Origin of the sequence: Streptomyces sp. NPDC007901 (genome assembly GCF_042959465.1) — a bacterium.
Lineage (GTDB): Bacteria > Actinomycetota > Actinomycetes > Streptomycetales > Streptomycetaceae > Streptomyces.
In genome coordinates, this window is sequence record NZ_JBIBKW010000004.1 from 326,398 (window position 1) to 553,577 (window position 227,180).

At 70.5% G+C, this 227,180-nt stretch carries 202 protein-coding genes, 1 tRNA gene and 2 pseudogenes (1 of these 205 running past the window's edge); 75 read left to right on the plus strand and 130 right to left on the minus strand.

Going from position 1 to position 227,180, the window contains the following annotated elements; genetic code table 11:
• A protein-coding gene (locus ACFZDK_RS16140) for an ornithine cyclodeaminase family protein (RefSeq protein WP_390972962.1) crosses the window boundary here: on the minus strand, positions 1–295 show its 5' portion. 680 nt of this gene lie to the left of the window's left edge; 295 of the gene's 975 nt are visible here — the first part of the coding sequence; the start codon lies at positions 293–295; its stop codon lies beyond the left edge, outside the window.
• Positions 296–326: 31 nt separating this feature from the next.
• Positions 327–1,259: a VOC family protein gene (locus tag ACFZDK_RS16145; protein WP_390972964.1), complete on the minus strand. Its 933-nt coding sequence runs from the start codon at positions 1,257–1,259 to the stop codon at positions 327–329.
• A gap of 208 nt (positions 1,260–1,467) precedes the next feature.
• Between ACFZDK_RS16145 and ACFZDK_RS16150 the strand changes: the two genes are divergently transcribed.
• The 6 genes from ACFZDK_RS16150 to ACFZDK_RS16175 all read left to right on the plus strand — a co-directional run bounded on the left by ACFZDK_RS16150 (position 1,468) and on the right by ACFZDK_RS16175 (position 6,825).
• Positions 1,468–2,424, plus strand: coding sequence for a LysR family transcriptional regulator (locus ACFZDK_RS16150; protein WP_185149514.1), 957 nt, complete (start codon positions 1,468–1,470; stop codon positions 2,422–2,424).
• Positions 2,425–2,603: 179 nt separating this feature from the next.
• Positions 2,604–3,986, plus strand: coding sequence for an aromatic ring-hydroxylating dioxygenase subunit alpha (locus tag ACFZDK_RS16155; RefSeq protein WP_123979931.1), 1,383 nt, complete (start codon positions 2,604–2,606; stop codon positions 3,984–3,986).
• Entirely contained in the window at positions 3,983–4,522 is a 540-nt protein-coding gene (locus tag ACFZDK_RS16160; protein ID WP_390972967.1) for an aromatic-ring-hydroxylating dioxygenase subunit beta, read from the plus strand. Before ACFZDK_RS16155 ends, ACFZDK_RS16160 begins: the two co-directional genes overlap by 4 nt.
• Entirely contained in the window at positions 4,519–4,737 is a 219-nt protein-coding gene (locus ACFZDK_RS16165) for a ferredoxin (protein ID WP_185149513.1), read from the plus strand. Before ACFZDK_RS16160 ends, ACFZDK_RS16165 begins: the two co-directional genes overlap by 4 nt.
• A gap of 23 nt (positions 4,738–4,760) precedes the next feature.
• Entirely contained in the window at positions 4,761–6,005 is a 1,245-nt protein-coding gene (locus ACFZDK_RS16170; protein WP_185149512.1) for an NAD(P)/FAD-dependent oxidoreductase, read from the plus strand.
• Entirely contained in the window at positions 5,992–6,825 is an 834-nt protein-coding gene (locus ACFZDK_RS16175) for an SDR family oxidoreductase (RefSeq protein ID WP_390972969.1), read from the plus strand. The genes ACFZDK_RS16170 and ACFZDK_RS16175 overlap by 14 nt, the downstream gene beginning before the upstream one ends.
• A 168-nt stretch (positions 6,826–6,993) precedes the next feature.
• Here ACFZDK_RS16175 and ACFZDK_RS16180 read toward each other — a convergent pair whose 3' ends face one another.
• Both ACFZDK_RS16180 and ACFZDK_RS16185 read right to left on the minus strand, forming a co-directional pair.
• Positions 6,994–7,116 carry a hypothetical protein gene (locus ACFZDK_RS16180; RefSeq protein ID WP_390972970.1) on the minus strand — a complete coding sequence of 41 codons (123 nt, stop codon included), beginning with the start codon at positions 7,114–7,116 and terminating at the stop codon, positions 6,994–6,996.
• Between the two features lie 284 nt (positions 7,117–7,400).
• The gene (locus tag ACFZDK_RS16185) at positions 7,401–8,006 is read right to left on the minus strand and encodes a TetR/AcrR family transcriptional regulator (RefSeq protein WP_123979924.1); all 606 of its coding nucleotides are present in this window, start codon (positions 8,004–8,006) and stop codon (positions 7,401–7,403) included.
• 149 nt (positions 8,007–8,155) lie between these two features.
• Between ACFZDK_RS16185 and ACFZDK_RS16190 the strand changes: the two genes are divergently transcribed.
• From ACFZDK_RS16190 to ACFZDK_RS16210, 5 genes are all read left to right on the plus strand, one after another.
• On the plus strand, positions 8,156–8,788 hold the full coding sequence (locus tag ACFZDK_RS16190; RefSeq protein WP_360562131.1) for a TetR/AcrR family transcriptional regulator: 633 nt from the start codon (positions 8,156–8,158) through the stop codon (positions 8,786–8,788).
• A gap of 378 nt (positions 8,789–9,166) precedes the next feature.
• Positions 9,167–10,741, plus strand: coding sequence for a cytochrome ubiquinol oxidase subunit I (locus ACFZDK_RS16195; protein ID WP_390972972.1), 1,575 nt, complete (start codon positions 9,167–9,169; stop codon positions 10,739–10,741).
• Positions 10,742–10,754: 13 nt separating this feature from the next.
• Positions 10,755–11,759, plus strand: a complete 1,005-nt coding sequence (gene cydB, locus ACFZDK_RS16200; RefSeq protein WP_390972974.1) for a cytochrome d ubiquinol oxidase subunit II — start codon at positions 10,755–10,757, stop codon at positions 11,757–11,759.
• A gap of 201 nt (positions 11,760–11,960) precedes the next feature.
• Positions 11,961–12,446, plus strand: a complete 486-nt coding sequence (locus ACFZDK_RS16205) for a hypothetical protein (RefSeq protein ID WP_390972975.1) — start codon at positions 11,961–11,963, stop codon at positions 12,444–12,446.
• 180 nt (positions 12,447–12,626) lie between these two features.
• Entirely contained in the window at positions 12,627–14,993 is a 2,367-nt protein-coding gene (locus tag ACFZDK_RS16210; RefSeq protein WP_390972977.1) for a SpoIIE family protein phosphatase, read from the plus strand.
• Positions 14,994–15,001: 8 nt separating this feature from the next.
• On the opposite strand, the gene ACFZDK_RS16215 is transcribed toward ACFZDK_RS16210, so the two are convergent.
• The 9 genes from ACFZDK_RS16215 to ACFZDK_RS16255 form a co-directional block, all read right to left on the minus strand.
• Positions 15,002–15,502, minus strand: a complete 501-nt coding sequence (locus ACFZDK_RS16215; protein WP_123969379.1) for a GNAT family N-acetyltransferase — start codon at positions 15,500–15,502, stop codon at positions 15,002–15,004.
• Positions 15,503–15,509: 7 nt separating this feature from the next.
• Positions 15,510–17,087, minus strand: a complete 1,578-nt coding sequence (locus tag ACFZDK_RS16220) for a long-chain-fatty-acid--CoA ligase (protein WP_390972979.1) — start codon at positions 17,085–17,087, stop codon at positions 15,510–15,512.
• Positions 17,088–17,137: 50 nt separating this feature from the next.
• On the minus strand, positions 17,138–17,977 hold the full coding sequence (gene hcaB / locus ACFZDK_RS16225) for a 3-(cis-5,6-dihydroxycyclohexa-1,3-dien-1-yl)propanoate dehydrogenase (protein WP_390972981.1): 840 nt from the start codon (positions 17,975–17,977) through the stop codon (positions 17,138–17,140).
• A 3-nt stretch (positions 17,978–17,980) separates the two neighbouring features.
• Positions 17,981–18,847: an alpha/beta fold hydrolase gene (locus ACFZDK_RS16230; RefSeq protein ID WP_390972982.1), complete on the minus strand. Its 867-nt coding sequence runs from the start codon at positions 18,845–18,847 to the stop codon at positions 17,981–17,983.
• A gap of 24 nt (positions 18,848–18,871) precedes the next feature.
• A complete protein-coding gene (locus ACFZDK_RS16235) occupies positions 18,872–19,435 on the minus strand; it encodes a 3-phenylpropionate/cinnamic acid dioxygenase subunit beta (RefSeq protein ID WP_390972983.1) in 564 nt (187 codons plus the stop codon).
• A gap of 95 nt (positions 19,436–19,530) precedes the next feature.
• Positions 19,531–20,751, minus strand: coding sequence for an FAD-dependent oxidoreductase (locus ACFZDK_RS16240; RefSeq protein ID WP_390972985.1), 1,221 nt, complete (start codon positions 20,749–20,751; stop codon positions 19,531–19,533).
• Positions 20,748–21,095, minus strand: coding sequence for a bifunctional 3-phenylpropionate/cinnamic acid dioxygenase ferredoxin subunit (locus ACFZDK_RS16245; RefSeq protein WP_115910029.1), 348 nt, complete (start codon positions 21,093–21,095; stop codon positions 20,748–20,750). Before ACFZDK_RS16245 ends, ACFZDK_RS16240 begins: the two co-directional genes overlap by 4 nt.
• A complete protein-coding gene (locus tag ACFZDK_RS16250; RefSeq protein ID WP_390972987.1) occupies positions 21,092–22,477 on the minus strand; it encodes an SRPBCC family protein in 1,386 nt (461 codons plus the stop codon). The genes ACFZDK_RS16245 and ACFZDK_RS16250 overlap by 4 nt, the downstream gene beginning before the upstream one ends.
• Entirely contained in the window at positions 22,474–23,508 is a 1,035-nt protein-coding gene (locus tag ACFZDK_RS16255; RefSeq protein WP_390972989.1) for a 2-keto-4-pentenoate hydratase, read from the minus strand. Before ACFZDK_RS16255 ends, ACFZDK_RS16250 begins: the two co-directional genes overlap by 4 nt.
• Positions 23,509–23,695: 187 nt before the next feature.
• Here ACFZDK_RS16255 and ACFZDK_RS16260 point away from each other — a divergent pair, with 187 nt between their 5' ends.
• Positions 23,696–24,541, plus strand: coding sequence for an IclR family transcriptional regulator C-terminal domain-containing protein (locus ACFZDK_RS16260; RefSeq protein ID WP_390972991.1), 846 nt, complete (start codon positions 23,696–23,698; stop codon positions 24,539–24,541).
• 396 nt (positions 24,542–24,937) lie between these two features.
• Here the strand turns inward: ACFZDK_RS16260 and ACFZDK_RS16265 are convergent, their stop codons facing one another.
• Positions 24,938–25,558 carry a TetR/AcrR family transcriptional regulator gene (locus ACFZDK_RS16265; protein ID WP_123979897.1) on the minus strand — a complete coding sequence of 207 codons (621 nt, stop codon included), beginning with the start codon at positions 25,556–25,558 and terminating at the stop codon, positions 24,938–24,940.
• Positions 25,559–25,823: 265 nt separating this feature from the next.
• Between ACFZDK_RS16265 and ACFZDK_RS16270 the strand changes: the two genes are divergently transcribed.
• The 3 genes from ACFZDK_RS16270 (at position 25,824) to ACFZDK_RS16280 (ending at position 27,448) form a co-directional block, all read left to right on the plus strand.
• On the plus strand, positions 25,824–26,357 hold the full coding sequence (locus ACFZDK_RS16270; RefSeq protein ID WP_390973416.1) for a TetR/AcrR family transcriptional regulator C-terminal ligand-binding domain-containing protein: 534 nt from the start codon (positions 25,824–25,826) through the stop codon (positions 26,355–26,357).
• 535 nt (positions 26,358–26,892) lie between these two features.
• The gene (locus tag ACFZDK_RS16275; protein WP_390972993.1) at positions 26,893–27,180 is read left to right on the plus strand and encodes an IclR family transcriptional regulator C-terminal domain-containing protein; all 288 of its coding nucleotides are present in this window, start codon (positions 26,893–26,895) and stop codon (positions 27,178–27,180) included.
• A 4-nt stretch (positions 27,181–27,184) separates the two neighbouring features.
• Complete coding sequence (locus ACFZDK_RS16280) at positions 27,185–27,448, plus strand: IclR family transcriptional regulator C-terminal domain-containing protein (RefSeq protein WP_390973418.1); 264 nt, start codon at positions 27,185–27,187, stop codon at positions 27,446–27,448.
• A 332-nt stretch (positions 27,449–27,780) separates the two neighbouring features.
• Here ACFZDK_RS16280 and ACFZDK_RS16285 read toward each other — a convergent pair whose 3' ends face one another.
• From ACFZDK_RS16285 to ACFZDK_RS16365, 17 genes are all read right to left on the minus strand, one after another.
• Positions 27,781–28,392 (minus strand): helix-turn-helix domain-containing protein, encoded by a 612-nt coding sequence (locus tag ACFZDK_RS16285; RefSeq protein ID WP_390972995.1) that lies wholly within the window; start codon positions 28,390–28,392, stop codon positions 27,781–27,783.
• 9 nt (positions 28,393–28,401) lie between these two features.
• A complete protein-coding gene (locus ACFZDK_RS16290; RefSeq protein WP_390972997.1) occupies positions 28,402–29,214 on the minus strand; it encodes an alpha/beta fold hydrolase in 813 nt (270 codons plus the stop codon).
• Between the two features lie 20 nt (positions 29,215–29,234).
• Positions 29,235–30,476, minus strand: coding sequence for an acetyl-CoA C-acyltransferase (locus ACFZDK_RS16295; protein WP_390972999.1), 1,242 nt, complete (start codon positions 30,474–30,476; stop codon positions 29,235–29,237).
• A gap of 1 nt (position 30,477) precedes the next feature.
• A complete protein-coding gene (locus tag ACFZDK_RS16300; protein WP_390973001.1) occupies positions 30,478–31,122 on the minus strand; it encodes a 3-oxoacid CoA-transferase subunit B in 645 nt (214 codons plus the stop codon).
• On the minus strand, positions 31,123–31,878 hold the full coding sequence (locus tag ACFZDK_RS16305; protein WP_358978321.1) for a CoA transferase subunit A: 756 nt from the start codon (positions 31,876–31,878) through the stop codon (positions 31,123–31,125).
• The gene (catC, locus tag ACFZDK_RS16310; RefSeq protein ID WP_099934617.1) at positions 31,878–32,174 is read right to left on the minus strand and encodes a muconolactone Delta-isomerase; all 297 of its coding nucleotides are present in this window, start codon (positions 32,172–32,174) and stop codon (positions 31,878–31,880) included. Before catC ends, ACFZDK_RS16305 begins: the two co-directional genes overlap by 1 nt.
• Positions 32,175–32,192: 18 nt before the next feature.
• On the minus strand, positions 32,193–33,062 hold the full coding sequence (catA, locus tag ACFZDK_RS16315; RefSeq protein WP_390973002.1) for a catechol 1,2-dioxygenase: 870 nt from the start codon (positions 33,060–33,062) through the stop codon (positions 32,193–32,195).
• A gap of 47 nt (positions 33,063–33,109) precedes the next feature.
• Complete coding sequence (locus ACFZDK_RS16320; protein ID WP_390973004.1) at positions 33,110–34,213, minus strand: enolase C-terminal domain-like protein; 1,104 nt, start codon at positions 34,211–34,213, stop codon at positions 33,110–33,112.
• A 9-nt stretch (positions 34,214–34,222) separates the two neighbouring features.
• Positions 34,223–35,275, minus strand: a complete 1,053-nt coding sequence (locus ACFZDK_RS16325; protein WP_390973006.1) for a 2Fe-2S iron-sulfur cluster-binding protein — start codon at positions 35,273–35,275, stop codon at positions 34,223–34,225.
• Positions 35,276–35,355: 80 nt separating this feature from the next.
• Positions 35,356–35,676: a phenol hydroxylase subunit P4 gene (locus ACFZDK_RS16330; RefSeq protein WP_390973007.1), complete on the minus strand. Its 321-nt coding sequence runs from the start codon at positions 35,674–35,676 to the stop codon at positions 35,356–35,358.
• Between the two features lies 1 nt (position 35,677).
• Positions 35,678–37,228, minus strand: a complete 1,551-nt coding sequence (locus tag ACFZDK_RS16335) for a phenol 2-monooxygenase (protein WP_390973009.1) — start codon at positions 37,226–37,228, stop codon at positions 35,678–35,680.
• A 1-nt stretch (position 37,229) separates the two neighbouring features.
• Complete coding sequence (locus ACFZDK_RS16340) at positions 37,230–37,517, minus strand: MmoB/DmpM family protein (RefSeq protein WP_030928026.1); 288 nt, start codon at positions 37,515–37,517, stop codon at positions 37,230–37,232.
• Positions 37,514–38,530: a phenol 2-monooxygenase gene (locus tag ACFZDK_RS16345; RefSeq protein ID WP_099923655.1), complete on the minus strand. Its 1,017-nt coding sequence runs from the start codon at positions 38,528–38,530 to the stop codon at positions 37,514–37,516. Before ACFZDK_RS16345 ends, ACFZDK_RS16340 begins: the two co-directional genes overlap by 4 nt.
• Positions 38,531–38,581: 51 nt before the next feature.
• Entirely contained in the window at positions 38,582–38,980 is a 399-nt protein-coding gene (locus tag ACFZDK_RS16350) for a hypothetical protein (protein ID WP_099923654.1), read from the minus strand.
• A 212-nt stretch (positions 38,981–39,192) separates the two neighbouring features.
• Entirely contained in the window at positions 39,193–40,350 is a 1,158-nt protein-coding gene (locus tag ACFZDK_RS16355) for an acyl-CoA dehydrogenase family protein (RefSeq protein ID WP_390973011.1), read from the minus strand.
• Positions 40,351–40,513: 163 nt separating this feature from the next.
• Complete coding sequence (locus ACFZDK_RS16360; protein ID WP_390973012.1) at positions 40,514–41,419, minus strand: LysR substrate-binding domain-containing protein; 906 nt, start codon at positions 41,417–41,419, stop codon at positions 40,514–40,516.
• A gap of 50 nt (positions 41,420–41,469) precedes the next feature.
• The gene (locus ACFZDK_RS16365) at positions 41,470–42,465 is read right to left on the minus strand and encodes a helix-turn-helix domain-containing protein (RefSeq protein ID WP_390973013.1); all 996 of its coding nucleotides are present in this window, start codon (positions 42,463–42,465) and stop codon (positions 41,470–41,472) included.
• 324 nt (positions 42,466–42,789) lie between these two features.
• Here ACFZDK_RS16365 and ACFZDK_RS16370 point away from each other — a divergent pair, with 324 nt between their 5' ends.
• Positions 42,790–44,283, plus strand: a complete 1,494-nt coding sequence (locus ACFZDK_RS16370) for a long-chain-fatty-acid--CoA ligase (RefSeq protein ID WP_390973014.1) — start codon at positions 42,790–42,792, stop codon at positions 44,281–44,283.
• A gap of 92 nt (positions 44,284–44,375) precedes the next feature.
• On the opposite strand, the gene ACFZDK_RS16375 is transcribed toward ACFZDK_RS16370, so the two are convergent.
• Entirely contained in the window at positions 44,376–46,721 is a 2,346-nt protein-coding gene (locus ACFZDK_RS16375; protein WP_390973016.1) for a LuxR C-terminal-related transcriptional regulator, read from the minus strand.
• Between ACFZDK_RS16375 and ACFZDK_RS16380 the strand changes: the two genes are divergently transcribed.
• Positions 46,698–47,249, plus strand: coding sequence for an IclR family transcriptional regulator C-terminal domain-containing protein (locus tag ACFZDK_RS16380; RefSeq protein WP_390973017.1), 552 nt, complete (start codon positions 46,698–46,700; stop codon positions 47,247–47,249). The two genes, ACFZDK_RS16375 and ACFZDK_RS16380, sit on opposite strands and share 24 nt — an antisense overlap.
• A 353-nt stretch (positions 47,250–47,602) precedes the next feature.
• On the opposite strand, the gene ACFZDK_RS16385 is transcribed toward ACFZDK_RS16380, so the two are convergent.
• Complete coding sequence (locus tag ACFZDK_RS16385; protein ID WP_093629636.1) at positions 47,603–48,358, minus strand: SDR family NAD(P)-dependent oxidoreductase; 756 nt, start codon at positions 48,356–48,358, stop codon at positions 47,603–47,605.
• Between the two features lie 228 nt (positions 48,359–48,586).
• Positions 48,587–51,181 (minus strand): alpha/beta hydrolase fold domain-containing protein, encoded by a 2,595-nt coding sequence (locus ACFZDK_RS16390; protein ID WP_390973019.1) that lies wholly within the window; start codon positions 51,179–51,181, stop codon positions 48,587–48,589.
• Between the two features lie 254 nt (positions 51,182–51,435).
• On the opposite strand from ACFZDK_RS16390, the gene ACFZDK_RS16395 reads away from it, so the two are divergent.
• Positions 51,436–53,457: an FAD-dependent oxidoreductase gene (locus ACFZDK_RS16395; RefSeq protein ID WP_390973021.1), complete on the plus strand. Its 2,022-nt coding sequence runs from the start codon at positions 51,436–51,438 to the stop codon at positions 53,455–53,457.
• A gap of 461 nt (positions 53,458–53,918) precedes the next feature.
• On the opposite strand, the gene ACFZDK_RS16400 is transcribed toward ACFZDK_RS16395, so the two are convergent.
• On the minus strand, positions 53,919–54,269 hold the full coding sequence (locus ACFZDK_RS16400; protein WP_099923646.1) for a zinc-binding dehydrogenase: 351 nt from the start codon (positions 54,267–54,269) through the stop codon (positions 53,919–53,921).
• Positions 54,270–54,463: 194 nt separating this feature from the next.
• Between ACFZDK_RS16400 and ACFZDK_RS16405 the strand changes: the two are divergent.
• Positions 54,464–54,712: pseudogene (locus ACFZDK_RS16405) on the plus strand (ATP-binding protein); the annotation flags it as partial.
• Positions 54,713–54,724: 12 nt separating this feature from the next.
• On the opposite strand, the gene ACFZDK_RS16410 reads toward ACFZDK_RS16405, so the two are convergent.
• From ACFZDK_RS16410 to ACFZDK_RS16435, 6 genes are all read right to left on the minus strand, one after another.
• Positions 54,725–55,639: an SDR family NAD(P)-dependent oxidoreductase gene (locus ACFZDK_RS16410; protein WP_390973023.1), complete on the minus strand. Its 915-nt coding sequence runs from the start codon at positions 55,637–55,639 to the stop codon at positions 54,725–54,727.
• A 6-nt stretch (positions 55,640–55,645) separates the two neighbouring features.
• The gene (locus tag ACFZDK_RS16415) at positions 55,646–57,217 is read right to left on the minus strand and encodes an AMP-binding protein (protein WP_390973025.1); all 1,572 of its coding nucleotides are present in this window, start codon (positions 57,215–57,217) and stop codon (positions 55,646–55,648) included.
• 225 nt (positions 57,218–57,442) lie between these two features.
• Positions 57,443–58,741, minus strand: coding sequence for an acyl-CoA dehydrogenase family protein (locus ACFZDK_RS16420; protein ID WP_390973027.1), 1,299 nt, complete (start codon positions 58,739–58,741; stop codon positions 57,443–57,445).
• A gap of 40 nt (positions 58,742–58,781) precedes the next feature.
• The gene (locus tag ACFZDK_RS16425) at positions 58,782–59,612 is read right to left on the minus strand and encodes an enoyl-CoA hydratase-related protein (RefSeq protein WP_390973028.1); all 831 of its coding nucleotides are present in this window, start codon (positions 59,610–59,612) and stop codon (positions 58,782–58,784) included.
• 31 nt (positions 59,613–59,643) lie between these two features.
• The gene (locus tag ACFZDK_RS16430; RefSeq protein ID WP_390973030.1) at positions 59,644–60,870 is read right to left on the minus strand and encodes a beta-ketoacyl synthase N-terminal-like domain-containing protein; all 1,227 of its coding nucleotides are present in this window, start codon (positions 60,868–60,870) and stop codon (positions 59,644–59,646) included.
• Complete coding sequence (locus ACFZDK_RS16435) at positions 60,867–61,991, minus strand: saccharopine dehydrogenase family protein (RefSeq protein ID WP_390046310.1); 1,125 nt, start codon at positions 61,989–61,991, stop codon at positions 60,867–60,869. The genes ACFZDK_RS16430 and ACFZDK_RS16435 overlap by 4 nt, the downstream gene beginning before the upstream one ends.
• A gap of 304 nt (positions 61,992–62,295) precedes the next feature.
• Between ACFZDK_RS16435 and ACFZDK_RS16440 the strand changes: the two genes are divergently transcribed.
• Positions 62,296–63,195 (plus strand): helix-turn-helix domain-containing protein, encoded by a 900-nt coding sequence (locus tag ACFZDK_RS16440; RefSeq protein ID WP_390973420.1) that lies wholly within the window; start codon positions 62,296–62,298, stop codon positions 63,193–63,195.
• Positions 63,196–63,950: 755 nt separating this feature from the next.
• On the opposite strand, the gene ACFZDK_RS16445 is transcribed toward ACFZDK_RS16440, so the two are convergent.
• A complete protein-coding gene (locus ACFZDK_RS16445) occupies positions 63,951–64,856 on the minus strand; it encodes a Glu/Leu/Phe/Val dehydrogenase dimerization domain-containing protein (protein WP_390973422.1) in 906 nt (301 codons plus the stop codon).
• A 2-nt stretch (positions 64,857–64,858) separates the two neighbouring features.
• Between ACFZDK_RS16445 and ACFZDK_RS16450 the strand changes: the two genes are divergently transcribed.
• Complete coding sequence (locus ACFZDK_RS16450; RefSeq protein ID WP_390973032.1) at positions 64,859–65,209, plus strand: AsnC family transcriptional regulator; 351 nt, start codon at positions 64,859–64,861, stop codon at positions 65,207–65,209.
• On the opposite strand, the gene ACFZDK_RS16455 is transcribed toward ACFZDK_RS16450, so the two are convergent.
• The 4 genes from ACFZDK_RS16455 to ACFZDK_RS16470 form a co-directional block, all read right to left on the minus strand.
• Positions 65,181–65,597, minus strand: a complete 417-nt coding sequence (locus tag ACFZDK_RS16455; protein ID WP_390973033.1) for a GtrA family protein — start codon at positions 65,595–65,597, stop codon at positions 65,181–65,183. The two genes, ACFZDK_RS16450 and ACFZDK_RS16455, sit on opposite strands and share 29 nt — an antisense overlap.
• The gene (locus tag ACFZDK_RS16460) at positions 65,597–66,571 is read right to left on the minus strand and encodes a glycosyltransferase (protein WP_390973035.1); all 975 of its coding nucleotides are present in this window, start codon (positions 66,569–66,571) and stop codon (positions 65,597–65,599) included. Before ACFZDK_RS16460 ends, ACFZDK_RS16455 begins: the two co-directional genes overlap by 1 nt.
• A gap of 25 nt (positions 66,572–66,596) precedes the next feature.
• The gene (locus ACFZDK_RS16465) at positions 66,597–69,218 is read right to left on the minus strand and encodes a YfhO family protein (RefSeq protein ID WP_390973037.1); all 2,622 of its coding nucleotides are present in this window, start codon (positions 69,216–69,218) and stop codon (positions 66,597–66,599) included.
• A gap of 194 nt (positions 69,219–69,412) precedes the next feature.
• A complete protein-coding gene (locus tag ACFZDK_RS16470; protein ID WP_390973039.1) occupies positions 69,413–70,336 on the minus strand; it encodes an EamA family transporter in 924 nt (307 codons plus the stop codon).
• An 81-nt stretch (positions 70,337–70,417) separates the two neighbouring features.
• Here ACFZDK_RS16470 and ACFZDK_RS16475 point away from each other — a divergent pair, with 81 nt between their 5' ends.
• From ACFZDK_RS16475 to ACFZDK_RS16485, 3 genes are all read left to right on the plus strand, one after another.
• Positions 70,418–71,326, plus strand: coding sequence for a LysR substrate-binding domain-containing protein (locus tag ACFZDK_RS16475; protein WP_390973041.1), 909 nt, complete (start codon positions 70,418–70,420; stop codon positions 71,324–71,326).
• 92 nt (positions 71,327–71,418) lie between these two features.
• The gene (locus ACFZDK_RS16480; protein WP_390973043.1) at positions 71,419–72,405 is read left to right on the plus strand and encodes a phosphotransferase; all 987 of its coding nucleotides are present in this window, start codon (positions 71,419–71,421) and stop codon (positions 72,403–72,405) included.
• An 88-nt stretch (positions 72,406–72,493) separates the two neighbouring features.
• Entirely contained in the window at positions 72,494–72,928 is a 435-nt protein-coding gene (locus ACFZDK_RS16485; RefSeq protein WP_390973044.1) for a carboxymuconolactone decarboxylase family protein, read from the plus strand.
• On the opposite strand, the gene ACFZDK_RS16490 is transcribed toward ACFZDK_RS16485, so the two are convergent.
• Complete coding sequence (locus tag ACFZDK_RS16490) at positions 72,915–75,401, minus strand: alpha-L-arabinofuranosidase C-terminal domain-containing protein (protein WP_390973046.1); 2,487 nt, start codon at positions 75,399–75,401, stop codon at positions 72,915–72,917. The two genes, ACFZDK_RS16485 and ACFZDK_RS16490, sit on opposite strands and share 14 nt — an antisense overlap.
• A gap of 290 nt (positions 75,402–75,691) precedes the next feature.
• Between ACFZDK_RS16490 and ACFZDK_RS16495 the strand changes: the two genes are divergently transcribed.
• Complete coding sequence (locus ACFZDK_RS16495) at positions 75,692–76,141, plus strand: DUF6314 family protein (protein WP_390973048.1); 450 nt, start codon at positions 75,692–75,694, stop codon at positions 76,139–76,141.
• 128 nt (positions 76,142–76,269) lie between these two features.
• Here the strand turns inward: ACFZDK_RS16495 and ACFZDK_RS16500 are convergent, their stop codons facing one another.
• The 3 genes from ACFZDK_RS16500 to ACFZDK_RS16510 form a co-directional block, all read right to left on the minus strand.
• Positions 76,270–76,863 (minus strand): histidine phosphatase family protein, encoded by a 594-nt coding sequence (locus ACFZDK_RS16500; protein ID WP_390973049.1) that lies wholly within the window; start codon positions 76,861–76,863, stop codon positions 76,270–76,272.
• 116 nt (positions 76,864–76,979) lie between these two features.
• A complete protein-coding gene (locus tag ACFZDK_RS16505; protein ID WP_390973051.1) occupies positions 76,980–77,426 on the minus strand; it encodes a GNAT family N-acetyltransferase in 447 nt (148 codons plus the stop codon).
• A 43-nt stretch (positions 77,427–77,469) separates the two neighbouring features.
• Positions 77,470–79,068 carry an aminotransferase class I/II-fold pyridoxal phosphate-dependent enzyme gene (locus ACFZDK_RS16510; protein WP_390973053.1) on the minus strand — a complete coding sequence of 533 codons (1,599 nt, stop codon included), beginning with the start codon at positions 79,066–79,068 and terminating at the stop codon, positions 77,470–77,472.
• On the opposite strand from ACFZDK_RS16510, the gene ACFZDK_RS16515 reads away from it, so the two are divergent.
• Positions 78,950–79,942, plus strand: a complete 993-nt coding sequence (locus ACFZDK_RS16515) for an EamA family transporter (protein ID WP_390973423.1) — start codon at positions 78,950–78,952, stop codon at positions 79,940–79,942. The two genes, ACFZDK_RS16510 and ACFZDK_RS16515, sit on opposite strands and share 119 nt — an antisense overlap.
• Positions 79,943–79,955: 13 nt before the next feature.
• Positions 79,956–80,156 (plus strand): DUF1918 domain-containing protein, encoded by a 201-nt coding sequence (locus ACFZDK_RS16520; RefSeq protein WP_390973055.1) that lies wholly within the window; start codon positions 79,956–79,958, stop codon positions 80,154–80,156.
• Positions 80,157–80,189: 33 nt separating this feature from the next.
• On the opposite strand, the gene ACFZDK_RS16525 is transcribed toward ACFZDK_RS16520, so the two are convergent.
• A complete protein-coding gene (locus ACFZDK_RS16525; RefSeq protein WP_390973056.1) occupies positions 80,190–81,437 on the minus strand; it encodes a family 10 glycosylhydrolase in 1,248 nt (415 codons plus the stop codon).
• Positions 81,438–81,620: 183 nt separating this feature from the next.
• Between ACFZDK_RS16525 and ACFZDK_RS16530 the strand changes: the two genes are divergently transcribed.
• Both ACFZDK_RS16530 and ACFZDK_RS16535 read left to right on the plus strand, forming a co-directional pair.
• A complete protein-coding gene (locus ACFZDK_RS16530; protein WP_390973058.1) occupies positions 81,621–82,478 on the plus strand; it encodes a 3-hydroxybutyryl-CoA dehydrogenase in 858 nt (285 codons plus the stop codon).
• Positions 82,479–83,461: 983 nt separating this feature from the next.
• Positions 83,462–84,523 (plus strand): hypothetical protein, encoded by a 1,062-nt coding sequence (locus ACFZDK_RS16535; protein ID WP_390973059.1) that lies wholly within the window; start codon positions 83,462–83,464, stop codon positions 84,521–84,523.
• 466 nt (positions 84,524–84,989) lie between these two features.
• Here ACFZDK_RS16535 and ACFZDK_RS16540 read toward each other — a convergent pair whose 3' ends face one another.
• From ACFZDK_RS16540 to ACFZDK_RS16560, 5 genes are all read right to left on the minus strand, one after another.
• Positions 84,990–85,169, minus strand: a complete 180-nt coding sequence (locus tag ACFZDK_RS16540) for a hypothetical protein (protein WP_390973061.1) — start codon at positions 85,167–85,169, stop codon at positions 84,990–84,992.
• 1,247 nt (positions 85,170–86,416) lie between these two features.
• Positions 86,417–87,664, minus strand: a complete 1,248-nt coding sequence (locus ACFZDK_RS16545; RefSeq protein ID WP_390973063.1) for a nucleotide disphospho-sugar-binding domain-containing protein — start codon at positions 87,662–87,664, stop codon at positions 86,417–86,419.
• Between the two features lie 4 nt (positions 87,665–87,668).
• On the minus strand, positions 87,669–88,667 hold the full coding sequence (locus ACFZDK_RS16550) for an alpha/beta hydrolase-fold protein (RefSeq protein ID WP_390973065.1): 999 nt from the start codon (positions 88,665–88,667) through the stop codon (positions 87,669–87,671).
• A gap of 197 nt (positions 88,668–88,864) precedes the next feature.
• Positions 88,865–95,521 carry an SDR family NAD(P)-dependent oxidoreductase gene (locus tag ACFZDK_RS16555; protein WP_390973067.1) on the minus strand — a complete coding sequence of 2,219 codons (6,657 nt, stop codon included), beginning with the start codon at positions 95,519–95,521 and terminating at the stop codon, positions 88,865–88,867.
• Positions 95,518–97,299: an AMP-binding protein gene (locus ACFZDK_RS16560; RefSeq protein ID WP_390973069.1), complete on the minus strand. Its 1,782-nt coding sequence runs from the start codon at positions 97,297–97,299 to the stop codon at positions 95,518–95,520. Before ACFZDK_RS16560 ends, ACFZDK_RS16555 begins: the two co-directional genes overlap by 4 nt.
• A gap of 340 nt (positions 97,300–97,639) precedes the next feature.
• Here ACFZDK_RS16560 and ACFZDK_RS16565 point away from each other — a divergent pair, with 340 nt between their 5' ends.
• Together ACFZDK_RS16565 and ACFZDK_RS16570 are read left to right on the plus strand one after the other, a co-directional pair.
• Complete coding sequence (locus ACFZDK_RS16565) at positions 97,640–99,085, plus strand: MFS transporter (protein ID WP_390973071.1); 1,446 nt, start codon at positions 97,640–97,642, stop codon at positions 99,083–99,085.
• Positions 99,061–99,246 (plus strand): hypothetical protein, encoded by a 186-nt coding sequence (locus ACFZDK_RS16570; RefSeq protein WP_390973072.1) that lies wholly within the window; start codon positions 99,061–99,063, stop codon positions 99,244–99,246. Before ACFZDK_RS16565 ends, ACFZDK_RS16570 begins: the two co-directional genes overlap by 25 nt.
• Before the next feature lie 13 nt (positions 99,247–99,259).
• On the opposite strand, the gene ACFZDK_RS16575 is transcribed toward ACFZDK_RS16570, so the two are convergent.
• Entirely contained in the window at positions 99,260–100,735 is a 1,476-nt protein-coding gene (locus tag ACFZDK_RS16575; protein ID WP_390973425.1) for an MFS transporter, read from the minus strand.
• A gap of 310 nt (positions 100,736–101,045) precedes the next feature.
• Here ACFZDK_RS16575 and ACFZDK_RS16580 point away from each other — a divergent pair.
• Positions 101,046–101,159 (plus strand): annotated as a pseudogene (locus ACFZDK_RS16580) (3-hydroxyacyl-CoA dehydrogenase family protein); the annotation flags it as partial.
• A 207-nt stretch (positions 101,160–101,366) separates the two neighbouring features.
• Positions 101,367–101,624 (plus strand): hypothetical protein, encoded by a 258-nt coding sequence (locus ACFZDK_RS16585; protein WP_390973074.1) that lies wholly within the window; start codon positions 101,367–101,369, stop codon positions 101,622–101,624.
• Here the strand turns inward: ACFZDK_RS16585 and ACFZDK_RS16590 are convergent.
• From ACFZDK_RS16590 to infC, 10 genes are all read right to left on the minus strand, one after another.
• The gene (locus tag ACFZDK_RS16590) at positions 101,621–102,157 is read right to left on the minus strand and encodes an NUDIX hydrolase (protein ID WP_355710957.1); all 537 of its coding nucleotides are present in this window, start codon (positions 102,155–102,157) and stop codon (positions 101,621–101,623) included. The two genes, ACFZDK_RS16585 and ACFZDK_RS16590, sit on opposite strands and share 4 nt — an antisense overlap.
• A 67-nt stretch (positions 102,158–102,224) precedes the next feature.
• Positions 102,225–103,565 carry a transcriptional regulator gene (locus ACFZDK_RS16595; protein ID WP_390973076.1) on the minus strand — a complete coding sequence of 447 codons (1,341 nt, stop codon included), beginning with the start codon at positions 103,563–103,565 and terminating at the stop codon, positions 102,225–102,227.
• A gap of 210 nt (positions 103,566–103,775) precedes the next feature.
• Positions 103,776–104,882: a SpoIIE family protein phosphatase gene (locus ACFZDK_RS16600; protein ID WP_390973077.1), complete on the minus strand. Its 1,107-nt coding sequence runs from the start codon at positions 104,880–104,882 to the stop codon at positions 103,776–103,778.
• Between the two features lie 265 nt (positions 104,883–105,147).
• Positions 105,148–107,670, minus strand: coding sequence for a phenylalanine--tRNA ligase subunit beta (gene pheT / locus ACFZDK_RS16605; protein ID WP_390973079.1), 2,523 nt, complete (start codon positions 107,668–107,670; stop codon positions 105,148–105,150).
• Positions 107,670–108,791, minus strand: coding sequence for a phenylalanine--tRNA ligase subunit alpha (pheS, locus tag ACFZDK_RS16610; protein ID WP_390973081.1), 1,122 nt, complete (start codon positions 108,789–108,791; stop codon positions 107,670–107,672). The genes pheT and pheS overlap by 1 nt, the downstream gene beginning before the upstream one ends.
• A 136-nt stretch (positions 108,792–108,927) precedes the next feature.
• Positions 108,928–110,073, minus strand: a complete 1,146-nt coding sequence (locus ACFZDK_RS16615) for an ATP-binding protein (RefSeq protein ID WP_390973083.1) — start codon at positions 110,071–110,073, stop codon at positions 108,928–108,930.
• 54 nt (positions 110,074–110,127) lie between these two features.
• Positions 110,128–110,982, minus strand: a complete 855-nt coding sequence (locus ACFZDK_RS16620; RefSeq protein WP_390973085.1) for a TrmH family RNA methyltransferase — start codon at positions 110,980–110,982, stop codon at positions 110,128–110,130.
• A 175-nt stretch (positions 110,983–111,157) separates the two neighbouring features.
• Positions 111,158–111,541, minus strand: a complete 384-nt coding sequence (rplT, locus tag ACFZDK_RS16625) for a 50S ribosomal protein L20 (RefSeq protein ID WP_018549117.1) — start codon at positions 111,539–111,541, stop codon at positions 111,158–111,160.
• A gap of 101 nt (positions 111,542–111,642) precedes the next feature.
• On the minus strand, positions 111,643–111,837 hold the full coding sequence (gene rpmI / locus ACFZDK_RS16630; protein ID WP_046726698.1) for a 50S ribosomal protein L35: 195 nt from the start codon (positions 111,835–111,837) through the stop codon (positions 111,643–111,645).
• Positions 111,838–111,972: 135 nt separating this feature from the next.
• Positions 111,973–112,659 carry a translation initiation factor IF-3 gene (gene infC, locus ACFZDK_RS16635; RefSeq protein ID WP_390973088.1) on the minus strand — a complete coding sequence of 229 codons (687 nt, stop codon included), beginning with the start codon at positions 112,657–112,659 and terminating at the stop codon, positions 111,973–111,975.
• A 377-nt stretch (positions 112,660–113,036) separates the two neighbouring features.
• On the opposite strand from infC, the gene ACFZDK_RS16640 reads away from it, so the two are divergent.
• Positions 113,037–113,411, plus strand: coding sequence for a DUF1844 domain-containing protein (locus ACFZDK_RS16640; RefSeq protein ID WP_123978403.1), 375 nt, complete (start codon positions 113,037–113,039; stop codon positions 113,409–113,411).
• A 4-nt stretch (positions 113,412–113,415) separates the two neighbouring features.
• Here ACFZDK_RS16640 and ACFZDK_RS16645 read toward each other — a convergent pair whose 3' ends face one another.
• Positions 113,416–114,195, minus strand: coding sequence for an SseB family protein (locus tag ACFZDK_RS16645; RefSeq protein ID WP_390973090.1), 780 nt, complete (start codon positions 114,193–114,195; stop codon positions 113,416–113,418).
• A gap of 149 nt (positions 114,196–114,344) precedes the next feature.
• On the opposite strand from ACFZDK_RS16645, the gene ACFZDK_RS16650 reads away from it, so the two are divergent.
• Positions 114,345–115,355 carry a serine hydrolase gene (locus ACFZDK_RS16650; RefSeq protein ID WP_390973092.1) on the plus strand — a complete coding sequence of 337 codons (1,011 nt, stop codon included), beginning with the start codon at positions 114,345–114,347 and terminating at the stop codon, positions 115,353–115,355.
• 109 nt (positions 115,356–115,464) lie between these two features.
• Here ACFZDK_RS16650 and mycP read toward each other — a convergent pair whose 3' ends face one another.
• Both mycP and ACFZDK_RS16660 read right to left on the minus strand, forming a co-directional pair.
• Complete coding sequence (gene mycP, locus ACFZDK_RS16655) at positions 115,465–116,634, minus strand: type VII secretion-associated serine protease mycosin (protein WP_390973094.1); 1,170 nt, start codon at positions 116,632–116,634, stop codon at positions 115,465–115,467.
• Positions 116,631–117,383, minus strand: coding sequence for a hypothetical protein (locus tag ACFZDK_RS16660; RefSeq protein WP_390973096.1), 753 nt, complete (start codon positions 117,381–117,383; stop codon positions 116,631–116,633). Before ACFZDK_RS16660 ends, mycP begins: the two co-directional genes overlap by 4 nt.
• Before the next feature lie 742 nt (positions 117,384–118,125).
• Between ACFZDK_RS16660 and ACFZDK_RS16665 the strand changes: the two genes are divergently transcribed.
• Together ACFZDK_RS16665 and ACFZDK_RS16670 are read left to right on the plus strand one after the other, a co-directional pair.
• Entirely contained in the window at positions 118,126–118,848 is a 723-nt protein-coding gene (locus ACFZDK_RS16665) for a hypothetical protein (protein ID WP_390973097.1), read from the plus strand.
• A gap of 622 nt (positions 118,849–119,470) precedes the next feature.
• Positions 119,471–120,673 carry an alanine racemase gene (locus tag ACFZDK_RS16670; RefSeq protein ID WP_390973099.1) on the plus strand — a complete coding sequence of 401 codons (1,203 nt, stop codon included), beginning with the start codon at positions 119,471–119,473 and terminating at the stop codon, positions 120,671–120,673.
• Positions 120,674–120,691: 18 nt separating this feature from the next.
• On the opposite strand, the gene ACFZDK_RS16675 is transcribed toward ACFZDK_RS16670, so the two are convergent.
• From ACFZDK_RS16675 to ACFZDK_RS16690, 4 genes are read right to left on the minus strand one after another with little or no spacing between them, the layout of a single operon-like run.
• Positions 120,692–121,489, minus strand: a complete 798-nt coding sequence (locus tag ACFZDK_RS16675) for a DUF2510 domain-containing protein (protein WP_390973427.1) — start codon at positions 121,487–121,489, stop codon at positions 120,692–120,694.
• 39 nt (positions 121,490–121,528) lie between these two features.
• The gene (locus ACFZDK_RS16680; RefSeq protein WP_355710942.1) at positions 121,529–122,311 is read right to left on the minus strand and encodes a 3-oxoacyl-ACP reductase; all 783 of its coding nucleotides are present in this window, start codon (positions 122,309–122,311) and stop codon (positions 121,529–121,531) included.
• Entirely contained in the window at positions 122,308–123,687 is a 1,380-nt protein-coding gene (locus tag ACFZDK_RS16685; protein WP_390973101.1) for an aldehyde dehydrogenase family protein, read from the minus strand. Before ACFZDK_RS16685 ends, ACFZDK_RS16680 begins: the two co-directional genes overlap by 4 nt.
• An 8-nt stretch (positions 123,688–123,695) precedes the next feature.
• A complete protein-coding gene (locus tag ACFZDK_RS16690) occupies positions 123,696–125,060 on the minus strand; it encodes a glutamine synthetase family protein (protein WP_390973103.1) in 1,365 nt (454 codons plus the stop codon).
• 107 nt (positions 125,061–125,167) lie between these two features.
• Between ACFZDK_RS16690 and ACFZDK_RS16695 the strand changes: the two genes are divergently transcribed.
• Entirely contained in the window at positions 125,168–125,902 is a 735-nt protein-coding gene (locus ACFZDK_RS16695) for an FCD domain-containing protein (RefSeq protein ID WP_390973105.1), read from the plus strand.
• Between the two features lie 59 nt (positions 125,903–125,961).
• Complete coding sequence (locus ACFZDK_RS16700; RefSeq protein ID WP_390973107.1) at positions 125,962–126,651, plus strand: gamma-glutamyl-gamma-aminobutyrate hydrolase family protein; 690 nt, start codon at positions 125,962–125,964, stop codon at positions 126,649–126,651.
• Here the strand turns inward: ACFZDK_RS16700 and ACFZDK_RS16705 are convergent.
• Both ACFZDK_RS16705 and ACFZDK_RS16710 read right to left on the minus strand, forming a co-directional pair.
• Complete coding sequence (locus tag ACFZDK_RS16705; protein ID WP_390973109.1) at positions 126,635–127,591, minus strand: aminoglycoside phosphotransferase family protein; 957 nt, start codon at positions 127,589–127,591, stop codon at positions 126,635–126,637. The genes ACFZDK_RS16700 and ACFZDK_RS16705 overlap by 17 nt on opposite strands.
• A gap of 139 nt (positions 127,592–127,730) precedes the next feature.
• Positions 127,731–128,654 (minus strand): LysR substrate-binding domain-containing protein, encoded by a 924-nt coding sequence (locus ACFZDK_RS16710; RefSeq protein WP_390973111.1) that lies wholly within the window; start codon positions 128,652–128,654, stop codon positions 127,731–127,733.
• Between the two features lie 70 nt (positions 128,655–128,724).
• Between ACFZDK_RS16710 and ACFZDK_RS16715 the strand changes: the two genes are divergently transcribed.
• Complete coding sequence (locus ACFZDK_RS16715; RefSeq protein ID WP_390973113.1) at positions 128,725–129,843, plus strand: TDT family transporter; 1,119 nt, start codon at positions 128,725–128,727, stop codon at positions 129,841–129,843.
• On the opposite strand, the gene ACFZDK_RS16720 is transcribed toward ACFZDK_RS16715, so the two are convergent.
• The 5 genes from ACFZDK_RS16720 to ACFZDK_RS16740 form a co-directional block, all read right to left on the minus strand.
• Entirely contained in the window at positions 129,755–130,471 is a 717-nt protein-coding gene (locus tag ACFZDK_RS16720) for a helical backbone metal receptor (RefSeq protein ID WP_390973115.1), read from the minus strand. The genes ACFZDK_RS16715 and ACFZDK_RS16720 overlap by 89 nt on opposite strands.
• Positions 130,471–131,043: a helix-turn-helix domain-containing protein gene (locus ACFZDK_RS16725; protein WP_390973117.1), complete on the minus strand. Its 573-nt coding sequence runs from the start codon at positions 131,041–131,043 to the stop codon at positions 130,471–130,473. Before ACFZDK_RS16725 ends, ACFZDK_RS16720 begins: the two co-directional genes overlap by 1 nt.
• 151 nt (positions 131,044–131,194) lie before the next feature.
• Positions 131,195–132,172: a hypothetical protein gene (locus tag ACFZDK_RS16730; RefSeq protein ID WP_390973119.1), complete on the minus strand. Its 978-nt coding sequence runs from the start codon at positions 132,170–132,172 to the stop codon at positions 131,195–131,197.
• Between the two features lie 107 nt (positions 132,173–132,279).
• A complete protein-coding gene (locus ACFZDK_RS16735; RefSeq protein WP_390973121.1) occupies positions 132,280–134,070 on the minus strand; it encodes a glycine betaine ABC transporter substrate-binding protein in 1,791 nt (596 codons plus the stop codon).
• The gene (locus ACFZDK_RS16740; RefSeq protein WP_390973123.1) at positions 134,063–135,136 is read right to left on the minus strand and encodes a betaine/proline/choline family ABC transporter ATP-binding protein; all 1,074 of its coding nucleotides are present in this window, start codon (positions 135,134–135,136) and stop codon (positions 134,063–134,065) included. The genes ACFZDK_RS16735 and ACFZDK_RS16740 overlap by 8 nt, the downstream gene beginning before the upstream one ends.
• Before the next feature lie 186 nt (positions 135,137–135,322).
• On the opposite strand from ACFZDK_RS16740, the gene ACFZDK_RS16745 reads away from it, so the two are divergent.
• Both ACFZDK_RS16745 and ACFZDK_RS16750 read left to right on the plus strand, forming a co-directional pair.
• On the plus strand, positions 135,323–136,252 hold the full coding sequence (locus ACFZDK_RS16745; protein ID WP_390973429.1) for a 5'-3' exonuclease H3TH domain-containing protein: 930 nt from the start codon (positions 135,323–135,325) through the stop codon (positions 136,250–136,252).
• A gap of 115 nt (positions 136,253–136,367) precedes the next feature.
• Entirely contained in the window at positions 136,368–137,216 is an 849-nt protein-coding gene (locus ACFZDK_RS16750) for a siderophore-interacting protein (protein WP_390973125.1), read from the plus strand.
• 147 nt (positions 137,217–137,363) lie between these two features.
• On the opposite strand, the gene ACFZDK_RS16755 is transcribed toward ACFZDK_RS16750, so the two are convergent.
• The 3 genes from ACFZDK_RS16755 to ACFZDK_RS16765 form a co-directional block, all read right to left on the minus strand.
• On the minus strand, positions 137,364–138,140 hold the full coding sequence (locus tag ACFZDK_RS16755; RefSeq protein ID WP_390973127.1) for an ABC transporter permease: 777 nt from the start codon (positions 138,138–138,140) through the stop codon (positions 137,364–137,366).
• Positions 138,137–139,144: an ATP-binding cassette domain-containing protein gene (locus ACFZDK_RS16760; protein ID WP_390973129.1), complete on the minus strand. Its 1,008-nt coding sequence runs from the start codon at positions 139,142–139,144 to the stop codon at positions 138,137–138,139. Before ACFZDK_RS16760 ends, ACFZDK_RS16755 begins: the two co-directional genes overlap by 4 nt.
• A 195-nt stretch (positions 139,145–139,339) precedes the next feature.
• On the minus strand, positions 139,340–139,993 hold the full coding sequence (locus ACFZDK_RS16765; RefSeq protein WP_390973131.1) for a helix-turn-helix transcriptional regulator: 654 nt from the start codon (positions 139,991–139,993) through the stop codon (positions 139,340–139,342).
• A 220-nt stretch (positions 139,994–140,213) separates the two neighbouring features.
• Here ACFZDK_RS16765 and ACFZDK_RS16770 point away from each other — a divergent pair, with 220 nt between their 5' ends.
• Positions 140,214–141,740 (plus strand): amino acid permease, encoded by a 1,527-nt coding sequence (locus tag ACFZDK_RS16770; RefSeq protein ID WP_390973133.1) that lies wholly within the window; start codon positions 140,214–140,216, stop codon positions 141,738–141,740.
• Between the two features lie 110 nt (positions 141,741–141,850).
• On the plus strand, positions 141,851–142,807 hold the full coding sequence (locus ACFZDK_RS16775) for a pseudouridine synthase (RefSeq protein ID WP_390973135.1): 957 nt from the start codon (positions 141,851–141,853) through the stop codon (positions 142,805–142,807).
• On the opposite strand, the gene ACFZDK_RS16780 is transcribed toward ACFZDK_RS16775, so the two are convergent.
• From ACFZDK_RS16780 to ACFZDK_RS16805, 6 genes are all read right to left on the minus strand, one after another.
• A complete protein-coding gene (locus ACFZDK_RS16780) occupies positions 142,804–144,291 on the minus strand; it encodes a cytochrome P450 (protein WP_390973137.1) in 1,488 nt (495 codons plus the stop codon). The genes ACFZDK_RS16775 and ACFZDK_RS16780 overlap by 4 nt on opposite strands.
• Before the next feature lie 23 nt (positions 144,292–144,314).
• The gene (locus tag ACFZDK_RS16785; protein WP_390973139.1) at positions 144,315–144,935 is read right to left on the minus strand and encodes an ATP/GTP-binding protein; all 621 of its coding nucleotides are present in this window, start codon (positions 144,933–144,935) and stop codon (positions 144,315–144,317) included.
• Complete coding sequence (locus ACFZDK_RS16790) at positions 144,916–145,365, minus strand: DUF742 domain-containing protein (protein ID WP_390973141.1); 450 nt, start codon at positions 145,363–145,365, stop codon at positions 144,916–144,918. Before ACFZDK_RS16790 ends, ACFZDK_RS16785 begins: the two co-directional genes overlap by 20 nt.
• Entirely contained in the window at positions 145,362–145,769 is a 408-nt protein-coding gene (locus tag ACFZDK_RS16795) for a roadblock/LC7 domain-containing protein (protein ID WP_046726726.1), read from the minus strand. Before ACFZDK_RS16795 ends, ACFZDK_RS16790 begins: the two co-directional genes overlap by 4 nt.
• A complete protein-coding gene (locus ACFZDK_RS16800; RefSeq protein WP_390973143.1) occupies positions 145,766–147,385 on the minus strand; it encodes an ATP-binding protein in 1,620 nt (539 codons plus the stop codon). The genes ACFZDK_RS16795 and ACFZDK_RS16800 overlap by 4 nt, the downstream gene beginning before the upstream one ends.
• 323 nt (positions 147,386–147,708) lie before the next feature.
• The gene (locus ACFZDK_RS16805) at positions 147,709–148,335 is read right to left on the minus strand and encodes a TetR family transcriptional regulator (RefSeq protein WP_390973145.1); all 627 of its coding nucleotides are present in this window, start codon (positions 148,333–148,335) and stop codon (positions 147,709–147,711) included.
• Positions 148,336–148,512: 177 nt separating this feature from the next.
• On the opposite strand from ACFZDK_RS16805, the gene ACFZDK_RS16810 reads away from it, so the two are divergent.
• From ACFZDK_RS16810 to atzF, 4 genes are read left to right on the plus strand one after another with little or no spacing between them, the layout of a single operon-like run.
• On the plus strand, positions 148,513–149,337 hold the full coding sequence (locus tag ACFZDK_RS16810) for an urea amidolyase associated protein UAAP1 (protein WP_390973147.1): 825 nt from the start codon (positions 148,513–148,515) through the stop codon (positions 149,335–149,337).
• Positions 149,334–149,948, plus strand: coding sequence for an urea amidolyase associated protein UAAP2 (locus ACFZDK_RS16815; RefSeq protein ID WP_390973149.1), 615 nt, complete (start codon positions 149,334–149,336; stop codon positions 149,946–149,948). The genes ACFZDK_RS16810 and ACFZDK_RS16815 overlap by 4 nt, the downstream gene beginning before the upstream one ends.
• Entirely contained in the window at positions 149,945–153,454 is a 3,510-nt protein-coding gene (locus ACFZDK_RS16820; RefSeq protein ID WP_390973151.1) for a 5-oxoprolinase/urea amidolyase family protein, read from the plus strand. Before ACFZDK_RS16815 ends, ACFZDK_RS16820 begins: the two co-directional genes overlap by 4 nt.
• Before the next feature lie 17 nt (positions 153,455–153,471).
• Positions 153,472–155,127, plus strand: coding sequence for an allophanate hydrolase (gene atzF, locus ACFZDK_RS16825; protein WP_390973153.1), 1,656 nt, complete (start codon positions 153,472–153,474; stop codon positions 155,125–155,127).
• A 98-nt stretch (positions 155,128–155,225) separates the two neighbouring features.
• On the opposite strand, the gene ACFZDK_RS16830 is transcribed toward atzF, so the two are convergent.
• The 11 genes from ACFZDK_RS16830 to ACFZDK_RS16880 all read right to left on the minus strand — a co-directional run bounded on the left by ACFZDK_RS16830 (position 155,226) and on the right by ACFZDK_RS16880 (position 166,631).
• The gene (locus ACFZDK_RS16830) at positions 155,226–158,081 is read right to left on the minus strand and encodes a DEAD/DEAH box helicase (protein ID WP_390973430.1); all 2,856 of its coding nucleotides are present in this window, start codon (positions 158,079–158,081) and stop codon (positions 155,226–155,228) included.
• 82 nt (positions 158,082–158,163) lie between these two features.
• Positions 158,164–159,111 (minus strand): twin-arginine translocase subunit TatC, encoded by a 948-nt coding sequence (tatC, locus tag ACFZDK_RS16835; RefSeq protein ID WP_390973155.1) that lies wholly within the window; start codon positions 159,109–159,111, stop codon positions 158,164–158,166.
• A gap of 47 nt (positions 159,112–159,158) precedes the next feature.
• Complete coding sequence (gene tatA / locus ACFZDK_RS16840) at positions 159,159–159,443, minus strand: Sec-independent protein translocase subunit TatA (RefSeq protein ID WP_390973156.1); 285 nt, start codon at positions 159,441–159,443, stop codon at positions 159,159–159,161.
• A 260-nt stretch (positions 159,444–159,703) separates the two neighbouring features.
• Entirely contained in the window at positions 159,704–159,898 is a 195-nt protein-coding gene (locus tag ACFZDK_RS16845) for a hypothetical protein (protein ID WP_355726726.1), read from the minus strand.
• A 9-nt stretch (positions 159,899–159,907) separates the two neighbouring features.
• A complete protein-coding gene (locus ACFZDK_RS16850; RefSeq protein WP_351490293.1) occupies positions 159,908–160,168 on the minus strand; it encodes a hypothetical protein in 261 nt (86 codons plus the stop codon).
• Positions 160,169–160,227: 59 nt separating this feature from the next.
• The gene (locus ACFZDK_RS16855; protein WP_390973158.1) at positions 160,228–161,247 is read right to left on the minus strand and encodes a WYL domain-containing protein; all 1,020 of its coding nucleotides are present in this window, start codon (positions 161,245–161,247) and stop codon (positions 160,228–160,230) included.
• A gap of 19 nt (positions 161,248–161,266) precedes the next feature.
• A complete protein-coding gene (locus tag ACFZDK_RS16860) occupies positions 161,267–162,220 on the minus strand; it encodes a WYL domain-containing protein (RefSeq protein ID WP_390973159.1) in 954 nt (317 codons plus the stop codon).
• 207 nt (positions 162,221–162,427) lie between these two features.
• A complete protein-coding gene (locus ACFZDK_RS16865; RefSeq protein ID WP_046726737.1) occupies positions 162,428–162,799 on the minus strand; it encodes an FKBP-type peptidyl-prolyl cis-trans isomerase in 372 nt (123 codons plus the stop codon).
• 74 nt (positions 162,800–162,873) lie between these two features.
• Positions 162,874–163,875: an FKBP-type peptidyl-prolyl cis-trans isomerase gene (locus ACFZDK_RS16870; protein WP_390973161.1), complete on the minus strand. Its 1,002-nt coding sequence runs from the start codon at positions 163,873–163,875 to the stop codon at positions 162,874–162,876.
• Between the two features lie 125 nt (positions 163,876–164,000).
• Entirely contained in the window at positions 164,001–165,362 is a 1,362-nt protein-coding gene (gene pafA, locus ACFZDK_RS16875) for a Pup--protein ligase (protein WP_067429457.1), read from the minus strand.
• 9 nt (positions 165,363–165,371) lie between these two features.
• The gene (locus ACFZDK_RS16880; protein ID WP_390973163.1) at positions 165,372–166,631 is read right to left on the minus strand and encodes an MFS transporter; all 1,260 of its coding nucleotides are present in this window, start codon (positions 166,629–166,631) and stop codon (positions 165,372–165,374) included.
• 88 nt (positions 166,632–166,719) lie between these two features.
• Between ACFZDK_RS16880 and ACFZDK_RS16885 the strand changes: the two genes are divergently transcribed.
• Positions 166,720–167,736 carry a substrate-binding domain-containing protein gene (locus ACFZDK_RS16885; protein ID WP_390973164.1) on the plus strand — a complete coding sequence of 339 codons (1,017 nt, stop codon included), beginning with the start codon at positions 166,720–166,722 and terminating at the stop codon, positions 167,734–167,736.
• Positions 167,737–167,856: 120 nt separating this feature from the next.
• Here the strand turns inward: ACFZDK_RS16885 and prcA are convergent, their stop codons facing one another.
• From prcA to arc, 6 genes are all read right to left on the minus strand, one after another.
• A complete protein-coding gene (prcA, locus tag ACFZDK_RS16890; protein ID WP_390973165.1) occupies positions 167,857–168,615 on the minus strand; it encodes a proteasome subunit alpha in 759 nt (252 codons plus the stop codon).
• 71 nt (positions 168,616–168,686) lie between these two features.
• Positions 168,687–169,532 (minus strand): proteasome subunit beta, encoded by an 846-nt coding sequence (prcB, locus tag ACFZDK_RS16895; RefSeq protein ID WP_390973167.1) that lies wholly within the window; start codon positions 169,530–169,532, stop codon positions 168,687–168,689.
• Positions 169,484–170,071, minus strand: coding sequence for an endonuclease domain-containing protein (locus ACFZDK_RS16900; RefSeq protein WP_390973168.1), 588 nt, complete (start codon positions 170,069–170,071; stop codon positions 169,484–169,486). Before ACFZDK_RS16900 ends, prcB begins: the two co-directional genes overlap by 49 nt.
• 8 nt (positions 170,072–170,079) lie before the next feature.
• Positions 170,080–170,298 carry a ubiquitin-like protein Pup gene (locus ACFZDK_RS16905; RefSeq protein ID WP_155057540.1) on the minus strand — a complete coding sequence of 73 codons (219 nt, stop codon included), beginning with the start codon at positions 170,296–170,298 and terminating at the stop codon, positions 170,080–170,082.
• A gap of 188 nt (positions 170,299–170,486) precedes the next feature.
• Complete coding sequence (gene dop / locus ACFZDK_RS16910) at positions 170,487–171,998, minus strand: depupylase/deamidase Dop (protein ID WP_355726705.1); 1,512 nt, start codon at positions 171,996–171,998, stop codon at positions 170,487–170,489.
• A 244-nt stretch (positions 171,999–172,242) separates the two neighbouring features.
• The gene (arc, locus tag ACFZDK_RS16915; RefSeq protein ID WP_390973169.1) at positions 172,243–174,009 is read right to left on the minus strand and encodes a proteasome ATPase; all 1,767 of its coding nucleotides are present in this window, start codon (positions 174,007–174,009) and stop codon (positions 172,243–172,245) included.
• Between the two features lie 584 nt (positions 174,010–174,593).
• On the opposite strand from arc, the gene ACFZDK_RS16920 reads away from it, so the two are divergent.
• Positions 174,594–174,899, plus strand: a complete 306-nt coding sequence (locus ACFZDK_RS16920) for a ferredoxin (RefSeq protein ID WP_390973171.1) — start codon at positions 174,594–174,596, stop codon at positions 174,897–174,899.
• Positions 174,900–174,945: 46 nt separating this feature from the next.
• Here ACFZDK_RS16920 and ACFZDK_RS16925 read toward each other — a convergent pair whose 3' ends face one another.
• Together ACFZDK_RS16925 and ACFZDK_RS16930 are read right to left on the minus strand one after the other, a co-directional pair.
• Entirely contained in the window at positions 174,946–175,515 is a 570-nt protein-coding gene (locus ACFZDK_RS16925) for a hypothetical protein (protein ID WP_390973173.1), read from the minus strand.
• 212 nt (positions 175,516–175,727) lie between these two features.
• Positions 175,728–176,630: a tRNA (adenine-N1)-methyltransferase gene (locus ACFZDK_RS16930; protein WP_089103073.1), complete on the minus strand. Its 903-nt coding sequence runs from the start codon at positions 176,628–176,630 to the stop codon at positions 175,728–175,730.
• Positions 176,631–176,798: 168 nt separating this feature from the next.
• Between ACFZDK_RS16930 and ACFZDK_RS16935 the strand changes: the two genes are divergently transcribed.
• Positions 176,799–177,578, plus strand: a complete 780-nt coding sequence (locus tag ACFZDK_RS16935; protein ID WP_390973175.1) for a hypothetical protein — start codon at positions 176,799–176,801, stop codon at positions 177,576–177,578.
• Between the two features lie 11 nt (positions 177,579–177,589).
• On the opposite strand, the gene ACFZDK_RS16940 is transcribed toward ACFZDK_RS16935, so the two are convergent.
• Positions 177,590–179,176, minus strand: coding sequence for a site-2 protease family protein (locus ACFZDK_RS16940; protein WP_390973177.1), 1,587 nt, complete (start codon positions 179,174–179,176; stop codon positions 177,590–177,592).
• Positions 179,177–179,316: 140 nt separating this feature from the next.
• Between ACFZDK_RS16940 and ACFZDK_RS16945 the strand changes: the two genes are divergently transcribed.
• Complete coding sequence (locus tag ACFZDK_RS16945; protein ID WP_390973179.1) at positions 179,317–180,258, plus strand: PD-(D/E)XK nuclease family protein; 942 nt, start codon at positions 179,317–179,319, stop codon at positions 180,256–180,258.
• 15 nt (positions 180,259–180,273) lie between these two features.
• Positions 180,274–180,945: a response regulator transcription factor gene (locus ACFZDK_RS16950; RefSeq protein ID WP_030608351.1), complete on the plus strand. Its 672-nt coding sequence runs from the start codon at positions 180,274–180,276 to the stop codon at positions 180,943–180,945.
• Positions 180,946–181,017: 72 nt separating this feature from the next.
• Here the strand turns inward: ACFZDK_RS16950 and ACFZDK_RS16955 are convergent, their stop codons facing one another.
• The 3 genes from ACFZDK_RS16955 to metH all read right to left on the minus strand — a co-directional run bounded on the left by ACFZDK_RS16955 (position 181,018) and on the right by metH (position 187,390).
• Positions 181,018–182,622 carry an ABC transporter substrate-binding protein gene (locus tag ACFZDK_RS16955; protein WP_390973180.1) on the minus strand — a complete coding sequence of 535 codons (1,605 nt, stop codon included), beginning with the start codon at positions 182,620–182,622 and terminating at the stop codon, positions 181,018–181,020.
• 423 nt (positions 182,623–183,045) lie between these two features.
• Positions 183,046–183,747 carry an HAD-IA family hydrolase gene (locus tag ACFZDK_RS16960; protein ID WP_390973182.1) on the minus strand — a complete coding sequence of 234 codons (702 nt, stop codon included), beginning with the start codon at positions 183,745–183,747 and terminating at the stop codon, positions 183,046–183,048.
• Between the two features lie 127 nt (positions 183,748–183,874).
• Positions 183,875–187,390, minus strand: coding sequence for a methionine synthase (gene metH, locus ACFZDK_RS16965; RefSeq protein ID WP_390973183.1), 3,516 nt, complete (start codon positions 187,388–187,390; stop codon positions 183,875–183,877).
• 360 nt (positions 187,391–187,750) lie between these two features.
• On the opposite strand from metH, the gene ACFZDK_RS16970 reads away from it, so the two are divergent.
• The 5 genes from ACFZDK_RS16970 to ACFZDK_RS16990 all read left to right on the plus strand — a co-directional run bounded on the left by ACFZDK_RS16970 (position 187,751) and on the right by ACFZDK_RS16990 (position 193,624).
• Entirely contained in the window at positions 187,751–188,515 is a 765-nt protein-coding gene (locus ACFZDK_RS16970) for an IclR family transcriptional regulator (protein ID WP_355716718.1), read from the plus strand.
• A gap of 380 nt (positions 188,516–188,895) precedes the next feature.
• Positions 188,896–189,690, plus strand: a complete 795-nt coding sequence (locus ACFZDK_RS16975; RefSeq protein WP_390973185.1) for an MIP family channel protein — start codon at positions 188,896–188,898, stop codon at positions 189,688–189,690.
• Positions 189,691–189,782: 92 nt separating this feature from the next.
• Positions 189,783–191,324 carry a glycerol kinase GlpK gene (gene glpK, locus ACFZDK_RS16980; RefSeq protein WP_365685506.1) on the plus strand — a complete coding sequence of 514 codons (1,542 nt, stop codon included), beginning with the start codon at positions 189,783–189,785 and terminating at the stop codon, positions 191,322–191,324.
• 53 nt (positions 191,325–191,377) lie between these two features.
• Positions 191,378–192,994: an FAD-dependent oxidoreductase gene (locus ACFZDK_RS16985; protein ID WP_390973187.1), complete on the plus strand. Its 1,617-nt coding sequence runs from the start codon at positions 191,378–191,380 to the stop codon at positions 192,992–192,994.
• A gap of 147 nt (positions 192,995–193,141) precedes the next feature.
• Positions 193,142–193,624, plus strand: a complete 483-nt coding sequence (locus ACFZDK_RS16990) for a hypothetical protein (RefSeq protein WP_390973189.1) — start codon at positions 193,142–193,144, stop codon at positions 193,622–193,624.
• Here the strand turns inward: ACFZDK_RS16990 and mtnK are convergent.
• The 4 genes from mtnK to ACFZDK_RS17010 are packed head-to-tail and all read right to left on the minus strand — an operon-like array spanning position 193,621 to position 198,475.
• Entirely contained in the window at positions 193,621–194,784 is a 1,164-nt protein-coding gene (mtnK, locus tag ACFZDK_RS16995; protein ID WP_390973191.1) for an S-methyl-5-thioribose kinase, read from the minus strand. The genes ACFZDK_RS16990 and mtnK overlap by 4 nt on opposite strands.
• Positions 194,785–194,798: 14 nt before the next feature.
• The gene (locus ACFZDK_RS17000) at positions 194,799–195,830 is read right to left on the minus strand and encodes an ABC transporter permease (protein ID WP_390973193.1); all 1,032 of its coding nucleotides are present in this window, start codon (positions 195,828–195,830) and stop codon (positions 194,799–194,801) included.
• A 37-nt stretch (positions 195,831–195,867) separates the two neighbouring features.
• A complete protein-coding gene (locus tag ACFZDK_RS17005; protein WP_390973195.1) occupies positions 195,868–197,391 on the minus strand; it encodes an ATP-binding cassette domain-containing protein in 1,524 nt (507 codons plus the stop codon).
• Positions 197,378–198,475, minus strand: coding sequence for a substrate-binding domain-containing protein (locus ACFZDK_RS17010; RefSeq protein ID WP_390973197.1), 1,098 nt, complete (start codon positions 198,473–198,475; stop codon positions 197,378–197,380). The genes ACFZDK_RS17005 and ACFZDK_RS17010 overlap by 14 nt, the downstream gene beginning before the upstream one ends.
• Before the next feature lie 530 nt (positions 198,476–199,005).
• On the opposite strand from ACFZDK_RS17010, the gene ACFZDK_RS17015 reads away from it, so the two are divergent.
• From ACFZDK_RS17015 to mtnB, 3 genes are read left to right on the plus strand one after another with little or no spacing between them, the layout of a single operon-like run.
• On the plus strand, positions 199,006–199,605 hold the full coding sequence (locus ACFZDK_RS17015) for an acireductone dioxygenase (protein ID WP_390973198.1): 600 nt from the start codon (positions 199,006–199,008) through the stop codon (positions 199,603–199,605).
• Entirely contained in the window at positions 199,602–200,321 is a 720-nt protein-coding gene (mtnC, locus tag ACFZDK_RS17020; protein WP_390973200.1) for an acireductone synthase, read from the plus strand. Before ACFZDK_RS17015 ends, mtnC begins: the two co-directional genes overlap by 4 nt.
• The gene (gene mtnB, locus ACFZDK_RS17025) at positions 200,318–200,926 is read left to right on the plus strand and encodes a methylthioribulose 1-phosphate dehydratase (protein ID WP_390973202.1); all 609 of its coding nucleotides are present in this window, start codon (positions 200,318–200,320) and stop codon (positions 200,924–200,926) included. The genes mtnC and mtnB overlap by 4 nt, the downstream gene beginning before the upstream one ends.
• Positions 200,927–200,994: 68 nt before the next feature.
• Here the strand turns inward: mtnB and mtnA are convergent, their stop codons facing one another.
• The gene (gene mtnA / locus ACFZDK_RS17030) at positions 200,995–202,026 is read right to left on the minus strand and encodes an S-methyl-5-thioribose-1-phosphate isomerase (protein ID WP_390973204.1); all 1,032 of its coding nucleotides are present in this window, start codon (positions 202,024–202,026) and stop codon (positions 200,995–200,997) included.
• A gap of 328 nt (positions 202,027–202,354) precedes the next feature.
• Between mtnA and ACFZDK_RS17035 the strand changes: the two genes are divergently transcribed.
• The 9 genes from ACFZDK_RS17035 to ACFZDK_RS17075 all read left to right on the plus strand — a co-directional run bounded on the left by ACFZDK_RS17035 (position 202,355) and on the right by ACFZDK_RS17075 (position 211,250).
• Complete coding sequence (locus tag ACFZDK_RS17035; RefSeq protein WP_390973205.1) at positions 202,355–203,407, plus strand: BMP family ABC transporter substrate-binding protein; 1,053 nt, start codon at positions 202,355–202,357, stop codon at positions 203,405–203,407.
• Positions 203,388–204,914 carry an ATP-binding cassette domain-containing protein gene (locus ACFZDK_RS17040; protein WP_390973207.1) on the plus strand — a complete coding sequence of 509 codons (1,527 nt, stop codon included), beginning with the start codon at positions 203,388–203,390 and terminating at the stop codon, positions 204,912–204,914. The genes ACFZDK_RS17035 and ACFZDK_RS17040 overlap by 20 nt, the downstream gene beginning before the upstream one ends.
• 1 nt (position 204,915) lies before the next feature.
• Entirely contained in the window at positions 204,916–205,965 is a 1,050-nt protein-coding gene (locus tag ACFZDK_RS17045) for an ABC transporter permease (protein ID WP_390973209.1), read from the plus strand.
• On the plus strand, positions 205,965–206,831 hold the full coding sequence (locus tag ACFZDK_RS17050) for an ABC transporter permease (protein WP_390973210.1): 867 nt from the start codon (positions 205,965–205,967) through the stop codon (positions 206,829–206,831). Before ACFZDK_RS17045 ends, ACFZDK_RS17050 begins: the two co-directional genes overlap by 1 nt.
• Entirely contained in the window at positions 206,828–207,580 is a 753-nt protein-coding gene (locus ACFZDK_RS17055; RefSeq protein WP_390973212.1) for a nucleoside phosphorylase, read from the plus strand. Before ACFZDK_RS17050 ends, ACFZDK_RS17055 begins: the two co-directional genes overlap by 4 nt.
• Positions 207,577–208,872 carry an amidohydrolase family protein gene (locus tag ACFZDK_RS17060; RefSeq protein WP_390973214.1) on the plus strand — a complete coding sequence of 432 codons (1,296 nt, stop codon included), beginning with the start codon at positions 207,577–207,579 and terminating at the stop codon, positions 208,870–208,872. The genes ACFZDK_RS17055 and ACFZDK_RS17060 overlap by 4 nt, the downstream gene beginning before the upstream one ends.
• 77 nt (positions 208,873–208,949) lie before the next feature.
• A complete protein-coding gene (locus ACFZDK_RS17065; protein ID WP_390973216.1) occupies positions 208,950–209,621 on the plus strand; it encodes an FCD domain-containing protein in 672 nt (223 codons plus the stop codon).
• 172 nt (positions 209,622–209,793) lie between these two features.
• Positions 209,794–210,855: a PAC2 family protein gene (locus ACFZDK_RS17070; protein ID WP_390973217.1), complete on the plus strand. Its 1,062-nt coding sequence runs from the start codon at positions 209,794–209,796 to the stop codon at positions 210,853–210,855.
• 260 nt (positions 210,856–211,115) lie between these two features.
• Positions 211,116–211,250 (plus strand): hypothetical protein, encoded by a 135-nt coding sequence (locus tag ACFZDK_RS17075; protein ID WP_390973218.1) that lies wholly within the window; start codon positions 211,116–211,118, stop codon positions 211,248–211,250.
• A gap of 457 nt (positions 211,251–211,707) precedes the next feature.
• Here ACFZDK_RS17075 and mshC read toward each other — a convergent pair whose 3' ends face one another.
• From mshC to ACFZDK_RS17095, 4 genes are all read right to left on the minus strand, one after another.
• Complete coding sequence (gene mshC / locus ACFZDK_RS17080; RefSeq protein ID WP_390973220.1) at positions 211,708–212,937, minus strand: cysteine--1-D-myo-inosityl 2-amino-2-deoxy-alpha-D-glucopyranoside ligase; 1,230 nt, start codon at positions 212,935–212,937, stop codon at positions 211,708–211,710.
• Positions 212,938–213,030: 93 nt separating this feature from the next.
• Complete coding sequence (locus ACFZDK_RS17085; protein ID WP_390973221.1) at positions 213,031–213,846, minus strand: SCO1664 family protein; 816 nt, start codon at positions 213,844–213,846, stop codon at positions 213,031–213,033.
• Positions 213,810–214,400, minus strand: coding sequence for a DUF3090 family protein (locus ACFZDK_RS17090; RefSeq protein WP_390973223.1), 591 nt, complete (start codon positions 214,398–214,400; stop codon positions 213,810–213,812). Before ACFZDK_RS17090 ends, ACFZDK_RS17085 begins: the two co-directional genes overlap by 37 nt.
• 100 nt (positions 214,401–214,500) lie before the next feature.
• On the minus strand, positions 214,501–215,187 hold the full coding sequence (locus ACFZDK_RS17095; protein WP_390973225.1) for an MSMEG_4193 family putative phosphomutase: 687 nt from the start codon (positions 215,185–215,187) through the stop codon (positions 214,501–214,503).
• 62 nt (positions 215,188–215,249) lie between these two features.
• On the opposite strand from ACFZDK_RS17095, the gene corA reads away from it, so the two are divergent.
• Complete coding sequence (gene corA, locus ACFZDK_RS17100; protein WP_390973227.1) at positions 215,250–216,254, plus strand: magnesium/cobalt transporter CorA; 1,005 nt, start codon at positions 215,250–215,252, stop codon at positions 216,252–216,254.
• A gap of 15 nt (positions 216,255–216,269) precedes the next feature.
• On the opposite strand, the gene ACFZDK_RS17105 is transcribed toward corA, so the two are convergent.
• Positions 216,270–217,058, minus strand: a complete 789-nt coding sequence (locus ACFZDK_RS17105) for a ferritin-like domain-containing protein (RefSeq protein ID WP_390973229.1) — start codon at positions 217,056–217,058, stop codon at positions 216,270–216,272.
• A 240-nt stretch (positions 217,059–217,298) separates the two neighbouring features.
• Positions 217,299–218,354 carry an LLM class F420-dependent oxidoreductase gene (locus tag ACFZDK_RS17110; protein WP_390973230.1) on the minus strand — a complete coding sequence of 352 codons (1,056 nt, stop codon included), beginning with the start codon at positions 218,352–218,354 and terminating at the stop codon, positions 217,299–217,301.
• Positions 218,355–218,539: 185 nt separating this feature from the next.
• On the opposite strand from ACFZDK_RS17110, the gene ACFZDK_RS17115 reads away from it, so the two are divergent.
• Together ACFZDK_RS17115 and ACFZDK_RS17120 are read left to right on the plus strand one after the other, a co-directional pair.
• Entirely contained in the window at positions 218,540–219,523 is a 984-nt protein-coding gene (locus tag ACFZDK_RS17115) for an aldo/keto reductase (RefSeq protein WP_390973232.1), read from the plus strand.
• Entirely contained in the window at positions 219,520–221,736 is a 2,217-nt protein-coding gene (locus ACFZDK_RS17120) for an ATP-binding domain-containing protein (protein WP_390973234.1), read from the plus strand. The genes ACFZDK_RS17115 and ACFZDK_RS17120 overlap by 4 nt, the downstream gene beginning before the upstream one ends.
• Positions 221,737–221,834: 98 nt before the next feature.
• Here the strand turns inward: ACFZDK_RS17120 and ACFZDK_RS17125 are convergent, their stop codons facing one another.
• Complete coding sequence (locus ACFZDK_RS17125; RefSeq protein ID WP_390973235.1) at positions 221,835–222,536, minus strand: hypothetical protein; 702 nt, start codon at positions 222,534–222,536, stop codon at positions 221,835–221,837.
• Between the two features lie 47 nt (positions 222,537–222,583).
• Here ACFZDK_RS17125 and ACFZDK_RS17130 point away from each other — a divergent pair, with 47 nt between their 5' ends.
• Positions 222,584–222,772, plus strand: a complete 189-nt coding sequence (locus ACFZDK_RS17130; protein ID WP_007380901.1) for a DUF5703 family protein — start codon at positions 222,584–222,586, stop codon at positions 222,770–222,772.
• Between the two features lie 85 nt (positions 222,773–222,857).
• On the opposite strand, the gene ACFZDK_RS17135 is transcribed toward ACFZDK_RS17130, so the two are convergent.
• The 3 genes from ACFZDK_RS17135 to ACFZDK_RS17145 form a co-directional block, all read right to left on the minus strand.
• Positions 222,858–223,799 carry a chaplin family protein gene (locus tag ACFZDK_RS17135; RefSeq protein ID WP_390973237.1) on the minus strand — a complete coding sequence of 314 codons (942 nt, stop codon included), beginning with the start codon at positions 223,797–223,799 and terminating at the stop codon, positions 222,858–222,860.
• A gap of 144 nt (positions 223,800–223,943) precedes the next feature.
• Entirely contained in the window at positions 223,944–224,177 is a 234-nt protein-coding gene (chpH, locus tag ACFZDK_RS17140; protein WP_390973239.1) for a chaplin ChpH, read from the minus strand.
• A gap of 145 nt (positions 224,178–224,322) precedes the next feature.
• Positions 224,323–225,648 carry a M20/M25/M40 family metallo-hydrolase gene (locus ACFZDK_RS17145; protein ID WP_390973241.1) on the minus strand — a complete coding sequence of 442 codons (1,326 nt, stop codon included), beginning with the start codon at positions 225,646–225,648 and terminating at the stop codon, positions 224,323–224,325.
• A gap of 211 nt (positions 225,649–225,859) precedes the next feature.
• On the opposite strand from ACFZDK_RS17145, the gene ACFZDK_RS17150 reads away from it, so the two are divergent.
• A tRNA-Leu gene (locus ACFZDK_RS17150) sits at positions 225,860–225,947 on the plus strand.
• 85 nt (positions 225,948–226,032) lie between these two features.
• Here the strand turns inward: ACFZDK_RS17150 and ACFZDK_RS17155 are convergent.
• Together ACFZDK_RS17155 and ACFZDK_RS17160 are read right to left on the minus strand one after the other, a co-directional pair.
• Positions 226,033–226,260 carry a DUF397 domain-containing protein gene (locus tag ACFZDK_RS17155; protein WP_390973243.1) on the minus strand — a complete coding sequence of 76 codons (228 nt, stop codon included), beginning with the start codon at positions 226,258–226,260 and terminating at the stop codon, positions 226,033–226,035.
• Positions 226,261–226,263: 3 nt separating this feature from the next.
• Complete coding sequence (locus tag ACFZDK_RS17160) at positions 226,264–227,130, minus strand: helix-turn-helix transcriptional regulator (RefSeq protein WP_089103361.1); 867 nt, start codon at positions 227,128–227,130, stop codon at positions 226,264–226,266.
• Positions 227,131–227,180: the final 50 nt, after the last annotated feature.

A 227,180-nucleotide genomic window follows, 5' to 3' on the forward strand; every position in this document is an offset into this window, starting at 1 on the left:
TGGAGTGGCCGTCGAGCAGGGCCACCAGCTCGGCCGTCCGCTGGTCGAACAGGGGGATGAGGTAGGAGGCGCGGCGCGTCGGCATCGCGGCCGCGATGATCTTCGCTCCCATCAGTTCGCGGCCGGCCGGTACGCCGGTGAGGGTACGCAGCCAGCCGTGGTCTCCGCGGGCCATGCCGCGGGCCGGATAGCGTGCTGCGTCCACGCTCGTCGCGTATGCCTCGCGCACCGCCGAGGTTGCCAGCTCCCAGTCGAAGGCCGCCCGTACCGCTGCGTCATCAAGGAAAAGAGTCACTTCAGTGGCCTTTGCAAAGGAGGGGGAGGGATCAGATCGGAGAGGGGGTCCACAGACCGCCGTCCGTCTGCTTGAGTAGCACCGGCAGCATGGTCTCGGTCATCGACCCACCGGTCCCCCACTGGTCCTGCGACTGAGGAGAGGTGCTGTCGAAGACGCGGGGCTCCCACGCCTCCTCGTCCTCGATCGTCTCCAGCTCCGTCGTGTACTCGACGACGTTCTCGTTCGGGTCGAGGAAGTAGGTGAAGGTGTTGTCTCCCGGGCCGTGCCGGCCTGGCCCGCACAGCGGGCGGTGACCGGCGCGCATAAGACGCCCGGTCCCGCGCATGTACTCGTCGATGCCGCGCATCTCGAAGGAAATGTGATTCAGCGAGACGCTCGGTGCTCGCGAGATGGCGAGGATGTGATGCTGGGTCCCGCTGCGCATGAAGCACATCATGTCGCCGAGCCAGTCCGAGAGGCGGAAGCCGAGGTACGTCTCGTAGAACGCCTTGGTCGCGGCCACATCGGTGGAGTTGATCACCACGTGGCTGAGCTTCTTGGGGACGGATTCGCGTTCCTCGAGCTCCCGGAAGGGCTTCTGCGCGACCCCGGCGGACACCTCGACGAGTCGGCCGTCGGGGTCGAAGAACCGGACGCCGTATCCGCCGCCCGGGGTGTCCAGCTTGCCGGGCTCCCGGTCGAGAGTGATCCCGCCGGCGGCCAGCCGCCGGGCCAGCTCGTCGACTTCTTCGGGAGAGTTCACACCGAAGGCGATGAGGTCCAGTCGCTTGTCCTGGTCCTGCCGGACGCGAAGGACGTACTGCTCCGGGTCCGCGGGAGTGGCGAAGAAGGTCACACCGCTGTCGTCGGCCACCGGCTGCAGTCCCCAGATGTTCTTGTAGAACTCCAGAGCCTTGCCGTAGTCGGGCACACCGATACCCACATGTCTGAGATGGGTGATCGGACGGAAGGCCGCGGTCATCGTTGACTCCTGCTCTCCAGTGACGCTGAACAGGACGTTCGCGTCGCTTTTCCCGCTGCAAGACGCTAGACAGACGCACTCCTCGATACAAACAATCGATAGTGATGCGTTCGGATTGATGACATCAATCCGTGGTCGGAGTCGACCGTCGAGCCGCGGCAGCCGACTTCTTTCGGCATGCCTTCAGCACAGACGGGATTTCCGGTCGATGCCCACCACCAATGCGCCCCTGGATCTCAACCGGGTGGATCTGAACCTGCTCGTCGCCTTCGACGCCCTGATGGCGGAACGGAGCGTGACCGCGGCCGCGGCGCGTCTGTCCGTCGGACAGTCGGCCATGAGTTCCACGCTGGCTCGGCTCCGCAAGCTCCTGAACGACCCGATCCTCGTCAGGCAGGGGCGGACCATGGTCGCCACACCGGTTGCCGAGTCGCTGGTGCAGCCGGTGCAGAAGACGCTGACCGACATCAAGTCGCTGCTGTCACAGCGCGACAGCTTCGATCCCGCGACCGACCACAGGACGTACTCGGTGATGGCGACCAGCTACTCGGCCGTCGCCGTACTGCATCCGCTGTTGGCGCAGCTGCCGACCGAGGCTCCGAACGTGCGACTGCGCATCCAGCCCTTCGCGGAGGAGTACGCGGAACAGCTGGCCCGCGACCAGATCGACCTCGTCATCGTTCCGCGCGAGATGGTGCCCAGCGGACTGGACCTGTGCTGTGAGGCCGCGTACACCGACCGCTACATGCTGGCGGTCGACCAGGAGCACCCCGATGTGGGCGAGAGCATCTCGGTCGAGGAGTTCAGCGAGCTGCCGTACCTCGCGATCAGCCCCGACCGGCGACCCGCCCTGGCCGAACTGCAACTCGACCTGCTCGGTATCCCGCGCCGCGTCGAGGTCACCACGAGTTTTGAAATCGCTCCGTTCCTGATTCGCGGTACCCGGCTCATCACCTTGGTCCCCAGAACGTTCGGGCGCCGCATCGCCCCGGCGACAGGCCTGCGGCTGCTCGAACCTCCCATGGAGCTGCCGTGGGCCACCGAAATGATGGTCTGGACGAAACGCATGGACGACGATCCGGGCCACGCCTGGCTGCGGCAGCGCATGCACCATTTCGCAGATGCCTACGTCCAGGACGCACCGTCCACCCCGGCGACCGGCTGAGACAGGACCGGTCAGGAGGGACCTGCCCGCGTTCCATCGATTGGATCAATGCCGACGCATCGACAGGAATTGCTTTTCGCCATGTGATGACAGTCCTAACCTGACGTCTCGAGCCGCAGGCAGGGCCACGGAAATCCGCTGATCGTCCCTGCCGAGCACGACTGAGGCAAGGGAGCCCCATGACTGCCATCTCTCCAGAAACGGCTGATGCCGCTGCAATCCTGGACCGCGTCGAGGCCTCGCTGAAGAACGATCTCGTCCCAGTGGAAATCTTCAACGACGAGGCGGTGTTCCGCGCCGAGATCGAGCAGATATTCACCAAGTGCTGGGTGTTCGTGGCGCACGAAAGTGAGATCCCGAAGCCGGGTGACTTCGTGCAGCGCAGAATCGGCCTCGATCCGGTGATCGTCACGCGCGACGGCAAGGGCGGCATCAACGTGCTGTCGAACTACTGCCGTCACCGGGGCACTCAGGTCTGCCAGACCGATGCCGGCAACTCCCGGTTCTTCAAGTGTCCTTACCACGGGTGGACCTACAGCAACAACGGCGACCTGGTCGGCACCCCGCACATGCACGACGCCTACGGCGAGCGTCTCGACCCCAAGGCGTGGGGCCTGATACGCGCGCCCCGGGTGGCCACGCGGCAGGGCTTCGTCTTCGCCTCGCTGGACCCGGACGGACCGTCGCTGGACGAGTACCTGGGCGGGGCAGGGTGGATGCTCGACCTGATCGTCGGGCTGGCACCCGGTGGCATGCGGGTCGCCGGGCCTCCGGAACGCTACCGGCTGCGCGCCGACTGGAAGACGGCCGCCGAGAACTTCGCCGGCGACGGTTACCACGTCGACACGCTGCACTGGAGCGTTGAAGAGGTCGCAGTCGCCCAGGGAATGCAGGCGACGTGCGAGATCGCGCGCATCTACGAATTCGAGAACGGCCACGCCTTCGCCGGCCACGCCTGGACCAAGGCAATCCATCCCGGCTACGTGCTCTGGGGCTACGCGCCGGAAATCACCCAGCACTTCGACCTGTCGGGTCTGGACGAGGCACAGCTCCACGTGGTCAACCACGAGCCGCCGTCGGTCGGAACGATCTTCCCGAACCTCAGCTTCATCCGGCTGAACACCCCGTCTGTGCCGGGCGGTCCTATGTCGGTGATCACCAGCTTCCGGCAGTGGCAGCCGATCGGCCCCGGCGAGATCGAACTGTGGAACTGGCAGTTCGTCTGGGACTTCATGTCGGAGGACGAGGCCCGCGACTCCTACGTCAACGGCCAGTTCACCTTCGGCTCGGCAGGCATCTTCGAGCAGGACGACACCGTCGCCTGGGAAGGCGCACCGCGCGCCGCCCGCAGTCCGTGGATGCGCAAGGCCGGCATGGAGTTCCACCTCCAGCAGGGCAACAACAGTCAGGTCGACCAGTCGCACGACCCCTCGTGGACCGGCCCGGGCCGCAAGCGCAACACCGGCTACGGCGAGCACGCGCAGCTCCACTTCTACCGCCACTGGCTGAACGTGATGCGCGGGAACACCGGCGCCGGCACCGAGGGAGCTGAGTCAGCATGACCACGACCGAGACCCCCCGCATCGTCCCGCCCGTGAGCGCCAACCCCGAACTTCAGGCGTTGGCCACCCAGTTCCTGGCGCTGGAGGCCCGGCTGCTCGACGAGGGCCGCGAGGAGGAGTGGTACGGACTCCTGGACGACGAACTTCTCTACACCGTGCCGATCCGACAGGCAGCGGAACCGCGTTCCCAGGAGATCGACCGCAACGCCTTCCGGGTCCGGGACACCAAGGCCCACGTACGCACGCGCCTGGACCGGCTCAACACCGACCACGCGTACTCGGAAATACCTCCGTCCCGCACCTTGCGCATCGTGGGCAGCGTCGAGGTCGAGGAGATCGACCGCCCCGACGTCATCAAGGTGTCGAGCGCCCTGCTGGTCTACCGCCAGCGCGGCATCGACCCGCACTTCGATCTCATCCCGTGCAGGCGCTACGACCAGCTCCGCCTCACACCGTCGGGCCCACGCCTGCTGTCCCGCGAAATCGTGCTGACCGAAACGGCGCTGGCCAGTCCGAACCTTGGAGTCTTCCTGTGAGCGACAACCTCTCCGTCTCTCTCGACGGCACCCGCTGCAAGTCCTACGGCATCTGTGTCAGCGTCATGCCCGACGTCTTCGACACCCCGCCGGGCAGCCCGACGGCTGTTCTCCTGCGCGACGCCGTCGACGCCGACGAGCGGGAGGACCTCGAAGAGGCCGCCCGCGCCTGCCCCGCACAGGCCATTGCGCTCGACTCGGGCCGCAAGCCGTGACCGGCGGCTTTGAGCGAGTCGTCGTGGTGGGAGCCTCCGCCGCCGGCCTCGGCGCCGCCGACGGTCTCCGGGAGGCCGGATTCACCGGCTCCATCACCGTCCTCGGCGCCGAGCTGCACCAGCCGTACGACCGGCCCACGCTGTCGAAGGCCCTGCTTGTCGCCGAGGAGGACCCGCGACTCCTCGAACTCCGCTCTCCCGAACGCATCGAGGCGAACCGCCTCGACCTGCGCCTCGGGCACGCCGCGGCGGGGCTCGACGTCGACCGCCGCTATGTGGTGACCACGTACGGCGAGGCGCTTCCCTGGGACGCTGTGGTCATCGCCTGCGGCAGCCGCCCCCGCGAGCTGAGGAGCCTCGGGGGTGAGGTACTGCCGGCCCTGCGCACCCCCGAGGACCTGCGGGTGCTGCGCGAGGCCGCGGCGCGATACGGCGAGATGACCCTGATCGGCTCCGGCTTCATCGGACTGGAGGTCGCGGCCGCTCTCGTCGCGCGGGGCGTGGCGGTCACGGTCCTCGACGCGCTCCCGCTGCCGCTGGAGCCCGTACTGGGGACCGAGCTGGCCACCCATCTCCGCGACCTGCACACCGCACGCGGGGTCCGCTTCCGTAGTGCCGTCGCGATGGCGTCGGTCACGGGACAACCAGGGGCGTACGAGGTCCGGCTCACGGACGGAAGTGTGCACCGGACCCCGTTCGTGCTGACGGGTATCGGCGCCGAACCCGCCGTCGACTGGCTGGCGGGCTCCGGGATCGAGGTGACCGGCGGGATCGTCACCGACGCCGCCGGCCGGACCAACGTACCCGACGTGTGGGCTGCCGGTGACGTGGCCGCGTTCCACCACCCGCTGCTGGGACAGCGCGTACGCGTGGAGCACTGGACCCATGCGGTCGAGCAGGGCCGGCACATCGGCTTGAACATCGCCCGCGGCGAGACCACGCCCTACCAGGGAGTGCCGTACTTCTGGACCGACCAGTACGGCATGCGGTTCCAGTGCTACGGCCGCCGCCGTGCGGGCGACCGCAGCCTCGTCGTCGAGGGTTCCCTCGACGCGGGCGAGTTTCTCGTCCTGTTCGGGCACGCCGGCGAGTTCCACGCCGCGTTCGCCTGCGGGCGTGTCCGCTCGCTGCGCGACTACCGCAAGCTGCTCGCACGCGGCGGCACCTGGGACGAGGCACTCGCTCTCGCCCGCACGAACACTCCCGCGCTCGACACCACCGTGTCGTGCGTCAACCGAAAGGAATGCACCCCCCATGAAGCTGCTTGACGACCACGTCGTACTCATCACCGGCGGCGGCTCCGGCCTCGGTCTCGGCGTTGCCCGCCACTGCCTCGAAGAGGGCGCGCAGCTCGCGATCCTCGAGTACGACGAGGCCAAGGTGCTCGGGCTGAAGAACGAGTTCGGCGATGACGTCCTCGTCATGCACGGCGACGTACGCAACATCGACGATCTTCGTGCCTGCCGGTCCCAGATCGAGGACCGCTACGGCCGGCTCACTTCCCTCATCGGCGCGCAGGGCATCTTCGACGGGAACATCCGGCTGGCCGACATTCCCGTCGAACGCGTCGACGCTCTGTTCGACGAGGTCTTCTCGATCAACGTCAAGGGCTACGCGCTGACCGCGCGGATCATGCACGACCTGCTGCAGGCCGAGGAAGGGGCGATCGTGCTCACCGCGTCCCAGGCGGCGTTCGCGGCCGACGGCGGCGGTGCGGCCTACACGTCCAGCAAGGGGGCGGTGGTCAGCCTGGTGAATCAGCTGGGGTTCGAGTTCGCCCCGCGGGTACGGGTCAACGCCGTCGCCCCTACGGGCATCGCGGGCAGTCAGCTCCGCGGGCCCGGCGCTCTCGACCTGCACGAGTCCAAGCAGTCGGACATTCCTGCGGACGCCTTCCGCGCGGAGTTCGAATGGGGTACGCCCCTTCAGCACCTGCCCACCCCGGAGGAGTACGGGCCCTTCTACGCACTCCTCGCATCCCGGCACAACAAGGTGATGACAGGCCAGACCGTGATCGCCGACTCGGGCACCCTGAACCGGGCCCTCATGAGCCTGGGCCAGCGCATCAGCAGCTTCCCGTCGGCCTGAGTGCCGCGCCTCTGCGCACCACACCGGGTCGCAGAGGCGCGCATGCCGTCTTCCTCCTGGAGGTGCGTCAACCGTACAACTGTTGACGTGTGCTGTTGCCGCTTGGCTAGCCTGTCCCGAACCCCACATCCACGACTGGCGGTTGGGCAGACGGAAGGTGACCGGCGGTCAGCCGATACCGGTCATGGCCCACTGCTGCGGAGTGCCGCTGTTGGATGTGGACTGGATCACCGCGCTGCCCTCGGTGGTGACGTTGCCGTGCTCCAGTGCTTTGTCGCCGTTGGCGGACACAGCCGGTACACGCCCTCGGGCAGGACGGCTGACATGCCGCTGACAGGTCGAGGGGGCGTTGAGCAGGTAGATGCCGCTGATGGTGTTGTAGACCTCCAGGATCCGCAGAACGCCGTCGATCGGCCAGGTGAAGACGTGGCGAACAGCTGCCGCCCTTCTTGGTGCCCTTGCCCCAGGACGGCTTACCGAGCCGCGGATCTGCTCAGAAACGATGGCCCGCCGTCCGGATCGGCCGCTGCTTGATCGCGGATGTGCTGTATCAGGTTGCTGCTTACCCCTCAGGGTCAGGTGGTCAGGGACGGCATGACCACCGAGTCCAGATAGTGGAGCAGGAACGTCCGGTCCGGTGGCCGGTTGGCCACCAGTGGCCGGGCCACCAAGGCACCGATCAATACGTAAGGCACGTACTGCAGTGCCGGGCAGTCCGCTCGTACCTCACCCCGAGCCACCGCTCGTCGGAGGATCGCCGCGAGGCCGGCGGGGTCGGGGTCGACGATCAGGTTCTGCAGGGCCCGCAAGAGGTCGGGGTGGGCGTGGACGGCGTGGATCAGGCCGCGGACCAGGGCGGCTTCTCTGTGGAGTTGCTCGTCGTCGAGCTGTTCGATCACCGCGCGCAGGTCGCCTCGGAGGGAACCTGTGTTGATGTCGCCGACGACTTTGCCCTTGGTCCGGCGCAGTGCTTCGGCGACCAGTTCCGGCTTGCCCGACCATTGGCGATAGAGCGTGGCCTTGCTGCAGCGGGTGCGGGTCGCCACCCCGTCCATGGTCAGGGCCTCGTAGCCGACCTCGCGGAGGAGGTCGAGGACGGTGGCGAAGAGCTCCTCCTCGCGTTCCGGGGTGATGCGGCTGCGGCGCGTGCGTGGCGTGGTGGCCTGGTCCCTCGCTGTCATCCGCGGCACCTCGTTCGAGCTTCGAGCGAAACGATTTCGCACGCGCATACGGTAACCTAGGCTACGGTGAATACGAAACCGTTTCGGTCGCACAATAGGACATGGGTCCTGAGTCGTGGGCCGTCTCGGGGATGAGGGGAGAGCCAGTCATGGCAGCCATCGCGTCGCCGGTCCCGGCCGAACCCGGCCCCGCCAAACCGGGCCGCCCCCGCGACACCACCGCCGACGACCGCATCCTCCGCGCCGTCGTCGACGAACTCTCCGACCATGGTGTCGCCGGCTTCCGGATCAACAACGTCGCCGCCCGCGCCAAGGTCGCCAAGCGCACCCTCTACAGCCGCTGGACCGAGCGGGACGAGCTCATCATCGCGGGGCTCAACACCCTCGCCCTCGACCTCGTCCCGCCCCGCACCGGCAGTCTCGTCGGCGACCTCAACGCCCTCTACGACGACATCGCCGACGCCCTCGACAGCCCACGCTGGCTCATCGCCGCCCGCTGTTCCTTCGAGCTGCCCGACCATCCCGAGCTGTACGCGAGATTCCAGCGCGACTGCATCGACAAGCCCCTCGCCGTCGTCGAGGACGTCCTGCGGGACGCACAACTCCGCGGTGAACTGCGCGCCGGCATCGACCGTTCCGTGGCCGCCGAGACCTTCACCGGTTCCATCGCGGGGTACAGCTCGCACATTGCCCGGCTCCGCGGGGTCAGTGCGTACGGTGTCCGCGCGCAATTCCTCGACATGTTCCTGCACGGGCTGCGCGCCCACGACCCTCGCGAATGAGCCTCCGGACCGCCGCGGAGGCCGAACTTGACACCCCACACCGACAGCCACGCGCCGGACGTGTCACGCCACTCCTCGATCAGGTCGAGCTGGGGAGGCGTTCCGTGAGGAGCCCTGCTCCGTCCACCGAGGGTCTCGGACTTGCCCGTCGACCGGGCAGGTCCGCTTCGACTCTGCGACGGACTCGGTGCAAGCGCCTCCGAGGTCCTCCTGTGGCTCCTCGGAAGTTGGGCCCCCTCCCCGATCCCAAACAGCCGGTACGACATCACACCTTGTGAATGTGATCGCGTTCACAAGGTGTGACGGTTCCTCCTGAAATCGGTGGGATCAACGGAGCAATCCTCTGCTGCGACTACGGCAATGTAAGGAGAAGATGCAGTGGATCTGGCTTTGGCGCCGGAGACCTTGGCGCGATGGCAGTTCGGTATCACGACCGTCTACCACTATCTTTTCGTCCCTTTGACGATATCTCTGGCCGCCCTCACCGCCGGCCTGGAGACCGCCTGGGTGCGCACGGGTAAAGAAAAGTACTTCCATGCCACGAAGTTCTGGGGGAAGCTCTTCCTGATCAATATCGCGATCGGTGTCGCCACGGGCATCGTGCAGGAGTTCCAGTTCGGCATGAACTGGTCGGACTACTCAAAGTTCGTCGGCGACGTCTTCGGCGCTCCGCTCGCGATGGAGTCGCTGATCGCCTTCTTCTTCGAGTCCACCTTCATCGGCCTGTGGATCTTCGGCTGGGACAAGCTGCCCAAGAAGATCCACCTGGCCTGCATCTGGCTGGTGTCCACCGGCACGATCCTGTCCGCGTACTTCATCCTCGCGGCCAACTCCTGGATGCAGCACCCCGTCGGTTACCACATCGACAAGACCACGGGGGTGGCCCACCTCAACAGCATCTGGCAGGTCCTCTTCCAGGACACGGCGGTGTTCCAGTTCGCGCACACCCTCTCCTCCGCCTTCCTGACCGGCGGCGCCTTCATGATCGGCATCGCCAGCTACCACCTCCGGAAGATCAAGAAGAAGAAGGCCGCAGGGGAGGACGTCGATCGTAAGAAGACGGTCACCCTGCGCACCTCGCTGCGGCTCGGCCTTGTCGTCACCATGATCGCGGGCGTGCTGGTCGCCCTGTCCGGCGACTCCCTGGCCAAGGTGATGTTCAAGCAGCAGCCGATGAAGATGGCCGCGGCCGAGGCGCTGTGGGAGACCCAATGTCCGGCCCCGTTCTCGATCTTCTCGGTCGGCGATGTGACCAAGGGCCACAACTCCGTCGAGATAGAACTTCCCGGTCTGCTGTCCTTCCTGTCCGACCGCAACTTCAGCAGCTGTGTCCCCGGCATCAACGAGACCGCCACGGCCGAGGCCGAGAAGTACGGTGGTGCCCCCGAGGACTACGTCCCCAACCTCTTCATCACCTATTGGGGCTTCCGCCTGATGATCGGCATCGGGCTCAGCGCGGCCGTCGCCGCGGGTGCCGGATTCTGGCTGACACGGAAGAAGAAGTGGCTGCTGCCGGAGCATCAGGCCGCCGAGGACGACGTGCCCAAGCTGATGCTCACCAACAAGAGAGAGTTGGGGCCGACCATCACGCAGTGGGGCTGGCGCTTCGGCATGGCGTCGCTGATCTTCCCCTTCGTCGCCAACTCCATCGGCTGGGTCTTCACCGAGATGGGCCGTCAGCCCTGGGCTGCCTACGGTCTGTTCAAGACCGAAGACTCGGTCTCCCCCGGTGTCAGCCAGACCGAGATGGCGATCTCGCTCGGGGCCCTGACCCTGCTGTACGCCGTGCTGCTCTGGATCAACGTACGGCTGATGAAGAGGTACGCCGTCAAGGGCCCCGACACGGACGAGCAGCCGCCTGCCAAGGATCCGACGCTGCGCGGGCCTTGGGGAGACGACGCCGACGACGACTCCCACGACGACTCCGACAAGCCCTTGAACTTCGCGTACTGAGAGGAGATGCGCCATGGGCCTCAACGACTTCTGGTTCCTTCTGATCGCCGTCCTGTGGACCGGCTACTTCTTCCTGGAAGGGTTCGACTTCGGGGTCGGCATCCTGACCAGGTTGCTCGCGCGCGACCGGACTGAGCGCCGCGTACTGATCAACATCATCGGACCGGTGTGGGACGGCAACGAGGTCTGGCTGATCACCGCGGCCGGCGCAATGTTCGCCGCGTTCCCGGTCTGGTACGCGACGTTCTTCAGCAGTTTCTACCTGTTGCTGGTCCTCGCTCTGCTGCTGCTGATCGTGCGGGTGTTGGCCTTCGAATACCGGCACAAGCGGCCGGAAGAGAGCTGGCAGCGCAACTGGGAGCTGGTGCTGTTCGCCAGCTCGCTGCTGCTGCCGTTCCTGTGGGGAATGATGTTCGCCAACATGGTGCGGGGCGTGCCGATCAACTCCCAGCAGGATTTCGCCGGTTCGTTCGCTGACCTGCTGAACTGGCCTGCGTTGCTCGGTGGTCTCGCCTTCGTCGCGCTGCGCACCGTGCACGGAGCGGTGTTCACCGCGCTGAAGACGGTGGGCGACATCCGGGTACGGGCCCGTACGTTTGCCACCAAAGCCACCGTGGTCGCTCTGCTTCTGGGGGGCGCGCTGCTGATCTGGATCCAGGCGGAGCGCGGGACGGCGTGGACCGCGATGGCCCTTGCCGTGGCAGTCGTCGGGCTTCTTGGCACGCTCGCGATGAACGCCAAGGCGCGGGAAGGGTGGGCGTTCAGCTTCACCGGGGTCGCCATCGCGTCCGTGGTGGCGGCGATCTTCCTGGCCCTGGCGCCGGACCTCATGTCCTCCTCGCTCAACGACGCGTGGAACCTGACGATCGACAACTCGGCCTCGGGTCCGTACACACTGAAGGTGATGACGTGGGTCGCGGTCATCATGATGCCGCTGGTGCTGCTCTACCAGGGGTGGACCTACTGGGTGTTCCGCAAGCGGATCGGTCCCCAACACATTCCCGCCGACGCCCACTGAGCCCACATCCGAGAATGCCGCACGCATAGTCCGTTGCCGCAGGTCAGGCCGTCTTGACTGGCTATAGAGCCCCTTGATGACCGAGTTGGCCGAACTGGCTCACCAGCTGTCTTCGACTTCGGCCGGGAGAAGCTGTCCGAGGAGGGGCACACGGCGCCGGACCGGTCGCGCTCCGAGCGGCTGTGGGGACATCCGGGGCTGGTGCCGGTCTCCCAGCTCGGCCGCAGGCAGGGCACTCCGCGGCCGGCCTATCGCGGGGCGGACACCGACGCCACCCTCTCCGACCAGCTGGAGCTGGAGCACGCCGGCCACCCCGGCACCGTCGACCCCGGCCACGCGCTGGTGCGCTACACCATTCCCAGCGACGGCAGGGACGTCTTGCCGACCATCCGCGCCCAGTTCCACCGCATCCGCACCGGCGCGGAGACCACCCCGCGCCTGGAAACGGGGTCGTCCGTGTCCCAGGTCTTCGAAGGCTCGGGAGAGGTGACCGTGGGCGACTTCTCCTGGTCCGTCACCCGTGGCGACCTCTTCGTCGTCCCGTCATGGACACGGCTGTCGATCCGGTCACAGGCGTCGCCCTCGGACTCCGACTCCGGAGCGCTGGACCTGTTCCAGTTCAGCGATGCTCCGATCCTCTCCAAGCTCAACCTGTTCCGCGCCCACACCGAGGAGAGTCACGCGTGAAGCTCGCAACCATCCGTCTCGACGGCCGCACAGCCGCCGTCCGGGTCGAGGACGACTCGCTCGTCGATCACGGACTGCCGCGTGGCCGCTCGACTTGATACCTGCCACCCTCAGGGGGATCGTGAACATGGTCAGCAAGTCCGGCAACAAGGCAACTTAGGCGACACTTAGGGCACGACAATGACGTCCGACGAGCCGCCCGGCCGACTCCCTCCGGCGTCGACAGGGGCCTTCCTCGGCACGGCTGCGGCCATCGCGGTCACGGACCCGGACGGCCTGGTGACCCATTGGAGCAGCGGCGCCCAGACGCTGTGGGGCCATGCCCCCGAGGAGGTCATCGGCAAGCCTCTAACCGATCTGTTCACCGCTGACTGGGCAGTGCTGAGACACCGGGACGGCAGGCTGTCGGATGCTCAGGTGCGCCTCTATCCGCTGCCGTCCGACAAGCGGCCGACCGGGTGCCTGGTGATCGTCGTACCCAGGACGGACTCCCCGGACGAGTGCTCACTCATGCGATGGATGTTCGAGGAGCAGCCCCTCGCCCTTTCGATCTATGACCGCGAGGGACGCATACTGTTCGGCAACGAGGTGATACAGCAGGCGGCGGGCCTCTCCGAGCACGACTACCGCGGCCGGTTCGTGGCCGAGATCCTTCAGGGCCCCGTATTCGAGGAAGTCGAGCAGCGGATCCGCCGGGTTCTTCAGACCGGGAAGCCCGAATTCACCGAGCCTTTCGTGAGGCTTCCGGGCGAGCCGAAGGCGCACGCCTGGGCTCTCGACATCTTCCCGCTCACGGACGAAGCCGGCCAGGTGCATGGGGCGGGTCTGTCGGCGTACGACTACTCCCAGCAGTACGAGTCCCGGGAGCGGCTGGCCCTCGTGAGTGAGGCCCGGACCCGCATCGGCGCCGGCCTGGACGTGGTGGGCACCGCACGCGAGCTCACCGAGGTCGCCGTACCCCGCTTCGCCGACCTCGTCAGCGTGGACCTGCTCGACCCCGTCTTCCAGGGCGATGTGCCCCCACCTGTCCTGTCCGGTCCCGTCCCGCTGCGCCGGGCGGCATACAGGGTGGCGTCCGCGACGTCCGGAGAGCATCCGGCCCCGGACGAGATCAGTAACCATGTTGCTTCTTCGCCGATCGCCCGGTGTCTGGCCAGCGGCCGGGCGGAACGGCACCACGTCGACGACTCCCAGGTCGTCCGCTGGTTCGCCGCCGACCCTGTCCAGGCGGCGCAGGCCCGCGCGTGCGGATTGCGTTCGCTGATCGCCGTACCCATCCGCGCCCGTGGCACCACCCTCGGAGCAGCCATGTTCGTCAGATGCTCGTCTCGCGAGCCGTTCGGCCCTGACGATCTGGCCGTCACCGAGGACCTGGTCGCGCGGGCCGCGGTCTGCCTGGACAACGCCCGCCGGTTCACCCGCGAACGCGGCATCTCGCTGGCGCTGCAACGCAACCTGCTGCCGCACGGCCCGACCACGCATCCTGCCGTGGAGACGGCTTCCCGTTATCTTCCTGCGGGCGGCGGCGCGCAGGCGGGCGGCGACTGGTACGACGTGATCCCGCTGCCCGGCGCCCGCGTCGGCCTGGTCGTCGGCGATGTCGTCGGCCACGGCATCAACGCCTCAGCCACCATGGGCCGCCTGCGTACGGCGGTGCGCACCCTCGCCGACATCGACCTCCCGCCCGATGAGCTCCTCACCCACCTCGACGACATCGTCACCCACACCGAGGACGACACCGTCGCCACCGGTGAGATCCCCGGCGCCATCGGAGCCGGTTGCCTGTACGCGGTCTACGACCCCCTCTCCGGCATCTGCTCCCTTGCCCGGGCCGGCCATCCCCCGCCGATTCTGGTCCACCCGGACGGCACCAGCACGGTCGTCGACCTGCCCGCCGGCCCGCCTCTGGGGCTGGGCAGCCTGCCCTTCGAGGCGGCCGAGGTCACCGTGCCCGAAGGAAGTCTGCTCGCCCTGTTCACCGACGGCCTCCTCTCGGCCGGCGATCGCGACATCGACGAGGGACTCGACGCCCTGCGCCACACTCTGGCCCGGCCCGCGTCCTCGCTCGCAGCGCTGTGCGACACCGTCCTGGGCACCCTGAGCCCCGAAGCGCGCACCGACGACATCGCCCTGCTCCTGGTCCGCACCCGTCTCTTCGGCGAGGACCGCGTCGCCTCCTGGGACGTTCCCGTCGATCCCGCGGTCGTCGCCGAGACCCGCCGCCGCGCCTGTGACCGGTTGGTCGCATGGGGCCTGGAGGAAACCGCGTTCGTCACGGAACTGGTCATCAGCGAGCTGGTGACGAACGCCATCCGGTACGCCAGCGGCCCGATCCGCCTGAGGCTGATCAAGGACGAGGCACTGATCTGCGAAGTCTCCGACGGCAGCAGCACCAGTCCGCACCTCCGCCGGGCCCGGGTGTTCGACGAGGGCGGCCGCGGCCTGTTCATGGTCGCCGAGCTCACCCGAAGATGGGGTACGCGCTACACCCGCACCGGCAAGACCATCTGGGCCGAGCTTGCTCCTCTCCACCTCTCCACGCGGTGAGGCGGTGGTCAGTGGGGCATGTCGTCGAGGGCGGTGGACATGTCGGCGAGGTCCGGCGGTTCGGCGGCGAACAGGACCACGCTGGCGTCGGGCAGGTCGGCCTCGGTGACCCGGAGGAGTCCGCCCGCCTCAAGGGCGGCCTGGGTGACGGTGTCGCTCTCGTCCGGTGCGGCGACGATGCGGCGGCAGCGGGGGTCGGCCAGGAAGAGTGCGGGGACGAGGGCGCACAGCAGTTTCGCGGCAAGCGCCGGGCCGGACGGCCCGTGGTCGGGGAGGACCAGGCCCAGGGCAAGGTCGTGGGTGCCGTACGGATAGCAGCTGTGCAGCGGGTGGTGCGCGACGCGGTGGACGCGCAGGAGCAGCGTCGGACCGCCCTGGGCCTCGGTGACGGCGTACGTGCGCGCCGTCTGCGGAGTTACCGTGGCGGGCTCGTCGAGCTGGCGCAGCGTCCAGTCGGTACCCAGGACGGGTTCGGGCGGTGCCGGTACGACGGCGGTGTGGATGCTCATGGCCGGCTCACGGTGTCTCGGCGGACCGCTGGGTCTCGACCCAGCTCCGCAGTGCGGACTTGACCAGCTTGCCGCTGCCGTTGCGGGGCAGCTGTTCGGCGATCAGCACCTGGGTGGGCAGCTTGTAGCGGGCCAGGTGCCCGCCGGTGAAGGCGCGCACCTCCTCCAGTGTGGGCGTGGTCCCGGGCTCGCAGGTCAGCACAGCGAGCACGGTCTCGCCCCACTTCGGATGCGGGACGCCGATGACGGCCGCCTCCACGACACCCGGGTACGCGGCGAGAACGCGCTCGACCTCGGCCGGGTACACGTTCTCCCCGCCGCTGATGATCATGTCCTTGAGGCGGTCGACGATGTAGTAGAAGCCGTCCTTGTCCCGATGCGCGATGTCGCCGCTGTGGAACCAGCCCGCGTCGTCGAAGGCGGCACGGGTGGCCTCGGGGTTGTTCCAGTAGCCGGGTGTGACGTTCGGGCCGCGCACGCAGATCTCCCCGCGCGTGTCCGCGTCCCGCACGCCGACCCCGGTGACCGGGTCGACGATGCGGATCTGCGTGTACGGCATGGGTGCGCCGGCCGATCCGGCCTTCTCCGCCGTGAGCCCGGCCGGGAGGTAGCTGGCGAAGGGCGCGGTCTCGGTCAGCCCCCACGCCTGCTGGAGCAGGATGCCACGTTCTTCGTAGTTCCTGATCAGCTGGGTCGGGACGGGGGCGCCCGCGACGATCGCGGATCGCAGGGCGGAGAGGTCGGCCGCGGCGAAGCCGGGCGCGCGGGTCAGGGCGCTGTACATCGCGGGGACCGCGAACAGGGTCGTCACGCGGTGCTGGGCGAGGTCCTCCAGGCACTGGGCGGGGTCGAAGCCGCGGCGCACGACGACGGTGCCGCCGCGCACGAGGGTGCGCAGGGTGAGGGCGTTGAGGCCGCCGATGTGGAAGAGCGGGGCGACGGCGAGGTTCACGTCGTCCGGGCGGGTGTCCACGACACTTTCGACGTTGACCGCGTTCCACCAGAGGTTGCCGTGGGTGAGCATGACACCCTTGGGCCGGCCGGTCGTGCCGGACGTGTACATGAGCGCCGCCAGGTCGTCGTCGTACAGCGCCACCGGCTCCGTGCCACGTCGGTCGGCTCCGAGCAGCTCCGAGAGCGGTGTCCAGACGGCGGCGGGCGCCGTCGCCGCGGGGCACCGCGGATCCGTGTCGACCAGCACGTGGATGCGGGCGGGTATGTCGCTCATCACCGACTCGACGAGTGCGCGATGGCCCTCCTCGACGACCAGGGTGTGCGCACCGCTGTCGCTGAGGATGTGGCGCACCTCCTCGGCCGCGAGCCGGAAGTTGACCGGCACGAAGACCGCCCCGAGGTGGGCCGCGGCCAGCAGCGTCTCGAAGAAGGTCACGCTGTTGAGGCCGAGGTAGGCGACCCGGTCGCCGCGCCGCAGTCCACGTACGGCCAGCCCGGCAGCCAACTCGGCCGTCCTGCGGCTGAGTTGGGCGGCAGAGATCTCATGGCCCTCGTAGACGAGTGCGCAGGCGGTGGGGTACTGGGCTCTGCGGTGCAGTGCCGCGGCGGGGCTGATGTCGACGGCGGCCATGCGGCGGCTCCTTCGATGGCTGTCGTGCGGAAGTGAGAAGGAGAGACGGTTCAGAGGCCGGCGCCACCGGCCGGGGAACGGAATCCGCGGACGGCGATGCCGCCGTCGGCGGGGATCACGGCGCCGGTGACGGTGCCGCTGTTGGCGCGGGAGGCCAGCAGGACGTACGGGCCGGTGAAGTCCTCCGGCTCGACGCTGGAGTCGTACAGCGGGATGAGCGGTTGCTGTTCCTGTCCGGACGCCTCGTTCTTGGCGAAGGAGGCTTCGAGCGTGCGGTCCTGAAGGCCCAGGCTCTGCGGGCCGCGCAGCTTGGTGCGCATGCCGCCGACGGCGACGCCGTTGACGCGGACCCGCGGCGCCAGTTCGTAGGCGAACTGGCGGAGCAGGCCGAGGCAGGCGTGCTTGCTGGCGGTGTACAGGGGGCCGCCACCGTCGGTGTGGAAGGAGGCGTTGGACAGGGTCATCACGATGCTGCCGCGCGTGGCGACGAGTTCCCGCCAGGCCGCCTCGACGGCGAGGACGTAGCCCTTGACGTTGATGCCGAAGATTTCGTCGAACGCCTCGGACAGCTCCTTGCCGTCGAGCTTGGTGACGCTGCGGTGGTAGTCCCAGATCCCGGCGTTGGGGACGAGGATGTCCAGCTTGCCGAACCTCTTGACGGTCGCGTCCACCGCCCGGTGCAGATCGTCCGGGGAGCGTACGTCGCCGGTGAGAGGCAGCACCCGGTCGGAGAGGTCGCCCGCCGCGGCGACGACCTCCTCCAACTGCGCGGTCCCACGGCCGAGGACGGCGACGCTCGCGCCTTCGGCGAGGTAGCGCAGGGCGACGGCGCGACCGATGCCGGAGCCCCCGCCGGTGATCAGGGCGACCTCGCCCTCCAGCCAACCCATGATTCAGTGCTCCCCGAGGAAGTCGGTGACCAGGCGCTCGAACTCGGCCTGCCGCTCCAGCTGGACCCAGTGGCCGCAGCCGCCGAAGACGTGCAGCTGGACGTCGCGGATCTGCTTGAGCATGAGCTGGGCGCCGTCGAGGGTGATGGTGCGGTCGTCGCGGCCCCACAGCAGGAGGGTGGGCGCCTTGATCTTGTGAACGCGCTGCCACAGCGGGTCCATGCCGTGCCGCTTGGCGAAAGCGGCGTTGTAGGCGTGGTAGAAGGCGATGTGGGACTCGTCGAGGGACGCCTCGTAGCGGGCCTGCGCGGTGTCGGCCCAGCGCCCCGGCTCGGCGGTCATCACGCCGATGAAGTCCCGCATCTTCTTCAGGGTGGGGCCCTCGCCGTTGTAGTAGCGGAACATGGCCTTCTGGCCCTCGGTCGGGGTCGGTCCGAAGGGCAGCCAGCCTCCTCCCGGCGCCATCAGAACCAACCTCTCGACTCGGTCGGGGACTTCGAGTGCGGTGGCGATGGCGGCGGCCCCACCGAGGCTGTTGCCGAGCAGGTGGAAGCGGTCGATGCCGAGGGCGTCCAGGGTCTGCAGCAGGGCGTCAACGGTGATCTCGGTGATGCTGCGGGCGTCGAGGTCGGCTTCGGTGGGGCGGTAACTGCCGCCGAAACCGGGCTGGTCGGGCAGGATCACGCGGAAGTGCTCGGTGAGCGCGAGGAGGTTGTGGCGGTAGTTGGCCACCGCGCTCGCGCCGGGGCCGCCGCCGTGCAGCATCACCAGCACCGGGCCCTCGCCGGCCTCGCTGACCGCGATAGGGCCGAGCGTGGTCTGCACGGTGTGCTCGACGAGCTTCACCTCTGTGGTCTGTCCAGTGGTCACGAGCGGGCTCCGGTTCACAAGGGCTTACAGGAAGGTGCTGATGTTCTTGGCGAGCAGGACGTTCTGGTCGATCAGGATGGTGCGGCGCGCGATCAGCAGCCGTCCGTCGTCCGGGTTCCGGCGCAGCTGGTCGGTGCGGCCGCCGGCGTAAAGGTCGACCTCACGTTCCAGGCGGTTGCGGTAGCAGAGGAACGACGACTCGGCGACGTACTCGCCGGGCTCGTCGGCCGGCCGGACCAGGATGTTGGTGACCAGATGCCGGGTCCGCGACGGCGGGTCCTCGGCCCAGGCCATGCCCGAGTCGAACCGGCGGATGCGCCAGGCCAGGCTCGCCTTGGTCTCGTCGAAGATGGCGACCTCGCCGGGCGAGCCGTCGGCCAGGGCCTGCTGGCGCCGCAGGCGGTTGGTGCGTACGGGCGCCCAGTAGCGCAGGTCGTCGGTGAACAGCTCCAGCCAGTCGGCGTAGCGGTGCTGGTCGAGCAGCTGTGCCTCGACGGCGTACAAGCGCTGTACCTCGAAGTGGAGCCGCATGTCCTCGTCGACGGCGGGTGCGGTCGTCCGGGGGGTCTCCGGGGGGTGGATGCTCATCGGGGGTCCTCCTGCGGGCCGCGCCGGGTGGTGCCATTCCAGCGCGGAGGGGGCGGTTCGGGGAGCGCATGTGCCACAAGGCGGCACGTGGCGGTTCAGCGCTTCAGCAGCGTGCGCAGATCCGCACTCTCGTCGGACAGGAGGGCCGCGTCGACAGCGACACCGCGATCGATGATCCGCCGGGCGGCCATGATGTCGCGTGGTCGGTCGATGGCGGCCGCGGCCACCAGCCGGTCGCCCAGCAGCCCGAAGACGGTGAAGGCGCCGTCGCCCGGAGCCCCGCGCAGCACGGTGCGCTCGGCGTCTGCCATGGTGCCGACCGCCTCCAGCCGGGAGCCGTGCCGGTCGGACCAGAACCAGGAAGCGCCGAAGGACGGCAGGGGGCGGCCGAGGATGCCGTGGGCGGCGGCCTCGCCGTCGCGCTGGGCGGCCTCCCAGTGCTCATGACGGACCTTGTGCCCTTCGGGGCGGGCGACGTCGCCGACGGCGAGGACATTGGGGTGGGAGGTGCGCTGACCGGGGTGGACGACCACACCGTTGTCGACGTTCAGCCCCGCGGCCTCGGCCAGTTCCGTGGCCGGACGCATGCCGATGCCGACCACCACGGTGTCGGCGAGCACGGGTGCCCCGTAGCCGGTGAGGTGCAGCAGGACTCCAAGGTTGCCTGGACGGCGCTCGATGCATTCGACGCCGGCGGTCAGGACGCCGATGCCTTCGGCGGAGTGCCTCCGATGCAGTGCGTTCGCGATGTCGTCCCCGACCGCTGCGGTCAGTGGCACCGGTAGCGGGTCGATGAGGGTGACGCGGCAGCCCAGGGCGTGGGCGACGGCCGCGGTCTCCGCGCCGATCAGCCCGGCACCGATCACCGCCACCCGGGCGCCGGGCAGCAGGCGCTCCCGCAGGCGTTCGGCATCCCCCCAGGTGCGCAGCAGGTGTACGGCCGGGTCGTCACCGCCCGGCACCGGCAGGGGGCGCGCGGTGCCGCCGGTGGCCAGCACGATCCGGTCGGCTGCGGCAAGCTCGCCGTCGGCCAGCTCAAGTCCGCCCTCGTGCGGGCGGATCGCCCGGACCGGGGCGCCGTCGCGGAGTTCGATGCCCTGCTCGTCGTACCACTGCTCGGGCCGCAGCAGGATGTTCTCGCGGCGGGACTTGCCGAGCAGGACGTCCTTGCTGAGTGGCGGGCGGTCGTAGGGCAGCCCGCGCTCGGCGGAGTACAGCACGAGCTCGCCGTCGTAGCCCTGGGCGCGCAGCGCGTCGCAGGTCGAGACGGCGGCCAGGCCCGCGCCGACGACGGCGATGCGCCGTGGCCCGCTCATGCGTCGGCCTCCTCGCCGGGGTGCAGCCAGACCTCACCCTCGCGCACCTCGACCCGGTGGGTGCGCTGGGCGAGGGTGGCGGGCATGCACTGCGGTTCGCCGGACTTGAGGCAGAAGCGGGCGCTGTGCAGCGGGCACTCGACCTCGCCGTTCTCGATCCAGCCGTCGGCGAGCGATGCCTGGCCGTGGGTGCAGGTGTCGTCGAGGGCGTAGTAGGCGCCGCCCTCGTGGAAGACGGCGATGGCGTCGGTGTGGCCGGTGGTCCCGGCGGGCACCTTCAGCGCCTCGCCCTCCTCGATGTCGCCGACGGCGGCGACCCGGATGCCGGTGCCGGTGGTGCTCATGGGGTGTCCTCGGGGTTCTTCTCGGTGTTCTTCTCGGCGTTCTTCTCGTGCCAGGCGGGCGTGTTCATCAGGTCGCGCCAGCGGGTGTAGAAGCCGCGGGCGGCGCCGTCGCTGTAGAGGCGGCCGGTGGTGCCGGGATGGACGCCGTCCTCGGACTGAAGCCCCAGCCCCATCTGGTAGTTGAGCGTCATGGAGCCGGCCACGAAGCCGTGCGCGGTGGCCTGCACCTCGCTCCAGTTCTCGCCGTCGTCCTGCTCGAAGATGCCGCTCGGCCCGAACGTGCGCAGGTTGTAGATGCGTTGGGCGTCCTTGACCTCGTCCGGCATGGACTTGTCGACGATGGTCCAGGCCCAGACCTCCATCTTGTCCGGGCCCTTGGGGTGCCACACACGGATGGAGCCGTTGACCGGCAGGTAGGAGAAGTTCGGGAAGACGGTGCCGTGCCCGGTGGTCATCGGTCCCTCGACCCGGGCGTCACCGAGCCGTTCGCGCAGCGCCTCGTAGTCGGTCCACTCGTGTACGACACGGTCGTCGAAACGGCTCTTGGGGTGGGTCGGAAAGCCGTGCCCGTGCCCCAGCGAGTCGGTGTACTGCCGGCCCGGCGTCTGCACGATGTCCGTCTTGGGGCCCTTGCCGGTGGGCGACATGACCATCAGCGCGGAGGCGTGCGAGATGTTGACGTGGTACCAGTCGGAGGCGAACTGCTCGGCGGCGAGCTTCCAGTTGCCCTCCAGCACCCACTTGTGCACCCCGCCGACGGCCTCGGTGCCCTCCGGGTCGTGGTCGAGCATCGCGTCCAGGTACCAGGCCAGTCCGCCGAGCGCCTCCGCCAGGGGCGGGGCCTCGGGGTTCCAGGTCGCGAAGACGAGTCCCTTGTACGTGTCGAGTTGCGCGACCTCGATCAGTCCCCACTGGTCCTGCTCGAAGTGGGCGGGGTAGTCCCCTCCGTTGGGGACGTTGATCAGCTTCCCGGAGGTGTCGTAGGACCAGCCGTGGTAGCTGCACGTGAACGCCTTCGTCGCCCCCGCGTCGGCGCGGCACACCCGCATGCCGCGGTGGCGGCAGGCGTTCAGGAAGGCACGCAGTTTCCGGTCCTTGCCCATGGTGACGATGACCGGGTCCTCGCCCATGTAGGTGGTGAAGAAGTCACCGGGCTTCGTGAACTGGCTCTCGTGCGCGAGGAACAGCCAGCTGGGCGCGAAAACGCGGCGCAGCTCCTGCCGGTAGACGGCCTGGTCGCTGAAGATCGTGCGGTCGACCAGACCGTGGTCGAGGTCGAAGTAAGGGCTGACGTCGACGGCCGGCTCGGGTACGCGAGCCAGGCGGTCCTCCCCCACCCTTCGGGCGGGAGGTGCCCCCAGCCGGGCGGGCGTGGTTGTCATCGCTGGGCCTCCTCGGGCCGGATCGGGCGCGCGCTGCGCCGCCCTCGTGGGCTGGTGGTTCGACGTGCGTTCATGTGCACACCCGAAGAGTCGGAGCGCTTCGGTTCACGCGGTGGCATGGCGGCTCCCCCGCTTCCTTGCTGGTCGTTCATCGGACGGTGACGGTCAGTCCGGGCAGGCGGCCGGTGCCGGACCGCACGGCGAGCCGAGAGCCCGGTGTCAGTGGGACGCCGGCGTGCACAGACCCGGTAAAGCAGCAGCTCGCCCGGGTGGAGAGCGCTGCCGTGCGCGTGGAGCGTCCGGGCCGGCCAGGCCACGGCCCGAAGCGGATCGCCGAGGACTTCGGCCCCCAGGCCAAACGCGACGCGCTCCCCGTCTGCGTACAGCCCGACACACTCGTCTGGGAGCCCCGTGAGCAGGTCGTCCGTGGCGTCGACGGGACGGCCGACGGCGACGCGCGCCGAGGAGGCGTTGTCGGCGACGGTGTCGGCCTGGGAGACGCGCCGGTCGGCGATGCGGCTGTCGATGATCTCCACGGCCAGCGACGGCTGGGAGACGGCCGCCCGGACCTCCGCGCCCGCACGCGGGGTCCGGACAGCCGCCGGCCGAGGACCAGACCGACCTCTGCCTCGGCCCGCGGGGTGATGATCTCCCGCGTGTCGATGGTGCCGCCGTCCGGGATCACCCAGCGACTGGAACAGGGTCCCGAAGCTCGCTTCGGGCAGGCCGAGTTGCTCGCGCACCGGCGAGGACGTGCGGCCCACCTCGCGTCCGGCGAGGTGCTCACCCGCCGCGAGACGGATCCGTACGTCGGCCTCCTGCACGGCGTAGGCGCCGGCCAGGTCCAGGTCCAGGTCCTCGTACTCCTCGGTGAGTGGTGCGACGGGAATCCTCCCCCAGCCTTCGGCCGGGAGGTGCCCCCAGGCCTCGGCACGCCGCAGCACCGCCGCCGGCTCCTCGACGAGCTGTGCGTCGGGGGTAGCCGGGGCGGCGAGGACGGTGGTCGTGGCCACTGGGGCGTGTCGCTGCATGGCCACAGCAGACGCTGCTCCCGGCCGCCGTGCCCAGCCACCGTGCCGGGATACGGCACGGGGTGACGATCGGACCCGTCACACAGAGGCAAGCGGGGTCCCCGGCGTTTACAACGATGAAACGATCGATTAAGCTGGACGCGCGTCCATTTTAATGGCCACCCTGGAATCCCCATCGGAGCCCGCCATGCAACTCCCCTCCTCGCCTTCCGCGCAGCCCTCAGCCACGGCGACCGGCGAGCCCGACCAGCAGACCGCGGTCGACAAGGCGCTCTTCCTCCTGAAGTCCCTCGCCGATCTGGACGGGGAAATCGGCGTGAGCGAGCTGGCCCGGCGGACACGGCTGACCAAGTCGACCACCTTCCGGCTGCTGGGCATCCTCCACCGCAACGACCTCGTGGAACGTGTCGGCAGCAACTACCGGCTGGGATCCCAGCTCTACGACATCGGCGTACGGGTCTACGGCCCCAATCCCCCGCTCCTGCAGGAATGCCTGATGCCGCATCTGGCGGACCTGTACGAGATGACCCACGAGACCGTGCACCTGGCCGTACTGCACGACACCGACATCGTGTACGTCAACAAGATCCAGGGCCACCGAGCGACCCGCTCCCCCTCCCGGATCGGCGCCCGCCTGCCCGCCTACTGCACCGGCGTCGGCAAGGCCCTCCTCGCCTTCGACCACGACGCCATCGAGGCCGCGATCGCCGGCGGACTCGCGGCACGCACTGAGTACACCTGCTCCGATCCCGACGGTTTCCGGTCCGAGCTGCGCCGCATCCGCCGGGAGGGCGTCGCCTACGACCGCCAGGAAGCTGTTCCCGGCCTCACCTGCGTCGCCGTACCGATCATGGGCTCGGCCGGGCGACCCGTGGCCGCCTTCTCCGTCGCGAGCGCCGACCGCCGCTTCGAGCCCGCCCGGTTCGCGCCGGCTCTGCGACGCGTGGCCTACGAAGCGGCACGCGCGGTCAACGCGGCCACAGCAAGCCGGCAGGCGGCCCCCTCGCGGCTCGACAATCTATCTGCGGCTTGACCCTGGCACGAGAGCCCACAGGCCACCCAGCTGGACGGCGACCCCGGTGTGCGGCACCGAGGTCGCCTCACGGACGGGCCGGGCCCAGCGGAGTGGCCTGATCCCGTCCAAGTTCACCGCTGTCCTTGCCAGGAGTGGTCAGCGGTGATGTCGCCCCCGACGTCCACCGGCGGCTGACGCCAGCATTCCGGGTCGGCGCCTGCCGCGGCGAGAACACGTGCCGGAAGACGGCACAGCGCATCCTGATCAGCGCCGGACGCCGCCCCGCCCCGTTACCGGTAACGGCCCGTCAGGGCTGGGAGCGCGTGCGGGACGGCTAGGGCTCAGTAAGTCGAACTCACGCACGGAGCACGACGTCTAAGGGCGATCAGGCAGTCATCCTGCAGAGGGGAGCGGTCAGCCTGATCCGGCGTCTCCGACTGCGCGCAGCCCATGAAGGAACAGGTCGAGGAACCGGTCACGGACTGCGTGCGTGTTCATGCCGCGGAGGCGGGCGATGTGCGTGCTGAACCCGCCGATCGACGTCGCGAAGGTCTCCGCGGCCACGGAGCTGTCGATGTCGCTGCGGAGTTCGCCGCGCACCTGGGCGTCGCGGAGGACGTCCTCGATGACGGCCAGCGGCTGGTCGATGCAGTCGCGCTGGAACGTCGCGTAGAGCTCGGGGTGGTCGGGGAATTCGAAGCTGCAGCGAGCTCCGATCAGCCAGCGGGGGCTGTCGAGATGCTCGGCCATGGCGTCGTAGAGAAGCCGTATGTCCTCTTCGAGGCTGCCCGTGCACGGCGGGTCGAGCCGCACGGACAAGGTGGCCAGGCCGGCCAGGATCAGATCGTCGCGCTCGGGCCAGCGCGAGTAGAGGGTTCGTTTGGCGACCTTGGCACGCGCGGCGACGGAGTTGATACGGAAGCCGGCGATGCCGACCTCGGCGAGTTCGTCCACGACCGCCTGGAGTATGCGCTCATCCGCGCCCGGGTCGCGGGGCCGTCCGGGCTTCGCCGCGGCCGGTGACGTGCTTGCCATGCATGTCCCTTCCAGGTCTGCTCGCGGTCCAGTTTCTCAGGTGGCCCAGATCGATCGTCAGTGCCGGACTTCGCCCGTGTCCCTTTTCACTACCGAAACGGTTTCGTATTCATACTTCCTCTGGATAGATTTTCTTCGCACGGAACGGTTCCGTTCGAGGGAGTCGCTGATGTTGACGGAGGCCGAGCGCAAGACGTCAGCGGCGTCGGCGCGGCCGGACCGCGCGAGGCCGCGTAGCCGGATAACGCCCGAGCGCGAGGCAGAGATGTACGAGGCCGTGCTCGATGTGCTGCGGGAATCCGGTTACGAGGCTTTGACCATGGACGCCGTGGCCGCCCGGGCCCAGTGCAGCAAGTCCACCCTTTACCGCCAGTGGACGGGCAAGCCGGAGCTGATCGCTATGGCGCTACGCCATCAAAAGCCCGCCACCCTTGCCGGTGTCGACACCGGATCCCTGCGGGGTGACTTCCGGGCGATGGTGGCGCAACTGGACGACCGGCAGATGCTGAAGAACGCCTCGCTCATGCGGGGCCTCGTCCAGGCCGTGCACACCCATCCCGATCTGTTCCAGGCGCTGCGTGACCTGCTCGTTCACCCGGAGCTGACGGGACTCGACAAGGTGCTCGTCCGGGCGGTCGAGCGGGGTGAGATCAGCGCGGCCTCGCCGACCCTGACCTACGTGCCGCACATGCTGCTCGGTGCCCTGATCGCCCGTCAGTTGATCGAGGACAAGTCGGCCGACCGAGCCTTCGTGAGCCATTACATCGACGCCGTTGTCCTCCCCGCCCTCGGCGCCTGAACCGCCGCACAACGGCGTACGGCACAACAAGCGTCGTGCGGTGCCACAGCGCCCCTCTCGCCCCACCTGACGTGCGCCACTCTCGTACGGTGGGCGCTTCTGACCGTCGTCGCCGTAATGCACTATCGCGATGCGGCCGATACCGGTTCGTATTCGGGACACCGCCGGCACAGTCGACTGAAGCGAGTCTGAGCCTGTCGGCGGTCAGGCATGCCGAGTGCGACAGCAATCTGCTCCAACGTCTGCCCATGAGCACGGGCCTGATCAATGAGCCCGGGTGGCTGCGACGTGGAGCATCGGCCCGGATGACTCGCGATCTCCCTCCACCTGGCGTTGTGCCAGGCGGCGGGCCGCCCGGATCGCGACATCGTCACTGCCCGGATCGTATCGGCGCGCGCCCGCCCGCTCTGTAGGTGTTTGCACTCCTCAGGCTTGGCGCCGCGCCGCCAACATCGGATCGTCCCCCACCGACAGGCAAGCGCCCTCGACACTCAGCCGAGACCTCTTCGCCCCGAGGCCGTTCCGTGCGACGCCGGTGCTGCTCCGCGAGCAGCTGCTGCCGCATCTCGCGGACCTGTACGAGCTGACGCACGAGACCGTGCACCTGGCGGTCCTGCGTGGCACCGACATCGTGTACGTCAACAAGATCCAGGGCCACCGGGCGACCCGCTCCCCCTCCCGGATCGGCGCCCGCCTGCCCGCCTACGGCACCGGCGTCGGCAAGGCCCTGCTCGCCTTCGACCTCGACGCGGCCGAGGCTGCCCTCGGCCGGCCTCCCGGCCCGCACCCAGTACACCCTCGCCGACCCGCGACGGTTCCGTGAGGAGCTGCGGCGCATCCGCCAGGACGGCATCGCTTACGACCGGCAGGAAGCCGCCCCCGGTCTGACCTGCGTCGCAGTGCCGATCATGGGTGCCACCGGACGTCCGGTGGCGGCGCTCTCGGTCGCCGGCGCCCACCACCGCTTCGAGCCGTCCCGATACGCCCCGGCCCTGCGCCGCGTGGCCTTCGAGGCGGCACGCGCCCTCACCGCGGCGAAGGGACGCCAAGCGGCAGCGCCGTACGACGTGAGCAGGCCGTCGGCGGCCTGAGCGGACCGCCGGCGCCCCCGGCATGCGCGGCACCGAGGTCACCGGGCAGGCGGATCGGACACGCCGACCCGGCCGATCCGCCTGCCGTGCCGTCGCGGACTGTCCGGCCCCACCCGTTTGTGGATGGATCCCGGTCTCCGACATGACCACCCCTGGACGCGGAGAACAGCGGCCGGCCAGGCGTGTGTCCAAGAGCACCACGGTTTATGCCCGGACGCTCACGCCTGGCGGCCCCGGACCGCCCTGACGAGCGGCCGACCCCAGATTCCGCCCTGTCCCGGGGGTGGGCCAATCCGTTGTGCCGAGATGCGGCACACCAGGTGCGGCGAAGCTCAGCGTCTTTCGTTCCCGTGGGTCCGTGCCAGGTTCGTACCGCCGGTGCCGGGCTGGACGCGCGGCACGCTCACCACGATGTGCACCAGGCTCTCGTCCGCCAGTGACTCGTACACGTGGGGCCGGTCGCCCGGATAGCGCGCGAAATCCCCCTCGCCAAGCTCCAACGGGCTGTCGACAGGCCCCACGCGTACCTTGCCGCTGATGACGTAGAGGTGCTCCAGTGTGCCCACCGGGTGCGGTTCGGACGGCATGTCCGCACCGTCGCTGTGCCGGCCGATGCGCACCACGTAGTTCTCGATGACACCTGAGCCGTAGATGTGGTCGAGCGACCGTGACTCGTACCTTCCGTGCTGCTCCCAGACGACCTCGTCGCCCCGCTGCACGGTGATGACCTGTTCCCGCTCGGCGACCAGCCGGGTTACCGGCACGCCGAGGGCCGTGGCGATGGAGAACAGGGTGTCGACCGTGGGGTTGCCCGTGCCCTGTTCCAGATTCGACAGCGTCTGTTTGGCCAGCCCCGCCCGGCGGGCCAGCTCGGCCAGGGACAGGCCGCGCTGCTCCCTGAGAAGGCGCACATTGCGCGCGACTACGGCGTTTCCTTGTGACACACGGCCACTCTACGAGCTGCGGTCGGCGTCCTCCGCGCCGCCCGCCATTCGGAGATGGGCCAGCAGCGCCGCTCCGACGGCCTGTGGCTCTTCCACGGCGAGATGACCTGAATCGACCGTCACCAGCTTCGCCCCGGAAATCCCCTCGGCGAGTTCCCTGGCATGTGGCAGGGGTGTGGCGGTGTCCTGGGAGCCACCGAGCACGAGCGTGGGGGCGGTGATCCTTCTCAGGTCGCGCCGAACGTCGTAGGCGGCAAGGGCGTCGCAGCAGGCGGCGTAGCCGATCGGGTCGGCAGTGGCGAGGTCCTGCAGGAACGTCTTCCCGAGGGAGGTCGCGGCTGTGCCGGGATCGGCGAACCAGCGGCCGGGCATGGCCTCGAGCAGGGCGCCGGTTCCCTCGCGTCGTACGAGAGCGGCGCGCTCCTGCCAGAACTGCGGCGGGCCGAAGTACGCCGAGGAACAGACCAGCGCCAGCGAGGCGAGGTGGTCCGGCTGATGCAGTGCGAGGTGCACCCCCACACCGCCGCCGAGCGAGATGCCGGCGTAGTGGAACCGGTCCCGGCCGTGGTGGGCGACGAGGTCCAGGACCATGTGGGCAAGGTCGCCGACTGTCGTACGGCCGGGATTGGGATCCCGGACGAGATCGCTCGGCGAGCCGCCGTGCCCTGGAAGGTCGTAGCACAGCACGCGGTGGCTCTCGGCAAGCACCGCCACATGGGGTTCCCATACGGTCGTCGACGTGCCGAGCGAGGGTCCCAGGACGAGCAGCGGCGCGTCGATGGGACCGAGCACCCGGTGATGCAGCAGAGGGCGGCGTTTCACTGCGGCTCCTGTGGAGGTTCTCAGCGTTCGAGGAGGAGGGCGAGGCCCTGGCCTACGCCGATGCAGAGGGTTGCGATGCCGGTGCCACTGCCCCGGCGGGCGAGCTGGTGAGCGACCGTGCCGGCGAGGCGGGCGCCAGAGGCGCCGAGGGGGTGGCCGAGGGCGATGGCGCCGCCCTGGGGGTTGAGGACCGCCGGGTCGAACTCGGGCCATTCGGCGAGGCAGCCGAGGACCTGGGCGGCGTAGGCTTCGTTGAGTTCCAGGACGTCGAGGTCGGCGAGGGTCTTGCCGGCCTTGGTCAGGGCGCGGTTGACGGCCTCGACTGGGGCAAGTCCGAAGTAGTGCGGGTCAATTGCCGATGTGCCGCTGGCGCTCACGCGGGCGAGCGGCTCGCGACCGGTGGCTTTCAGGCCCTCCTCGTCGACCAGCAGTAGGGCTGCCGCGCCGTCATTGAGGGGTGAGGCGTTGCCCGCGGTGATCGTGCCTCCCCCAGCCTCCGGCCGGGGGGACCCCCATCTCGCTTCGCTCGCGGTGCGGAAGGACGGCTTGAGCTTGGCCATCGCCTCCAGCGAGGCGCCCGGCCGGACGCCCTCGTCGCGGTCGAAGGAGACCGGGTCGCCCTTGCGTTGCGGGATGGTGACGGGGACGATCTCGGCGTCGAACAGGCCCTGTTCCTGAGCTGCGGCGGCCTTGCGGTGGCTGTGCAGGGCGAACTCGTCCTGCTGCTCGCGGCTGATCTTGTGCTTGTCGGCGATGAGCTCGGCGGACTCGCCCAGAGGGATGGTCCACTGCGGGTCCATCCTCGGGTTGACCATGCGCCAGCCGAGGGTGGTGGAGTACAGCTCGGCGTGCCCGGCCGGGAAGGGCCGGTCGGACTTGGGCAGCACGTAGGGCGCGCGGGTCATGGACTCCACCCCGCCCACCACGATGACGCTCGCGTCTCCGAGCGCGATCGCCCGGTAGCCCTGGATGACGGCTTCGAGGCCGGAGGCGCACAGCCGGTTGACGGTCACCCCCGGCACGGAAGTGGGCAGTCCGGCGAGCAGGGCGGCCATGCGGGCGACATTACGGTTCTCCTCGCCGGCGCCGTTGGCGTTGCCGAAATACACGTCGCCTATGACGGTCGGGTCCAACTCGGGGGTTTGGCCCAGGAGTTGTCGGATGACGTGGGCGGCCAGGTCGTCGGGGCGGACGGCGGCGAGGGCGCCGTTGTAGCGGCCGATCGGGGTGCGCACCGCGTCCACGATGTAGACGGTCTTCATGTCAGGCGAGGCCCTCCGGGACGATCAGCTTGGCATCGGTCCGGGCGGTGATCTCCTCGACGGAGATGCGCGGCGCGGTTTCGACGAGGACCAGTCCGTCGTCGGTGACGTCGAGGACGCCGAGGTCGGTGATGATCCGGTTCACGCACGCCCTGCCGGTGAGCGGCAGGGCGCACTCGGTGAGGATCTTCGGGCTGCCGTCCTTGGCGGTGTGGGTCATCACCACGATCACTTGTCGGGCGCCGTGGACCAGGTCCATCGCCCCGCCGATCCCGGTCACCAGCTTTCCCGGAACGGCCCAGTTGGCCAGGTCACCGCGCTCGGAGACCTGCATCGCGCCCAGCACGGCGACGTCGATGTGCCCGCCGCGGATCATGGCGAAGGAGAGCGCCGAGTCGAAGAAGGAGGCGCCGGGCAGGACGGTGACCGTCTCCTTGCCGGCGTTGATCAGATCCGGGTCGACCTGGTCCTCGGTGGGGTAGGGGCCGGTGCCCAGGATGCCGTTCTCCGACTCCAGCACCACCTCCACGTCATCGGGCAGGTAGTTGGGGATCAGTGTGGGCAGTCCGATGCCGAGGTTGACGTACTGCCCGTCCTTCAGGTCGCGGGCGGCGCGAGCGGCCATCTGTTCGCGAGTCCAGGCCATCTAGGGGCTCACCGTCCGCTGCTCGATCTTCTTGTCCGCCGCCTGCTGAGGGGTGAGCGCGACGATGCGCTGCACGAAGATGCCCGGCAGATGCACTGCATCGGGGTCGATCGCGCCGGGTTCGACCAGTTCCTCCACCTCGGCGATGGTGATGCGCCCGGCCATCGCCGCCAGCGGGTTGAAGTTGCGGGAGGACTTGTTGAACACCAGGTTTCCGTGCCGGTCTCCGCGGGCCGCGCGCACCAGGGCGTAGTCGGTGCGGATGCCGCGCTCCAGGACGTACTCCACGCCGTCGAACTCCCGCACCTCCTTCGGCGGCGAGGCCAGCGCGACGCCGCCGGAACCGTCGTAGCGCCAGGGCAGCCCGCCCTCGGCGACCTGCGTGCCCACCCCGGCCGGGGTGTAGAAGGCGGGGATCCCGGCGCCCCCGGCACGCAGCCGCTCGGCCAGCGTGCCCTGGGGGATCAGTTCCACCTCCAGCTCCCCGGCCAGGTACTGGCGGGCGAACTCCTTGTTGGCGCCGATGTAGGAGCCGGTCACCCGGGCGATCCGGCCCGCGGCCAGCAGGACCGCGAGACCGGATTCCAGGGCGCCGCAGTTGTTCGACACCACGCTCAGCCCGCCGACCCCGCGCTCGTACAACGCCTGGATGAGCACGTTCGGCACACCGCTGAGCCCGAACCCGCCCACCGCCAGCGAGGCACCCTCCGGTAGGTCGGCCACCGCCTCGTGGGCGGTGGCCACCGTCTTGTCCATCAGGCCACTTCCACGCCGGCCGCGAGGTCGGACGGGTGCTGGGCCAACGGGATGACCTCGACGCTCATGTAGGGGAAGAGCGGCAGGTTCCACAGGATCCGGTGCAGCGCCTCGTTGTCGGCGACGTCGAAGACGCTGATGTTGGCGTACTGGCCGACGCACCGCCAGATGTGCACCCACTCACCGGTCTTCTGCAGTTCCTGGCAGTAGGCCTTCTCCCGGGCCACCAGGTCCGCGCGTACCTCGGGGTCGAGGTCCCGCGGAATCTCCACGTCCATGCGCACCGCGAACAGCATCGCGTTTCCTCCGGTCCTTCACTGTTGGGGCGCGAGCTCGAGGTCGTAGTGGACCTCGTGCCCGTTCCCGTCCGCCGCCGGGGCGGGGTCGAGGACCAGCTCGGGCTTGACGGCGGAGGCGATGTCATCGGTGACGTGCTCGCCGCCGCGGAAGTACAGCTGGGTGGTGAGCGTCTGGTGGCCGGGTGCGCTGACCTTCAGGTGGAGGTGGGCGGGGCGCCACGCGTGCCAGCCGGCGGCGGCGATCAGCTTGCCGCAGGAGCCGTCCGTCGGAATCTGGTAGGGGGCCGGTTCGACGGTGCGGATACGGAAGGTGCCCTTCTCGTCGACCGTGACGCTGCCCCGCAGGTTCCACTCCGGGAGGTTCGGCGCGAACTGCGCGTACAGGCCGTCGGCGTCGGCCTGCCAGATGTCGACCAGGGCGCCGGGCAGCGGGGTGCCGTCGGCGCTGCGCACCTGGCCCTGGAAGACGAGGGGGGTACCGCTCTCGCCCTCACGCATGGGCAGGGTGGCGTCCGCGGACAGGGCCGGGGCGCCCGGCACGTAGTACGGCCCTTCGATGGTGCCCTTGCTGCCGGGGCGGGCCTCGTTGTTGACCTCCTCGACCACGTGCTCCACCCACACGTCGAGGAAGAGCGGCCACTCGCCGTCGAGGCCGACCTGGATCAGCCAGGCCTTGAGGGCGTCGTACTCGGCGTAGGTGACCTTGTGACGGCGGATCACGTCGTGTACCGCGGCCAGGACTTCCGAGGCGAGCGTGCTGACCCGCTCCTTGCTGCTGGCGGCCTCGCTGCGCTCTTTGGCCTGGAAACGCTCGGTCGCCGAGGCTCCCGAGGCAGCGGCGGTGGCCTTCTGTTCCGTGCTCTGCTGTGTGGTGACGTCGGTCATGTCCGGCTCTCCTTCGAGCTGGTCGTCGAGTCAGATGTATGGGCGGTTCACATGTCCTGGCGGTAGTGCTTCAGCTTGTTGTCGTCGATCTCGATGCCGAGGCCGGCGGCCGCGCGTACGCGGACCGTGCCGTTCTCGATCCGCAGCGGCTCGGCGAGCAGGTCGTCGGTCATGTCGAGGAAGTTGGACAGTTCCGCGGGGCGCCGCGCGGTGGTCGGGAAGGCGGCTCCGAACGCGGCGCTGCACAGGGAGCCGATCTGGCCGTCGATCTGGTTGCCCATCACCACGTCGACGCCCAGGCCCTCGCACTGGTGGACGATGCGCTGGGACTGGGTGAAGCCCGTGCGTGCCGTCTTCACGCTCACCCCGTGCGCCGCTCCGGCGAGGAGTTCGCGGGTGACCTCGGCGGGCCGGGTGGCGCTCTCGTCGGCGTACAGCGGGATGCTGCTGTGCTCGGCGAGCCAGCGCCGGGCGAGGACGTCGTCAGCCGGGCACAGCTCCTCGGCGAAGGTGAGGCCCACGTCCTCCAGCTCGCGCAGGGCGCGGGCCGATTCAGCCGCGGTCCAGCCCCGGTTGCCGTCGATGTAGAGCTCCACGTCCTCACCGAGGGCTTCCCGCAGGGCGCGGGTGGCCTCGACGTCGTCCCGGTAGGGGCGGCGCCCGACCTTCACCTTGAAGGCGGTGATGCCGTACTCGGCGCGCAGTTTCTCGGCCTCGGCCACCATCTCGGCCGCCGGGGCGAAGCCGACCATGTGGGCGACCCGCATCCGGTCGGTGAACCCGCCGAGGAGCTCGGTCACCGACACGCCCAGCGACTGGCCTATGACGTCCCACAGGGCCATGTCGAGGGCGGCCTTGGCGGTGGGGTTGCCGACCGTCCTGGCCAGCCGGGTCCAGATCGCCTCACGGCGCAGCGCGGACTCGCCCAGGATGTGCGGGGCGAAGACGGTGTCGATCACGGCGATGATCGACGCCTGGGTCTCGCCGTAGGTGAAGGGGCGGGGTGGCGCCTCCGCCGTGCCGGTGATCCCGTCCTCGGTGTGGACGCGGACGAGTACGTGCTCGGCCGTGCCCACCTCTCCGCTCGCGAAGCGCAGCGCCTTGCGGTAGGGGATGGCGAACGGGATCGTCTCGATCCTGGTGATCTTCACGTCTGGTCCTTATCGGCGGATGAGCGGACTGCGCACGACGTGAGCGCCGGCAGCGCGGTCGGCCGCGTCGAAGAAGTCCTCCCTGTAGATGTCACGTGGGAAGAGGCGCGCCTTCATCAGAGCCTTCAGCGTGTCGGCGACCATGGCCGGACTGCCGCAGACGTAGGCCACGTGGCCGAAGGCGCGGGGATAGTCCTCGGCCAGCAGGGCGGGGACTCGCCCGCTGCGGCCCTGCCAGCTGTCGCGGGAGAGGGCGGGGCGGTAGGTGAACCAGTCGTGCTCCGCCTGAAGCGTCTCGAACCACTCCGCGTCGTAGAGGTCCTCCTGGGCGGCGACGCCGTGGTAGAGCACCACCTCGCGCTCGGTGCCGGTCTCGACCAGGTGCCGGAGCATCGACACCATCGGTGCGAGACCGGTGCCGCCGGCCAGCAGCAGAACGGGTTCCTCGCGCAGCGGCCGGAAGGAGAACTGGCCGTACGGACCGGAGAGTGCGACCCGCTCCCCCGCACTCAGAGTCTTGAAGATCCAGCCGTCGGTGCACACCCCGCCCTCGGAACGCTTGATGTGCAGTTCGATACGACCGCCGTCGGCGGGGCTGCTGGCGATGGAGTACGGCCGCTGCTCGCCGCCGGGCACGTCCAGCAGGACGTACTGTCCCGGGTTGAACGCCAGCGGCTCGTCCAGCGTGATGACGACCCGCCGCACGTCCGGGGCGATGTCCTCGACGACGGTCACCTGGCCCGCCCGGTCCCGCACCGGGTGGATGCCCACGCCCTCCTCGACGTCCACCTCGCCCTCCACGACGAGATCGCCGCGGGGGCAGGCCACGCACAGCAGTGCGCAGCCCTCCTCACGTTCGCTCTCCAACAGCGCGTACGGGGAGGCGTCACCAAGGTCGGCGTCGCCCTCGAGGATCTGTGCCTTGCAGGTGCCGCAGGTGCCGTGGGTGCACGCGTGTGGCAGCCAGATGCCCTCGCGCAGAGCGGCGTCCAGCACCGTCTGGTCCTCACGGCACTCGATCTCCGCGCCGAGCGGCTCGATGCGGACGGTGTGAGTGGTCACTGCGGTTCTCCCTTGCCGGACCCGCGGGTGCGGGGCTTCTCGGGCAGCGCCTGCACCCGCGGGTGGATTGCGGTGGCCGCTCAGGCCGCGAAGCTGAGCAGAGCCTTGTGTCCGATGCCGAGGTCGGCCAGCGACTTGTCGTGTCCGCCGGTGAGCGGTTCGTCGAACAGCCGCCAGTCGGTGACTGACGCGGGGTCGAAGTCGGGGTCGGACGCGGCCCAGCCGTGCACCATCGAATCGACGAATTCCGCGAACGGCATGTTCTTCGGTACGCGGAAGCAGGCGGCCGAGCAGAACAGCGGGTTGCCCCGCCAGTGCACGTAGACCAGCTGGTCGTCGCCGAACACCTCGGCGCGGTCGGCCGACGGGAACTCGTAGTCGTACAGCGCCTTGACCGTCATCTCACACCGCCTTGCCGTCGCGGTCGCCGTCGCTGTGCCATGCGGCCCAGGCGAGCTGGTCGGGGGAACCCGTGTACTCGCCGTTGTCACCCTCCTGGATGCCGTACCAGGCGAGCACATCGGGCACGGTGGGGCCGCCACAGTTGCCCTGGTAGATCTGGTGGACGGGGAGCCAGGCCTGGACGTACTTCTCCGGCTCCCGTTCGAAGATCCACTGGCAGCCGTCGCTGCAGGTGTGGAAGGTCTCGTCGCGGAAGGTGCTGCGCCGGAAGGAGATCTGGGCCGAATTTCCGGGCTCGGTGAAGGCCATCGGCACCTGGCAGACCTGGCACAGCTGCGGCAGCCCCTGGAAGAACACCCGGCCGCCGCCGGCCTCGATCTTGCGGTGCTTCTCCCAGACCGGCCGGTAGACCTGGTCGAAGGAGTCCGGGTACTGCTCCGCCAGCCACGCCATGTGTGCCTCGTCGGGCGTCTTGGTGGTGAAGGCGGCGGCGAACGAGAAGTTGTGCAGGATCTTGTAGACCTGGTGCGAGAGGTGGTCCTTCTCGGCGATCGCGTCGTTCACGTGCCGGGGCGGCTGGATGCCGTAGTACTCCAGGTCGGGGAAGAGCCCGCCGAGCATCTGCTCCTCGAAGTACAGCTCGAATGCCTCGCGCCAGCTCATCACCGGCTTGGGCAGCATGTAGTCCATCATCCCCGCGACCAGCGCGGACATCCGGTACGCCCGCCAGAACCACTTGTCGATCCAGTCCTGGATGATCGGCACGTTGCCCTCGTCCTGCTCCAGCAGGAACTTGATGGCCTCCAGGCCCAGGGTCATGTGCCGGCTCTCGTCGGACTGGGCGGAGAAGCCGAACGACATGGTGGGCATGTCGCCGTTGAAGCTGGCGCCGCTCATGAACGGTACGAACAGCAGGTTGGTCAGCAGGTACTCGAAGCTGAACGAGATGGAGATGAGGAACTCGAACGGCCCGGCGGTCATCGCGTCGTCGAAGAGGGACTTGGGCACCGACAGGTACCAGACCCGGTCGTGCATCTTCGACCAGCTGTGGAAGCCGCCGTAGTACTTGTTGTAGTTGCTGATGGTGTGGATCTGCGTCTGGCAGTGGCGCAGTTCGTCCACGCTCTGGCACAGCGCCGCGAATCGTGGGGCGGGTCCCTCGAGGTGGCGGGCCAGGTAGGCGAAGTGGCGGTGCGCGGCGTACTCCAGGGGCGTGACGCCCTGGATGAACAGCTTGATGGCGTTCAGATAGCTGGCGTCCGACAGCGACAGGTGACCCTGGCTCTGGGCGAAGCCGTCCAGCACGGCGTACAGCCGCTTGTCCTTCTCGGCCTGGTACTTGTAGTAGGCGTCCACGGTCAGCCGGAAGGGGTCCTGCCAGCCGTCCCAGTCGTGGATCTTGATGCCCTCGTAGCGGGTGTGCGGAAAGAGTTGCTCACGGTCGACGTATCCCGGCTCCCAGTCCAGGTCGCGGGTGAGCAGCGCGTAGCGCTCCTTGAGCGGCAGCTTGCGGGCCGGCTTCGAGGAGGCTTTCTTCGTGGGCACGCTCATGTCAGTGCTCCCAGCTCACAATGATCCGGTCGTCGTCCCACTCGGAGAAGTTGCCGGTGTAGGAGACGATGGCCAGCTGGAACTCGCCGGTCTCCCACTCCCGCCCGAGGCGGTTCTCGACGCTTTCGCGGTTGATGACGATCCGGCCCGCCGCCTGCAGCTTGACGAGGCCGGGAAGGTGACGGAGGGTCAGTTCGGGGTTGTCGTCCTTGATCGCCTCGATCAGGGCCCGGTTCTCCTCGGACTCCTGGAGGTCGATGGCGACCTGGCGCAGTGTTCCGGTGCTCATGCGGCGCCTCCGGTGGTCTTGGTCCATGCGGTGGCGTGGGCGTCGGCGAGCTCGCCGAGCGCCGCGGCACTCGCCGCCTGCGGGAGCGCCTGGTCGATCGCCTCGGTGAGGGCCGCGACCGCCTCGCGTGCCCGGTCGGACCAGGTGGCGGCGATCCGGGTCAGGACGGCGCGGTTGTCCTCGCCGCGTTCCGGGTCGTTCGCCCAGCAGGTGAGCAGCGCGTCCAGCCACTTGCGCTGGTCGGCGTACCACGTGGCCAGGTGCTGTGCGACCAGGCTGTACGCGCCGGCCCCGCCGAGCAGCGCGGTCTCGTCGAGGTGCTGGTACAGCAGCGGGAAGACGAGTGAGTCGACGAGGTCGACGGCCAGCAGGCCCTCCGCCCAGTCCTCGACGACCATGATCTCCTCGGTCAGGCGGCGCAGCGGCTGGAGGTGCTCGCCCTCAAGCCACTGCCGCTTGGCCTCCTTGAGCGCCTCGGCAGTACCGCCGCCGGCGGCGATCCCGGCCCGGGAGAGCATCTGCGCGTTGCCGATCCGGTCGAACGCGGCGAAGGTGCAGCACTGCTCCAGGGAGGTGCCGTAGGCGAAGCGGGCGCCGGAGACGCTCACCAGCTGGGCCCCGGACTCGTAGTGCCTGAGCGGGACGACCACCGAGGTCAGCACTGTGTGCCACGCCTCGGGCAGCTTCGCGAGCAGGTCGCGCGCCTCCAGGTAGCCCAGCGTCTTGCCGAACTCGTCGTGCAGCGCGGCTCGTTGGGTCACGTACGGCGTGTAGTAGTACTGGCGCGGATCGGTGTAGCTGTACGGATCCGTCAGCCGCAGGGCGGAGAACCGCTCGTCGTACAGCTCGCGGTCCTGCGCCCAGGTGGGTCGGTAGTGGAAGTTCTCCCTCGGCTCGACGTCGAGTGTCGCTTCGAGGTAGCGGCTCGCCGGCTGGTCGCCGAGGCGGTCGATCACGTTCTGGTAGGTCTGGCGCCTCGGTTCGAGGACCCGGTAGCGCAGTTCGTATTGCACGAGCTTCTCCTGACGGGCTTCATCGGCATCAGGGACGGTTGTCTCGCTGTTTCAGCGGCGTACGGAGGCGGCGATCAGGCCGAGCAGGAGTGCCTGAAGCTCGTCCTCGCCGGTGAGCCGGCGCGGTCCGTCGTCCGGGAGACAGGGGGCGGTGAGCCGGGCGACGGCGGTACGGCCGGACACGGCGGTCTCCACCCGGGCTTCGGCTTCGCCGCAGCCGATGGTGAAGGACAGGCTCCCGGGACCGGTCTCGTCCGCCAGGGTGAAGGCGGTGCCGTGCTCCCGGAGGACTGCGTTCGCCTCACAGACCAGCTGCTCGGCCAGAGACCGGACGACGACCTGCGTGTCGGTGACGACCGCCACCGGGCCGGCCTGGCTCGGTTCGGTCTCCGGCACGGGCGGTGGCGCCCCGTCGAGCAGGGACATCACGGAAATCATGAACGGCGTCATCGGGCGCTCCTTGGTCCGAGCCGACGTCCGCGGGGCCGCTCGGGCGGTGCGCCACTGCCGCGGCCTGCGGTTGCTCTGAGTGTTACAGCGCCGCAATGACGTGTGAAATATCGGTTACCAATGGATTGATATCCGGGGCGTCATGTTCAGAAGACGTCCTGCTCGATCTCTCGACGTCGAGTAGATCGAGCAGGTACCGGAGTGCCTGATGCCTACAGACCCATGTCCTTGGCGATGATCGTCTTCATGATCTCGTTGGTGCCGCCGACGATCCGGTTGACGCGGTTGTCGGCGTACAGGCGGGCGATCGGGTACTCGTTCATGTAGCCGTAGCCGCCGTGCAGTTGGAGGCAGCGGTCGATCACACGGTGGGCGACCTCGGTGCAGAAGAGCTTTGCGCCGGCGGCCTCGGCGGGGGTCAGCTCACCGGCGTCGAGAGCCTCCGTGGCGCGGTCGGCGACCGCCTCGGCGGCGTCCACCTCGGCCTTGCAGGCGGCCAGCTCGAACTTGGTGTTCTGGAACGTGGCGACCGGCTTGCCGAAGACGACCCGCTCCTGCACGTACTGCCGGGTGAACCGGATGGCGGCCTTGGCCTGCGCGTACGCGCCGTAGGCGATGCCCCAGCGCTCGGAGGCGAGGTTGTGGCCCAGGTAGTAGAAGCCCTTGTTCTCCTCGCCGAGCAGGTCCTCGACCGGGACCTTCACGTCAACGAAGGCCAGCTCGGCGGTGTCGGAGGTCTTCATGCCGACCTTGTCCAGCTTGCGGCCGATGGAGTAGCCCTCGGACTTGGTGTCCACGGCGAACAGGGAGATGCCGTGGCGGCGGTCCTCGGCGCTCTGCGGGGAGGTGCGGGCGCAGACGATCACACGGTCGGCGTGGACGCCGCCGGTGATGAAGGTCTTGGCGCCGTTGAGGACGTAGTGGGTGCCGTCCTCGGAGAGCTTCGCGGTGGTCTTCATGCCCGCCAGGTCGGAGCCGGTGCCCGGCTCGGTCATCGCGATGGCCCACATCTCCTCGCCGGAGACGAACTTGGGCAGGTAGCGCTTCTTCTGCTCGTCGGTGGCGAGCAGCTTGATGTACGGCAGGCCCAGCATGACGTGGAAGCTGGACCCGCCGAAGGTGACACCGGCGCGGGCCGTCTCCTCGTACTGGATGGCCTCGAACTTGTGGGTGTCCAAGCCCGCGCCACCGTACTCCTCCGGCACGGTGATCCCGAACAGGCCCAGCTCGGCGAGCTTGTAGTAGAACTCGCGCGGCGCCTGGCCGGCGGCGAGCCATTCGTCGTGGACCGGAACGACCTCGGCCTCGATGAAGGCGCGGAGGGTCTCCCGGAACGCCTCGTGATCTTCGTTGAATACCGTACGGCGCACGGACATGCTCCTTCGTCAAGGCTCACGACCAGCGGAGAGACCAGCGGACCGGCGAGCACACAGAGGGACCAAGCGTCTGACTAAGCGCTTGCTTTTGCGAGATTACCCGTCGGCCATCGTGGCGGTACAGAGACCCACGACACGTCAGAGCAGGTCCGAGCCGTCAGCGGGCGGCAGGTCGGCCGCCGCCCAGCAGCCACCGCAGGCGCGGCATCACCCGGGCGAGCAGCGCGGAGTCCTCGCCCGCTCGGGTCGCGACGGCCAGCTCGACCTCCTCGGTCGTGCCCGACAGGGGCCGGTATGTGGCCCCCGTGATGTGCAGGTGCCGCACCGAGGCGGGCACGAGCGCGACGCCGAGCCCGCCGGCGACAAAGGCAACGAGAGTCGAGGTCTCGGCCACCTCCTGCACTGCCGAAGGATGGAAGCCCGCTCGCTGGCAGGCATCGAAGACGGCGTCGTACACCACCGATCGATGCTGGGAGGGGTAACAGATGAACGGTTCGGTCTGCAGCTCGGCCAGCGGCACGCTCTCCCGGTCGGCGAGTTCGTGCCCCTCCGGCAGCACGGCGATGAGCGGTTCCCGACGGAACACCAGGACGTTCAGCTCGGGGTCGCGTACCGGGGGGCGCAGGAAGGCGATGTCCAGGGACCGGTCGTGCAGCGCTTCCACCTGGCGTGGTGTCAGCATCTCCCCCTTGAGCTCCAGCTCGATCCCCCGGAACTCCTCGCGCAGCGCACGGGCCACCGTCGGCAGCAGCTCGTACGTCGCCGAACCGGTGAAACCGATGGCGAGTTTGCCGACCAAGCCGGAGGCGACGAGCCCTGCCTCGTCCGCGGTGGCGTCCACCGCGGCGAGGATGCCGCGCGCCCGCTCCAGGAACCGGGCACCGGCGGGTGTGAGTTCGACCCGGCGGGTCGACCGGATCAGAAGTTGTACGCCGAGTTCCGTCTCCAGCTGTTTGATCTGCTGCGACAGCGGAGGCTGGGCGATGTGCAGACGTTCCGCGGCGCGCCCGAAGTGGCACTCCTCGGCAACGGCGACGAAGTACCGGATGTGCCGTAGCTCCATGCGGGGAGCATAAGGTGGCCGGTCGCGGCTCCCGGGCCCGTACCGCCTGATCAGCGGGGAAGGACGCGCAGGGCCTCCAGCGCCGCCCCGAGATCGGCCAGGGTGCGGGGGTCGGACAGGGAGCGACCGGTCAGTTCCTCGATCCGGCGCAGCCGGTAACGGACCGTGTTCGGATGCAGGAACATCCGCTCGGCGGTGTCCTGTGCCCGGCCACCTGCGGCGAACCAGTGGCGAAGAGTCTCCAGGAGGCGCGTCCGGTCCTGCGGGGGCAGAACGAGCACGGGTTTCAGGATGACGTGCACCAGACGTGTCGCCTCCTCGGGCGCCGCCGCGACGACCATGGCCAGCGGGTGGTCGTCGAAGCAGGCCGCGCCCGCCGACTCCCGGGCCAGCCCGGCGAGCGCCAACCGTGCGAAGCGCAGTGCCCGGGGGGTGTCGCCGAGCGAGTCGAACAGCGGGCTGATCCCCATCCGGGCGCGGCGCCGCCGCAGGGTCCGGAGGCTGAGCGTCTCGGCGTCCGGCACGGCGAGGGACAGAACACCGATCTGCTGGTCCAGCAGCAGTCCCCAGGCCGAGGGCACGTGAGCCTCGCGCAACGCCGCCTCGATCCCGGGCAACGGTTCCTCTCCCGCCCCGAGGCCCGCGGCCACCACCACCGCATACGGTCCGTCCTTGGGCAGCCCGAGGTTGTGCGCCGCGTCGTCGAGGCCGGCACGGTCCGTGATGTCGCCCCTGCACACTGCCTCAACCAGTGCTGAACGTCTCGCCTCGCGCTGCCGACTCAACTCGGCGGAGGTCTCCCGGTATGCGGTGGCGAGCACCTCCGCGTAACGGCCGAACAGCACCCAGATCTCCGAGGACCCGACTGCGAGCTGCGTCTGATCAATCTCGGGGTGCTGCCGGGCCTCGTCGAGGATCTGCGCCCAGAGGGAGTCGAACGCGGTCCGGTAGGCGTGCAGCGTGTCCGCCAGCGGGACGCCCTGCTCGGCGCGGATCCGCCCGGTCTCGCGTGCCGGGCGTACGTCGGGCTCGCTGCCCTCGGCCAAATGCGCCAGGACGACGCGCGCATTGCGTTCGAGGGAAAATCGAAGCGATTCCCGGGGAACGACCGAATCATCGGCGTAGGAATCAACCTCGGCACGAATGCGCACCGCCAACGCCTCACTGATTTCGTGAAGGCGCTCCTGCAGCACCGAAGCGACACCGGAGAGGTCCATCTCCGCAGCTTATGGCGGTGTCCTTGTTCCTGGGAACAAGCAGTCCACAGCGATGCTGTATGTGCTGCCATAGACGCTCCTCATTACGGGCGGCAGCATGCCGCCAAGCATCGCTGGGACGCGCGATGCATGTAGTCGCAAGAGGAGACAGGCATGCCCAATCTCGCGGAGTTCCTGGTGGCGACGGCCGCCCGACAGCCGGAGCGCCCCGCGCTGCGGCTGGGAACGGCGACCATCAGCTACGCGGAGCTGGACGAGGCGAGCGCCCGAGCCGCCGCATTGCTGCGCGCCGAGGGGGTCCGGCCCGGCGACCGGGTCGCCCTGATGCTGCCCAGCTCACCCGAGTTCGTCATCCTCTACTACGGCATCCTGCGCGCCGGCGGCATAGTCCTGCCGCTGAACCCGCTGCTCAAGGAGCGGGAGGTCGCCTACCACCTGGGCGACTGCGGTGCCGTGCTGCTCTTCGAGTGGCACGAGGCGCCAGGTGAGGGCGACAAGGGCGCTGCCGCCGCCGGCGTGCGGCACCTGGTCGTCGAGCCCGCCGACTTCGCCGAGCGTCTCGGGCGGCACGAGCCCCATCGACAGGTCGCCGCGGTCGACGGGGACGACATCGCGGTCCTGCTCTACACCTCCGGCACCACCGGCCGCCCCAAGGGCGCCTCGCTGACCCATGCGAACCTGCGCCACAACACCGAGATCATCGTCACCGACCTGGCGAGGATGGTCTCGGACGACGTGGTGGTGGGCTGCCTGCCGCTCTTCCACATCTTCGGCCAGACCGCCACCCTCAACGCCGCGGTGAAGAGTGGCGCTCTGCTCGTGCTCGTCCCTCGGTTCGACGCGGAGACCGTGCTCGACATCCTCGCTCGTGAAGCTGCCACCGTGTTCGAGGGTGTCCCCACCATGTACGCGGCGCTGCTGCAGCACCCTGCTGCCGCGAACGCGGATGTGTCCACCCTGCACACCTGCATCTCGGGCGGGGCCGCGCTGCCGGTGGAGATCCTTCACGGCTTCGAGCGCCGCTTCGGCTGCACGGTGTTGGAGGGCTACGGCCTGTCCGAGACGAGCCCCGCCGTCTCCTTCTGCCGCCCCGACCGCCCGCGCAAGCCCGGCTCGGTGGGGACGCCCGTCCGTGACGTCGAGGTACGGCTGCTGGACGCCGACGGACAGGAAGTGGCCACCGGCGAGGTGGGCGAACTGGTCGTGCGCGGCCCGAACGTGATGAAGGGCTACTGGAACCGCCCCGAGGAGACGGCGGCGGCCATCTCCGACGGCTGGTTCCGCACCGGTGACATGGCCCGGCGGGACGAGGACGGTGACCTGTACATCGTCGACCGCAAGAAGGACCTGATCATCCGGGGCGGCTACAACGTCTATCCGCGCGAGATCGAGGAGGTCCTGCACGAGCATCCCGCCGTCGCCCTGGCCGCCGTCGTGGGCGTGCCGGACGCCAAGCTCGGTGAGGAGGTGGCCGCCGCGGTCGTCCTGCGCCCCGGTGCGCAGGCCACGCCGGAGGAACTGCAGAAGTTCGTCAAGGAGCGGGTGGCGGCGTACAAGTACCCGCGCCGCGTGTGGCTGACCGACTCCCTGCCGACCGGGCCCACCGGCAAGATCCTCAAGCGGGAGATCACCGCATCCAGCGTCTGAAGACACGGGACGAGGGCCTCTGAGCAGCTGTAGCAGCTCAGAGGCCCTTACGTCTGACGGGCGACAGCGGTCGGAGCCGGGTGCGGTCGGCGCTATCCGATCCCGCCCGTACGCCCGGCGAACTGGGCGCGTCGCCGGGCCATCCACGCGGCGATCTGGGCCCGCGAGGTGAACCCGAGCTTGGCGAGGATCCGCTCGACGTGACCGTCGGCGGTGCGCTTCGCGATCACCAGCCGATGGGCGATCTCCCGGTTGGACAATCCGGATTCGATCAGGGCGGCGACCTCCAGCTCCCGCTTGGTGAGCGGCTCGGTGGCATCGGCGCGCCGGGCCACGGCCGTACTCCCCTCGGCCCCCAGGGCCAGATCGATCACGTCCCGCAGGCGCCACAGAGGAACGGAGGGCTCGCCACCCCCGGAACTCGGCAGATCGGGCCGGTGGGCGCAGTGGCGTTCCGCGAACTCCGACATCTGCGGCCCGAATGCGGCGATCGACGTGCCGAGGGAACGCCACACTCGCCGTGCCGCCTCGCACAGGGCGGCCGCGCGGTCCACCTCACCACGGTCGTAGGCCACCCAGGCCAGCAGGTCGGTGCACAGAGCGACGCCGATCCCTTCGGACGGGAGTTGAACCCGCAGTGCCGCACGGGCCGATCGCTCCGCCTCCTCCAGGTGGCCCAACGTCCACTCGGCCAGGCCCGCAGCCCAGAGGGAGAAGGCGCGGCCGGACCTGTCTCGGTACGTCTCGCACAACGCCACCGTGCTGCGGCTGATCTCCACGGCCTCGGCTGCCCGGCCGGCGCAGGCGAGCGCGGTGGCGAGCATATAGCGAGCGGCGAGTTCCAACTCACGATCACCGCGGTCGCGGTGTCCGTCGACAGCGGTTCGCAAGCCCTGCACCGCGGTCTCTGCGTCTCCGGTGAAGAGCGCCCACAGCGCTCCCCAGTGGGTGACACGCAGCTTCACGCCGGGGTCGTCCAGTTCCTCGGCGAGGTCCGCAAGTGTGCTGAGCCACCGTGCGGCACTGTGGTGGTCCCCCTGGATCAACGCGATCCAGATCATCACCCACACGCCCTCGGCCCGCTCCGGCGACGGCGCGGTGACCGCAGCGAGCGCCGCCTCCATGCGCGTCCGGCCGTCGGCGAGGAATCCTCCGGACAGCCAGTGGTAGCGCAGCCGTGCCATCAGGCGCAGAGCGGCTCGTTCCTCCCCCGGAGTGGAGAGGCTCCACTGCACCGCTGCGACATGGTCCGCGTGCTCCAGGCGCATCCGCTCCAGCAGGGCCTCCTGCTGGGGACCGCACCACTGGTCGAGGACCCACTGGGCCCGGCGCAGCATCACGTCGCGATGTCTGCGCCGCAACTCGTCCGCTTCGCCGGCCTGTTCGGCGTGTTCGGCCGCGATCTCACGGACGGGAGCGAGCAGGCGGTACCGCATGGTGCCGACGTCGCGCTCGGCCAGCAGGATCGACTGCCCGACCAGACGCTCGATGGAATCGACGACGTCGTCGGGGTGCAGTTCGCCAAAAGCACAGACCTCTTCAGCGAGCTCAAGATCGAAGGTCGCGGGAAACACCGCCAAACGGCGCCAGAGGATCTGCGCGGTCTGCGGGCAGAGCTGGTAGCTCCAATCCACCATCGTCCGCAGTGATCCGTGCCGCGACCGGGACTCGGCATCCGGCGCGGTCAACGACGCCAGTCGTCGGCCGAACCGTTCCACCACCTGCTCGACGGTCAGCGCTCGCAGCTTCGCTGCCGCCAGCTCGATAGCCAGCGGTATGCCTTCCAGCAGTCGGCACAGCTCGACCACGGCCTCAGCGTTGTCCTCGGTGACATCGAACTCGGGATCGACGGCACGCGCCCGCTCCACCAGCAGGCTCACCGACCCGTCCGCGATCAGCTGCGCAGCCGGGGTGGCCGGTTCGGGCACGCTCAGTGGCAGCACCGGCCGCAGCACCTCCCCCTGGACACCGAGGGGTTCCCGGCTCGTGGCCACCACGCGCAGCTGCGGAGCCTCGCGCAGCATGACCGGCACCGCCGCCCGCACAGAGTCCAGCACGTGCTCGCAGTTGTCCAGAACCAGCAGCAGTTTGCGGTTGCTCAAGAAGGACAGCAGCTTCTCACGCGGCTGCGTGGCGGACTGATCGTTGATGCCCAAGGCGCTGACCACCGCGGACTCCACTTCCGCGCCCCCTGCACCGATGCTCAGATCGGCCAGTCGGACCAGCCACGCGCCGTCGGGGAAGCCGCTGCGAGCTCGATAGGCCAATTCCAGGGCCAGCCGCGTCTTACCCACACCGCCTGCCCCGACGAAGGTCAGCAGCCTGGATTCCGACAGTGTCCGCTGTGCGACGTCGAGATCGCTCCTTCGCGCGATCAAGCGATTCAGAGATGGACCGACCCGGTTCCCTCCTCGTTGAGAGGCCTGGGCGCTAGTCATGCAGAGATCCTAGGCGAGTCCAACCCGAACACCACACCCTCGCGGGGCCGATCAATTCTCGCGACCACCCCCGGCAAGCAAAAGCCTGCTCGCAGCATCCACCCGCGACACCCATCTCGTCCCCGGCCTCAACCCGAGAGTCGGCGGTCCGACATCGCCCGCCGACTCTGTGTGGCCAGGAGCACGGCGCACCGGCTGCTGACCATGCTGTGCAGCCGCGGCCTCGCGGAAAAGAGGCCGGCCACCCGCCAGGCGAGGCGGCGCCGGCCCACGCACTGCTCCAGCGCCGGCAAAGCGATCGCGGCCTTCGACCCTGCCCTGGCGGCGGCCCGCAGGGCCGCCGGATGCCCGCCCCGCACGGACACCACCATCTGCACCGCCTCGGACTTCGAGCAGGCGCCGGCCCAGGTGCGCCGCACCGGTTACGCCACCAACCTCGGTGAGGCGATCGTCGGCGTCGCCGCAGTGGCTGCCCGCGCGCTGGACCGGTCGGGCAGGGCCTGTGCCGCCGTCTCTCTCGTGACGTAGACGTCGGGTTCACCAGGGACGTGGGCCGCCCCGGTCCGATGGGTGATGGTCGCCGCCCGCAAGGTCGCCAAGAGCCTCGGCGCCTGACGCCGCCGGTGAACACGGTTGCCCCACCGAGTGGGTGCGCCGGCAGTGGGTGGCAGTCGGGCCCAAGGCCCGGAGGCCGGCCGTTGCGCGCGGAGGACGAGTCCGCCTTCCTCGTCCCAGACCGGCACGAGCGCCGGGAGCGGGCCGCGCTGCCTCGCTTGTTCTGGCCCTCGGGAAGTCCACCGTGGCGCGCACGCCGACCAGCGGCCTGTACGAGTGGCACCTGGAATAATCCGAGAGAGGGAGAAATCGGTAGATTCACCCTCTCACAGTCGCCGCACGTTCATTCCCCCGTCGATCACGGTGGCGGTGCCGTTGACGAACGAGGCGCCCTCCGAGGCCAGGTAGGTGGCCAGCGAAGCCACTTCCCCGGGTGTGCCGAGCCGTCCCTGCCCCAGGGTGATCAGATCCTTCAGCGGCGTTCCGGTGGCGGCCTCGAACTCTGTGAAGGCGCGCTCGATCATGGGGGTGTCGATGAAGCCGGGACAGATCGCGTTGGCGCGCACGCCAAGGTCGCGCAGCTCAAGCGCCATCACCTCGGTCATGCGCACGACACCGGCCTTGACCGCCGCGTAGGCGCCGAGCAGGGGGAACCCGACGACGCCGGCCAGCGAGGCGAGGTTGACGATCGCGCCGCCGCCGTCCGTCAGCGCGGGAACCGCGTGCTTGTAGACCAGCCATGTACCCCGCAGGTTGACCGAGTACATCCGATCGAACTCGTCCTCGGTCAGTTCGTGGAGGAGACCGAAGCACTCGACACCGGCGTTGTTGACCAGCACGTCGAGTCCGCCCAGGGCACGCGTGGCCTCGGCGACCGCCGCGGCCACGCTGTCGCCGGAGCGGACGTCGCAGGTGACGCCGACGGTGTCGTGGCCGATCTCCAGAGCTGCCTTGTCGGCCCCCTCGATGTCGGCGATCACGACGCGGGCGCCGGCGGCGACGAACGCTTCGGCGACCGCCCGGCCGATGCCCCGGTGCGCGCCGGTCAGCAGCGCACGCTTGCCCTCCAGAATTCCGGTCATGCTGATTTCCTCTCCGGTCTGCGTAATGGTGATCGTGCTGTGGTGCCCCGCCATCGCGCGCCGGACGGTGGCAGGTATCCCTGGCATGCGATGAGCGAGCGTCAGAAGCGGTGCCCCGTGGGCATCAAGCCATCCATGCCGCGCGGGGCACAGGCCCGGCCAGGCGCCGGGCAAGCAATCGGCACCCGTCCGCTCACGGCTCGTGTGCCGTAAAGTCGCCGGGCCTGCTCAGCCGAGGGTGGCCGCGGCCTTCGCCTTCCCGGCCTCGGCCGACAGCAGCGGCGCGAGGAAGTCGCTGATGGCGTCCTGGATCTCGGCGGCGCGAGGGATCGAGCCGGAGAGCACGAACGTGGTGTGGATCAGACCGTCGAGGCGCTTGCAGACGGTCGGCACACCGGCTTCCGTCAGCGCTCGCGCGTAGTCCTCGCCCTCGTCGCGCAGCGGATCGATCTCCATGGTGACCACCAGTGCGGGCGGCAGGTTCGACAGGTCCGGCGCGTGTGCCGGGGCGGCCCAGGACGACGTCACGTGGGCAGGGTCGCCGAGATACCAGGCCGCCATGCGCCCGCCCAGCTCGGTGGAGATGATCGGGCCGCGCGCGAAGGTCTTGCGGGACTCGGTGTCGGCGGTGAAATCGGTCGGCGGAGTGACGAGGACCTGGGCGGCAAGGCGCGGTCCGCCCTCGTCCCGGGTGCGCAGCGCGGCCACCGCGGCGAGGTTCGCACCGGCGCTCTCGCCACCCACCGCGATCCGCTCCGGGTCGCCGCCGTACCCGGCGATGTTCTCCGCCGCCCAGCGCAGAGCCGCCATCGTGTCGTCGATCGCCGCCGGGAACGGGTGCTCGGGGGCGAGCCGGTAGTCCGGGGACACGACCAGAGCGCCGAGGCGCCGGGCCAGGGACGCGCAGGGCTCGTCGTACAGGTCCAGGCTGCCGGCGACCCAGCCGCCGCCGTGGAAGAAGACGACCACGGGCAGCGGGCCCTCGACCGGCGGCCGGTACAGGCGCACCGTCCGCTCACCACCGGCGGTCGGGTACTGGGTGTCGGTGATGCCGACATCCGAGGGAACCGGCAGCTGCAGGTGCTTGAAGGTCTCGATGCCTGCTCGGATCTCCTCCAGGGAGGACTCCTCGAGCGGCTTGGCGCCCATGTTCATCAGGCCGGCGAGGAGGAAGACCGCCGCACCGTCGATCTTGATCGAGTTCGGCAGGTCTCGCGCGTCCCCGTCGAGCGAGAAACCGGCGTACTCGGTCGCCTGAACCTCCGCGCAGATGGCGCGGTACATCGGCGCGCCGGTGAACAGTGAGATCGGCCTCCGCGGCTTGCCCGGAATGTTGTCGCCCATGTACCAGGTGACCGCGTTGGGGAACAGGGTCGCCTCGGCGACCTCCAGGACCACCTCGTTGTACCGGTCCTCGGCCGCGGCCGTCACCTCGGCCGTCCGGTGACCGTGCGCGTCCGTATAGGCGATGAGGTCGGCGATGAAGTCGACACTGTCCTCGATGGCGATCGGGTTGTTGAAGAGGGCCGCCGCGCTCTGCGGACCGTTGACGTGGAACAGGTTCGGGAAGCCGTGGTTGGCCATTCCGATGTACGCGCGCTGCCCGTCGGCCCAGTGGTCGGTCAGTTTCCGGCCGTCGCGGCCCACCACGCCCATCCGCATCAGGGCGCCCGCGCCCACGTCGAAGCCCGTGGCGAGCACGATCACGTCGAACTCGTATTCCTGGGCCGTGGTGGCGATGCCCTTCTCGGTGATCCGCTCGATCGGGGTCGTCTTGGCGTCGACGAGACGCACGTGCGGCAGGTTGAACGTCTCGAAGTACTTCGTCTCGAACGTGGCGCGCTTGGCGCCGTACGGGTGCCCCTTCGGAGTCAGCAGTTCCGCGGTCTTCGGGTCCTTGACCCGCTCCCGGATCCGGTCCCGGATGTAGTCCGCCGCCGTCTCGTTGGCGGCCGGGTTGTAGATCAGGTCGAAGTAGGTGGACGCGAGCATCCGGAAGCCGCCGCCGTTGTAGTACGTGTCGTACGTCTTGCGGCGTTCCTCGGGGCTGTCCGCCATCGCGGAGCGCGTGGCGCGCGGGTACGCGGCGCCGGCCAGGCTGTTGCGCGACTCCTCCCGCAGCCTCGGGTAATCGGCGACGGTCTGCTCGAACTCCTCGTCGGTGAGCGGACGGTTCCCGAGGGGACAGGCGAAGTTCGCGGTCCGCTGGAACACGGTCAGTTCGGCGACCTGCGGGGCGATCGTCTGGATGACCTGGATACCGGTCGAGCCGGTGCCGATCACGGCGACACGCTTGCCGGCCAGATCGACGCCGTCGGCCGGCCACCGGCTGGTGTGGACGACCGTTCCTCGGAACGTCTCCTGGCCCGGGAAGTCGTTCGGCTTGTTCACCGAGAAGGCGCCGGCCGCGTTGATGAAGAACCGCGCGATGGTGACGCCGCCGTCGTCCGTGCCGACAACCCAGCGCTGAGCGGCGTCGTCCCAGACCGCAGACGTGACGCGCGTGCTGAACCGGTAGCTGCGGCGCAGGTCGAACCGGTCGGCCACATGCTCCAGGTAGGCCAGGATCTCCGGCTGCGCGGCGTACCGCTCTTTCCAGCGCCACTCCCGCTGCAGGTCCTCGTCGAAGGAGAAGGAGTAGAAGATGCTCTCGAAGTCGCAGCGCGCGCCGGGGTACCGGTTCCAGTGCCAGACGCCGCCCGGCCCCGAGGCCGCCTCGAAGGACTGAACCGACAGGCCCTGCTGGTTGCGGAGGCGGTGGGTGGCGTAGAGGCCGGAGAAGCCGGCACCCACGATGACTGCGTCGACATGTGTTTCGTCCATGTACCGACTCTGGGTTCAGCACGTTGCGAGGGCTACGGGTAGGGATACCTGATGGCATACCTGATCCCCTACCTGTCTTCTGCCGGGACGGTCGGCTGCGGCGACCCGGTTCAGATGCGAAGCCGCTGGTGAATGGGGTGAACAGCCTGATTCGCGAGACCTCGGCGATCTTTTGCAACTGATTGCACAAACGTCCTCCGGGTCATACAACTGCTCGCATGTCGCAGCACGACTCAGGAGCAGGAGCCCTGCCGATGTCCCCCTACCCTCACCTGCTGAGCCCCCTCGATCTGGGGTTCACGACCCTGCCGAACCGTGTCCTGATGGGCTCGATGCATCTGAGCCTGGAAGAGGCCGAGCGAGGTTTCGAGCGGATGGCCGCCTTCTACGCCGAGCGGGCCCGCGGCGGCGTCGGGCTCATCGTCACAGGTGGGATCGCCCCGGACGACCGAGGTCGGGCCTTTCCCGGCAGCGCCAAGCTCACCACCGAGGCGGAGGCCGAGCAGCACGCGCTCGTCACCGAGGCGGTGCACCGCGAGGGAGGCCGGATCGCGATGCAGATCCTGCACACCGGCCGGTACGCCTACCACCCCGATCTGGTCGCCCCCAGCGCACTCCAGGCGCCGATCAGCAGATACGTGCCGCATGCGCTGACCAATGACGAGATCGAGGAGACGATCGAGGCGTTCGTCCGTGCGGCCGCGCTCGCCAGGACGGCCGGCTACGACGGCGTCGAAATCATGGGGTCCGAGGGCTACCTGATCAACGAGTTCATCGCCCCGGCCACCAACCACCGCACCGACCGCTGGGGCGGCACCTACGAGAACCGGGTCCGATTCCCCCTGGAGATCGTCCGCCGTGTGCGCGAACGGGTCGGCCCCGACTTCATCCTCATCTACCGCCTGTCCATGCTCGACCTCGTCCCGGACGGCAGCACCCTGGACGAGGTGGTCACGCTCGCCAAGGCGGTGGAGGCGGCCGGCGCCACGATCATCAACACGGGGATCGGCTGGCACGAGGCACGCGTCCCCACCATCGCGACCTCGGTGCCGCGCGGCGCGTTCTCATGGATCACTCAGCGCCTGAAGGGAGTCGTTTCCGCCCCCCTAGTGGCCAGCAACCGCATCAACACCCCAGAGGTCGCGGAGGAACTGCTGGCGGAAGGCAGAGCGGACATGGTCTCGATGGCCCGTCCGTTCCTCGCCGACCCGGACTTCGTCGCCAAGGCACGCGCCGGACGCCCTGACACGATCAACACGTGCATCGGCTGCAACCAGGCGTGCCTGGACCACGGCTTCAGCGAGAAGACGATCTCCTGCCTGGTCAACCCGCGGGCCGGCCATGAGACGGAGCTGGTGCTGTCTCCGACGCGCCGCCGCAAGCGCCTGGCCGTGGTCGGGGCAGGTCCGGCCGGGCTGGCGGTGTCGGTGACGGCCGCCCAACGCGGTCACGACGTCACGTTGTTCGACGCCGACGACAAGATCGGCGGCCAGCTCAACATCGCCCGGCGGATCCCGGGCAAGGACGAGTTCGAGGAGACCCTGCGCTACTTCCGCGTCCAGCTCGACGAGCACGGCGTGGACGTCCGCCTCGGCACGAAGATCACCGCTGAGGTGCTGGCAGACGGCGCCTACGACGAGGTCGTCGTCGCGACGGGCGTCACCCCCCGCGTTCCCGACATCCCGGGCCGGGATCGCCCGAATGTCGTCAACTACCTGGACGTGCTGCGCGACCGGGTGCCGGTGGGCGAGCGGGTGGCGGTCCTCGGGGCGGGCGGGATCGGGTTCGACACCGCGCTCTACCTGACCGACCCGGGCGACGAGGCCAGCCGCCGTCCGGACGTCTACTTCCGGCACTGGGGCGTCGACACCGAATACCGCACGCGTGGCGGACTGTGCCGCCCTGAGCGGCCCACGGTGCCGCGAACCGTTCACCTCCTCCAGCGCAAGACCAGCAAGGTCGGCGCCAATCTGGGCGCGACCACCGGGTGGATCCACCGGGCCGAGCTGAAGCACCGCGGGGTCACCATGGTCGCGGGAGTGACGTACCGGCGCATCGACGATGAGGGTCTGCACGTCACGGTCGACGGCGAGGAGCGAGTGATCCCGGTCGACACGGTCGTCCTGTGCACGGGCCAGGAACCCAACCGAAGCCTCTACGAGGAACTGCGCGAGGACGGGCTGTCGGCCCACCTCATCGGTGGCGCGGACCTCGCCGCGGAACTCGACGCCAAGCAGGCGATCCGCCAGGGCACGGAACTGGGGGCGACGCTCTGACGCCAAGCCGTCTTGGTATTCCGGCAGGTCCGCGATGCGCCTTCGGCGACTTCCCACCTCGACGACCGTGTCATGGGACCAGTTCGTCAAGCTGCTGTTCCGCCCGGATCGTCCTGCCGGTCATGGAGGAGCGGGTGCCCCAGCGGCGAGTGAGCTGGGCGACCATGAAGAGCGCATATCAGACTCCGTTCCCTGATCAGCCGGAGCCGGATCGGCTCCGCGCCATAGAGATCGCATTGGTCTGACCACGAGTTTGGCAACGAAGACGGCGGCCTCCAGATGCCACGCGGCCAGCCGGTCCACAACCTCTCTGCGGATCGTGGCCACAGCTGCGGGATCAGGAGGCACCGCCCAGTCGGCCACCAGACAGGTACGACGACGCAAGCTTCGGTGCCCTTCCCAGGGGCCACCGAAGCTTGCGCCGTGCAAAAGGTCAGACGGGTCCGACCATCATGTGCAGGTCAGGGCTGAAGGACCAGCCTGATCGGATTGCCTTCCTTGGTGTGCAAGCGCTGCACGGCCACGTTCGCCTGCTCCAGGGGCAGCACCTCCGTGACGGAAGCGGAGAAGTCGAGGCGCCCATCTGCCACCAGGTCCACGAGCCGCGGCACCGAGTCGAGTTCCGTGCCGAAGTGCCCCTTGACCTGGTGCTTCAGGTAGCTGAAGGTGGTGCTGTCGCTGAAGGCGAGGGGACGCCCGGACAGCCCGACCAGGACGAGGCGGCCCCCCGGCCCCAGAACGGTCAGCGCCTGCTCGTGCACCGCCGAGACACCGGCGAAGTCGAAGGCGGCGTTCAGTTCGCTGTGCAGCACACGTTCCGGCCTCCGTGTCCCACCCGCGCCTCGGACCACGGCACAGGGGCGGTACCGGCCGGGTGGCAGCGGTGAGCCGCGTGACGACGACCACAGCCAGCAGGCGCAGGACAACGCAACGTCGCCGCGACGAGAGTCGGCGGCGACGTCATGACCCGGCAGCCGCGCTCGGCCCGCCTCGTGCCGGCGGATCAGTGCGGAGCGAATTGGTCACCAACGCGATCCGGTATGCCACGGAGCCGATCAGGCTTCGCCTCATCAAGGAACAGACCCTGATCTGCGAGGTCTCCGACGCCAGCAACACCAGCCCCCACCTGCGCCGCGCACGCGTCTTCGACGAGGGCGGTCGCGGCCTTTTCCTTGTCGCCGAGCTCACGCGACGATGGGGCACCCGAAACACCCTCACAGGCAAGACCATCTGGGCCGAACAGTCCATTCCCTGAGTTCAGGTCCGTTCAGTCTCCTCCCGGCTGAGATTTCTGTGATCTCAGCACGGCCTCGCTCCAGCCGCCCGCGACAGCACCTCTACCGGCAACCTTCTGTTCGGTGAGCTGATCCACCTCGACGGCGATCGGCTGCAGTTTCCGGTCCAGCAAAGCGGCAAGGAAGCCGCGCAGCAGGTATTGCAGACGCAGTGAACCCGGGATGAACACCCGGCGCTGCCTTCGCTGGATGCCCCGCACGATGCGGTCGGCGGCCAGCGACACCGGGAAGGTCTTGCCGGCAGCCCCGGGCAGCCGCGCCCGCGTCCGGGCGAAGTCCGCGTGCTCGTGGTCTGCGTCGCGCACCATCGGCGTGTCGATGAACATCGGGTAGGCGACGCCTACGCCGACGCCGAGGTGAGCCACCTCGACCCGGAACACGTCCAGCAGAGCCTCCAGTCCCGCCTTGCTCGCCGCGTACATGCCCTCGCCGGGCGGGGCGAAGATCGATGCGGCCGAGGCCACGCCGAGTACGTACCCTCGGCTGGCGATGAGGTGGGGCAGGCATTCCCGGATGAACCGCCAGTTGCCGGTCACGTTGACGTCCAGCACCGTGGCGAGCACCGACGGATCGAGGTGCCGCACCGTGCCCACCGGACCGATACCCGCATTGGACACGGCGACATCGATGGCCCCGAACTCCTCGACCACGGCTCGCACGGCGGCCTCGACCGACTCCGGGTCGGTGATGTCGCACCGAAGCGCGAGAGCCGTACCTCCCAGATCCCTTGCGGCCTGCCGAACCGCGTCACCGTCGATGTCCAGCAGCGCGACCCGGTGCGTGCGCGCCAACCGCCGCGTCACAGCGAGGCCGATTCCACTGGCCGCGCCCGTGATCACCGCCACAGGTTGGGCCATCCGTTGATCCTTGCCTGTCGGGTCCGCCATGGCCGGTCAGATCCTCCGCTCGTGCCCGCGCCAGAAGGGCTCGCGGATGTCCTTCTTGAGCACCTTCCCGTTGGCGCTGCGGGGTAGGGCGTCGACGAACACGATCTTCTTCGGTGTCTTGATGCCGCCGAGCTTCGGCCGGCAGAAGGCCACCAGCTCCTCCTCCGTCAGCTGCGCAGCGTCGTTCAGTTCGACCACGGCGGTGACCGCCTCGCCCCAGTCTGCGTGCGGCGTGCCGATCACGGCGCAGTCCTGCACTGCCGGATGCGTCCAGATGACCTGCTCCACCTCGCTCGGGTAGACATTGAAGCCACCCGAGATGATCATGTCCTTCTTGCGATCGGTGATGTGCAGGAAGCCCTCGTGGTCGAGGTAGCCGACGTCGCCGGTGTGCAGCCACCCGTCGACGATGGTCTCCGCGGTCTTCTCCGGGGCGTTGTAGTACCCCTTCATCAGCAAGTCGCCGCGCACGCAGATTTCGCCGGTCTGCCCGGTGGGCAGGATGGTGCCGTTCTCGTCGAGGATCTCGACCCGCACCAGCGGTGCGGGCCGCCCCGTCGCCGACAGCCTGGCGTCGTCGGCGATCTCACCGTTGCGGAAGTGCTCCTCGGGGCGCAGGAAGGCGATCGCTGTGGGGGCCTCCGCCTGACCGTACCCCTGGAACATCACCGGGCCGAAGACGTCGATCGCGCGACGCAGCTTCTCGGTGGACATGGGGGCCGCACCGTAGGTGAAGTACTTCAGCGAGGAGAAGTCCCGCTGCTCGATGCCCGGTATCTCCAGTATCCGGTAGATGACGGTGGGCGGCAGGTACAGCTCCGTGACGCGGTGCTTCTCCAGGAGGTCGAGCAGTTCGAGCGGGTCGGGGCGGTGCATCACCACGATCGTGCCGCCGCGGGCCGTGACCGGCAGCGTGAGGGTGCCCGCGGCGTGGGTCATCGGCGCGGCGACCAGGTTCACGATCGGCTCGTCCGAGGAGTACGGCGCGGCGAACATGTGGTGCAGTGCGCTGACGGTAAGGCTCCGGTGCGTGTTCATCGCACCCTTCGGCACCCCGGTGGTCCCGCCGGTCGGCATGATCCCGGCCACCACATCCGCATCCGGGATGTAGTCGGGAAGCTCGCTGGACGCTCCCTCGGTGAACGACTCGAGCAGAACCGCGTCCGCCGCCGACAGGGCTTGCGCGTCCCCGCTCAGCGCGATCACGGTCTTCAGTTGCTTCAGTTCGGGGCGGAGCTGCTCCACGACCGGCAGGAACTGCTCGTGGCAGAACAGCACCTCGCAGTCGAAGGTGTCCAGCATCCGCTGGATCTCCTCCTTGGGGTATGCGGGGTTGACCGGGACCCAGGCCATCCCCGCCCGCCACATGCCAAGAACACAGGCCCACGCGAGGGGATCGTTGGCGGCGAGAACCGCGCCCTTGGTCTCGGGCTCGATGCCACGTGCGAGCAAGGCGTTCCCCACGCGGCACGAAAGCTCACCGATCTCGGTGTAGGTGAACGTCTGCTCCCCCGAGATGAAGGCCACCCGGTCCGGGTAGGCGCGCCAGCCGCGGTCGAAGAAGTCGGTCACAGCCATGCTGGTGGTTCCTTATCTGTGGAGTCGACCCCGAGATGCGGGGATCGGTCGGTCGTACTGGTCTGTGGGACTGTCGCGGCCCGCGCCGTAGGGTGCGGCGTGCCGTGACGCGCCGCGGCCAAGTGCCCGCCGGGGCGCACGGGAACGGACGGTCCTGGCATGGCGAGGACCGTCCGGGCCCGGATGGCGGGAACCGACGAAGCCGGCGGTACCCGCCTGGTGCGGTCAGGACCCGACCCGTCCGCCCTTGTACAGCTGCGTGTTCAGGTAGCCGAACTTCATGTTGAGCAGATGGTTCTCGCCGTCCTCGATACGGGCCGCCCGGGCGTCGCGGAAGAGCTTCTCCATCGGGTACTCGCGGGTCAGTCCGTTGCCGCCGAACAGCTGCAGGGCCTCATCGGCCACCTCGAACGCGAGGTCGGTGCAGGTGACCTTGGTTCCGCCGGTGTAGTAGGGGTGCTTGGCCGGCGACAGCGCGGTGTACTCGGCGGCCCGCCGGGCCAGTGCGCGCATCGTCTCCACCTTGCGGGCCATGGCGCCGAGACGGCTCTGCACCATCTGGTGCTCGGCCAGCAGCGCGCCGCCCTGGCGGCGCTCGTGGACGTACTCCAGCGCGTACTCGAGGGCCGCCCGGGCCAGCCCCGTCATGAGCTCGCCCATCGCCACACCCGCCGTGGACCAGGTGGAGGCGTGGCCGTGCCAGTAGTCGTCGCCGAGTGAAACGGCGTACCGCACAGGGACCTTGACGTCGTCGAAGAACAGCTCACCCTGGGGCAGGGCCCGCTTGCCCAGCTTCTCCAACGGCTTGCCGTGGGTCACCCCGGGCAGGTCGAGGGGAACGACGACCTCGACGCCGTGCGGGTGGCCCTCGCTGTCGAAGTACCCATCGCCGTAGTCGGCGACGATGGACAGGATCGCGACCTGGGCAACCGGGCCGTTGGAGACCCAGGCGGAGCTCTGCCCGTTGATCACGATGTCGCCGCCGCTGATCTTCGCGGTCAGGTTGCCCTTGTTGCCCTGCGGGGCGAGGGCGTGGCGCTCGGCGGGGTAGAGCATCGTGCCGTCCGAACCGCGGTCCGGCTGGGTGGCGACCCAGGCGCCGATCTTGCCCGCCGTCAGCTCGACCAGTTCCTGGTTGCCGGCTCGCTTGGCCATCATGTTCGGGAAGGCGGCACCCGCCAGCGAGACCGCGAGGCCCGCGTCACCCCAGCCGAACTCCTCGACGACGATCGCCTGGAGCTTGGCCAGCTCCTGCGGCGGCACGTCGTCCGAGGCCGCGTCGAACTCGATTCCCGACGCCGCGGCCGTCGCCATGAACTCCCAGTACGGAGAGCCCTGTGCGATCACTTCATCGGCGCTCAGCTTGTCGATGGCGATACCCGCCGGGCGCATCACCTCGCGCGCGAACTTGTGCATCGCCTGCTGGACGGCGCGCTCCTCCTCGCCGAGGATCTCGAAACCGCTCTGTTCCACGAACGGCAGCCCGGGCCGTACCGATGCCGCGCCCTTGCCTTGCTGTGTCATGACTGTGTCGTCCTCTTCGCGTTCCTGTGGGCGGCTGGCGCTACTGCGCGGCGGCGATCGCCGCGGGCAGGTCCCGTTCGTGCTCCAGGTCCTGCAGGCCGGTCATCAGCTGCAGGGCCTCCTTGGTGCCGGGAACCTCGAGCAGGTCCCGCAGCGCGGTGTTCTCCGCGGCGAAGCCGGCGAACTGGGCGTCGACCAGGGCGCCGTAGACGTCCTTGAACACCTCGTTCACCGCGGCGACCGTGCTCGCCGGGCGCTTGGCGATGTTGCGCGCCAGGGTGTCGGTGTAGGCGTCCAACTCCTCGCGCGGGAGCGCGCGGCTGACGATGCCGTAGGCCGCGGCCTCCTCACCGGTGAAGTCACGGGCCGAAAGGATCACCTCGCGGGCGCGGGCCGGGCCGATCTGCATCGCCAGTCGTGTCGTACCGCCACCGGCGGGCAGGATGCCGCCGCTCGTCTCGGGCAGGGCGAACCGGCTCTCCGGCGTGGCGAACCGCAGGTCCGTCGCGAGCAGGAACTCCAGCCCGGCGCCGCGGCAGATCCCGTCGACCACGCTGATGGTCACCTGGGGCAGGTTCTGCCACATGGTCGTCAGGGCCTGCAGGGCGTTGATGTCGTCGTAGCGGCTCTGCGGAACCGACGGGTCGCTGTCCATCCGGAGGATGTCGCCCAGGTCGAAGTGGGCGATGAAGAACTCCGGGTTGGCGCTGCCGAAGACCACCACCGCCGTCTCCCGGTCGGTGACGAGTGACCCGCCGAGGTCGAAAAGTTCCCCGGCCATCTGGAAGGTCATCAGGTTGACCGGCGGATGGTTGAAGTCGACGTAGAGGATCCGGCCGTCACGCCGGACGTTGAGTGTCTGATAGGTCATCGCTGACTCCTCGGTTGGTGCAGGCGGACGGTCAGGGGCTGAGGATGGTGATCGCGGCGGCGGCTTCCTCGCCGGCGTACAGGCCGCCGCCGTTCTCCGCGAGGGCGATGCGGGCGTCGGGGACCTGGCGGGCTCCGCAGGTACCGCGGAGCTGGTGGACGAGCTCGTAGATCTGCGCGAGGCCGGAGGCGCCCATGGGGTGGCCCTTGGACTCCAGCCCTCCGGACGGGTTGACGGGAAGGCGGCCGCCGAGCCGGCTGGCGCCGGACTCCGCGAACTCACCGCCCGAACCGATCTCGCAGAACCCCACCAGCTCGGTCTGCAGGAGTTCACCGAACGCCGACGCATCGTGGACCTCTGCCACCGACACGTCCTCCGGCCCCACGCCTGCCTCCTCGTAGGCCTGCAGGGCGGCGAGCCGGGTGGCCGAGCGGTCCCAGGCCGACAGCGGGCGCACCGTTCCGGTGCCCAGCACCGCGGCCAGTACCCGGATCGGGTGCTGAGCGCCCAGCCGTCGCAGGCCTGCGGCGTTGCAGACGATGGCCGCCGCCGCGCCGTCGGTGAGCGGCGCACACATCGGAACCGTGAGCGGCCCCACGACGGGCCGGGCCGCGAGGATGTCCGCCGCCGACATCTCCTCGCGGAAGTGCGCGAGCGGGTTGTGCACCGCGTGCGCGTGGTTCTTCTCGGAGATGACCGCGAGCTGCTTCTGGGTCGTGCCGAAGGCGTCCATGTGCGCCTGGGCGAGTGCCGCGTAGTAGTCCATGAACACGCTGCGCGGCTTGCCGTCGTCGGCAAGCTCGCCGCCGAGTTCGGTCAGTAGGGCGCGCACGCCCTCGGGGTCCGAGACGTCCATGCCGCCGTCGAACACTCCGAGTGCCTTGCGCTTGTCGCCGATGCTCAGCTTCTCGGCGCCGACCGCGAGCACGACATCGGCCGCGCCGGAGCGCACATGCATGATCGCCTGGTGCAGCGCGGTGGCGCCGGTGGCGCACGCGTTCTCGACATTGACCACCGGGATGCGCTCGAAGCCCATCGAGCGCAGCGCCATCTGGCCGGCGACCACGACCTGCCCCTCGAGCACGTCCTGGCAGGTGTTGCCGAAGTACACGGCCTGCACGGCTCCGAGCTCGGCACCGGCGTCGGCCAGCGCCTCGGTCACCGCTTCCCGGGTCAGGTCCTTGACCGAGGCCTCCGGCCGGACCCCGAACCGGGTCATGCCGACCCCGGCGACCCACACCTGTGAGCTGCTGGTCACGCCGCGCTCTCCTCGGTCACACGCGCCAGCCCGTACGCCTCCAGAGCCCCCAGAAGCTCACGGTGTCCCACCAGCTGCGCGGGCGAGCGGAACCCGACACCGTGGTAGGTGTTGCCGAGCAGCCGCATCGCGGCGTAGGCCTGGACCAGGCCGGTGATCTGGTATCCGGACGTGCCGTGGATGACCGCCCGTGCCGTGACGTTGTTGCCGCGGCCCGTGCACCAGTCGACCGAACGATTCACCTGCCGGTTCTCACGGGCCGGTGTATCCGGCGTCATGGTGGCAGCCACCTTGTCGAGCGCCGGGTAGAGCTTCTCCTCGGGCAGCCACTGGAAGAGGACCTTGAACATGCGCTCCGCTTCGCGTACCCGCTGGGGGATGTCACCCTTCTCGTTCTGCATCGCCACGAACATGCGGCAGGTGCGTACGCGGCGGTCGTCCCGGAAGAACACCGGCATGGCGGTGCCGCCCCAGTTCAGGCCGGGGACCACCAGGGTGGTGCCGGGCACGACCATGTCCTGCTGGACGATGCCGTCGTACTTCTTGAGGACGTTGTCTTCCAGGTAGTAGGCGTCCTTGCGGATCACGTCGAACATCGACTGCGTCGATCCGACCGTCGGGATGTTCCGGGTGTACTGGCCGATCTCAAGCGTGTCGATGCCGGGGGTCTCCAGGACGATGCGGGCGACGATGTCGGGAACCGCGTACTGCATGGAGACGGCGGTGGACACGGCAAGTCCGGCTGCTGCGTACTTCGGGCCCCACTCGTCCAGGACCGCGAGCTGGTGGGACTGCTCACCGGCGGTGTCGAGATAGTGACAGCCCGCGCGCAGCGCGGCCTCGAGTACTGCGGGCGCGTGCCGCAGGAAGGGACCGACCGTGTTGCAGACGACCTTCCTGCCTTCGAAGAGCGCGGCCAGGGACTCGACGGAGCCGTCGACCTCGGCGATCTCGTAGTCGGCCGTCTCGATGCCCGGGACGGCGTTCATGATCTCCTGCAGCCTGGCCTTGTTCCGGCCGGCTGCCACGAACGGAATGCTGTACTCGCGCAGGTATTCGGCCACCAGGCGGCCGGTGTAGCCGCTGGCTCCATAGATGACAACCGGTCGGCGATCGCTCACGGCTGCTTCCCTTCCGTGATGAGTCGAGGCGCTGGCGCCGCGGCTCTACGCTTTTTACGTTGCGGCAAACTCTGGGCAACATCCGGCCACCGTGCTTCCGTGAGAGCGCACTCCGGGTTCCGCATTCGTGCATCCCGCGCCCGACGGCTGGTCCGTCAGACGGCACGGGCGCTTGTCACGACCCGGCGGAACGGGTTTCACTCGATTCATACGCCGACGAAGGTGATGGCGCATGACAGCAGCCCTGAGCTGGTCAACCCACGGGTCCCCACAAGATCACGTCCCGGACGCCTGGAGCAGCAAGATGTCCCAGCTGCACCTGGGCTGGGCACTGTCGTTCTCAGAGCCCGAACCCTTCGGCGTGTCAGTGCGGTACCGGAGGCTGGACCAGCTGACCGTCGGAGAACTCCGCTGCGGCCGAATCACCGGCCGACAGGCAGCCACGAGCGAGGGCCCGCTCGTGGGCGTCCTCGTGACCCTCTCCGGACGGCTGATGTGCCGGTACGTCGGCGGCAGCGAGGTCGAACTCGGTCCCGGCGACCTGCTGGTTTGGGACAGTGAACTGGCGCACGACTTCGAGGCCGTGGGGGACCACCGTGAGCTGTACCTGCTCCTGCCCCGCGAGCGGCTGCCCCAGGCGATTGCCGGAAGTGCCTCCCGCGCCGACGGTGTCGTTTCCGTGCGGCCAGGGTCAGGGCTCGCCTCGATCGCTGCCGCTCAGCTACAGGCCATCACGCGCGAGTTCGACCACCTGTCCGACACGGATCTGGCCATTGCCTCCCAGACCTTCTTCGACACCCTCGAAACGGCCCTCGTCCCCGCTCCGGAGCAGCCTGTTTCCCGCAGCGCCCGCGAGGCGCTGGTCATAGGGACCCGCCGGTACATCGAGGATCACCTGGATGATCCGGACCTTTGCGCCTCCTCCATCGCCGAGGCGTTCGACATCTCCGTTCGCACGCTGCATCTCGCTCATGCCGGTACGGGCGCAACAGTGGGTCGCTGGATCCGGGAGCGTCGCCTGAAGGCCTGCTACCGGGACCTCTCACGTGCGCATGGCGGCACGACGGTCACCGACGTTGCCTTCCGCTGGGGCTTCAGCAACATGGGCCACTTCAGCACAGCCTTCAAGCAGGCATTCGGCGTGACACCCAGCAGCGTCTTGCTCCAGGGCCGGCACAGCCGGACCGGCACGGACAACGGCTGATTCCGAGGCACACCGCCCTGCCGAGGCGAGCCCAGTGGGTAGCAGGATTGCGTGCCCGGGGCCAGGCTGACGGTCGAGGCCTTCACGGCGACAGCCTCGAACACGCTCTCAAGTGGCCGTTCGCCGCCTCGAAACGCTGCTCCACCAAATTGTCCACGGCCTGGCGGTAGCAGTTCCTGGCGACGGTCAACCCGAGCCGGTCGAATTCGTGCTCCAGCGCTGTGATCTCGTCACTCAGCGGCGCGCGGGGCCCGTCGAGAGGCAGGAGACGCGCACCAAGCAGCCGCGACCTGGACCTGCCCCGCATCTCCTCGGTGGTCTCGTACTCCGCGACAAGATCCAGGCCATCCGACCTGAGCGCCTCCCGCAACTGCCAGAACGGGGTACCGGCAGGAACATCCCCCCTCCTCGGCGGGCGCCGTCCGCTCCGCGACCAAGCGGACGAACTCGTAGAGCGCCTTACGGGATGCCAGATCGGCGTTTCCAACCCCGAACGTCCCGCGCCTACGGGATCGAGTTCACCAGGCGCTCGGCATCGCCGACGAGGAACCGGCTCGCCCCGTCACTCACTCACAGTGAGCATCCAAGCCCATCATTGGCCAACTATGTCTCTCATGATTTGCCAACAAGGATTCTCTACGCGCGCCCGACCCGCGCGTCTCAGTCCATGATTCGCTAACTAAAGTTCTCGGTCACACCCGCGACGACGCCGATCGAGAGCAGCCCCGTCCGCCCCCTCGCCAATCCCGCCCCGGTCAGTCGGCCCGGACGGGTGCGGTCGCGGCGGCGAGCCGGGCCTCGGCGATCCGCCGGACGGCCGGCTGCGGGGTGACGCCGGTCGAACGGGCCAGGTCGAGCACGCGGGTGACGGTGTCCCCGATGCCCTCGACCCACCGGTGGGCGGCCTCGTGGCCGCGGTGCTCCGACTCCCGGCTGAGCGCGCAGACGATGCCACGGCCCGCGAGGGCGTCGGCGACGGACTCGTCGGTGAGCTGGTTGTCGGCGGGGCCGACGATCAGGGGCGCGGCCAGCCGGGGCACGGTCGCCTCGTCGAGGACGCCGCCGACGGCGGCGGGGACGAGGATGTCGGCGGGCGCGGACAGCGCCTGGTCGGGCTCGACCCATCCGCAGCCGGCCGCCAGGGCGGCGTCCTTGCGGAACCGGTCCACGTCCGAGACCACGGCATGCGCGCCCTCGGCGGCCAGGCCGGCGCAGGAGGCGGCGCCGAACACGTGCCGGGCGCCGGCCCGGAGCGCGGCCGGCACACCGGTGGCGGTGGGGCCGCCGGAGTCGCCGGTCCCGCCGTGCTCCTCGGGCGCGCAGTACGCGTACGGCGAGAACCGCTTCAGGACCACCATGTCGGCCGGGCCGGTGTCGGGGCCAGTCCGGTACGACCCCGCCAGGGAGGCGATCAGCTCGCCCAGGTCCTCCAGCGCGGCCTCGCGCAGCTCCGGGGTGAGTCCGGTGTCCCTGCCGAGGGCGATCACGCTCTTGCCGCCGCCGAAGTCCAGACCGGCCACCGCGGCCTTGCAGGTCATGGCCTCCGACAGGCGCAGCGCGTCGGTCAGCCCGCCCTGCCAGGTGTCGTAGCGGCGCAGCCGGCACCCGCCGACCGCGGGGCGCCGGCCGAACCAAATTCGGTCCGGGGAGCATGGAGGCAGTCATGGACGAAGTTGATTCGGCGATCGTGCACCATCTGCAGCTGGACGGTCGGCTCTCCAACCGCGCGCCCGCCGAGAAGCTGGGCATCGCGCCGTCCACCTGCCTGGAGCGCACCAGGCTGCTGCACAAGCGCGGCACCATCCAGGGCTACCGGGCCCAGATCTCCCTGCCGGAGGTCGTCTCCGTCTACACGATGACCGGCAGCGGCGACTTCCCGGTCCATGTCACGGCGCAGGACACCGACCGGCGCGAGATCGTCGGCTTCCGCACCTCGATCATCTACCAGCACCTCACCAACCCGGTGCTGGACCCGCTGCCCCCGGTTACGCCGCCTCCACCTTCGGCAGCATGACCCACCGGGACACCACGAAGGTGACGGGGATCGCCGCGGCCGACGCCATCAGCGGCGCGAAGCGGCTGTTCGCGTGCAGCATGTCGACGATCACGTATACGCCCACCGTGGTGATCACGAAATTCGTCGCGTTGGTCAGCGGGAAGAGCAGGAATTTCCGCCAGGTGGGACGGGTCCGGTAAGTGAACCGCGCATTGAGAAAAAACGACCCGATCATGCTCAGCATAAACGCGACAATGTGCGCGGCGAGGTACGGCACATATCTGAGAAAGAGCAGGTAAAGGCCGTAGTACGTCGCTGTGTTGACGACGCCCACCACCGCGAACGTGATGATCTGCCCCGATATCGGGCGGGTGGGACCGGTGGCGGTCGACAGGGCGTTCGGCATCAGGGGATGAGGTCCTTCGTCGTGCCGCGGGTGCGGTCTTCCGTTCGGTCCACGTTCGTCGCCTTCACCAGGAAGTGCGGGCGCCCCTTGACCTCGTAGTAGATCCGGCCGGTGTACTCGCCGATGACCCCGAGCATGATCATCTGGACGCCGGCCAGGGCGGTGACGGCTGTAATGATGGTGACATAGCCGGGCGTCTGGACGCCGTGGATCATCGTGGCGCCCACGATCCACGCCGTGTACGCGCCGGCGAGGGCGAGCAGGGTCATGCCGAGGTAGAGCGCGGCGCGCAGCGGGCGGTTGTTGAAGGAGAGCAGCCCGTCCAGGCCGTAGTTGAGCAGGCTGCGGAACGACCAGGAGCTGGTGCCGTGTTCGCGCACCGCGTTCTCGTACTCGAAGGTGGTGCTGGGGAAGCCGACCCAGGCGAACAGGCCCTTGGAGAACCGGTTGTACTCGGTGAGGTTCACGACGGCGTCCACCACCCGGCGCGACATCAGCCGGAAGTCGCCCACGCCGTCGACGAGTTCGACGTCGACGAGCCGGTTGATGAGCCGGTAGTAGAGGCGGGCGGTGAGGGTGCGGGTGAAGCGGTCGCCCTGCCGGGTGCGCTTGGCGATGACCTGGTCGTAGCCCTCGCCGCGCAGTTCGACCATGCGCTTGATGAGGGCCGGCGGGTGCTGGAGGTCGGCGTCCATCACGATCACGGCGTCGCCGGTGGCGTGCTTCAGGCCGGCGAGCAGCGCCGACTCCTTGCCGAAGTTGCGGCTGAAGGAGACGTACCGGACGCGGGAGTCGCGGTCCGCGAGCTGGCTGAGGAGAGGCAGCGTCCGGTCACGGCTGCCGTCGTCCACGTACACGAACTCCATGTCGTGGCCGAGCGGCAGGAGTTCGTTGGCGATCTTCTGGACCTGCTCGTGGAAGCGCTCGATGACGTCTTCCTCGTTGTAACAGGGCGCGACGATCGATATCAGCATGGGTTGTTCTCCCCCTGGGAACGGGTCAGTGAGCGGTGGTCGTGCGCTCTCCGGAGCGGGCGGTGGTTCTGCGGCGCACGGCCGAGAGGGTGCCGAGCAGGATCAGGGTCAGCAGTGAGGCGCCGCCGACGGCCGTGCCCAGGCGCAGGCCGGGCGGGTGGAACGTGCAGGTGAGGCTGGTGGCGGAGGCGCCCAGCGGGACGGCGATCAGGCCGTGGAACTCGCTCGCCGCGACCTCGGGGCCGCCGGCGGAGCAGCGCCAGCCGGCGATCCTGGGGGCGGCCACGACGGCGGTTCCCCTGCTGCCGGCGGGGAGCCGGGCGTGCAGGGTGCCGTCGGAGACGGTCACCTCGGTCGCGCCGGAGGACTTCAACCGCCCGACGGCGGCGCGGAGTTTCGCGGTGTCGAGGCAGCCGACCGCGCCCTGGGCCGGTATCCGGCTCAGCCGGTTGGGCGTCAGCTCGATCCGCACCCGCCCCGTGGCGCGCACCGTGCCGAGCGGCTGCATCGCGGCGATCTTCGTGCCCTCGGCGTCGGAGCGGAACAGCTTCCGCTCGCCGCCACTGGCGAGTTGGGCCGTACCGGAGTAGTGCGGTGCCCACAGGAAGACCGAACTCCCGGCCCGGCACTGGGCGCTGACGGTCTGTGGTCCGTCGACCAGCAGGCCGCGCATCTCGTCGCCCTTCCGCTCGCCGCTGAGGGCGGTGCGGGGCAGGGTGTAGACGCGGGCGCCGAGGAGCAGTTCCTGGTTGCGGTACGGCGAGGGGCCGAAGGCGGCGGGGGTGCTGTGCGCGGCGGTGGGCCGCACGGTCACCAGCGGCGGGACGTCCTGGCGGGTGACGGTCGACGGGCCGCCGCCCTGGGGCAGCCATGTCTGGTGCGGGTCCGGCGGGTTGTGCACCCGGGCGCCCACCGAGAAGACCGCGTCGGTGACGGGGTTGTCGAGGCTCTGCAGGCTGCGGCCGCGCGAGGTCCAGCCGTCGCCGAGGGCGGTCATGGTGCGGCTGAGGACGCCGGCGGTGAGGCTGCTGTAGTACTGGGAACCCTGGCCGCCCACCATCATCGGGTCGTTGGCGACGGTCTGGTCGCGGCCGGGTTCGGTGCGGTACCTCGGCCAGGCGTCGGCCTGGGCGACGGCGTCCGCCTCGCGCTGCTGGCGGTCGCCCCAGGGCGCGTAGTCGTCCATCTGGCCGAGGCGCATCCGGGTGGCCACGGCGGAGGTGGCGGCGGCCTCGCCGAACTGAGCGCCGACCAGCAGCAGCGCGGCCAGGCCGACCAGCACGGGCCTGCCGTTCCTCAGGCCGAGCAGGGCGAGACCGCCCAGGGTGCCCGCGGCGGCGAGCAGGACCACCGGCCAGGTGTGGTGATGATGCTGCTGGGTCAGGGTGCTGCGGCTCGCGACGGCGGCGACGAGGACCAGGAGCACAGCAGCGGCGCCCAGCGCCCGCCAGTCCGGCATCCCGTAGGCGAGGGCATGCCAAGCGGCGATGACCAGCAGGGCGCAGAGCACGAAGGCCTGGCGGTAGGAGCTGCCGTTCGGGGCGGCGAAGGCGTGCCAGGCCAGGCTGGTCGGCGCCCACTGCAGGGAGAGGGCGACCAGGAGCACCAGCACGGTCCAGCCCGCGCGCACCCGGACCGGGACGGCTCGGTGGAAGGGCAGGGCGAGGGCGAGCACCAGCGCGGTGATGCCGACGTAGAGGGCCGGGGAGCTGTAGCTGTAGGTGGTCGGCAGCAGCCGCGCGAGCAGGTCGTCGACGCCGACCGGGGCGAAGTGGCCCTCGCGGCCGGGGTAGGCGTGCTTGGTGCCGGAGTAGACGACGATCACCAGGGGCGCGGCCAGCCCCATGCCGAGCCCGACGGTCACCGCGGCCCGGCCCACGACCGCGAGCGCGCGCCGCCAGGGCAGTTCGGCGAGCACCAGCCGGAGCAGCAGCACCAGGGCGGCGCCGAGGGTGGCCATGTAGGCGGTGTAGAAGTTGGCGATCCAGGCGAGCGCCACGATCAGCACCCCGACCAGCGGACGGCGTCCGGCCAGCGCCCACTCGCCGACCAGGCAGAGCAGCGGGAGCGCGATCAGTCCGTCGAGCCACATCGGGTTGTAGGAGGCGAGGGCGAGGCTCCAGCCGCACAGGGCGTAGGAGGCGCCCAGGAGACCGGCCGCCCACCAGCGGCCGCGGCGCAGGGTGAGCAGCAGGAAGGCCATGGCGGCGCCGGCGGTGGCCGTCTTCAGCACGGTGATCGTGTAGACGGCGAGGTCGATCTCATCGCGCGGGAACACCGCGACAAGGAGGGCGAACGGACTACTCAGGTAAGTGCCGACGTCCGGCAGGAAGCTGGAGCCGTACCCGGACTGCCAGTTGACGAGGAGGCCGCCGTCGGCCCTGCCGTGCAGCAGGTCCCACAGGTGGGCGTGGAAGGGCACGTACTGGTTGCCGAGGTCGTTGACGCTGCGGGTGCGGGAGCCGAAGGGGTAGCTGCGGGCCACCACGTCGGCCGCGCAGAACGCGACGGTGGTGAGGACGGCCGCGAGCAGGGCGGCGGCCCACCGCGGATCGGCCCGGAGCCGTCTCGCGGATACCGTCTCCCGCTCTTCGCCCCCTGCCGGTTTCGCCCCCTGTTCGTGCCCGGTCAGGGTGGTGCGATTCATTCTGTGCGGCCCCCAGAGGAAATCGGGGGCGTTACTCCCCGCAGGTCGGTGTTTCGCCGACTTAGACGGGTAGTGGTTCCTGATGGTTGTGTCTCGCCTGTGAAGTAATAAGTCGAATTCCGAATCCGCGTGCGACCCGGAAAGAATTCGCGACTTCAAAGGAAACAAAAGATTTCGAAGAAATGTTTTTCAGGTTAACGTGCTTGCGTGAGGCCTGTATTGGCGTCGTCGAGGGCCGCGTCGCGGGCGGTCGTCAGGGAGAGGGCGCGATGGCCGCGTTCGACGGCTTGGCCCCAGTATGTTCCGCCGACGATCAGCGCGGCCCCGAGCGCGGAGAGCACGGTGAGGCGATCGCCGCCGAGGGCGACGCCGGTCAGCAGGGCCCACACCGGTTCGGTGCCGAGGAGCAGGCCGGCCCGGGTCGGGGAGGTGCGCTGGACGGCCCAGGTCTGGGCGAGGAAGGCGAACAGTCCGCAGCACAGGGCCAGATAGAGCAGCTGGGCCCAGGTGGCGGCGCCGGTCCGGGCGAGCTGCGGCAGTCCGGGCGCCGCGGGCACCAGGAAGAGGACCGCCCCCACGACGCTCTGTACGGCGGTCAGCTGGAACGGGCGCAGGGCCCGGCGCGCGGTCACCCGCCCGAGCAGCACCACATGGCCCGCCCGGACCACCGCCGCCGCGAGCATCAGCAGGTCACCGGCTCCGGGGGCCCGCAGCCCGTGGCCGGACACGAGCAGCCCGACCCCCGCCACGCACGCCCCGGCGGCCAGGAAGAACCGTCCCGGAAGCACCGCCCGGTCCAGGATCGGGGTGAGGACGAGGGTGAGGCTGATGATCAGGCCCGCGTTCCCGGCGCTGGTGTGGGCGACGCCGTACGTCTCCAGGACGAGGACCGCGGCCTGGGTGAGGCCGAGCAGCGCGCCGTAGGTCCGCTCGTCGCGGGTGAGCGCGCGGGACCCGCGCAGCGCGGGGAGGCAGGCGAGGGCGCCGAGGGCGTAGCGCAGGAAGAGGACGATCAGAACGGGGAGCGCGCCGGTGGCCGCCTTCGCCGTCAGGTAGCTGGAGCCCCAGACGACGGCGACGGCCAGGAGCACCCCGTCGGTACGACGGCTGGTCGGCATGCCGTTCACGATCCACGACCTGCATGTTGAAGTAAACGACGACTTGCTCAACCAACCCTTTAGTGAAGCTACACTCATGCCGTGGACGAACGGCAGCTGCGGGTCCTGCGGGAGCTGGGCGAACTGGGCAGTGTCACGGCGGTCGCGGAGGCGCTGCGGGTGACGCCCTCGGCGATCTCGCAGCAGCTGCGCCTGCTGCAGCGCTCGATCCCGGTCCCGCTCACCGAACGCGCCGGGCGCCGGCTGGTCCTCACGGCGGCCGGGCAGGCCCTGGCCGACGCGGCGATCGGGGTGGAGACGGCGCTGGCCCGGGCCCGCCACACCATCGACGCGTACGTCGACGAGCCCGACGCCCAGGTGTCGCTGGCCGCCTTCCACAGCGGGGCCGCCGCGTTCTTCCCGCTGCTGCTCCGCCGGCTGCGCGAGCCCGGCTCTCCCCGGCTCGCCCTGCACGACGAGGACGTGGCCCAGGCCGACTTCCCGCCCCTGACCCGCGCCTACGACCTGGTCCTCGCCCACCGCCTGGACCACGCCCCGCCCTGGCCCCGGACCGTCACGGCCACCCCGCTGCTGCGCGAACCCCTCGACATCGCCCTGCCCGTCGGCCACCCGCTCGCGGAACGGCCCACGCTGACCGCGCGGGACGTGGCCGGCCAGCCCTGGATCACCGTGCACGACGGCTTCCCGCTGCTCGCGACCGTCGAGGCCGTCGCCGCCGCGGCCGGGCACCGGGTCGACATCGTCCACCGGGTCAACGAGATCGCGGTGGTCGCCGAGGTGGTCGCCGCGGGCGGCGGAGTCGCCCTGATGCCCCGCTGGACCTCCCGCCCGCACCCGGGCATCACCCTGCGGCCGCTCGACGGCATCGAGGCCCACCGCCACATCGACGTGCTCCACCGTCCCGAGCGCGCGGCCCGCAGGGCGGTGCGGACCGTGCTCTCCGAACTGCTGGAGGCCGCGGAAACCATCCGAAGCAGGGATGACGACTGACCGGTTCCCGTACGTTCGGGAGCGCTCCCAGACAGCGTTCCCGTACGTTCGGGAGCGCTCCCAGACAGCCCCGGACGAGAGCGAGTCGCCCCATGCAGAGCCTGACCAAGCGGCAGTTGTCCGCGCCCGAACTCGACGCTCTCCTTCGCGCGGCGACGGGCGTCGGGTGCCGGCTGGAGGCGGAACTGACCGACGGCTGGTTCAACACCGCCTACCGCGTGCGCTTCGACGACGGACGCCCGGCGGTGGTGAAGCTCGCCCCGCCCGCCGGAGCACCCGTGCTGAGGTACGAGCGGGGCATCATGGCGACCGAGGCCATGGTCTACCGGCGGCTCGCCGCGCCGGCCGACACAGCGGTGCCGACGCCCGCGCTGCTGCACTCGGGGGCCGACTTCCTCGCCGTCTCCGTACTGGAGGGGACCCCGTGGGACAAGGCGGCCGAGCACCTGCCGCCCGCCACGGCGGCCGCGCTGCGCCATGAACTGGGCGCGATCACCGCCCGGTTGCACACCATCACCTCGGAGGACGGCCGGTTCGGCTACCCGGCGCCGGAAGCGGACCTGTCCGCCGCCGACTGGCCCACCGCCTTCACCGCCATGGTGGAGGCCATCCTGGAGGACGCCGAGCGCTGGAGGTCCGACCTCGGGGTGTCCGCCGCCGGGATACGTGCCCTGGTGGCCGAGGGCGGCCGGGCCCTCGACGAGGTCACCGAGCCCCGCCTGGTCCACTTCGACCTGTGGCCGGGCAACATCTTCGTCGACCACGCCCGGGACGGGGCCCGGATCACCGGCCTCATCGACCATGAACGGGCCTTCTGGGGCGATCCGGCCGCCGAACTGGTATCCCTGGAGTTCGGCGGGGACATCGGCCCGGACAGCGATCTGGTCGCGGGGTACGTACAGGCCGGCGGCCGGCTCGACTTCACCCCGGCCCTGCGCCACCGCCTCGCGCTGTACGGCCTCTACCTGGGGCTGATCCTGGTCGTGGAGTGCGGCCCCCGGGGTTATACGGGGGAACACGCCGACTGGACCCGGACGTTCCTGGGCGAACGGGTCGCCGCACTGCGCGCGCTGGGGTGACCGCGGAAACCGGCTTGACCTGGAGCACGCTCCAACTCCTAGCGTTCTTCTGGTCGTGACCGGATCCGAGGAGAACGGAAGAGCTGACATGAGCGAGAGCACCACGCGCGAAGAACGTTTCGCCCACGGCCTGGAGGTCCTGCGGAAGGTCGACGGCGAGGTCGGGCAGCGGGTCATCGACTCGCTGGCCGACATCAACCCCGAACTGGGCCACCAGGTCGTCGCCTGGGGCTTCGGCGAGATCTACAGCCGCCCCGGACTCGCGCCCCGGGACCGGCAGTTGGTGACCCTGGGCATGCTCACCGCGCTGGGCGGCTGCGAGCCGCAGCTGGAGGTGCACGTCAACGCGTCCCTCAACGTGGGCCTGACCCCCGAGGAGATCGTCGAGGCCCTGTTGCACTCCGCCGGGTACTGCGGCTTCCCGAAGGCCCTCAACGCCACCTTCGTCGCGAAGAAGGTGTTCGCCGAGCGCGGGCTGCTGCCGGTGGCCCAGCAGCCCGCGCCGGACGCTACTTCTGCCTGATCCGCAGGAAGGTGACCGAGTTCGCCGGGAAGGTGTAGGTGAACGTGTCCGCGACCCCGGTGAAGGTGGACGTGACGGGGGCGACCGCGGTGGACGTCTCCGTGTTCACCGCGTCGGGCGCCGCCGCGAGCGTGGTCACCCGGGCCTTCCCGGCCACCTTCGCACCGCCGAGGTCGACGGCCGTGCGGGCCGCCGAGGACTGGGCGTTGACGACCTTGACGATCAGGTCGCCGGTCTTCCTGTCCTCGGTGACGACCTGCCGGAACGGCTCGGCGGGCTTGTCGTCCTTGAAGCTGCCCCACTCCTGTCCGTCGAGGTAGAGGGTGACCTGCCGGCCCCGTACCTTGATGTCGACGTCGTAGGCACGGCCGGTCTCCACCGACCCGGCCTTGGCGATCAGCGTGGACTTGCCGCCGGCCACGGCCTGCTCGACCGCGGTCTGGGTGTTGTTCCAGCCGCCGATGTTCCACCAGTAGTAGTCGCCGGTGCCCTTGACGCCGAAGGCGACGAGGAAGCCCTCCTTGCCGGACTTCTTGGTGGCCTTCACATGCAGGTCGTAGTCGTGCCAGTTGGTGTCACCGGCCTGGACCATGGTGTTCTCGGCGGTGTCGGAGGTCTCGACGTACTGCCCGTCCTGGACCTCCCAGCTGCCGCCGCCGGTGTGCGTCCACTGCGAGGCGTCACCGGAGAAGTCGTCGGAGAGCAGGGTGTTCCCGTCGGCGTCGGTGACCTTGACGTCGTCGTAGGCGGCGCTGGTGTTCCAGGTCGACAGGCCGACGGCGCCGGAGATCGGGGCAAGCAGCGACGGGGTGCCGGTGGCCGTGGAGGGCACCACCCGGTCGCCGACGTTGTTCATGAACAGCTTCTGGACCTCGTAGTTCGCCGAGTCCCAGGAGGCGTGGTTGTTGAACCACACCAGGTCCGGGCGCCACTGGACATAGTCCTCGTTGGCGAACAGCGGCGCGTAGGAGGCGAGTTTGACGACGTCCGCGTTGCGTTCGAGGCCGGTCATGTAGGCCGCCTCGGCGAGGCCGTTCTTGAAGGTGTTGCCGCCCGAGGCGTACTCGCCGACGAAGACCTTGGGCCCGCTCCGGTCGTAGGAGTCGTAGCGGTCGTTGTTCTGCAGGAACCACTGCGGGCTGTTGTAGTAGTGCTCGTCGACCATGTCGACCTCGGCGTCCTTGTTGAGCTGCCAGGCCGTGTCGAAGGTCGTGCCGGAGTCGTCCGGGCCCGAGTTGGAGATCACCTGCAGGTACGGGTACTTCGCCTGGATCGCGGCCCGGAACCGCGTGAAGCGGGCGAAGAACTCGGTGGGCAGGTTCTCCTCGTTGCCGACCTCGATGTGGGTGAGGTGGAAGGGCTTGGGGTGGCCCATCTGCGCGCGCAACCCACCCCACTTCGACGTCACCGGGCCGTTGGCGAACTCGACGAGGTCGAGGGCGTCCTGGATGTGCCGCTGGAGCAGCGCGTCGTCGTCGACGGCCTTGTTCTGGCCGCAGCCGGTGACCAGGGCCGGGACGACGGGCAGCGGCATGGCGCCGATGTCCTCGGCGAAGCGGAAGTACTCGTAGTAGCCGAGGCCGTAACTCTGGTTGTAGCCCCAGAAGTTGGCGTTGGTGGCACGCGTCTCGACCGGGCCGACGGTGTCCTTCCACTGGTACGACCGCTTGCGCTGGTAGCCGGAGGCCGCGCTGTAGTCCTGCATCGAGCCGGTGTTGACCAGGCAGCCGCCGGGGAAGCGGACGAAGCCCGGGTGCAGGGCGGCGATCTTCTCGGCGAGGTCCTTGCGCAGGCCGTTGGGCTCGTGCTTGTAGGTGTCGCGCGGGAAGAGGGACACCATGTCGAGCGCGGCGGCGTCCGAACTGGCCACGGTGAGGCGGCCGGTGGAACTGGTGCGGGTCGCGGTGAAGGTCGCCTTGTACGTGGCCCAGCCGTTCTTCTTCACCGCCACCTGGCGGGCGGTGGCGAGCGTGCCGCCCGAGTCGGAGAGGGCGACCGTGAGGGTCGTGCCGGCCTCGGCGCGGGCCCAGACCGAGAAGTCGTACTTCTTGCCGTTCTCGACCCGGATGCCGGTGTTGTAGCCGGAGTTGCTCACGGACGAACCGGCGGCCAGGGAGAGGTAGTTGCGGTTGCGGTCGTCGAGGCGGCCGGAGTCGTCGACGACCTGGGCGGTGCCGGTGACCGTCCAGGCGGTCAGCGGGGTGTACGACTTGTTGTCGTCGGTCGTGTACTCGAAGGACCGGTTCTGGACCAGTTCCGCGTACAGGCCGCCGTCGGCGGCCCGGTTGATGTCCTCGAAGAAGACGCCGTACATCGTCTTGTCGATCTTGGCGCCCCGCGTGGTCGGGTCGACGGTGATCGCGTAGTCGGTGGTGTCCTCGGCGTGGGCGGGGGCCGGGACCAGCCCGACGGCCAGCAGGAAAGCGCTTGCCCCAAGGCCGAGTCTCAGCCGGGTGCGGGTGGTGCGTGACATGGATACTCCGCGGCTCGTGAAGGAGTTGCTCAGGAGTTGCTTATTCGAAATATCGGACAGCGGTCAGCACTTCGAACGGAAAGATAGGTACGGGGCATGAGCGCGTCAATGGGGCGGGCGTAGGGTCAGGGCATGCAGACGCTGTTGCCGCGGGCGGCGGGCTCGGTGGGGCGCTGGCCGCGTACGAGGAGGCGTCCCGGGCGACCAGTTACGCCGCGCACCAGGAGGTCCGGCAGCAGGCCGAGCGCACGATACCGACCAGCTCTCCCCCGACCGAAGATGTGAGGACCGTGGACGACGGGTTCTGGCCGGTGCCGGACGTGCTGGCCCATCTCGGCGGGCGGTGGCGGGTCGAGCGGACCGTGCGGGACCTGGCGGGCGGGGACGAGGGGCGGTTCGAGGGCACCACGCTGTTCCGGCCGCTGCCGGACGGCGGGCTGCTGCACGAGGAGTCGGGAACGTTCACCTGGCAGGGGGTGCCCCGGCCCGCCGAGCGAACGCTTCGCTTCCTGCCCGGGGCCCGGCCGGGCACGGCAGACGTGCGCTTCGCCGACGGGCGGCCCTTCCACGACCTGGACCTGACGTCGGGGCGCCATATCGCCGACCACCCCTGCGCGGCCGACCTCTACCACGGCGAGTTCACCGTCCAGGACGCCGACCACTGGCGCACGGTATGGCAGGTCGGCGGCCCGGCAAAGGACCTGGTCCTGACGACGGACTACGTGCGCGAGACCGACTGAGCCCGCCCGGGAGCGCCCCGAAGGGGCGCGGGGCTGTATGGATGTGCGGCTACCGCCGCGTGGGCGCTACCGGCCACGACGGCGCGGCAGCCGACACACAACGTGCCTCGGCGCACCCAGCGGAGCGTCTACGTGCGGGAGGAATGAGCCGGTGACACGTCCAGCCGCAGGTTCCAGCGGCCGGCGAGGCCGGTCACCGTGGTCGTCGAGAGGGGGCGCACGTCGATGTTCCAGTAGGTCGAGGGCGGTGCCTTGAGGGCGTAGACGAGCGCCGCGCGGATCACCGAGGGTTCGGCGACCGCGACGATCCGGCCGCCGTCGCCCACCGGGCGGGTGTCCAGCCAGCCGCCGACCCGGGAGATGAACGCCAGCAGCGACTCGCCGCCGTGCGGGGTGGCGCGCGGGTCGGCGAGCCAGGCGTCCACCAGGTCCGGCTCTCTCGCCATCGCCTCGCCCAGCGTCAGCCCGCGCCAGCGGCCCATGTCGCAGTCGCGCAGGGCGAGCTGGACCAGCGGGGCGTACCCCAGCGCGTCGCCGGTCGCACGGCTGCGCGGGGTCGGCGAGCAGTAGCGCAGCTCGGCCGCCGCCAGGGGCAGCAGGTCACCGGCGACCCGCTGCACCTCCTCCCAGCCCGCCTGGTCCAGCGGGCGGTCGTCCTCGAAACGCTCCGCGAGCAGCGGTGAGCTGCGCGCGGCTGCGACGAACGTGACCCGAAGTGACATGCGGCGATGGTGTGACGCTCATGTGCGCAGGTCAAGGGCTGCCGGGCAGTGAGTCGTCCGAGGTGGACGAAATGTTACCCAGTGGTCAGGAGGTGTCCGACAAGTCAGCCGGAATGTCACGCGGGTGACTCGTAGTAGAGCGCCATCCACTGGTCCGGGTGTTCGAGCGGGGCAAATCCGAGCTTCCGGTAGACCCCGTGGGCGTCGTGGGTGGCCAGCAGGACGCGCCGTATGCCGCACGGCCTCAGGTGCTCGCGGATCGCTCCGACCATCGCCGTGCCGACGCCCTTGCCGCGCACCGACGGGTCGACGTACACGTCGGCGAGCCAGGCGAACAGCGCCTGGTCGGTGACCACGCGGGCGTAGGCCACCTGCTCCCCGGTGGCGGTGTCGTACACCCCGAAGTTGAGCGAGCCCGCCATCGCGCGCTCGTGCTGCTCGCGCGGGCGGCCGGTCGCCCAGTAGGCGTCGGTGGACAGCCAGCCGTGTACGCGCTCGACGTCCACGCGGTCCGTCTCGGCGGAGAATTCGTAGCCCTCGGGGAGGCTGGGTGCGTCGCTCATGCGGGGATCCTCGCCGGGATGGGAGGCCGGCGTCGATCGGATTTCATGATCCGGACCCCAGCACCTCGTCGCACGCGGCCCGCAGCCGTCGTACCCCCTCGGTGATCTCCCCGGTCCCGGCGACCGCCGCGAAGCTCAGGCGGACATGGGCGGCCGGCGGTTCGGCGCTGAAGTACGGGCGGCCGGGGGTGATGGCGACGCCCGCGCGGAGGGCCGCGCCGGTCAGGAGCCCGTCATCGGTGCCGTCGGGCAGGCGGAGCCAGAGGTGGTAGCCGCCGGACGGGATGTGCGGGAGGGCGAGTTCGGGGAGGTGGTGGGCGAGGGCGCCGGTCATGGTGTCGCGGCGGGTCTTCAGCTCGGCCGAGAGGCTGCGCAGGTGGCGGGGCCAGGCCGGGGAGCCGACGAGTTCGAGGGTCGCCTCCTGGAGCGGGCGGGGGACGAAGAAGGTGTCGACGATCTGGATGGCGCGCAGGCGTTCCAGGACCGGACCGCGGGCGGCCAGGGCGCTCACCCTCAGGCTCGGCGAGGTGGCCTTGGTCAGCGAGCCCACATGGACCACGACTCCGTCGGGGTCGTCGGCGGCGAGCGGGCGGGGCAGCGGGCCGCAGTCCGCGTGCACCAGCCGTCGTACGTAGTCGTCCTCGACGACGAACGCGCCGGCCGCGCGGGCGATGCGCAGCACCTCGGCGCGGCGGTCGGGGGCGAGGACGGCGCCGGTCGGGTTCTGGAAGAGGGGCTGGCAGACGAAGACCCGGGCGCCGGTGGCCCGGAGGGCGTCGGCGAGGAGGTCCGGCCGCACGCCGTCGGGGTCGACCGGGACCGGGACCGGGCGCAGCCCCGCGGCGCGGGCGATGGCGAGCATGCCGGGGTAGGTCGGGGACTCGACGAGGACCGGGGCACCGGGCGGGGCGAGCGCGCGCAGGGCGGTGGCCAGGGCGGACTGGCCGCCGCCCGCGATCAGCACCTCGGCGGCGGTGACGGCGCCGCCGATCTCGCGGGCGAACCACTCGCGCAGCTCCGGCAGCCCGTCCAGCGGCGGCCGGCCCCAGGCGCCGGGGCGCCGGCCGGCCCTCGCCAGGGCCGCCGCCAGCGCCCGCTCGGGCTCCAGGGAGGCGTGCAGATAGCCGCCGTTGAACTCCAGCACCCCGGGCGGCGGGGCGGCCAGGCAGACGGTGACCCCGGACGCGTCCACCGTGCGCGGGACCACGTCGAGGGCGCCGTCCGCGCTGAGCGCCACCTCCTGCCAGGAGGTGTCCCCGACGGGCTCGGCCGCGGCGCGGGGCCGGGCCTTGAAGGCGCCGGCGCCGGGCCGGGTGACGACCAGCCCCTCGGCGACCAGCTGCGCCAGCGCCCGGGAGACCGTCACCGGGCTCACCCGGAACCGCTCGACAAGCACCCGACTCGACGGGAGCTTTCCTCCCGGCGAGTAGCGGTCGAGGTCACGCCGCAGCTGTTCCGCCAGTTCAAGGACACTGCTACGCTCTTGCATGAGAGCACAGAGTAGCGCTACCGACCCGACGGCGATAGCGGTCAGCACCCCGCAGGCGACTTCGACGGGCACGGCGGGCACTCCCTCGGCCACTCCGCCCGCCACTCCCCCGGCGACTCGGGCCGCCACTTCCCCCACGGCCGCTCCGGCCACCGCTGCCGCCCCCGCCGCCCACCGGCTCGGCACCCTGCAGGCCGCCCTCGGAGTCGTCGCCTTCTCCCTCACCTTCCCGGCCACCGCCTGGGGCCTGAAGGGCTTCGGGCCCTGGTCGCTGGTGGCGGTGCGCAGTGTGCTCGCGGCGGCCATGGCGGGCGGCTGTCTGCTGTTTCTCCGGGTACGGCTGCCCGAGCGCCGGCACTGGGCGGGACTCGCCGTCGTGGCGGCCGGGGTGGTGCTCGGCTTCCCGATGCTGACCACGCTCGCCCTGGAGACCTCGACCACCTCGCACGCGGCCGTGGTGGTGGGCCTGCTCCCGCTGACCACCGCCCTCTTCTCGGCCCTGCGCATGGGCATCCGCCCCTCCCGCACCTTCTGGGCGGCGGCGCTGGCGGGGGCGGCGGCCGTGCTGGCGTTCACGGTCGCCCAGAGCGGCGGGGCGCTCACCACCGCCGACGCCTATCTCTTCGCGGCCCTCGTGGTGTGTGCGGCCGGGTACACCGAGGGCGGCCGGCTGGCCCGGATCATGCCGGGCTGGCAGGTCATCGGCTGGGCGCTGGTGCTCTGTCTGCCGCTCACCGTGCCGGCCGCCGTGCTCGCGCTGTCGTACGAGCCGGTCGTCTGGAACGCGCACGGCGTGGCCGGTGTGCTGTGGGTGGCGGCGGGCTCCCAGTTCCTCGGCCTGGTGGTCTGGTACCGGGGCATGGCGGCCGTCGGCATTCCGAAGGCCAGCCAGTTGCAGTTGGCCCAGCCGCTGCTCACACTGGTGTGGTCGGTGCTGCTGCTGGGCGAGCACCTCTCCGCGGCCGCTCCACTCACGGCCGCCGCCGTGCTCGTGTGCATCGCCGTCACCCAACGATCGCGATCGTGAGGAGGCCCTGGAGATGCGTGCATCCGAGGGCGACCAGCTTGTCCAGCACGGCAGGGTGGTCGGTCAGCACGACCATGTCTCGACCATCGTCAAGGTGCTGGGACCGGAGGGCACCCCGCCCTACCGGGTCCGCTTCGAGGACGGCCACGAGGCCATCATGTCCCCCGGCCCCGACTGCCAGGTCATGCACCGGGAGACACGTCCGCAACATTAGGCCGCGGTACCGAGGTCGCCGGCCGCGCGCAGGTCAGCCCGGCGGAAGCGCCGGCTGCGGGTAGTGGTCGGCGACCACCCGCGACATGGCCCCGATCGGGTCGGCGGCGACGTCCTTCGCCGCGAAGTACACATGCCCGCCGACCTGCGGGTACTGGGCGGCCAGGGTCAGATGCCGGGACAGCTCGGCCGGGTCCTGCCAGGCCGAGGCGGCGCCCGCCGCCCCCGCCTGGTACAGCGCCTCGCCGATGTAGAGCCGCGTCCCGCTCCCCTTGGCCACGCCCGCCCACCAGTCGACCACCTTGGCGTAGTCGGCGGCGGAGTTGCCGATCTGCCAGTACACCTGCGGGACGATGTAGTCGATCCAGTTCTCCTGGACCCACTTGCGGGTGTCCGCGTACAGGTCGTCGTACGTCTCGACGCCCGCCTTGGTGTCCGAGCCCCGGGAGTCGGTGGTGGCGTTGCGCCACACCGCGAACGGGCTGATCCCGAACCGGGTGCCGGGCCGCAGCTCCTTGATCCCGGCCGCGATCTCGGTCACCAGCTTGTCGATGTTGTCCCGCCGCCAGGCCGCCCGTGAGGAGAATTCGCCGCCGTGGGCGTCGTAGGCCTCGTCGTCGTCGAAGGTCTGGCCGGCCACGGGGTACGGGTAGAAGTAGTCGTCGAAGTGGACGGCGTCCACGGGGTACTTGGTGACCGCGTCCAGGATCGCCTGCTCCACGAAGGTGCGGACGGCCGGGATGCCCGGGTTGTAGTAGAGCTTGCCGCCGTACGGCACCACCCAGTCCGGGTGCTTGCGGGCGGGGTGCGAGGAGACCAGCTTGCCCGGGTCGGTGTTGTTGGCGATCCGGTACGGGTTGAACCAGGCGTGCAGTTGCAGGCCCCGGGCGTGGGCCTCCTCGACGGCGACGCCCAGCGGGTCCCAGCCGGGGTTCTTGCCCTGGGTGCCGGTGAGGTACTGGGACCAGGGCTCGTACGGCGAGGGCCAGAAGGCGTCGGCGGTCGGCCGTACCTGGAACATCACCGTGTTGAGCCGGTAGTGGACCGCCTTGTCGAGGAAGGCGGTCAGCTCCTTGCGCTGGTCGGACGCTGAGAGCCCGGTGCGGGAGGGCCAGTCGCGGTTGGAGACGGTCGCCAGCCACATGCCCCGCATCTCGGCGGCTGCCCGGCGCGGCCGACCCGTCCGGGGCGGCCGTCCGGAGGGGGCCGCCGATCCCGGGGTCGCCAGCGTCAGCGTGGACAGCGCCGCCAGCGCGAACGCCCTGCGAGACACTCGTGCCATGGTGAGACCCTCTCACTCTCCGGACCCGTGCGATCACGGATCGCCTCCGCGCCACAGGATGCCCCCACCCGGACGATCGATCATCGATACTTACGGGTAACGTGCACGAACGGAGCACGAACGGAAGCAGGCACCGGATCCGGAGGTCCTGCCGACCGCCCGTAGATCAGCGAAGGGGACGATGTGACCGACATCGAGAAGGTCGGAGTCGTGGGCTGCGGCCAGATGGGAGCGGGCATCGCCGAGGTCGCCGCCCGTGCCGGTCTGGACGTGAGGGTCGCCGAGACCACCGGCGAGGCCCTCGAGATCGGCCGTACCCGGCTGCTCAACTCCCTGGCCAAGGCCGCCGAGCGCGGCAAGATCAGCGAGGAGGAGCGGGACGCCACGCTGGCGCGGCTGAGCTTCACCACGGACCTCGGCGAGTTCGCCGACCGCGACCTGGTGATCGAGGCCGTCGTCGAGAACGAGCAGGTGAAGACGGAGATCTTCCAGGTGCTCGACCAGGTGGTGACCCGCCCGGACGCGATCCTGGCCTCCAACACCTCCTCGATCCCGCTGGTGAAGCTGGCGGTCGCGACCTCCCGCCCCGACCACGTGATCGGCATCCACTTCTTCAACCCGGCCCCGGTGCAGAAGCTGGTCGAGCTGATCCCGGCGCTCACCACCTCCGAGGGCACGATCAGCCGCGCCCAGGTCTTCGCCGAGAAGGTGCTCGGCAAGCACGCGATCCGCGCCCAGGACCGCTCCGGCTTCGTGGTCAACGCGCTGCTGGTGCCCTACCTGCTCTCGTCCATCCGGATGTTCGAGTCCGGCATCGCGAGCCGCGAGGACATCGACAACGGTATGGAGCTGGGCTGCGCACACCCGATGGGCCCGCTGAAGCTGTCCGACCTGATCGGCCTGGACACCGTCGTGTCCATCGCGAACAGCATGTACGCCGAGTTCAAGGAGCCGCTGTACGCCGCTCCCCCGCTGCTCCAGCGCATGGTCGAGGCGGGCCGGCTGGGCCGGAAGACCGGCTCGGGCTTCTACACGTACTAGCGAGTGCGGCAACACCGCCAAGTGGCGCTGTTCAAGGGCGAGTTCACCCGGAGCAGCGCCCTCGGCGGCGCTGCCGTGGGGCGCCTCTCGCGGCGCCCGCCAGGCCCTCATCCATGCCTCCTCGCCCAGCCCACGCGGACTGCATGGGGACACGGCCTGGTGAGCAGCATCGACCGACATCAAACATGCCCTGATCTGGGGCTTTGCGTCTTTCGAAACTGTCAGGGCCTTTCCCGCTTACTCAGTGGAAAATCCCTGGAAAGTCCCGGAGACAGAGCTGAAAGTCCCTGAAAAGTCCCTGGTTCGGAGCAGCCCTTCCAGCGCTTGCGAGCCTCGCACGGGGCCGCGGGGCAGCCGACCACCGGGTTGCTGTGGCACCTTGTTCAGCGGGTTGAGTGCCGGGGTCCACCGTGACTCCGCCTGCTGCTGTTCATCGAGCCAGGCGTCAAGCAGGTCCCGGCGGCACATACCCCTCCCGCCGGGGCCCATTCGGAAGCTGGGCGACCCTTCCCGGCGGTGACTGTCCCCGTCGCGCTAGAGCAAGGCCCTGCGGGGCCGGTCGCCTCCCGTGCCACCCCCGCCACATCGCCTGAGCAGCAGCGACTGCACTGCCCGCGATGTTTCTGGCAAAAGCGCTGTAAGCATCTACAGCACTTGAGACCGAAGGGGTACAGCACGATGCATCGCCTTCAGCCCATCGGAAATGGTCTGCACACCGATCACCCCGTACCTGGTTTGCCGGTCGTGGACGACACCCACATCCCCGTCGGGGATCCTGCTGCTGTAGAGGCCATCGGCCGCCACGAAGAAGGCGGCACCTGGGGACGCCGGGACAGGGACGGATCAGCCGAAGGTGCATGGCTCGCGTTCACCACCGACCCGATCCGCCAAGACCTGGCCTGGGTCATCCGCCACCATCCCGTGCACGGCCGCACAGTCCTCTTGATCCACGACAAGGACGCCTCGCCCTGGCACAGCAACTGGTGGGGCCCCAGCTCCTTTTCCGCCAGGGCGGTTACTGGTGGGACGGAACCAGTTGGTACCGCCCCGAACAAGTCTGGGACGCCGCCAGTGAGCACTACGACCGGCGCCCGGCCAAAGCCGCCATCACCATCACCGCTGACGGCCTCCTCGACGACAACGCCCATCCCACCGGGGGGCGCATCTTGAAAGTGGCGAACCTCGATCTCGACGCCCCTCTCCCCGACCAGTGGAACGACCATCTCGCCCTGTGGGCCTCACAGCGCCCCGACGACGCTCTGCCACTGCCCCGGTGCGTGGTACGCGTGTCCGCGCCCGAACTTGCCGCGGATCAACTCATCGGTGTACCCGAGATGGCTGAGATCGGCGGGATCGCCGCCTCCACCCTGCGGGCCTACATCTCCCGCGGCGAAAGCGACGTCCCTCCGCCCCAGGCCACGGTCAACGGCCGTAATCTCTGGGCCCGCCCAGTGGCCCAGGACTGGGCTGAACAACGCCGCCGTTCACCCGAAAGCGCCGCCGCCACACTTAGCTCCAGTGACGACACCGGGCTGCCGGTGGGAGCCGCTGAGTTGCGTCAGCGATTGGCCCGCCGGTTCTTCGGTGTCCTGTGGGAGCGGCCCGACTGGCGCAAGCGCTGGGCCATGCGCCACCGCAACGAAGCCGCCGTTCAGGAGGTTTCCGATGAACTCGCCTGGAGCGTCGCCGCCGACACCAACAGCATCATCAACCCGTACGACCTGGCCGCCACCATCCGGCACGCCATCCTCGACGAGTTCGCCTCAGGCCAGGAACTCGACAAAGCCACCGACGGTAAGGATTCACCCTTCTACGGCATCGCGACGCCCGTGGCAAAGACATTGGACTGGCTTATCGGGCACCATCCTCAAGCTGCCCACCATGTCATCGGCGAGATCATCGGGGACGCCGAGCGCCGGCTGGACATCCCACGTGACGTCAGCGCCGCCTCCATCCGTACGGCCCTCGGCCTGGACAGTCGGCTGCCTCGCCAAGTGCGGCTGGACTTCCTTGATCGAGCCCTCCCACCGAAGTCTGGCCACTGACAGCGAAGTTGGCTTCACGGCTGCATAGGCCCCGCCCGAGCAAACGGCCAAGACACGAATCGGAGAACCTAGTGTCTCGTGGTCCTGACACGTAAACGATCAAAACAGAGTGCGTCCCATCGCTCTGTCCCTTGGGCCGGACAAAGGCCATCGTCAATGAGAAAGGGACATGCGAAGTGGGAGCCTACACAGACTCAACGATCACAGACGCCCCAGGTTCCACAAACAGAATCACAAGACACTAGCCGACGACGGGACCCGTACGATCTGGGCCACTGTCTCCCTTACGGGAAGGGAAAGGTGACGGCCTTGATCCACTGCGGACATCGAAGATCAAGAGTCTCGGCCACAGTAAGGATTATGTCCATCATGGGGAGCGTGGGGAACAAGACGCCGCGCCCTCGCCGGTTATTCACACCAGAGTTCAAGGCCGAGATCGTCGAGCTGTTGCCCACGCGGTAACCGCTCAGTTGGTCAGGTCGCCAAGGACTTCGACCTGACCGAGACCGCGGTGCGCGACCGGGGCCGGCAGGTCGAGGTCGATGACGGCGAGCGCGACAGCCTGACCAGCAGAGCCCTCACCCAGGCAGTCGCCCGCTTCGGGTCGGTACGTACCTTGCCAAGGATGCGCCAGTTCTTCAGGCAAGCGAGACCATGCTCGACCGGCGCCCGTACTGCGGCAAGGGCCTATGGGACAGTTTCTGCCTCATGCCATGGACGGTTCCGTCCGGACTGTAGTCGGTGATCACCACCGGATCGGCATCGAGGCCTCCGCTGTCGAGCGTCGGCTGTGAAGGCAGGCGGTGATCTTGGAGTGCGTCCGGACCGGGGCGTGGTGTGTGGTGGATGGCCCCCGCGCTAGGGAGACACAGTTACAAACGGCGGCCACGACCAAGCCCGTCCCTGTAGAGGGCGAAGAGCCGATCCCCGAGGTAGAGGCGACGGAAACAGAAGAACCCGCCGCAGAGGAGTATGAGCAAGGCTGTGCGCGACGGTCGTCGCGCACAGCCACGACGGTAGTCTCAAAGCAGGCTCCGGACATCCCTCAAGCGGACTTGCCGGTATCCAGCTCGCTACCCGTAGGCACCGGCCGCGCAGTCCGCCGCGCGCGAGGCAAAGGTCCGGCTGCCCGTAGTACAGCCGGTCTCACCACGGACGGGTCTCCACTGGCCACCCAACGGAAGCGGGCCACCATCATCACGTCGTCGACCCTCTCACACACGAACCCGTCCACGATGCCAAGACCGCCGGGGCGTTCACGCAGCACCACATCTCCCGGCCCTTCATCATCCGCGATCTGCAGGTAATCCCCCGAGTCGGCGAAACCCGAGAACTCGTACACCCAATGACTCATGCCTGCCATCCTGCCGGGAACAGCGAGCACCCGCGGATCAGGCACGAGGGCAGTGGAGCGGATCCGCCCGAAGGGGTCAGATGCGCCGCTGATCAGACAAGTCCGTGGTCCGCGCGGGGCCTGGAGCCAGGCATCGGCTGGCCCGATTCACAGGCCGTCACGAATACCCACAGCGTAGAAATGGACCGAATGTCATCGTTTCGCGGAGGTGAACCGTAATGACTCTCCTCGCACATCACCAGTCCGGCCATCTCACGGAACGAGCGTTCCCCTTCCTGGCCTGAGTCGGGCCGATCGCCGCCGAGTTCGACGACCTTCTTCAAGCGGAGGAACCGGTTTCTCAGGCTGCCGGTGCCGCGCCCTCCGTCAGGGCCTCCTCGCCCCTGGTCGACCTGCGCGAAACGTACGACGCCTCGCGGCCGGGGTGAACTGCCCGGCATCACGCGCGAGGACATCGACGTCGAGGTCAGCGGGCGAGAACTGTGCAAGCTCTCAAGCCCGGTACCGGCAACGTTCCAGGACGTCTTGATCAGCTGTGATCACGCAGAGCCGACTCCTAGCCTGTCCAAGACCTGACAAGCCTGGCCAACGCCGTCCTCGGCTGCCAGGGCCCGGCCGAGCCCGAGAGCGGTCTCGGTGTAGGGGGCATGCCGGGTGAGGGCGTGCAGGCGATCGACGAGGGCGGCAACGGTGAGCTTACGAATCGGCAGAGGCGCGGGCCCTGCGCCGAGTTCGTGCACCCGTGCGGCCCAGTAGGGCTGGTCTCCGAAGAACGGGCAGATCAGGGAGGGTCTTCCGGCGCGCAGTGCCGAGGCCGTTGTGCCGGCTCCGCCGTGGTGGACGACAGCGGCCATCCTGGGAAACAGCCAGTCGTGGGGGGTGTCGCCGACCACGAGGATGTCGTCCTCGCTGGTGGCGGGGTCCCCCGGCAGCACTCCGCGCAGGTTCGCCCGACGCAGGGCCGTCCGTACGAGGGCGTCGGTCGCCTCGGGGTCGCCGGTTTTCATGCTGCCGAATCCGACGTAGACGGGCGGAGGGCCGTCGGACAGGAAGGCAAGCAGTCGCCGCGGGGGGGTCCACAGTGGCTGCTCATGGTGCCAGAAGCCGGTGACGTGGACGTTCCGTCCCCAGTCGGACGGCCGCGGCACGACAGTGGGGCTGAACGCACACAGCACGGGGGCTTGGCGCACCGGCCGGAAGGGGGCCGACCGGGACAGCTCTAGGAGGCCCAGACTCTCCCGGCGCCATGCGTTGACGAATCGCCGGAACACCATCCAGGACCCGAGGTCGACGGCACCGAAACTGAGCCGGTTGCCCACGCCGCCCAGTATCCGGGCAGCCGGCGCGAACGGGTGCGGGAAGACCTTCGTGGGCTGGCTCGGCTGGAAGTGAATGACGGCGTGCGGGACCTGGAGGTACTCGCTCAGGTGAAGACCGAGGAAGCTGAAGGTCGGTGCCAGAACCAGGTCAGCTCCCTTCGCGCCGACCTGCGTCTCCTCAAGCATCGACATCATGCGGGGGCGTAGGACCCGGTCCATACGACGGATGAACGCCACCGGATTCCTTCGCCCGGCGAGGAGTTCCTGCCCCTCGGCCGACTCGATGATCTCCACCGGGTCGACCGGAAGGGGATGAAGATCCAGGCCCGCCTCGGCGATCAGACGCCGATAGCGGAGGCTGGCCAGGATCCTCACCGTGTCGCCCCGACGAAGCAGTGCTCGCCCCAGGGCCAGGCAGGGCTGGACGTCGCCGCGGGAACCCGCGGCGAAAATCACCACTGTCCGCATGAAATCACTCCCCGATCGACTTCATGACCGACGGCCAGATGCTGTGCAACTCCGCCTGCCAGTACGGCCAGGAATGCGTCCCCGGTGTGTACAGATGCGTCGTGACGTCGACGCCCTCGGAGCGGAGCGACCGCGCGAATCTTGCGATCTGCCCCGGCAGCGGTGCCTCGCCCAGCACGCTCACCAGCACAACATCGGAGGGGCGTCCCGTGTCCAGCGGTCCGGGCTGGCCGCTGCCCGCGGAGAGATGGACGTGCATTCCGCGGAAGGCACGCGGCATTGCAGCAGGGGTGTGAGCTTGCCAGACTTCGTCGTTCTTCACCGGGTCGCCCCAGACATCTTTGATGTCGATCCCCTCCTTCCCGGTACCAAGGGCGAGTTCCAGGCGCACGGTAGGGTCGTTCAGATCCACGTAAGAGCTCATGGAGGCCACGTAACGGAACATCCCCCGGTTGTGCGCCGCGTAGTTGAGTGCGCCGAAGCCTCCCATGGACAGTCCCACGACGGCTCGTGAGTGGCTCGCACGGAAATTCTCCTCCATGAGCCGCACGAGTTCGCGGGTGTGAAAGGTTTCCCAGCGGGGGGCACCGGCGAACCAGTCACTGTAGTAACCATTCCTTCCGGCGTCCGGCATGACGACCAGCACGTCAGAGTCTTTCGCCAACGCTTCCACGTCTGTCTCGCGTGTCCAGGACGTGTAGTCGTCGTCGCCGCCGTGGAACATGTAGACAACTGGAAAGGTGCTTTCCGGCTTTTCTCTCCAGTGCGCGGGAAGAATGACGCGGACCGGGATGGACATTCCCATCGCCGGAGAACTGACCATGAGATCGCGCATCCGGTTGTCAAGGACCTTCACGTCAGTGACACGAGCCTCCGCATGGTGAGGCCGGGGCGAGGCGTCCGGTTTCCACTCGGCCGCGTGCGCCTCGGTCGAGAGAAGAGCCGCGGCGAGCCCGAGGCAGACCAGATTCTTTTTCGCGTACTTCAGGAGAGTGACCCACACGGGTGGGATCATGACTAAATATGCTGATCACAACCAGCAGACACCCCGGCCAACGGAGGGCGAATGGCCCGTACAGCCGATCAGTGCTCTCGGGGTACCGGGCACAACATCACTCGCTCGCAGGCCATGCTCTGGCGGGTGACAAGCGGTTGCGCCTGTTCCACAAGTGAGGCTGCGGAACAGGCGCGGTGCGCCGATCACTGGGTGGGCCACCCCATGGCCCGGGTGACGTGCTGCGCGATGGTCTGGACGTGCGGGGGGTCGATGACGGACAGATGGTCACCGTCGACCGGGACGATCTCGAGGAGGGGGCACAGGGGCGCCCACCCGAGGTCGGCGTCCTGTCGGAGGTAGCGCGGGTCCAAAGCGGCGGTGAGCTGTTGCGGCTGCTTGGCGCGATAGAGCACTACGTGGCCCTCCTGAGGGCGGGGGACGTATCGTTCGCCGACGCGGGCGTCGATGTACGAGGTCCGTTGGTGCTCCATGATCCCTGGGCTCATGTCGAGTCCCGCCTCGGCGACCAGACGCATGACAACGTCGATCTGCTGATCGTCCGGGGTGGCCGCCAGCTCTTCGTAGGGCAAGTCGAGGCGGTGCCCGTACGTCTTCTCGATGTATTCGGCGAAACGACCGAAACGCTCGAGCAGGAACTCCCGTGATTCCGGTTCCGGCAGGACGGGGGGCAGGATGGTGTCGATCAGCCCGAGAGACCCGATGTCCTGTCCCTTTTCCCTCAGTTGAAGCGCCACTTCGTAGGCGAGACACCCTCCGAAGGACCAGCCGAGCAGGTGGTAGGGCCCTTCCGGCTGGATGTCACGGATGAGTGTGCGGTAGCGGGCCGCCTTCTCCTCCATGGTGCTCAGCTCGTCGACGCGTTCCAGGCCGTACACGGGCTGCTCGGCTGGCAGCAACCCCGTCAGTGGCAGGTAGACGGAGGTCGGGCCACCGGCGGGGTGGAAGGTGAACAGCGGAGGCCGTTCCGACCCGGGGAGGGGAGGGCGCAGGGTGGTGAGTGCCGACCCCCCGGTTCGGTTGACGACGGGCCGGATCAGTTCGGCGACTGCTGCGACGGTGCGCTGGGCAAGGATGGCGGCGGCCGTCAGGCTCAACTCGATGTCGTCGCCGAGGCGCCGACGAATGACGTCTGCCATGGCTGCGGCAGCGTCGTGGTCTCCGCCGGCGGTGATGAAGTCCTCCCGGACGTCCCTCGGCCCTTGCTGCAGGACTTCGGCCCAGGAGCTCGCGACCAGCCGCTCCGCAGCGTCCCTGGGGTTGAGGACACTCGGCAGCGTGAGTGGGGACGGCTCGGCCCGGCAATTGTCCTCGGATGCCGTCGGCTGGGAACCGGCCGCCGACTCCGTGGTGTCCAGCCCAAGTTGTTCGAGTACCGCGTGTCCGATTTCACGCAGGCTGGCGCCGCGCAGGAGCTGGGAGGCGGACACGTCGACGCCGAAGTCCTGGCGGATCGTGTTCTGGACGCGTACCGCCACCAGGGAGTCCAGGCCCAGGTCGGTCAGCGGGACCGTCTCGCCGAGTTCGGCGGCCGCGAATCCCATGATGGCCGCCGTTCTTCTGACCAGGCGTGTGTAGACCGTGTCCGCGGCGGAGCTGCCGAGAGCCCCGATACCGTGGGGGCCAACCCAGTCGTCGGGGCCGGTTGAACCGTTTTCGAGGACGTCGGAGAAGAAGGGAATGGCGGACAGGCCGGGGAACGCCTCCAGCACGCGCTCCGCGTCGAGGTGGACGACGCCCACGTGCGCACAGTCGAGGGTGACCAGTGCCTGCAGCACGTCCATTCCCTCGCTCACCTGGATGGGCTCCAACGCCAGCGCCTGGTTCCCGACGGTCATGCCGACGTTCTCCCAGGGGCCCCACGCAATGGAGGTGGCGGGCAGGCCGCTGGCTCTGCGGCGGTGGGCCACGGCATCGAGCCAGGCGTTGGCAGCCGCATAGGCGGACTGTCCGGGTGAGCCGAGCAGTGCCGCGGCGGAACTGTAGATCACCCACCAGTCCAGATCGAGGTCGGCGATAGCCGCCTCAAGGTTCTGGGCTCCTACGGCCTTCGGCCGCAGCACCGTGTCGATATCCGCCGGTTCCAGGTCGGTGATCACGCCGTCGTGCAGGACGCCGGCGCAATGCGCGATGCCACGCAGCGTGTGGCCGTCGGCGAGCGCGGCGCGCACCAGGTCCGCGGCCACGTCGAGGTCCGCGATGTCCCCTTGGACCACCGCGACGGATGTCCCCCGTTCCTGCAGTTCGGCCAGGACGGCCTGAGCCTCGGGTCCCGGGGCACGGCGTCCGTTGAGGACGATGCGCCCGGCGCCCTGCTCGGCGAGCCGACTCGCTGTAGCCAGGCCCAGTCCCGTCAGGCCCCCGGTGATGACGTATGCGCCGTCGGGGCGGGTGAAAGCCACGGTGTCGTTGCGCTGTGCGCTGAGCTCGGCGCGGGCGAGATGCGCGGTGAGGCGCGTGCCGGCCCTCCACGCGATCTCGTCCGCGTCGCTGCCCGCGAGGAGTTCGCGGGCAAGGTCGTCGATTGCTCCGGGCTGCTTGTCGATGTCTACCAGCGAGGCCCGCAGCTGGGGGTGTTCGAGCGCAAGAACCCGGACGAGTCCACGAAGGCAGGCGAGAGACGGCGTCCCTGGTTCCCCGGACCCCGTAGCCTGTGCCAGCACCGTGACCATCCACAGGCGTGGCGGTTGCCGGTGCGTTGCACTGGCCAGGCGACGCGCCAACTGTGCCGCCCTGTGCAGTGACCGCATGTCGTCGTCCTGTTCTTCCTGTGGGAAGAACAGGACAACCGCGCTCTGGCCGTCCTGTGGGCTCTCCAGCCAGGCGGCAAGTACGGCGTCGCAGGCGCCGTCCCGGGCGTCCGTCGCCGTGACGTCGGTACCGCCGGCTTCCAGGGCTGCCAAGAGAGAGGCCGTGGCGTCCGATTCATCGCTGATGAGCAGGACACGCCGCAGACCCAGCGACGGCAGGGGAACGGTGGACTTCTCCCACTGGATGTCGTACGTGCACGTCTCGAGGGACCGCGGCACTTCGTGTCGCTCGACGGGCCGCAGCTGAACGAACCGGGCGACGATCTCGCTCGTGTCGCCCTGTGCAGAGACATGCCACTGGTCGACGTCCGCGTCTGTCGGGTCGGCGCCGTCGGCGGGTGTGCAACTGATGTCATAGCCGGTGTCAAGGATGCCCGGCCCCTTGACGAGCAGGGACCCTATGCCGACCGGGACGGTATGTGCGGTGGCTTGGACGGTGCGGTCCCCGTCCGGTGGCGTATCCGCAGCGCTCTGCGCCTCCATCATGGCGGTCAGGACGTGTGCGTAGGACGGCCGGTGAGGGGACCTGGGGTCCTCGGGGATGAAGTGCCGGGTGAGTGTTGGCTTCGATTCCTGCTCGGGGTGAGCCTCGTCCTGAGGTCCCGGGGCGCGGGTGACACGGGCCGAGGCGTAGCAATGCCAAACGGTCTCGGCGCCACGGGCGTGGAGGCTGATGGTTCCGTGTGTGCCGGAGTCCGGTTCCCACACCGTGGTCAGGGGGGTGCTGCTGGAGATCGCGAGCCACCGGTGGATCTGCAGATCCTCGATGCCGAGATGGGTGATGCCCTCCCGGGCCCAGAGGTCCAAGCCGGCTTCGATCATCAGCTCCGCGGCCTCGGCAAGGGTCAGCACCGCTCTGCCGTGGACCGTGCCGCGAGTGCCGTGCCAGTTCGAGCCGACGTCTCCCTGCCACAGCACGGCGCCGGTTCTCGGGTCGTCGGTGCGCACCCCCAGCAGGGGATTACCGCCGGTTTCGGTCGATCGGGCGGAGCGAGGGAACCAGAACCGTTCATGCCGCCACACGGGCGTGGGCAGTGCAGTGCGTGCACCGGCGGGCCACAGTCCGGGGTTCAGCGGGACGCCGGCGAAGTGCAGCCGTGCCAACGCGACTCGTACCTGGACGGTGTCGTCGGTGTTCTTGCGGAGGGTCGGAAGGACCAGCGCCTGGTCCCCCGCCGGGGTGGTGTCGAGGCTCTCCGCGAGGGGGACGACGACGATGGGGTGGGGTGAAATTTCCAGGAACAGGGTGTGACCGTCCTCGGCTGCCGCTGTCACCGCTTGTTGCAGAAGCACTGGGCGGCGGGTGTTGGCGCACCAGTAGCCCGCATCGGCTGCCGCGTCTGCACGGGGATCATCAAGGACTGTGCTGTACCAGGGTGTGGCCGGTGGGCGCGGGCACAGGTCGGCAAGATCCTCACTCAGTGGCGCCAGGATGGGATCGACCAAGGCAGTATGGGTGGCTCCGCCCAGTTCGAACAGTCGGGCGAGCCGGTCCTGATCGGTCAGCTCGTCCACCAGGTCGCGCACCGCTTGGGCCGGGCCGGCCACCGTGCAGCGTTGGGGCGAGGAGTGAACGGCGACCTCGACACCGGGAAAGCGACTGACGACGGCCGTCCGGGACTCTTCGGGCAGCTCCACCGCGGCCATCGCCCCTGCCCGGGTGGCTTCGAGGATGGCGAGGTGGGCCGACCGGCGGACGATGACGCGCACTCCGTCGCGGTCGTCGAGAGCACCGACGACCACGGCGGCTGCGACCTCGCCCATCGAGTGTCCGATGACGGCGGCGGGTTCCACGCCATGGGCCTGCATGGTCCGCGCCAGGGCCACCTGGATTCCGAAGATCAGCGGCTGGATCCGATCCGCTGTCTTGGTCAGATCGGCCATGAGCATGTCGGTAAGGGAGGAGCCGGTCTCCGCAAGGAAGAGCGGGTCGAGCTCGGATACGTGGGCGGCGAAGACGGCATCGTCGGTCAACAGGCTCCGCCCCATGCCTTCCCACTGTGAGCCGTAGCCGGAGAAGACGAAGACCGGTCGCTGCGCTGCGAACGACGGGGCCGCTCGTGCGTCCGTGCACGCGGGCACCACGCCGGGTACCGTCTCGCCCTGGGCCAGTGCGGCCAGCCCGGCAGCCGCGTCGGAGTGGGTCCGTGCGACGACGGCGGCGCAGGACGGGCCACGGCGGTGCGAGGCGAGCGTGTGGGCGATGTCGGTGAGGGCGGGCGCGTCGTTGGCTGCAACCCATTGCGACAGACTCGCGGCCGTGTCGGCGAGCCGGTCCGAGGAACGGGCTGAAACCACCAGGATGTGCGGGTCGCCGGACTCTTCGTCGTCGGCGTGCGTGGGATGCGCGCCGGTCGGGGACGCCTGCTCCAGTACGGCGTGAGCGTTCGTACCGCCGAAGCCGAAGGCCGACACACCGGCGCGCGCCAGGCGGTCCCCGGCGGTGGGCCATGCGGTCGGTTCGGTGACCACACGCAAGCCCAACTCGGCGAAGTCGATGTGTGGGTTGGGGCTGTGGAAGTGCAGGCTGGCCGGGATGCGGCCGTGGTGCAGGGCCAGCGCTGTCTTGATCAGGCCGACAATGCCGGCCGCGCCTTCGAGATGGCCCAGATTGCTTTTGACCGATCCGATCAGCAGTGGCTGGTCGGGCTGCCTGCCACGTCCGACGACTGCCCCGAGCGCGGTCCCTTCAATGGGGTCTCCCAGAAGGGTGCCGGTCCCGTGTGCCTCGACGTAATCGATTTCGGTCGCGCTGATGTTTGCGTCGCGCAGGGCGTCGCGCAGCAGCGCTTCCTGCGCCGCCGGGTTGGGTGCCATAAGACCTGCCGAGCGGCCGTCCTGGTTCACGGCGGTGCCCCTGATGACGGCGAGCACCCTGTCGCCGTCGCGCCGGGCGTCGGCGAGCCGCTTGAGCACGACGACGCCGCAGCCCTCACCGCGGGTGAATCCGTCCGCCGCGGCGTCGAAGGGTTTGCACCTGCCGTCCTCGGCCAGTGCGCCGGCTTGGTCGAACGTGGCCGTGACCGCCGGGGACAGAAGGACGTTGACGCCTGCGGCCAGCGCCGTGTGGCACTCCCTACTGCGCAGACTGCGGCAAGCCAGGTGCACTGCCACGAGGGACGACGAACAGGCAGTGTCGACGGTGATGCTGGGGCCCCGCAGGTCGAGCAGGTAAGACACGCGGTTGGCGGCGATGCTGCCGGCAGCTCCGGTGCCGGTCCACGCGGTGAGTCGTGTGGGGTCCGAGGTGGTCAGATGCCCGTATTCGAGGGCGCTCAGACCGACGAAGACGCCGGTGGATGTGTTCTGCAGGGCGGGAGCGGGTACGCCCGCATGATCCAGTGCTTCGCAGACGACTTCGAGTAGCAGCCGTTGCTGGGGATCCATGACTTCGGCCTCGTGCGGGGTGATGCCGAAGAACTTGGCGTCAAAACCTTCGATGTCGTCGAGAAAGCCACCCCACTGTGTGGTGGATTCCATGAGGGCGGTGGCCTCAGGCGCTGTTCCGGCGTAGTCCGGCCAGCGTTTCTCGGGCACCTGCCCGATCGCGTCCATTCCCGCCATCAGCTGGTCCCAGAACGCGTCCGGCCCGTGCACGTTGCCAGGCAGGCGGCACCCGATGCCGACGACGGCGATGGCACCGTCGTCAGTGCGGGCGGTGACGGCCGCCTCATCGGGCGTGCAGGGCTGCCGGTCCGACTGCACGGCATCCGCCTGGTCGGCGTTCGTCAGGGCGGCAACGAGTTGTCCGATGGTGGGGTACTCCCACAGCAGCGTGGTGGCCAGTGATCGGTCCAGGATCTTCTCCAGCTCGCCGGTCAGTCCGACGGCGTCGCGGGAGGTGAGACCGTACTCCGCCAGCGGCCGGCCGTCGTCGAGTTGTTCCGGCGAGATACCGCTGATGTCTGAGACCAACTGCACGAGTGCACTCCGCAGCTCGGCAGCGCCCGATGCGGAGCGGCCGTCCGTGACGGAGGTGGTGGCCTCGGCGTCGTCCTCGACCGCCTCCTCGTGTTCATCTGGCTGGTTCATGCGACGCTGGTCTCTTTCTCTACGAGTGTCTCGGAGGCCCAGGTGCCCCGGAGGTAACGCTCGCGGCAGGCGCCGCGGGCGACCTTCCCGCTGGTGGTGTGCGGTACGGTGCCGGGTGGGGCGAGGACGAAGTCGCGCATGGAGATGGCGTGACCGGCGGACACCGCCGCACGTACCGCGCGTGTCACCTCGTCCCGGACCTTGTGAGGTTCCGCGAGGTCACGGGCGTGCTCGGCTACGACGATCAGGCGTTCCCCGTCGTCGGTGGGGACGGAGAACGTCGCGGTGTGATGACGGCGGATCGCCGGGTGGGCGTTCTCGACGGTGTGCTCGATGTCCTGCGGATAGTGATTGGTCCCGTCGATGATCACGAGATCCTTGAGGCGACCGGTGATGTAGAGGTGGTTGTCGTGCCACACCCCGAGGTCTCCCGTGCGCAACCAGCGCTGCGTTCCCTGGCCCGGGTTGTCACCGTGAAGGGTGGCGCGGAAGGTCGCCTCGCTCTGTTCCGGCCTTCCCCAGTAGCCGCGTCCGACGTTGGGGCCGCTCAACCAGATCTCGCCCACACACCCGTCCTCCAGCCGGACGAGGCTGACCGGGTCGACAATGGCGGCCTCCTGGTCGGTGGGCCGTCCACAGCCGACCAGGCGGCTCACTGCCTGTTCCTCGGTGCCCTCGGCCGGCCGGGCGGTGCCGGCTGCCAGCGCGTCGCGGTCGAAGGAGGTGACGGTCGGTTCCTCACCTGCCGATGAGGCAGATACGAACACAGTCGCCTCGGCCAGCCCGTAGGACGGACGCATCGCGGTGGGGACCGCGCCGACTGGGGCGAAGGCCTGCTGGAACCGCTGGAGCGTCTGCTCGGCGATGGGTTCACTGCCGTTGATCATGGCGGCCACCGACCCCAGCGACAGCGTTGCGCGCTCCTCCTCGGTGACGCGGCGCACACAGTAGTCGTACGCGAAGTTGGGGGCCGCGGTGAGCGCACGCGGGTGTTCGCTGAGCAGTCGCAGCCAGCGGACGGGCTGCTGGACGAAGGCCAGCGGATCCATGAACACGGAGTGGACGTTGCCGACGACGGGAAGCACGATCGCCAGCACGAGCCCCATGTCGTGGTACAGGGGGAGCCAGCCGACGGTGCAGTTACGCCCGGCTTGGATGTCGTACGCCTTCTGCGCCTGGCGTGCATTGGCGCAGACGTTGGCGTGGGTGATCTCCACGCCGGACGGCATGCGGGTGGAGCCCGAGGTGTACTGCAGGTAGGCGCACTCATCGGGGCGGGGATGAGAATATTCACCGTCCGCTGGTTCGGCCCACGCCGTCGAACTCGAGAGCAGGTCCTCCTCGGTGGTCACACGCACGCGGAGGCCGTCCTGATTGGCGCAGAACTTCTCCGCGGCCGGAAGCGAGTCGGGGCTGGTGAGAGCGAGCACCGGGTCGGCGTCGGCGAGCGCGGCGGCCAGTTTCTCCGCATGGCCCGGCAGAGTCGGGGGGAACAGGGGAACGGCGATCGCACCGGCGCACGTGGCCGCGAGGAAGCCGACGACGTAGTCCAGGTTCTGCGGCCCCACGAGGGCCACCCGCTCGCCGACCGCACCGCCGTGACGCAATACCGCCGCGAGGGTACGGACCCTCTTCTCCAGTTCGCGCCACGTCAGAGAGGCGGGGGTTCCTTCGCGAACGGTACTGAAGTCCACGAAGGTAAACGCATTTTCGGCAGGGGCCCTCTCCGCGGCCCGAGTGAGATGATGACTGATCGTGTCTTCCATGGTTTTCAGCATGAATTCACCGAACCTTCGTTCTCGACAGGCAGCGGGGCCGCTCGGCCGTCAGCCATTCCGGAGAATTGACGACAGCCGTCACCGCTCGCCATCCATCCCCAATGCATGGTGGCGAGGACGGTGATCATCCCCACATATAGGGGCACCGTGGATGCGGCGCCACTCCGGAAGTCCCGTCCGGGCGACCCACCGGAAAACGAGCGGCGTTTTCGGCACACCAGATACCGCAATCAGGGCGCCACGGAGTCGCGCCTGCCATGCCCACGGGGCAGAGTACGAAGAAGGGCCCGCGGAACGTGGCGGCCTTTTACCACCGTCGGCGCTACTCAAGGCAGGTACCGTGAGCCGACTACGTGTCCTCGCCATCCTCGTGGCCGTACTGCTGCCGTCCTTCATGACCGCCTTGGACAACACCGTCGTCAATGTGACACTGCCTCAGATCCAGGCTGAACTCGCGTTGAGCGAAGCCGACCTCAAATGGGTGGCGGCCATTTACCCTCTCACCCTCGCGAGCCTTCTGCTGCTGGGCGGGCATCTGTCGGACACCGCTGGGCGGCATGCCACTCTGTCGCTCGGCGTCGCACTCTTCGCCGTCGCATCGGTCGGGTGCAGTGCGGCGTCCTCCGGTATGGCGCTGATCGCCTGCCGGGGGCTGCAGGGAGCGGGCGCTGCGCTGATCCTGCCGGCCTCGCTGGCGGTCCAGTCGCACGATCTACCGCCTCACGTGCGTAATGCCGCCTTCAGCGCCACCACTGCCACGTTGGCGTCAGCGCTGGCCTGCGGCCCTGTGGTCTCAGGTGTCATGACACAGCACTTGGGCTGGGAGTCCGTTTTTGCCATGAACCTACCGGTGGGTTGTGTGAGTCTCCTCGTCGGCTTTCTTGTCCCCCGGCCCAAACCCTCGCCCCGTACCATGTCCCCGGCCTCGGCCGCACTCTCACTCCGCGTCATCGCGTTGGCCTGTTGCTCGCTGGCAGCCCTCGCCTACTGCCTGATCGAAGGGCCTGAACAGGGCTTCGACGCCCTTCCTGTCGCCGCGGCAGGGGGCGTCGTCGTCGCGTCGGCCGTCGGCCTGTGCTACGAGTTGACTTCGGGCCGGAACACCGTGTTGCGTCCCCTCCTCCGGCAACGCCCTTTCGTCGGCGGAGTCATTACTCAACTACTGTGGGGTCTGAGCGTAAGCGGAGTCTATTTCTTCACGTCTCAATTTCTACAGAACGGCCTCGGCCTCGCCCCGACGCAGGCCGGTCTGACATTCATGCCCGTGGCCCTTTCCCTGATCGCCACCATCCCTTTCGTTTCGCTTATGGCGCGCCGCTGGGGTGAAGGTCGGATCTCCGCTGCGGGTCTACTCCTGGTCGGCCTGGGGTTGGTGATGATCACGCTGGGCAGTTCGGGAGGAAAGCTCGTTGATATTTTGCCCGGACTTTCACTTATCGGTTTCGGCTCCGCGCTGGCCGTGCCGCTAACCACCCGTGCTCTGGAATCCTCACCGAATCATCTTTCCGGAATCGCGGCCGGACTGTTCAGCGCCGCCCGCGAGGCGTCCGGAGTCGTCGGAATCGGCCTGGTGGGCGCCATCGTGTCATTCGTGGAACACGCCGCAGTCTCCACCGGGGCCGATGGCTCGGGTGCCTTTCTCTCCGGCTACCAAGCCGGTCTGTGTTTCGCTGCGGCGCTGGTCGCGACGGGAGCTCCCGTCGCGTTGTGGGCGCTGCGCCACCGCAGGACCGCTCCAGAAGGCGAGAGGAGCGCCTCTGCATGCGCCTCGAAACCGGGGCCGTGACGCCGCCCGGTCGGGCAGCAGCCCGCCTGGCGGCAGCGGTTGGCATCTGCGCGGGCAGGGACATGCTGCTGCTGGTCAGAGCCTGGTCCAAGCGCGATGGCGGCCGCCGCAAGGAAGTGCTGCGCATGGAGCCTTGCGCCCCGGACAGCCAGCCCCATTGACACGGGGAACTCCCTATACCCGCGCCTTCGTCGTCCCGCCCGGCGTAGCCGTCAGCGGCGTCGCGATCTCCTCCAGCGGCCTGCGCTCCGCGTTCACCGCCAGTGCCGCCGCCACCAGCCCCGCCGCACACATCAGCCCCGCCCCGATCTGGAACGCCAGCACCGTGTCGGCCACCTTCCCCGTCCCTGTGAGGTCGGCGAAGAGCAGTGGGCCGCTGATGCCGCCGGCCGCCGTGCCCAGCGCGTAGAAGAACGCGATCGACATCGCCCGCGTCTCCATCGGGAAGATCTCGGACACCGTGAGGTACGCGCTGGACGCGCCCGCCGACGCGAAGAACAGGACCGCGCACCAGCAGGCCGTCAGCGTCCCGGCCGACAGCACGCCCCGGCCGAACAGCCACGCCGTGAGGAACAGCAGCAGGCCCGAGAGGAGGTACGTCGACGAGATCATCACCCTCCTGCCCGCCGTGTCGAACAGCTTGCCCAGCAGCAGGGGGCCCAGGAAGTTGCCCACCCCGATGACCACGAAGTAGTAGCCCGTGTGGCCGGTCGGCACGTCGAAGAACGTCGTGAGGATCGCGCCGAAACCGAAGGTGATCGCGTTGTAGAGGAACGCCTGGCCGATGAAGAGGGAGAAGCCGAGGATGGCCCGGCGGCGGTAGTCGTGGAAGACCGTGCGGGCGATCTCGGCGAACGTGCTGCTCCGGCGCTGGTGGATGACCAGTTCGCCCGCCGGTTCGGGGAGCGGCTCGCCCTTCTCGGCCGCCACCCGCCGCTCGATCGACGTGACGATCTCCTCCGCCTCCTCCTCCCTGCCGTGGATCAGCAGCCAGCGCGGGCTCTCCGGGACGTTGCGCCGCACGAGGAGGATGACCAGGCCGAGGACGACACCGAGTGCGAAGGTCAGCCGCCAGCCCACGTCCTTGGGCAGGAAGTCCGTGTTCAGGGCGACGATCGAGAGCAGTGAGCCGCCGATCGCGCCGACCCAGAAACTGCCGTTGATGATCAGGTCCACGCGGCCGCGGTAGTGCGCCGGGATCAGCTCGTCGATCGCGGAGTTGATCGCCGCGTACTCGCCGCCGATGCCGAAGCCGGTCAGGAAGCGGAAGACGAAGAACCACCAGGGGGCGAAGGAGATCGAGGTGAGGGCGGTGGCGGCCAGGTACACCGCCAGGGTGATCAGGAAGATCTTCTTGCGGCCGTGGCGATCGGTCAGGCGGCCCCAGAACAGGGCGCCGATGCAGGCGCCGGCCACGTACAGTGCCGCGGCCGTGCCGGTGACCTGGCCGGAGGAGATCGCGAGGCCGCTGCCGGGTTCGGAGAGGCGGCCGGCGATGCTGCCGACGACCGTGACCTCCAGGCCGTCCAGGATCCAGACCGTGCCGAGGCCGATGACGATCGTCCAGTGCCAGCGGGACCACGGCAGCCGGTCCAGGCGGGCCGGGATACGGGTGGTGATCGTCCGGCCGCCGGGTTCGTCCATGCCCATGCCCGTAGCCGTACCCACGCGCGCCTCCTCGCCCGGGAGTCGAGGTAAGAAGCACCCGATCGAGTGCCCCGCGCGAATCGGTCCACGCCCCCGGGGGCCCGGCCCCGGCTGTCGAAACGCTCCCCCAGTCAGGACCCCACCCCCGGCCATCAAGACAGCGGACGGGGTGCTGCAGTGACATATGCGAGTACCCAGCTTGAGGCCAGCGAGTCGATCGTGAGCGTGTCGACGTGGCTCGGGCATGCTTCGCCGCAGACCACAACAGGCCATGAAACCGCAGGTGAAAGCGGTGATCGCGCACACTGGCAACGTGTACGCCGAGTTCAAGGAGCCGCTGTACGCCGCGCCCCCGCTGCTCCAGCGCATGGTCGAGGCGGGCCGGCTCGGCCGGAAGACCGGCTCGGGCTTCTACACCTACGGCTGATCACCCCCGGTTGGTCACAGGGAGCGATGCTCCACGGGCCCGGCACCGCCTTCGGTGCCGGGCCCGTGTGTTTCACACACCGTGTGCGCACCGGGCTCGCATATGCCCGTCGCACACTCTCCCCACGCGCTCACCAGGCGAGTTCACTCTTCATGCGCATGCAAGGGATGCGGAACGACCCATTCGACTACGCAAAGGAGCGGACCCGTGGCCACCGAACCAGAGCATCCCGTGGTCCAGGGAGAACTCGCAGAGTTACGTCGTCGCCTCGATGTGGCCTACGCACAGGTCGAGGGAGGACTGAACCTCCTGAGCCACCGCACCAAGGAGACGGCCAAGGAACTGGACGACCTGAACATCCGTCTCGCCTCGCTGGAACACGCCCGCTGGCCCCTGCCCTCGATCGCCGCGCTCACCGCACTGGGCGCCCTCGTCGTCACCGTCTGGCAGACGCTGGCCCACTAGTCTTCGCTGAGCCTCATGTGGTGCAGCAGGAGTAACGCGGCCGCCATGTTGGCGGCCGGGACCTCCCCACGGGCGATCATGTCCGGGACGAGCTTGAGGGGGACCCACTCCCGACGGTCCGACTCGAAGTCGTCCACGGGGTGTCCGACGTACTCGCCCTCGTCGGACCAGTAGATGTGGTGCCGGGCGTCGGTGAGGCCGTTGGACGGCTCCACGGTCATCAGATGGTGCAGGGTCCCCGGCCGCCAGCCGGTCTCCTCCTCCAGTTCCCTGGCGGCCGCGACGGCGATGTCCTCGCCGTCCTCCACGACTCCCGCCGCGAGTTCCCAGCCCCAGCTGTCGGTGATGAAACGGTGGCGCCACAGGAGGAGGACCTCGCCCGCCTCGTTGACCACCGTCGCCACGGCCACCGGCCGCAGCCGTATCAGGAAGTGGTCGAGGTGCCGGCCGTCCGGCAGCTCGACATCCGCGAGATTGACGCTGAACCAGCGGTTTTCATACACAGTCTGTTCGTTCTGTTTCGTCCACTGCATGGTTCTGCCACCTTCCGCCGAGTAAGTGGCAATATCGCAGCAGGGACTCCTCAGGCCTACTGTGCCTCTACAGCGGTACGCGCAGCGCCCCGTCGATGAGTTCGGCGGCTTCGGCGGTTCCGGCCAAGCCGCTGCGCACCAGGTGCTCGCGTACCGCGCGGAGTCTGTCACGCAGGCGCTGGGACTCCATTCCGCGGGCCTGTTCGGCCATCTGCACGGCCGTGGCCACGGCGTTGTCGGCGTTCCCCTGACGCAGTTCGATGGTGCTGAGCATGGCGAGCCGGTGCACCCGCCCCCGGTCGTGGGCCGGGTTGTCGACGGCGGCCGCGGCGTGCTCCCGGGCGGCGGCGAGCTCGCCGAGGCTGAGCAGCGCCTCGGCCACCTGCACGTTGACCAGACCCGGCTGGACATAGCCGGTCTCGTCGGGTTCGTAGCCCCGCCGGATGCGTTCGGCGGCCGACTCCGCCCGCCGGATGCAGGACAGCGCGCTCGTGCTGTCGCCGAGGTGGGCGTACGCCTTGGCCTGCATCGCGTAGAGGTCGGAGGCGAGGGCGGGGGTGATGTGCTTGCCGGCGGCGCGCAGCGCGGCCTCGGCGAAGGCCACGGCCTGCCGGAACTCCCGCATGAACAGCGCCTGGTTGACCAGGAGCGCGATGACGTACGCGCCAAGTCCCCGGTCCCCGCTGGCCTTTGCCAGCCGGAGCGCCTGGTGGAAGTAGCGCTGGGCGAGGCCGTGGGCGTCGGAGTCGTACGCGCAGATGCCGGCGATCGCCACCAGCCCGCCCGTCGCCCGGTGCAGTTGACGGCCCGTGGCGTCCGTGTAGCTGCCGCGCAGCAGCGGGGCCGCCTCGGCGTTGAGGAAGCCGACGATCCGGGTGCGGGTCGCCATGCCGCCGGCCTTGCGGTACATCTGCTCGTAGTGGGCCCGTGCGGAGCGCAGCATCTCCAGGTCGGCCGCGGTGACCCGGTGCCGCCCGCCCCGCGAGACGTCCACGTCCTCAGGGGGGTTCTCCCACTCCCACACCGGCATCACGGCGGGGGTGCCGGTGACGGCGGGGGCGCCGAGTATGTGCGGGCGCTGCTGTTCGTCGGACCGCCACAGGGCGGTGGCCCGTTCGACGAACCCGGAGAGCGAGGTCGTGTGCGGGAGGCTGGGCTCGCCGGGCACGCCGAGGCCGATGTCGTCGAGGGTGACCGGGCGGTGCAACCGGGCGGCGAGCACCTCGCAGATCAGGTCCGGCACCTGGCCCCTGGGCCGCTGCCCCTTCAACCACCGCGCCACGGCGGTGTGTTCGTAACGGAGCGCGAGTCCACGGGCCCGGCCCGCCTGGTTGACATGGGCGGCGAGACCGGCGTGCGAGATCCCCGCCTCGTCCAGGATCGCGTCGAGCAGAGAGTTGGGCTGCATGGATGCCCCCCGAGTGGCCTGTGCCGTCAGCGTAGTGCGGGTGCGTTCACACGGGGTGTGAACGGAGTGCGCGCATCCGTAGCGTGCGCGCACTGTTGCGGAGAGTGTCGTACGGGTTGACTTAATTGCCTCGCAAGAGGCCGGCCGGGCCGCCGGCTCCCCCTCGTACAGTGCGGTGGCCTGGCTGGCGGCTTGGCCGATGTTCGGGGGCTAGCGGTGCGTTGTCGGCTGCGGGTGCGTGGGGGCTGGTCGCGCAGTTCCCCGCGCCCCCAAGGGGGCGCGTTGGTGCGCGCGTTCGTTGCGTAGCACCAGGAGGGCAATGTCGTCGGTGGGGCGGCCCGCCGTGTGCTGGAGCAGGGCGGTGAAGACCGTACGGAGGATGGCCTGGGGCGAGACCAGGTGGCTTCGCACCGCTTCCGTCAGGGCTTCCGGCAAGGAGAAGAAGCGGCCTCGGGCGTCTCTCGCGTCCTCCGCACCGTCCGTGTACAGGACCAGGGACTCGTCGGCGAGCAGATGACCGCAGGGCGTGGCAGCCAGGTCAGTCGGCAGCGCGAAGGGCCCGAGCGGCGGAAGCGGATCGGCCCGCGACAGGGGCTCGACGCGAGCACCGCTCAGCAGGTACGGCCACGGATGGCCGCAGTTGATCGCCCGCAGCTCCCCGTCTCCCGCGATCTCCAGCAGCAGTAGGGTCACGAACTCCTCGGCGACCGGGGTGTCGGGGTCCCGGCCGCTGGACGGGTGCTCGGCTCTGGCGCGTTCGCGCAGGTGGCGGGCGAGGGCGCGGTCCAGTCGGCCGAGTACGCGGCCGAGTTCGGGCTCGTCGTGGGCGGCCTCGCGGAAGCTGCCGAGGACGGCGGCGACCGTGCCGATGGCCGAGAGGCCGTGGCCGCGTACGTCGCCCATCACGACCCGTACGCCGTGTTCGGTGGCGACGGCCTCGTAGAGGTCGCCGCCGATGGTCGCGCCCCGGTCGGCGGAGAGCTGGGCGGCGGCGATGTTCAGCCCGGCCAGCCGGGGCGGCAACGGCCGCAGCAGCACGCTCTGCGCGGCGCCGGCGACCTTGCGGATCTGCCGCAGTTCCCTGAGCAGGGTGCGGCGGACATGGAGTATGAGGCCGGCACCGACCGCGAAGAACACGGCGCTGGTGACGATGCGCGCGCCGAGCCCGGTCTGCTCGGCCAGCGGGCATCCGAACTTGTACGACACGGCGACCGCGCCCCAAACCGTGGGCCACCCCAGGGTCTGTACGAGGCGCGAGGGCCGAGAACTGGTCCGGGGCCGCCTCCCGGAGGGAACCCCAGCCTTGATGCGGATCATGCCGATGGCCCCCATGTAGGCCCTGACAGAACAGACGGACCGACCCCGAAAGGCCGGTCCGATTCTGTCGACGGCATGCCCCGAAAGGGCCATGTCCCGGATGGATCTCACCCAAATGAGTGACCACCAACGAGACACCCGCATTTATGCAGGTAGCAAGCGCCCTGAAGGGGCACGGGGCTGTGCCGATATGCGGCTGCCGCCGCGTGGGCGCGACCAGCCACGCCCCACCCGCAGCCGGCCGACAACAGTCCCCCTACGGCGACTAGCCCCGCAGCACCGCTCCCGTACGCTCCCCCGCCAGGGCGACCGCCGCGTCACGAGCCGCCGACGCCTCGTCGACCGTCAGCGTCCGGTCAGCCGATCGGAACCGCAGCGCGTACGCCAGCGACTTCTTCCCGTCGCCCAGCTGCGCGGCGTTCTCGTACACGTCGAACAGCCGGATGGCCTCCAGGAGTTCACCCGCGCCCTCGCGCAGCGCGGCCTCGACCTCCGCCGCCGGCACCGGCTTGTCGACCACGAGGGCGACATCCTGCGTGGCCACCGGGAACGTGGAGATGCTCGGCGCCTGGGGCGTGCCGTCGCCGGCCTGCTCCAGCGCGTCCAGGTCCAGCTCCATCGCGCAGCTGCGCGCGGGCAGCCCCAGCGCCTTGACGACGCGCGGGTGCAGCTCACCGGCGTGGCCCACGACCCGCTCCACGCCGTCGGCGACGACCGCCAGTTCGGCGCACCGGCCGGGGTGCCAGGGCCCGTACTGGCCGGACCGCACGATCAGCTCGGCACCGGTCTCGGCGGCGACGGTCCGCGCGGCCTGGACCGCGTCGGCCCAGTCGGCCGGACGGTCCTTGCCCCACCAGCCGGCCTGCTCGCGGGCGCCCGCGAGGACGACGGCGACATGGCGCGGCTGCTCGGGCAGCACGGCGTCGAGCGCGGCCAGCTCCTCGTCGGTCGGGCGGCGGTCGACGGGCAGGTGCCCGGCGATGCCCTGCTCCTCGCGCGGGAGGAAGACCAGGCCGGTCTCGAACAGCGCCAGGTCGTGCGCGCCCCGTCCGCCGTTGCGCCGGAGCGCGCCGAGCAGACCCGGCAGCAGCGACGTACGGAGCGCGGGCTCCTCGTCGTTGAGCGGGTTGGTGAGCCTGACGACGCGGCGGGCCGGGTCGTCGGCGGCCAGACCGAGCTGGTCGAGGACGCCCTCGCCGATGAACGGGTAGTTCGGCGCCTCGACGTAACCCGCCCCGGCCAGCGCGCGGCCCACGCGGCGGTGCAGGCGCTGGCGGTGGGTCAGGCCACGGCCGGCCGGCGGCCTGGGCAGCGTGGAGGGCAGGTTCTCGTAGCCCTCCAGCCGGATGACCTCTTCGGCCAGGTCGTTCTGTTCGAGGAGGTCGGGCCGCCAGGACGGGACGGTGACGATCAGCTCGTCCTGCCCGTAGACGTCGCAGCCGACCTCCTGGAGGCGGCGGACGACGGTCTCGCGGCCGTACTCGATACCCGCGACCTTGTCGGGGTGGTCCGCCGCGACCGTGATGGTGTGCGGCGCGGACGGCGCGATGACCTCGGTGACGCCGGCCTCGGCGGTGCCGCCGGCGAGCAGCACCAGCAGGTCGACGGTGCGCTGCGCGGCGGCGGCCGCGGCCTGCGGGTCGACGCCGCGCTCGAAGCGCCGGGACGCCTCGGAGGACAGCTTGTGGCGGCGGGCGGTGCGCGCGATGGCGACGGCGTCGAAGTGGGCCGCCTCGATCACGACGTCGGTCGTGGCGTCCGCCCCGTTCTCGGCGGCATCGTGATCGGCGATCTCCGTGTTGGCGCCGCCCATGACGCCCGCGAGGCCGATGGGGCCGCGGTCGTCGGTGATGACCAGGTCCTCGGCGTGCAGCTTCCGCTCGACGCCGTCGAGGGTGACGATCTTCTCGCCCTCGGCCGCGCGGCGGACGCCGATGGTGCCCTGGACCAGGGTGCGGTCGTAGGCGTGCAGCGGCTGGCCGAGCTCCATCATCACGTAGTTGGTGACGTCGACCGCGAGCGAGATCGGGCGCATGCCGACCTTCTGCAGTCGGCGCTGCAGCCAGATCGGGGAGCGGGCCTCGGGGCTCAGGCCGATGACGGTGCGCGCGGTGAAGCGGTCGCAGCCGAACGGGTCGGAGACCTGGACCGGGTAGCCGAAGGCGTTCGGGCCGGGTACGTCGAGGAGTGCCGGGTCGCGCAGCGGCAGGCCGTAGCCGATGGCGGTCTCGCGGGCGACACCGCGGATGGACAGGCAGTCGCCGCGGTTGGCGGTGACGGCGATGTCCAGGACCTCGTCGACCAGTTCGAGGAGTTCGATGGCGTCCTTGCCGACCTCGGTCTCCGGCGGCAGCACGATGATGCCGTGGGTGCCGTCGTCGCCCATGCCCAGCTCGCCGCTGGAGCAGATCATGCCGTGGGAGGTCTTGCCGTACGTCTTGCGGGCGCTGATCGAGAACCCGCCCGGGAGCACGGCCCCGGGGAGGACCACGACGACCTTGTCGCCGACGGCGAAGTTGCGGGCGCCGCAGACGATCTCCTGGGGCTCGCCCGTGCCGTTCGCCGTGCCGACGTCGACGGTGCAGAAGCGGATCGGCTTCTTGAAGCCCTCCAGCTCCTCGATGGTCAGCACCCGGCCGACGACCAGGGGGCCCTTGAGGCCGTCGCCGAGCTGCTCGACGGTCTCCACCTCGAGGCCTGCCGAAATGAGCTTGGCCTGGACGTCACGCCCGGTCTCCGTCGCCGGCAGGTCGACGTACTCCCGCAGCCAAGAAAGCGGGACCCGCATCAGATCTCCATCCCGAACGGCCGGGTGAACCGGACGTCACCCTCGACCATGTCTCGCATGTCCTCGACGTTGTGGCGGAACATCAGCATCCGCTCGATGCCGAACCCGAAGGCGAAGCCGCTGTACTTCTCCGGGTCGACGCCGCAGGCGGTGAGCACCCGCGGGTTGACCATGCCGCAGCCGCCCAGCTCGATCCAGCCCTCGGAGGAGCAGGTACGGCAGGGGCGGTCCGGGTTGCCGACGGACTCGCCCTTGCAGACGTAGCAGAGCATGTCCATCTCGGCGGACGGCTCGGTGAAGGGGAAGAAGTTCGGCCGCAGCCGGGTCTTCATGCCCTCGCCGAACAGCGCCTGGACCATGTGGTCCAGGGTGCCCTTGAGGTCCGACATGGTCAGGCCCTCGTCGACGGCGAGCAGCTCGACCTGGTGGAAGACCGGCGTGTGGGTGGCGTCCAGCTCGTCGGTGCGGTACACCCGGCCCGGGCAGATCACGTAGACCGGCAGCTCACGGTCGAGCAGCGAGCGGATCTGGACCGGCGAGGTGTGGGTGCGCAGCACGACACCGGACTCGGTGCCGCCCTCGGGACCCTGCACGAAGAAGGTGTCCGCCTCGCCGCGCGCCGGGTGGTCCGGGCCGATGTTGAGGGCGTCGAAGTTGAACCACTCGGCCTCGACCTGGGGGCCCTCGGCGACCTCGTAGCCCATGGCCACGAAGATGTCCTCGATGCGCTCCGAGAGCGTGGTCAGCGGGTGGCGGGCGCCGGCCGGGACGCGGTCGTACGGCAGTGTGACGTCCACCGCCTCCTCGACCAGCACCCGGGCGTCACGCTCGGCCTCCAGCTCCTCCTCGCGGCCGGCGAGGGCCTTGTTCACCGCGCCCCGGGCCTGGCCGACCAGCTTGCCGGCGGCCGCCTTGGCGTGCGGGGGCAGGGCGCCGATCTCGCGGTTGGCGAGGGCCAGCGGGGAGGTGCCGCCGGTGTGGGCGACCTTGGCCTCCTGGAGCGCGTCGAGGGAGTCCGCGGCGGCGAAGGCGGCGAGCGCCTCGTCCCGCATGCGCTCGATCTCTTCCGGTTTCAAGGCCTCGACCTCTACAGGGTCGTACGACTTATTCGGTGCCGACATCTCTTCCCGTGCTTCCGATTGGCTGGCGGATGGTCCCCGTGACCGTTGGTGGCCGTGAGAAGGACACAAAGGTGCCAAAGGCCGAGTCTAACGGGGTGGAGGAATGCGAATGCGCCCGCGGGCCGCTCGGCAGATCTCAGACGAGATAGGCCGGCGTGCTCACGGGCAACGTAAATCGGAACTCGGCGCCGCCACCGGGGGCGCGTCCGACGGTGATCGTGCCGCCGTGGGCCTCGACGATGCCCTTGACGATGTACAGCCCGAGGCCGGTGCCACCGCGCTTGCTGCCCCGCCAGAAGCGGGTGAAGACGCGGTTCATGGACTCCTCCGGGATGCCGGGCCCTTCGTCGCTCACCGTGACCGACGTAGCTGCGTTCTCATGGCCTTCCCCTTCGCGCGGGGACGCCGTGGCCGTGATGTCGATGGTGACGGTTCCCTCGCCGTGCCGCACGGCATTTTCGATGAGGTTGCTGAGGACCTGGTCGACCTTGTCGGGGTCGGCCCAGAGCGCGGGCAGCGGCTGCTCGATACGGAGCAGGAAGCGGTCGGCGGGCTGCCCGGCGGCGACGTACGCCTGGATGTGCCGTCCGACGGCCGCGCCTATGTCCACGGGCTGCCGCCGCACCTCGAGGCGCCCGCTGTCGATCCGCGAGATGTCCAGCAGCTCGGCGATGAGCCGGGTGACCCGGTCGGCGTCCGCGTCGACCGTCTCCAGCATCAGCCGTTTCTGGTCGTCGGTGAACCGTTCCCATTTGGCGAGCAGGGTGGCCGTGAACCCCTTGACGGAGGTCAGCGGCGAGCGCAGCTCATGGGCGACGGTGGCGATCAGCTCGGCGTGGCTGCGTTCGGTACGGCGCCGGGCCTCGGTGTCCCGCAGTGATACGACGACACGCCGGACGGGCCCGGTGGGCTCGGCGCGCACATACCGTGCGGACACCAGCACCTCCCGGCCGCCGGGCAGCAGCAGGTTCCGCTCGGGCTGGCCGACCCGGATGGCGAGGCCGCCGTAGGGGTCGGTGAGCTGCCACCAGCGCCTGCCCTCCAGGTCTTCTAAAGGGAGGGCCTTCTCCAGGCGCTGCCCGAGGGCGTCGGCGGGGGCGGTGGCGGTGATGCGGGCGGCGGCGGCGTTGAAGCAGACGACGAGACCGTGTTCGTCGGCGACCACGAGGCCGTCGGGCAGTTCGTCGGGGTCGATGCCGAGCCCGGTGAGGTCGCCGTGCCGGGGTGCGGGCACGCGGCCGGTGCCGCGGCCTCCCGGCGCGTTGCTGGTGCCGACACTCATACCCCGTACTCCACCTCTCAGACGGCGCAGCAGGCCCCCGAGCTGGTCACCCTACTAGCTCTCGGTGACGGAACGGCACCCTCCGGAGGCGCGCTGTGCACGGGCCGATGCGTAGAGACATACGGCGGCGGCGGTGGCGAGGTTCAGGCTCTCGGCCTTCCCGTGGATCGGGACGCGCACGACGGCGTCCGCCAGCGCGCGGGTCTCCTCCGGAAGCCCCCAGGCCTCGTTGCCGAACACCCAGGCGGTGGGCCCGCCCATGGTCCCCTTGTCCAGCTCGTCGTCGAGGTCGTCGGTCCCGGCCCCGTCGGCGGCCAGGATCCGCACGCCGACACCCTTGAGCCCGGCCACGGCCTCCTCGACGGGGACACCGACGGCGACCGGCAGGTGGAAGTGCGAGCCGACGGAGGCCCGGACCGCCTTCGGGTTGTACAGGTCCACGGACGCGTCGGTCAGTACGACCGCCTCCGCGCCGGCGGCGTCGGCGCACCGCAGCACGGTCCCCGCGTTACCGGGGTCGCGCACGTTGGCGAGCACGGCGACCAGCTTGGGCCGGGCGGCGAGAATCTCCTCGAACGGCGTGTCCAGGAACCGGCAGACCCCGACGAGCCCCTGGGGCGTCACGGTGGTCGAGATGTCGGCGATGACGTCCTCGGAGGCGAGGTGGATCCGGGCGCCGACCGCCCTGGCCGCTCCGATGATGTCGGCGTACCGCTCCGCGACGTCCACGGTGGCGAACAGCTCGACGAGCGTGGGCACGTCACCGACCCGATGCCCAGCCGCCTCCCGTACGGCCTGCGGACCCTCGGCGAGAAACAGCCGCTCCTTCCCCCGGAAGTTCCGCCGCTCCAGCCGCCGGGCGGCGGAGACACGCGCGGAACGGGGCGAGATCAGCTCGGGGGTGGGCATCGTGTCGGTCACTTTCAAGGAAACGCGGCGAAAGCGCGCCCCAAAGGGGCGCGGGGAACTGCGCGACCAGCCCCCACAAACCCGCAGCCGAACGAATGCCGTGGGCCAACAACAGGACCCGCAAGCCATTCAGCCTGCGGGTCCTCAGGTCACGTCGGCCGAAGCCAGCGCAGCGTCACGCCGCCTTGGGGGCGTTGACGTCCGCCGGCAGCGCCTTCTGCGCCACCTCGACGAGCGCGGCGAAGGCGCCGGCGTCGTTGACGGCCAGCTCGGCCAGGATCTTGCGGTCGACCTCGACGTTCGCGGCCTTCAGACCCTGGATGAAGCGGTTGTAGGTGATGCCGTTGGCGCGGGCAGCGGCGTTGATGCGCTGGATCCACAGCTGACGGAAGTCGCCCTTGCGCTTCTTGCGGTCGTTGTAGTTGTAGACCAGCGAGTGGGTGACCTGCTCCTTGGCCTTGCGGTACAGGCGCGAACGCTGACCGCGGTAGCCGGAGGCCGCCTCGAGGATCGCCCGGCGCTTCTTGTGGGCGTTGACTGCCCGCTTGACGCGTGCCACTTGTTTAACTCCTTGTAGCGGGGCCGCGGTTGGACTCACGCGGCCCGGAAACGACTGGGTCCCGGTTGAGCTGACTCAGGGCGCCGTGCGGCACCCGCGCGTCACTTGCCGAGAAGCTTCTTGATCTTCGCGGTGTCACCCGGGGCCATCTCGGCGTTGCCGGTCAGGCGGCGCGTCACGCGGGACGACTTGTGCTCGAGCAGGTGGCGCTTGCCGGCGCGCTCACGGAGGACCTTGCCGGAGCCGGTGACCTTGAAGCGCTTGCTGGCACCGCTGTGCGTCTTGTTCTTCGGCATAGCGCCGTTATCTCCTCGTCGATGGCGCTCCGGTGCCCGGTCGTGAAACCGGGCACGGTGGAACGTCGCTCTTGTATCGGGTACATCCTGGGACTCTCGCCCCTGGGTGCTGACCTGGGGCGGTTCACCCCGGGATCACGCCTCGGCATGCTCCTCGGCGGGCGCCTCGATCTCGGCCTCGGAATCGGCCTCCATCTCGGCGGCGTTCTGCGAGCGACCGGGGTTGGCCTTCGCGTCCGCCTTGCGGGCTTCCTGCGCCTGCCGGGCCTCGGCCATCGCCTCGGTCTTCTTCTTGTGCGGACCGAGAACCATGATCATGTTCCGGCCGTCCTGCTTCGGGTTCGACTCCACGAAACCGAGGTCCTGGACGTCCTCCGCGAGACGCTGCAGCAGTCGGTAGCCCAGCTCGGGCCGGGACTGCTCGCGACCACGGAACATGATCGTGATCTTGACCTTGTCGCCCTGCTTGAGGAACCGGACGACGTGACCCTTCTTGGTGTCATAGTCGTGCGGGTCGATCTTCGGCCGGAGCTTCATTTCCTTGATGACCGTGTGCGCCTGGTTCTTGCGCGCCTCACGGGCCTTCATGGCCGACTCGTACTTGAACTTGCCGTAGTCCATGAGCTTGCAGACCGGCGGACGTGCGCTCGCCGCCACCTCGACCAGGTCGAGGTCGTACTCCTGGGCAAGCTCCAGCGCCTTGGCAAGCGGAACAATCCCGACCTGCTCGCCGCTGGGACCGACAAGTCGCACCTCGGGAACGCGAATCCGGTCGTTGATGCGGGGCTCGGTGCTGATGGATCCTCCTCGGTAGCACCACACGACGGTCTGGCGGACAGCCGCGTAACGTCTGTTTCGTAAGACCTAACCGCACCGAAGCAGAAAAAATGCCCCGGACGATCACAGGCGGGACTCCTCGAACTACCGGAGACACCGCCGCGAGGATCGCGGGGCGCACTATCGGACGGAACGCCGTCGCCGTGAAAACGGCGAAGCGACCGTCTGACCGGTGACCCGCCGCCCGGAGGGCGGTCAGGTGGGAGTTCGAAGCCTCCACTTGTGGGCCGGGCCAGCTAGCCGTGAGGCATACCTGTCCGGCCGGTCGTCACACAAGGTTAGCAGCAAAGCGGACAGAGGGCTAATTGGGGCGAGGCGGGCCCCGGTCGGCGCCCCGCACGGGTGCGCCTATCGTGTGGGGCATGAGTGAGACGCCCCTTCCCGGCCCCGATGACGCCGGGCAGCCCGACTTCGACGAGATGACCCGCGACATCGCCGAGGTCCCCGCGGTCGAGGTGATCGTGACGGTCGCCGTCAACCTGATGAGCGCCGCGGCCGTGAAGCTCGGTCTGACCGAGGAGGGCGACAAGTACAAGGACCTGGACGAGGCCCGCAAGCTGGTCACCGCCCTCGCCGGGCTGCTCGACGCGTCGGCGACCGAGATCAGCTCCTTCCACGCGGCCCCGCTGCGCGACGGCCTGAAGTCGCTCCAGCTGGCCTTCCGCGAGGCCTCGATCGTCCCCGACGAGCCGGGCCAGGGCCCCGGTGAGAAGTACACCGGCCCGGTCTACGGCTAGAGACTCACTTCCGCACGTACAAGGGCTCGCCCGGAGGCGTGGTCCCGGCCGGCAGCAGTGCCAGGTCGAGACCGCCCACCAGGCGGGCCCTCAGCGTCTCGTCGGCGGCGAGCCGTTCGGCGACGGCACGGGCGGTCTCGGCGGGCGCCGCGGCCGGGTCGAGGACCAGGGCGAGCGTGCCGTCGGCCGGCCCCGGCCCGAGGTGGGCGCGCAGCACACCGGCCACGGCGGCCACGGCGGCCCGGACGGCCTCGGTCACCGCCGGGTCGGCCAGCGGATCGGCCGTCGTACGCCCCTCGGCGAGGGCCCGCAGCGCGGCCCCCGTCAGCTCGAACGGCACCGGCCCCGACAGGTCGAGCACCACCGTGTCGGCCCTCTCGTGCGCGGCGGCCTGCAGCGCCTGGTGCAGCGGTACGGCGACGGGCCGCGCCGCCGGGTCCCAGCGGGCCAGCGACTCGGTGGAGGTGAAGGCGGGCAGGGCGGTGCGGTGGCCGGCCTTCAGGGTGGGGACGGCCATGTCGCTCGTCTTCTCGTGGCGCAGCCCGCCCTCCCGTCGCCCGCCACCACCCTTCCAACGAGCTTCGCGCCCCTCCTCATCGTCCTCCTCGACCTCGCCGAGCACGGCGACCACCGGCACAAGGAGCCGGGCGCCCTTCAGCGCCTCCAGCACCGGGCCGACGGCGCTCCGGTCCGCGTCCCAGACGGCCAGCGCGGCGGCCAGCCGGGGGTCTGCGGAGCCGTCGTCGTCGGAGAAGCCGGAGTCGGGAATGTTCTTGTTCGCCACGGTCCCCGACCCTATCGGGGGGATGCTGCTGCGGTTGTGCGGCCCCCGAAACCACGTCGACACGGCTTTCACCGGAATCTCAGATTTCCCTGACGGACTTCTAACTTCGGGCTAACGGGGCGCACAGTCCGTGCCTCCAGCATCGCGGCATGGAGTCCCCCAGAGCCGCCTCCGAAGCCCGCCGAAGCCGCCGTCGCACCCGCCCGGCGCGGCGCCGCGCCCTTCTCTACACGAGCCTCGCACTGGTCGCCGCCGTCGGCGGTACGACGGCGGGGACCGTGTACGTGAAGGCGCACGCGCGCGACAACGGAACCGTATCCTCGGCTGCGTCGCCGTCGCCCTCCTCCTCGGCCTCGGCGAACGGGGAGGCATCGGTGGAACCCGTGACGGAGCCGGCCGTGGACCGGGACGCGCTGCTGAGCACGGCGATGGCGAAGGTGACCGTCCCGTCCGGGGCGAAGGTGTCGGCGGCCGTGCTGGACCTGGACTCCGGCGACAGCGCGACCTACGGCGACACGGCCTTCGACACCGCGAGCATCGTCAAGGTCGACATCCTGGCGACGCTGCTGCTGCAGGCGCAGGACGCGGGGCGGCATCTGACGGCGACGGAGAAGGCGTACGCCACGAAGATGATCGAGAACAGCGACAACACGTCGGCGTCGCAGCTGTGGGACATCATCGGCAAGGCGGCGGGGCTGGACGCGGCGAACAAGCGCTTCGGGCTGACGGAGACGGAGGGCGGCGACGGGGCGCTGTGGGGGCTGACCCAGACCACGGCGGCGGACCAGCTCACGCTGCTCCAGCAGGTGTTCGGGGACGACTCGAAACTGAGCGGGGCGTCGCAGTCGTACGTCCAGGGGCTGATGAAGACCGTCGAGTCCGACCAGCGGTGGGGGGTTTCGGCGGCGGCCGACGGATCGGGGTACGCGTTGAAGAACGGGTGGCTGCCACGGAGTACGACGGGGCTGTGGGACGTCAACAGCATCGGTCGGGTGACGGTGGACGGGACCGGGTATCTGGTGGCCGTGCTGTCCAAGGGGACCGTGAGCCAGGCGAAGGGGATAGCGGTGGTGGAGGCGGCTGCGAAGGCGGCGGTGCGGTCGTTTGTCGACGCCGATGCGTCTGCGTCGGCTCCTGCTTCGGCTTCTGCTTCGCAGTAGGGGAAGGGTTCGGAGGTTCGCGGGCGGGTGCGGGTCGGTGGGGGTTGATCGCGCAGTTCCTCCCCCAGCCTTCGGCCGGGGGGACCCCCAGCGCCCCTTGCGGGGCGCTTCAGCTCAGGGCGGTTCGGCGGCGGCCTCGCCACAGGATGACGGCCGCTGCGAGGAGGGCGGTGCCCGCGACGCCTGCCAGGGGGGCGGCCCAGTCGGTGGGGCTGGTCGACTTGTCCTCGGGGTCGGGGCCGGAGCCGAAGTACTTCTTGCCGTAGGACGCCGAGGTCAGGTTCTGGGTCTTGAGCTTGGCGGCCGCCTTGATGGCCGCCGCCGGGTCGATCATGCCGAAGCCGCGGGAGTCGTCGCGGCCGCCGCTCGGGGCGTCGCGGGCGGTGTCCTCCAGGAGCTTCTTGATCTGGGCCGGGGTGAGTCCGGGGTGGGCGGCCTTGATCAGGGCCACGGCACCGGAGACGAAGGCGGAGGCCGCACTGGTCCCCCAGCCCTCGTAGTACTTGTGGTCCGGGTCGGCGATGACGATGTCGTCGCCGGGGGCGCTGACCGTGGCGTACCAGCGGCGGGTGGAGAAGGAGGCGCGGACGCCGAACTTGTCCACGGCGGTGGCCGCGACGACCCCCGGGTAGGCGGCCGGGTAGGAGATGTGGTCGCCCTTGTCGCCGCCGTTGCCGGCCGAGGCGACGACCACGACATCCTTCTTCAGGGCGTACTGGATGGCCTCGTCCTCGCTGGGCTCGGGGTGCGCGGAGTCGGAGTCGTCGCCGAGGGAGAGGTTGATGACGTCGGCGCCGTGGTCGGCGGCCCAGCGGATGCCCTCGGCGAGGGCGTTGCCCCGGGTGGAGCGGGCCTTGGCCCGAGCGCTGTCGCCGTCTTCGAGGATGACCCGGACGGGCAGGATCTTGGCCTCGGGGGCGACCCCCATCACGCCGTCCCCGTTCCCCACGCCGTGGCCGTGACCGGCGATGATGCCGGCCATGGCGGTGCCGTGCCGGGCCCAGTTCCGATTGCCGGGCCCGGCGCCGAAACCGATCATGTCCTTGGCGGCCAGGACGTTGCCGACGAGGTCGGGGTGGTCGGCCTCCACGCCGGTGTCCAGGACCGCGACCGTGATGCCCTTGCCCTTGGTGGTCCGCCAGGCCTCGTCGAGGTGCAGGGCGGACAGGCCCCACTGCTGGGCGCGGATGCTGTCGGCGTACGCGGTGGCGGACGGCAGGAGGGCGAGCGAGCCGGCCAGCAGCAGGCTCAGCGCGGCCCCGGTTGCGCGGCGCTTCATGAGGGCTTCTCCGTTGCCGAGCCGGCGGTGTTCTGACGCAGTCGCCGTTCGATGCGGTCGGCCAGGCCCTGCGCCTCGTTGCCGAGGCCCGCCTGGGCGGCGGCGGTGGTGGCGCCGGACGCCTCGGCGTCGGCGGCGGGCTGCGGGGTGTCGACGGTACGGCCGTCGGCCCAGCCGGAGACGGCGTAGGCGACGACCGGGGCATCGGTGAGCACGGAGATCGTCCAGGACGCGCGCTGGTGCGGGCCGAACCGCTCGGCGGCGGTGCCCTTCGCGGCGTACGGGAGGGGCAGCAGGTCGGTACGGCGGTCCAGGCGTTCGGACTCGAACCGCTTGGCCAGGGCGGTCATCGCGGCCGGGTCGGCCTTCGTGAACAGCAGGCCGACGGTCGTCACATAGCTCTGGGTGGCGTCGGTGTAGGTGGCGCGGATCAGGCGCTGGCAGCCGACGGGGGCGAGCACCTTGCGCAGCAGGGGGTCGAAACCGTCGGCGCAGCCGGTGGCCGGGGCGACGGCGATCCGCGTCCAGGCGCGGTCGGCTCCGCCGGGTCCGGCGCCGGTGCCCAGCACGGTGGGCGGGAACAGTTCGTCGACGGGGACGTCGTGCCACAGGCCCGCCGAGGAGCTGAAGCTGGTCGCCGTGGTCGCGTCGCCGTCGTCGTCGATCATCCAGCTCCCGGTGACCGCGCCGCCGATGAGTCCGAGGCCGAGCACCATGCAGGCGGCGGCAGCGGCGGTACGGGGCGCCACGCGACCGACCAACGACAGCCCCCGCCCTCGCGCGTCGTACCCCTCCGGCTCACCGAACGTCACAACGGGCCGGTCCCGGCCGGGAGTTCCCGCGGACGTGCTCCAGGACATCGCGAGGTCCGGCGCCGGTCCGGCGGCATACGAGGAGGAGGCCGCCGGGTCGTGGGGAGAGGCAGCAGCGGCGGCGGGGTAGGGCGCGGACGCCGGGGGCGTCGCGGGACGGGGCGGGGCACCGGCCGCCGCCGACGACGTCGGCTCGGCCGCCTTCGGACCTGCTGAACCGTCGGTCCCGGCCCCGGAACCGGAGCCGGACGGGGCGCCGACATCCGGGGACCCGACCGGCCGCGGCGGAGCGGCAGGAGCCGGGGCACTTGGCGACCACGATTCGGCACCGACGGCCGGAGAACTCGTGCGCCGCGGCGGAACGTCGGCCGCCGGAGAGTCGGCCGGGGGCGGCGGGGCGTCGGGCGTCGGGGCACCCGTCGGACGTGGCGGAGCGCCCGCCGACGGTGGCTCCGTCGGGCGTGGCGGGGCGGTGGGGGCCGCGGATTTCGCCGGGTGGGAAGGCGGGGCGGTCTTCGGCGGGGTCGTGGGGCGTGGCGGGGCCGTGGGCACCGGGAAGGTCCGCATGTGCGGGCTCCACGCACTGCTCGAGTCCTGCGTCCCACCGAAGGTGGCCGAGTAGTCGCCGCGCTGCCGCTCGAGCCGCCTGGGCCCGGCCGGGGCGGAGGCGTTTCCGTCCGTGTCGCTCGACGGCCCGGCGGCTTCACGCCGCTCGTCCGGCGACTGCTCCGGCTCCGCCGCCGCGCGCAGGGGGCGCAGCGACGCGGTCGAGTCCGACGCGGGCTCCGGCCGCCGGACCGACGGCCCCGAACCGTACGACAGCCGAAACGGCGGCGCGACCCGCCCGGACTCCCGCCCGGAGGCCGGAGCCGACGGCGGCACCCGGGGACCCGCATCCCGCCCGGAAGAGACCGGGGGCACGGACCGGCCGGACTCCCCGCCAGAAGCCGGGACGAACCGCGGCGCGTTACCGCCCACATCCCGCCCCGAAGACACCGGCGGCACCGACCGGCCGGACTCCCCGCCGGCGGTCGGGGTGAACCGCGGCGCGCTGGGGCCCGCGTCCCGTCCCGAAGACACGGGCGGCACAGACCGGCCGGACTCCCCGCCGGCGGTCGGGGTGAACCGCGGCGCGCTGGGGCCCGCGTCCCGTCCCGAGGACACCGGCGGCACGGACCGGCCGGACTCTCCGGACCGGCTGAAGTCCCGGCCGGAGGCCGGGGTGAACGGCGGTGTGTTGCGGGTGGTGTCCCGGCCGGAGGGCGCGGGGGGCGTGGTGCGGGTCGGTTCCGCCGGCGGGGCTGCCGGGGGTGGCGGGGTGTCCGGGAAGCGGGCCGAGGCGGGTGGGGGTGGGAGGGGGGACGCGGTGGTCGTGGGCTGGGGCGGGCGGAAGCTGGGGTAGCGGGGGCGGGTGATGTGTTCGGTGGGCGTCGAGCGGCCGGCCGGCCGATCCCCCGTACCTCGTTCGCCCTGCCCCACCGCACCGCCCCGACTCGTCCGGTCCTCACGACTCTGCTGCACGCCGGGCCGCCCCGGCAGCTGGTCCTGCCCGGTGGCGTCGGCGCCACCGGTGGATACGTCGGACCGGTGCGACCAGTTCATTCGGCTGGGCTGCTCGAAGAACCCCGGCCTGTCGGACCGGCCGGACGCTGCGGCGCCGGCCCCGTCCGCGGTCGGCGCGGGCGCGTCCGTGGGCTCCGTCGGGGCGGAGTCGGGCGAAGGGCGTCGAGGGATCGGGGCGTGCCGCGCTTCCCTGCTCATGCGCCCCCCGTTTCCTCGTGCCCGGGCCAACTCGTCGTACGGGCCGTCGTGCTCCCCGGCGCGGAGAAGTCCGCCCCGGGCACGCATACCCGTACACGCGGATCCGCATCCCGGCGCGGGTCAGGCGGCCGGGGTCGGTCCGTCGTACGTGCGCGTCACTCTACGGGTTGTGCGACGGCAAACGGGAACCAGTCCACGGCCTCGGGGCATCTGCCCGTATCGTCCCCCTACCCTGCGGTAATCCTGTCTGGCAGGCTGCGGTCATGACTGCGCGCGCCGCCGACCGGGCCCGTTACGACCGGGCCACCGCCCACCTGGACGCCCCTCTCGCGATCGTGGATCTGGAGGCATTCGACGCCAACGCGGACGATCTCGTGCGCCGGGCCGGCGGCAAGCCGATCCGGGTCGCGAGCAAGTCCGTGCGCTGCCGGCACCTGCTGGAACGGGTGCTCGCGAAGGACGGCTTCGCGGGGATCATGTCGTTCACGCTCGCGGAGTCGCTGTGGCTGGCCCGGTCCGGGTTCGAGGACATCCTGCTGGCCTATCCGTCCGCCGACCGGGCCCGGTTCGCCGAGCTGGCCGCCGATCCCAAGCTCGCCGCCGCCGTGACGGTGATGATCGACGACCCGGCTCACCTCGACCTGATCGACGCGGCCCGCGACGGCGGGACCGAAGTGGTGCGGGTCTGCCTGGAGTTGGACACCTCCCTGAAGCTGCTCGGGGGCCGGGTGCGGGTCGGGGCCCTGCGTTCGCCGCTGTACTCCCCCGCCCAGCTCGCCGACCTGGCGCGGACCGTGGCCCGGCGGCCGGGCTTCAAGCTGGTCGGGATCATGGGGTACGAGGGGCACATCGCCGGGGTCGGGGACGCGGTCGCCGGCCGGCCGCTGCGCTCGCGCGCGGTGCGGCTGATGCAGGCCACCGCGCGCCGTGAGCTGGCGGAGCGGCGCGGCGAGGTGGTGCGGGCGGTCCGGGCGGTGGCGCCGGACCTGGAGTTCGTCAACGGCGGCGGCACGGGCAGTGTGCAGACCACGGCGGCGGAGGACGCGGTCACCGAGATCGCGGCGGGCTCGGGCCTGTACGTGCCGCGGCTCTTCGACAACTACACGTCGTTCACCGGCCGTCCGGCCGCGCTCTTCGCCATGCCGGTGGTCCGGCGGCCGGGTGTCGGGGTGGTGACCGTCCTCGGCGGCGGCTATCCGGCCTCGGGCGTCGCGGGCCCGGACCGGCTGCCGGTGCCGTACCTGCCGGAGGGGCTGTCGTACGACTCGCAGGAGGGTCCCGGCGAGGTGCAGACCCCGTTGCTCGGTTCGGCGGCGGACGACCTGCTGATCGGCGACCGGGTGTGGTTCCGGCATGCCAAGGCGGGCGAGCTGTGCGAGCGGTTCGCCGAGCTGCATCTGGTCGAGGGCGACCGGGTGACGGCGACCGTGCCGACGTACCGGGGCGAGGGCCAGACCTTCCTCTGACCGTCTTCTTCGCGGCGTCTAGCGGGCCGGGCGGATGCCCTTCGTGATCTCGTCCATGTCGGAGAGCGGCGGCCCGCCCGGGCCCGCGTCGAGGACGATCCGGACGACGACCGGGGCCGGGATGCCGGAGTCGGAGGGGAAGGCGAGGGACTGGACGTAGCCGCCGGGTCCGTCGGCCGTCCGTACCCGCCAGCGCACCAGGTATCCGTCGTGTCCGGCGACCGCCACCCGCCCGGCCTTGACGACCTGGTGGGAGCGGATGCCGCCGTAGGGTTGCCGGCCGTCGGCGTCGTGCCCGTAGGCCGTCTCGGCCGCGTCGGGTACGTCCCGTTCGGCGACGGTGCGCGGCGAGCTGCCCTCGGCGCTGCCCGCCGTACGGCTGAGGACCTGGCCGTGGCGGCACCGGCCGGTGGCGGCCGGGCAGGTGTAGGTCCCGTCGGTGGTCATCACGACGTCGTCCTCGGCGAGGGAGGACGTGCCGGTCCAGCCGGGCGGCACGGGCAGGGCGATGTCGTTGAGCCGGTCGACCACCAGGGACGGGGGCGGCGGGGCGGCGGGGGCGCCGTCGATCCGGGTGTCGCGGCCGCCGGCCACGTCCGTACGGAGGACCGTCCCGCCCGCGACGATGGCCGTGGCCAGCACCGCCCCGGCGGATATCAGCGCGACCGCCTTGGCCCGGCCGGACGCCCCGGCCGCCGGGGTCGGCGGCGCGGGGAGGCCGGACGGGGTGCGTCGGTGCTCGGTCCAGGCGCGTCCGTCCCACCAGCGCTCCAGGTGCGGAGCCTGCGGGTCGGAGTACCAGCCGGGCGGCGACATGCTCACTCCCGCACTGTAGGACGGGAGTTGGCGCGGCTCCTACAGGGGTGTGACGTAGGCCCCGGAGATCCCGCCGTCGACGAGGAAGTCGCTGGCGTTGACGAAGGAGGAGTCGTCGCTGGCCAGGAAGGCGACGGCGGCGGCGATCTCCTCGGCCTCGGCGAACCGGCCGAGCGGGATGTGCACCAGCCGGCGGGCGGCCCGCTCGGGGTCCTTCGCGAACAGCTCCTGCAACAGGGGGGTGTTGACCGGTCCGGGGCACAGCGCGTTGACGCGGATGCCCTCCCGGGCGAACTGCACGCCCAGTTCCCGGGACATGGCCAGAACGCCACCCTTGGACGCGGTGTAGGAGATCTGGCTGGTGGCCGCGCCCATCCTCGCCACGAAGGACGCGGTGTTGATGATGGAGCCCTTGCCCTGCTGCCGCATGTAGGGGATGGCGGCCTTGCAGCACAGGTAGACGGAGGTGAGGTTGACCTCCTGGACGCGCTTCCACGCCTCCAGTCCGGTCTCCAGGATGGAGTCGTCGTCGGGCGGCGAGATACCGGCGTTGTTGAAGGCGATGTCGACGCTGCCATAGGTGTCGAAGGCGGTCTTGAACAGCGCCTCGACCTGCTCGGCGTCGGTGACGTCGACCTTCACGAAGATCCCGCCGACCTCCTCGGCGGCGGCCTTGCCGCGGGCCTCGTCGACGTCGCCGCAGACGACGTGGGCGCCCTCGGAGGCGAGCCGCCGCGCGGTGGCGAGGCCGATGCCGCTGCCGGCTCCGGTGATGACGGCCGTACGGCCGACCAGGCGTCGGCAAACTGGGGTGTCGGTCACTGTGCGGAGCCCTCCGTGCTGATGAAGACGTTCTTGGTTTCGGTGAAGGCGGTGAGGGCGTCCGGGCCGAGTTCACGGCCGATCCCCGACTGCTTGAAGCCGCCGAAGGGGGTCCAGTAGCGGACGCTGGAGTGGGAGTTGACGGACAGGTTGCCGGCCTTGACGGCCTGCGAGACACGCAGCGCGCGGCCGACGTCCCGGGTCCAGATGGAGCCGGAGAGGCCGTACTCGGTGCCGTTGGCGAGCCGGACGGCCTCGGCCTCGTCGTCGAAGGGGATGACGGCGGCGACCGGTCCGAAGACCTCCTCGACGGCCACCCGCGCGTGCGGGTCGACGCCGGTGAGGACGGTCGGCGGGAACCAGAAGCCGGGGCCCTCGGGGGCCTTGCCCCGGATGCCCGGCGCGTCGGCGTCGACGTACGAGCGGACCCGCTCCAGCTGGGCCCGGGAGATCAGCGGGCCCATGTCGGTGGTCTCGTCGGCCGGGTCGCCGACGGTGACGGACTCGATGGCGGGGGCGAGGAGTTCCAGGAAGCGGTCGTAGACCGGGCGTTGGACGAGGATGCGGGTGCGGGCGCAGCAGTCCTGTCCGGAGTTGTCCAGGAAGGACATGGGGGCGGCGGCCGCGGCGGCCTCCAGGTCGGCGTCGGCGAAGACGAGGTTGGGGCTCTTGCCGCCGAGTTCGAGGGTCACCCGCTTCACCTGGTCGGCACAGAGCGCCATGATGCGCTTGCCGACCCGGGTGGAGCCGGTGAACACGATCTTGGCGACGCCCGGGTGCCGCACGAGCGCCTCGCCCGCGATGTCGCCGCGCCCGGGCAGCACCTGGAAGAGGTGCTCGGGCAGGCCCGCCTCCAGGGCGAGTTCGGCGAGGCGGAGGGCGGTGAGGGGGGTGGTCTCGGCGGGCTTGAGGACCACCGCGTTGCCCGCGGCCAGCGCGGGGGCGGTACCCCAGGCCGCGATGGGCAGCGGGAAGTTCCAGGGGGCGATCACGCCGACCACCCCGAGGGGTTCGAGGAGGGTGACGTCGAGGCCGCCCGGGACCGGGATCTGGCGGCCGGTCAGGCGCTCCACTCCCCCGGCCGCGTAGTCGAGCAGGTCGCGGACGTTGCCGGCCTCCCAGCGGGCGTTGCCGACGGTGTGCCCGGCCTCCCGGACCTCCAGCCTGGCCAGTTCCTCCCGGTGTTCGTCGACGACGACGGCGAAACGGCGCAACAGCCGGGCCCGGTCGCCGGGTCCGAGCGCGGCCCACCGCTCCTGGGCGTGCGCGGCCCGTCGTACGGCGGTGTCCACGTCCTGCTCCACGGCTCCCGGGACGGTCGCGATCACCTCCTCCGTGGCCGGGTTGAGGACGTCGAGTTCGTACGGTTGCGACAAGTGGTGCCTCACATGCGTTCGAAGGAGCGGCGCAGCTCCCAGTCGGTCACCGCGGCGTCGAAGGCCTCCAGTTCGACGCGGGCCATGTTGCGGTAGTGCGCGACGACCTCGTCGCCGAAGGCGGCCCTGGCGATGGGGCTGTTCTCCCAGAGCTCGGCGGCCTCGCGGAGCGTGGTCGGGACGTGGGCGAAGTCGGCGGTGTAGGCGTTGCCGGGGCAGGCCTCGGGCAGTTCCAGCTTCTGCTCGATGCCGTACAGCCCGGCCGCGACCAGTCCCGCGACGGCGAGGTGCGGGTTGACGTCGCCGCCGGGCAGGCGGTTCTCGAAGCGCAGGGAGCGGCCGTGGCCGACGACCCTGAGCGCGCAGGTGCGGTTGTCGTTCCCCCAGGCGACGGCGGTCGGGGCGAAGGAGCCCGGCTGGAACCGCTTGTAGCTGTTGATGTTGGGGGCGTAGAGGAGGGAGAAGTCGCGGAGGGCGGCGAGCTGTCCGGCGAGGAAGTGCCGCATCACGTCGGACATGCCGGGTCCGTCGGGGGCGGCGAAGACGTTGTGGCCGTCCGCGTCCGTCAACGACAGGTGGATGTGGCAGGAGTTGCCCTCCCGCTCGTTGTACTTGGCCATGAAGGTGAGGGAGACGCCCTCCTGGGCGGCGATCTCCTTGGCGCCGGTCTTGTAGACGGCGTGCTGGTCGCAGGTGACCAGGGCCTCGTCGTAGCGGAAGGCGATCTCGTGCTGCCCGGGGTTGCACTCGCCCTTGGCGGACTCGACGGTCAGTCCGGCCGCCGCCATCTCGTTGCGGATCCGGCGGAGCAGCGGCTCGATCCGCCCCGTCCCCAGCACCGAGTAGTCGATGTTGTACTGGTTGGCCGGGGTCAGCCCCCGGTAGTTCGCGTCCCAGGCCGCCTCGTAGGTGTCCTTGAACACGATGAACTCCAGCTCCGTACCGACCTGTGCGGTGTAGCCGAGTTCGGCGAGGCGCTCCAGCTGGCGGCGGAGGATCTGGCGGGGCGCGGCGACGACCGGGGAGCCGTCGTTCCAGGCGAGGTCGGCGACGAGCAGGGCGGTGCCCGCGTTCCAGGGCACACGGCGGAGGGTGGACAGGTCGGGGCGCATCGCGAAGTCGCCGTACCCGCGGTCCCAGGAGGACATCGCGTACCCGTCGACGGTGTTCATCTCGGTGTCGACGGCGAGGAGGTAGTTGCAGCCCTCGGTGCCGTGGTGCAGGACCTCGTCCAGGAAGAAGCGGGCGGAGAACCGCTTGCCCTGCAGTCGCCCTTGCATGTCGGGGAAGGCGAGGACGACAGTGTCGATCTCACCGCTCGCGACGAGGGCGTGCAGTTCCTCGATGCTCAGCGGGGGTGTGCGGTCTGCCACGGGGGAGCTCCTTCGGCTTCTTTCACGAGGGTGCCGTGCTTCTGCGGCCGGGGCGGGGGCTCTAAGGTATTGGTGAGAACCATTGCTTGGGAAGGGGGTACGGCCATATGTCGCTGGACGCGGACGGCGCCCTCGACGACCCGTTGACTCCGGTGCTGCGACCGGTGCGGGCGGGCAACGGCTTCGAGGAGGCACTGGAGCAGATCCTCCAGGTGGTCCGGCTGGGGCTGGTCCCGGGCGGCGAACGGCTGCCCGCCGAGCGGGAGCTGGCGGAGCGGCTGGGAATCAGCCGGGTGACGCTGCGCGAGGTGCTCAAGGTGCTCCAGGACCAGGGTCTGGTGGAGTCCCGGCGCGGGCGGTACGGCGGCACGTTCGTGCTGCCGCGCGCGGACGCGGGCGGCGAGGACGAGCTGCGGCGCCGGATCACCGAGGTGGACATCGAGGACGTGCTGCGCTTCCGGGAAGTGCTTGAGGTGGGCGCGGCCGGGCTGTGCGCGGCGCACGGTCTGACCGGCGAGCAGGCGGGCCGCCTCCGCGAGGCCCTCGCCCGCACCCACGAGGCCCCGCTCGCGGACTACCGCCGCCTGGACACCCTCCTCCACCTCACGATCGCCGAGCTGTGCGGCTCCCCCTCGCTCACCGCCCAGTACGCGGCGGTACGGGCGACGGTCAACGACCTCCTCGACTGCATCCCGCTCCTGGTGCGCAACCTGGAGCACTCCCAGCGCCAGCACATCGCGCTGGTGGAGGCGGTGCTGGACGGGGACGCGGACGGCGCCCGGGAGATGATGCGGGAGCACTGCGCGGGGACGGCGGCGCTGCTGCGGGGCTTTCTGGCGTAACGGCCCATCGGCGTGTCATAAAGGTACGCACGAACACCTTTGTGACACGGGAGGGGCCCATGACCGGACGGCCGCTGATCGGCGTGAGCACGTATCTGGAGGCCGGTGCCCGCTGGGGTGCCTGGGAGCTGGAGGCGGCCCTGCTGCCGGCCGGCTATCCGCGCCTGGTCCAGCGGGCCGGCGGCCTCGCGGCCCTGCTGCCCCCGGACGATCCCGGGCTCGCGGCGGCGACGGTGGCCCGGCTGGACGGCCTGGTGATCGCGGGCGGCCCGGACGTCGAGCCGGTCCGCTACGGCGCCGAGCCCGACCCCCGCACCGGCCGCCCGGCCCGCGCCCGGGACGCCTGGGAGCTGGCCCTGATCGACGCGGCGCTGGCGGCGGGGATACCACTGCTCGGCATCTGCCGCGGCATGCAGCTGCTGAACGTCGCCCTGGGCGGCACCCTCGTCCAGCACATCGACGGCCACGCGGAGGTCCCCGGCGTCTTCGGCAGCCACCCGGTCAAGCCGGTCCCCGGAACCCTGTACGCCGGGACGGTCCCTGACGAGACCTCCGTCCCCACCTTCCACCACCAGGCCGTGGACCGCCTCGGCGAGGGCCTGCTGGCCTCCGCGCACGCCACGGACGACGGCACGATCGAGGCGATCGAGCTCCCCGCCGACCGCGGCTGGGTCCTCGGCGTCCAGTGGCATCCGGAGATGGGCGAGGACCTGCGGGTCATGCGCGCCCTGGTCACAGCCGCGTCCTGAGCCACTCCAGCGCCGCGTCGCCCTGCGCGCGCTGGAACGCGCGCAGGGTGGGCAGGCCGGGCGGCGCGGGCCGCACCGAGTGCTCCAGGAAGAACCCGGCGAGCGCGGCCAGCGCCGCGGTGACGGCGTCGCGGTCGGCCTCCCGGCCGAGCGGATGCGCGCCGAACACCTCCTCCGGGTCCGGCCCGCCCTGAGCCCGCACACACGGCAGCATCACCAGCAGGTCGAACCACGGCGCGGCCCGCACGGCATGCGGCCAGTCCACGAAGACGACTCCCCCGTCCGCCGTCAGCAGCATGTTGTCGGCGCGCAGGTCGGCATGGGCGAGGGTGTCCCCGCCGACGGCCCCGGGCCAGGGCTCGGCGAGACGAACCAGGTCGTCCAGGCGGGAGACGGTCCAGCCGTCGAGCCGACCGACGGCTCCGTCCGGGCCCTCGACGAGCCTGCGCCAGCCGTCGAAGGTGTCCGCGAGGTGCTCGGCGGCGGGCGGGGCCTCGACGGGGGACGGCGTGAGCGTACGACCGAGGGTGCCGACGGCGTCGAGGACGCGCCGCAGCTCGTCCGCCCGCCACGGGATGTGCGGCTGACGCCCGTCCACCTCCTCGAAGACCAGCGCCACCCAGGTGCCGTCGTCATAGCTGCCGAGCAGGCGAGGCGCAGGCACGGCAGCCGGCAGGGCAGCGGCGTTCCGCGCCTCCGCGCGGTGCAGAGCGGGGCTGTCCGCGTTGACCTCGGCACTGACCGCCTTCACGAACCCGGTGCGATGTCCGGCGGTACGGATCCTCGCGGCGACACCCGGCGAGAACCCTCCGGCCTGGGTGACGGCATGCACGACCGGCCCACCGCCGAGCAACTCGGCAACAGCGTCACGGACCGGCCCCGGCAGAGCTTCCCAGGGCGTACGGGCACCTTCGGCGGGCGGGGCGACGGGAAGGGTCATGAGGGGATGGTGGAGCCGCCTCACCGCCCACCGCCACGCATTTTTCACCCCACCACCGACCACCCGCCCCCCCCCTTCGCCCCCGGCTTTCCCGCCTCGGCCTCTCAACCGACCGAGTCGGGTGGTGGGTGGGCGGCGATCACCCCCGGGTCAGGGACAGCAGCTCTCGGGCCGGGCCCGTCGGGCGGTGCCCCGTCGGCCAGACCGCGCGGAGGTCGCGGCGGAGTGCGACGCCCTCTACCGGGATGCTCACCAGTCGCCGCATGGCGAGTTCCTCCCCGACGGCCAGTTCGCTCAGTACCGCAGGGCCCGCGCCGCTGACCGCCGAGGCCTTGACCGCGGTGGTCGACGAGAGTTCGATCAGCGGGCGGGCGAGGCCGCCCAGCGCGACGTCGAGGACCTGGCGGGTCCCGGATCCGCGTTCGCGGAGGATGAGGGGGGTGGCGGCCAACTCCTCGGCGGCGAGCGGGCGTCGGCGGCGGGCCCACGGGTGGGCGGGGGCGACGACGACGATCAGCCGGTCATGGGCGATCACCGCGGAGTCCAGGCCCGGCGGGACGGTCAGCCCCTCCACGAAGCCCAGGTCAGCCTCGTCGGCGAGCAGCCGTTCGGCCACCGCCGCCGAGTTGCCCGCGAGCAGGGACACCGCCGTGTCGGGGCGCTGGGCGCGCAGCGCGAGCAGCCAGCCCGGCAGGAGGTACTCGGCGATGGTCATGCTCGCCGCGACCCGCAGCCGGGAGTCCCGCCGGTGCCGCAGCGCCTGCGTCCCCGCGTCGAAGGCCTCCGCCGCCTCCACCACCCGCCGCGCCCAGTCGGTCACCAGCGCCCCGGACTCGGTGAGCCGGGAGCCGCGCGGCGAGCGGTCGACGAGGGCCACGCCCAGTTGCCGTTCCATCGACCGGATCCGGCTGCTGGCCGCCGGCTGGGTGATGCCGACCTCCCGCGCCGCCGCCCCGAGGCTGCCCAGCCGCGCCACCGCCAGCAGCAGCTCCAGCGCCCCGAGATCCGGCACCCGGTGCGCCAGCGTGCCACCACCACCCGCCCGTTCCTCCGCCTGGCTCATAAGACCAGCTTATGCCCCCATAGAACAGCACTCCCTGGTCGCGGGCGCGGGTCGGCGGGACCGTGGAGCCATGGTCACCGCAGTCCGGTATCTCGGCCCCAACTGGTACGCCTCCGTCATGGGCACCGCGGCCCTCGCCCTCGGCGGTGCCGCGCTCGGTGGCGGCGGCCCGCGGGAGCTGTTCGTCGGCCTCTGGGTGCTGTCCCTGCTGCAGCTTCTGGTCCTGCTGGTCGCCCGCGCCCTGCACTGGACCTACCACCGCGACCAGGCCCTCACCCATCTGCGTGATCCGGCGGTCGCCCCCTTCTACGGCTGCCTCTCGATGGCGCTGCTGGCCGTCGGCGGCGGTGCGCTCGCGCTCGGGCGGGACTGGATCGGCGAGCCGGCGGCCGTCGTCCTCGACGCCGTGCTGTTCGTCGCCGGTACGGCCGTCGGGCTGACGGCCGCCGTCGCCGTGCCGTACCTGCTGGCCGTACGCCATCGGGTCGAGCCCGGTCAGGCCACCCCGGCGTGGCTGCTGCCGCTGGTCGCGCCGATGGTGTCGGCGGCGCTCGGGCCGCAGCTCGTACCGCATCTGCCGGCGGGGCAGCCGCGCGAGACCCTGCTGTTCGCGTGCGTGGCGATGTTCGGGATGAGCCTGCTGGTCACCCTGCTGATGCTGACCCTGGTCTTCGCCCGGCTGGTCACCCGCGGCCCGCTCCCGCCGGCGCTCACCCCGACGATCCTGCTGGTGCTGGGGCCGCTCGGGCAGTCGACCACGGCGGTGGGCGTGTTCGCGGACCTCGCGCCCGGGGTCGTACCGGCCCCCTACGCGGCCGGTTTCGGCCTGCTCGCCGTGCTCTACGGCGTTCCGGTGATGGGCTTCGCGCTGCTGTGGCTGGCGCTGGCGGTCGCGCATGTGGTGCGGGCCCGGCGGCACGGTATGCGGTTCGCGATGACCTGGTGGTCGTTCACCTTCCCGGTGGGCACCTGTGTCACCGGCGCGGCCGCCCTCGCCCGGCACACCGGCCTCGCCGCCTACGACGGGCTGGCGGTCGGCCTGTACGGCCTGCTGGTGGCCGGCTGGCTCGCGGCGGCGTCCGGCACCGTGCGCGGCCTGCTCAGCGGCGAGCTGCTCGCAGCGCCCCGGCCAGCGCCCGCGGCGCCGTCGCCAGCGACGGTCCGTACCACGTCAGGTGCCGTCCGCTGACCAGCGCGCAGGGCAGTCCGGGGAACGCCTCCGGGCCGTCGTCGCTGGTGAAGCGGTAGGGCTCGTCCGGGAGGACGACCAGGCCGGGGGAGGCGTCGTTCAGCTCCGCGACCGGCACACGGGGGTAGCGCTCGGCGTGGGTGGCGTACATGTTCGTGAAGCCGAGCCGGTGCAGGACGTCGCCGGCGAAGGTGTCCCGGCCGAGGACCATCCAGGGGCGTCGCCAGATGGGTACGACCACCGTCGTACGAGGGCCGGGCACCGGTGCCGACCAGGCCGCCTCGGCCTCCGCGAGCCAGCGGGGGCGGGGGTCCGCGCCGCAGGCGGCCAGCACCCGGGCCAGTTCCCGGAAGGCCTGGGGCACCTCCCGTACCTCCGTGACCAGCACCTTCACCCCGGCCGCGCGCAGCGCGTCGAGGTCGGGGGCGCGGTTCTCCTCCTCGTTGGCGATCACCAGGTCGGGGGCGAGGGCGAGGATCCGGTCGAGGTCGGGGTTCTTGGTGCCGCCGACACGGGGGACGTCGAGGTCGGCCGGATGGCTGCACCAGTCGGTCGCGCCGACCAGCACTCCCGGCGCGGACACGGCCACCGTCTCGGTGAGCGACGGGACCAGGGAGACCACCCGCATCAGCGCTGACGGTCCTGGACCGCCTCGATGTGTTCCGCCACCGCCACCACGATCACCCTGGTGTCCGGGACCGTCGCCCGCCAGCGGTGGCGGACCCCGCCGGTGAGGTAGAGGGTGTCGCCGCGGCCGAGGCGGTAGGCGCGGCCCTCGGCCTCGATCTCCACCGCGCCGTCGGCGACGTACATCAACTCGTCGTTGCGATGCTGGAATTCGCGGCCGGCGTCGTGGTCGCCGGTGAACTCCGAGGCGTGCAGCTGGTGGTGACCGCGGACCAGGGAGCGCACCCGGGGGGCGAAGTCCGGCTCGGTGGCGTCGTCGGCGCGTACGACGTCCACGCTGCACGCCGGGTCGGCGGCGGCGAGGAGTTCGACGGCGGTGGTGCGCAGGGCGTCGGCGAGCTTCTCCAGGGAGGTGCGGCTGGGGCGGGCCCTGTCGTTCTCGATCTGGCTCAGGAAGGGCACCGACAGGCCGCTGCGCTCGGCCACGACGGCGAGGGTGAGCTCCAGCGAGCGGCGGCGCCGTCGCACTGCCGCGCCCACCCGCACGGGCTGCTGGTCTTTGTGGTCGCCCATCGCTCCGGCTCCCTCCTTCGCTCGTCGTTCCGTCCCTCGGGTGTCCGGCGGCGGCCGGGCCCCTCCTGAGGGGTTCTCTGCACCCTACGCATGTTCGGCAAACCGTTTCAGGCGGCCGTCACATCCCTGTCACGTCCGGTGAGCCCGACCCTCACAGTTCGCGCCAGTACACGAGCTCGCCGCACTCTCCGGGCGCGGACTCCTCCTTCGGGATGAAGACGCTGACCAGGAGGGCCGGACGGCCGTCGGGGTCGGTGATCAGCGCGGCCGACGGATTGGCGAAGGCGCGGCTGCCGCCGGGGGTGCGCAGGCCGACCCGGTCGGCCCGGCCGGAGGCGGGGTCGTAGGCATACGTCGACCAGCTCCCGAAGTCGTTCCGCAGGCGCTGGCCCTCGATCAGGACGAGAGGGCGCCCTATGAGTTCAATGCGCGAGCGGTCGCCGATGTTCCCGCCGGTGCCCCGGGCGAGGAGTGCCTGGTCCAGGCGGGGATCCGGGCGGGCCTGCCATCGCGTGAAGTCCCGCAGGGTGGCGCGGAGTTGGCGGTCGACGGCGCAGCCGGCGCGGTAGTGGCCGGTCAGTTCCACGGTGTCGCCGCGGACCGCGGTGATGTCCGGGGTGCCCTCGGCGCAGTCGGACAGCGTGCGGGGGGCGTCGAACGCGCGGTCGGACCTTCCGGCCAGCAGCGCGGCAAGGTCTGGGTAATGCCGTAGCGCTATGTGGTTGGCCGGATCCTTTTCGTAGGCGAGGACCCATCCGCCGGTGCCGTCGGGGTGCAGAGAGGGCTGGCTGGTGCCGGCGCCGAAGTCGTGACGGCGGGTCCAGACGCGCAGGTCGGTGGAGGTGGCGACGGCCGTGTGGAAGCGGCCGTCGGCGAGGGTGGTGTGGTAGACGGCGAGGTAGCCGCCGCCGTACGCCGTGGGCACCGGGGTGATCTCGGCGGTGTCCATGGTGCGGCCGGTGTCGTCCCGGGCGTCGAAGACCGCGCCGTCGGCCCGTCCCACGTCCCCGGCGAGCGCCTCGAAGCGGGCGGTGGCCGCCGAGGCCGGGTCCGGGCTCGCCTCCGACAGCCGGGGGACGGTGACCGCGGCCGTCAGAAGCAGCAGAAGGGGCAGCAACTGGCGGATCACGGGGTGCTCACAGGAACGCGCGGGGGCGGGGCGTCAGAGCGTACGGCCCCGGGCCCGGACCGGTGCCGGGTGGGCGGGGTGGGGTGCGCCACACCCCGCCCGGCGGCTCATGTCCCGACCGGCGCCCACTTGTCGACGAGAGCGGGGTTCCGCTTCAGCCAGGAGCGCACCGCGTCCTGCTCCTTTCCCTGGCCGGCCTTCTGGATGGCGGCCTCCAGGCCGGTGAGCTGCCGCTCCGTCATCGAGAAGTCCTTCAGCCACTTGCCGACCTGCGGGTTGTCGTCGGCGAAGCCCTTGCGGGAGAGGGTGTGCACGCCGTCGCCGGAGCCCCAGGCGCCCTGCGGGTCCTTGAGCTTCTTGAGGTCGTAGTCGCTGTAGGCCCAGTGCGGGGACCAGAGCGTGACCAGGATGGGCTGCTTCTTGGCGTAGGCCCGCTTCAGCTCGGCGAGCATGGCGGGCGTGGAGCCGTCGACGACCTGGTAGGTGCCGTCGAGGCCGTACTCCTTGAGCACCTTGGTCTTGAGCAGGCCCATCATCCCGGCGCTGGGTTCGATGCCGACGATCTTCCCGCCGAACTCGGCGGCGTGGTTCTTCAGGTCGGCCAGGGAGTTCACGTCCTTCACGTACGAGGGGACGGTGAGCTCCAGGGAGGTGGGCCCGTACCAGCTGCCGAGGTCGTCGAGCTGCTTGCCGTACTTCTTCCAGTACTCGGCGTGCGTGGTGGGCAGCCAGGAGTCGGTCTCGAAGTCCAGCTGGCCGGTGGCGAGGCCGGTGTAGAGGGGGCCGGCCGCGTACTGGGTGGTGGTCACCTTGTAGCCGCGTTCCTCCAGGATCTCCTTCCAGAGGAAGGTGGAGGCGATGCCCTCGTCCCAGGGGATGTAGCCGATCTTGAGCTCCTTGCCCTGGCCGACATTGGTGGCCGAGGCCTGGTCCGTGGTGTCGGAGGCGGAGCCGAAGACGCCCATCCCGCCGGCGACCAGGGCGAGGACGACCACGCCGACGACGGCCACCACCGGGCGGGGGCGGTAGGTCCAGGGGGTCGGGCGGACCTTGGCGGCGGCCCGGCGGCCGAGCGGGGAGAGCTGGGTGCCGAGCGCGCTGGTCATCCGGTCGAGGTAGATGGCGAGGACGACGATGCCGACGCCCGCCTCGAAGCCGAACCCGATGTCGAGCTGGCCGATGGCCTCGTTGACGGCGCCGCCGAGGCCGCCGGTGCCGACCATGCCGGCGATCACGACCATGGACAGGCCCAGCATGATGACCTGGTTGACGCCCGCCATGATGGTGGGCAGCGCGAGCGGCAGCTGGACGCGGAGCAGGGTGTCGCGGGGTGTGGTGCCGAACGCCTCGGCGGCCTCGACCAGTTCGGCGTCGACCTGGCGGATGCCCAGCTCGGTCATGCGGACGCCGGGGGCGAGCGCGAAGATCAGGGTGGCGATCACACCGGCGGCGGTGCCAAGACCGAAGAAGAGGATGGCCGGGATCAGCAGGACCATCGACGGCATGGTCTGGAGCAGGTCCAGGACCGGTCGCACGGTGGCGCTGACCGCCTTGGAGCGGGCCGCCCAGATGCCCAGCGGGACCGAGATGACCAGCGCGATCACGGTGGCGACCAGGACCAGCGCCAGGGTGGACATGGCCCGGTCCCACAGGTCGAGGGAGTCGACGAGCGCGAACCCGGCGAAGGCGAGGACGCCCGCTCCGGCGCCGCGCAGCCACCAGGCCAGCACCGCGAGGATGCCCGCGAGCAGCAGGGGTGCGGGGGCGGTGAGGACGCCGTCGATACCGTCGTACATGCCCTCGACGACCGCGCGGATCGCGTCGAAGAGCCAGGACATGTGCGCGACGAGCCAGTTGACGCCGGAGTCGACCCAGTCGCCGAGATGCAGCCTAGGCACGGGCGGTCACCTGCTCTCCGCCGTCGCAGACCACGGGCGCGTCGTCCGCCTCCGCGAGGAAGCCGACCAGCCGCTGCCTCGGTACGACGCCCACGACCGCGTCCTCCGCGTCGAGGACGGCGACCGGGTGGCTCAACCGGGCGCTGAGCGCGCACAGTTCGGTGAACGGGGTGTCGGGGGTCGCGGTGGCGCAGCCGCAGTCCGCCTCGTCGCCGCGGACTTCGGGGTCCATGACGGCGGCGGCGGTCAGGACGCGGGAGCGGTCGACGTCCTGGATGAAGGAGGCCACGTAGTCGTCGGCGGGGCGCAGCAGGATGTCCTCGGCGGTGCCGGTCTGGACGATCCGGCCGTCGCGCATCACGGCGATGCGGTCGCCCAGGCGCATGGCCTCGTTGAGGTCGTGGGTGATGAAGACGATGGTCTTCTTCAGGGTCTTCTGGAGTTCCAGGAGCTGGTCCTGCATGTCGCGGCGGATCAGCGGGTCCAGGGCACTGAACGACTCGTCCATGAGGAGCAGGTCGGCGTCGGTGGCCAGGGCGCGGGCCAGGCCGACGCGCTGCTGCATGCCGCCGGACAGCTCGTCGGGCCAGGAGTCCTCCCAGCCGGCCAGACCGCACAGGGCGAGCGCCTCGTCGGCGCGGCGGTCGCGCTCGGCGCGGGGCACGCCCTGCACGGCCAGGCCGTAGGCGGCGTTGTCGCGGACGCTGCGGTGCGGGAAGAGCGCGAAGTGCTGGAAGACCATGCTGATCTTCCGCGAGCGCAGCTCGCGCAGTTCGCGGTCGGTGAGCGCCGTGAGGTCCTGGCCGTCGAAGCGGACCTGGCCCGCGGTGGGCTCCAGCAGGCCGTTGAGCGTGCGCAGCAGGGTGGACTTGCCGGATCCGGACAGGCCCATCACGACGAATATCTCGCCGGCCTCCACCTGGAAGGAGGCGTCGATCACGGCGGCGGTGGTGCCGTCGGCGCGCAGTTCCTCCCGGTCGGCGCCCTGGCGGAGCCGCTCCACCGCTTCGTCCGGTCGTCTGCCGAACACCTTGTACAGGTGCTCGGTCTCAAGCCTGGGTGACACACGAACCTCTCTCTCGGGGGCGCGGGGCCCTGGAAACACCGGGCCCGGCGCCTCGGGGGCGCAGGACAGAAGCCGCGCCTGCCCGGGTCCGCGCAGGTCAAACGCGCACGTGGGCCAGGTCACGAGGTCTCCACAGCCCCCGACCCGTCGTGGAGCACCCGGTCGCCGTCAGTGCGGTACGGCATGATGCGTGGCGTGACCGCACGACTGATGCTTCTCGACACCGCCTCGCTGTACTTCCGCGCCTACTTCGGCGTCCCGGACTCCGTGAAGGCGCCGGACGGCACGCCGGTCAACGCCGTGCGCGGACTGCTGGACTTCATCGACCGGCTGGTCAAGGACCACCGCCCGGACCGGCTGGTGGCCTGCATGGACGCCGACTGGCGGCCGCAGTGGCGGGTGGATCTGATCCCCTCCTACAAGGCGCACCGGGTCGCCGAGGAGCGGGAGACGGGACCGGACGAGGAGGAGGTGCCGGACACCCTCTCCCCGCAGGTGCCGGTGATCGAGGAGGTGCTGGACGCGCTCGGGATCGCCCGGGTCGGCGTCGCCGGGTACGAGGCGGACGACGTGATCGGCACCTTCACCGCGCGCGCCGACGGCCCGGTGGACATCGTCACCGGCGACCGCGACCTCTACCAGCTGGTGGACGACGGTCGCGGGGTGCGGGTGCTGTACCCGCTGAAGGGCGTCGGCACCCTGCAGACGACGGACGAGGCGTGGCTGCGCGAGAAGTACGGGGTGGACGGGCCCGGTTACGCGGATCTGGCGCTGCTGCGCGGCGACCCGAGCGACGGTCTGCCGGGAGTGCCGGGCATCGGTGAGAAGACGGCCGCCAAGCTGCTCGCCGAGTTCGGTGACCTGGCCGGGATCATGGCCGCGGTCGACGACCCGAAGGCGAAGCTCACCCCGTCGCAGCGCAAGCGGCTGGACGAGGCCCGCCCGTATGTGGCCGTGGCGCCGAAGGTGGTCCGGGTCGCGGGTGACGTACCGCTGCCGGACGTGGACACCGTGCTGCCGAAGGCCCCGCGCGACGCGGCCCGGCTGGACGCGCTGTCGGCGCGCTGGGGCCTGGGCGGCTCGCTGAACCGGCTGCTGGTGACACTCGGCGGGTGACGGCCTGAGAATTGTTCTGGTAAAGCGCGCTCATCAAGTGTTCATGGAAGAGGTGTTAACTGGGATCGAGGTGCTAACTTAGGTAAACCTAACCAATGGAGCAGGGAGGCCGGTCATGGCAGAGCGCCCGGGTCGTAAGCCGCGTAAGCCCCAATCCGCCCAGGTCGTGCGCACCGAACGGCTGACTCCGCACATGCAGCGTGTGGTCCTCGGCGGTGACGGACTGGCCGGCTTCGCCGCGGACACCTGCACCGACCATTACGTCAAACTCCTCTTCGGCCCGGAAGGTGTCACCTACCCGGAGCCCTTCGACCTGGAGCGGATCCGCGCCGAGTTCCCGCGCGAGCACTGGCCCGTGACCCGGACCTACACGGTGCGCTCCTGGGACGCCGAGCACCGTGAGCTGACCCTGGACTTCGTCGTGCACGGCGACGAGGGCCTGGCCGGGCCGTGGGCGTGCCGCGTCCAGCCGGGCGAGACCGTGCGCTTCATGGGTCCCGGCGGTGCCTACGCCCCCGACACCGACGCCGACTGGCATCTGCTCGCCGGCGACGAGAGCGCGCTGCCCGCGATCGCCCGCTCCCTGGAGTCCCTGCCCGCCGGGTCGCAGGCCTTCGCCTTCATCGAGGTGCCCGGCCCCGAGGAGGAGCAGAAGATCGACTCCGATGTGCCGGTCGTCTGGCTGCACCGGGGAGACCGGCCGGTCGGCCAGGCCCTGGTCGCGGCGGTCCGGGCGCTGGAGTTCCCGGAGGGCCGGGTGCACGCCTTCGTCCACGGCGAGGCGAGCTTCGTGAAGGAGCTGCGGGCGCTGCTGCGCGTCGACCGCCAGATCCCGCGCGAGGACCTGTCGATCTCCGGCTACTGGCGGCTGGGCCACAACGAGGACGGCTGGCAGGCCTCCAAGCGTGAGTGGAACGCCCGTATCGAGGCGGAGCAGGAGAGCGGCGGGGCGGCCGCCGCCTGAGAAATCCGTGAGCCCGGCCCGAAGGCCGCGTGGCCCCCAAGGCCCGGAGACCGCGTGGCCCCAACGCCCGGAGACCGCCTGGCCCGAAGGCCCGGAGGCCGGCGGCACCCGAGGGCGCCGCCGGACCGTGTCACCCGTGGGGGCCGCTCACACCGACCGCTGGTAGGACCGGAACGTCCTGATCGACAGCCACACGGCCGCGACCGCCAGCGCCAGCAGCGCCCCGCCACGCCCGAGCACCGCACCCCAGTCGGGGTCCGCCGACATCGCCGAACGGCCCGCCACCATCGCCCAGTCGAGCGGGTTGAAGTCGGCGATGTGCCGTATCCAGCCGGGCATCTGGGACGGCGCCATGAAGGCGCTGGAGAGGAAGGTCAGCGGCAGCAGCAGGAAGGTGTTGATCCCGATGATCGACTCCCGCTCCCGCACCAGCATGCCGAGCGCGTTGGACAGCGCCCCGAAGACGGTGCCGAGCAGCACGGCGGCCACCACCAGGACCGCGATGCCCCCGATCCCGCCCGGGTAGTCGGCGCCGCCCAGCAGCCCGAGCAGCACGATGATCAGTGACTGTCCCGCGGTGATCAGGCCGTTGTTCACCACGTTGCCGTTCATCAGCGCGGCCCGGCTGACCGGTGTGGTCAGGAAGCGGTTGAGGGTGCCGCGCTGGATCTCCTCCAGCGTGCCCATGCCCGCCCACATGTTGGAGCTGAGGGCGCTCATCACGACCACGCCCGGCACCAGGTAGTCGAGGTACGAGGTGGTGCCGAAGCCGCCCAGCTCGACGACCTTCTTGAAGAGGCTGCCGAACAGGAACAGCCAGATCACCGGCTGGATCAGGGTGATGATCGCGTACGCGGGCTGACGGGCGAACACCAGCAGCTGACGCTGGGTCATGTACCAGGTCTGGGACAGGGCTTCGCTCATCGCGCACCTCCGGTCAGGGCGAGCGTCCCGGCGGTGTCGGCCTCCGTGTAGCGGCGGCCCGCATAGCGCAGATAGACGTCGTCGAGGGAGGGACGGGCGACGGTCGCGGCGGCCACGGTCACCCCGGCCCGCTCCAGCGCGGCGAGCAGGGCGGGCACGGCGGCGGCCCCGTCGTCCGCGCGGGCGCTGATCCGGCGTCCCTCGAACAGCACCTCGTGCACCCCCGGCAGCCCGGTCAGGGCGCCGGCGAGCAGGGTGCGGCCGGCGTCCCCGGGCGCCTCGCGCAGTTCCAGGTGGACGGCGTCGCCGCGCAGTTCGCCCTTGAGGGAGTCGGGAGTGCCCTCGACGACGACCCGGCCGCGGTCGACGATCGCGATCCGCTCGGCGAGCCGGTCGGCCTCCTCCAGATAGTGCGTGGTGAGCAGGATGGTCAGCCCCTCCTCCCCCGCCAGCCGCCCGATCTCGTCCCACATCGCGGTGCGGGCCTCCGGGTCGAGGCCGGTGGTGGGCTCGTCCAGGAAGAGCACCTCGGGACGGTGGACCAGGCCGAGGGCCACGTCGAGGCGGCGCCGCATCCCGCCCGAGTAGCCCTTGACCGGGCGGCTCGCGGCGTCGGTGAGGCTGAAGCGGTCCAGCAGTTCGTCGACCCGGCGGTCGAGGGCGGTACCGCGCAGGCCGTAGAGCCTGCCCTGGAGCCGGAGGTTCTCCCGGCCGGTGGCGACCGGGTCGGCACCGGAGTTCTGGGCGACCACGCCGATCGCGCGGCGCACCCGGTCCGGGTGGCGCAGCACGTCGTGGCCGGCCACGGTGGCGGTGCCCGAGTCGGGGCGGGCCAGGGTGGTGAGGATCTTGACGGTGGTGGACTTGCCGGCGCCGTTGGGCCCGAGGAGCCCGAAGACGATGCCGGGTTCGACGGTGACGTCCATGCCGTTCAGGGCGGTGACGTCACCCGGGTAGGTCTTGATCAGCTGGCGCGCCTGCACTGCGGGCGCACGGGTGCTCATGTCGGCTGCTCTCCTGAGGAAAACGCGAATGATCGCGGATGATCGACGGATGGTCGTGATGGATCCGCGCGTTGAGCACCGGGCTATCCTGGGTGTGCCGCACCTCGATGGCCCGGAGCCGCCGCACGGCGGGTCTCGGTTCGGGGTTCGAGACCCCGGCCGGGCTGCTGCAACAGCTCTGCCGGGGTTCTTTCGCTAGTGCTGCTTCTGCTCGAAGTCGGCCTCCAGCTTCAGGTACTCGTCGGGGATCTCCCCCGTCTCATGGAAGGTGCGCCAGTCCACGACACCCGGGAAGCTGCCCTCGGTCAGCTCCACCAGGAAGCCGCGCACCCACTCGGCCTGCGCCTCGACCATGTGCAACTGGTACTCGGTCTCGACGACGAAGAGCCGGGGCAGCGTCTCCCGCAGCTTGTCGAGGCCACCGCGCAGACCGGCGGCCTGCACGTCGAGCGTCTTGAGCCGCTCCTCCAGCAGCCGGGTGACCTCGTCGGGATGGAGCACCCCCATCAGCGACAGCGCCGCCTCGAAGATGGGGTACTCCTTCGCGGGCACGGCGATCAGGTCCGAGAGCCACTCGGCCGTCTCCTCGCGTCCGGCGTCGGTGATGCCGTAGAGCGTGCGCTCGGGGCGGTTGCCCTGCCGCTCCACGTCCGTGACCTCGACGAAGCCGTGTTTCTCCAGGTTCTGCACCACGGTGTAGAGCGAGCCGTAGTTGATCTTCAGGCTGGCGTCCTTGCCGCGTCTGCGCAGGGTCTGGGCGATCTCGTACGGATGCATCGGCCGTTCGACGAGCAGCACCATCACGGCGAGCGCCAGGGGATTGCTCAGCTTGCGGCGCCGGGCGGCCATCGACACTCACCTCGCCTTCCTCGTCTCCGAATATCCGTGACCGAACATATCGCGTACCGTACACGAACGTCAATACACACGATGTATCGCGTCTGAAGCGGCCACGCAAGGACGTGAGCACTTGGGCCCGCCCCGGACATGCCGGTGTGACGCGGCGGAAACAGCACGTCCCTAATTTCTGTCGCTCGACAGGAAATCCGCCTGACAGGCAGGTATCGCCGTGACCACCACCGACGACCGCTCACTGACGAAGACCGACGACCAATCCCTGGAGGAGTTCGGCTACCGCCAGGAGCTGCACCGCAGCCTCGGCCGGTACGCCTCGTTCGCCGCCGGGTTCTCCTTCATCTCCGTACTGACGACCGTCTTCCAGTTCTTCGCCTTCGGGTACGCGTTCGGCGGCCCGGTCTTCTTCTGGGCCTGGCCGGCCGTGCTGATCGGCCAGTTGCTGGTGGCCGCCTGCTTCGCCGAACTGGCCGGGCGCTACCCGATCTCCGGCGCGATCTACCAGTGGTCCTCCCGCCTCTCGAACCCGGCGTTCGGCTGGTTCGCCGGCTGGATCATGGTGATCGGGCAGATCGTGGTGGTCGCGGCGGCCGCGCTGGCCCTGCAGATGGTGCTGCCCGCGCTCTGGTCCGGCTTCCAGCTGATCGGCACGGACGCGGCGCCGACCTCGGCCGACGGGGCCGCCAACGCCGCGGTGCTGGGCGTCGTCCTGCTGGTCCTGACCACCCTCGTGAACGTCATGGACAACCGGGTGATGTCCGTGATCAACCGGGTCGGGGTGACCGCCGAGATCATCGGCGCGGTCCTGATCGTCGTCCTGCTGCTCACCCACTCCCGGCGCTCCCCCGGCATCACGTTCCACACCGGGACGGCGGCCGAGGGCGGCCTGCTGGGCGCGCTGCTGGTCGGCTCGTTCACCGCCGCGTACGTGATGATCGGCTTCGACAGCGCGGGCGAGATGAGCGAGGAGACGCACCAGCCGCGGCGTACCGCTCCGCGCACGATCCTCACGGCGCTGGGGGCGGCGGGCCTGCTGGGCGGCCTCGTGGTGCTGGGCGGGCTGCTGGCCGCGCCCAGCCTCACCGACGGACGGCTGGGGGTGGACGGGCTCAGCTACGTCCTGACCAGCAGCCTCGGGGACGGGGTGGGTCGGGTGCTGCTGGCCGATGTCGTGGTGGCGATCGCGGTGGCGACGCTGGCGATCCAGACGGCGGCCTCCCGGATGCTGTTCTCCATGGCGCGGGACGGGCAACTGCCGTTCGCCGACCGGCTGGCGCGGGTGAACCCGCGGACCGGGATGCCGAGTGCGCCGGCCGTGGTGGTGGGGGTGCTGTCCGCCGCGCTGCTGCTGCTCAACTTCGTCTCCCCGGACGCGTTTCTGGCGATCGGGACGACGTGCATCGTGATGCTGTATCTCGCCTACGCGATGGTGACCGGGCCGTTGCTGGTACGGCGGCTGCGGGGCGAGTTCCGGGCCGAGGGGACGGACGAGACCGGGGCGCCGTTGTTCTCGCTGGGGCGATGGGGGGTGCCGGTCAACGCGGTCGCGCTGCTGTACGGGCTGGTGATGACCGTGAACCTGGCGTGGCCTCGGGGGGCGGTGTACGACCCGGCGGGGGGTCACTGGTACTTCCGGTGGTTCACGGTGCTGTTCTTGGGCGTGACGGTGGGGCTGGGGGCCGTGTGGAGGCTGACGCGTACAGAGCAGCCGGCGGCCGTTCCCCTATCCGAGGCCATCTAGTACGTCGGCTGCCGGTTGTCTGTGGCTGGTCGCGCAGTTCCTCCCCCAGCCTCCGGCCGGGGGTACCCCCAGCGCCCCTGGCGGGGCGCTGCGCCTACCCTTGGCTGCACATGAGACGGAAGACCCCTGCCCCGCCCTCTCCCCTCCCCCAGCGCCGAGGGGTGGACCCCGTTCGGGTGCGGTTGCCCTTTTCCGACGAGTGGGCCACTGTCGGCGCCTACCTGATCGAAAGGCTCTCCGGAGCCGGGCCCGGTGTCGTCGCGGGGATGTTGGACTCGGGGCTCGTCGTGGGCGCTGACGGACGACCGGTCGGCGCCCGCGCCCCGTACACGCCCGGCCTCTACCTCTGGTTCCACCGCGACCTGCCCCCCGAGGTCCCCGTCCCCTTCCTCCTCGACGTCGTCTATCGCGACTCGCACATCGTCGTCGCCGACAAGCCGCACTTCCTCGCCACCACCCCACGCGGCAGTCACGTCACGGAGACGGCGCTGGCGCGGCTGCGGCGGGAGCTGGGGATTCCCTCGCTCGGGGCCGCCCATCGGCTGGACCGGCTCACGGCCGGACTGGTGCTGTTCACGGTGCGGCCCGAGGAGCGGGGGGCGTATCAGACGCTGTTCAGCGAGCGGCGGGTGCGGAAGGAGTACGAGGCGATCGCGTCGTACGATCCCTCGCTCGCGCTTCCCCGGACCGTGCGCAGTCGCATCCTGAAGGAGCGCGGGGTGCCGGCGGCCAGAGAGGTCGAGGGGCCGGTGAACGCGGAGACCTTGATCGAACTGACCGATACCAGAGGCCCGTTGGGTCGGTACCGGCTCGCCCCGCACACCGGGCAGACCCATCAACTGCGCGTCCATATGAGCGCGTCGGGGGTGCCGATTCTCGGTGATCCGCTGTATCCGGTCGTGACCGGCCCCGTGCCGGACGGTGACTTCCGGCGGCCGCTGCAACTGCTGGCGCGGCGGCTGGAGTTCACCGATCCGGTCACGGGGGTGGAGCATCGGCTCGTCAGCGGGCGCACGCTGCGGGCCTGGGAGTCGTACGAGGACTGGGCCGGTCGGCCGGAGCGCTAACGGCCCAGCCACCAGCGGCGCAGCCGCGGCCAGATGCCGCGTGGGGCGGCCGCCGGTTCGGGCGCGGGCGGGGCGACGGGTGCCGGAGCCGGACGGGGCTCCACCGGCTCCGGGGTCGCCGGGGCGGAGGCCGGGCGGACCGTGCCGAGCTGCCAGTCGCTGCGCTGCGGCGGGACCAGCGCGGGGCTCGGCATGAGGGTGACGTCCTGCTTCGGCTTCGGGTCGAAGCGGACCGGCAGATCCACCAGGTGCCGGGAGGCGATGGACGCGCGCCAGCGCAGCTCCTCCTCGTCGCAGTCCAGCTGGATGTCGGAGAGACGGGTGAGCAGCTGGTCGACGCCGACGTCGGCGATGGCGCGGCCGATGTCCTGGCCGGGGCACTCGTGCGGGCCGCCGCCGAAGGCGAGGTGCGAGCGGTTGCCCTGCATGTTGGCGTTGAGGTCGGGGCGGACGCGCGGGTCGACGTTGCCCGGGGCGGGCGCGTAGAGCAGTCCGTCACCCTTGCGGATGCGCTGGCCGCCGAGTTCCGTGTCCTGCTTGGCGAAGTAGGCGAAGACGGTGCTGAACGGCGGTTCGTCCCACAGGGACTGCTCGATCGCCTCCGGCACGGTCATCTGGCCGCCGTTGAGCTGGGCGCGGAAACCGGGCTCGGTGAGGACCATGCGCAGGGCGTTGGCGAGGAGGTTCGCGGTGGTCTCGTAGGCGGCGTAGAGGACGACCCGCAGGTGCTGGGCGACCTCGTCGTCGTTGAGCCCGGCCGGGTGGTTGACGAGGTGGCTGGTGAAGTCGTCCTCGGAACGGGCCCGGCGGCGGGCGGTGAGCCGGGTCAGGCAGCCCATGACGTACTCGTTGCTGGCGATCGCGGTCTCGGTGCCCTTGAGCGCGTCCCGGGTGGCCTCCACGATCCGGTCGTTGTACTCCTCGGGCATGCCGAGCAGTTCGCACATGACGGCCATCGGCAGGTGCTCGGAGTACTGGGAGACCAGCTCCGCGCGGCCCTTCTCGCAGAACTCGTTGACCAGCAGCTGGGTGTAGCGGCCGATGAGGCGGCGGATGCTGCGGTGGTCGATGGTGGTCATGGCGCCCTGGACCGCCGCCCGCAGCCGCAGGTGTTCGTCGCCCTCGGCGTGCGAGCAGATGGGCTGCCAGGCGATGTGCGGCATGAGGGGGTGGTCGGGCTTGACCATGCCCTCGCGCAGCGGGGTCCAGATGCGGCTGTCCCGGGTGAAGACGGCGGGGGTCCGGACCATCTGGAGGTTCTCGGTGAGCCCGAGGACCACCCAGACCGGTACGTCGTCGTGGAGCAGGACGGGGGCCACGGCGCCGTGGTCCTCGCGCAGTTTCTCGTACAGCTCGCCCAGGTGGTCCGCGTCGGCGCCGTAGAGCCGTTGCAGTCCGCCGGGGCCGCGGTCGTGCGCCGGGCAGCCGGGCGGTGGGGCCGGGTCGGTGCTGGTGCCGGCCGGGACGGGGGATTCAGGCGTCACAGTGATCGCTCCGGGGAGAGGTGTCAGGTGAGCGCGCCGGACATGGCGAGCGAGTGCAGGAAGCGCATCAGGGTCATCAGGACGTCCCGGCTGGAGGCCCGGCGGCGGGCGTCGCACTCGATGATGGGGATCTCGGGCGACAGGTCCAGCGCGGTGCGCAGTTCCCCGACGGGGTAACGGGGGGCGTCCGGGAAGGAGTTGACGGCCACGACGAACGGCACGCCGCGCTCCTCCAGGCGCCCCATGACGTCGAAGCTGACCTCCAGGCGCCGGGTGTCGATGAGGACGACCGCGCCGAGGGCGCCCTCGAACAGGCCGTTCCACAGGAACCAGAAGCGTTCCTGGCCGGGGGTGCCGAAGAGGTAGAGGACCAGCTGGTCGGTGATGCTGATCCGGCCGAAGTCCATGGCCACGGTGGTGGCGGTCTTGGATTCGGAGCCGTAGTTGTCGTCGACCCCGATGCCGGCCTGGGTCATGGTCTCCTCGGTGGTCAGCGGCCTGATCTCGCTGACGGAACCGACCATGGTGGTCTTGCCGACTCCGAAGCCGCCGACGATCACGATCTTCACCGCGGCCTGGGCGGTGTGCGGCAGATGGTCCTCGGTGCGGGGGCCGGGGATCATCTCAGAGCTTTTGAAGTCCATGCATCACCGCTTCGAGGAGTGAACGGTCGGGGAGCGCCTGGCGGACGATCGGGGCGCGCGCCGTGACCAGTTCGGCCGTGATCAGCTCGGTGATCAGCGCTGTCATCGCGCTGAACGGCAGGTTGAGGTAGGCCGAGAGCTCGGCCACGGACAGGGGGGCGAGGCAGAGCCGGAGCAGCGCCGCCTGCTCCGGGGTGACGGAGGGCGGTGGGTCGGCGCGCGCCACGATTAAGGTGACCAGGTCGAGCTCGGCCCGGGCGCCGTCGGCGCCGCTGATCACATAGAGCCGCTCGGGTTTCTTGTTGTCGCCGTCCCCCTTGCCGCCGTTGTCGCCGTCCGCGCCGCCGCTCTCGGGGACCGGCGGCACGGACGGCATCGGCGGCTGGTGTTCCGGCCGGGGCTGACGGCGTTTGCGTTGCGGAGGAGTCATACGGTCTGCCCGTTCCGCCGGGGCGGACTGGTGAGATGGGCGCCGATGCGGACGACGAGGTCGCGCATCATCTCGCTCATCCGGCCGGGTTCGCAGGTCACGTCGGCGAGCACCGCGAGGTAGGCGTTGGCGCCGGCGGACATCAGGTAGAAGTAGCCTCTGTCGATCTCGATCAGGACGAGGTTCATGTCCCCGTTGCTGATGGGGAGTTCCTGGGCGACGGCGCCGGCCAGGCTCTGGACGCCCGCGCAGGCCGCGGCGAGCCGGTCGGCGGCGTCGGGGTCGCCGCCGTGCCGGGCGATGCGCAGGCCGTCGGCGGAGAGGACGACGATCATCTCGACGCCCGGTACCCCGTCGGCGAGTTGCTTGAGCATCCAGTCGAAGTTGCCTCGCTGCTGGATCACTTGAGATCCCCCTCGTCGTCGGCCTCGGGGCCGGCCGGATCGTTGATCAGGTGCAGGTACTTGGTGGGGTTCCGGGTGAAGTCGGTGGGGTGCACACCCGGGTTGTTCTTCTTGAGCCCCTCCCAGAAGGCCTCGACCCAGAGGCCGGGCTCACGGCGCTCGGGCTCCGGCTCGGGTTCGGGCTCCTTGTGCTGCGACCAGATGGTCGGGGTGCCCTCGCGTTCGGCGCGCTCGATGGCGGCCTGCTCGGCGAGCCGCTGGCTGAGCGGCATCTTCATCCGGCTGCGCCGCTGCGGCAGTCCGCCGGCGGTCCACTCGGTGACCTCGGGGACGTCGTCCTCCATGGAGATCCCGGCGGGGATCCGGGGGCTGGTGGGCCGGCGCTTCTTGGGCGGCCGCTTGGGGCCTTCGAGGGCGCCCAGTTCGGGCTTGGGAATGCCGGTGGCGCCGATGCCGTGGGCGATGCCGGGGGCCGGGTCGGTGGTCATCATGTCGCTGGGCACGATGAGGACGGCCCGGACACCGCCGTACGCCGAGGCGCGCAGCGAGACGTCCATGTCGTACGTCGTGCAGAGGCGGCCGACGACGGAGAGGCCGAGGCGCGGGTTCTCGCCGAGGACCTGGATGTCCTTGCCCTGCTTGGCCTTCTCCAGCATGCCCTCGATCCGGCCGCGGGCCTCCTCGTTGAGACTGACGCCGGCGTCCTCGATCTCGATGCACACGCCGGACTGCACCTCGACGGCGGTGACGTGCACCTTGGTGGAGGGCGGCGAGTAGCGGGTGGCGTTGTCGAGGAGTTCGGCGGCCGCGTGGATGAGCGGTTCGACCGAGGTGCCCTTGATGTTGACCTGGCAGATGGAGTGCAGCTCGATGCGCCGGTACTCCAGGATCCGGGACATGGCGCCGCGCAGCACGCTGTAGAGGGCGACGGGGTTGGGCCACTGGCGGCCGGGGCGGCCGCCGCCGAGCACGGAGACCGAGTCGGCGAGGCGGCCGATCAGCGCGGTGCCGTGGTCGATGCGCAGCAGGTCGTCGAAGACCTCGGGGTTGCGGCCGTGGTCCTCCTCCATCTCCCGCAGTTCGTGGGCCTGCTGGTGGACGATGGCCTGGACGCGGCGGGCGACGCTGACGAACGAGCGCTCCAGGGAGTCCCGCTGGAGGTCCTCCTCGTCGACGATGTCGAGCATGATCCGGATCAGCCGGCGCTGCGACTCGGGGGCGTGGCGCAGCCGGGGGTCGAGGTCGAAGACCTGGCGAATCACCTCTTTGGGCGACTCACCGGCCTTCAGCCGGTACAGCGCGGTCGGGAAGACCTCCTTGCCGAGGCGTTCGATCTCCTCGTCGGAGGTGGTGAGTCGCTGTTCCAGATACGCACTGTGACGGGCGTGCTCGGCCCGGGCGTCCCGGAGCCTGCGGCCGCGGCGCACCGCTTCCGCCGCCGTCACGAGCACCAGCAGCGTGCCGACGGCCCCGCACACGCCGACGGCGGTCCGGGCGGGCCCCGCCACCAGGAGGACGGCGGCGGCGGTCGCCGCGGCCATCAGTATGGCGGGCAGCAACAGCACGCGCGCCAGGGAGAGTTCACGGCCATTGGGAGGCGTTTGCACACTCACCATGTATGCCTTCTGAGACGAATCGGCTGGGTGTCGGGGGACTTCGTGGGGGGAAGGTTCATGGAGCAGTCGGGCTCTTCCGTACGTTTGGGAACAGGCGCACGAATTCATCTCAACTCGGTGCGCCGCGGGCGAGCTTAGTCCGACCGGATCAACGCCGTGTCATATTCAGCAAGCACCTGAAAAGCCCCAAAGGACTGGAGTACCCTCGGTCGTTTTGCACGCTGGGCATCTGTTCGCACACGTTGCGTCACGACGTACGGGCGTACGAGGATGACTCGCCGTAACGGGTGAAAAGGCTCCCCGGGGCGAATCCTCCGCCGGGTTCAGACCCCCGCGATCCGCAACGCCGCGTCGGCCGTGGCGCGGGCGAACTCGCCGACGGGGCGCTCCGGTTCGGAACGGTGAATCAGGATGACACTTTCGATCAGTCCGAAGACCAGATCGGTCCGCAGCTCCAGCTCGCCCTTGCCGAGCGCCCCGCCGGCGTCCGTCGCGGCGATCAACTGGCGGTAGGCGTCCTTGAGTTCGGCCCGCACGGCACGGAAACCGGCGAACCGCTCGGTGCGCACCTCGGGCAGCAGGTAGAGCGCGCCGAGGTTGTGCGGCCCGGCACACAGCAGCTCCACGTCGGCCCGGCACAGGGCCCGCAACCGCTCCCCGGCCGGCGTCGCGTCGTCCGAGAGCAGTTCACGCGCGTACGCCAGGGACGGCGTCACGGTGGACTCCAGCAGCTCGGCGAGCAGCTCCTCCTTGCCGGAGACGTAGTGGTACATCGACGCCTGCCGCATACCCGCACGCTCGGCGACGGCCCGGGTGGTGGTGGCCGCGTAGCCGTGGGTGGTGAACAACTCGGCCGCGGCCACCAGCAGTTCGGCCCGCGGCTCCAGACCGCTGTCCGCCCGCTGCGCGACCCGCGGCCGGCCGACCCGGCGCCCACTGCTCGTCCCCATGCGTTCGATCCTCGCACACGCCGTCGTCCGACGATCACGACGTGCGTCCGCTCCGCACCCCCGGTGAGCCCTCGGTAACCGGCCCGGAACGCCGCGGCAACGCCCTCGACCCGACCCGCCCCTAATTTCTGTCGGGCGACAGAAATACCCGAGTCCAAGGAACCGGAGGTCGGCGAGATGGCGACAGCGACCACGTACGGAGCGCGGGCGCATGCCCGGGCCCAGGAGGGCACCCGCGCCACGGCCATGCCCGTCGTCCCGGCGGCACAGTGGCCGGACCCGCCCTGCGAGGCGGGCCACCTGGTGTGGGCCGAGACGGTGGCGGGCGGCAACTACACCCACCGGGTCCTGGCCCGCGGCACCGAGCTGCGGCTGACCGACCTGAGCGGCGACGCCTGCGCCCATCTCCTGCTGTACGTCGCCGACCGTCCCTGGGAGCGGCTGAACGTCGCCGACACGGTCAAGGTCCAGTGGAACGCGTACCTCGGCGAGGGCGTCCTGCTCCTGAACGACCAGGGCCGGGTCCTCGCCTCCGTCGTCGCCGACACGTCCGGCCGGCACGACGCCCTGTGCGGCACCTCCACCCTGGTCCGCAACACCGACCGGTACGGCGACGGCACCCCGCAGTCGTCCTCCCCCGCCGGCCGTGAGCTGTTCAAGCTGGCGGCCGCCAAGAACGGGCTGGAAACGCGCGACCTGCCGCCGTCCCTGTCGTTCTTCCAGGGCGTGGAGGTGCGCGAGGACGGCACGCTGGACTTCACCGGCTCGGCCGGCCCCGGCGGCAGCGTCACGCTCCGCGCCGAGCAGGACCTGACCGTGCTGATCGCGAACGTCCCGCACCCGGTCGACCCGCGCCCCGACTACGTCAGCACCCCCCTGGAGGTCCTGGCCTGGCGCGCCGCGCCGACGACAGCCGGCGACCCGCTCTGGGACGCCACCCCCGAAGGCCGCCGCGCCTTCCTCAACACCGCCGAATTCCTCGCCGCGAGGGGGCTCGCATGAGCACGAGCACGCAGACCGCCGTCGTCCCGGCCCGCGCCGCCTGGTCCGCCGTGATCCACGAGGGCGACACGCTCACCATCACCGACCTGCACGGCAACCAGGCCGTCGACTTCCTCGTCTACGACGCCCACGACACCGCCGTCCGCTACAGCGCGCCGGACACGATCCACGCCCAGGGCTCCCTCTTCCTCACCACCGGCAGCGTGCTGCTCTCCAACGAGCACACCCCCCTGATGACCGTCGTCGCCGACGAGGTCGGCCGGCACGACACGGTCGGCGGCGCCTGCTCCAAGGAGTCCAACACCCTGCGCTACGGCCACCACACCTGGTCCCAGCACGCCTGCGTGGACAACTTCCTCGCGGAGGGCGCGAAGCACGGCCTCGGCAAGCGCGACCTGGTCTCCAACATCAACTGGTACATGAACGTGCCCGTCGAGCAGGACGGCACCCTCGGCATCGTCGACGGCATCTCGGCCCCGGGCCTGAAGCTGACCCTGCGCGCCGAACGGGACGTCCTGGTCCTGGTCTCCAACTGCCCCCAGATCAACAACCCCTGCAACGGCTTCGACCCGACCGCCGTGGAGATGACGATCGCCGGAGCCGCGGGATGACCTTCGACACCCTGCTGGTCGCCAACCGCGGCGAGATCGCCGTCCGCATCATCCGCACCGCCCGTGAACTGGGCCTGCGCACGGTCGCGGTGTACTCCGACCCCGACCGCTCGGCACCCCACGTCCGCCTCGCCGACGAGGCGGTCCGCCTCGGCCCGGCGCCCGCGAAGGAGTCGTACCTCGACGCCGACCTGGTCCTGAAGGCGGCCAAGGACACCGGCGCGGGCGCGATCCACCCCGGCTACGGCTTCCTGTCCGAGGACGCCGGGTTCGCCCGGCGCTGCGAGGAGGCCGGGATCGTGTTCGTGGGACCGGCCCCGGAGCAACTGGAGCTGTTCGGCGCGAAGCACACGGCACGGGCGGCGGCCGAGGCGGCCGGCGTCCCGCTGGCCCCGGGCACCGGACTCCTCCCCGACCTGGCCGAGGCGCTCCGCGCGGCCGCCGCCATCGGCTATCCCGTCATGCTCAAGGCCACCGGCGGTGGCGGCGGTATCGGTATGTCGGCTTGTCGATCGGCCGACGAACTGACCGACGCCTGGGAGCGGGTGCAGCGCGTCGCCGCCGCCTCCTTCTCCTCCGCCGGGGTCTTCCTGGAGCGCCTGGTCGAGGACGCCCGCCATGTCGAGGTCCAGGTCTTCGGCGACGGCGCCGGCCGGGTCGTCACCTTCGGCGACCGCGACTGCTCGCTCCAGCGCCGCAACCAGAAGGTGGTCGAGGAGGCACCGGCCCCCGGCCTGCCCGACCGCGTCCGCGCTCAACTCGCCGCCTCCGCCCGCGAACTGTGCGCCTCGGTCGGCTACCGCTCCGCCGGCACGGTCGAGTTCGTGTACGACGCGGGCCGCGAGGAGGCCTACTTCCTGGAGGTCAACACCCGCCTCCAGGTGGAGCATCCGGTCACCGAGGAGATCTACGGCGTCGACCTGGTCGCCTGGATGCTGCGCCTGGCGCGGGGCGAGTCCGACGTCGTCCGGGACCCGGGCGCACCGCGCGGCCACGCCGTCGAGGCCCGCGTCTACGCCGAGGACCCGTCCCGTGAACACCGGCCCAGCGCGGGCCTGCTGACCCGGGTCGAGTTCCCCGACGGGGTACGCGTCGACGGCTGGGTGGAGACCGGCACCGAGGTCACGACGTCGTACGACCCGATGCTCGCGAAGGTGATCGCGCACGGCCCCGACCGCGCCGAGGCGCTGCGACGGCTGGACGCGGCGCTGGCCCGCACCCGGGTCGACGGCATCGAGACCAATCTCGGCCTGGTGCGCGCCGCCCTGTCCGACCCCGGTTTCCGCGCCGCCGCCCACTCGACGGCGACCCTCGCCGAGGTCACCGACCCCACCCCCCGCATCGAGGTGGTCGCCGGCGGGACGCTCACCACGGTCCAGGACTGGCCGGGCCGCACCGGCTACTGGCAGGTCGGCGTACCCCCCTGCGGCCCGATGGACGACCGCTCCTTCCGCCTCGGCAACCGCGCGCTGGGCAACCCGGAGGGCGCACCCGGCCTCGAATGCACCCTCCAGGGCCCGTCCCTGCGCTTCACCCACCCCACCACGGTCTGCGTCACCGGTGCCCCGGCCCCGGTGACCCTGGACGGCACCCCGATCGCCCAGTGGGAGCCGGTGACGGTCCCGGCGGGCGGCCTGCTGGAGATCGGCGCCCCCTCCGCACACGGGCTGCGCACCTACGTCCTGTTCGCCGGCGGCGGCCTGGACGTCCCGCCCTTCCTGGGCAGCGCGAGCACCTTCACGCTGGGCCGGTTCGGCGGTCACGGCGGCCGGGCCCTGCGCACGGGCGACGTCCTGCACGGCGGAGCCGTGACGGAGGGCGAACCGGTCGCCGAACGCCCGCGGTTCACCTCCGTCTGGAACCTCGCGGCCGTCGAAGGCCCCCACGCCGCACCGGAGTTCTTCACCGAGGACGACATCCGCGACTTCTACGCCGCCGAGTGGAAGGTGCACTTCAACTCGGCCCGCACCGGCGTCCGGCTGGTCGGCCCCAAGCCGCGCTGGGCCCGCACCGACGGCGGCGAGGCGGGCCTGCACCCGTCCAACATCCACGACACCCCGTACTCGGTCGGCGCCGTGGACTACACCGGCGACATGCCGGTCCTCCTCGGCCCCGACGGCCCCTCCCTGGGCGGCTTCGTCTGCCCGGCGACCGTCCTGAGCAGCGAACGCTGGAAGCTGGGCCAGCTCCGCCCCGGCGACACGGTCCGCTTCGCCCCGGTCGACATCACGGGCGCGCCCCGCCCCGAGATCCTCGACGGCGGCGTCCTGGGCCGCGACGGTGACGTGACGTACCGCCGCAGCGGCGACGACAACCTGCTGGTCGAGTTCGGCCCGATGCAGCTCGACCTGGCGCTCCGCATGCGCGTCCACGCGCTGATGGAGGCGGTGACGGCGGCGCACCTGCCCGGGGTCACCGACCTCACCCCCGGCATCCGCTCACTCCAGATCCAGACGGACCCCCGTCTCCTCACCCAGCCCGAACTCCTCGCCGCCGTACGCGACATCGTCACCGCGCTCCCGCCCACCGACGAACTCGTGGTCCCCTCCCGCACGGTCCACCTCCCCCTCTCCTGGGACGACCCGGCGACCCGCGAGGCGATCGCCCGCTACATGGCGGGGGTCCGCGACGACGCCCCCTGGTGCCCGTGGAACATCGAGTTCATCCGCCGGATCAACGGCCTGGACTCGGTCGAGGACGTCTACCGCACGGTCTTCGACGCGGAGTACCTGGTCCTCGGCCTGGGCGACGTCTACCTGGGCGCCCCGGTCGCCACCCCGCTCGACCCACGCCACCGCCTGGTCACCACCAAGTACAACCCGGCCCGCACCTGGACCGCCGAGAACTCCGTCGGCATCGGCGGCGCCTACCTGTGCATCTACGGCATGGAGGGTCCGGGCGGCTACCAGTTCGTGGGCCGTACGACCCAGGTGTGGTCGGGCTGGCAGCAGCGCGGCGCGTTCGAGCCGGGCTCACCATGGCTGCTGCGCTTCTTCGACCGGATCAGGTGGTACCCGGTGTCGGCGGACGAACTCCTCGACCTGCGCGCCGACATCACCTCCGGCCGCTTCGTGCCCCGCATCGAGGAGGGCACCTTCTCCCTCGCCGCCTACCAGGACTTCCTCACCGAACACGCCGACGCCATAGCGGAGTTCAGGACCCGCCAGCAGGCGGCCTTCGGCGCGGAACGCGACGCGTGGGAGGCGGCGGGCGAGTTCGCGCGGGCGGACGCGGCCACGGCTCCCGCCGCCGCACCGGCCGAGGTGTCGATACCGCCGGGCGGCCGCCTGATCGAGGCCGAGTTCGCCGCCTCCGTCTGGCAGCTGAACGTACGGCCCGGCGACGAGGTGACGTCCGGCCAGCCCCTCCTCGCGCTGGAGGCGATGAAGATGGAGTCCAGGGTGCACGCGCCGATGGCAGGCGTGGTGGCGGAGATCCTGGCGAGGCCCGGCGACCAGGTGGAGGCGGGGACGGCACTGCTCGTCCTGGCGCCGGCCGCGAACTGACCGACAGGAGCAAGAGCATGTCCAGCACCGTCTCCCGTGTCCGTGCCGCCTACGCGCGCATCGAAGCGGTCGACCGCCCCGAGATCTGGATCGACCTGCGCCCGCGGGAGGAGGTCGAGGCGGAGGCGCGCGCGATCGACGAGCGGGTGGCCGCCGGCGAACGGCTCCCCCTCGCGGGCCGCCTGTTCGCCGCCAAGGGCAACATCGATGTGCACGGTCTGCCCACGACGGCGGGCTGCCCGGCGTACGCGTACGAACCGGAGGCCGACGCCCCGGTGGTGGCCCGGCTGCGCGCGGCCGGGGCCATCGCCCTCGGCACCACCAACCTCGACCAGTTCGCGACCGGCCTGGTCGGCACCCGCTCCCCGTACGGCGCGGTCCGCAACGCGATCGACCCGGCCAGGATCAGCGGCGGCTCCAGCTCCGGCTCGGCCGTCGCCGTGGCCCTGGGCATCGTCGACCTGGCCCTCGGCACCGACACCGCGGGCTCGGGCCGGGTCCCGGCCGCCTTCAACGGCATCGTCGGCCTGAAGCCGACCCGTGGCCTGGTGCCCACGGCCGGGGTGGTCCCGGCGTGCGCCTCGGTGGACTGTGTGACGGTGTTCGCCCGGACCCTTCCGGAGGCCGAGCAGGCGTTGTGGCATGTCACACAGCACCCGGACCGCCCCCTCCCGCCCCTCCCCCAGCGACCCCCCGGCCCCTGGCGCATCGCCGTCCCCCCGCTCGCCCAGCTCGGCGAGCTGGACGAGGGCTGGGCGGAAGCCTACGAGCAGACAGTCGCCCGCCTGGCCGCCGCCGGCGCCACGATCCAGCCCCTGGACCTGACGCCCTTCACCGAGGCGGCGGCGATGCTCTACGAGGGCGCGTTCGTCGCCGAGCGCTACACAGCGGTGGGCGCTTTCATCGACAAGTTGATCTCCTCGGGCGGCGAGGGCCTGGACCCCACGGTCGCGGGCATCATCACCCGGGCCCGTGACATCCCGGCGCACCGGCTCTTCACCGACCAGGACCGACTGGCGGCCCTCCGCGCCCGCGCCCTGACCGAGCTCGCCGACGCGGACGCCCTGCTCCTCCCCACGACCCCCGGTCACCCCACCCTCGCCGAGGTCGCGGCAGACCCCCTGGGCGCCAACGCCCGCCTGGGCCGCTTCACCAACTCCACGAACCTCTTCGACCTGGCCGCGGTGGCGGTCCCGGCCGGCGAGGTGAACGGCCTCCCGTTCGGCGTGATGCTGATCGGCCCCGCCTTCACGGACGACCGCCTGGCCACCATCGCCCGCACCCTGGAACCGAGGGTGAGCCTCGCGGTCCTGGGCGCCCACCTGACGGGCCAGCCCCTCAACCCCCAACTCCTCGCCCTGGGAGCGGTACTCGACCGCACCACGACCACGGCACCCACGTACCGCTTCTACGCACTGCAGACGACCCCGCCGAAGCCGGGCCTGGTCCACGTGGACGAGGGCGGGGCCGCGATCGAGGCGGAGGTGTGGACCCTTCCCCCCGAAGGCCTGGGCCGCCTGCTCGCGACGCTCCCCCACCCCATGACCCTGGGCAGCGTCGACCTGGCAGACGGCACCAGCGTCCCCGGCTTCCTCTGCGAACCGAGCGCATTGGTGAACGCCGAGGACATCACAGGGTACGAGGGCTGGCGGAACTACCTGAGCCAGGGGTGACGCACCCTACCCAGGGGCGCTGGGGGTACCCCCGGCCGGAGGCTGGGGGAGGAACTGCGCGACCAGCCACACCCCACCCGCACCCGCCAACGTACCCGTCACCCCACCGACGAGTAGGCCACAACCCCCCGCAACACCAGATCAACCGCCTTCCGCGCAGCCTTCGCCACGGTCGAGCCCTCCGCAGGAGAAGCCGCCGCGGACAGCTGCCCCAGCACGTCGATCACCTGCTTGCACCAGCGCACGAAGTCACCGGCCGGCATCTCCGCCTCCCGCAGCACCTCGTCCAGCCCCATCCCGGAGGCCCACATGTAGGCGGCCCAGGCGAAGCCGAGGTCCGGCTCGCGCTGCCCGACCCCCTCGGTCTGCGTGATCCGGAACTCCTCTTCCAGCGCGTCCAGGCGCCCCCAGATCCGGACCATCTCGCCGAGCGCGGCCTTGGCCTTCCCGGAGGGCAGCTTCGGCACCATCGCGTCGTCCCCGACCCGGGCCTCGTACACCAGCGCCGAGACGCAGGCGGCGAGTTCGGCGGGGCCGAGTCCTTCCCAGACCCCCGCCCGCAAGCATTCACTCGCCAACAAGTCCAGCTCGCCATACAGCCGGGCCAGCCGCTTGCCGTGCTCGGTGACCTCGTCCCCGCGCAGGTAGTCCAGTTCGGTGAGGAGCGCCACGATCCGGTCGAAGGTGCGGGCGATGGTGTTGGTCCGCCCCTCGATGCGCCGCTCCAGCTGCGAGGTGTCCCGGATCAGCCGGTGGTACCGCTCGGCCCACCGGGCGTGGTCCTCACGGTCGTTGCAGCCGTGGCAGGGGTGCGCCCGGATCGCCGTGCGCAGCCGCGCGATCTCCCGGTCGTCCGCCGCCTGCGACCGCTTCTTGCGGGCGCGCTCCGGCGGGATGTGCCCGGCCTTGGTGCGCAACGCGGACGCGAGGTCCCGACGGGACTGCGGGGAGCGGGGGTTGAAGGACTTGGGGATCCGCATCCGCTCCAGCGCCTCGACGGGCACCGGGAAATCGATCGAGGCCAGCCGCTTGACCTGCCGCTCGGCCGTCAGCACCAACGGGCGCGGCCCGTCGTGCTGTTCGAACCCGCGGTGGCCGTTGGACCGCCCGGCGGGCAGCCCGGGGTCGAGGACGAGGGCCAGGCCCGCGTACTTGCCCGTCGGGACGTGGATGACATCGCCCGGCTTGAGCTTCTCCAGTGCCACGGCCGCCTCGGCGCGCCGCTGGGCGACGCCCTGCCGGGCCAGTTCGGTCTCCCGGTCCTTCAGTTCGCGGCGCAGCCGGGCGTACTCCTCGAAGTCGCCGAGGTGGCAGGTCATGGACTCCTTGTAGCCGGCGAGCCCTTCCTCGTTGCGCTGCACCTGACGGGAGATCCCGACGACCGACTTGTCGGCCTGGAACTGCGCGAACGAGGTCTCCAGCAGTTCCCGCGAGCGGTGCCGCCCGAACTGCTCGACCAGGTTGACCGCCATGTTGTACGACGGCTTGAAGCTGGACCGCAGCGGATAGGTACGCGTGCCCGCAAGACCGGCCAGGTGCTCGGGGCTCGTCCCGCGCTGCCACAGCACCACGGCATGGCCCTCGACGTCGATGCCGCGCCGACCCGCACGGCCCGTCAGCTGGGTGTACTCGCCGGGCGTGATGTCGGCGTGCTGCTCGCCGTTCCACTTGACGAGCTTCTCCAACACCACCGAGCGGGCGGGCATGTTGATGCCGAGCGCGAGGGTCTCGGTGGCGAACACGGCCTTGACCAGGCCGCGGACGAAGAGTTCCTCGACGACTTCCTTGAAGGTGGGGAGCATGCCCGCGTGGTGGGCGGCGATCCCGCGCTCCAGGCCCTCCAGCCACTCGTAGTAGCCGAGGACGTGCAGGTCCTCGGGCGGGATGGACGAGGTGCGCTCCTCGACGAGTGCGCGCACCTTCTCCCGCGCCTCGTCGTCGTTGAGCCTCAGGCCCGCGTGCAGGCACTGCTGGACGGCGGCCTCGCAGGCGGCGCGGCTGAAGATGAAGGTGATGGCGGGCAGCAGGCCCTCGTTGTCGAGGCGTTCGATGACCTCGGGACGGCCCGGCGTCCACACCCGGGAGCGCTGCCGGCGCTCCCGCTCCCGGTCGGCCTCCCGCATGGCGCGGCCGCGTCTGCGGTCCTGGTAGGAGGGTCTGGTGGCCTCCATCCGGGCCAGCCGGGTGAGGTCGGGGTTGACGGCCTTCTTCTGGCCCTCGCCCTCCTCGAACAGGTCGTACATCCGGCGGCCGGCGAGCACGTGCTGGAACAGCGGGACGGGCCGGTGCTCGGAGACGATGACCTCGGTGTCGCCGCGGACCGTGTCGAGCCAGTCGCCGAACTCCTCGGCGTTGGAGACCGTGGCCGACAGGGACACCAGGGTCACGGACTCCGGGAGGTGGATGATCACCTCTTCCCAGACGGCGCCGCGGAAGCGGTCGGAGAGGTAGTGGACCTCGTCCATGACCACGTAGCCGAGGCCGATGAGGGTCTGGGAGCCCGCGTACAGCATGTTCCGCAGGACCTCGGTGGTCATCACGACCACGGCGGCGTCCGGGTTGATGCTGTTGTCGCCGGTGAGCAGGCCGACCATGCCATCGCCGTAGCGGCGGCACAGGTCGGCGTACTTCTGGTTCGACAGCGCCTTGATGGGTGTCGTGTAGAAGCACTTCTTGCCCTGCATGAGGGCGAGGTGGACGGCGAACTCGCCCACGATCGTCTTGCCGGAGCCGGTGGGGGCGGCCACCAGTACGCCCTTTCCGGCTTCGAGCGACTGGCAGGCCTCGATCTGGAAGGGGTCGAGGCCGAAGTCGTACATCTCGCGGAACGACGCGAGCGCGGTGGCCTGCTCGGCTGCCCGCTTGCGGGCCGCCGCATATCGCTCGGCCGGTGAGAGGTCCTCTGTCATCGTGCTTTCGAGCGTACCGGTCCCCACTGACAACAGGACGATCATTATCCGGAACATGGGACAACGGACAACGAAGAGGTGCCCGCGTCCTGGGACGCGGGCACCTCTCGGTGGCTGTGGTGGCCGGTCAGGTCACGTCGTCGTAGCCGTTGACCCGGTCCGGGCCGGCCTCGGGCAGCGCGCGGCTGGCGGAGACGGTCTCGACCTCGCCGACGTCCTCGGGCGTGAGATCGAGGTCGGAGGCCTCGTCGTCGTCGAGGGCGTTGCCGTCGCGGCGGCGCCTGCGGCGGTCGTTGAGGAGGGAGAACGCGACCGCGCCGAAGTACAGGACCCAGATCGGTCCGGCGAGCGCCAGCATGGAGAGCGGGTCGGTGCTCGGGGTGGCCACGGCCGCGAAGACCGTGATGCCGAGGATCATCGCCCGCCACCAGCCGAGCATGCGCTTGCCGGTGATGATGCCGGTGAGATTGAGCATCACCAGGAGCAGCGGCAGCTCGAAGGAGAGACCGAAGACGATCACCATGCGGGTGACCAGCTGCAGCAGGTCGTCGAGCGGCAGCAGGTTGGCGATGCTGCCGCTCGGAGTGAAGTCGATCAGCACCTTGGCGGTGGTGGGCAGCACCGCGTACGCGAAGTACGCGCCGCCGAGGAAGAGCGGAGCGCCGGTGAAGACGAACGCGTAGGCGTACTTCTTCTCGTTCCTGTGCAGACCGGGGGCGACGAAAGCCCACAGCTGGTACAGCCAGATCGGCGACGCGAAGACCACGCCGGCGGTCAGGGAGACCTGGAGGGCGAGCGTGAACGGAGCGAGCAGGCCGTCGATGGTGATCGTGGCGCACTTCTCACTGCCACCCGCGCTGTTGATCTCCGAGAAGGTCTGGTGGCAACCGATCGAGTCGAGGATCGGCCTGGTCAGGAAGTTGATGATGTCGTTGTAGAAGAAGGCGGCGACCACCGTCACGATGACGATCGCCAGCATGGCCTTCGCGAGCCGGTTGCGGAGCTCACGAAGGTGATCCGCGAGAGGCATCCGCCCCTCGGGATCCTTCTCCTCTTTGCGGGCAGACTTGGGCAACCCACGTCCTCATCTCGTGCGGCAGGCCGGGGGCTACCGGCCTTGCGTCAGCGCTGGGTGGTGTCCGACGGCTCGTTGACCGGGCGGGAGCTGGTCACGTCGCCGGGGGACGCCTGGATGGTGCGCTGGGCCTGGGACTGCTCGCCGGAGGCAGGCGCCTGGGCGGAACTCGTGGTGTTGCCGTCTTCCTTCATCGCCTTGGCCTCGCTCTTGAGGATGCGCGCGGACTTGCCGAGCGAGCGGGCCATGTCCGGAAGCTTCTTCGCGCCGAACAGCAGGATGACGACGACAAGGATGAGAATGATCTCGGGGGCTCCGAGCCTTCCGAACATAAGTCTTTACCTTCTCACCGAGGCGGCTGGGTGGGGTGCTGTCCGATCCGTCGGACATACGTCCGAGTGATCGTGCTGTCAGCGATCGTAACGCTCAGGGGTAAACGTGAGGCAATCCCCGTGCGTACTCCCGGTCCGCGGTACGTGCCTCGTTCTCCGTGCCGCGAGCAGCAGCGTACCTTTCCCTGCGGGCACCGTGACAGGGCGAAGTGACGCAAACCGCTTATGGCCCACTACTCACATCGCTTCCACAGCGGGCGTCACAGTGCGTCGACAGTGCGGGCGGCGCTCTCGGCGGCCCGCTCCAGGTCCTCGGCGGCGCGGCTGATGCGCCGGGCCGAGTCCGTGACCTGCGCTCCCAGCTGTCGCGCCGCCAGGAAGACCCGGACGGCGAGCACGCCGAGCACGGCGAGACCCACGAAACCCACAGCTACCGCGACCATCGCCCAGAACATGCGCCGAGCCTAGACGGTGGGATGCAGCCGCAGTGTCCTGACCCCGCCGCCGGTGAGCAGTTCGACGATCCGCTCGCCGGCGGGCTTGCGGACGGCGGCCCCGCAGTCGGGGCAGGTGAAGGAGTAGAACGTCGTCTTGCTGGTGGCTCCGATGGCCAGGCGCAGGGCGCTCGCGGTGAGCTCGAAGCTGCCCCGGCAGTCCGGGCAGCCGGCCCGGAACACCACGGGGACCACTCTTCTCATCCCGGCGAAGGCGGCCGCGACCGTCATCTCCCGCGCTCCCGCGACACCGGAACCCGAAGCCTCGTCCAGAACCCCCGAAGACTCGTTCAAATCCCTCGCCCCTGCCCTTCCTCGTCGCCGTGCCCAACCTGGTCGTACGCCGCCAGTGCCTCGCGGGCCGCCCGGCGGGCGCTGTCGGCCAGCTCGGGCGGTGACACGATCCGGCCGTCGCCGCCGAGCCTGAGTGCCAGCCGGCGCAGGGAGGCCGGATCGGGGGTGCGCAGGGTAATACGCAGTCCGCCGTCGGGAAGCTCATCCGCGCTGTCGTGCGGGTAGTACTCGGCGACCCAGCGGCCGCCCGGGCCGACCTCGGCGACCACCTCGGGGTCCTCCGCGGCGGGCTGCACCAGGGCCTCGGACAGGTCGCGCAGCTCGATCTCCGGGGGCGCGGACGGCTCGTCGAGGATCTTGATCTCGGCCACCCGGTCGAGCCGGAAGGTACGCCGGGCCTCGGAGCGCCGGCACCAGGCCTCCACATAGGTGTGGCCGACGCTGACCAGGCGGATCGGGTCGATCTCGCGCTCGGTGACCTCGTCGCGGGCGGGTGAGTAGTAGCGGATCCACAGCCGGCGGCGCTCGGCGATGGCCCGGTCGACGTCGGCGAAGACGCCGCCCTCGGACTCGAAGGTCACCGAGAGGCGGGCACTGGCGTCGCCCGCCTCGCCGGCCGCGGTCTCCACCTTGGCGGTGGCCCGCAGCAGCGCCTGCCGGTCGCCCTCGCGCAGTCCGGGCAGGGTGGCCACGGCGCGGGCGGCGACCAGGAGCGCGGTCGCCTCGTCGGCGGCGAGCCGGAGCGGTTCGGCGGCCTCCTCGCCGAGCGCGGCCGCGTTGTGCCACCAGATCCGCTCGCCGTCGGTGTCGATGTCCAGCAGGTCGCCGCCCCGGAAGCTGGTGCCGCACATGGGCAGCACGTCGAGGTCGGAGACCAGCTCGTCCTCGGTGATGCCGAAGGCGCGGGCGACGTCCGCGATCCGGGCGCCGGGGCGCTCGCGCAGATAGGTCACCAGGGAGAGCATCCGTCGGGTCTGGTCGATGGCGTTCACGGGCCTGACCGGTTTGCCTGCCACTGTCTTGCTCCGCTCCCCCTCAGCCCTTGGCCACGGCACGCAGCCGGTCCACCACGTCCGCACGCAGCTCGGCCGGCTCCAGCACCACCGCGTCCGGTCCGAACTCCACCAGCCAGGCGTCCAGCCCGTGCCCGTACGGAATCTCCAACTCGTCCCAGCCGTCTCCGAGTTCCCGGACCGCCGTGGCCTTCGCCCGAAGGGGGTAGCCGGACCCGGAACGGAGCCGGATCAGCGCGGAGCGGTCGGCGATCTCGCCGGCCCAGCCCGCGACGGTCTCGCGCACGGTGACGACGTCCGGAACCGGCGCGGTGAAGCCGGTGCCCCGGGAGCGCACCTTGCCGGTGATCCTGGAGAGCCGGAACACCCGCTCGGCGCCCCGGTCGCGGTCCCAGCCCGCCAGGTACCAGTGGCCGCGCCAGCACTCCAGGGCCCAGGGTTCGACATGCCGGGTCTCGGGGTGGGCGGCGGTGGCCTTGCGGTAGTCGAAGACGACCGGGCGGCGGTCGCGGCAGGCCAGCATCAGCGGTTCGAACGCGGCCTCGTGCACGGGGATCCGCGGCTCCAGGGCGCCATGGGCCTCGTACGGGTCGACGTCCTCGGGGAGCCCGGCCGCGCGCAGCTTCTGCAGCGCGCCGCTGGCCGCGCCGGCGAGCCGGGCCTGCTGCCAGACCTTGGCGGCCAGCCCCAGGGCGGCGGCCTCCTCGGCGTCGAGTGTGATGGGCGGGAGGCGGTTGCTGTCGCGGCGGGCGAGGTAGCCGACCTCGCCGTCCAGGTTCTCGACGGTCTCGATCACCAGTCCGAGCTCGCGCAGATCGTCCTTGTCGCGCTCGAACATCCGGTTGAAGGAGTCGTCCGACCCCGCTTCCAGGTAGGCCTCAATGGATTCCCGCAGCTCACGCTTGCTGAGCGGCCGCCGCGTTCCCAGCAGACACAGCGCCAGGTTCATCAGCCGCTCGGCCTTGGCAATGGCCATCGACGCCCTTCGCCTTCCCTATGGTGCTTCTGACCGATGACCGTACCGCTCCGGAGTGTCACGGCAAAAGCCAGTGCCAACGTTGAGGACCGAAACGGACAGGCCACGACAAACGACGAGGGCCCGCGCGCACGGCACGGGCCCTCGTCCAGCCGGTTTCCGACCGGGACCGGTCAGCGCGCGAGCGCGGCCGACCAGGGACGGGGATCAGACCCCGAGCAGGTCCACGACGAAGATCAGCGTCTCGCCGGGCTGGATGGCCGGGGTCGGGCTCTGGTTGCCGTAGGCGAGGTGGGCCGGGATGGTCAGCTGACGACGGCCGCCGACCTTCATGCCCTGCACGCCCTGGTCCCAGCCCTTGATGACCCGGCCGCCGCCCAGCGGGAAGCGGAACGGTGTACCGCGGTTCCAGCTGGCGTCGAACTCCTCACCGGTGCTGAACGCGACACCCACGTAGTGCACGGTGACGGTCTGGCCCGCCTGGGCCACCTCGCCCTCGCCCTCCCAGATGTCCTTGATCTCCAGGTCGGCCGGGGGCTCGCCGCCGGGGAAGTCGATCTCGGGCTTGTCGATGCTCACGTCTGTGGCTCCTGCTTGTGTACGACACGGAACCCGGACAGTCTTTCATCCCCGCCCGGCCGACGCCCGCGCGACTACATCGCCGCCAGGATGTCCACCGAGAACACCAGCGTCGACCCCTTCTTCACCACACCACCGCTCGGCGGGTTGTTCCCATAGGCGAGGTCCGGCGGTACGACGATCATCACCCGGCTGCCCACCTTCTTGCCGGTGATCCCCTGCGCCAGCCCCTTCACGACCTCCTGCATCTGCTCCACCGAGAACTGGCTCAGCCGCCCGGTCGAGTACGTCTGCTCGAAGGTCTTGCCGCCGTCCCAGACCACGCCCTTGAACTGGCACAGGATCGTCTGCGCGGACTGGACTTCCGCGCCGTCGCCCTCCAGGACGTAGTTCGACACCAGCTTCTTCGGCGGGTCGGCCTTGGGGATGTCGATCGACGGAGCCTTGCCGTCCGTGTTCGTCCCCACCTTGGGCAGCGCGGCGTCGCTCTGCGCGACCTCCTTGCCGGTGCTGGAGCTCTTGGAGTTGAACGAGTCCAGCACGTCCACCACGAACACCAGGGTGTCGGTGCCCTTGATACCCGCCTGGGAGTTGCCCGAGGTGCCGTAACCCCAGGTCGGCGGCACCGCCATCAGGACCCGGCTGCCCACCTTCTTGCCCGCCAGCGCATACCGCCAGCCGTCGATGATGCTGCCCTGGGCGAGCTGCATCACCAGCGGCGAACGGTCGTAGGACTGGTCGAAGACCTTCGCCGTGGACCAGATCTGCCCCAGGTAGTTGGCCTGGATGAAGTCGTTCTCGGCGACCGGCTTGCCGCTGCCCGCGATCACCGTCTTGACCGCCAGGTTCTTCGACGGGTCCCCGGTGCCCTTGGCCACCGTCGGCTTCTCGTCGAACTTCGTCCCCGCCGTGATCGCCGGCAGCGGCCCGTCCACGATCTTCGGCGGCGGCACCGAGGAGGCCGAGGCCGACGGTGCCGCGCTGGCCTTGCTGGAGGCGGACTTGTCGTCACCACACGCGGCGAGCGTGACCAGTCCAACGGGAACGGCGGCAAGGAGAACAGAGCGTCGGCGCACGGAAAAGCCTCGTAATCGGTCGATCTTGCGGATGGCGTGCGCGCAACTCTACGGCGTGACAAGGGCGCCGTACGGGAAAGTACGGCGCCCGTGTGGCGTTCTGTGGCGTTCGCCCGCCTACCGGATCACATACCGGCGATGAGCTTCTCCACCCGGTCGTCCACCGAACGGAACGGGTCCTTGCACAACACGGTCCGCTGTGCCTGGTCGTTGAGCTTGAGATGCACCCAGTCGACCGTGAAGTCCCGTCGCTGTTCCTGGGCCCGCCGGATGAAGTCACCGCGCAAGCGCGCCCGAGTCGTCTGCGGCGGCACGGACTTGCCCTCGAAGATCTTCAAGTCATTGCAGATCCGCGCGGCTTGCCCCTTCTTCTCCAGCAGGTAATACAGACCCCGACGACGGTGAATGTCGTGATAAGCGAGGTCTATCTGCGCCACTCGCGGATGCGACATGGTCATGTTGTGCTTGGCCCGGTACCGCTCGATGAGCTGGTATTTCATGACCCAGTCGATCTCGGTGCCGATCCGGTCCAGATCCTCCGCCTCGATGGCGTCCAGGGTCCGGCCCCACAGCTCCAGCACCTGCTCGACCGTGCCGGTGCGGATACCGCGCCGCTCGCAGAAGTCCACGGCCTTCTCGTAGTACTCCCGCTGTACCTCCAGCGCCGAGGCCTCGCGGCCACTGGCGAGGCGCACCTTGCGCCGGCCCGTGATGTCGTGGCTGACCTCGCGGATCGCCCGGATCGGGTTCTCCAGGGTCAGGTCCCGCATCACCGTGCCCGCCTCGATCATGCGCAGCACGAGGTCGGTGGCACCGACCTTCAGCAGCATCGTCGTCTCGGACATGTTCGAGTCGCCCACGATGACGTGCAGCCGGCGGTAGCGCTCGGCGTCGGCGTGCGGCTCGTCGCGGGTGTTGATGATCGGCCGGGAGCGCGTCGTCGCCGAGGACACGCCCTCCCAGATGTGCTCCGCCCGCTGGCTCACGCAGTACACCGCACCGCGCGGCGTCTGCAGCACCTTGCCCGCGCCGCACAGCAGCTGGCGGGTCACCAGGAACGGAATGAGGATGTCCGCGAGCCGGGAGAACTCCCCGTGCCGCGCCACCAGATAGTTCTCGTGGCAACCATAGGAGTTGCCCGCCGAGTCCGTGTTGTTCTTGAAAAGGTAGACGTCGCCCGCGATTCCTTCCTCATGCAGGCGTCGTTCGGCGTCCACCAACAGCCCTTCGAGAATGCGCTCGCCGGCCTTGTCGTGGGTGACCAGTTCGGTCACGTTGTCACATTCGGGTGTCGCGTATTCCGGATGTGAGCCCACGTCGAGATAGAGCCGGGCGCCGTTCCGCAGAAAGACATTGCTGCTACGGCCCCATGACACGACACGGCGGAAGAGGTACCGCGCCACCTCGTCAGGCGACAGGCGGCGCTGTCCCCTGAACGTGCACGTGACGCCGTACTCGTTCTCCAGCCCGAAAATGCGGCGGTCCATGACTGAACATTACGCCCGATCCCCTGAGCTGAAACGGGGTTCGGCAGCACGATTTGGATCATTTTCCGAACCGGTCGCAACCACCGCACCCCCACCGGGAGCTGCGAGGACCCGCCGCGTGACCACCAGGACCAGCAACGACACACCCCCCGCCACCGCCGGCACCGCGAAGCCCCAGAGCGCTCCGCCCGCCTCGACGACCGGGCCCGCCAGGCCCGTTCCGACCGACGCCCCCACTGTGAACGTCGTCACAAGCCAGGAGAACGCCTCGGTGACCGTCCCCCGCGGCGCGTGCCGGTCCACCAGCACGAACGCACAGGCGATGGCCGGCGCCAGGAACACTCCGGCCAGCACGGTGAGCAACACCATGGCCAACGCATCGGGCATCAGCATCAGCGGCAGGTAACAGACCGCCAGAAGCGCCACCAGCACCCGCAGTCGCCGCCCCGGCTCCCCCGACCAGCGCCGCGCCCCGTAGACGGACCCCCCGAACAGCGCGCCGAGCCCCAGGGCGGCCATCAGCCAGCCGTACACGGCGTCCCCGCCGTGCTCGTCCGCGTACGGCACCGACGCCACCGTGATGGAGCCCAGCGCGATCCCCACGAACAGGAACGCGCCCAGCAGCGCCAGCAGCCCGGGCGAGCGCAGCGCGCCCAGCCAGTGCGCCTCGCGCGGCGCCGAGCGCCACGCGCGCGAAGGCGGCGAGACCACGACGGAGAGGGCCCCGAGCACGCCCACCGCGTTCACGACGAGCAGCGCCGCCTGCGCGGACCACAGCGACACGCACAGCGTCACCAGCAACGGGCCCACGGTGAACATCACTTCCTGCGCCACCGCGTCCATGGCGTACGCCGTGTGCACCTGCTCCCCGTCACCGAGCACGCTCGGCCACAGTGCCCGCAGCCCGCCCTCCAGCGGCGGGGTGAAGAGCCCGGCCGCCGCCACGGCCGCGTAGGCGAGCGGCAGCGTCCCGGTGCCGGCGAACGCGAAGACGGCCATCGCGACGGCCGAGGCGAGCGCCGCGGGCAGCTGGACACGCGGCTGCCCGCGCAGATCGACCAGCCGCCCCAGCACCGGCTGGCCGACCGCGTTGGCCACCCCGTACACCGCCGCGAGCGCCCCCGCCAGGCTGTACGTACCGCCCTCCGCACGCACGAACAGCACGATCGCGATCGCCGCCGTCGCGTTCGGCAACCGGCCCACCAGCGTCCCCGTCAGCAGCCGGGCCGCATGTCTCGCCCTGAGGATCTCCAGGTATCCCGCGGCCATGACCTGCCTCCAAGTTTTACGTATAACCCCCTCTCCCATACGTACCATGTGCCCTGTTCACACGTCCAGACGAAGGAGCGCACCCCCGGTGGCACGCAGCAGCACGCGCCCGACGAGCCGCGACGTCGCGCAGGCCGCCGGCGTCTCCCAGGCCGCCGTGTCACTCGTCCTCGGCGACAAATGGCGCGGCCGGGTCTCGGAGACCACCGCCGCACGCGTCCGCGAAGCCGCGCGCGACCTCGGCTACCGCCCCAACCTCGCCGCCCGCAACCTCCGCCTCGGCCACACCCGCACCGTGCTCCTCGTCGTCCCGGCGCTGACCACCGAGTTCTTCGCCGGCGTCTACACCGGCGCCGCACGCGTGGCCGCCGAGAACGGCTTCGGCGTCGTCCTCTACCCCTCCCCCGAGGGCATCGGCCCGGCCCGCGACCCCTTCGCCTCCGCCCAGGCCGCCCTGGACGGCGTCATCGCCTCCTCCATGGCCGCCGACGCCCTCAGCGCCATCCGCGGCGACCAGCTCCCCCTCGTCATGCTGGACAGCGACCCCGAGGGCAGCCTGGGCGCCGCCACCGTCAACCTGGACATCGCCGACGGGGTACGGCAGGTCGCCGAGCACCTGCTCGGCCTGGGCCACCGGCGCTTCCTGCACATCGCGGCGGACGTGGCGTCCTGGACCTTCGAGGTACGCGCCCGCGAGCTGGCCGCACGGACGGCGGGAACGCCCGGCACCTCGGTCCGCACGGTCCGCGCCCCCATCTCCATCGACGGCGCCGTCACCGCCGCCGAGGCCGCCCTCGCCGGCCCCGGCCCCCGGCCCACCGCCCTCGTCTGCGACGACGACAAACTCGCCGCGGGCGCCTACAAGGCCGTACGCCGCCTCGGCCTCCGCGTCCCCGACGACATCTCCGTCACCGGCCTCGACGACCTCGCCCTCGCCACCGCCATCGACCCCGAGCTCACGACCGTGCGCCTGGACGCGGAACTCTTCGGCGAACGCGGCATGCGGGCTCTCCTCGCCGTCCTGGAGGGCCGGGAACCGGAAGGCGGGGACATCCCGGTCGAACTGGTCGTGCGGGGCTCCACGGCACCACCACGGCCCTCCTGACCACACAGAGACCCACACCGCGCGGAAACGCCCGCGCCCCGCCCGGTGGTCACCGGACGGGGCGCGCGGAGCGGGACCGAGATGGACTCAATCGGGACTGATCAGGACTGATACGGAGCGCTACTCGACGTCTCCGCCGGACTCCTCGGACTCCTCGGACTCGGCGACCGTGGTCGCGCCGCCGGCCTCCAGCAGCCGGCCGAGCTGCGGACCCACGATCCGCTTGAACTTGCGCTGCTGCGGACGCGTACGGTCCAGCACCGCGACCTCCAGGCGCTCCGCGGGAATGTCCCGCTGAGTGCCGTTCGACTCCCGGGACAGCGCCGTCACCGCCAGCTTCAGCGCCTCGGCGAGATTCATGCCGTCCCGGTGCTCGCGGTCCAGATAGGTGCTGATCTGCTCCGCGTTGCCACCGACCGCCACCGAACCGTGCTCGTCCACGATCGAGCCGTCGTGCGGCAACCGGTAGATCTGGTCGCCCTCCGGGGTCTCCCCCACCTCGGCCACCACCAGCTCCACCTCGTACGGCTTCTCGGCCGCGCTGGAGAAGATCGTGCCCAGGGTCTGCGCGTACACGTTGGCAAGACCACGCGCCGTCACATCGTCACGGTCATAGGTGTAACCGCGGAGGTCGGCGTACCGCACGCCGCCGATCCGCAGATTCTCGTACTCGTTGTACTTGCCGGCGGCGGCGAAGCCGATCCGGTCGTAGATCTCGCTGAACTTGTGCAGCGCGCGGGACGGGTTCTCGCCGACGAACACGATGCCGTCGGCGTACTGGAGCACAACCAGGCTGCGGCCGCGCGCGATGCCCTTGCGGGCGTACTCGGCACGGTCCGCCATGGCCTGCTGGGGTGAGACATAGAACGGCGTCGACACCGGTATCCGTCCCCTTCCTTAGGGTTCCGTCGAAGTCACTGGGATCACCTTCACAACAAGCGCCGAGCGCCTCAGAGCAGCGCCGCGCGCGGTCCGTCCGGCTCCTCCAGACGGCGCGCCAGCACCGCGCGGGCGAGCTCGGACGACTCGTCCTCGGTGAGCCGACGGAAACCGGCCTCGGTGATCACGGTGATGATCGGGTAGATCCGGCGGGCGACATCGGGACCACCCGTCGCCGAGTCGTCGTCAGCCGCGTCGTACAGAGCCTGCACCACCAGTGTGGTCGCCTGCTCCTCGGTCAGGTCGTCGCGGAACAGCTTCTTCATCGCACCCCGCGCGAAGATCGAGCCGGAGCCCGTCGACGCGAAGTGGTGCTCCTCGGAACGGCCGCCCGTCACGTCGTACGAGAAGATCCGCCCCTTGGCCCGGTCCACGTCGAACCCGGCGAACAGCGGCACGACCGCCAGCCCCTGCATCGCCATGCCCAGGTTCGAGCGGATCATCGTCGACAGCCGGTTCGCCTTGCCCTCCAGCGACAGCTGGGCGCCCTCGACCTTCTCGAAGTGCTCCAGTTCCAGCTGGAAGAGCTTCACCATCTCCACGGCGAGACCGGCGGTGCCGGCGATACCGACGGCCGAGTACTCGTCGGCCGGGAACACCTTCTCGATGTCGCGCTGGGCGATCACGTTCCCCATGGTCGCCCGCCGGTCACCGGCCAGCACCACGCCCCCGGGGAAGGTCGCCGCCACGATCGTCGTCCCGTGCGGCGCCTCGATCACCCCCTGCGTGGGCGGCAACTGGCGCTTGCCGGGCAGCAACTCCGGCTGGTGCTCGGAGAGAAAGTCCATGAACGAGGCGGACCCAGGCGTCAGGAAGGCAGCCGGCAGACGCCCGGTGCTACGAGTGTTGGCTTCCACGCGTTTCCTTCCACATATGCTGCAGCCCGCCTTATGACTTCGGGCTGATCCCTGAACTGCCCCAGCGCAGCGTTGCAGCTGAAGCACAGTACGCCACGGACCCTACCCGTCTCATGGCAGTGATCCACATGCTCGGCAGGAGCCGCGAGGCAGATGCAGCAGATACCGCGCTGTTCCGCGATCATCGCTTCCAACTCGGCCGGGCTCAGGCCGTACTTGCGTTGGAAGTAGCTGATTCGGTTCCGCTCCGCACGACACTCTCGGCAGTAGCTGGACCAGCCGTCCGAGGACGACTTGTTGCGCTCCCACTCCGAATGCGGCTTTACCTCCTCGCACTGCGGGCAGCGCTTGTGGCCCTGTCGAACAGGAACCTTCACGCGGACCGTTCTGCCCTGGGCCTCTCGCCGACGTCGGTAGTACTCGGCGGCGCATTCGCGGCAGTTCGCCTGAAGGCCATCAGGCCTGGAAGCGTTGCCCGCGAACGCGCCGACCGGAAGAAACTTCTGGCACGCCGAGCACTTCTTCATCCCGTCGTTCACGGATGTGACTACTGTCCACCCTTTTGAACGAACGACCTCACGAAATCCTCGGCGTTCTCCTCCAAGACGTCGTCAATTTCGTCCAGGACGGAGTCCACGTCATCCGACAGCTTCTCGTGCCGCTCCTTGAGGTCCTCCGAAGCCTGCGACTCTGCCGCCTGCTCCTCGACCTCCTCGGTGGAGCGCGTGGCCTTCTGCTGTCCGCCGCCGGTGTCCTTGGTTGCCATAACCCTCACCCCGCTCAGTTGCCCGACATGGTCGACAGGTCGGCATTCCTGCCGATCGGTGATGATCAGACCCTACAAGCCGGGTCCGACATCGGCCCCGCAGTTTCTCCAACGTACGGGGGCCACCTCGATGATTCCCGGGCGGCGGGATTTTGACCCCGTCCGACCGGTGCGGTCCGTGCGCCCTCTCAGCCGCCGGAGAGGACCCTGACCAGGTCTTCCGCGGTGCGACAGCGGTCCAGGAGCTCCTTGACGTGATTTCGCGTTCCGCGTAGCGGTTCCAGGGTTGGGACCCGCTGGAGCGAATCGCGCCCCGGGAGGTCGAAGATCACCGAGTCCCAGCTCGCCGCGGCGACGTCGTCGGCGTACTGCTCCAGGCAGCGGCCCCGGAAGTACGCGCGGGTGTCCTCGGGCGGGCTCGTACGGGCCCGCTCGACGTCGGCCTCGTCCAGGAGCCGCTTGATGCGGCCACGGGCCGCCAGACGGTTGTAGAGGCCTTTCTCGGCCCGTACGTCGGCGTACTGGAGGTCGAGGAGGTGCAGCTTGGCGGCGTCCCAGTCGAGGTCGTCGCGGCGCCGGTAGCCCTCCATGAGTTCCTTCTTGGCCACCCAGTCGAGCTCCCCCGACAGGCTCATGGGGTCGTTCTCCAGGCGGTTGAGGGTGTCCTCCCAACGGGTGAGGACGTCCTTGGTCTGGTCGTCGGCGTCGGCGCCGTAGCGCTCCTCCACGTACTTGCGCGAGAGCTCGTAGTACTCCATCTGCAGCTGCACGGCGGTGAGCGTGCGGCCGCTGCGGAGAGTGACGAGGCGCTTGAGTGTGGGGTCGTGGGAGACCTGGTGCAGCGTCCGTACCGGCTGGTCGACGGCCAGGTCCACCGCGATGAAGCCGTCCTCGATCATCGAGAGCACGAGCGCCGTCGTGCCCAGTTTCAGGTACGTCGAGATCTCGGACAGGTTCGCGTCGCCGATGATCACGTGCAGGCGGCGGTACTTCTCCGCGTCCGCGTGGGGCTCGTCACGGGTGTTGATGATCGGCCGCTTCAGGGTCGTCTCCAGGCCGACCTCGACCTCGAAGTAGTCCGCGCGCTGGCTTAGCTGGAAGCCGTGCTCATGGCCGTCCTGGCCGATGCCGACGCGGCCGGCGCCGGTGACGACCTGGCGGGAGACGAAGAAGGGGGTGAGGTGGCGCACGATGTCCGAGAAGGCGGTCTCCCGCTTCATCAGGTAGTTCTCGTGCGTGCCGTAGGAGGCGCCCTTGTTGTCGGTGTTGTTCTTGTAGAGGTGGATCGGCTGGGCGCCGGGGAGCGCGGCGGCGCGTTCGGCGGCCTCGGCCATGATCCGTTCGCCGGCCTTGTCCCAGAGGACGGCGTCCCGGGGGTTGGTGACCTCGGGGGCGCTGTACTCGGGGTGGGCGTGGTCGACGTAGAGGCGCGCGCCGTTGGTGAGGATGACGTTGGCGAGGCCGATGTCCTCGTCGGTGAGCTGGCTGGCGTCGGCGGCCTCCCGGGCGAGGTCGAAGCCCCTGGCGTCCCGTAGCGGGTTCTCCTCCTCGAAGTCCCAGCGGGCGCGTCGGGCCCGGTGCATCGCCGCCGCGTAGGCGTTGACGATCTGGGACGAGGTGAGCATGGCATTGGCGTTGGGGTGGCCGGGGACGGAGATGCCGTACTCCGTCTCGATGCCCATTACTCGCCGTACGGTCATGCGGCCCTCCTTGCCCGGCGGAGCCCTCGGTCGTGGGCTCCGCTCGCGTACCGCTGGCGCTCCGGTGCGTGTGCGGTGCCCGTCCCCGCACTGCGCGACTCGGCGGTAGGAATGAGCCTAGAACGCCTTTGCGCTGGTGGGGAGATCATTTGCGTCATTGCCTTGCTCGCCTCGGTTCCGGTTTTGGCCGGAAAAACAGTCGGCTGCGGGTACCCGGTGGGGGCACCCGCAGCCGCCCTGTGTTTTACAGGTACTGCCCGGTGTTTGCCACCGTGTCGATGGAGCGTCCGGTGTCGGCGCCCTGCTTTCCGGTGATGAGGGTACGGATGTAGACGATCCGTTCGCCCTTCTTTCCGGAGATCCGGGCCCAGTCGTCGGGGTTGGTGGTGTTGGGCAGGTCCTCGTTCTCCTTGAACTCGTCCACGCAGGCCTGGAGGAGGTGGGAGACGCGGAGGCCCTTCTGGCTGTGTTCGAGGAAGTCCTTGATCGCCATTTTCTTGGCGCGTCCGACGATGTTTTCGATCATTGCGCCGGAGTTGAAGTCCTTGAAGTAGAGGACTTCCTTGTCGCCGTTGGCGTAGGTGACTTCCAGGAAGCGGTTCTCCTCGGATTCGGCGTACATGTGTTCCACTGCCGTCTGGATCATGCTTTCGACGGTGGTGGCCTTGCTGCCGCCGTGCTCTCCGAGGTCGTCGGAGTGCAGCGGGAGGCGCTCGGTGAGGTACTTGCCGAAGATGTCCTTGGCGGCCTCGGCGTCGGGTCGCTCGATCTTGATCTTCACGTCGAGTCGGCCGGGGCGCAGGATGGCGGGGTCGATCATGTCCTCGCGGTTGGAGGCGCCGATGACGACCACGTTCTGCAGGCCCTCGACACCGTCGATCTCGGCGAGCAGCTGCGGGACGATCGTGTTCTCGACGTCCGAGCTGACACCGGAGCCACGGGTGCGGAAGAGCGACTCCATCTCGTCGAAGAAGACGATGACGGGGGTGCCCTCGCTGGCCTTCTCCCTCGCACGCTGGAAGACGAGGCGGATCTGCCGCTCGGTCTCGCCGACGTACTTGTTCAGGAGCTCGGGGCCCTTGATGTTGAGGAAGAAGCTCTTGCCGGCGGCCTGGCCGGTGACCTCGGCGACCTTCTTGGCGAGCGAGTTGGCGACCGCCTTGGCGATGAGCGTCTTGCCGCATCCGGGCGGCCCGTAGAGCAGGACGCCCTTGGGCGGGCGCAGTTCGTGCTCCTTGAACAGGTCCGGGTAGAGGTAGGGGAGCTCGACGGCGTCGCGGATGGCCTCGATCTGGCCGCCGAGGCCGCCGATCTGCTCGTAGCCGATGTCGGGGACTTCTTCGAGGACGAGCTCTTCGACCTCGCTCTTGGGGACGATCTCGTAGACGTACCCGGAGCGGGGTTCGAGGAGCAGGGCGTCGCCGGGGCGGATGTTCACGTCGAGCAGCGGCTCGGCGAGCCGTACCACCCGCTCCTCGTCCGTGTGCCCCAGGACGAGGGCGCGCTCGCCGTCCTCCAGGATCTCCTTGAGGGTGACGATGTCGCCGACGCTCTCGTACTCCATGGCCTCGACCACGTTGAGCGCCTCGTTGAGCATCACTTCCTGGCCACGCCTGAGGTCGTCCAGGTCAACGCTCGGGCTGACGTTCACCCGCAGTTTGCGACCGCCGGTGAAGATGTCTGCGGTGCCGTCCTCGTTGGCTTGCAGGAAGACACCGAAGCCGGCCGGCGGCTGTGCGAGTCGGTCGACCTCCTCCTTGAGGGCCACGATCTGGTCGCGGGCCTCGCGGAGCGTGTTCGCGAGTCGCTCGTTCTGGGCGGACACGCCGGCCAGGTTCGTCTGCAGCTCGACGATCCGCTCTTCGAGAATCCTCGTGTGTCGCGGAGAGTCGGCGAGCTTGCGTCGCAGGACGGCGATCTCCTGCTCAAGGTAAGCGATCTGCCCGGCCGGGTCGTCGGACCCTCGTCCCGGGCGGATGCCGCGGTTCATGTCGTCGTCGTGGGCTGCCACGGTCCTCACCTCCTCCAAGGGGAGCTGGACGCTTCCAGACCCTACCTGGGTGGGTGTCGATTGAAACCCCTAGATCACAAAGACTGTCAAGGTGTGTCGTCGGTCACCCGTTGCGTTCTCCCTCGTGCCGGGTGGATACCCACTCAACGCGATTCAGAAGCGGCGTGTTCCAGGCCCGGAGCGGTCAAAACCCTTCGTGACTGACCGGAGTTGTCCGATCCGATGCCGGTTCAGGGGTTGTGCCCCGGTGGCGCGTTCCTTACACAGAGCGACCGGTCGGGCCGTGAATGTGACGGTGGATGCGGGTTGCGGGTTGGCCGAAGTCGATCGATCCGATGGCCGGGCGCCGTCGCCCCGCGCGGTCGGACGCGCCGTGTGCGCGGGCGCGGGGGCGCCCGGGCCGGGCTCGGAGAGGACTCCGGGGGCGGGCTCGGGTACCGGTGCCGGCGGCGGGTACGGGGGGCGGGCGGCGGCCGCCGGAGGGGTTCTCCGGCGGAGGTAGGGTCGAAGGCGTTCAACACCCGCCGGAGCGGGACCGGGTGACCCCCGGGTCCGGCCGCCCGGCGCTTTCGACGGCAGGAGAGATGAGCGTGCAGCAGGAGGCCCTGGCCGGCGGCGAGGCACTCGAGGTCTGGATCGACCAGGATCTGTGTACGGGCGACGGGATCTGCGCCCAGTACGCCCCGGAGGTGTTCGAGCTGGACATCGACGGTCTGGCCTATGTGAAAGGCGCGGACGACGAGCTGCTGCAGGCGGCGGGCGCGACCGTGCCCGTGCCGTTGCCGCTGCTCACGGACGTCGTGGACTCGGCGCGGGAGTGCCCGGGCGAGTGCATTCACGTGCGCCGGGTCGCGGACCGGGTCGAGGTGTACGGGCCGGACGCGGAGTGACTTTCCGGCCACCCCGCGTGGCCTGTACGTCCCGGTGGTGCGGCCGTCAGACGCTGTGGGCGGCCGCCGGGGTGGAGCGGACGAACGCGTGGCCGTTCCACCGCCACTTGGCGGCCGACTTCACGTCCGGACAGCAACTGGGCACATCGTCCGAGGAATAGCCGAGCAGGGTGGCGGTGACCGTCCCGGCGGCGACGGTGAAGTCGGTCACCGTGAACCGGTCCTTGGGGTCGACGAGGGTGGCCACGACACGGGGTGCGGTGGCGTCGGCGGCTTGGGTGAGCACGTAGACCCCGTCGGGCGGGGTGCCCATGGCCGAGTCGCAGTGGACCACCGCCACGGTTTCCGGTCTGCCGTCGCCGTCGAGGTCACCGGTGGCTTTCTTGACGACCTTCTCCTGGACCGGGCCGCAGTCGAGCGGGAAGTCCACGCCGGCGGTGCTGGGCGCCGCTGCGGGCTTCGGATCGCTGGTCGCGACGGGCTGGGCGGCCTTGGCCGAGCCCGGCTGGAGGAAGGACGACAGAGCCACGACGCCGGCCACCGCGGTCGCGGTGGCGAGCCAGTGCATGGGACGGGTGTCGGTGTGAGCGAGCTCCGGGACCACGGATTGCTGCACTAGGAGTGTCTCCTGTGAGGCCTGTGCCGGTGGGGGTGGCCTGCATAGTGCCACACGTCACAGTGGGAGGGAACGGGCGGGGTCGGCTTCCGCGGCCGGTGGGGCTCCGCGGCCCTGGTGCCGGGTCAACGCGTGAGCGCCGCCGCCGAGTTCCGGTGGGATCCGGGGAACTCGGCGGCGGCGCTCGTACGTTGGTGCAGCGGCGGGACGGGTCAGCGGCCGGCGCCGCCGTCGGCGTTGGGGCCGTCGTAGTCCTCGCCGTAGGCACCCTTGGCGGGGCGGCGGCGGCGCATGGGCGGCTCGACGCCGTCGGCGAGGCGGCGGGCGGTGAGCAGGAAGCCGGTGTGGCCGATCATGCGGTGGTCGGGGCGGACGGCGAGGCCTTCCACGTGCCAGTTGCGGATCATCGTCTCCCAGGAGGTCGGCTCGTTGAAGCAGCCGATCTCACGGATGGACTCGACGGTCCGGGCGAGCTGGGTGGTGGTGGCGACGTAGCAGCACAGGATGCCGCCGGGGACGAGTGCCTTGGAGACGGCCTCCAGGCACTCCCAGGGGGCGAGCATGTCGAGGATGACGCGGTCCACGTCGGTGTCCGACAGGTTGTCCTGGAGGTCGCCGACGGTGAGCTGCCAGGCCGGGTGCGGACCGCCGAAGTAGCGTTCCACGTTCTGCTGGGCGATCTCGGCGAAGTCCGCGCGGCGCTCGTAGCTGTGCAGCATGCCCTGGTCGCCGATGGCGCGCAGCAGGAAGCTGCTGAGCGAGCCGGAGCCGACACCGGCTTCGACGACGCGGGCGCCGGGGAAGATGTCGGCGAAGGAGAGGATCTGCCCCGCGTCCTTGGGGTAGACGACGGCTGCCCCGCGGGGCATGGACAGGACGTAGTCGGGGAGCAGGGGGCGCAGCGCGAGGTAGGCGACGTTGCCGGTGGTGCGGACAACGCTGCCCTCGGGAGCGCCGATCAGTTCGTCGTGCGGGAAGGAGCCCTTGTGGGTGTGGAAGTTCTTCCCGGCTTCGAGCGTGAACGTGTAGTGGCGGCCCTTGGGGTCGGTCAGCTGTACCTGGTCCCCGACCTTGAAGGGCCCGCGCCTGCGGGCGGCACCGGTCGGTTCGGACATGTGAACAGCCTACCGGGGTTTGCGCAGGGCACCGACCACCGGAAGGCCGTACCGCCGCGGGCCGGCGGGGACTCCCCGGGGCCGGCGGGGCGCGTGGAACCACCGCGTGAGGCCGTGGCGTCAACACCAGGGTGACGCCGGCGAGCGGGGGGGGAGCGGGTCGTGGCGGTGGGGGGCAGAGACGGGTCGGACGCGGCCGGGGCACGGCTCTGGGGCGTGCTGCTGGTGGTAGGGGCGGTCGTCTCGGCGTACTTCAGCTGCTACCTGTTCACCTCGATGCTGCCGACGACCATGCGCGAGTACCGGGAGTACCGGGCGGCCGCGGTCTGCCCGGACCCGGTGCCGGCCGGTCCCGCCGAGGACTGCCTGCGCACCGTCACCTTCACGGTGAAGGACACGGTGGTCGAGGGCCAGCGGGGTCTGCTCCCGCGGCGGCACGTGCGTTTCGAGGCGACCCTGTCCGGCACCCGCTACTGGAACGGCGTGGTCGCGTTCGGCGACCCGGGACCAGTGCTGCGGCAGCTCCGGACCGGGGACCGGGTCGGCGGCGTCGTCTGGCGGGGCGCGGTGATGCGGCTCGTCCGGTACGACGACGAGCAGGCCACGGCCGACGAACCGCGCGACGAGCCGCAGATGTTCGCCGGCCTCGGCGTGACCGCGGCCCTGCTGGCGGCGCTGGCGCTGGGGTTCGGCGTCCTGCGGCTGGTCCGGCCGGACGACCTGGGGCCCTGGACCTGGCGCCCGGTGGGCCGCTGGCTGCTCGGCATCGTGCTGGTCGCCGGGCTCGGCTGGGCCTACGGCGCGCTCCTGCTCCATGTCCCCTGGCAGGCGGTGGCCCCGGTCGCCGTGGCGCTCACCGCGCTCATGTCGGCGGCCCTCTTCACCGTCCGGCGACTGCGGCAGCGACGGGCGCCGGCCGCGCCTCGGGACATCTGGCAGCCGCGCTAGGAGCGGCTCTCTCAGCTGGGGCGGGCCATCGCCCGCACGAAGGCCCGCTCGACGTCGGCGGCCGACAGGACGCCGTAGATCTCGCCGGTCTCCTCCACGACCAGGTACTCGGTGGCGGGGGTGGCGCGCAGGACGTCGAGGAGGTCCTCTCCGGCGAGTTCCGCGGAGACCCGCATGCCGTCGGTGAGGTCCTGGGCGAGGCCGCTGACGGCGACCCAGGGACGGCGGTGCTCGGGTACGCCGACGATGGCGGCCTCGCGGACCAGGGAGAGGGGGTTGCCGTCGGCGTCGACGACGACCAGGGCACGGGCGCCGGCGGCGTTGGCGCGGCGCAGAGCCTCGGAGAGGGGGGTGTCGGTCTCGACGGGGACGGCGCGCCGGGTCAGGGTGCGGGCGCGCAGCTCGGGGAGGTGTTCGCGCAGCCGGGCCATGCGCAGGCTGTTGCCGGCGCCGGTCCAGATGATGGCGGCGAGGATGGCGGCGAGCAGAGCGTCGGTGACGGTGTCCATGCCGCCGCCGGTGTCCTCGCCACCGCCGCCGAAGGCGCCGGAGTAGTTGAGGAGGGGGAGGCCGATGAGGACGGAGACGGCGAGCGCGCGGCCGACCCAGGCGGCGGCGACGGTGCCGCTCATGGGCCTGCCGGTGATCTTCCAGACGACGGCGCGGAGCATCCGGCCACCGTCGAGGGGCAGCCCGGGCAGGAGGTTGAAGGCGGCCACGATGAGGTTGGAGACCATCAGGCCGGCCAGCAGGACGCCGGGGACGGTGCCGGGCTCGACGGGCTGCATGGCGAGGTAGAAGACGCCGGAGAGGACGAGGGAGAGCAGCGGGCCGACGAAGGCCAGCACGAACTCGCGGCCGGGGGTCTCGGCCTCCTTCTCGATCTCGGAGACGCCGCCGAAGAACTGCAGCTGGATGCGGCGGACCGGGAGTTTGAAGCGGATCGCGGCGACCGTGTGGGCCAGCTCGTGGACCAGGACGGAGGCGTAGAAGGCGACGGCGAAGAAGAGGGAGACGAGGTACCGGGCGGCGCCGAGTTCGGGCAGTACGCGGTCGAGCTGGCCGCCGAAGACCCAGGTGATCAGGGCGGCGACGAGGAACCAGCTGGGGGCGACGTACACCGGCACGCCGAAGGGGCGCCCCATGAGCAGTCCGCCGCCGGGTTCCTTGGGCCGCTGCGGCGGCCGGCCCTTGCTCATTCCCGAGTCGGCCAGGGCCCGCTCCTCCGACGCGTCGGGGGCGTCGGTGGACGAGTCCGTGCGGGCGTCGGGGACCGGGGCGTCGGGGACCGGGGCGTCGGGGACCGGGGCGTCGGGGACCGGGGCGTCGGCCGGTGCGTCGGCCGGTGTGTTCTCGGGCGCGGCCGTTTCCGGGGCCTCGTCGGCCTCCGGCCCGGCCGTCGGCTCCGTGGGCTCCTCTGCGGACGGTGCCGGCGACGGTCTCCCGGTGCGGGCGGCCGCCCCGGTCTCCGCGGGAGCCGTCGGGGCGTCGGCCGGGTCCGGGCCCCCGTCGTTGGTCGGGGCCGTAGGACCTGCGGGGTGCTCGGTCGGTTCGGCGTTCTCCGACCGGGGCTGCCCGCTCCCGCCGCTCACGTCCACGGTGTCCCCTCGTTAGAAACGTCGTCTCTGGTCGATGGTATGCGGCCGTCGTGACGCGTTTCGCCCCGGCACCCCCTGTGTTGGCCGGGCCGTCGCGCGGGTTGGGTGACTGTCAGTGGCGGGCCGTATGGTCTGTGGTCATGGAGAGCAGCATCGAGGAGACCCCGCAGGCGCAGGGCGCGGACGTCGCGCAGGGGGAGGAGCCGGTCACAGCGGTGGCGGGGCCGACGGCCCGGCCGCCCGCCTCGTTGTCGCCCTCGCGGGCCAGTGACTTCATGCAGTGTCCGTTGCTGTACCGGTTCCGGGTGATCGACCGGCTGCCGGAGAAACCGAGCGAGGCGGCGACCAGAGGGACGCTGGTGCACGCGGTCCTGGAGCGGCTCTTCGACGCCCCCGCCGCCGACCGGACCGCGCCGCGAGCCAAGTCGCTGATCCCGGGGCAGTGGGACCGGCTGCGGGAGAACAGGCCGGAGGTCGGTGAGCTGTTCTCGGACGACCCCGAGGGCGAGCGGCTGGCGCGCTGGCTGGGTGAGGCGGAACAACTCGTCGAGCGCTGGTTCACGCTGGAGGATCCGTCCCGGCTGGAGCCCGTGGAGCGGGAGCTGTTCGTGGAGACCGAGCTGGAGTCGGGGCTGCGGCTGCGCGGGATCATCGACCGGGTCGACGTGGCGCCGACGGGCGAGGTGCGGATCGTCGACTACAAGACGGGCAAGGCGCCGCGGCCGGAGTACGCCGAGGGCGCGCTGTTCCAGATGAAGTTCTACGCGCTGGTGGTGTGGCGGCTGAAGAACGTGGTGCCGAGGCGGCTGCAGCTGGTCTATCTAGGCAGCGGTGACGTGCTGACGTACGACCCGGTCCTCGCCGATCTCCAGCGAGTCGAGCGCAAGCTGCTCGCGCTGTGGGAGGCGATCCGGGAGGCGACGGAGTCGGGTGAGTGGCGGCCTCGTCCGACCAAGCTGTGCGGCTGGTGCGACCACCAGGCGCACTGCCCGGAGTTCGGCGGCACTCCCCCGCCGTACCCGCTGCCGGTGAGGTCGGCGGCGTCCGGGGAGCCGGCGCAGGGCAGAATGGGCGCGGACTAGCGAAGGAGACTCACCGTGGCCATCCGCGTCCTACTGGTCGACGACCAGCCGCTGCTGCGAACCGGGTTCCGGATGATTCTGGAGGCCGAGCAGGACATCGCGGTCGTGGGCGAGGCCGGAGACGGCCTGCAGGCCCTCGACCAGGTGCGGGCCCTCCAGCCTGATGTCGTGCTGATGGACATCCGGATGCCGCGGATGGACGGCGTGGAGGCGACCCGGCAGATCACCGGGCCCGGCCGTGACGGCCCGGCGAAGGTGCTGGTGCTGACCACGTTCGATCTCGACGAGTACGTGGTGGAGGCGCTGCGCGCGGGGGCCAGCGGGTTCCTGCTGAAGGACGCCCCGGCCAACGAGCTGGTGCAGGCGATCCGGGTGGTGGCGAACGGCGAGGCGATGCTGGCGCCGAGCATCACGCGCCGGCTGCTCGACAAGTACGCGACCCATCTGCCGTCCGGCGAGGAGCCGGTGCCGGACACCCTGCACACCCTCACCGACCGTGAGGTGGAAGTGCTGAAGCTGGTGGCGCGCGGGCTGTCGAACGCGGAGATCGCCGCCGACCTGTTCGTCAGCGAGACCACCGTGAAGACCCATGTGGGGCATGTGCTGACCAAGCTGGGGCTGCGGGACCGGGTGCAGGCGGCGGTGTACGCGTACGAGAGCGGGCTGGTGCGCCCCGGGGCGCAGTAGGCCGACCGGTCACGACGACGAAGGGCGCCCTCTCCGTGCGGAGAGGGCGCCCTTCGTCGTACTGAAGGTCCGTCAGCTGATGGAGCCGCGACCGAGCTCCCACAGCTGGAGGCTCGCGGAGGAGTTGAGGGCGTAGGCGACGCCCGTGATGTCGTCGCGGGCGGCGACGTACTGCTTGCCCTGCCACAGCGGCAGCACCGGGACGTCAGCGGCGACGTCGTCCTGGATCTCGGTCAGGCTGCCGGTGGCGCTGGCCCGGTCGGCCTCGCGGCGGGACTCGGGGATCAGGGTGTTGATGATCCGGTTGTTGACATAGGGCGACTTGAGGAAGTTGTCCTTGTCGAGGAACGGCGCGAGGAAGTTGTCGGCGTCCGGGAAGTCGGGGAACCAACCCATGCCGTAGACGTCGTAGTCGCCCTTGCGCTCGTCCGTCTGGTACGTCGACCAGGGGTGGCCCTCGATGCTGACGTCGAAGAGGCCGCTGTCGTTGAGCTGCTGCTTGAGGACCTCGAACTCCTGCTTGGTGGCCGGACCGTAGTGGTCGGTCGTGTAGTGCAGGGTCAGCTTCACCGGGGTGGTGATGTTGGCCGCGGTCAGCAGGTTCTTCGCCTTGGAGACGCTGGGGTCGCCGTACTTGTTGAAGAAGGAGTTGGAGTGGCCGGTCACGGAGGCCGGGACCAGCGAGTACAGCGGCTCGGCCTGGGAGCCGTACACCTTGGAGACGAGGTCGGCGCGGTCGATGAGCTGGGCCATGGCCTCGCGGACGGCCTTGGACTTGACCGTGGACGCGTCGGTGTTGAAGCCGAGGTAGCGGATCTCCAGACCGGACATCTCGACGAGGTCGATGTTGGAGTCCTTGCCGGTGCTGAGCTTGTTGATCTGCGACGGCGACATGGTGCGGGTCATCACGTCGATGTCGCCCTTGTCGAGCGCCTCGCCCATGGCGTCGGCGTCCTCGTAGGAGCGCATGACGACCTGCTCGTTGTTCACCTTCACGCTCCCCTTGTAGTTGGGGTTCTTGGTGAAGGTGGCGGTGACGATCTCGTCGTTCTTGACGTCGGCCTTGAAGGTGTACGGGCCGGAGCCGTCGATGTCGAAGCCGTCGCGGAGCTTGTCCTTCTCGTAGTCCTTCGGGTTCACGATGCCCGCGACCGGAGTGGACAGCTTGTACGGGAAGGTGGCGTCGGCGGACTTGAGGTGGAAGATGACCTCGCGGTCGCCCTGGGTCTCGATGGTGTCGATGTTCGAGAGGAGGGCGTAGACGCCGGTGTCGGACTTGATCCGCAGGGCGCGCTCGATGGACCACTTGACGTCCTCGGCGGTGACGGCGTTGCCGTCGGAGAACTTCAGGCCGTCACGCAGCTTGCAGGCGTAGCGCTCGCTGCCGCTGTCGGTGAAGGAGCAGCTCTCGGCCGCGTCGGGGACCGGGTCGCCCTCGCCCTTGGGCTGGGACATCAGGGTCTGCACGGTCTGGCGCAGGATGTTCCAGCCGCCGACGTCGTAGGAGTAGGCGGGGTCGACCGGCGCCGGGGCTTCCTTCGTAGCGGTGAACCGGTCCGTGGTACCGACGACGATCGCGTCGTTGCTGCTGCTTCCACTGCCGGAACCACCGCAGGCGGCGAGGACCGGAGTGAGCAGGCCGACCACGGCCGGCAGCACCAAAGTCTTGCGGTTCATGCTCGAAGTTCTCCAGAGCTGATCGTGTCCGTGTATCCGGCATCCATGGGGTGTCGAAGCGGATCACGGGGGTTGCGGCGATGTTCTCGCGATGAGATTAGTGCGCACCCGCAGGAGGGTTCGCAGGCGCGTGAGTTGAGGTCCCATCACGGAGTGGAACCGGTTGCGGACAGACCGAAAACCCGACAGCGGCAGGATTAGTGCACGCTCTCCCCAATCGGGACACAAGGTCGCCGCGTTTCCCCCCGAACGGGGGCGTGCGGCACAGCCGGGCAACGTTGTCGAGCACCTGGCACGTGGGGAACGTCACACGGCAAAATATGTGAGCGGGTATCGGAATTCAGCCGGTTGAACAGGGGCGAATTCCGGGGAGCGACACGGGCCGGGATTTCACCCAATGCTCTTTGCACGCTGGGTGAACGGCTAGCGCATTTCCGTCATCAGTCCGTGCAGAAATGCCAGGTCGACCTGTTCCAGGGAGGCGACCACGGTACGCCGCTCGGCGGGGGCGATCGGCGCGACGGAGGGGACGGCGACGACCTGGCAGCCGGCGGCCTCGGCGGCGGCGACGCCGGTCGCGGTGTCCTCCACCACCGCGCACCTGGCCGGATCCACTCCCAGACCGGCGGCGGCGAGCAGATACGGGTCCGGGTGGGGCTTGGTGCGCGAGACCTCGTCACCGGCGACGGACAGGCTGAAGTGATGCGTGCCGAGCCCGGTCAGGACCCGGTCGATGATGCGCCGGTGCGAGGCGGAGACCAGGGCGGTGGGGATCTGCTGCTCGTAGAGTTCGGCGAGCAGCCGCTGGGCGCCCGGCATCAGCGGCAGGCCGCCGTCGATGCGTTCCTCGAAGCCGTCGTTGAGCAGCACGCTGAGCTCGGCGAGCGTGATGGCCGCGCCGGTGGCCTCGATGAGGAACCCGGCGCTGCGGGTCATCGGGCCGCCGACCACGACATGGCGCCAGGAGTCGTCGAGGGTGTGGCCGAGGCGGGCGAAGATCTCGACCTCGACGTCCCACCAGAAGCCCTCGGTGTCCACCAGGGTGCCGTCCATGTCGAGGAGCACCGCCTGAAGGGCCGAGCCTTCGGCCGTCCGGGTTCCGAGCGCGGGGACCGTGCTGGTCATCCACGTACCTCCTTGAGGGACGAGCAGGCCGGTTCCCATGCGGGGAACCGGCCTGCTGTGGACCGACCAGTGTACGACTTATCCGATCAGTGCGCTCTGTGGGACACGTCTCGGCGCGGCGCGCCGCTCAGCGCGCGTTGAAGTACTTCGCCTCCGGGTGGTGGATGACGATGGCGTCCGTGGACTGCTCGGGGTGCAGCTGGAACTCCTCGGAGAGGTGCACGCCGATCCGCTCGGGCTGGAGCAGGCCGGCGATCTTGGCGCGGTCCTCCAGGTTGGGGCAGGCGCCGTAGCCGAGGGAGAAGCGGGCGCCCCGGTACTTCAGGGCGAACATGTCCTCGATGTCACCGGGGTCCTCCCCGGCGAAGCCGAGTTCCGCACGCACCCGCGCGTGCCAGTACTCGGCGAGGGCCTCGGCCAGCTGGACGGACAGGCCGTGCAGTTCGAGGTAGTCCCGGTAGGAGTTGGCCTCGAAGAGCTTGGCGGTCTGCTCGCCGATGCGGGAGCCGACGGTGACGACCTGGAGGCCGACCACGTCCGTCTCCCCCGACTCCTCCGGGCGGAAGAAGTCGGCGAGGCAGAGCCGGCGGCCGCGGCGCTGGCGCGGGAAGGTGAACCGGGTGCGTTCGTTGCCGCGGTCGTCCAGGATGATCAGGTCGTCGTCCTTGGAGACGCAGGGGAAGTAGCCGTAGACCACGGCCGCTTCCAGCAGGTTCTCCGTCTGGAGCTTGTCGAGGAGCCCGCGCAGCCGGGGGCGGCCGTCGGTCTCGACGAGTTCCTCGTACGTGGGTCCCTCGCCGGTGCGGGCCTGCTTGAGGCCCCACTGGCCCTTGAAGAGGGCGCCCTCGTCGAGCCAGCTCGCGTACTCCTTGAGCTGGATGCCCTTGATGACGCGGGTGTCCCAGAACGGCGGGGTGGGCACCGGGTTGTCGACGGCGACGTCGGAGCGGACATGGCCCTCCTCGGGCCGCTCCTCGGCCTCGACGGTCGCGGCCGGCCGCACCCGGCGCTGCTTCAGCTCCGGCAGGACCGCGCCGGGCAGCCCGCGCTTGACGCCGATGAGGGCGTCCATCAGGCGCAGGCCCTCGAAGGCGTCCCGGGCGTAGCGGACCTCGCCCTCGTAGAGCTCGTGCAGGTCCTGTTCGACGTAGGCGCGGGTGAGGGCGGCGCCGCCGAGGATGACCGGGTAGGAGGCCGCCAGACCGCGCTGGTTGAGCTCCTCCAGGTTCTCCTTCATGATCACCGTGGACTTGACCAGCAGGCCGGACATGCCGATGACGTCGGCCCGGTGCTCGTCGGCGGCCTCCAGGATCGCGGAGACGGGCTGCTTGATGCCCAGGTTGACGACGTTGTAGCCGTTGTTGGACAGGATGATGTCGACGAGGTTCTTGCCGATGTCGTGCACGTCGCCGCGGACGGTCGCCAGCACGATCGTGCCCTTGCCCTCGGCGTCCGACTTCTCCATGTGCGGTTCGAGGTGGGCTACGGCGGCCTTCATGACCTCGGCGGACTGCAGGACGAACGGCAGCTGCATCTGGCCCGAGCCGAACAGCTCGCCGACGACCTTCATGCCGTCGAGCAGCGTCTCGTTGACGATGTCCAGGGCGGGGCGCTCGGTCAACGCGAGATCGAGGTCGGCCTCCAGGCCGTTGCGCTCGCCGTCGATGATGCGGCGCTTGAGGCGCTCCTCCAGCGGGAGGGCGGCCAGTTCCTCGGCCTTGCCGGCCTTGAGGGACTTGGCGGTGGCGCCCTCGAAGAGCTGCATCAGCTTCTGGAGGGGGTCGTAACCCTCGGCACGGCGGTCGTGGATGAGGTCGAGGGCGGTCTGCACCTCCTCCTCGCTGAAGCGGGCGATCGGCAGGATCTTCGACGCGTGCACGATCGCCGAGTCCAGGCCCGCCTTGACGCACTCGTCGAGGAAGACGGAGTTCAGCAGGATGCGGGCGGCCGGGTTGAGGCCGAAGGAGATGTTGGACAGACCGAGGGTGGTCTGGACGTCCGGATGGCGGCGCTTGAGCTCGCGGATCGCCTCGATGGTGGCGATGCCGTCCTTGCGGGACTCCTCTTGACCGGTACAGATGGTGAAGGTCAGGGTGTCGATGAGGATGTCCGACTCGTGGATGCCCCAGTTCCCGGTCAGGTCGTCGATCAGCCGTTCGGCGATCTGGACCTTCTTCTCCGGGGTGCGAGCCTGGCCCTCCTCGTCGATGGTCAGCGCGATCAGCGCGGCGCCGTGTTCCCGCGCGAGCTCGGTGACCTTGGCGAAGCGGGACTCCGGACCGTCGCCGTCCTCGTAGTTGACGGAGTTGATGACCGCGCGGCCGCCGAGCTTCTCCAGGCCGGCCCGGATGACGGGGACCTCGGTGGAGTCGAGGACGATCGGCAGGGTGGAGGCGGTGGCGAAGCGGCCGGCCAGCTCCTCCATGTCGGCGACGCCGTCACGGCCGACGTAGTCCACGCAGAGGTCCAGCATGTGGGCGCCCTCGCGGATCTGCTCGCGGGCCATCTCCACACAGTCGTCCCAGCGGGCCGCCAGCATGGCCTCGCGGAACTTCTTGGAACCGTTGGCGTTGGTGCGCTCTCCGATGGCCAGATACGAGGTGTCCTGGCGGAACGGCACCGTCTGGTACAGGGAGGCGGCGCCGGGCTCGGGGCGCGGGCTGCGCTCGGGCGGGGTGACGCCCCGGACCCGCTCCACGACCTGGCGCAGGTGCTCGGGGGTGGTGCCGCAGCAGCCGCCGATCAGGGAGAGACCGTAGTCCCGGACGAAGGTCTCGTGGGCGTCGGCCAGCTCCGGCGCGGTCAGCGGGTAGGTGGCGCCGTTCTTGCCGAGGACCGGCAGGCCCGCGTTCGGCATGCACGACAGAGCGATCCGGGAGTGCCGGGAGAGGTAGCGCAGGTGCTCGCTCATCTCGGCGGGGCCGGTGGCGCAGTTCATGCCGATCATGTCGATGCCGAGCGGCTCCAGCGCGGTGAGCGCGGCGCCGATCTCGGAGCCCAGCAGCATGGTGCCGGTGGTCTCCACGGTGACGGAGACGATGATCGGGACGTCCAGGCCGGAGAGCTCACGGGCGCGCTGGGCGCCGATCACGGCCGCCTTGGTCTGCAGCAGGTCCTGGGTGGTCTCCACGATCAGCGCGTCCGCGCCGCCGCTGATCAGGCCCTCGGCGTTCTGCTGGAAGGCGTCCCGGATCGTGGTGTAGCCGATGTGGCCGAGGGTGGGCAGCTTGGTGCCGGGGCCGATGGAGCCGAGGACCCAGCGCTGGCGGCCGTCGCGGGCGAGGTAGCCGTCGGCGGTCTCCCGGGCGATGCGGGCGCCCGCCTCCGACAGCTCGAAGACGCGCTCGGGGATGTCGTACTCGGCCATCGCCGCGTGGTTGGCGCCGAAGGTGTTGGTCTCGACACAGTCCACGCCCGCGTCGAAGTACGCCTCGTGGACCGAGCGGACGATGTCGGGGCGGGTGATGTTGAGGATCTCGTTGCAGCCCTCGAGCTGCTGGAAGTCGTCCAGCGTGGGGTCCTGCGCCTGGAGCATGGTGCCCATGGCTCCGTCGGCGACCACCACACGGGTGGCGAGCGCCTCACGGAGCGCGGACACACGGGTCCGGCTGTCGGCGGAAGGGGACGGCGGCGACGAGGCCATGAAGGGCTCCCTTGGATGCGACGGCTGTCGGCTATGCGTCCCCCCGGGGCGGGCCCGGGCAGGGACGCACTGCGTCAGCCTAACCGGGTGTGGGCTTGGATGGGCAGGGCGTCCATGTGGCGGACGAGTGAGGCACGGGGCCGTCACAGGACCCTCACCTGCCCGGCCGACCAGGCACGGACTCGTCACAGAGAGGTCACGTGTGTGCCCGGCGAGGTGACCGGATTCCCACGTGTGATGTAACAGGTGTCGACAGACCATTAGCGGTCCGTCGACATGGACCGGTAGTGTTCGACATTGCCGAACGATGGTTACGCCGTCGTTGCGGTGAGGGTCGTTGGGACGGAGGACAGGACGGCGATGGCACGGAACATCCAGTCGCTCGAACGGGCGGCCGCGATGCTGCGGCTGCTCGCGGGCGGCGAGCGACGACTCGGCCTGTCCGACATCGCCTCGTCACTGGGCCTCGCCAAGGGCACCGCCCACGGCATCCTGCGCACTCTCCAGCAGGAGGGGTTCGTCGAACAGGACGACACCTCCGGGCGCTACCAGCTGGGCGCCGAGCTGCTGCGGCTGGGCACCACCTATCTGGATGTGCACGAGCTGCGGGCGCGGGCGCTGGTGTGGACGGACGACCTGGCCCGGTCCAGCGGGGAGAGCGTCTACCTGGGCGTTCTCCATCAACAGGGCGTACTGATCGTGCACCACGTCTTCCGGCCCGACGACAGCCGGCAGGTGCTGGAGATCGGCGCGATGCAGCCGCTGCACTCCACGGCCCTGGGCAAGGTGCTGTCGGCCTACGACCCGGTGGCGCACAGCGAGGCCCTGGAGGCCGACCGCAAGCCCTTCACGGACCGGACCACCTGCGAGCTGGACGCCTTCGAGCACATCCTCGACATCACACGGGCGCGCGGCTACGCCGCCGACGTGGAGGAGACCTGGGAGGGCGTGGCCTCCGTCGCCGCGCCGATCCACGACCGGCGGCGCATGCCGGTGGGCGCGGTGGGCATCACGGGCGCGGTGGAACGGCTCTGCAAGGACGGGGAGTTGCGGCCCGAGCTGATCGCCGCGGTGCGCGACTGCGCCCGCGCGGTGTCGCGGGACCTGGGCGCCGGACGGTTCTGACCGGGCGCCACTGATCGACGGCTGAGGCCGGTTCGCGTGTCGGCGAACCGGCCTCAGCCGTACCCTGAAACGGACAAAACAGGATGAATCCCCAGTTCAGCGGGACTATCGCGGCACACCCGGCGCAGGACCCGACAAAGATCGACATCTCACGGCCATCAATAACGATCGCGCTTTCGATAACAGAACCCTTGACGTGCGCGTAACGCCGGAGCAAGACTCCCGTCCATCGGTCGGCATTGTCGAACACCTACCGGCAATACGCGCTAGAGTGTGACAACGCCAAGGGCCGGCAACATCGCTCTCACCCCCGAGGGCAGCTCGAACTCCCGGAGGGACCCGGGGTTCGGTCCCCTGGACGAAGGACAAAGGAGTCGCGGGTGTCCAGCTCCGACATCTTCATCGGCGAGACCATCGGTACCGCCATACTCATCCTGCTCGGCGGCGGTGTGTGCGCCGCCGTCACGCTCAAGGCCTCCAAGGCCCGTAACGCCGGCTGGCTCGCCATCGCCTTCGGTTGGGGCTTCGCCGTCATGACGGCGGTCTACATCTCCGGACCGCTGTCCGGTGCCCATCTCAACCCGGCCGTCACCGTCGCTCTCGCCATCAAGAACAGCGACTGGAGCAACGTCCCGGTCTACTTCGCCGGACAGCTGCTCGGTGCCATGATCGGCGCGGCCCTGGTGTGGGTCGCCTACTACGGCCAGTTCCACGCGCACCTCACCGACAAGGAGATCGTCGGCGGTCCGGGTGCCCAGGCCACCAAGATCAAGGCCGTCGAGGCCCAGGAGACGGGCGCCGGTCCGGTGCTCGGCATCTTCTCCACCGGTCCGGAGATCCGGAACGCGGTGCAGAACCTGGCCACGGAGATCATCGGCACCGTCGTGCTGATCCTCGCTGTCCTCACCCAGGGCCTCAACGACAAGGGCAACGGCCTCGGCGTCATCGGCGGCCTGATCACCGCCTTCGTGGTCGTCTCGATCGGTCTGTCGCTCGGCGGCCCGACCGGCTACGCGATCAACCCCGCCCGTGACCTCGGTCCGCGTATCGTGCACGCGCTCCTCCCGCTGCCCAACAAGGGCGGTTCCGACTGGAGCTACGCCTGGATCCCGGTGGTCGGTCCACTGATCGGCGCGGCCATCGCCGCGGGGATCTACAACGTCGCATTCGCCTGAGAACCAGATCAAGCTAAGAAGCAGATCCGGCTCACAAGCAGACACGCGCCGTACGTACCGCCTCCACACCACGGACCTCTGAGGAGCACACAGTGACCGACGCCCACACCGCAGGCCCCTTCATCGCCGCGATCGACCAGGGCACCACCTCCAGCCGCTGCATCGTCTTCGACAAGGACGGCCGCATCGTCTCGGTCGACCAGAAGGAGCACGAGCAGATCTTCCCGAAGCCGGGCTGGGTCGAGCACAACGCCAACGAGATCTGGACCAACGTCCAGGAAGTCGTCGCCGGGGCCATCCAGAAGGCCGGCATCACCCGCGACGACATCAAGGCCATCGGCATCACCAACCAGCGCGAGACCACCGTGCTGTGGGACAAGAACACCGGTGAGCCCGTCCACAACGCCATCGTCTGGCAGGACACCCGCACCGACGCCCTCTGCAAGGAGCTCGGGCGCAACGTCGGCCAGGACCGCTTCCGCCGCGAGACCGGCCTCCCCCTCGCCTCCTACTTCGCCGGCCCCAAGGCCCGCTGGCTGCTCGACAACGTCGACGGCCTCCAGGAGCGCGCCGAGGCGGGCGACATCCTCTTCGGCACCATGGACACCTGGGTCATCTGGAACCTGACCGGTGGTGCCAACGGCGGCAAGCACGTCACCGACGTCACCAACGCCTCCCGCACCCTTCTCATGAACCTGCACACCACGCAGTGGGACGAGAAGATCGCCGAGTCCATCGGCGTGCCGCTGCAGATCCTGCCCGAGATCCGCTCCTCCGCGGAGGTCTACGGCGAGGTCACCGGCGGCAAGCTCGGCGACCTGCTCGGCGGCATCCCGGTCGCCTCCGCGCTCGGCGACCAGCAGGCGGCCCTGTTCGGCCAGTGCTGCTTCTCCGAGGGCGAGGTCAAGTCCACCTACGGCACCGGCACCTTCATGGTGATGAACACCGGTGACAAGATCATCAACTCCTACGCGGGCCTGCTGACCACGGTCGGCTACAAGATCGGCGACCAGCCGACCGTGTTCGCGCTGGAGGGCTCGATCGCCGTCACCGGTTCGCTGGTGCAGTGGATGCGCGACCAGATGGGCCTGATCTCGACCGCGGCCGAGATCGAGACGCTCGCGCTCTCGGTCGAGGACAACGGCGGCGCCTACTTCGTGCCGGCCTTCTCCGGCCTGTTCGCCCCGCACTGGCGCTCCGACGCCCGCGGTGTCATCGCCGGCCTGACCCGGTACGTCACCAAGGCGCACCTGGCCCGCGCCGTCCTGGAGGCCACCGCCTGGCAGACCCGCGAGATCGCGGACGCCATGGTGAAGGACTCCGGCGACGAGCTGGTGGCCCTCAAGGTCGACGGCGGCATGACCGCCAACAACCTGCTGATGCAGCAGCTCGCCGACGTCCTCGACGCGCCCGTGGTGCGCCCGATGGTCGCCGAGACCACCTGCCTCGGCGCCGCCTACGCCGCCGGCCTCGCCGTCGGCTTCTGGTCCGGCACCGACGAACTGCGCGCCAACTGGCGCCGGGCCGCCGAATGGACCCCCCGCATGGACGCGGAGACCCGCGACCGTGAGTACAAGAACTGGCTCAAGGCCGTCGACCGGACCATGGGCTGGATCGAGGACGACGAGAGCTGACGAGAGCGCACAAGCTCTCACGATCGAGCTCTGACGAGGAGTAAGAACCCGACATGACCAGTCAGTCCACCCTGCAGTCCGTGCCTGCCCTGGGGACGCACCCGGCCTCCGGCTCCAACCCGAGCCGGGCCGAGACCAGGGAGCAGCTCTCCAAGGCGTCGTACGACCTTCTCGTGATCGGCGGCGGCATCCTGGGCATCTCCACCGCCTGGCACGCCGCGCAGTCCGGTCTGCGGGTGGCACTGGTCGACGCCGGCGACTTCGCCGGCGCCACCTCCTCCGCCTCCTCCAAGCTCCTCCACGGCGGTCTGCGCTACCTGCAGACCGGCGCGGTGAAGCTGGTGGCGGAGAACCACTTCGAGCGCCGTGCGGTCTCCCGCCAGGTGGCCCCCCACCTGGCGAACCCGCTCACGTTCTACCTCCCCGTGTACAAGGGCGGTCCGCACGGCGCCGCGAAGCTCGGGGCGGGCGTCTTCGCCTACTCCGCGCTCTCCGCGTTCGGCGACGGAGTGGGGCACCTGCTGAGCCCGGCGAAGGCCGCGCAGGACGTGCCCGAGCTGCGCACCGAGAACCTCAAGGCCGTGGCCGTGTACGGCGACGACCAGATGAACGACGCCCGCATGGCGCTGATGACGGTCCGCGCGGCCGTCGAGGCGGGCGCGGTCGTCCTCAACCACGCCCAGGTCACCGGCCTGCGCTTCACCAAGGGCCGGGTGACCGGTGCCGACCTGAAGGACGCGCTCTCCGGTGAGGAGTTCGGCGTCAACGCCCGCCTGGTGCTCAACGCGACCGGCCCCTGGGTCGACCACCTGCGCAAGATGGAGGACCCGAACGCGGCCCCCTCCATCCGCCTGTCCAAGGGCGCGCACCTGGTCCTGAAGCGGACGGCGCCGTGGAAGGCCGCGCTCGCCACCCCCATCGACAAGTACCGCATCACCTTCGCCCTCCCCTGGGAGGACATGCTCCTGCTCGGCACCACCGACGAGGAGTACGAGGGCGACCCGGCGGACGTCTCCGTCACCGAGAAGGACATAGCCCAGATCCTGGACGAGGCCGCGTTCTCCGTCCGGGACCAGCAGCTCCGGCGCGACCTGATCACCTACGCCTTCGCCGGCCTGCGCGTGCTGCCGGGCGGCCCCGGCAGCACCGCCAAGGCCAAGCGGGAGACCGTGGTCACCGAGGGCCGGGGCGGCATGCTGTCCGTCGCGGGCGGCAAGTGGACCACCTTCCGGCACATCGGCCGCACCGTGATGCAGAAGCTGGAGGCGCTGCCGGGCCACCCGCTCGGCGACGACTTCGAGCCCATCGCCTCGCTGCCGAAGAAGCTGCCGCTGCCCGGTGTCGCCAACCCCCGCGCGGTCGCCCACCGCCTGCTGGTGGACAACCCGGCGCCCGGCCCGCGCATGGCCGCCGACACCGCCAAGCACCTGGCCACCCACTACGGTTCGCTGGCCTTCGACATCGCCCGGATCGCCAACGAGCACCCGGAGCTGGCCGAGCGCGTCCACGCGGACGCCCCGGAGATCTGGGCGCAGGTCGTCTGGGCCCGCGACCACGAGTGGGCCGAGACCGCGGACGACGTGCTGCGCCGCCGTACCACCCTGACGATCCGCGGCCTGGCCTCGGACGACGTCAGGGCCAAGGTCCAGGACCTGCTCGACAAGAAGTGACGAGCAGCAGCGAGAAGCAGCGCGAGACAGGCGGTGTGCCGGGTCACCCCTGACCGGCCCGGCACCCGCTGACGTCCCCGCCCCCGCCGTACCGGGGGCGGGCGACACAAGGGGCGGCTCCCATCCCCTAGGGAGCCGCCCTTTCGCATGCGTATGTCCTTGCATGCGTATGCCCTCGCCCCCTGCCCGGGGAATCTCCTCGACGGCTTCGACGAACTGGCCCGGCCCGCCTACGGGGAGGCGGTACGACGGCTCAACGTCACACGCACCCACCCACCACCCCCACCGGGCGACTGGGGCGGGCCGGTGGACGTCGGTACCCAGCTGTGGCTGCCGCTCGGCACGGCCGCGGTGGCCCTGAGTGCGTGGGGCCGGCCGGCCGTCGCCCGGGGCTGGCTCGCGGTGACGGGACGGCTGCCCTGGCGGCTGATGGCGTTCCTGGAGGACGCCCACCGGCGGGGTGTGCTGCGGCAGTCCGGGGCGTACTTCGACTTCCGGCATCTGCGGCTGCAGTCGTATCTCGCGAACGAGACCGCCGACGTCTCCCGTGAGGTCTTTCCCGCCGGACCGCCCGGGCCGCGCGAGGCGGCCGGCGGGCCGGTCCGGGAGCGGGGCGGCAGGCCCGGCTAGCCGACGAGGTCCCGGACCGCGTCGGGAGACGTCAACTCGGCGCGTCGCACGATCAGTTCGCGCCCGAGCAGCAGGGCGCGCCGGGAGGCCGGGGCCGGGTCCGGCAGGGTCGTCAGGTCGGTGAGGTGGGCGAAGCCGATGATGCGGCGGACGATCTCGGTGCCGGCGAAGCCCAGCGACTCCGTCCAGACCCGGCGCAGGAAGCGGTCCAGGTAGGCGTCGTCGAAGAAGGTGTCCACGCGGGTCGGCCACAGCCCGCGGAACGTGGTCTCGAACGCCTCCCAGGACAGCCGGAGTTGGTCGGCGTGGTCGGACAGCGTGCCCAGGGCGCGGGCGCGTTCCTCCGAGACCAGGGCATTGGCCCAGTACAGGCCGAGGTCGAAGCCGATGGGGCCGACGAAGGAGAACTCGGGGTCGAAGACCCGGACGACGGGGGCGCCCGCGCGCTCGCCGACCATGATGCTGCCGGTGTGCAGGTCGCCGTGGAGAAGGGCCTGGGCGCTGGTCATGAAGGTGTGGCGGAGGTCGGCGACCTCGGTGCGCAGACGGGCGTCGGCACGGAACTCGGCTGCGAGGTCGTCGAGTTCGGCCAGCCAGTGGTTGTGCTCGTGCTCGACGTAGGGCTCGGAGAGGACGACGTCCTCGGTGATCTCGCAGAGTTCCGGGTTGACCGAGGCGGCGATCAGGGCCTTGCGTTCGGCCGAGGGCAGGCCGAAGTCGCTGGTCGCGAAGGAGAGCTGGGCCACCAGTTCGCCGATCCGGGGGGAGGTGACCGGGCCGTACGCGGCGCCCTCGTTGAGGACCGTGCGCAGCACCTCCAGGTCGGAGAGGTCCTCCATGACCAGGGCGTGGTTCTCGGGGTCGTAGCCGTGGATCGCGGGGACGGTGTCGGGCGCGACCTTGGCGAGCTGCTCGTAGGCGCGGGCCTCGGCGTCGGAGCGGTCGGGGCTCAGCGGCCAGGACGGACCGGCCACCCGCACCCACGGCAGCGCCTGCTTCAGGGCGAGGCCGCGGGTGCCGGCCCGGTTCGAGGCGAGGAAGACGCGGTTGACGTTGCCGTCGGAGACCTCGCGGACCTCGATGTCGGCCGGGTCGTCCCAGTGGCCGCGCTCGCGCAGGTAGGCCGGGATGTCGGCGGTCTCCAGGATGCGGTAGCCCATCGTCTCGAACTTCCTTATGCGGTGCGGCGCTTGGACAGGGTGAAGCTGAAGACCAGGGCGAGGATGAGGACGGCGCCCTCGACCACGTCCTGGGTGTAGTACGGCAGGCCCTTGATGGTCAGGCCCGTGGTGATGATGCCGATCAGGACGGCGCCGAGGGCGGTTCCCCACACGTTCGGGCGACCCCTGCCGAGCACGGAGGTGCCGACGAGGGCGACCGCCACCGCCTCCAGGAGCTGGGAGGTGCCGGCCGAGACGTCGCCCTGGCCGATCCGGGAGGCCAGGATCAGTCCGCCGACGGAGGCGAGGACGCCGGACAGGACGTAGGCCAGGGCGCGGTAGCCGCCGACGCGGATGCCGGCCAGGCGGGCGGCCTCGGGGTTGGCGCCGATGGCGTAGAGGACCCGGCCCCAGCGGGTGCGGGCCAGGAACACCCAGGCGGCGACCGTGAGGCCGCCGAAGATCAGCACGGAGACGGGGATGCCGAGGACCGTGCCGCGGTCGATGCGCAGGAACCCGGCGGTGAACCTGCCGGGGGCGGTCGTGCCGTCGGACTCGGTCATGCCCGGGGTGATGGACTGGCCGTCGACCAGGATGAGTTTGCCGCCCTGGATGACGAACATGGTGCCCAGGGTGGCCAGCATGTCCGGGATCCTCAGTACGACGATGAGCAGCGCGTTGAGCAGACCGGCCAGGGCGCCCGCCGCGAGGACGGCGAGGATGGCGACCGTGCCGACCTGGTTCTGGATCACCATGGTCTGGGCGGCGACGGAGACCCCGAGTCCGGCGACCGCGCCGACGGACATGTCCATCCCGCCGACGGCCATGGTGAGGGTGACGCCGAGGCCGAGGATCGCGGCGACGGAGACATAGCGCAGGGTGTCGAGGAGGGTCGCCGACTCGCGGAACGAGCCCTCGGTCAGGGCGAAGTACGCGAAGAGCGCGACCGTCACGACGATGAAGCCGTACTTGATGACGGCGTCCTGGACGCGCACGGCGTTCGCGGGCCGGGCCGGGCTCTCGGTGCCCCGGGTGATCGTGGTCATGGGTGCTGCTTCCTTCGGCGGCCGGGTGTCGGAGGGACTAGACGGACACGGCGATGGTCTGGATCACGCGGTCGCGCTCCGCGTCCTCGCCGTACGCGTCGAGGTGGATCTCGCCGGCCGCGAGGACGACGACCCGGTCGGCGACCTCCAGCACCTCGTCGACGTCGGCGGACAGGACGAGCACGGCGGCGCCCTCGGCGGCCAGGGCGCGAGCCCGGCGGCCGATGTCCCGGCGGGCGCCGATGTCCACGCCTCGGAACGGTTCGTCCAGGACGAGGACGCGGGGGGTCTTCGCGAGCCAGCGGCCGACGACGACCTTCTGCTGGTTGCCGCCGGAGAGTTCCTCGATCGCGCTGTGCTCGTCGCGGGCCACGACCCCGAGGGCCTCGACGGTGTCCCGGCCGAGGGCGTCCTCGCGTGGGCGGCTCACCAGACCGGCCCGGGAGAGGGACCTGAGGAACGGCAGGGAGATGTTCTGGGCCAGTGACCAGCCGGGGACGAGAGCGTCGGTGTGCCGGTCCTCGGGGACCAGGTGGACGCCGGCCCGGATGGCGTCGGCGGGGCGGCGGGGCGCGTAGGCCCTGCCGTCCAGTTCGACGGTGCCGGTGCGGAAGGGTTCGGCGCCGAAGAGGCCGCGGGCCAGCTCGGTCTTGCCCGCGCCCAGCAGGCCCACGACGCCGGTGACCTCGCCGCCGCGCAGGTCGAGGTCGAGCGGGGCGCGGCCGTCGAGGAGCCGGACGCCGCGCAGGGCGAGGACGACCTCGCCCTGCTCCCCCTCGCGGGCCGGGCGGGCCGTCCTGGCCTCGTGGGCCTGGGCCAGCATCGCGCGCAGGGCGCTGTCCCAGTCGAAGGGCTTTGCCTGGTCGTCGGTGAGACGGCCGTCCCGCAGGACGACCAGCCGGTCGGCGAGGGCGTCGATCTCGCCGAGGCGGTGGGAGACGTAGAGCACGGCGATGCCGTCGTCGCGCAGCTTCCCGACGAGGGCGAAGAGCCGCTCGGCCTCGGCGGCCGACAGGGCGGAGGTGGGCTCGTCGAGGACGAGCAGGCGGGGGCGGGTGGCCAGGGCGCGGGCCAGGATCAGCAACTGCCGGTCGGAGATGCCGAGTTCGGTGACGTCCTGGCGGAGGACCGGATCGGGCCAGTCCAGGCCGAGGCCGGCCTGGATCTCACGGGCGCGGGCCAGGGTGCGGGCGCCGCTGAGGAAGGGGTTGCCGCGCTGCTGGGCCAGCTCCTCGAAGACCAGGTTCTCCGCGACCGTGAGGCCGGGGACGATGCCCTCGCCGATGCGCTGGTGCACCGTCTGGATGCCCAGCCGGCGTGCGGCCAGCGGCGACTGGAGAGCCACGGGCTCCCCCGCGACCCGCACCTCGCCCCCGTGGTCCGTGTGCACGCCGGACAGGATCTTGATCAGGGTGGACTTTCCGGCGCCGTTCGCGCCGAGCAGCGCGACCACGCTGCCCGGGGCGATGTCCAGCGAGACGGACGCCAGGACCGTCTTGCCGCCGAAAGCCATGCTCACGTCCCGCAGAGCGACCGCGGGAGTGGTGTCAGTGGGCGACATTGGGGATCCAGTCCGCGGTGCTGACCTGGGAGAGGTTCAGCGCGGGCAGGGCGGTGCGCAGCTGGTCCATGTTCTCGATCTTGTTCTTGAGCAGGAAGTCGCGGGTGATGGCGACGGCCGGGAACTCGACGGACGTCTTGTTCAGTTGGCCGGCCAGTTCCAGCGCGGTGGTGCGGACCACGGCGGCGCCGACGGCGGACGGGTCGGTGCCGGCGGTGGCGACCCACGGGCTGTCGGTGGCGGTCATGTTCTGGATGTCGGCGTTGGAGACGTCCGCGCCGAAGACCTTCACCTTGTCCTGGAGCTTCTTGTTCTGCACGGCGAGGACGGTGCCCTTGGCGAGCTCGTCGTACGGCGCGAAGACACCGGTCACGTCGGAGTGCTGGGTGAGCGCGGCGGAGACCAGGGGAACGTTGTCGGTGGCGGTGGAGTCCGTCACCTTGCCGACCTTGAACTCCTGCGTCCACCCGTTGGACGTGAGCGCCTTCTGCCAGACCGTGTTGCGCTTGTCGAGGGCGGCGTAGCCGGCCACGTTGACGTACCCGACCTTGGTGTTCCTGCCGACCGTCTTGGCCATCACGTCGAGGACGGCCTGGGCCATGCTGGCGTCGTCCTGTTCGGTGCTGACGACGGACTTGTTCGTCTGGTCGACGTCGTAGACGACGACCTTGATGCCCTTCTTCACCGCCTGGTCGATCTCCGGCTGGATGGTGGCCGGGAAGCCGTGGTCGACGATGATCGCCTGCGCGCCGGAGTTGATGGCGGAGGAGAGGTCGGTGGCCTGCTTGGCGTTGTCGGCCTGGGCGTCGTACACGGTCAGGTCGATGCCGAGGGCCTTGGCCTGCGCCTTGGCGCCGTTGCCCCACTGCTCGAAGTAGTCGCCGGCACCGCTCTGCCGGACCAGGGCGACCTTCACCGTGCCCTTGCTGAAGGGGGCCGGCTTCTTGCCGGTGGCGGCGGAGGCCGAGGCCGCGGTGGTGCCGGTGCTCTTCGAGGCGTCCGTGGACTGCGAGCAGCCGGCGAGGAGGAGGGCGGAGACGGAGGCCAGCGAGAGCGCGGCAAGGGGCAGACGGACACGGGACATGACGGGGCTCCAGGTGCAAGGGGGTGGTGCAGAGAGGGAAGGAGGGTGCTTGAACCGGAGCTGGGCAGGGCGGACGCCGGCCACACGGAGAGGGCGGGCACGCGCCGGGACAGGGCGCGTCGAGGCTCCGGGAGAGGTCAGCGACAGCTGGCCGTGGTCGACCGGAGCAGGTCCACGTACAGCCGCCGCACGAGCAGCAGCGTCTTCATACGCAGATCATGAGAACGGTTTCAGCCACCCGTCAAATGATGTGGAAGCGTTTTCTCGACATGTGGGACAACGACTACGTCACACCTGGTCGTCCCGGTAGGTGGCGTTACCATCACGGGACCGGCACCCGCCCCGCCCCAGTGAGGCCCTGATGACGACCGCACGCGTAACAGCGCAGCGCATGCCCCGCATGCACCGCTGTACCCGCGCGCTGTGTCGCGCCTGACCACTGCCCCGCGAGCCGTCCACCTGCTCTTTCCCTTCCGTCCGCTACCGTCTCGGTATCCGGACATCCCTTCCTCTTCCCTGGAGTTGCCGCCATGACGCTGCTGACGACCTGGGCCGAGTCCGGCCCCGACACCGTGGTGCGCCGTACCTCGGCCCCCGCCGAGATCGCCGCGGCGCTCAAGCCGCTGGGCGTGCGCTACGAGCAGTGGCCGATCCGTGAGGACGTCCCGTCCGACGCGGACAGCGAGACCGTGTTCGCCGCGTACGGCCCCGAGATCGACAAGCTCAACGCCGAGGAGGGCTTCACCACGGTCGACGTACTGGGTCTGCACCCCAGCGACGACCCCGAGTACCCGGTGAAGGCGAAGGCCGCGCGCGAGAAGTTCCTCCAGGAGCACACGCACGACGACGATGACGAGGTCCGGTTCTTCGTCTCCGGCTCCGGCATCTTCTATCTGCACGTCAACGGCGAAGTGCACGCCGTCTACTGCGAGAAGGGCGACCTGCTGGGCGTGCCGCGCGGCACCACACACTGGTTCGACATGGGCACGAAGCCGTCGTTCACCGCGATCCGGTTCTTCCACGAGGAGGACGGCTGGATCGGCAACTTCACGGGGTCGCCGATCTCGGCCCGGTTCCCGGACTACGACACGATCACGGCGGGGTACGCGGCCGACAAGGGTGCGGTGTGACATACCACTATGACGTGGACGCCGTGGTGCTCGACATCGAGGGCACCACGAGCGCCACGGGGTTCGTGGTGGACGTGCTGTACCCGTACTCGCGCTCGCGTTTCGCAGCGCTGCTCACGGAGCGGAGCGGTGATCCGGACGTGGTGCGGGCGGTGGCCCAGGTTCGGGAGCTGACGGGCGATCCGGAGGCCGACGCGACGGCCGTCGAGAAGACCCTCAACGCCTGGCTGGACGAGGACCGCAAGGCCACGCCCCTGAAGACCCTTCAGGGCCTCATCTGGGCGGAGGGCTTCGCCCGCGGCGACCTGGTCTCGCACTTCTACCCCGACGTCGTCCCGGCGCTGCGCGCCTGGCACGCGGCCGGACCGCGCCTGTACGTCTACTCGTCCGGCTCGGTGGCGGCCCAGCGGGCGTGGTTCTCGGCCACCCCGGAGGGCGATCTGCTGCCCCTGCTGTCCGGGCTGTACGACACGGAGAACGCGGGGCCCAAGCAGGAGGCGGAGTCGTACCGCCGGATCGCCGAGTCGGCCGGGATCGCCCCGGACCGGCTCCTCTTCCTCTCCGACCGGCCCGCCGAGCTGGACGCGGCCCGGGCGGCCGGATGGCACGCCGTGGGGATTCGACGCCCCGGAGAGCCGTACTACGAGCAAGGCGTCGGCGACCACGCGCAGGCGGGGACGTTCGACGAGATCACCGTTTCGAGGAGCACCACGTGACCGCCGACATCACCGCCCGCGACCTGGAGGCGGCGGGCGCGGTGCTCGCCGCCGAGTCCGCCCGGTTCGCCGACTTCGGCTGGATGCGGGGCACGTCCGGCAACCTGTCGGTCGTCCTGTCCCGCGACCCGCTGCGCCTCGCGGTCACTGCGAGCGGCCACGACAAGGGCGAACTGACGCCCGCGGACGTGGTGCTGGTCGACGGGGCGGGGGCCGCCGTACAGGGCGGAAAGCCGTCCGCGGAGGCCGAACTGCACGCGCGCGTGGCGGCCCTGACCGGGGCCGGCGCGGTAGTGCACGTCCACACGGTGGCCTCCGTCGCCATGGGCCACCGCCACCCGGGCGGCATCGTCTTCAAGGACCTGGAGATGCTCAAGGGCGTCGGCCAGCCCGCCCACGACGTCGAGGTGACCCTGCCGGTCATCGCCAACAGCCAGGACATGAAGGAACTCGGCGACCGCCTGGAAGCCGCCCGCAACCCGCGGATGCCGGCGGTGGTCGTGGCCGGCCACGGCCTCTACGTCTGGGGCGAGACCCCCCGCCAGGCCCGCCACCACACCGAAGTGGTGGAGTGGCTGCTGGAGCTGGAACTCACCGCGAAGTAGCCGAGGACACAAGTCAGGGGCCGACGGACATTCCGCCGGCCCCTCGCCGTCGTGGGCCCCCCGGCCGCCTACCGCAGCCTGTCCCCCGGCAGTTCGCCCGCCGAGATCTCCAGGACGCCTCGCTCGGTGACCAGGCCCGTGATGAGTCGGCCGGGGGTGACGTCGAAGGCGGGGTTGTGGCCGCGGGACTCCGTGGGGGCCGTGCGGTGGCCGGCCCACTCCAGTACCTCGGTCTCCGAGCGGAGTTCGATGTGGATGTCGGCGCCGGTGGCGGTGGCGAGGTCGACCGTGGTGGTGGGTGCGGCGACGAGGAACGGGATGCCCGCGTCGGCGCAGGCGAGGGCGACGCCCACGGTGCCGACCTTGTTGGCGGTGTCGCCGTTGGCCGCGATGCGGTCGGCGCCGACGATCGCCGCGTCTATCTCGCCGCGCAGGATCGTGCCGGCGGCGGCCCCGTCGGCCTGGACGTAGTGCGGTATGCCCTCCTGCACCAACTCCCAGGCGGTGAGCCGGGATCCCTGGAGGAGGGGACGCGTCTCGTCGGCGTACACGACCTCCACGCTGCCGCGGGAGTGCAGTTCGCGGATGACGCCGAGTGCCGTGCCCCAACCCGCCGTCGCCAGCGCGCCGGTGTTGCAGTGGGTGAGGATGCGCAGGGGGCGGTCCTCGCCGACCTTCTTCAGCAGCCACTCGGCACCGTGCACACCCATCGCGCGGTTCGCCGCGACGTCCTCGCGCTGGATCGCCGCGGCCTCCGCGAGAACCGCGTCGAGTCCCTCGGCGAACCGGGTCATCACCCGGTCCACGCAGACCATCAGGTTGACGGCGGTGGGGCGCGCCTCGCGGACGCGGGCGACGGCCGCGCGGACCTCCGCCTCGGTCCAGCCCTCGCGCTCGCCCTGGAGCAGCGCGAGCGCGACGCCGTAGCCGCCGGCCGCGCCGATCGCGGGGGCACCCCGCACCACGAGCCGTTGGACGGCATCGACCAGGGTGTCCACATCGTGGACATGGAGGGTCTCCGTGCGCTGCGGGAGCAGGGTCTGGTCGATGAGCGCGAGACCGGTTCCGGTCCACTCGACGGCGCGCAGTTCCTGAGACATAACGGGACACTCCTGATGTTCCGATGGTGTCCGACACCGTACATGACCTCGAAGAACCACAGTTCGAGACGGCAGGACGGGTGGCCGGAAACGGGTGTTACAGTCCAGCACCTGCATTCCACAGGCCGACACCCGCATCCCGCAGGCCGAGACGACGGAGGAGGAACCGTGCTGCTCATCAAACGCCGTTTCCTCGACTTCGGTCGCTGCGCCGGCGACGGCTGTCGACGCTGACTCTCCCCCTCAGCGTCCTCTTCACCACCTCACCTCACGCGCTCCAACGGCGGAGCGCGTCTCGCCGTACCCGGAAGGTCCCCGGAGGGTCCCCATGCGCCGCAGACACCGCCGCTCCCTGCAACTCGCCGCCGCCGCCGCGCTCCTGGCCACCGCCGCCACCGCCTGCAACGCGGCGGCCAAGAGCGAGACCGCGGACAGCGCCTCGGGCGCGTCCGGGAAGTCGTTCACGCTGGTCACTCCGGACGCCGTCGGCCAGAACGAGTTCCTCAAGCTCGCGGTCACCGGCATCAAGGACGCGGCGAAGGCGCACGGCGGCTCGCAGAAGGTGTACGAGTCCACCGACACCGCCTCGCAACAGCAGAACGTGCAGGCCGCCGTGGCCGCTGCGCCGGACGTGATCGTGCTCGTCGGCTTCGAGTTCGCCGACCTGGTCGCCCAGCAGGCCAAGGCCCACCCGAAGCAGCAGTTCCTGATGATCGACGCCTGCACGACCAAGACGTATCAGAACGTCAGCTGCGCGGTCTTCCGGGAGCACGAGGGTGTTTACCTGGCGGGCGCCGAGGCGGGGCTGCTCAGCAAGTCCGGCAAGGTCGGCGCGGTCGACGTGCTCGACACGCCCCAGTTCCGCCGCTACAGCGACCCGTTCGCGGCCGGTGCCAGGAAGGTGGCCGCCAAGACGCAGACGTCCACCCGCTTCGTCGGCGGCCAGTCGCCGTTCGACGACTCGGCGCGCGCCAAGGAGCAGGCCGACTCGCTGCTCGCCAAGGGCACCGACCAGATCATGGCGGCGGCCGCGGCCGGCAACTACGGCGTCTTCGAGGCGGCCAAGGCCAAGGGCGCCTTCGCGTACGGCGTCGACGTCAACCAGTGCCCCTCCTCCCCCGGCACGGTCGTCGACAATGTGATCAAGCGCACGGACGTCGCCGTCGAGAAGGGCATCGACGCGGTCCTCGGCGGCAAGGCCGGCACCACCGTGTCGTACGGCCTCAAGGAGGGCGGCATCAGCCTCACCGGTCTTGAGGCCGGGGTCGACTCGTCGAAGTGCGTGATAGCCCAGCACAAGGACGTCCTCACCAAGGTCGAGGCGCTGCGCGACCAGATCGTCGCCGGGAAGCTGACGGTCGATGACCCCGCCGCAGGCTGACCCCGCGGTCGCCGTCGAGCTCCGGGGAATCACCAAGCGGTTCCCCGGCACGCTCGCCAACGACTCCGTCGACCTCACCGTCCACCGGGGCGAGATCCACGCGCTGATGGGCGAGAACGGCGCGGGCAAGTCCACGCTGATGGCGGTCCTTTACGGCATGGAGCGTCCGGATGCCGGGACGGTCCGGGTCGACGGGCGAGAGGTGGACTTCGCCGGGCCGTCCGGTGCCATGGCCGCCGGACTGGGCATGGTCCACCAGAGTTTCCAGCTGTTCGACTCGCTGACGGTCGCCGAGAACGTCGTCTACGCCGCCGAGCCGCGCCGTTTCGGCCTGGTGGACCGGGCCGCCGCCCGCCGCCGGGTGGCTGAACTCGCCGCCGAGCACGGGCTCGCCGTCGATCCCGACGCCCGGGTCGGCGACCTGCCCGTCGGGCTGCGGCAGCGGGTGGAGATCCTCAAGCTGCTGCACCGGGGCGCCCGGACGCTGATCCTCGACGAGCCGACGGCGGTCCTCACGCCGGCCGAGGCGGACGCGCTGTTCGCGGTGCTGAAGTCGCTGGCCGCCGAGGGCCGTTCGGTGATTCTTGTCACGCACAAACTGCGCGAGGTGCTGGAGGGCAGCGACCGGGTGACCGTGCTGCGCGACGGCCGGGTGGTCGCCCGGCTGGTGACCGCCGAGACCTCCGCCGACGAGATCGCCGCCGCGATGACCGGCCGGGCGGTGGAGCTGGACCGGATCCATGAGCCGGGCACGCCCGGTGAGGTCGTCCTCGACGTGCGGGGCCTGGCCACCGACGGCGTACGGGACGTCGGTCTCACCGTCCGGGCCGGGGAGATCGTCGGCATCGCGGGCGTCGCGGGCAACGGGCAGAGCGAGCTGGTCCAGGCGCTGGCCGGGCTGCGGCCCGCCACCGGCGGCACGGTCACTCTCGGGGGCGAGGACATCACCCACGCCTCGGCCGCCGAACGCCGGGCGAAGGGGCTCGCCTACGTCCCCGAGGACCGGCACGCGGTCGGTACGGCACCGTCCGCCTCGGTCGCCGACAACCTCGCGATGGGCCACCACCGTACGAGCCTGTCCGCCCGGGGGCTGCTGCCGCCGCCCGCCGTCCGCGCCCACGCGGGCCGGCTGATCGAGCGGTTCGGCATCAAGGCGGCGAGCCCGGAGGTACCCGCGTCCGCGCTCTCCGGCGGCAATCTGCAGAAGCTGCTGATCGGCCGCGAACTCGCCCACGAGGCCCCGCTGCTGCTCGTCGAGCAGCCGACGCGCGGGGTCGACATCGGCGCCGTCCAGAACATCCACGACCAGCTGATCGCCAGTCGCGACGCCGGCCACGCCATCCTGCTGATCTCGGCCGAACTGAGCGAGATCCGCGGGCTCGCGGACCGGGTGCTGGTCATGTACGAGGGCCGGATCACGGCGTCGTACCCGAAACACGAGGCCGACGAGCGCTCCCTGGGGCTTGCCATGGCGGGCGGCCGGGAGCCGGCGGAGGCCGCGGACTGACATGAACTCCCCTGTGTACGAACGGATAGCGGGGGCCGTGCGCTCCCCCGTCACCTTCTCGGTGCTGGCCGGAGTGGTCATCGGCGCCCTCTTCCTGCTCGGCACCGGCGCCGACCCGGTCACCGCGTACGGCGCCGTCCTCACCGGCGCGCTCGGCGCCGACGGCATCGGCTCGACGCTGTCCACCGGCACCAGCGTGCTCGGCATGGCACTGGCGCTGGCGATCCCGCTGCGCGCCGGGCTGATCAACCTGGGCGGCGACGGGCAGCTGGTGCTCGGCGGCATCACGGCCGCCGTGACCGGCCTGTACGTGCCGGTGCCGGCCCCGCTCGCCGTCGTACTGGCGCTGCTCGCGGGCATGGCGGCCGGCGCCGGCTACGCGGCCCTGGCCGCCCTCTGCGAGAACTACCTCGGCGTTCCGCTGCTGGTCAGCAGCCTGCTGCTGAGCTATCCGGCGGTGTCGCTGGCCTCCTATCTGGCCCGCTACCCGCTCAAGGAGCCCGGCTCCAGCCTGCCCCAGACCCGGGCGCTCGACGACGGCGTGGCGCTGCCCGCGTTCGGCGACTCGACGGTGACCGTCGGGCTGCTGCTGGTGCTGGCGGCCGCCGCCACGTACTGGTTCACGGACCGGCGCACGGCCTTCGGCTACGAGATCCGGATGACCGGTCTCAACCCCCGCTTCTCCGCGTACGCGGGCGTCGAACGCCGTGGTCTGACGCTGAGGTTGATGGCGGTGTCGGGTGCGCTGTCCGGACTCGTGGGCGCCATCGGGGTGTTGAGCTTCCCGTACCGTTTCGTGGACGGGTCGCTGACCGCACCCGGCTACACCTGGACGGGGCTGACGGCCGCGCTGCTCGCCGCCGCGGCCCCGTTCGGCACGGTGATCGCCGCGTTCTTCTTCGCCGTCCTCCAGGTCGGCGGCCTCGCGATGGAGCGGACCACCGAGGTGCCGCGTGAGCTGACGCAGGTGCTGCAGGCGATCGTGATCGTGTTCCTGGCGGCCCGACTCCGGTTCCCCGGCCGCCTGTTCCGGAAGCGGGAGGCCACCTGATGTTCCTCGACTCCGATCTCTGGATGTCGGCGCTGCGCGCGCTGACCCCGATCCTGCTGGCCGCGCTGGGCGGTGCCCTGTGCGAGCGGGCCGGTGTGTTCAACATCGGCCTCGAGGGCATGATGCTGCTCGGCTGCTTCACCTCGGTGGCGACCAGCTGGTTCACCGGCAGTGCCTGGCTGGGCGTGCTGGCCGCCGCCCTCGCCGCGGCCGCCTACTCGCTGATCCTGGCCGTGGGCGCGGTGACCCTGAAGGGCGACGCGGTGGTCCTCGGCATCGCGATGAACCTGCTGGCGGTGGGTCTGACGAGTTTCCTGCTGCGTACCGTCTTCGGCGTGCAGGGCACCTTCGACGATCCGTCCCTCGCCGGGCTGCCGCTCATCGGGGGCCTCACACCGCTCGCCTATCTGGCGTTCGCGGCGGTGGCCGTGGCCGCGGTGCTGCTGTCCCGCCATGTGTGGGGGCTGCGGCTGCGCGGGGTCGGCGAGGCGCCCCGGGCGGCGGCCTCGCTCGGGGTGAGCCCGGTGAAGTACCAGTACGGCGCGGTGCTGGCCTCGGGTGTGCTGTGCGGGCTCGCGGGAGCCCAACTCGCGCTGGGCAACGTCACCTTGTTCTCCGAGAACATGACGGCGGGGCGCGGCTGGATCGCCGCCGTCGCCGTGCTGCTCGGGCGGGCCGCGCCGCTCGGTGTGCTGGCCGCCGCGCTGCTGTTCGGGCTCGCCGAGGCGGCCGGCTTCCGCCTCCAGGGCCTCGGGCTGCCGCAGCAGGCGACCGACGCCGCGCCGTACGTCGTCACGCTCGGCGCCCTCTTCCTCTCGACGGCCCGCCGCCGTCGCCGTACCCCCTCTTCCGGAGCTGTCGCATGACGCAGGACCAGCTGCCCATCACCCGAATACCGCGCACGGGGCTGCCGGCGCACGCGATCGTGGTCGGGGACCCGGCGCGGGCGGCGGCGGTGGCCGCGCTGCTCGACGGCGCGGAGGAGGTGTCGTACCACCGCGAGTACCGGGTGTTCAGCGGGAGTTGGAAGGGGCTGCCGGTGGCCGTCGCCTCGCACGGGGTGGGCGCGCCGGGGGCGATCCTGCTGTTCCAGGAGCTGGCCGACGCGGGCGTGCGGACCTTTGTGCGGTTCGGTACGGCGGGGGCGATGAAGCCGGGGATCGGCGACGGCGACCTGGTCATCGCGGAGGCGGCGGTGCGGGACGACGGGGTGACGCAGCAGCTGCTGCCGCCGGAGTATCCGGCGTACTCCGCCCCCGAGGCGGTGTTCGCGCTGCAGCGGGCGGCGCGCGCGGCGGGCGCCCCGCACCACCGAGGCGTGGTGTGGACGCGGGCGGCCTTCCAGCCGGGGCTGCTGCCGCTGTTCTCGTACCAGGGGGCCGGTCTTGCCGCGATCGAGATGGAGTTGTCCGCGCTGCTGGTGACGGCGTCGCTGCGCGGTCTGGTCGCGGGCGGGGTGCTGGTCGTCGACGGGGCCAACGCCGACGAGCTGGTCGACGAGACGGCGACCGGCGGCTACAACCCGCACCGCGATGTCGTCGCGGCCGGGGTCGAGCGCGGTGCGCTGGTGTCCCTGGAGGCGCTGCGGCTGCTGGCGGAGGAGAACCCGGCGTGAGCATCGACCTGTTGGTGCGGGGCGGGGACGTCCTCACCGTGGACGAGGGTTCGACCGTCGTACGGGACGGGGCGGTCGCCGTGCACGAGGGGAGGATCGTGGCCGTGGGGGCGGCCGGGGAACTCGCCGAGCGGTACCCGGCCCGCGAGACGATCGACGCCGAGGGCTGTCTGGTGCTGCCCGGACTCGTCAACGCGCACACCCACCTCGCCATGACCCTGCTGCGCGGCCGGGCCGACGACGTCACCCTCCAGGGCTTCCTGGAGCGGGTGCTGACGTGGGAGGCCGAGCTGCTGGCGCCGAAGAACGTGGCGGCGGCCGTCCGGCTGGCGGTCGCCGAGAGCGTACGGGCGGGGGTCACCTCGGCGCTGGACATGTACTGGTTCCACGAGGCGGCCGAGGCGGCGGCCCGGGAGGCGGGCTGGCGGCTGCACACCGGGCCCACCTTCATGGACGTACCGGAGCCGCCCGACGGCCTCGCCCACGAGGAGCGGCTCACCTGGGCGCGGCGGGACCTGGAGGCGCGCGGGGACGCCCGGCCCGGGCACCGGCCGGTGGTGTTCGCGCACTCCGCCTACACCCTCTCCCCCGCCCAGCTGACCGAGGTCTTCGCGCTGGCCCGGGAGTTCGGGGCGCTGGTGCACATCCACGCGGCCGAGAACGCCACCGAGGTGGCGACCGTGGAGGTCAAGCACGGCAGGCGGCCGGTGGAGCTGCTGGACTCGCTGGGGCTGCTCGGCCCCGACGTGCTGCTCGCCCACGCCGTCGACCTGACCGGGCGGGAGATCGCGGCCCTGGCCCGCACCGGGACGGCGGTCGCCCACTGCCCGGTGTCGAACCTGAAGCTGGGCTGCGGGATCGCGCCGGTGCCCCGGCTGCTGGGCGCCGGGGTCACCGTGGGGCTCGGCACCGACGGGGCGGTCAGCTCCAACTCGCTCGACGTGCTGGGTGCGGTGCGGCAGGCGGCGCTGGTGCACAAGGCGGGCGGCGACCCCACGGCGGTCGGCGCCGAGCAGGCCGTGCGGATGGCGACGATCGAGGGGGCGCGGGCGCTCGGACTCGGTGACCAGCTGGGGTCGCTCGAAGTCGGCAAGCGGGCCGATCTGATCGTGGTCGATCTCGACGCGCCGCATCTGCGGCCCCTGCACGACCCGTGGTCCACGCTGGCGTACGCGGCGCACTCGGCGGACGTGCGGGACACCGTGGTCGACGGGCGGGTGCTGATGCGCGGCCGTGAGCTGCTCACCCTGGACGAGCGGGCCGTCCTGGACGAGTTGGCGGCAGCACTGTGAGAACGTTCCGGCCACGGCCTGACCAGGTCGCATAATGGGGCTGAGACATCGGATGTCTGAGCGACAGGGAGGCCGGTATGGCAGTCACCGATGAGGCGATCGAGAAGATCAAGGACATGATCGTCTCCGGTGCGCTGCGCCCGGGGGACCGGTTGCCCAAGGAGAGCGAGCTCGCCTCCGAACTCGGCCTGTCCCGCAACTCGCTCCGGGAGGCGGTGCGGGCCCTGTCGCTGATCCGGATCCTGGACGTACGGCAGGGCGACGGCACGTATGTGACCAGCCTGGACCCGCAGTTGCTGCTCGAGGCGATGAGCTTCGTCGTCGACTTCCACCGCGACGACACCGTCCTGGAGTTCCTCGCGGTGCGCCGGATCCTGGAGCCCGCCGCGACCGCGATGGCGGCCTCCCGGATCAGCGAGCAGCAACTGGACGCGCTCGCCGCCCAGCTGGACGCGCTCGGCGGCGCGCCCTCGGTGGAGGAACTGGTCGCCTGCGACCTGGAGTTCCACCGGGGCATCGTGCAGAGCTCCGGGAACTCGGTGCTGTGCTCGCTCCTCGACGGCCTCTCCGGGCCGACCACCAGGGCGCGGATCTGGCGCGGCCTGACCCAGGAGGACGCGGTCGCCCGGACCCTGCGCGAGCACCGGGCGATCCTGGCCGCGCTGCGGGACCGGGACTCGGAAGCGGCCCGCTCCTGGGCGACCGTGCACATCGCGAGCGTGGAGCAGTGGCTGCGCAGCAGTCTGTGAAGCCCGGTGAAGTCCGGTGAAGCGCTTTCCGGCTTCCTGAAACCGGGGGTGTTCGAGGGCCGCGAACGGGGCAGTGATCCGTTCACTCCCCCGTGCAAGGGGGCTGCGGGCGCCCCCGCCCGACGCCGTAAGGTTGGGGCGTACGCGAGGGCACGTCGGAAGGAGGCACTGGGTGATCGAGCTGGAGGGGGTTCCCGAGCTGATCGACCCAGTCATGGTGGCCGCGTTCGAAGGCTGGAACGATGCCGGCGACGCCGCCTCCACCGCGGTCGCGCATCTGGAGCGGGAGTGGAAGGGCGAGGTGTTCGCGGCACTCGACGCCGAGGACTACTACGACTTCCAGGTGAACCGCCCCACGGTGTGGATGGACGCGGGCGTGCGCAAGATCACCTGGCCGACGACACGGCTGTCGGTGGTCCGGGTCGGCGGCGAGAAGCCGCGGGACCTGGTGCTGGTCAGAGGCATCGAGCCGTCCATGCGCTGGCGCTCGTTCTGCAACGAGCTGCTCGGGTTCGCCCATGAGCTGGGCGTCGAGCTGGTGGTCGTCCTGGGCGCCCTGCTCGGTGACACCCCGCACACGCGTCCGGTGCCGGTCAGCGGAGTGACCTCCGATGCGGACCTGGCCCAGCGGATGGACCTGGAGGAGACCAAGTACGAGGGCCCGACGGGCATCGTCGGCGTCCTCCAGGAAGCCTGCACGCACGCGGGCGTCCCCGCGGTCTCGCTCTGGGCCGCGGTCCCGCACTACGTCTCCCAGCCGCCCAACCCCAAGGCCACCCTGGCCCTGCTCAACCGCCTGGAGGACCTGCTCGACCTGCGGATCCCGCTGGGCGAGCTCCCCGAGGACGCGCGCGCCTGGCAGGTCGGCGTGGACCAGCTGGCGGCCGAGGACAGCGAGGTCGCCGAGTACGTGCAGACGCTGGAGGAGGCCCGGGACACCGCCGAGCTGCCGGAGGCGTCGGGCGAGGCGATCGCCCGTGAGTTCGAGCGCTATCTGCGACGGCGGGACGGCGGCGCACCGGGCAGCCCGCCCGGCGGTCACGCCACGGCGGACGGCAGCGACAGCACGTCCTACCTGCGGGACAGCCCGAGCGGCCGGACCCGGCCGCCCCGCCCGCCGAAGCCCGACACGCCCGGCGCCGCGGGCAATGCCGGGGATTCCGGCGACTCCGGGGATGCCGGCGAGGCCGGTGCCTCCGACGGTCCGGACGGCGAGGACACCTCCGAGGACTGAATCCGACGGCGGAGTCCGAGGACTGAACAGGGGCGGTACGCGTGACGCGTACCGCCCCTTCTTCGTGTCGTGGCTCAGGCGTCGACCGCGGTGACGGAGTACGTCGTGTCGCCGGAACACCCCGGTGCGCCCGTCGGGCGAGCGCGAAGACGTCGATCGCGTTCTGCTGGTTCTGTACGACGTACAGCGTGCGGCCGAGGAGCAGCAGGCCGGCCCCGGCCTGGACGACGAGGGGCGCGGAGCCGTCGGGGGAGCGGGCGATGCCGTTCGCGTTGATCGCGCCGTCGGCCGACTGCGCCCAGTCGCCGGTCAGCGGCAGCCGTACGACGTCGGCGGCGCGCGGGGTCAGCACGACGTCGTTGGCGAAGGTGGGGGTGGCGGCGGCGAGGGGGTAGGTGGCCAGGGTCTCGCCACTGCGGGCGTCGACGACGCGGGCGCCGTCGCCGCGCGCGGCGACGAACAGGCGTCCACGGGGGTCGAGTTTGAGGCCGACGGCGGGGGTGCCGGGGCCGGTGGAGATCACCTTGCCGGTGCCGGTGCGGAGGTCGGCGCGATGCCCTCCGGTTGCCGGCCGTTGGGGAGGGCTATGGAGGTGGGTGCAGCCGCTCGGGCGTGGGGGCGGATACCAAGGCACCGAAGGTGAGCAGTCGGCGTCGGCTTAAGGGTGGGGCACGTGGGGGCTTCCGTCCGGTCGGTCAACTGACCGGTGTAGCCCATCACATGCTTCGACAGTTGGGGCGTGTGCGTGGTGTGACACCTGCGGGTGAGTTGTGGTTGAGCGCGCTCACGCGGCGAAGCCGTACATTCACACAGCCCCGCGCCCCTTTGGGACGCGGGGGTGCTGGCGTTCGCTTACAAGGCCACGCCCAGCAAGGCGTCCACCGCTCGCGATACGACGCCCGGTGCGCCCGTGTCCGTGCCGCCCTCCGACTGCTGGAGGGTTGCCCAGCGGTCCACGGCCGCCAAGGCCGCCGGGGCGTCCAGGTCGTTGGAGAGGGCCTCGCGGATCTCCTCCACCAGGGGCTCGGCGGGCGGGCCGTCGGGGCGGGAGACGGCGGCGCGCCAGTGGTCGAGGCGGGTGACGGCGTCGGCCAGGACCTGGTCGGTCCACTCCCAGTCGCTGCGGTAGTGGTGGGAGAGGAGGGCGAGGCGGATGGCCGCCGGGTCGACGCCGTCGTGACGGAGCCGGGAGACGAAGACCAGGTTGCCCTTGGACTTGGACATCTTCTCGCCGTCGAGTCCGACCATGCCGGCGTGGACGTACGCCTTGGCCATCGGGAACTCGCCGGTGAGCACCTGGGCGTGCGAGGCGCCCATCTCGTGGTGCGGGAAGGCCAGGTCGGAGCCGCCGCCCTGGACGTCGAAGGTCATGCCGAGGTGGTCGAGGGCGATGGCCACGCACTCGATGTGCCAGCCGGGGCGGCCGCGGCCGAGGGAGCCGCCGTCCCAGCTGGGCTCGCCCTCGCGGGCCGCCATCCACAGCATCGGGTCGACGGGGTTCTTCTTGCCGGGGCGGTCCGGGTCGCCGCCGCGTTCGGCGGAGAGCAGCCGCATGGCGGCCGCGTCCAGGTTGGAGACCTTGCCGAAGTGGGGGTCGGACTCGACGGAGAAGTAGATGTCGCCGTCGAGCTCGTAGGCGGCGCCGAGGTCGCGGAGCCGTTCGACCAGCGGCACGATGCCGGGTATGGCCTCGACCGCGCCTATGTAGTGCCGCGGCGGCAGCATCCGGAGGGCGGTCATGTCCTCGCGGAAGAGGGTGGTCTCCTTCTCGGCGAGGGCGACCCAGTCGACGCCGTCCCGCTCCGCGCGCTCCAGCAGCGGGTCGTCGACGTCCGTCACGTTCTGGACGTAGTGCACCTGCCGCTTGGTGTCGAGCCACACGCGCTGAACGAGGTCGAACGCGTTGTAGGTCGCCGCGTGCCCCATGTGGGTCGCGTCGTACGGCGTGATGCCGCAGACATAGATACGGGCGACGGGACCGGGGTCAAGGGTGACCAGACCGCCGGTCGCGGTGTCGTGGATCCTCAGGTCGCGGCCCTGACCAGGCAGGGCGGGGACCTCGGAAGCGGGCCAGGCATGCATGTACATGAGCGTAACCGGACCCGAGTTCGGTATACGAACCGGGCCAGGCCAGATGACCGGGAAGGCACTCTTGATCTTGCGCGGGAGATGTGCCTAGACGGGCGGCCAGGGGATGGCGGGCCACTCCCCGCTCGGTTCCGGGTGCTTCCCCGCCGTGAGCAGGGCGTCGACCCGCGCGCGGGTGGCGTCCAGCTCGGCCGTGGTGATCAGCTCGGCCAGCCGGGTGCCCAGTTCCCCGCCCAGGGCCGTACGCAGCCCTTCGAGGACCTCGACGGCGTCGGCGGCCAGCGGCTCGCCCGCCCAGCCCCACAGCAGGGTGCGCAGCTTGTTGTCGACGTTGAAGGTGACGCCGTGGTCGATGCCGTAGAGCCGGCCGTCGGCGGTGGGCAGCAGATGGCCGCCCTTGCGGTCGGCGTTGTTGATCACGGCGTCCAGGACGGCGAGCCGGCGCAGCCGCTCGTCGTCGGCGTGCACGAGCAGCGCGGTCTTCCCCTCGCCGACGTCGGCGAACCCGATGGCCTTCCAGCCGGGCTCCGGCTCCTCGGCGTCCACCAGGGCGAGCAGGTCGGCGGCGTCGGGGGCGACCTCGATCCAGAGCTGGACCATGCCCTCGCCGTACGGGCCGTCGCGCAGCACGGTGGGCGGGACCAGGTCCCAGCCGGTGGCGCGGGCGACCTCGTAGGCGGCGACCTCGCGCTGGGCGAGGGTGCCGTCGGGGAAGTCCCACAGCGGGCGCTCCCCGGCGACCGGCTTGTAGACGCAGGACGCCTCCTCGCCGTCGTGCGCGACCGTGCAGAACAGCGCCGCGTTGGAGGCGTCGCGGATGCGGCCGCGCACCTTCAGCTCACCGTGGGCGAGCAGCTCGGCGGCGGTCACGCTCCGCGGCGGTATCCGTTCTGGCGCGGACATACGTGTCCTTCCGGGTCGAGCGGGAGGCTGCACAGCGGGCACGGCGGCCGCCCGGCGTTGACGACGTCCAGGGCGCGCTTGCAGAAGGCTCTGGCCTGCGCGCCGGTCAGCCGGACCCGCAGCATCGGGGGCCCGTTCTCCTCGTCCTGGAGGAGCCGTTCCTCGGCCTCGGCGAGGTCCTCCTCGGAGTCGGCGTCCAGCTCCACGAGGGCCTGGGCCTCGACGATCATGCGCTCTTCCTCGCCGTCCCAGGCGAGCGCCATGGTGCCGACCCGGAACTCCTCCTCGACAGGGGTTTCGAGGGGAGCGCTGTCGCTGATCTCGGTGGGCGCGACGGCGGGCACGGCCGCGTTGCCGCCGCTGCGGCGCACGACCTCGTCGAGCAGTTCGTCCATGCGTTCGGCGAGCGCGGCGACCTGGGTCTTCTCCAGGGCCACGCTGGTCGTCCGGGGGCCGGCCGTGGCCTGGAGGAAGAACGTACGGCGTCCGGGCAGTCCCACCGTGCCCGCGACGAAGCGGTCCGGCGGATCGTAGAGGAACACCTGACGGGACACGTCCTGTCTCCATGGGAATCGAGGGTGCGTGGGTTCGGGGGCGACGACGCGACCTGTGCGGTCGCTTACGTGGATCGCTTCACCCTACTGCGCTTGTCGATCACGGCGCGCCGGCGCCGCCACCGACCGGGGCGTCTTCCCCGGGAGGTTCCTCCTGGGGGGCAAGGGAGGCGAAATCCCCGGTGTCCCCGAGACGAACGAGAAACGGCCTGAGGCGGGTGTAACGGATCGCCGTGATGGAACACGGTTCTACGGAGATCCGCTGGAAGAGGTCGAGATGCAGGCCGAGCGCGTCCGCGACGAGGGACTTGATGATGTCACCGTGCGAGCACATGAGGTAGACCGCGCCGGGGCCGTGGTCGCGCTCCACGCGCGCGTTCCACTCGCGCACCGCCTCGGCGGCCCGGGTCTGCATGGCCCGCATGGACTCGCCGCCGGGGAAGGCGGCGGCGGACGGATGGGCCTGGACGACCTCCATCAGCGGCTCGTCCTTGAGTTCGGCGAGCTTGCGTCCGGACCAGTCGCCGTAGTGGGCCTCCCCGATCCGCTCGTCGGTGTGCGCGGTGAGTTGCGGCCGGGCGTCCAGCAGGGGGCGGATCGTCTCCTGGCACCGCTGCAGCGGGCTGGTGACGACCTCGGAGATCGGCAGCCCGGCGAGCCGGCCGGGCAGGGCGGCGGCCTGGGCGGCCCCGCGCTCGTCGAGGGCGACGCCCGGCGTCCAGCCGGCGAGCACCCCGGAGGTGTTGGCGGTGGACCGTCCGTGCCTTACGAGGATCAGCGTGGGCATGCGGCCCAGGGTAGGCGCACGCCGGAGTGCACCGACGGCCGGGCGACGGGACAATACTCTCCGTGATCGTCGACTGTGCCATCTACCGGGACGGGGAGCGGACGGAGACCCCGCAGGACTTCTCCGACGCCCTCGCGGAGGCACGCGCGCGGGGCGACAGCTTCCTGTGGATCGGCCTCTACGAGCCGACGGAGCGCGAGTTCGACCTGGTCACCGACGAGTTCGGGCTGCATCCGCTGGCCGTCGAGGACGCCCTGACCGCCCACCAGCGGCCCAAGCTGGAGGTGTACGACGACTCGCTGTTCGTCGTCCTGAAGCCGGTGACGTACGAGCCGAGGAGCGACACGGTGACCTCCGGGGAGCTGATGCTCTTCATCGGGGACTCCTTCGTGGTCACCGTGCGCCACGGGACGCCGTCGCCGCTCGGGGACATCCGGCGGCATCTGGAGGAGCAGCACGAGATGCTCAAGCACGGGCCGACGGGGGTGCTGCACTCGATCTCCGACGCGGTCGTCGACAACTACCTGGCGGTTGCGACCGAGTTGCAGAACGACCTGGAGGAGCTGGAGACCGAGGTGTTCTCGCCGAGCGGCGGCGGCTCCCGGCACACCGCCTCGCGGATCTACACCTTCAAGCGGCAGATCCTGGAGTTCCGCCGGGCGACCGTGCCGCTGGCGCTGCCCATGACCAAGCTGGCGGGAGTGGGCCCGTACGGCAGCGGGGTGACGGTGCCCTTCGTGCACGCGGAGGCCCGGCCGTTCTTCCGGGACGTCAACGACCATCTGCTGCGGGTGAACGAGAGCGTGGAGGGGCTGGACCGGCTGGTGTCGGACGTCCTCGGCGCCCATCTCGCGCAGATGAGCGTCCGGCAGAACGACGACATGCGGAAGATCTCCGCGTGGGCGGCCATGGCGGCGGTGCCCACGATGATCGCGGGGATCTACGGCATGAACTTCGCCCACATGCCCGAGCTGCACTGGTACTGGTCGTACCCGGCCGTGATCCTGGTCATGGCCTTCCTGGAGACGGTGCTGTACCGGCTGTTCAAGCGCCGCGGCTGGATGTGACGCGACCGGCCGCGCTCAGGCGTACTCCGCTGCGGGGGTGGCGGGGCCGCCGAGGGCGTTCCTGCGCTCGGGCATCCGCAGGGAGACCATGCGGCGCCAGCCGAGGATGCGTTCGTAGGCGTAGACGGCGTGGATGCCGAGCGCGAGGAGCGCGGACCTCGCCCTCGGCCAGCCGAGGATGCGGCCCATGTGGGCCATGACGGCCAGGCTGACGTCCCGGTAGATCCTGATCTCCGCGAGGGCGCAGGCCCGCAGGGTGCGCTGGATGGCGCGGCCGTGCCCGGCGGCGGCGAGGCGCAGCAGTTCCTCGTGGCAGTAGGCGAGGTGGTTGTCCTCGTCACCGGAGATCATGTGCACCGCGCGGCCCACCTCCGGGTGATCCGCGAAGTGCCGGCGCAGCAGATCCATCTGCTCCGAGGCACGTTGTTCGGTGACCCGGCTGTGGGCGAGATAGGTGACGATGTCCGCCGTGGTGAGCGGCCGGTCGACCCTGAGCCGCTCGTGGGCGAGCCCGATGCCGTGCCGCTCCAGGAGCATCGTGTAGTCGGTGTCGGGCGGCACCGGGACGGGGGTGAGTCCGCGCCTTTTCAGCAGGGCGTCGAAGATCCGGCCGTGCTTGTCCTCGTCGGCGCCGTGGCGGGCGATCTTGGGGGCGAGGTCGCGCTCGCCGGGCGGCACCAGCGCGGCGATCCGCCCGTTCTCCCAGCCGCCCTGCGACTCGCCGCCGGCCGCGACGGAGCAGAAGAGCCGGAAGGACGCGTCGTTGTCGAGGATCTCCTGGAACAGACTCCTGGCCGAAAGCATCGTGGGCACCTCTCCGGAGGACTCACCAAACCCGCAAAGAACGAGTCAAATGCCGCATCGAAGGGGCGGCAACAGCTGTGCGGGCGAACTCGTCCCAAAGGAGGAGCCCCCGCGTCACGCCGGGGGCGTAACCGCGCGGGCACGGGCGCGTTGTTCTGCGTGACGGCCGTGGCGGGGAAGACCCCCGAGCCCCCACCACGGCCGCGGACTTCTCCGGCGTACGGGGCGCGTACGCCGTGGCTACGCGAGTCCGGCGCGCTCCACGGCCTCGGCGCCGGCCCGCAGTGAGGCGAGCCGGTCGTCCAGGGTGAAGCCGGCGGGGGCGAGGGACAGCGTGGTGACCCCGGCGGCCGCGTACGCCTTCATCCGGTCGGCGATCCGGTCCACGGACCCGAGCAGCGTGGTCTGGTCGATCAGGTCGTGCGGTACGGCGGCCGCGGCCCCGTTCTTGTCCCCGGACAGGTACTTGTCCTGGACCTCGGCGGCCGCCTGCTCGTATCCCATGCGCCGGGCGAGCTGGTTGTAGAAGTTCTGCTTGCGGCTGCCCATGCCGCCGACGTACAGCGCGGTGTACGGGCGGAAGGTGTCGGCGAGCGTGGCCACGTCCTTGTCGTCGCCGACGGCGAGCGGCAGCGTCGGGCAGATGTCGAACCCGTCGAGGGTCTTGCCGGCCTTCTCCCGCCCCGCGCGCAGGTACTGGACGGCCGTCTCCTCCAGGTGCTCGGCCGAGGGGAAGATCAGCAGCGCGCCGTCGGCGATCTCGCCGGTCTGCTCCAGGTTCTTCGGCCCGATGGCGGCGATGTAGACGGGGATGTGCTCGCGCTCCGGGTGCACGGTCAGCTTGATCGGCTTGCCCGGGCCGCCCGGCAGCGGCAGCGTCCAGTGCTCCCCCTCGAACGAGAGCCGCTCCCGGCTCATCGCCCTGCGCACGATCTCCACGTACTCGCGGGTGCGGGACAGCGGCTTGTCGAACTTCACGCCGTACCAGCCCTCGGAGACCTGCGGTCCGGAGACGCCGAGGCCGAGCCGGAAACGGCCGCCGGAGAGGGAGTCGAGCGTCGCGGCGGTCATCGCCGTCATGGCGGGCTGCCGGGCCGGGATCTGGAAGATGGCCGAGCCGACGTCGATGCGCTCGGTCTGGGCGGCGACCCAGCTGAGCACGGTGGCGGCGTCGGAGCCGTAGGCCTCGGCGGCCCAGCACACGGCGTACCCGAGCCGCTCGGCCTCCTGTGCCACGGCCAGATTGTCCCCGTCCATCCCGGCGCCCCAGTAGCCGAGGTTGATCCCGAGTTGCATGGCCGTACCCCTTACCGATCAGTAACGTCGCTGTTGCGAGAGACCTTAGCGTGGAGATTTTCCGCGCGGGGGACCGGTTCTCGTCCGACCGCGGGCCGTGGGGGCCGCAACCTCCGGTCACCCTGGGGAAATCGGTTATCCACAGGCAACCCAACGCACCAACTCTGGCCAGTAATCTCGCGGTCATGGAGCAGAGGCATCTCGGCCGTACCGGCCTGCGCGTGTCCAGAATCGGACTCGGCACCCTCACCTGGGGCCGGGACGTCGACGAGCACGACGCCGCGGACATGCTGAAGGCGTTCTGGGAGGCCGGCGGGACCCTCGTCGACACCGCGGACGTGTACGGCGACGGAGAGGCCGAGTACCTGCTCGGACAGCTCATAGAAGGCCTGGTGCCACGCCGGGACCTGATCATCTCGACGAAGGCGGGCAGCGTCCCCGACCCCGACCGCCGTTTCAACGGCTCCCGCGGCCATCTGCTCGCCGCGCTCGACGCCTCCCTCGCCCGCCTCGGCACCGACTACGTCGACGTCTGGCACGTGCACGCCTACGACCCGGACACCCCGCTGGAGGAGACCCTCCAGGCCCTCGACCTGGCCGTCGGCAGCGGCCGTGCCCGGTATGCCGGGGTCTCCAACTTCTGCGGCTGGCAGATCGCGAAGGCGGCGACCTGGCAGCTCGCGGCGCCCGGCACGCGTACCCGGCTGGCCTCCACGCAGCTGGAGTACTCGCTGCTCCAGCGGGGCGTCGAACGCGAGGTGCTGCCGGCGGCGCTGGACCTGGGCATCGGCCTGCTGCCGTCCTCGCCGCTGGGCCGGGGTGTGCTGACCGCGAAGTACCGCAATGCCACTCCCCCGGACTCGCGCGGCGCCTCCGAGCATCTCGCGCCGTTCGTCGCGCCGTACCTCGACGACACGGCGGCCCGGATCGTGGACGCCGTGCAGACGGCGGCCGACGGGCTCGCGGTGACCCCGCTCCAGGTCGCGCTCGCCTGGGTGCGGGACCGGCCGGGCGTGGCCGCGCCGATCGTCGGCGCGCGCAACGCGCAGCAGCTCGTCGCGGCATTGTCAGTGGAGGCCCTTACGCTTCCTGACGAGATCTGCCGGGCGCTCGACGACGTGTCGGCGCCCGTGCACCGCTATCCCGATCACGACTGGAGCACGCTGTGAGCACGGAGCCGGGGCTGGGCACAGGGCCCGAGGCCGACGACGAGGGAACCACGGCCGGGGGGACGGCGGGGGACGGAGACCTCACCGCCGGGCCGGCCGGAGCGAGCGAATCCCCGGCTGCCGAGGGCGGCGGTCCGGACGGCGTCGGTGGAGCGGGCGGGGTTCAGGAAGAGGCCGCCTCCGGCTCCGCGGAGGCCGGTGGGTCCGGCTCCGCGGACGCGCCCCAGCGGTCCGAGGCCGAGGCCGAGTTGGCCGCTCAGCGGCTCGAGCGGGAGCGGATCGAGCGGCGGAAGGCCGAGCGGAGGGGGCCCGTCGAGAGCGGCGCCAAGCTCAGCGGCAAGGCGGCCGACCTGCTCGCGGCGATCCGCGCGGTGGAGGGCGGCGAGAAGCCGGCGACCACCGTGTTCGCCGCCCCGGATCCGGCGCCGCGCCCGGCGGCCCCCGCCCCGGAGGCCGTCCGCCGGCCCCAGCCCGCACCGGCCGCCGCGGCACCCGCCACGGAGACGATCGCGACGGTACGGGGGATCCTGGCCGAGGGCGGCGCGCCCGAGTCGCTCGCGCCCCAGGTCGCCGCCGCCCTCGGCGAGGGGGCCGACGCCCTGCTCCGGGAGGACCCCTGGCAGCTGCTCCGGGTCACCGGTGTCCGGCCGGACCAGGCCGACGGGTTCGCCCGGGCACTGCTCGGCGCGGAGTGCGGTCCGGACGACGAGCGGCGCGGCCGGGCGGTGACCGGCTGGCTCCTCGAACAGGCGGCGGTGGCCGGGCACACCGCGCTGGAGATGCCGGCGCTCACCGCCGCGCTGGCCCAGCAGGCGGTGCCCGACCCGGAGGCGGCCGTACAGGACGTGATCGCCGAGGGCGAGGCGCTGGTCTTCCAGGACGCCCTGGATCCGGGCGCTCCCGAACCCGAGGACGGCGAGGAGGAACGCCCGGTCCGGGTCCTGATCGCTCTGGAGCGGTACGCACTGGCCGAGGAGAGCCTCGCCGACGGCCTGGCCCGGCTGGTCAACTCCCTGGCCAAGGACGCCTCGGAGCGCTGGGAGGAGGCCGCGGCGGCCGCCTCCGGCGGTGCGGCCGAGCTGGTGCGGGCGGTCGCCGGGCACGGCCTGGTGCTGCACACGGGCGGGGAGGCGGCCCGCGCCGAACCCGCGGCGCTGCTGGCCGCCGCCCGGACCGCCGGGCTGCGCGCCTGCGCCGTCACCCACACGTCCGAGGGACGCCGGCGGCTGGCGGCGCTGCTGGAGGACGGTGGTGAGCGAGCCGTCGGGACGGTCGCCGGTCTGCTCTCCGGCGCCGAGGGTCCCGGCCGGGACGCGGACGGGGCGCTCGACCTCGACCTGCTGATCGTGCTGGACGCGCCCCAGCTGGACGTGGAGGGCGCGGCCATGCTCGTGGAGGCGCTGCCCGACGGAGCCCGGCTGGTGCTGAGCGGGGATCCGGCGGTGCTGTGGTCGGCCGGGCCCGGGCGGGTCTTCGCCGACCTGCTGGCGGCCCGGGTGTGCCCGCAGATCGCGTCCCGCACGCCCGACCCCGGCCCGCTCGGGGAGCTGGTCTCCGGGATCGGCGTCGGTGAACTCACCCAGGTCGAGGCGCCCGGCAAGGAGTTGGTGATCGTGCCGGTGCGGGACGCGGGCGAGGCGGTGCACCGGACGGTGCAGCTGGTCGCCGACTCGGTGCCGCGTGCGATCGGCGTCCCCGCCGAACAAACCGTGGTGATCACCCCGGGCCACGGCGGAGCGGCGGGCACCCGCGCCCTCAACCCGGCGCTCAAGGAACGGCTCAATCCGGGCCCCGGCCGGTTCGGCGGCTTCGACCCCGGTGACCGGATCGCCTACTCCCCCGCGCCGGGCCGCACGGTCCCGGGCCAGGTGGTGAAGGCGGACGCCGACGGGCTGCACCTGTCGTGCGCGGGCGTGCCCCTCGTCGTACCGAAGGAGCGGGTGGAGCAGTCCGTCCGGCAGGGCTGGGCGCTCACCGCCCACCAGGCGGCGGGCAGCCGCTGGCCGGCGGTGGTCGTGGTCCTCCCCGGTGACGCGGCCCCGGCCCTCAGCCGCCCCTGGGTGTACACGGCGTTCAGCCGGGCCGAGCGCCATCTGTCGGTGGTCCACGGCGTGGAACAGGCCCTGCCGAAGGCGGTGGCCGAGACCCTGCCGAAGCCCCGCACCACCCGTCTGCCGCTGCTGCTCAGGACCCAGGTCCCGGCAGCGAACTGACCGGCCTCCCCGCCGCGACGACGATCAGCCGCCACGGCTCCGGCCTGCGGTGCCTTCCCGCCTGAACCTCGCGGAAGGCACCGCGGCCGGCCACGGGGTCAGCGCTCGGCGTCCAGCGGCTCCAGGTCCTCGTCCTCGTCGAGGTCGACTTCCTCCAGCTCGTCGGCGTCCTCGGCGTCGTCGGTGTCCTCGTCGTCGAAGACCGCGCTGACGTCGAACCGGCACACCACCCGCTGCGGGTCGACCGCCTCGAACGGTGTCTCCAGCCACTCCCCGGGCTCGGCCGGCTCGTCCGCCGCGGTCACCCACAGCGTGGAGTCGCCCTCCTCCAGGCCGAACTCCTTGTGCCGGGAGGCGATCTCGTCCGGTTCGAACTCGCCGAACAGGATCCCCAGCGCTCCGTGGATCGTGCCGGCGGCGTCCGCGTCCGTGCCCGGGCCGTCGTCGTACTCCGCCGCCTCGACCCGCTGGGCCTGCGCCAGCAGCCGCTGCGGCTCCGCCACGGCGTAGTCGCGGCGGATCAGCACGCTGATCGCGTTCGGCTCCTCGGGGCCCGCGTACGGGGGCAGCGAGTCGTCCGTACCGGGGATCTCGAAGGGCGTGACCTCGTCGTAGCGGTCGTAAAGGAGCTCGTCGTAGACCTCGGCGGCCGCGGCCAGCTGGTTGAACGCCTCGTAGACAGCCGGGTCGTCCTCCCCCGACCTGCGTTCGACCGCGGCCAGATGGCGGTCGAGCGCGGTCTTGACCGCCTCGGCGGCGGCGCGTACCTCGGCAGCGGTGGGCTGCGCAGCATCAGACATAGTGCAGACGCTATCCGTACCGGGCACCAGCCCGCACAATAGATGCGATGCCGGAATACGAATTTGTCGACGTGTACGTACCTCGCGGGGTCTCCCGCAAGGACGCCACACGTCTGCTGACGGACCATGCCGAGTACGGACACTGGGAGTTGGACCGACTGAGCCTCATGCGCGACGGCAGCCGCAGGGTGCGGTTGCGCCGGCGGATCATCCGCCAGGTGCGTGCCACATGGTGAGATTGGCCGACTGACGGAAGGGGCCCCGTGTCGACGGGGCCCGTTCCGTACCACGCACCGGTGCCGGTGCGTCACCGTCCGTGCGCTACGCCGCGGCGCGCGCCCTGCGGTACAGCACCGCGCCCGCGAGCAGCGCGCCGACGCCCGCCGGGGCCACGAGGCCCAGCGGCAGGTCACTGCCGGTGTGCGCGAGTTGCCCGGCCGTGACGGGCTGGCTCACGGAGGCGCTGCCCAGCGGGCCGACGAGGGTGGCGCCGTGGGCACCGGTCGGGACGGTCCTGCTCCCGGAGTGAGCGGGGGGCGTGCCCGGGTGTCCCGGAGTCCCCGGGTGCCCCGGCCGGCCCGGCGTTCCGGGGTTCCCCGGCTTCCCGGGCGGTGTGCTGCCGTGGCCGCCGTGCCCAGGAGGCGTGCCGTACCCGCCATGGCCGGGCGGCTGCGTGGGGTGACCACCGCCGGGAGACCCTGGGTGCCCCGGGTACCCCGGGTGCCCGATGTGTCCGGAACCCCCGTCGTTGGCGCACTCGTTGCCCACGGCGGTGTTGCCGACGCCGATGACGTCGACGCTGTTGCCGCACGCATTGACCGGAACGTCGACCGGCGCCTGCACGGTGTTGCCCGAGCCGACACCGGGCGAACCTGTGGCCTGTCCCCCGGCGTGCGAACCCCCGTGGCCACTGTGGCCCCCGTGGCCGCCGTGACCCCCGTGGCCGCCGTAGCCACCGGGACCGCCGTAGCCACCGTGGTCTCCGCCGTGGCCGTGGCCCGCCGAAACACCGCCCCCGCCGCCATGGTTGGCGCACTTGTTGCCCATCGACGGGTTGAGGACGCCGACGACGTTCACGGTGTTGCCGCAGACGTTCACCGGCACGTGCACCGGCGCCTGCACCGTGTTGCCGGAGAGCACGCCGGGTGAGTCGGCGGCGGAGCCGACCGCCCCCGAGTCGGCGTGGGCGTATCCGCTTGCCGCGGCGATCACGCCGGTCGCCGCGGCCACTGTCATAAGGCCCTTACGGGTACCCTGTCGCATTTCTGAATTCCCCTGCCTCGGATCCTGACCTTGCATTCCGCACGGACATTCGTTCGGAAAAAGCCCGCGGAAAAACCGGTCGGCCCCGGAGCGCATGGCGCGCGCTCCGGGGCCGACGGGAAGACGCCCCTCAGGGAGTCGGCGTCACTTGTTGATGCAGGTGTTGCCGAAGGCGGGGTTCAGCAGCCCGATCACGGAGATCGTGTTGCCGCAGACGTTCACCGGGACGTGCACGGGAACCTGGATCACGTTGCCGGACACGACACCCGGGGAATGCACGGCAGCGCCCTGGGCACCCGAGTCGGCGACGGCCAGGCCCGCACCCGCGAGAACCAGACCACCAGTGGCAGCCGCAGCAGCGACGACCTTCTTGAGCATTATTCCTCCTTGTTGGCAATGCGATTCGCAGTAGCGGATCACATCTGGAGTAACGAGGAGGGAGTAATGGAGCTACGAGCTTATCGTCGCATTCACTCTTCTCATTCGGCCTCGTACAGCCGCCCGATTATATGAAGCCAGGACTTTACGACGCGTCGATGAAGCGGTCGAGCACGCGCACCCCGAACTGCAGCCCGTCCACCGGCACCCGCTCGTCCACGCCGTGGAACATGCCCGCGAAGTCCAGCTCCGGCGGCAGCTTGAGCGGCGCGAAGCCGAAGCCGCGGATGCCGAGGTCGTCGAAGGACTTGGCGTCGGTGCCGCCGGAGAGCATGTACGGGATCGCCTTGGCGGTCGGGTCCTCGGCGAGCAGCGAGGACTGCATGGCCTCCACCAGGGCGCCGTCGAAGCTGGTCTCCAGCGCCTTGTCGGAGTGCACGTCCGCGCGGACCACGTTCGGGCCGAGGATCCGGTCGAGGTCGGCGAGGAACTCCTCCTCGTGGCCCGGCAGGAAGCGGCCGTCGACGTGCGCGGTGGCCTCGCCCGGGATGACGTTGACCTTGTAACCGGCGTTGAGCTGGGTCGGGTTGGCGGTGTTGCTGAGGGTCGCGCCGATCAGCTTGGCGATGCCGCCGAGCCGGGCCAGCGTCGACTCCATGTCCTCCGGGTCCAGCTCGGTGCCGAGCGCGTCGCCCAGCTCGTCGAGGAAGGCCCGGGTGGTCTTGGTGACCCGCACCGGGAACTTGTACCGGCCGAGCCGGGCCACGGCCTCGGACAGCTCGGTGATCGCGTTGTCGCGGTGGATCATCGAGCCGTGCCCGGCGGTGCCGGCCACCTTCAGCTTCATCCAGTGCATGCCCTTCTCGGCCGTCTGGATGAGGTAGAGCCGCCGCTGCTCGCTCACCGTGAAGGAGAAGCCGCCCACCTCGCTGATCGCCTCGGTGACCCCCTCGAAGAGGTCCGGGTGGTTGTCGACCAGGTGCCGAGCGCCCCAGGTGCCGCCGGCCTCCTCGTCGGCGAGGAAGGCGAGGACGATGTCCCGGGGCGGCTTCCGGCCGCTGCGCAGCCGGTCCCGTACGACCGCCAGGGTCATGGCGTCCATGTCCTTCATGTCGACGGCGCCCCGGCCCCACACGCACCCGTCCGCGACCTCGCCGGAGAAGGGATGGTGGGTCCAGTCGTCGGCGTTGGCCGGTACGACGTCGAGGTGGCCGTGGATGAGGAGAGCGGGCCTGGACGGGTCCGCGCCCTCGATGCGGGCCACCGTCGAGGCGCGGCCCGGGTGGGACTCGAAGATCTTCGGCTCGAGGCCGACCTCCGCGAGCTTCTCGGCGACCCACTCGGCCGCCTTGCGCTCGCCGGGACCGGAGTGGTCGCCGTAGTTGCTGGTGTCGAACCGGATCAGCTCGCGGCAGAGGTCGACGACCTCGTCCTCGCCGGTGACGCCCTTGGCCGTGTCCGTCTCGCTCACGTCGTTTCCTCCTGCTGTCACTGGCGGCCGGTCCCCGCCATCCTCTCTCCCTTCCCGCTCCGAGCCCAAGGCCGGTCCCGGCCCGTCACACGCCGTTCACGCCCGCCCGGCCGGAAACGGGGTGTGATCGGCCGCCCCCGAAAGCCTGGTAGTGTTTCCTTCGTCGCCGCGAGGGAAACCCGCACGGAAGATCTCGTGCGACACACACCTTGTCCGGGTGGCGGAATGGCAGACGCGCTAGCTTGAGGTGCTAGTGCCCTTTATCGGGCGTGGGGGTTCAAGTCCCCCCTCGGACACCACGAAGAAACCCCTGCTGAGCAGGGGTTTCTTGGTTTTTCTGGACAGAGCGCTGTCGGCGACCACCTTCCGGTGGGCGCCGCTCTCTCAGTCGAGGCCGCCTATTCGGCCGTCACCGAGGGCCACGGCGGAGGTGAACGCGCGGAGCGCGGTGCGGTCCAGCAGGAGCGCGGGCCCGTCGGGCCACTTGCTGTCGCGGACGGCGACCGTCGCCCCGTCGACGATCCCGCATTCCACGCAGTCGGACTGTGATGCGGACGCCGAGGACTTCCACCAGGTCACCGGCAGAGTCGACGCGTCGTCAGCGTGCTTCATTCCTTATTCGTTCTTCCTTATCTGGGTGATCAGTTCCACCGACGCCTCGACGGACTCGGCGGCAGACGTGAGGCGTTGCCACGCGGCCCGGTGCGTGGAGACCCGATCACGTTCCTCGATGTACAGGGCGGAGGTCAGCCCTTCCTGGTGGACGACGTCCAGATCGGTGTGCGGACCGAAGCCCAGGATGCTGAAGGTGCCGGTGAGCCCGGCGTGCAGGGGAGCGTCCGACCGCAACACCTGGATGTTGATGTTCGGGCGCCGCCCCATCGTAAGCAGGCGCCCCAACTGCTCGTACATCAGGGCGGGATCCTCGGTGGTGGAGCGCAGGGCCTGTTCGGAGATGATCGCCCAGAGCGCCAGCGGGTCGCTGTCCCGGGTGAGGACGGCCTGGCGTGCCAGCCGTACCTCGACGAGCGCGTCGACCCGTGCCTCGACCGCCTCGGACATGGCGGTCGCCCGGATGATCTCGCGGGCGTACTCGGCGGTCTGGAGCAGTCCGGGGACCATGCCCAGCTGCCAGGTGGAGACCGTCTCGGCCTCCGCCTCCAGGCTGATGAGGTCCTCGTACACCGGGGTGAGGACACCCCGGTACGAGTGCCACCAGCCGCGCCGGCCGCCCTCCTTGGTGAGCGTGATCAGGGCCGCGCGCAGCTCGTCGCTGACGTCGCGGCCGAGGTCGCCGTACAGATGGAGCAGCGCCTGGATGTCCGCTGCCTTGGGGGCGGTCTTGCCGGTCTCCATCCGGGACAGCTTGGAGGAGACGAACGCGCCTTCGGAGTGCTCGGCGACCTCGTCGAGGGTGAGTTCGCCACGCAGCTCGCGCAACTTCGCACCGAGCCGTCGCCGGCGCACCGTGGGCGTGCTCACGGATTCCCCCTTCTGTCCGGTGAACTGCCCGACAGTCTGCCCGTGCCGCA

What these genes read in the sequence shown, in the direction of transcription:
- ACFZDK_RS16560 (WP_390973069.1), bottom strand. Translation starts at nt 97,299, where the DNA reads ATGCTGAAAACCATGGAAGACACGATCAGTCATCATCTCACTCGGGCC.
- ACFZDK_RS16370 (WP_390973014.1), top strand. Translation starts at nt 42,790, where the DNA reads ATGCCCAATCTCGCGGAGTTCCTGGTGGCGACGGCCGCCCGACAGCCG.
- ACFZDK_RS16745 (WP_390973429.1), top strand. Translation starts at nt 135,323, where the DNA reads ATGCGTGGCGTGACCGCACGACTGATGCTTCTCGACACCGCCTCGCTG.
- ACFZDK_RS16670 (WP_390973099.1), top strand. Translation starts at nt 119,471, where the DNA reads ATGACTGCGCGCGCCGCCGACCGGGCCCGTTACGACCGGGCCACCGCC.
- ACFZDK_RS16385 (WP_093629636.1), bottom strand. Translation starts at nt 48,358, where the DNA reads ATGACCGGAATTCTGGAGGGCAAGCGTGCGCTGCTGACCGGCGCGCAC.
- ACFZDK_RS16455 (WP_390973033.1), bottom strand. Translation starts at nt 65,597, where the DNA reads ATGCCGAACGCCCTGTCGACCGCCACCGGTCCCACCCGCCCGATATCG.
- ACFZDK_RS16240 (WP_390972985.1), bottom strand. Translation starts at nt 20,751, where the DNA reads ATGAGCGGGCCACGGCGCATCGCCGTCGTCGGCGCGGGCCTGGCCGCC.
- hcaB (WP_390972981.1), bottom strand. Translation starts at nt 17,977, where the DNA reads ATGGGTTGGCTGGAGGGCGAGGTCGCCCTGATCACCGGCGGGGGCTCC.
- ACFZDK_RS16750 (WP_390973125.1), top strand. Translation starts at nt 136,368, where the DNA reads ATGGCAGAGCGCCCGGGTCGTAAGCCGCGTAAGCCCCAATCCGCCCAG.
- ACFZDK_RS16265 (WP_123979897.1), bottom strand. Translation starts at nt 25,558, where the DNA reads ATGGCAAGCACGTCACCGGCCGCGGCGAAGCCCGGACGGCCCCGCGAC.
- ACFZDK_RS16500 (WP_390973049.1), bottom strand. Translation starts at nt 76,863, where the DNA reads ATGTCACTTCGGGTCACGTTCGTCGCAGCCGCGCGCAGCTCACCGCTG.
- ACFZDK_RS17035 (WP_390973205.1), top strand. Translation starts at nt 202,355, where the DNA reads ATGCGCCGCAGACACCGCCGCTCCCTGCAACTCGCCGCCGCCGCCGCG.
- ACFZDK_RS16620 (WP_390973085.1), bottom strand. Translation starts at nt 110,982, where the DNA reads ATGCCCACCCCCGAGCTGATCTCGCCCCGTTCCGCGCGTGTCTCCGCC.
- metH (WP_390973183.1), bottom strand. Translation starts at nt 187,390, where the DNA reads ATGGCCTCGTCGCCGCCGTCCCCTTCCGCCGACAGCCGGACCCGTGTG.
- tatA (WP_390973156.1), bottom strand. Translation starts at nt 159,443, where the DNA reads ATGTTCGGAAGGCTCGGAGCCCCCGAGATCATTCTCATCCTTGTCGTC.
- ACFZDK_RS16590 (WP_355710957.1), bottom strand. Translation starts at nt 102,157, where the DNA reads ATGCAGTGGACGAAACAGAACGAACAGACTGTGTATGAAAACCGCTGG.
- ACFZDK_RS17115 (WP_390973232.1), top strand. Translation starts at nt 218,540, where the DNA reads ATGGAGCAGAGGCATCTCGGCCGTACCGGCCTGCGCGTGTCCAGAATC.
- ACFZDK_RS17000 (WP_390973193.1), bottom strand. Translation starts at nt 195,830, where the DNA reads ATGACCACGATCACCCGGGGCACCGAGAGCCCGGCCCGGCCCGCGAAC.
- ACFZDK_RS16785 (WP_390973139.1), bottom strand. Translation starts at nt 144,935, where the DNA reads ATGGACTTCAAAAGCTCTGAGATGATCCCCGGCCCCCGCACCGAGGAC.
- ACFZDK_RS16220 (WP_390972979.1), bottom strand. Translation starts at nt 17,087, where the DNA reads ATGGCCGCCGTCGACATCAGCCCCGCCGCGGCACTGCACCGCAGAGCC.
- mtnA (WP_390973204.1), bottom strand. Translation starts at nt 202,026, where the DNA reads ATGTCTCAGGAACTGCGCGCCGTCGAGTGGACCGGAACCGGTCTCGCG.
- ACFZDK_RS16760 (WP_390973129.1), bottom strand. Translation starts at nt 139,144, where the DNA reads ATGAGCACCCGTGCGCCCGCAGTGCAGGCGCGCCAGCTGATCAAGACC.
- ACFZDK_RS16725 (WP_390973117.1), bottom strand. Translation starts at nt 131,043, where the DNA reads ATGGGCGACCACAAAGACCAGCAGCCCGTGCGGGTGGGCGCGGCAGTG.
- ACFZDK_RS16640 (WP_123978403.1), top strand. Translation starts at nt 113,037, where the DNA reads ATGAGTGAGACGCCCCTTCCCGGCCCCGATGACGCCGGGCAGCCCGAC.
- ACFZDK_RS16815 (WP_390973149.1), top strand. Translation starts at nt 149,334, where the DNA reads ATGAGCACGAGCACGCAGACCGCCGTCGTCCCGGCCCGCGCCGCCTGG.
- ACFZDK_RS16340 (WP_030928026.1), bottom strand. Translation starts at nt 37,517, where the DNA reads ATGAGCACCGGAACACTGCGCCAGGTCGCCATCGACCTCCAGGAGTCC.
- ACFZDK_RS16295 (WP_390972999.1), bottom strand. Translation starts at nt 30,476, where the DNA reads ATGAAGACCGTCTACATCGTGGACGCGGTGCGCACCCCGATCGGCCGC.
- ACFZDK_RS16350 (WP_099923654.1), bottom strand. Translation starts at nt 38,980, where the DNA reads ATGACGCCGTTCATGATTTCCGTGATGTCCCTGCTCGACGGGGCGCCA.
- ACFZDK_RS16245 (WP_115910029.1), bottom strand. Translation starts at nt 21,095, where the DNA reads ATGAGCACCACCGGCACCGGCATCCGGGTCGCCGCCGTCGGCGACATC.
- ACFZDK_RS16235 (WP_390972983.1), bottom strand. Translation starts at nt 19,435, where the DNA reads ATGAGCATCCACCCCCCGGAGACCCCCCGGACGACCGCACCCGCCGTC.
- ACFZDK_RS16985 (WP_390973187.1), top strand. Translation starts at nt 191,378, where the DNA reads ATGACCAGTCAGTCCACCCTGCAGTCCGTGCCTGCCCTGGGGACGCAC.
- ACFZDK_RS16270 (WP_390973416.1), top strand. Translation starts at nt 25,824, where the DNA reads ATGTACGAGGCCGTGCTCGATGTGCTGCGGGAATCCGGTTACGAGGCT.
- ACFZDK_RS16330 (WP_390973007.1), bottom strand. Translation starts at nt 35,676, where the DNA reads ATGACGGTCAAGGCGCTGTACGACTACGAGTTCCCGTCGGCCGACCGC.
- catA (WP_390973002.1), bottom strand. Translation starts at nt 33,062, where the DNA reads ATGACCGACGTCACCACACAGCAGAGCACGGAACAGAAGGCCACCGCC.
- ACFZDK_RS16155 (WP_123979931.1), top strand. Translation starts at nt 2,604, where the DNA reads ATGACTGCCATCTCTCCAGAAACGGCTGATGCCGCTGCAATCCTGGAC.
- ACFZDK_RS16960 (WP_390973182.1), bottom strand. Translation starts at nt 183,747, where the DNA reads ATGACCAGCACGGTCCCCGCGCTCGGAACCCGGACGGCCGAAGGCTCG.
- ACFZDK_RS16970 (WP_355716718.1), top strand. Translation starts at nt 187,751, where the DNA reads ATGGCACGGAACATCCAGTCGCTCGAACGGGCGGCCGCGATGCTGCGG.
- ACFZDK_RS17105 (WP_390973229.1), bottom strand. Translation starts at nt 217,058, where the DNA reads ATGCTTTCGGCCAGGAGTCTGTTCCAGGAGATCCTCGACAACGACGCG.
- cydB (WP_390972974.1), top strand. Translation starts at nt 10,755, where the DNA reads ATGGGCCTCAACGACTTCTGGTTCCTTCTGATCGCCGTCCTGTGGACC.
- ACFZDK_RS16765 (WP_390973131.1), bottom strand. Translation starts at nt 139,993, where the DNA reads ATGGCCGCCCGGCGCCGCAAGCTGAGCAATCCCCTGGCGCTCGCCGTG.
- ACFZDK_RS16805 (WP_390973145.1), bottom strand. Translation starts at nt 148,335, where the DNA reads ATGGGGACGAGCAGTGGGCGCCGGGTCGGCCGGCCGCGGGTCGCGCAG.
- ACFZDK_RS16600 (WP_390973077.1), bottom strand. Translation starts at nt 104,882, where the DNA reads ATGATCCGCATCAAGGCTGGGGTTCCCTCCGGGAGGCGGCCCCGGACC.
- ACFZDK_RS17010 (WP_390973197.1), bottom strand. Translation starts at nt 198,475, where the DNA reads ATGTCCCGTGTCCGTCTGCCCCTTGCCGCGCTCTCGCTGGCCTCCGTC.
- ACFZDK_RS16920 (WP_390973171.1), top strand. Translation starts at nt 174,594, where the DNA reads ATGAGCGTGCAGCAGGAGGCCCTGGCCGGCGGCGAGGCACTCGAGGTC.
- ACFZDK_RS16415 (WP_390973025.1), bottom strand. Translation starts at nt 57,217, where the DNA reads ATGGCTGTGACCGACTTCTTCGACCGCGGCTGGCGCGCCTACCCGGAC.
- ACFZDK_RS16300 (WP_390973001.1), bottom strand. Translation starts at nt 31,122, where the DNA reads ATGGCCTGGACTCGCGAACAGATGGCCGCTCGCGCCGCCCGCGACCTG.
- ACFZDK_RS16470 (WP_390973039.1), bottom strand. Translation starts at nt 70,336, where the DNA reads ATGCCGACCAGCCGTCGTACCGACGGGGTGCTCCTGGCCGTCGCCGTC.
- ACFZDK_RS16990 (WP_390973189.1), top strand. Translation starts at nt 193,142, where the DNA reads ATGCGTATGTCCTTGCATGCGTATGCCCTCGCCCCCTGCCCGGGGAAT.
- ACFZDK_RS17095 (WP_390973225.1), bottom strand. Translation starts at nt 215,187, where the DNA reads ATGCCCACGCTGATCCTCGTAAGGCACGGACGGTCCACCGCCAACACC.
- ACFZDK_RS17045 (WP_390973209.1), top strand. Translation starts at nt 204,916, where the DNA reads ATGAACTCCCCTGTGTACGAACGGATAGCGGGGGCCGTGCGCTCCCCC.
- ACFZDK_RS17130 (WP_007380901.1), top strand. Translation starts at nt 222,584, where the DNA reads ATGCCGGAATACGAATTTGTCGACGTGTACGTACCTCGCGGGGTCTCC.
- ACFZDK_RS16860 (WP_390973159.1), bottom strand. Translation starts at nt 162,220, where the DNA reads ATGGCCATTGCCAAGGCCGAGCGGCTGATGAACCTGGCGCTGTGTCTG.
- ACFZDK_RS16650 (WP_390973092.1), top strand. Translation starts at nt 114,345, where the DNA reads ATGGAGTCCCCCAGAGCCGCCTCCGAAGCCCGCCGAAGCCGCCGTCGC.
- ACFZDK_RS16260 (WP_390972991.1), top strand. Translation starts at nt 23,696, where the DNA reads ATGCAACTCCCCTCCTCGCCTTCCGCGCAGCCCTCAGCCACGGCGACC.
- ACFZDK_RS16675 (WP_390973427.1), bottom strand. Translation starts at nt 121,489, where the DNA reads ATGTCGCCGCCCGGCTGGTACTCCGACCCGCAGGCTCCGCACCTGGAG.
- ACFZDK_RS16485 (WP_390973044.1), top strand. Translation starts at nt 72,494, where the DNA reads ATGAGCGAGAGCACCACGCGCGAAGAACGTTTCGCCCACGGCCTGGAG.
- ACFZDK_RS16425 (WP_390973028.1), bottom strand. Translation starts at nt 59,612, where the DNA reads ATGACCTATCAGACACTCAACGTCCGGCGTGACGGCCGGATCCTCTAC.
- ACFZDK_RS16185 (WP_123979924.1), bottom strand. Translation starts at nt 8,006, where the DNA reads ATGACAGCGAGGGACCAGGCCACCACGCCACGCACGCGCCGCAGCCGC.
- ACFZDK_RS16930 (WP_089103073.1), bottom strand. Translation starts at nt 176,630, where the DNA reads ATGTCCGAACCGACCGGTGCCGCCCGCAGGCGCGGGCCCTTCAAGGTC.
- ACFZDK_RS16210 (WP_390972977.1), top strand. Translation starts at nt 12,627, where the DNA reads ATGACGTCCGACGAGCCGCCCGGCCGACTCCCTCCGGCGTCGACAGGG.
- ACFZDK_RS16705 (WP_390973109.1), bottom strand. Translation starts at nt 127,591, where the DNA reads ATGACCCTTCCCGTCGCCCCGCCCGCCGAAGGTGCCCGTACGCCCTGG.
- ACFZDK_RS16460 (WP_390973035.1), bottom strand. Translation starts at nt 66,571, where the DNA reads ATGCTGATATCGATCGTCGCGCCCTGTTACAACGAGGAAGACGTCATC.
- ACFZDK_RS16525 (WP_390973056.1), bottom strand. Translation starts at nt 81,437, where the DNA reads ATGGCACGAGTGTCTCGCAGGGCGTTCGCGCTGGCGGCGCTGTCCACG.
- ACFZDK_RS17015 (WP_390973198.1), top strand. Translation starts at nt 199,006, where the DNA reads ATGACGCTGCTGACGACCTGGGCCGAGTCCGGCCCCGACACCGTGGTG.
- ACFZDK_RS16480 (WP_390973043.1), top strand. Translation starts at nt 71,419, where the DNA reads ATGCAGAGCCTGACCAAGCGGCAGTTGTCCGCGCCCGAACTCGACGCT.
- ACFZDK_RS16880 (WP_390973163.1), bottom strand. Translation starts at nt 166,631, where the DNA reads ATGGCCGCGGGATACCTGGAGATCCTCAGGGCGAGACATGCGGCCCGG.
- ACFZDK_RS16820 (WP_390973151.1), top strand. Translation starts at nt 149,945, where the DNA reads ATGACCTTCGACACCCTGCTGGTCGCCAACCGCGGCGAGATCGCCGTC.
- ACFZDK_RS16775 (WP_390973135.1), top strand. Translation starts at nt 141,851, where the DNA reads ATGAGACGGAAGACCCCTGCCCCGCCCTCTCCCCTCCCCCAGCGCCGA.
- ACFZDK_RS16700 (WP_390973107.1), top strand. Translation starts at nt 125,962, where the DNA reads ATGACCGGACGGCCGCTGATCGGCGTGAGCACGTATCTGGAGGCCGGT.
- mycP (WP_390973094.1), bottom strand. Translation starts at nt 116,634, where the DNA reads ATGAAGCGCCGCGCAACCGGGGCCGCGCTGAGCCTGCTGCTGGCCGGC.
- ACFZDK_RS17135 (WP_390973237.1), bottom strand. Translation starts at nt 223,799, where the DNA reads ATGCGACAGGGTACCCGTAAGGGCCTTATGACAGTGGCCGCGGCGACC.
- ACFZDK_RS17155 (WP_390973243.1), bottom strand. Translation starts at nt 226,260, where the DNA reads ATGAAGCACGCTGACGACGCGTCGACTCTGCCGGTGACCTGGTGGAAG.
- ACFZDK_RS16395 (WP_390973021.1), top strand. Translation starts at nt 51,436, where the DNA reads ATGTCCCCCTACCCTCACCTGCTGAGCCCCCTCGATCTGGGGTTCACG.
- ACFZDK_RS16255 (WP_390972989.1), bottom strand. Translation starts at nt 23,508, where the DNA reads ATGCAGCGACACGCCCCAGTGGCCACGACCACCGTCCTCGCCGCCCCG.
- ACFZDK_RS16450 (WP_390973032.1), top strand. Translation starts at nt 64,859, where the DNA reads ATGGACGAAGTTGATTCGGCGATCGTGCACCATCTGCAGCTGGACGGT.
- ACFZDK_RS16490 (WP_390973046.1), bottom strand. Translation starts at nt 75,401, where the DNA reads ATGTCACGCACCACCCGCACCCGGCTGAGACTCGGCCTTGGGGCAAGC.
- rpmI (WP_046726698.1), bottom strand. Translation starts at nt 111,837, where the DNA reads ATGCCGAAGAACAAGACGCACAGCGGTGCCAGCAAGCGCTTCAAGGTC.
- pheT (WP_390973079.1), bottom strand. Translation starts at nt 107,670, where the DNA reads ATGCGGGTCCCGCTTTCTTGGCTGCGGGAGTACGTCGACCTGCCGGCG.
- ACFZDK_RS17085 (WP_390973221.1), bottom strand. Translation starts at nt 213,846, where the DNA reads ATGTCCGCGCCAGAACGGATACCGCCGCGGAGCGTGACCGCCGCCGAG.
- ACFZDK_RS16850 (WP_351490293.1), bottom strand. Translation starts at nt 160,168, where the DNA reads ATGACGGTCGCGGCCGCCTTCGCCGGGATGAGAAGAGTGGTCCCCGTG.
- ACFZDK_RS16615 (WP_390973083.1), bottom strand. Translation starts at nt 110,073, where the DNA reads ATGAGTGTCGGCACCAGCAACGCGCCGGGAGGCCGCGGCACCGGCCGC.
- ACFZDK_RS16905 (WP_155057540.1), bottom strand. Translation starts at nt 170,298, where the DNA reads ATGGCAACCAAGGACACCGGCGGCGGACAGCAGAAGGCCACGCGCTCC.
- ACFZDK_RS16945 (WP_390973179.1), top strand. Translation starts at nt 179,317, where the DNA reads ATGGAGAGCAGCATCGAGGAGACCCCGCAGGCGCAGGGCGCGGACGTC.
- ACFZDK_RS17075 (WP_390973218.1), top strand. Translation starts at nt 211,116, where the DNA reads ATGCCGTTCGCGTTGATCGCGCCGTCGGCCGACTGCGCCCAGTCGCCG.
- ACFZDK_RS16790 (WP_390973141.1), bottom strand. Translation starts at nt 145,365, where the DNA reads ATGACTCCTCCGCAACGCAAACGCCGTCAGCCCCGGCCGGAACACCAG.
- ACFZDK_RS16335 (WP_390973009.1), bottom strand. Translation starts at nt 37,228, where the DNA reads ATGAGCGTGCCCACGAAGAAAGCCTCCTCGAAGCCGGCCCGCAAGCTG.
- ACFZDK_RS17055 (WP_390973212.1), top strand. Translation starts at nt 206,828, where the DNA reads ATGACGCAGGACCAGCTGCCCATCACCCGAATACCGCGCACGGGGCTG.
- ACFZDK_RS16570 (WP_390973072.1), top strand. Translation starts at nt 99,061, where the DNA reads ATGCGCCTCGAAACCGGGGCCGTGACGCCGCCCGGTCGGGCAGCAGCC.
- ACFZDK_RS16410 (WP_390973023.1), bottom strand. Translation starts at nt 55,639, where the DNA reads ATGGCGGACCCGACAGGCAAGGATCAACGGATGGCCCAACCTGTGGCG.
- ACFZDK_RS16575 (WP_390973425.1), bottom strand. Translation starts at nt 100,735, where the DNA reads ATGGGCATGGACGAACCCGGCGGCCGGACGATCACCACCCGTATCCCG.
- ACFZDK_RS16440 (WP_390973420.1), top strand. Translation starts at nt 62,296, where the DNA reads ATGTCCCAGCTGCACCTGGGCTGGGCACTGTCGTTCTCAGAGCCCGAA.
- ACFZDK_RS16305 (WP_358978321.1), bottom strand. Translation starts at nt 31,878, where the DNA reads ATGGACAAGACGGTGGCCACCGCCCACGAGGCGGTGGCCGACCTACCG.
- ACFZDK_RS16695 (WP_390973105.1), top strand. Translation starts at nt 125,168, where the DNA reads ATGTCGCTGGACGCGGACGGCGCCCTCGACGACCCGTTGACTCCGGTG.
- ACFZDK_RS16360 (WP_390973012.1), bottom strand. Translation starts at nt 41,419, where the DNA reads ATGGAGCTACGGCACATCCGGTACTTCGTCGCCGTTGCCGAGGAGTGC.
- ACFZDK_RS16390 (WP_390973019.1), bottom strand. Translation starts at nt 51,181, where the DNA reads ATGGACGAAACACATGTCGACGCAGTCATCGTGGGTGCCGGCTTCTCC.
- ACFZDK_RS17005 (WP_390973195.1), bottom strand. Translation starts at nt 197,391, where the DNA reads ATGTCGCCCACTGACACCACTCCCGCGGTCGCTCTGCGGGACGTGAGC.
- ACFZDK_RS16715 (WP_390973113.1), top strand. Translation starts at nt 128,725, where the DNA reads ATGGTCACCGCAGTCCGGTATCTCGGCCCCAACTGGTACGCCTCCGTC.
- ACFZDK_RS16215 (WP_123969379.1), bottom strand. Translation starts at nt 15,502, where the DNA reads ATGAGCATCCACACCGCCGTCGTACCGGCACCGCCCGAACCCGTCCTG.
- ACFZDK_RS16595 (WP_390973076.1), bottom strand. Translation starts at nt 103,565, where the DNA reads ATGCAGCCCAACTCTCTGCTCGACGCGATCCTGGACGAGGCGGGGATC.
- catC (WP_099934617.1), bottom strand. Translation starts at nt 32,174, where the DNA reads ATGCTGTTCGCGGTGCGCATGGACGTGGAGATTCCGCGGGACCTCGAC.
- ACFZDK_RS16710 (WP_390973111.1), bottom strand. Translation starts at nt 128,654, where the DNA reads ATGAGCCAGGCGGAGGAACGGGCGGGTGGTGGTGGCACGCTGGCGCAC.
- ACFZDK_RS16465 (WP_390973037.1), bottom strand. Translation starts at nt 69,218, where the DNA reads ATGAATCGCACCACCCTGACCGGGCACGAACAGGGGGCGAAACCGGCA.
- ACFZDK_RS17065 (WP_390973216.1), top strand. Translation starts at nt 208,950, where the DNA reads ATGGCAGTCACCGATGAGGCGATCGAGAAGATCAAGGACATGATCGTC.
- ACFZDK_RS16810 (WP_390973147.1), top strand. Translation starts at nt 148,513, where the DNA reads ATGGCGACAGCGACCACGTACGGAGCGCGGGCGCATGCCCGGGCCCAG.
- ACFZDK_RS16420 (WP_390973027.1), bottom strand. Translation starts at nt 58,741, where the DNA reads ATGACACAGCAAGGCAAGGGCGCGGCATCGGTACGGCCCGGGCTGCCG.
- ACFZDK_RS16375 (WP_390973016.1), bottom strand. Translation starts at nt 46,721, where the DNA reads ATGACTAGCGCCCAGGCCTCTCAACGAGGAGGGAACCGGGTCGGTCCA.
- pafA (WP_067429457.1), bottom strand. Translation starts at nt 165,362, where the DNA reads ATGGACCGCCGCATTTTCGGGCTGGAGAACGAGTACGGCGTCACGTGC.
- ACFZDK_RS17050 (WP_390973210.1), top strand. Translation starts at nt 205,965, where the DNA reads ATGTTCCTCGACTCCGATCTCTGGATGTCGGCGCTGCGCGCGCTGACC.
- ACFZDK_RS16160 (WP_390972967.1), top strand. Translation starts at nt 3,983, where the DNA reads ATGACCACGACCGAGACCCCCCGCATCGTCCCGCCCGTGAGCGCCAAC.
- ACFZDK_RS16830 (WP_390973430.1), bottom strand. Translation starts at nt 158,081, where the DNA reads ATGATCGTCCTGTTGTCAGTGGGGACCGGTACGCTCGAAAGCACGATG.
- ACFZDK_RS16175 (WP_390972969.1), top strand. Translation starts at nt 5,992, where the DNA reads ATGAAGCTGCTTGACGACCACGTCGTACTCATCACCGGCGGCGGCTCC.
- dop (WP_355726705.1), bottom strand. Translation starts at nt 171,998, where the DNA reads ATGACCGTACGGCGAGTAATGGGCATCGAGACGGAGTACGGCATCTCC.
- ACFZDK_RS16190 (WP_360562131.1), top strand. Translation starts at nt 8,156, where the DNA reads ATGGCAGCCATCGCGTCGCCGGTCCCGGCCGAACCCGGCCCCGCCAAA.
- pheS (WP_390973081.1), bottom strand. Translation starts at nt 108,791, where the DNA reads ATGTCGGCACCGAATAAGTCGTACGACCCTGTAGAGGTCGAGGCCTTG.
- ACFZDK_RS16545 (WP_390973063.1), bottom strand. Translation starts at nt 87,664, where the DNA reads ATGCGGACAGTGGTGATTTTCGCCGCGGGTTCCCGCGGCGACGTCCAG.
- ACFZDK_RS16505 (WP_390973051.1), bottom strand. Translation starts at nt 77,426, where the DNA reads ATGAGCGACGCACCCAGCCTCCCCGAGGGCTACGAATTCTCCGCCGAG.
- ACFZDK_RS16250 (WP_390972987.1), bottom strand. Translation starts at nt 22,477, where the DNA reads ATGACAACCACGCCCGCCCGGCTGGGGGCACCTCCCGCCCGAAGGGTG.
- ACFZDK_RS16755 (WP_390973127.1), bottom strand. Translation starts at nt 138,140, where the DNA reads ATGAGCGAAGCCCTGTCCCAGACCTGGTACATGACCCAGCGTCAGCTG.
- ACFZDK_RS17125 (WP_390973235.1), bottom strand. Translation starts at nt 222,536, where the DNA reads ATGTCTGATGCTGCGCAGCCCACCGCTGCCGAGGTACGCGCCGCCGCC.
- atzF (WP_390973153.1), top strand. Translation starts at nt 153,472, where the DNA reads ATGTCCAGCACCGTCTCCCGTGTCCGTGCCGCCTACGCGCGCATCGAA.
- ACFZDK_RS17110 (WP_390973230.1), bottom strand. Translation starts at nt 218,354, where the DNA reads ATGCAACTCGGGATCAACCTCGGCTACTGGGGCGCCGGGATGGACGGG.
- ACFZDK_RS16800 (WP_390973143.1), bottom strand. Translation starts at nt 147,385, where the DNA reads ATGGTGAGTGTGCAAACGCCTCCCAATGGCCGTGAACTCTCCCTGGCG.
- mtnK (WP_390973191.1), bottom strand. Translation starts at nt 194,784, where the DNA reads ATGGGCTACCGCATCCTGGAGACCGCCGACATCCCGGCCTACCTGCGC.
- ACFZDK_RS16555 (WP_390973067.1), bottom strand. Translation starts at nt 95,521, where the DNA reads ATGAACCAGCCAGATGAACACGAGGAGGCGGTCGAGGACGACGCCGAG.
- ACFZDK_RS16520 (WP_390973055.1), top strand. Translation starts at nt 79,956, where the DNA reads ATGCGTGCATCCGAGGGCGACCAGCTTGTCCAGCACGGCAGGGTGGTC.
- ACFZDK_RS16845 (WP_355726726.1), bottom strand. Translation starts at nt 159,898, where the DNA reads ATGTTCTGGGCGATGGTCGCGGTAGCTGTGGGTTTCGTGGGTCTCGCC.
- ACFZDK_RS16145 (WP_390972964.1), bottom strand. Translation starts at nt 1,259, where the DNA reads ATGACCGCGGCCTTCCGTCCGATCACCCATCTCAGACATGTGGGTATC.
- chpH (WP_390973239.1), bottom strand. Translation starts at nt 224,177, where the DNA reads ATGCTCAAGAAGGTCGTCGCTGCTGCGGCTGCCACTGGTGGTCTGGTT.
- mshC (WP_390973220.1), bottom strand. Translation starts at nt 212,937, where the DNA reads ATGCATGCCTGGCCCGCTTCCGAGGTCCCCGCCCTGCCTGGTCAGGGC.
- ACFZDK_RS16955 (WP_390973180.1), bottom strand. Translation starts at nt 182,622, where the DNA reads ATGAACCGCAAGACTTTGGTGCTGCCGGCCGTGGTCGGCCTGCTCACT.
- ACFZDK_RS17040 (WP_390973207.1), top strand. Translation starts at nt 203,388, where the DNA reads ATGACCCCGCCGCAGGCTGACCCCGCGGTCGCCGTCGAGCTCCGGGGA.
- ACFZDK_RS16720 (WP_390973115.1), bottom strand. Translation starts at nt 130,471, where the DNA reads ATGCGGGTGGTCTCCCTGGTCCCGTCGCTCACCGAGACGGTGGCCGTG.
- ACFZDK_RS16150 (WP_185149514.1), top strand. Translation starts at nt 1,468, where the DNA reads ATGCCCACCACCAATGCGCCCCTGGATCTCAACCGGGTGGATCTGAAC.